Consider the following 227,111-nt stretch of genomic DNA (forward strand, 5'->3'; position numbering starts at 1 on the left):
TATCGGTATTAATCAGCAAGGTCAAGTAAATTTGTTACATACTAGTGGCAATCCAGATGGGCATATTATTTTACGTGGTGGCAAAAAAACGAATTATCAGGCAGAATTTGTGAAACAGAGTGAAGAAGAGTTGGAAAAATCAGGCTTGGAAGCGTCAATTATGGTGGATTGTAGCCACGGCAACTCCAATAAAGATTATCGTCGCCAGCCAATTGTTGCGGAAGATGTGTTGCAACAAATTGTAGATGGAAACCGTTCTATTACTGGAATTATGTTAGAAAGTAACTTAAATGCTGGAAATCAAAGTGCAGAACAACCAAGAGAAGAGATGAAATATGGTGTATCTATTACCGACGCTTGCATTGATTGGCAGACAACAGAAACACTATTGCGTAAAATACACGATACTTTAGCTAAATTGGATCGTTAATTTATTGTGGAGAGAGTGTGTGGAAGTATTACAAGAGTTACGTAAGCAAATTGATGAAACCGATCAGGCGTTGTTAGCATTGCTCGTCAAAAGGTTACAACTAGTAACTGAAGTAGGTAGAGTGAAACATCAGCACGGTTTGCCGATTTATGTACCCGAGCGTGAAGTTGCGATGTTATTAGAACGTCGTCAGGAAGCGGAAAAAATGGGACTCTCTCCTGATTTAATTGAAGATGTGTTAAGGCGTGTGATGAGAGAGTCTTACCATAGTGAAAACCAGTATGGTTTTAAGACAACTAACCCAAATATTAAAAAGATCGTAGTTGTTGGTGGGCGTGGTAAACTCGGTGGGTTATTTGCCCGTTATTTAATTAATTCTGGTTATAATGTAGAAATTTTAGATTGTGATGATTGGCAACAAGCAAAACAAATCATTGAGGGAGCAGATATGGTGCTGATTTCTGTGCCTATTACGGCGACAGAATCAGTGATTGAGAAATTACAACCTTATTTACATCCAGAAATGTTATTGGCGGATTTAACTTCTGTAAAAACGGCACCAGTGTCAAAAATGATGGAAATTCATCAAGGTGCAGTAGTTGGTTTACATCCTATGTTTGGTCCGGATATTGAGAGTATGGCTAAGCAAGTGATTGCTGTTTGTGAGGGGCGCTATCCTGAGCGTTATCAATGGTTATTGGATCAATTTTATATTTGGGGTGCGCACTTATATCAGGTTACGCCACAAGAACACGATCATAGTATGACTTATATTCAAGCATTACGTCATTTTTCAACTTTTGCCAATGGATTACATCTTTCGCGGCAGCCAATGCAGTTGAAAAATTTATTGGCACTTTCTTCACCTATTTATCGTTTAGAATTGGCAATGATTGGGCGATTATTTGCACAAGATCCGGAGCTTTATGCCGATATTATTATGGATAAACCAGAAAATCTTGAAGTGATTAAAACCTTGCAAAAAAGTTATCAACAAGCATTACAGTTTTTTGAAACTGGCGATAAGCAAGGTTTTATCAATGCCTTTCAACAGGTTCATCATTGGTTCGGAGATTATTCAGAACAGTTTATGCAGGAGAGCCGACAGTTGTTACAACAGGCATATGATCATCGAAAACACGATTAAATAACGTTATCGGATAACACAATGGCGGGATTTTATTTCCCGCCAAATTTTTTAGAGGTAAGACACAAAGTTTTCTTTATCTTTATTGTATTTTTTCGTTGGACGGCTATTTGGGTTTTCAGCTGTTCCCACCATCACCAACGCCACAATTTTATCTTGCGGACGACAACCGAAAGCATTTCTTAATGCAGTGCCGTCAATCCAAGGACCGGTCACCCAAACATTGGCATAACCTAAAGCGTTAGCTGCTAGTTGAAAGGCGTAGGTTGCACAACCGGCACTTAACATTTGCTCCCAAGCAGGAACTTTTTTGATTTCTTTATTAATTTCTGCGATAACAGCGACAAACATTGGAGCACGCTGAGGAAATTTCTCTGCTTTTGCTAATCTTTCTTCCCCGAGATCAAATTCAATAGCGGCCTCTTTTAAGAGATTACCCAACTTTTGTAAACCTTCATTTTCAATAATAACAAAACGATAAGGTGTTAATTTACCGTGATCGGGAACGTGGCGGGCAGCTTGCAATAACGTTTCTAATTCTTGTTTATTTGGTGCCGGTGCGACTAAATTTTTTTCGGAATGTCGATTTAATAATAAATCTAATGCTTGCATAGTTTCTTCTCCTTAAAGAATTTGAAAAGGTATTGTAGCACGCAACAAGATTGTTCTGCGAAAAAGATCGTTTATTGATGAGCATTTTATGTTATTTTAATTGCTATAAAAAATTAATAATTAAGGTATAAATGGTGTTTAAAATTCTTCGTTTTTTTTGGAATTGTTTAAATGTTTTACGTCGAGTATTAATGAACCTAGTTTTTCTTTTTGTTGCAGGAATATTGTTATTTAGTAGTACTTTATTTGTGGAAGAGCAAAGAAAACAACCAGTACCTCAGGGTGCGTTACGTTTAAATTTAGATGGTTTTTTGGCGGATAATCGCGATAAAAATAGTGGCTTAAAAGCATTACTCAATAATGTCCAGAAACAAGTAATATCAGAAAAAATATCAGTATTTGATGTGGTTTTTGCTATTACCCAAGCAGAAAAAGACGAGCGTATTAAAGGTATTGTGCTAGATCTTAATCATTTTAAAGGTGGTGATTTGCCCTCTTTAACTTTTATCGGGGAAGCATTAAATGAATTTAAACAGAGTGGTAAGCCGGTGATTGCTGTGTCGGATAACTATTCACAAAAACAATATATCTTGGCCAGTTATGCCGATAAAATTTACCTACATCGTCAAGGTCAAGTAGAGTTAACTGGCTTAGATAGTGAGCAATTCTATTATAAATCGCTGATAGATAAGATTGATGCTCAACCACATATTTTTCGAGTTGGAACTTACAAATCTGCAGTTGAGCCTTTGTTACGAGATGATATGTCGGAAGCGGCTCGTCAAAATGCAAGCCAATGGTTGAATGCAATGTGGAATAATATTAAGACAACAGTGAGTAATAACCGTCATCTTAAACAAGAGCAAATTTTCCCCTCAACAAATGACTTTTTACAACAAGTGAAAAATTTGAAAGGTGATCTGACACAATATGCATTAACTAATAAGTTAGTGACAGAAGTGGCGACACGCTATCAGATAAGTGCAGCATTAAAACAACAGTTTGGTGCAGATCGAGAAAATAATACTTATCAATATATTGATTTTTCAAATTATTTATATAGTTTACCGGATTATGAAACAGCTAATGCTACTAGTAATAATATAGCTGTTCTTCGTGTAGAAGGTACAATTATCGATGGTGAGAGTGATGATGAAAATGTTGGTGGAGACACTATTGCCCGTTTGCTTCGACAAGCAGCTGAGAATACAGCAGTAAAAGCAGTAGTGTTACGTATTAATAGTCCGGGAGGAAGTGCATTTGCATCTGAAGTTATTCGTGAAGAAGTTGAACACTTACAACAGATTGGTAAGCCTGTTGTTGTTTCAATGGGGGGAATGGCAGCATCAGGCGGTTATTGGATTGCTAGCACTGCAGATTATATTATTGCAGATAAAAATACCATCACAGGTTCAATCGGTATTTTTGCTGCATTCGTTACATTAGAGAAAAGTTTGGCTAATCTAGGTATTCATTCTGACGGAGTAAAGACTTCACCTTTAACTTCAATGTCGCCGTTTACGGCATTAAGTCAAGAATACAGTGATGTTATTCAGATGTCGATTGAGCACGGCTATGATCAATTCATCAGTTTAGTAGCTAAAGGGCGTAAATTGGATAAATCACAAGTGGATAAGATAGCTCAAGGGCGTGTTTGGCTTGGTGAAGATGCATTAAAATATAAGTTAGTAGATGAGTTGGGTGATTTTAATACGGCGATTGCAGTAGCTTCAGAAAAAATCAGAGAAAAAGAGAAAGGATTAACCGATGATCAAATTGGTTTTTTATGGCTTTCTGAAGATCAAAGTAAAGGATTGTTATCATTATTGGGACAAAAAAAGAGCAGTATGCTGCAAGATTTGTTGCGTTCAATTGGTATTGTCGATTTTACTCAAATCAAACAAATACACCAACAATTAGGATTGCTAACGCAATTCACCGATCCTAAGGGTCAATATTTATACTGTTTGAATTGTCAATCTACTTATTAATATAAAGGCATAAAATGATTAAAAAATTATTGCAGGCGATTGTTATCGGTTTAGCAGCGGCAATGTTGATAGTATTAATCTTATCTGGTACTGGTAGCAATGACTTTTTAAGCAAATTTTTCAGTCCACAAGTTGCATCTTATAATGATGCGGTTCGTATTGCAGCACCTGCAGTAGTGAATGTTTATACAAGATCATTACAAGATTCGAACCGCAATGATTTCGGTGTTAATAATTTAGGTTCCGGTGTGATTATGCGTAGTAACGGTTATATTCTAACCAATAAACATGTTATTCAAAACGCTGATCAAATTATTGTGGCACTACAATCAGGTAAGATTTATCAGGCAACTATTATTGGTAGTGATTGGTTAACGGATTTAGCAGTATTAAAGATTAATGCCAATGATTTACCGACAATTCCGCAAAACCCGGAACGAGCCGTGAAGGTCGGTGATGTTGCTTTAGCTATCGGTAATCCCTATAACTTAGGGCAGAGTGTTTCTCAAGGCATTATTAGCGCCACCGAACGCAATACTATAAGTGAGTTTAAACAACAGGACTTTATCCAGACCGATGCCTCAATCAATCAGGGAAATTCAGGAGGTGCCTTAATTAATTCGTTAGGTGAGTTAATAGGTATTAATACTTTAAGTATCGGACGTTCGGAAAATGAAGTGGTTGCAGAAGGTTTAGGATTTGCCATACCGATTAAGTTGGCGAATACTGTGATGAATAAGATTATTCAAGATGGACGAGTTATTCGTGGTTTCTTCGGTGTGGAAAGTCAAATGTTTTCCAGTGCGCCGATAGAAGACAACTCACAAAAAGGAGTGTTAGTAACCAATCTTAGTCAGAATGGACCGGCACAGCGCGCCGGTATTGAAATTGGCGATATCATTGTAAAATTTGGCAATATGGAAGTGCAATCACCTTCACAAATGGTCAATATGGTTGGAAATATGAAACCCGGCGCTGTAGTTACCGTACAAGTGTTGCGGAAAAATAAACTTTATAATATTCCGGTTGAGATAGGGGAGTATCCGATCAATTAAATAGGGGCAGGAGATGATGTTTGAAATTGCAAAATGTTGGACGGAAAGGCAACAAAATGATCCTCGCAGAGAACACGATCACCGTTCACCCTATCAACGCGATCGTGGACGAATCCTGCACTCTGCTGCATTTCGCTGTTTACAAGCGAAAAAACAGATTCATTCTATTGGTGAAAATGATTTTTATCGCACACGTTTAACGCACTCGTTAGAGGTTGCTCAAATCGGTGGCAGTTTGACTTCACAACTAAAATTGGAAGATGCTTTTATTCATTTACGTCAACAGAAAGGCAATGATTATGTTGAGCAAATCAAGCCGTCATTGATTAAAAAATTGCTGCCTGTAAATAGTTTAATTGAAACGCTTTGTTTGGCTCACGATATTGGTCATCCGCCTTTTGGTCACGGTGGTGAAGTCGCGCTGAATTATATGATGAGCGATTGCGGTGGTTTTGAAGGAAACGGGCAGTCGTTTCGGATTTTAACTAAATTGGAGCCTTATACGCCACAATGGGGAATGAATTTAACTCGCCGTACTTTACTTGGAATTTTGAAATATCCTGTCATTCTGGATCAGGTATCCCCACAATATCAACAGCTAGATTTGCCACGTAGTGAAGATCCTCGCTATGTTAAAATGGAAAATTGGCGACCGGGTAAAGGAATTTTTCGTGATGATTTAAGTGTATTTAACTGGGTATTATCGCCACTTTCTTCCGAAGATTATGAGCTGTTTACCTCACTTCCTCAACGTATTTCAGCAGAACAAACGTTAAAAAGTCTTTATAAATCATTAGATTGTAGCATTATGGAGTTGGCAGATGATATTGCCTATGCGGTACACGATTTTGAAGATGCGATTGTGGTTGGCTTGGTTCATCGAGAGCAGTGGCAGTCAACATTGCAACAGTTGCAGCAGTGTCGAGCGGATTGGATCAGAGGTAATATTGTCGACTTAACTGATGCACTATTTTCCGATCAACATTATTTGCGTAAAAATGCGATAGGTTCATTGGTCAATTATTTTATTACTCATATTCGCTGGCGTGAAAATGAACAATTTCATGAGCCTTTACTGCGTTTTAATGCAGAATTACCACTCGAAATAATTGAAGTATTGAACCTATTTAAACAGTTCGTCAGCCAATTTGTGATTCACGAGGTGAAAACACAACGAATAGAGTATCGAGGACAACGTATATTGACAGAGATGTTCCAAATTTTTATTACCGATCCAGTGAGATTATTGCCGCCAAACACGGTAAAGCGCTGGCAACAAGCGGAAGAAACACATCGTAAACGAATTATTTGTGATTATATTGCTGGAATGTCGGATGCTTATGCTTTGCGCCTATATCAGCAACTATAAATAAATTTCGCCTGTCTGAATTTAAATAAACAGGCGAAATTGTTTTGATGCTATTTAAAATTAAGCAATAGAATAATAGAAATAATGCCTAACCCAATACCAATAAAATTGACTTTATTCAGTTTTTCTTTAAATACAAATAGCCCGATTAGTGCGCCTAAAATGATTACTCCAATATTCATTCCGGCAAAAACCAACGAAGGATTTTGGCTAAGTTGTTGATGTGCTTTGATATAAAAGAGAATGTTTAGAAAATTCAGTACGCCAAGCAGTAAACCGGCAAGCATACTTTTCGCTTGCCAACGTATTTTGGCGAAAATTAAATAAGCAAAAATAAAGCAACCAGCAACGATAAATGAGGTGAAAAGCGCAAATGGAAAAGCGACACCGAATTTAGCAATCTGTTTAAATAAAATATCAATCACGCCGTAACCAAACCATACTAACAGCAATAGCGCAAAACCCACTATTCCGCCAGAAGAGCCATCCGCTTTATGTTTGAAAATCAAAGCAAATAAGGCTAAGAATGCTAATAGAATAGCGATGGCTTTCTGTGAAGTAAGTGGCTCGCCAAAAAGTAAAAACGCGGCGAGGATCGGTAAAAAGAGCGATAAACGTTGCGCTGCATCAGCGCGAGCGATGCCGTTACGTTCTATCGCTTTCGCCATCACCAAGAAAATAGAGAGCAATAACAAACCAAGTAAGAGAAAGATCCAGCTGTGTTCATTTTGCCGCAAAGCATCACTGAATGATAACCCTTGAAAATCCGGCTTTAAAATAAAATAAGTTAAGAGGCTTGCCATAATATAATTGCACGCAATGGCTTGTGAAATAACGATCTGTTGTGAACGTGCTATTTTGAGAAAAACACTCACAGCAACGCTACAGAAAATAGCGATAAATAGTGATAACATAATTATTCCTTGCAAAAAAAGTAAGATTGCTGGCGATTTTAGGCAATATTCACTATGATACGCAAGCACAAACTAAGGATGACATAATGATACAGCAAAAATTAGATCAGAATTCATCACTTGATGAATGGTTGACGTATTTGGAACATTTGCATAGTAAAAATATTGATATGGGGTTGGAGCGAGTTAAATCTGTTGCGCAACAATTGAACTTATTAAATCCGTCAGCATTTGTGATTACAGTTGCTGGCACAAATGGTAAAGGTACAACTTGTCGATTGCTGGAATCACTTTTACTCAATGCTGGTTATCGTGTCGGCGTTTATTCTTCACCACATATTTTGCGCTATAACGAACGAGTTCGTATTCAAGGGGCGGAGTTGTCGGATCAGATGCACAGTTGGGCTTTTTCAATTATTGAACAGCAAAGAAATCAATCTTTGACCTATTTTGAGTTCAGTACCTTAGCTGCTCTATTATTGTTTCAACAATCAGATTTGGACGTGATAATTCTTGAGGTTGGCTTAGGTGGGCGTTTGGATGCGACCAATATTATCGACACTGATTTAGCAATTATTACCTCTATTGATATTGATCATATTGCATTTCTCGGCGATAACCGTGAGCAAATTGGTTTTGAAAAAGCGGGAATTTGTCGTGAAAATACGCCATTAGTTGTTGGAGAACCGGATTGTCCAATGTCAATTAAACAGGTGGCAGAAAAATTGCACTGTCCAACATTGTATCGTGAAAAGGATTTTTCGTTGCAACAAACTGAGCAGAATTGGACTTTTCAAATAGGAACGGAGCAGTGGCAACATTTACCGCTTTGCCATATTCCGTTGCAAAATGCAGCAACTGCTTTGGCAGCATTAAAGTTCCTGCCATTCAAGATTACCTTGTCACAAATTAAACAGAGTTTGCAAAATGTTGAATTGGCAGGACGTTTCCAATTTTTAAGTCAAGAACAGTACCAAGACTTAGCTCAACGATTTAATGTAGAACGAAAAAATATACCTCAAATTGTTCTGGATGTTGGACATAATCCACACGCAGCACGTTATTTAGCGATACAATTAGCACAGAAGAAAGCAAATTACCGTCATATTTATGCTATTTGTGGTATTTTGCAGGATAAAGATGCCGCAGGTGTATTAGCACCATTGTTATCTTTTATTACCGCGTGGATTTGCGTTCCTTTGACTGGCGAAAGAGGACAAAGTGCGACAGAATTACAACACAAATTACAGTTAGTGGCAGAAAAAAATAATGATTTATTAGAAAGTCAGGCGGTTAATTCAATGTTACAGGGTGTAGATATTGCTTTAAATAAGGCACAAAAAGAGGATCTGTTGTTGATTTTTGGTTCATTTCACACAGTAGCGGATTTTTTGAATGTGTTAGGTAATTATTAATGAAGACATTTTTAGTGGATCTTAATTGTTTAAAAGAGATGTATGCCAAATAAGATGACTTAGTATTGGCTTAAATCAAAAATGGTTAGCCTATGAGCAGATGTTTCAATTCACGGTCGCGCATAAGGCGACCGACCATATGATAAAAAATCAGCAAAAATAAAGACTTATGTTATCTATTTCGCCAATCTTTTTATTTATATGCGGCGAATGCGTATATCATAAAATAAAAATGGGATATTTTAAGTTATTAACTTATTGATTTTTAAAGAATAATAATGAATCGCTAATCTTACACTATTTTAGTGGGAACTATAGGTTGGCGATCATAAAATAATCGTATCTTGGAAAATATCAAATGCTGGTTTAGTGCTATGATGTTCAACTTTTTTCGCCATTTACTACCAAGATGGTAAAAGCGTAAACTGTCACATTCCGGTTGATAAATATCTAATAATTTTGTTTTTAGTTTAACCCATTGATCTGGAATAATTACCAAGAATCAATGGAATCAATATACAAAATACCCTTTATAAATTAATGATAACTTTGATCAAAAACAGAAAAGATATTCAAAATAGCAGTAATTTTTTGTGATAGATTAATTACTTCAAATTTAAGTTATTTAGTTTTTTTGCAGTGATTATCAAAGTAAGTGTTTTTTAAACGGTTTTAGTGTAAAGAATAAGCATAAATCATTGAAAAAATCGACAAAATGACATAGGATAGCCGCCGCAAAAATTTGCGTATCGGAGATAAAAAATGTCATCAAACACAATAAAATTTTCTTATCATGCACCAGCAAGAGATGTTGAATCTCTTAAAGCAACTATCGTTTCAAAATTAATTTATAACCTCTGCTGTGAGCCTTCTGAAGCAAAATTGACAAACTGGTTGAATGCTGCACTTTATACTGTTCGAGACTTAAGCGCACAATCTCGTTTACATACTCGTCGTGCTATTAAACACGAGAAATCACGCCGTGTTTACTATCTTTCAATGGAATTTCTAATGGGGCGTGCATTTAGCAATGCAATGATTGCAGAAGATGTGTACGAAGCGATGAAACAAGCCTTTAAAGAATTAGGTTTGGATTTAGAAGATATCTTGAATCAGGAAGAAGATCCTGGTTTAGGTAATGGTGGTTTAGGACGTTTAGCCGCTTGTTTCTTGGATAGTTTGGCGACATTGCGTATTCCTGCTACCGGCTATGGTATTCGGTATGATTATGGAATGTTTAAACAGGAAATTGAAAATGGTCGTCAAGTGGAAAAGCCGGATGGTTGGTTGGCACAGAATATTGCTTGGGAATTTAATCGTCCAAGTAAAAAAATTCCTATCCGTTTTGGTGGGCAAATTTATTACGAAAACAATAAATGTATTTGGAAACCTTCCGATGAAGTGGTGGCCCTTGGTTATGATCAATTAGTTCCGGGGTATGACAACGATGTTGCCAACACATTGCGTTTGTGGTCGGCACAATCCAGTGATGCGTTTAGCCTAAATGATTTTAATCGTGGTGATTATTTCGCAGCAATGGAAAAACAGAACTTTTCTGAAAATGTATCACGTGTACTATATCCTGATGACTCCACTACAGCGGGTCGTGAATTACGTTTAAGACAAGAACATTTCTTAACGTCTGCTTCTGTACAAGATATTTTACGTCGTCATTTAGATATTTTTGATAGTTTGGATAATTTGGCAGAAAAAGTAGCAATTCACCTAAATGATACCCATCCAGTATTGGCAATTCCTGAATTAATGCGTCTGTTAATTGATGAGCACAGTTATGAGTGGAAAAAAGCGTGGGAAATGTGCTGTAAGATTTTTTCTTATACTAATCATACATTGATGAGTGAGGCTTTGGAAACTTGGCCAATTGAAATGTTAAGCTCAATTTTACCTCGTCATTTACAACTTATCCTTGAAATTAATGAAAATTTCTTGAATGATTTGCGAGCTCAAGGTTACGGTGAAGACTTCATTCGTCGTGTTTCTATTATTGACGAAGATAACGGACGTCGTGTGAGAATGGCGTGGTTGGCAGTGATTGGTTCCTATAAGATTAATGGCGTTGCCAAAATCCACTCCGATTTAATGGTGAAATCTATTTTTGCTGATTTTGCGAAAATTTATCCTGAACGTTTTACCAATGTAACAAACGGCGTAACGCCTCGTCGTTGGATCGCGATTGCTAACCCTGAGTTGGCGAAATTGATTGATAGTAAGATTGGTAAAAATTGGCGTAAAGAGTTGGATGAATTGAGTCAATTAAACCAATTTATTGATGATGAAACATTTTTATCTGATTTTCAACGCGTTAAATTCAGCAATAAACAGCGTTTAGCGGAGTACATCAAATATCATCTTGGTATTGAAGTGAATCCGAACGCATTATTTGATGTGCAGGTAAAACGTATTCACGAATATAAACGTCAATTATTGAATGTACTTCACATTATCTATCGCTATAACCAGATTTTGAAAAATCCGGATGCAGACTGGACACCACGTGTTTTTATCTTTGCCGGTAAAGCTGCAAGTGCTTATCACACAGCGAAGAAAATTATTAACTTGATTAATGATGTAGCAGAAGTGATTAATAATGATGGCCGTATTAAAGATTTAATTAAAGTAATCTTTATTCCGAATTACGGTGTTAGCCTTGCACAAATCATTATTCCGGCTGCGGATGTTTCTGAACAAATTTCTTTGGCGGGAACCGAGGCTTCTGGCACAAGTAATATGAAATTTGCATTGAATGGCGCATTAACTGTGGGAACATTAGACGGCGCTAATGTTGAAATTCTCAATATGGTGGGTCAAGAAAATATCTTTATTTTTGGTAATACGGTTGAGCAGGTTGAAGCATTACGGGCGAAAGGCTATTCTCCTTTTGAATTTTTTGAACGTGAACCAGAATTAAATACGGTTATTCAGCAAATTACTTCTGGACACTTCTCACCGCAAGATCCGATGCGTTATCAAAACGAATTGAATCTGTTCAGTGATTATTACCAAGTAATGGCTGATTTCCGTGCTTATGTTGATATTCAAAAACAGGTTGATCAACATTACAAACAACCGCAAGCGTGGGCAAAATCTGCATTGATTAATACTGCTAATATGGGGTATTTTTCCTCTGATCGTTCGATCATTGATTATGCTGAGAATATTTGGAAAGTTGAACCGTTATTAAGCTATGATAAAGAGCTTTATGAAGCGGAAAACTGTATCATTGAGGATGAACTTCCTGAACAGTTATAACCGTTAACGGATTAATGCTATTGAAACGTGCATAAAGCGATTTATGCACGTTTTTTTATTTTTAAGGATTGAATCGGATTAACCTTTCTTTTCCAAGTTTAAGCAATTCAACGAGTTGATTTAAAACAGTAGACATTGGATTTCCTTTGATTAAATAGAAAAGTCGAAAAATTTTGCTATTCCAATGCATTTTAAGGAATAGCAAAATTATGAGAAGTTATTTAAATTCCGCCCAAATCGGTGCGTGATCGGATGGCTTTTCCATTGCACGAATATCTTTAGCGATGCCGGCAGAAATACAGCGCTGTGCCAAAGTTTGATTAGCTAAAATTAAATCAATACGCAAGCCTCGATTATCATCAAAGCCTTTAGAGCGATAATCAAACCAAGAGAATTGGTCATTTACTTGTGGATGTAAAGCTCGGAAAGTATCAACCAAACCATATTGATATAAGTTTTGCAACCATTCTCGCTCTTCAGGCAAAAAAGAACATTTCCCTGTGCGTAACCAACGTTTTCGATTTTCTTCACCGATTCCGATATCCAAATCGGTTGGACTGATATTCATATCACCCATCACTAAAACAGGATTTTCAGCATTATGCTCATTGATTAAATAGTGTTGCAAATCACGATAGAATTTTTCTTTTGCTGGAAATTTGGTTTCGTGGCTGCGATTTTCTCCTTGTGGAAAATAGCCGTTAATTACTGTTAGTTGACCAAAAGGTGTTGCCAAATCTGCCATAATAATACGGCGTTGTGCATCTTCTGCATCAGTAGAGAAGCCTTTTCGTACCGCTAACGGTTGTTGCTTTGTTAATAGTGCGACACCATAATGGCTTTTTTGTCCGTAATAAAAAACGTGGTATCCAAAATCGGCAACAATTTCGTGTGGAAAGGCTTCATCAGCAACTTTAATCTCTTGTAGTCCTAAAACATCCGGTTGATATTGCTCAATTAGCTGATGTAATTGATGGGGTCTGGCGCGTAATCCATTAATATTAAAAGAGATAAATTTCATAACTTCGTATAATCCTTATTTAAGCGACTGAATTTTTTTAATCATATTGCTGGTTGAGTAACCATTTTCAAAGTTAAGTACTTTGACATCCCCACCGTTTGCCCAAACCTCTTTACTACCAGCGATCTCTTCCGGTTTGTAATCACCACCTTTAACTAATAAATCAGGTAAAATTTCGCCGATTAAGCGTTGTGGGGTTTCTTCTTCAAACGCTACTAACCAATCAACTGATGCTAAACCAGCGAGTACCGCCATTCTAGTTTCAAGATTATTAATTGGGCGTTGTTCGCCTTTTAAGCGTTTTACTGATGCATCTGAATTGACTGCAACGATCAAACGATCGCCCAATTTACGCGCATTGGCTAAATAGGAAACGTGTCCCGGATGTAAAATATCGAAACAACCGTTGGTCATCACAATTTTTTCACCACGTGCTTTGGCTTTTGCTACTACTTGTTTCAACTCCTGTTCGCTCATAATACCGAAGCCGTTTTCGCTACGGCGATGAATTGCATTTTCCAATTCTACGGTAGAAACAGTGGAAGTACCCAATTTACCAACCACAATACCGGCGGCAACATTGGCTAAATAACAAGCCTCTTCCAAGCTGCGACCATCAGCAATTGCTGTACCAAGAATACTGATCACAGTATCTCCGGCACCGGTTACATCAAATACTTCCTGTGCTTGCGTTGGTAGATGAAATGCCTCTTGCTCTGGACGAATTAAGGTCATTCCTTTTTCAGAGCGAGTAACTAACAATGCTGTCAAATCCAATTGTTTGATCAATGCTAATCCTTTATCAACAATTTCCTGTTCACTGTGACAAGCGCCGACTACCGCTTCAAATTCTGACATATTAGGCGTTAATAAAGTTGCACCACGATAACGCTCAAAATCTGTACCTTTTGGATCAATTAACACAGGCACATTAGCTTGGCGTGCAATTTGAATCATCTGTTGTACTTGTGATAAGGTACCTTTACCGTAATCAGATAGAATTAATGCACCATATTCTGCAATATAATGTTGCAAACGAGAAAGTAACTCATTGGATTGAATATCGTGAAAGTTCTCTTCAAAATCAAGGCGCAACAACTGTTGATGGCGAGAAAGGATTCGTAATTTGGTAATGGTCGGATGAGAATTTAAACGCACAAAATCACAATCAATTTCCTGATCTGTCAACAGTTTCACTAATGCCTCTGCTGCTTCGTCCTGACCAGTCATTCCCAACAATTTAATCGGCACATTTAAACTGGCGATATTCATCGCAACATTAGCTGCACCGCCAGCACGTTCCTCGTTTTGTTGTACTTTTACCACAGGAACAGGCGCTTCAGGGGAAATACGATTAGTTGCACCAAACCAATAACGGTCTAACATCACATCGCCAAGGACTAAGACTTTAGCGTGATTAAATTGAGTGGAATATTGAACCATAGTTTTCTCCATAAACAAATTTTGCTGGCGATTTTACCACAGCTCCGTCTTGAATAATGCTATTTCCAGCACTTTCCGCTAAAATAGTTAATATTTGAATTATTTAGTTTGCAGTAATCAATGAAAAATCAACAGTTACCACAATTTCAATTTTCTTTTTTCCTACCTAAATATTGGATTCTTTGGCTTGGAATTATCTTGTTTCGTCTGATTTTATTCTTGCCGTACCCTTGTTTAGTGAAAATAGGACACGGTTTGGGTAAATTATTCAGCAAATTTAAATTCGGTAAACGTCGTTTAGCGATAGCTCGTCGTAATCTAGAACTTTGTTTTCCTGAAATGAGTGAATTACAACGACAAGAACTGTTAAAACAGAATATCCAAGCCGTTGGAATGGCTATTATTGAAACTGGAATGGCGTGGTTTTGGTCAGATAACAGGATTAAAAAATGGTCTAAAATTGAAGGGCTGGATTACTTGACTAAAGCAGATAGCGGTATTATTTTGGTTGGTATTCATTTTCTGACGCTAGAATTAGGCGCAAGAATACTCGGGCTTTATCATCAAGGTATCGGTGTTTATCGTCCGAACGACAATCCGTTGTTTGATTGGCTACAAACAAAAGGGCGTATACGCTCCAATAAATCGATGCTCGATCGCCATAATTTACGTGGGATGATTAGAGCATTGCGTCAAGGGGAAACTATTTGGTATGCACCGGATCACGATTATGGACGAAAAAGTGCAGTATTCGTGCCGTTTTTTGCAGTAAAAAATGCTGCGACTACCACTGGAACTGCATTTTTAAAACGCAGTGTTCCGCAAAGTTTAGTTATCCCTTTTACACCATTACGCAATAAAGATGGCTCTGGTTACACTATTTCTATTTCTGCTCCGATTGATCTTAGTGATTGCGAAGATGATGTTGCTATTGTTACTCGAGTGAATCAAGCAATTGAGCGAGAAATAAAAAAAGATCCGTCGCTTTATATGTGGCTTCACCGCCGATTTAAAACTCGTCCGGAAGGAGAAGAAGTGTTTTATTAGTTTTGTGTGTGATTTATGTGTGATTGAATCACATTATTTTACAGAGGATAACAAGAAAAATAGAACAAGTAGAATTTTATTATTTAGTTTTAATAGTTAATTCATTGGAAACAATGGAAAGCATAGCGCTAAATTGGTGCCCCAACAGGCAATTAATTTATTTAAATATCAATAACATATTTAAAATTAGGCGTATTTTTGGCGTGTATCATTAAATTCAAACGCTTATCAGGACATTTCTTTATATATCACTTTTCATCAGGTTGAGAAAGACGGCTTAAAAGACCTATCCACTATAAATAGATTTTATATATAAATCAAAGACCTATATACATAGACATTATATAAATCCTACCTTAAATTATCAATATTCCCCACCTTTTTAAACCTATTTCGTCAAATTTACGTCAAACTAAAATCCTATCTTCATACAATATTCCTTTCTCGTTAAATTCAATCTTGCAGGGACAAAACGAGAGCTATCACCCTCGTTTTATACGTTTTTGCCAAAGATTGCCGCTAAATCATTAGGCGAAAAACGCCACGCCTCTTTTAATCCTAGTAATTCCGCTGCAAATTCTGAACAGAAGTATCGATCTGATCGGTCTTTTGTTTTGAATACTACGCCTAATGCGCCTATAAAATCATATTTTTTCCCTTTCACCTTCTCGAAGAAGGTTCTTACTTCATTTTCAGTGATATTTAATGGTATCAAATCCCATTTATCATCAAGCGCAATCATTTTACAGCGCACGCCTTTATCACGTATTGAGGAGCTATAACAACAGTAATAGGGTGAGTCTACTTTAACTTTAACCGCAATTTCACAATGTGAATATTTCCCTCTAGTGAGTTTTCTGGTGAGATAATCTCCAATTCTAGCCTTTAAAACGGCTAGACCTTTACCTTCACGATTGCCTTTGTACAAGGCTAAATAAACCTTATTCGCCATCTTTCGCCTCCGTATAAATCTCACTCCAACCTGTTGAATAGTCATAATTTAACGGCTCTTCTGATTTTTCTAAGGCAAAGCGGTGTATTTCGGCATTTTGAAAGTCGTGTTGTTCTTTTTCGATTATTCTATAAATAATCAAATCAATTAATTCTTTTGTTACTGTAACAAATGAGTTATCCATTGTTTTCCACCGCATATTATGCGGCAGGGTTTTCTGATTTTGCAAAGTTGAATATTGCTGTTTAGAGTTAGCATCCGTATGAAACCACTTATTTATGTCTCCAACATAAACCCCTCCAGCAATTCGCCTTGTGCGTTCCTTTTTAATTTGTTCCCATACTTGCTCTTGTTGCCGCTTAATTTGCGCTAACCTTTTTTCTTCATCAACTACCCATTCAGTACCATTCCATTTGTAGATTTCGCTAGGTTGTGTTTCTACTTTCTCGTTGTACCAAAATGTATTTTGATTAGTAAAAGCTGCTTGAATTTTGCCGTCTATATCGTGGATATAGATATAATTCGGGTATTCAATGCTTGCCTTTTCTTTTAATTCATCAATCGTTTTGTATGGATAAATTAAGGGAAAAGATGTTTCACGCTTACGCGTTTTAGGGTTAACTATAATTAAATATTCAATCGGTTTTTCCATTTTTTTAACCTCTTTTTATGTGAGATGAGAAAATTCTATTGTTGCCAAATGGCAATAAATTTTTATTTTTCCAAAAAAAATAAACTAGGAGTAGAAAATGAGATTACCTAACGGTTATGGCAGTGTATTTAAATTAAGCGGCAAGCGGAGAAAGCCATTTATTGCAAGAAAAACAATAGGATATGACGATAATAAACGGCAAATGTATCAAAATATCGGCTACTTTGCGACAAAAGAAGATGCACTAAATGCGTTGGCTGCATTTAATCAACAAGATATACCTGAGCCGTCAATCACGCTAGCTAAAGTGTTTCGTTCGTGGTATCCAATACACTGTAAACAAGTCAGTAAATCAACGGCGGAAAGCTACAAGAATAGCTACAATCATTTAGAATCAGTGCTTGCTATGCCTATCACATCAATAAAATACCGCCACTTACAAGCCGTTATCGATAAGATGAAAGAAAAGGGCTTATCTTACGCTAGTATGAAAAAAGTCAGAACGCTAATCAATCAATTATTTGCCCACGCCATCATTAATGAGTGGACGGATAAATCTTACGGACAATATCTGAAAATGGGGAAAAATATACCTGTAAAACCGCATAAACCCTTTACTAGACAACAGATTAATAAAGTCTGGAACTCAACGGAAGATACTGATTTAACACTAATTTTACTCTATAGCGGAATGCGTATCGGTGAGTTACTACAGATGAAAAAAGCGAACGTTAACTTAAAACAAAAATACTTTGACATTAAAACCGCTAAAACAAAATCGGGTATCAGATTAGTACCAATACACGATAGAATTTTGCCTATCGTGCAAAAGAAAATGAAAGAAAAAGGTAAGTATCTATTTTCGGATGAAAATTTAAATCCGCTTACTTACTCAAAAGCTATCACTATCTTTGACAAAGTAATGAAGTCAATTAAAGCGAAACACTCTAGCCACGATTGCCGGCATACGGTAGCTACATTACTAGACGGCGCAGGGGCGAACAAGATAGCAAGAGATAAAATACTTGGCCACGCCTCAAATAACGTTGGTGATGCGGTTTATACACATAAGTCATTGATAAAATTAAGAAAAACGATTAATTTATTGAAATAATGTAGTTATTAGTTTGTTTTTCAGCAACGCACAAACACGCATAAGTTATTGATATATATAAATTTATGTGTGTTTGTTATTTGTGTATTACAAGGCCTACTTTTAAGGTTTAGATATTGTTTTTAAGGCTTAAATTTATAACAGTTATTGTTGTCCAAGGGGGAAATGTTACCTCATTTTCACTTAGCAATAACGCAGAGATTAGTATTAAGTACCCAATAAACTTTAGCAAAAATAGTTTAACATCAATCTTATCATCTACAGCTGGTGTTGTTAGCGGCGGTAGTGCTGACTCTGATAACGGAGCATTTATCCGTTATACTGATAAAACTATATTTATAATCAACTCGCCGTGGATGAATATGACCTCAATATATTACGGACCGTTAAGGTGGATTGCTTTTGGTATTTAAGCAATACAAATGGCTATCCACTCCATCATGTCTTGGTATGGCAGCAATCTGTTAATTAAAAAGTGTATTGCAGTTTTGTTATCTGCTCCACCTATATGCCAAGTAGAAAATGTTTGGATTGCTGACTCTGTATTTCCTTCAGCTTGTGCATTTATGGCAAAAAGAGTTTTTTTGACAATGATTGGAATTTTAACAATAGTCCCATATGTATTAGGTGCTATGCCAAATAATCCCCCTTGGATAATTAGACCGCCATAAAGAGGACCAAAATTAATCCACCACGCATTAGCATTTGAAAAATCGTAACTTACACCTAGCGGAGTAGTGCCGGATTGCCCCCAGCTATTGACTATATTTTTTAATCCGTCACGGTTGCCTGTAAATAAACAGTTAAACGCATTAATTACTTGAGATAGTGAGCGGTTGCCATTAGAGGCTAGTAAAATATCATTAACAGTTAATTTACCTGCTAGGCTTTGATTTCCTGATGTGTTTAATTTTCCGCTATCTCTATTGCCTCTAACCGTTAAAACACCGGAACTATCGCTGTAAACATCAACTAAGCCAGTACCGGTTACACGTGTAGAAGAGCCTATGGCATTAGCCGCACCGCCTCTTGTTTCAACAACGTTAAGGTAAGTATTACCGTTTGATGTTGTAGTATTAGATATACCAGTTGATGATGTGCTAGTGACTAGACCAATAGTTAAATTATCATTAGTAGTGATTGATAAATTACCGCTACCGTCAAAATTACCTGAACCGCTAACAGCACCGGTTAAAGAAATTTGTCTTGCCGTCTGTAATTTACTTGCGCTTACCGCATTAGCTGTTTTGTCTAGTTTAGTGTTTGCCGCATTAAGCGCTGCAACGCCTTTGTCATAAGCAGTTTTAGCAGCATAACTAGTAGCAACAGTATCAGAACTAGTAGAGGTAACAGAGTTTGATTTTTTGCTATTGGGAATATAATTTTGGAGATTACTTGTTAATGCGTTGATTAATGTTTTTAACGCTTTACCAGCTTTGGCGGTTAATCCTAATGTTTCACTATCGCTGTCTAGCGAATTAGTAAGCTGTACAATGCCTAGCTGAGTTAAACTGGCTTTTGAAATTGAGTGGGTATGCCCTGTTTCATCCACAAAATCCACGGTTTCAGCGTTGATCGCTTTTGGGGTGCTGTGTCCTTTGGCGATCTTTAAAATGGCATTAAGTAACGCATTGATATTGTCTTCTGTGGGTTCGATGCCCGCATTTTCCATCACGGCTTTGAGCTGTTTAAAAAGCCACTGATCTTTTTTATCGTTCATCTGCTGAACGTAGTTAAAATCTTGTACTGTTGGCGTATCATCGCCTAAATGCGCCCAACCTGCTTCATAGTTGGTTTGTGAAAAATCGGTGGTATCGCCATTTTTCGCCCAAATAATTGTTTTAAATAAATCCAGTAATTTCATTGCTTGTCCTTATTCGTCAATCAATTCAACAGACACTTTTACCCCTGCCGCTGCGGGTATCCACGGCTTGGGATCTTGCTCTATTGCATCTATTTTATTTTTGCGATTACGTGTAATTTTGATATGAATTTCTGCATCCATCTTTTCTTGCACTAATACTTTGCTAGCCAGAAATAAGGCTTGGCACGCCTTAATCACATCTTCCACTGTGCCGTGTGAATGGTTGGCGACGATTTTCCATTTGATCAGTCGCCGATAGGCTTCATCAGGCATATAGCTCACGGCTTTGGTATGCGTTTGTAGGGCGAGATCACGAATTGGAGCTTGGCTAAAGGCTTTGGCTTTGCTTTGCCCTGTAAAGCCAAAATACCAATCACCATTCATCTTAGTAAAAGGTCTCGGCATTCCTACAATATCGCCTACCCCGTCTAATTGCCGCCCGATTGCGGTATCAATATGCCGTTCAAGGAGCATTTGTTTTAAACTGTGTTGTAAATCGGTGTAAGGGGAAAGTAACAGTGAGATGAGGGCGTTTAAATTAGGCGAATAGCGAAATTGAGAAAGCTGTCGTTCTAAGCCTAATTGCACAAAATCCGCCTCAAGTGCGGTCAAAATTTTTGGCATTTTTCCTCCTAGCTGATAACGATGATAGCAGGATCGAACACTGCTTCTTCATCAGGTGCAATGACAATATTTTGTTCTTGGTAACGGGGTTCGGGATCGGTGATTTGATTGGTTTTCCCCATTTGCACGGTAACTTTTCCAACCCCTGACACAGCAATGCAGGCTGCGATGAGGCGTTGATGGATCACATCAGAGCCTACCCCTAACTGTTTGCCATAATCTAAAATATTGTTCATTACATTTACGATATAGCCCGCTTTTGCCATTTCTCCTTCATCAACAAAGGTTTCAATGATAATTTTCAACCAAATATAGCGTTTGATCGGGCGACTAAATTTGATTAAGTGCAGTTGGTTTTGGCTGTCTTTTACGCTAATCGAGGTTCGCCCGTGTGTGCTGATGCCGATGGGTTTATATTTCAACAAGGCTTTTGCAATGTCTTGATCTAACCCGCCTTTTATCACAACGTAAATACTGCGTTTCGGTATGCCATTCACTGTTTGATCCGTATCATTTTCATAAACGCGTAAGGCGTTCACCCCCACAACATTCCGCAAGTTAGCATACAGTGCGTCCACTGTTGCCGCACCATTTTGCCATACGCCCATATGATAACGTTGGTAGAGTTCTGTATCTGTTTCTTCAAAGCGGCCTGCTGCCCCCTCAACTAAATTATTTACTTCAACCACGCCATCTAGCATTGTGATAAGCTCACGCATTTGCCCGATCTCTGCTTTATCCTCGCTAGGTTCTTCGGTACTCAGTTCAAGACGTAATCCAAGGCGTGATAGGGTTAAATTCGGGCTGACAGAAATCGAAAAGTGCGGGGTAGATTGTGCGGTGATTTCAATAATCACATTATCATTTTGCACGCTGACATAATCGATTCCTTTGAGGTGAGAACTCAACCCCTGAATGACACTTGCAACAGAAGAGCGAGTGGCACGAAAGCGATAGGCTACACCATTAATTACCGCCGAAAATTCATCGTTAGGATTAATGGTTTTGGTGTTTAACTCAATGCGTGCATAAGCGGCTTGATTAGCATTAATTCTCGCCTCGCTATCCGTATAATAAAGGGTTTGGCTTGCCACATTGCGAACGGCACTATACGCAGGAATGAGAACGTCGGCTTGCCCGAAGAAAATCACGGGAACGGTGGAACGTTCAGCCTGCAGGCGTTTAACCCCAGTAAATGACACCGCCCGATCTAAATTCGCCCCTGTGGCACTCATTGGATACATCGCCCCATAAACACCCTCAACTAATTCCCAAAGGCTTGCAAAACGTTCTGCTTCGATGCTAAGCATTGTGCCTAATACGGTTTCAGGGGTAATTTCAACCTCCGCTCCAAACGCCTGTTTGGCTTTTTCAAATAATTCTTGTAATTGCTCAGGCATACGCTTACGCACAAAGCCGCTGCGTGTTAATCCATAATTATCCATTTCGTTTTACCTCTATGCGATCTTGAATGCTCCCCTCATTTGTCAGAACGGAAAAGCTCACCACAAGCGTCCGCTCTTTACGATGAAATTCTAAAGAAAGACGTTCCACTGCCTTTACGCCCACAACGCCCATTATCTTTTTTCTGAAAATGGCTTGAATGCGAGTGCTATCGGGATTTTTCGTTAAAATCTCGTCAAAATAAGGCAACCCTATGGTGGTGTCTAAAAACCATTCCCCTAAAAACGTTAAAAGCACAACTTTGATTTGTTGTGCTTTTTGGTTAATGCCTTCGACAATCACCAGCTTGTTGTCTTTAAACAGCAAATCGTGCTGTGCATTTAATTTTAAATCAATCATTGTGCTGTTCCTGTGTTGCCTCCACTGTCGCCTGGGTGGGTGTGTCCTTGTAAGGAAATTCCTCCTGCTTGCACATCGCCCGTTGCTTTGATAGATCCGCTCACTGAAACACCGCCGTCATCGCCTGCCGTTGATATGCCGCCATTAACCAGCACATTACCGTTAAAGGTGCTGATTGGGGCGTTTACGGTAAAGTTATCTGTGGTTACGGCAACATCTGGCGATTGGATCACAATATTGCCGCTAGGCTCAATTTTGATCGAACCCTCGCCATATTTGATACATAAATTGACGGGATCGGCTACGGGCGAGCAGCTGTTTCCACCCAGCACACAAAAGGCATCGGAAAGATCGAACATTCGTGGATCATCAGGTGCGTCTTGGCTTCCGCTTAGCCAGTTTTCCAGTGAACGTTGTGAGAAAATCAGCACGCAACCATCTCCCGCCTTGATCGGTAAGGTAATCTGAGCCAATGATCCGTTAATATCTGCCATTGGAAACAAAACGGGAATATTGACAATTTGTGGGGCTTTCAGCACCTCCCCGTTAGCAAGGCGTTTCGGGATAGTAGGCTGTGCCGTTACCCGTACCGTATTGGCATCATAAGCTAAAATTTTAGCGGGCAATGCCACATTAATTTCAGAAAGTGCGGTCAAAATTTCACGCATTTTGTTCCTCCGCTTTTTTGCGTTTTTTACGGTGTTTACGCTGTGCTTTTTGTTCCGCTTTGGTTGGGGCATTGAGATCGATTAAATGTAATTCCGATTGCCAATCCCCTGAATGGCTATCGCCCGAATGCTTGATTTTTTCTACCCGAAACCAGTTGGTGATGGTTTGGCTTTCCAGTTTGATTTTGTCGCAAGGATTAACCATTGGCAGTAGCAAACTTTTTACATTCCAGCCATCACGAGCCTGTCTATCAAAAGCAAATTTTTCATTCTGTTTTTTATTTGGTGTGTCTTGCTTCTTGCTTTTTGCGGCCTCTCTTGTTCGCTCCGGAAAGCCGATTAATCCGCTATCTTTGGCAAGCACATAGCCTGCCCGTTTAGTGACACCATTACGATTCACAATTTGCAACTCACCATTTTGGATAGACCATTCAAGCCCTGTGCCTGCAACCACTTTATCTAAGGCTGTACGAGCTGCCCCATAAAAACTAAACCCATTTACCCAAGTGCGAGATTTCAAACTATCTGCGCCAACAAGGGTAACACCCATTTTATGCGCAATATCATTAACAATCTGCGTTGAGCTTACCCCGCCTTGATAACCCACTGAAATTGCGGTATCACGGATTTCAATTAAGCCGTCTAAGACATAAAGTTCTGTGACCCAATCAGCGTTATCGTGATAAGAATAGGCAGTTGCAATATCTCCCGAACATAACAGCATATTGGCATCTTGTTCATAGCCAGCGTATAGGACACATCGCATATCAGGTTGCTCAATGGTTTGCCGAGTTATTGGCGAAAGATTGTAGATTTTAATGATGTTTTCGTTTGGCTTGCTTTCGCTATCTTTCTCAATGTCAAATTCAATGCGCATTGGTGGCTCTATTACGATGCCCTCTTTTTGCCCTTTCTTCCCGATAACGAGCTTATAACTACGTAGAAACCGATAACTCATCATCCACCTCAATATAAATCAGCGTTGCTTGCCCAGAAACAAAATCTTCACGCCCGATAATCTGTTGATTATCCTCACGCACAACAATTAGCTCCCCCAGTGGCAATGCCTCACGGCGAATAGGCTCAATCAATGGTCGGTTAGGTAACAGCACAATGTTTGAAGCTAGCTCATCGTTATAAGCGTTTTCAATGGCTAGCGTCCAAAAGCTAAGCGTATCATTCCAAGAAAAATGTAAGAAAAAGACCTCATCATCGAAATTCACTTCGGTGATAAAGTCGTTTTTATTAGCGAGTTGAATGGTAAACATTACACCCCCTTACCAGTTTCTTGAGAAAGTATTGTTTTTCTCGCCTGTCCATCCGTTGGTTTGCCCGTTGCCGCTTTACCCGCATTTGCTTTTGTTTGTCCTGCTTTACCTTTCGTGGAGGCATCAACCTTTTCGGGAGGCATTTCTTCGGTTCGAAGAGTAACTTTATTGATTTTGCGAAACTCAGCCTTAACATTTAACCGTTCGCCATCATCGCTATTGCGTTCAATCTCAAGGCTCTCAATGGCAAAATCTTGATAAACATCAAGCCCTGTAACAATGGTAATCAGCTCACGATTAGCGTGTAATTCTCGTAGTGTTTCTTTTGCACTAATGAGCTTATATTTACCCAAGCCAACATTAAATAATGTTCCCGCCCCAGTGATTACACCACTTAGGCTAAGCCGCTCACTTTCTTGGGTAATGTGATCGGAAATTACCGTGCCATCTTCAACGGGATATTCCGTGATTTGACTACTTAATGAAGTCGTTTCCGTTAAAAGGGCATCAAGCTCTAACACGCCAATCGTTGTACGTTTGCCTACAAGGGCGGAAAATAAAAGGTTTACTATGCTCATAATAATTGACAACTCAAGATAATAAGTTATAATTTATACATAAGCTATAACTTATGGTGTGAATAATGGCTGTAAATCATCAGTGGAATATTCTTTTTACAGATTGTTTTTCAAAGTGGCTTGATCAACAGGATATTCCAACAAAGAAAAGTGTTGCTGCTGCACTCAATCTATTAAAAATAACTGGTCCTGAACTATCTCGTCCCTATGCGGACACGATTAAAGGATCACAATATCCCAATATGAAAGAGTTACGCATACAACATCAAGGCAAACCTTTAAGGGCGTTTTTTGCATTTGATCCATTACGTCAAGCCATCGTGCTATGTGCCGGTGATAAAAGTAACGATAAACAGTTTTACAAACGAATGATTGCATTGGCAGATACTGAATTCGCTGCTTATTTAGCAAACTTGGAGAAATAATATGAAAACATTTGATCAATTCTTGGATGAATTTTCCCCCGAAGATCGCAAAGACATAGAAAGAATGACTGATGAACTGCTATTGGAATCAGGTCTTTCACTTATTCGCCAAGAAATGGAAATTTCACAAAAACAACTTGCAGACGCACTAGGTATTTCACAACCTGCTGTCGCTCAAATTGAGCAACGAGGAAATGACTTACGCCTTTCTACACTCAAGCGTTATGTTGAAACAATGGGCGGAAAGCTCAGCCTTGCGATTGATATGCCAATGGGAGAAACTCGAATCTTCAAAATTTGATTTCTCACTAAAACTGCGGTCAGTTTTGACCGCACTTTTATCCTGCATATTCAATTGACCCCACACCAAAAGGGGCAGGGCGGTTCTGTTTGAGTTTGCCTGATACCGCATTGGCGACCCCTGCCGGATTGGTTGTGCCTTGAATATTGAAGTTATTCGTTTGCGTAACGGTAGATTGCATATTTCCACCATATTTTGTATAGCTTGGTAATGTGCTAGTTGGCTGTACATATTGGCTTGTTGGCGTAACCATCGCCGCCCCTGTTACATTCACCTCAGCTTTAGCCCCGCTTGAAAACAAATCTTTGATCCAACTTGGTATCAGGCTTTCAAACCAGCCCACCACCGTATCAATGGATTGTTGCCACGCATTTTTAAAGCTGTTCATTACCTCATTCCATTTATTGGTTGCGGTGGTTTTCACCCCCTCCCAAATCTCACTGGCTTTGTTTTTAATACCTTCCCACATTTCATCGGCAGAAGTGGTAATCGCCGCCCAAATCTCGCTGGCCTTGGTTGAAATCGCGTCCCAAACTGCAAGTGCGATCCGTTTGACATCGTCCCAATAGATAATAAGTAACGCGATTAAACCAATAATCACGGTGATCGCTAGTAAAATCGGGTTACTCGCAACCGCCATTAGCATTGCTCTGGCAAAAGTAAAAATCCCTTTCACCATTGTGGCAATCAACCCGCCAAAAATACGCCCAAATTTGACCGCACTTTTGCCCATTAATAGAAACGCTTGTCCTATTTTTAAAGCAATGAGGCTACTAAATTTAACCGCAATATTGACTATCGCTGAAAGGATTTTCCCTACTTTTGCTATTCCAACGCAAACCTTACCAAGCCCCGTTAATAAGGCAAAAAAGCCATTCGTCATTACCCATTGAAATGCCTTAAACATCATAATCCCAGAGCGAGAAAAGAGCTTAAAGCGTTTTTGTAGCCAAATAAACGGTGTTGCAATGCCTTTTATCGTTTTAAGAAACGGGTTGGCGACAAACATCACGCCTTTAAATCCGCCTTTGATCAGCTTAAATAGCCAAGTAACAGGCGTGAAAAGCGACCAGATTATAGAGGCAACACCACCAAACACCATTAAGGCAATTGAATAAAGCGGTAAAAATTTCAGACTTAGCCCATCAATGAGTTTTCCTGCATTGCTGAAAGCTCCCGAAAAATCACCATTCACTAACGCCCGAATAATCCGCACTACTGATCCTACGGTTTTGATAAGATTTTTCAGCCCGTCAATCACATAGTTCATTACACTAGTAGCGAAGCCTTGCCAGTTTGACAGATCAAGATCAATATTCGCCAGTTTTGCGATGTCGCGAAGCAAGCCTTTAATATTTAACCATACGCCATTGGCGAGTTTTCCTACTGCTTGGAATTTATCCGCCCATTGGTCGAACCTACCAATCAATGCCCCTGTAAGAGAAATATCTCCTTGCGTCCAGCCGTAAATATCTTCTAACACCAAACCTACCGCAGTTAATGCGGCTGCCATTGCTAAAAAGGGAGCAGCGGCACGGGTTGCGTTAATGATAATCTGCTTTAAGCTGAGCTTGGTCGCATTCAGCATCGGTAGCAGTTTTGCCCCAATTGCGGAGGTGGCTAAAATCCCAACTAAGCGAATATTTTTCGTGACCCATTCCGCCGCATTATAAAAGGTTTCCCCTAACTTTGAGGCTTTGTTTACAACACGATCAATGAGCTGTCCCGCTTTATTCCTGAGTAGCGTCATTCCTCGCCCAAAGGTTTTTGGCATTTGATCAAATTCTTTTTGAATTTTCTCCGCTTGCCGCAATAACCCTTGAGCCAGTTCTTTTGAGGTGAGTTTACCTTCTTTGCCTAAGTCTTTCAGTTGCCCAATTGGCACGCCAAAACTGTCTGCAATAGCATTAGCTAAACGGGGAGCTTGCTCAATAATGGAATTAAGTTCATCACCTCGCAACGCCCCTGAGCCTAACGCTTGCCCTAACTGCATTAATGCCGCTTGCTGGGCCGCAGGATCGCCGCCGCCAATCGTCATTGTTTGCCCGATGATTTCCGTTAAATTTAACGTATCATCAAGGCTTAAGCCTAAATCGCTCGCATTGCGATTAACTTTAGAAAACAGATCCGCACTCGCTAAATAATCCTGCCCTGAGCGTTGCGAAATGGCAAAAATCTCATCAAGAGCGTGTTTATGCTCCTCAGCGGATTTGGTTGCGAGTTTAACCCGACTATCTACCGCCGCCCAATCATCGGCAATTTTAATTACATTACCGCCTGCCACCATTGCAAAATAGCCGCCGATCATATTCCGCAAGGAAAGCATATGGTTTTTGGCTTGATTGATCCCCTCCCCAATAGCTTGACTTTCTTGGGCTGCCCCTCGCAATGCATTGCGTAACTTGCCGCGAATTTGCCCCGCAGCGGTCTGGGTTTGGGTGATATAGCCTTTGAGCTTGGAATTATCTACCTTGTACTTTAAGACGGTTACCAGCTCACGAATAACATTCATCGGTGTTTCTCCATTTGTTTTGCTTCCATTGCCTCAACCGCATCAAGTAATCGGTTAATTTTCAACAGCTCGCCCATATCCGTCAGCCCTGCAGTATTTAACTCCGTGAGGGTTACTTTGCCCGCTAAAAAAGGACGCCAAGCGAGCATTTCACTTAACGCCTTCTCGCTATATTTGCCAACGGTTGGGCTTTCTTCGATCCCTCTTGCTCCGATCCAAGACGGGCAAGAAATTTCATAAAAAAAGACTCAAAATTCAGCCTTAAAATAAATATTACTAACTCAATAATTTCGGACATATCGTCAAACACGAGATCGAAATCGGTTTTCTGCAATTTTTTATCTGTGCCGTTGTTGAAATCATCACGTTGTACCGTAACCAGTTCAGGCTTCACCAACATATCGACGAGTTTAACCAGTTCCGCCCCGCTGAGTTGTTGGCTTAGTTGCTGTAAACCCTCGGCAAATTCCGCCGCACTTTTTTTCGCAAGCTCTGCGAGCTGACTGGCATTCGCTTTTTCGGGAGTATCTACACCAAATATTCCGAACATTTTTGCGAGCGAGGGAGCAAGGGTTTTCTGTAAATCGCCAAAAATGCGTAGCTGATCCATTGCGGAAAACTTTTGTACGAAAAACGTGCTTTCGCCGATTTGAATTTCTTGTCGTGCCATTAATCATTTCCTCCAACAAATAAAATGCCGTCTGAGGTTTCAATCACCCATTCACGGCTGCCAATTTCTTTACCAAATTCAAGTTTGGCTGATTTCGTTACCCACGCCGTACTTGCGGCGAATAAGGAACGTCCACGCAAATCTTTCACCGCAATGGGGAAAGTGGCATTTTTACTCACCTTATCCGCCGCATATAACGCACTTAACACGTCATTAGTGCTACTGGTTTGAAGTAACGTTAATGTAATTTTTTTACGCGGATCAGCACTGGTTGAGCGAGCAACTTCGCCATCCGCTCCTGCCACAGAGGTAACGCCCTCTGAGATTTCTTCAATATCAATAAATGTGCCATCGGCAAAGCCTGTAGCGATAGCCGCCCCAATAACAACACTCACTTCATCAGGGGCATAGGTTGCTAGTGCCATAAAATTCTCCTATAAAAAAGACCGCACTTTTGCGGTCTAGGGTTAATCAATTAAAGGCTGTATGCCAAGTTACCTTTCAATTCGGCAATATGAATTGCTCCCGCAAGGCGTGCGGAAAATTTCACATCTTGCAAAATACGGCTTGCCTTGTTGTTATCGGAAATGTTCGCCGATCTTGGTAGGCTGATGATATAACTCGGAATTTCCTTGTTATCGTCATCTAATTCAACGGGGGCAATCCCGCCACGACTGACACCTAAATCTAACGCTTTGCGAATGGCCGCACCGATTAGCTCAATCCCTTTATCGGTATAAGGCACTTTGCCGTAAGCGTTAATCAGTACGGAGGTAACGTTAATCTGCACCTCTTGCACTAGCCAATCACGGAAGCGAATCACATCAATCCATTCTCCCGCTGCCACTTTTCCGCCTTGGGTTACAGCAAAACTGCCGTTAAATTTTTCAAAGGTTGTGGCGTTTTTCTTCGCACAGGCGAGATATTCGCCCTCACTTAATGGCGAGAAAGACACCCCAGCGAGCTTTTTCAAATTCCACGTTTCCGCACCAGGGTAAAAGGTGAAGGCATAGCTCATCAAGCCAATTTCAGGGTATTCTTCTGCCGCTTTGTGCGAGTACATCACTGCACTACGGTAATATTGTTTGGCGTTTAATTTGCTCGCAATATCCGTTTTATCGGAAGCCTGAAGCATTTTCTCATTGGCACTTGCGGTAACAAATAATTTGCCGTTAGCTTCCGCAAAAGCGGCGGCTAATAAAACATCGGCTTCTTCGCGTGAAACTAACGCTAGCCCGTACCAATCATTATTTTCTTTGGCGACCGCACTTAATGCGTCTGTAATGGTTTCACTACTGAGCTTATTGCCGATAAAAACTTGGGCAACGTGAGAAGATTGGGAAAACGCCGTTGCTACCGCAATATAGAGCGGATCGGTGGATCGCAATCCCATATCTAATAATTCATTGGGATCGGTTACCACTAAAAGCCGTGCGGAGCTTTTCAGGGTATGCTCACCTAAAATAAGCAAATCACTAAACGATTTGCCCGCAATCGCGGTAGTGTTTAAATCAATGGTAACATTTACCAAACGATCAATTTTTGCCATTATTCACTCCTATAAAGGTCGTTTGTGTTTGTTGAGCAAGATTGTGAGTAGCTTCAACCTGCTCAATAAAGGAAAGAATATCGGTGGTTTCAGCGACATAGCGGATTTCAATTTCCACCATTGCCCGATCTTGATATTCTTGCTGTTCGTCTAAATAAGCGAGGTGAGTAATGCGACCAATCCGCACCAGAGCCACGCCTTGATTAGCCCATTTCTCCCGAAAATGCACTGTGCTTAATTTCATACAAATTGCACGCAAGGCATTGAGGCTGTTTTCACCGAAATAATTCAGCGCTAACACCGCGTCAATATGGGTTTTAATGGGTTGCTCGCCCGCCTCATTTACCTTGCCATAATGAAAATGGTTGGGCGTTTGTTCAAATTTAAGCTCATAGGTAAAAAAGGGCTTTTCAGGCTCACACCCATTTTCATAAGCACGAATAAATGGTCGAGAGGAAAGCCCACAAAGTAAATCATAGAGTTTGTCTAACATTTATTTCACCCGTTGTGCTAAATAGCGATAATGTTCAATCACACCGTTATGATAGGAAGAGCGGGCCACCACTTCATAACGCCCGCCCTCAAACATCACCACCGTGCCATTCGCCTGATTTTCGCCCGCAACCTGCAAGGGAAAATCCGTGTAAATTTTCACCGCACTTGCAATATGCCGTCCCTGCATCATCGCCGATAAGCGATCCATTTCACGGTTATTTAACGGCTGAATTGAGGCGGTAAATTCTTGCTCCACCTCTTCACCGTTTACCCATTTACCTTTAATGTATTGTCCCTCTGTCCGCACCAATAGCTTGTAAGGCTTGCGAAAAGATGATTGAAAAGGAAAAGATGACATTACACCTCCACTTGATAGCGAATAGCTTTGGATAGCAACCTATAATGAATTAGTGGCTTTGAACTTTTCTTACGTTTTACCGTAGCTTTTGCATTGGGTTGCCAAGGATAATCTCGCAGCGTCTCTCTTTGTTTATCTTCATACAATTGCCCAAGGTTTGCTAGTTCTAACCGAAGATCGCTTCCCTTTGTAACGCTGAGTACAATGCGTTGTAAATGTTGCTCAACTAAACCTTGATGATCAGCAAAGCATTGACGGATAAACGGGCGTGAAGGGATTTTCTCCGTGCCAAATTCATTCCAAATCGCAATATCCACAAGGTTTGAGCCACTTTCACTATGCACGCCTGCATCAGATTGCACGCCAATTTTTACACTGGCATTGGCAAACTTTTGCATTAAGGTAAGCTCTTGTTCTAAGCCTTTGTTATTAATTTTGACTTCAATATCATCCATTATTGCCCACCGTGATTGCCCCTAAGCGTAAACAAAGATCGTTAAGTGCGTTGAAATTGGCTAAAAAGCGTTGAGCATTGCTGCCGCTCTCGCCATTGGCAAAATATTCACGCTCTAAATCCCCCTCTCGCTCACGCTTTAATCCTAAAGGGTTCGCTCTCGCCTCGACAGATTGAGCCAGCAAATAGGCGGCGTACCACGCTACCGCCTCATTTTGCTTTTCTTCCGTCAAGCATTGTGGGCGATAATTTTCTGCAATCTCAAGTGCGGTGTTAATTTCTTCCGTTTCCATTTTTTGAGATACGGGATAGAAAAAATGCAGTAATGCGGTAACGCCCATTGCCGACTCCTATTTTTTGCCTTTGTTTGATTTCTCGGACTTAGTCTCTGGCACTTCTGGGTTGCCTTCAGGTGCTTCTGAGTTGCCTTCAGGAACATCTAGGTTGGCATCAGTGTTGATTTGTATCAACGTCCCACGTTCAAGCAAAGAGGCTAACCCTACCGCATTCTCAGCCACTTCAATTTCCTGATTTGGGGCGATAAACACCCCATCAAGGCGGATTAAACGAGGTTCAATATTACGCACTAACATTAGGCAGTTACCTCCGCTTTAGTGGCTGAAAGTGGATAACGCAAGAACACACCGCCAATACGGGCAATACAGTTCACCACAAGCTCAAGATTGCGTTCTTGGGCAGGCAACTGCGTGAAATCCTGAGGCGTTTCAAGACTCAAGTTATCCGCATTTTTCTCATAACAGATGGCAAGGTTTTTATTGCCTGAGCCTGCTTTTTCTAACTCCCATAAGCCCTGAATCACAAGATTTGGGTGTTTACGTTTGAAGAAGGTTAAAACATCAACCTTGTCAGCAGTGTCCATATATTTGCTGGATAAGGTTTGGTAATCGCTCAATGCCAACAATAAATGGGTGGGCTGATGCACGCCTTTCGATTGTAAAATCACGGTATCGTGCAAATTATCTAAATCTGCTAAAACTGCGTCCGCTTTCGCCGCTTTCCAACCGCCCGTGATTGTGGTTTCGCCCAAATTCGGGTGATTAATAAAGCCGTTTAAGCTAAATTCTTTATCGCCTAACAAGGCAATTTCATTCATTTTGATTTCAACCGCACGGCGTGCCGCTCGGGCTTTTGAGGCGGGTAAATCGGTTTGATTTGCCGCCGCCGCTTTAAGCTCTTGAAGATTGTAACCATAAGATGCACCGATATTTTTTACCTTAATGGCACGTTCCTTCATTGCGACATCTGCACGTGGTAAGTCATCAGCATAGTTGGCAATCACTTTCGCCATTCCCACCGTATCAAAGGTGCGTTCAACAATGGTTTCTGCCCATTCAGGGGCTTCTGAGGACATCGGCACAAGGCTAAGCCCGTTCATCGCTGGGAGTTTTTCTTCATAAGTGCGGTTGCGAACCACTTCCAATTGACGGGCAGTAAATAACCCCGCATCTTGGTTAAAAACGCCCGCGGCATTTAAGCATTTATTGATTTCATTGAGTTCAAAGGCATCTTGATGAAAATCTGACATAATTTTTCCTTATAAAAAAGCCCCCTCAATATTGAGGAGGCGGATTGAACAGTGAAAAGGGAACTGGCTTGAGATTAAGCTAATTCCACTAAGGCGAGCTTGCCGTATTGACCGCAATCGACGACATCGGTTTTAAAGACAGCATTTGGCAATGCAGTCGTGCTATCTACGCCCACTTCGCCCGTTGCAGGGTTAAATTTCACTGGCTGACCTGCGGTTACCGTTTTGCCATTTTCAACCACACACCAAGCCACGCCTTTTCGTAGCACGGAAACCGCATCAAATTGAGCATAGCCACCCACTACGGCGTGAGAATGTAATGCGATGCCCACGGGCGTTGTGCCACCTAATTTCACCTGTGTGGTTTTTGTCCCTTGGGTTAAAACAGTGCCAAAATTGACCGCACTTTCTGCGGCGAAAGTTTCCACTAAATCATAGCGGCTATCGCCTTTCATTCCTGCGAACGCAGGGCGTTGAAATGATTCGTACATTGCTGTTCTCCTTATTGATTGCGACTGGCAAGCATTGCCGCACGTCCTGTTAATTTTTCACCTTTCTGCCCATCTTGGGTAAAGGTGTGTGTTACTTGGCTACGTTGCGAACCTAACGCGTCTTGGCGAGATTTTGCTTCAGCCATTGCCATATCAAAAGCCGCTTCAATATAAGCATCAGATTTTTGCGATAAATCCGCTCCATCTTGGCGAATAGCCCCAATCACCGCTTCGCGTAAAGCACGATCTGAACTATCCGCTTTCACTTCAACCTTATGAGCTTTTGCAATGTTCTCTAACTCAACACGAGCTTTGGCAACATTCACCGCATCTTGTTTGGTCTTTTCCATCTCCATTTCAAGGCTTTTTACTTTCGCCTCTAACGCATCGGCACGTGCGCTCTCTTTATCTTTTTCCGCAACCGCATTAGCGGCATCTTGTTTCAATTTATTAAATTCAACAATCACCTCAGGGGCGGCTTGATAAGTAATGCCGCTATCTAGGCGAATATCTGAAAGTTTTGTTTCACTCATTTGAGGTTCTCCATCTTCACGAAATTCTACGGCATCCGCCGCGTCCATATTGAGCTTTGCATCACCTGCACGCCCACGTTTTACGATAGCTAAATGATTCGGCTTAATATTGCGTTGAATCGCATCATAAGGCTCACCGTCCTCTGTAATGCCACTTTTATGCTCAAGCTCTACCGCATAGCCTACCGATAACTCTTTTTTGCCAAAATCCACGGCTTGGGTGTTGTGGATCACCACCTCCGCAGTTAAATGTTTGCCATCTTGTTTGCCCTCAGATAACACAGACCCCACCACCAAATGGGCGTTATCTTTTGTAATCACCCCGTGATGATCATCGGTGATCGGAATGCCTTTATATAGCCTTAAACTATCGGCATTAAAGACTTCCTCAGGCGGGCGATATTCCCGCCGTACCGTGCCATCAGGCAACTGATAAAGAAAAACCCCAGTCCTTGTTAGAACTGGGGTATCAAAAATAAACCCGTTATCATCTCGCCTTGCTTGTATTGCACGGCGATCGTATCGCATTACCACGGTTAGTCCTCCGCTAATAAAAAATCCATTGCCATTAAATATTTATTTCGCCTCGCTATATCTTTTTCCGTAATTTGCACTAATCTCGTTAAATCAGCATTATGTGTTAAGTCAGCAATCTTAACCCATCTTGCAATCGGACTTTGTTTAACACGGCATAAATAATCCTGATAATTTTCACCAGATCGTTTAGAAATAGCCTCCACAGCATCGGAAATAACTTGTCCAAATTCAGAAGCAATATGATTAAGTGTTATAGACGTATCTTCTACGCTATCGTGCAGCCAAGCTACTGCTATCATTTCATCAGTTGGATTATATAGATTATTTACAACAGCTTGCAAATGCTCTACATAAGGCTTTCCCGCTTTATCTACCTGATCACGGTGCAAAGCCCTTGCTAACTGTTCTGCTTTTTGGGCTAGCATTTAATGCTCCTTATAAATTGAATAGCTTCTTTTTCACTAACTTCTCGATAATCATCAAAATCGCTAACAAAAATTTTATCCGCCCAAAATGTGCCAAATTTCTGATCCCAATCTTCTTTATCAGGTTCATAGGTTGAAAAAGATAACCAATTATCTGGCATTCCTCGAATAAGTTTCTGCTTATTATCGCCTAATTGAGCAATATAATATTGATACATCACTTTTCTATAATTTTTTTTACTTTTAAAAGAATATTATTCTGTTCTGTTTCGGCAATATCATCATCAATTTCTTCAAAAAGTGCTTGCAATTCATCTAATAGGTTCATTTCATCACTATCAAGCTCACTTTCTTCTAACTCATTTATCCAATAAATGAATAACGAAGTCAAAATATAAAATGTGTGCTGATCGGCATCGGCAAACATTTCTTTTTCAAAAAAAGCCTTATGTTTCAGAATATGTTTAGGGAGTAACGCAAATAATGCCTTGCGATCATCATCGGTTTTGGTGTGAACAAACTGCACTAATACTTTAAGAAAGTGTTTCATAATGATTTCCAATTAGGGCTTGGCGTGGCTTTTTTCTCAAACGTGATAATTTTACCATCTGCCTTAGATTGAATAACAGCGATTTTACGCTTAGCATCGAAAATAACTAATCTATCTTTACGCTCATCAATATAATTAGGCTTAGTCGAAAGAATAAAAGCAATGGCTTCGTCAATACTTAGTCCTAATTGATTTAACCTTTCTCCCAATCTAGCGATAGCGTGAATATCAAGAATAATTCCATTATCAGCAAACCTATTATATAGTTTTTTTGCTTTTTCTTTAAACTCAAAAGACCAGCTTTTTTGATTAATTTCTCTAATCTCTTTGGGTTCATTAATCTGTTTTTGCCACATCATATATGATAATGGTAGCTCAGCCCCAACTACACCTTGCAACTCCCCAAACTCAGGCAATACCGCCTCCGCACTACAACGACATAAAATTGGTTGACCTGGGTGTCCGTCATCAGGGGGATTGTCCCAGCGAAATTCCTTTCCCTCTCGTTCAATGTGTGATAAACGTTCCCGTTCATCTAAACTGCCACGCCAGATATAGGATTTTACGCCGATATTTTCTTGACGTAATTGGGTGAGTCGTCCGTTGAGTTTGCCGATTTGATCCCGTGCAATGATAGTTGCTCGTCGCTTAGGAATATCAAGGAGTTTTTCTAAATCCGCCGCAAGGCTTTTATAGCTTTCCCCGCCTAGCACCGCTTCCGCCATTCGATAGCGGAGTTTTTCTTGCAGTTGAATTGGAATGCTTTTAATCAGGTTGATATTTTGCCACTCAGCTTGTAATAACGGTTCATCAAGCCAAGGCTCAGAAACAAAAATATCCACTTTGTAAGCAGATTTTAGCACTTTGTGAAATTGTTTCTTGTTAAACTCTGCCGTTTGCGACAGTAATTGTCGCACAGCAGGGCGAATGTCATTATCACGGGTGTAAAAGGTGGTTGCCTGTAACAATTCGGTTAGCCATTGCTCTAAAATGTCAATGCTGTCATCTTGGCGTAGCATTCTCTTTAAGTGCGGTGCAATTTCAGGCAGTTTTTTTCTTGCCGTATCACTAATTTGCTTGGCGATAGCTTGCAGATACTTCACATATTCCCGTTCAATCGCCTCAGGAAACAGCCACCGTTTTTGCTTTTTGGGCTTTTTGATAGTCGTTAATGTCATCTTCGCTTACCTCTGGCAAAGCCGCCGCTGCAATCCCCAATTCTTCTGCAATTTGTTGTCGCAATTCTTGCGTAGATAATGCCCCGCTATCTACCAAATCAATAAGTCGCCCTATTTCCGCTTTAGCGGCTTCGGCGTTGAGTTTTCGGGCTTCCGCTTGCTCTTTATCCGTTGGCGTATTGAGAGAAGGGAAGTGAATTTGCCAATTTTCAAAGGGTGTGATGTGTTTTTGTCGCATTATCAGCTCAATCAACTGCTCTAACACAGGCTTGATTTTATGCTGTTGAATTCCCTCAATTAAATCATAATAGCTTTCAAAATCGCTTTTCCCTGTGGCGTTCATTCCTTTTGCTGATTGCCCGAATAAAATTGCCACGGGAATATTCACATCTGCCGAGATGGCGATTTTGAACTCATCAAGCACATCAACGATGCCATTTAAATCAGCGTTTAAAATGGTGTAATCATCTTCAAAATCCACCGCCACCCCGTTTAGTAGATTGCGACCTCGCTCAACAAGGTTAATCCGCTCTCTAATCTGATCTTCTAAACCGTTACTAATGGCAATGGCAAGCCCTTTCATTTTATGTACGGCTTGCTGTTTGCGTTCTAAAATTAATGATGACCAAGTGAGCGATGTTTGATAATCACGGATTTTTTGATACGCTGTCTTCACGACACTACGCCCAACCCAATACAACCCTTTTTTTAATCGCTCAGGCATTGGATCGCCGCCCATAAATAACAAGCGGCTTTCGTGAATTTCCACCTGGTTTTCAAGAGAGCCATTCACCGCCCCAATATTGAGTCGGTAGGTTTCAAACCGCCCATAATTGGTTTGGCGTGGATCTAAATAGCGTCTTGTTGTCGGTGAAATTTGACTTAAATCAAACACCCTCACCTCATCAATGCGAGTAAGTTTATTGATGTTCAACGGCTCGCTAAGCTTCGCCCCGTCATCAGTTAAAAGCAACATCACCGAGCCACCGAATAGCCGCGACCAACGCACCATATCCGCCAAGGCAGGCAAAATTTTCAGGCGATCAAGTTCATTGAAAATCGCCTTATCCTCATCACCTTCAATCTCAACAGAACGAGAAATCGCCGCATCGGCTGGCATATCTACCACCCGAGCCGCCAACCCACCTAGTTCATACAGGGTTAAATCCAAAAGTGCGGTGCTTTTTTGTGATGTTTTTTGAAAGTGGTTTAGCCCTAAGGCATCGGCATAGCCGTCTTGGTTAAATGGCATAATTAACTACCTAATCCAATAAATCGTGATAACACATCGTCTTTCGGGGCAAAGCACATCACCAAGGCATCCGCTTTATTTGGTGAGGGAATGCCCCGTTTTTTCATTTCTTTTTTGCTTTCGACTTTCACGCGCCCGTTATTGTCATAATCCACATAAGGGCGAGATAACTCCGCTTTTAAATAATCCAGATCGTGAATTTGCGATGAAAGGCTGATTAGCTCATCAACGGGATAGCTTTCCTGATACTTGATGGCTCGATAGGTTTTGTAAAAGCGATCTCGCAGCCGCCACCACGCTTGAGCCTTGATATTGGAGAACATATCTCGATTGGTTTTACCGAAAACATATTCTTCATCAGGTTCAAACACCGCCCCGCCTGCATTAAACCCATTAATCGCGAGCCTTTTATCTTTAATGCGGTTGTAATGGGCTTTCACTCCTGCCCCAACGCCAATGCTATCAAATACAATTTCATCAGCGTTAAACTCAATGGCATTTAGCCTTGTGCGATCCGCACTGGCAATCACATCATCACCTTTCCATTCATCAACCCGTAGCACCACTGAGCCGTGCGAAAACGCATTGGCATTTGCATCAGCCCCTTCATCAGCCACATCAAAGCCGACAATTTTTCTGCCTTCAGGTTTAAACCCGAGTTGAATATGTGCATCAACGGCGGCATCAATCCATACGGGCTTAATGATCACTTTATCGCTATCTGCAACGGGTTCCCCCTCCCAAATATGCCGATAAAGCTCATAATCTTTCGCCTTGCAATCTTCCATTTCTAATCGCAAGGTTTCGGGGAAAAATGGATTGTCTGTAAAATTAACTTTAATCAGCACAATGTCGCTTGGCGGCGAAACAATAAAGCGTTGATAAGTATCATCAAGAATATTTTTCGGGTTAAAGGAAACCCAAATTTCAGAATATTCTTTCCGAATAGTTGGGATTAAAATTTCCCAACTTTCCTTTGACACATTTTCGGCTTCTTCCACCCAGCAAATATCAATTCCTTCAAGGGATTTAATTTTAGTTGGGTTATTTTTGATGCCGTAAAACAGAAAAATCGCCCCCGTTTTAAGGTTGTAGATTTTGTTTTTCTGTACATCAAATTCATATTGATAGCCACAGCGTTCAATCGTATCGACAAGTAACTGAATGACCGAATCACTAATCGAGTTCTGCAATTCCCTCGCACAAAGAAAGCGACTTGGCGAACGGCGGGCAATTTCAATTAAAAGCCTTGCTATCGTCCAAGATTTACCACTACCACGCCCACCATAAGCCACTTTGTAGCGATGAGGCTCAATAAAAGGTAAAAATTTACTGATCAGCTTCTGCGTCATCTGAAAATAAATCCCTTAATGAGCCTAATGCCATAGAGCCATCGCTTGAGGTGTGATCGACAACCTGCTTTTCTTTCCAACCCGCTTGAGTTTTTAGGTAAAAGATCATTGCTGCCACATTTCCATTTTTGATTTTATTCATCAATGCGTTAGTAACAAACGCAACGCCTTTATTCCGCCCCCTTTTTATGGCTTCGGCAAAATCGGCATTATCTTTTTTTCTATTTCTAAGTGTTCTCTCACTAATACCTAAACTATCTGCGATCTGCTGTTGCGTTAATCCATTAGCGGCTAACGCCTCAACTTTTGCTAAATCTATTTTTAATTTAGGTTTCGTTACCGTTTTTTCACTTTTCATCTCGCCACCTAAATTTATTTCGGTTAGATTATCTATATATTTAATTTAACAGGAATTTTTATGAAAACTAAACTATCAATATTAAAAGAATATGCGGCTAAAAATGATTGGGATAAAGTAATTAAAATGGCTGCCAGATTCCAAAGGTTAGGAAACGATAAAAACGCTATTCTGTCCGCAGATATGGCGTTAAAACATCCTAATTTTTGCATATCATTAAAAAAGAGCCCTGATGAACTTATTAAAATAGGTATTGAAACGCTAAAGAGAAAATACAACCTATGAATCGTCTTCATTTTGTTCTTCTTCGGGGAAGTAAACATCTATTTCCCCTAAATTTTCTGTAGCTTTCTTAGCATCTCCCTTAACAAAAACGAGGACATTTTGGTGTGTTTTACCTAATTTCCTTGATGATGTAAAACCTCTAGCACATCTCATAGATAAAGAGCCTACAATAGTAACTAAAATAGCTTCATTATAATACGCTAAACCCGCTTGCTTAAATGCGTCTATCGTATCGCTTACAAAGTTATAGTAATTTCCCTTTTTATCCCTAACTTCACCTACGACAATGCAGGCAAAGCGATTGTCTTTTAATAGAGAACAGCTTTTATTGATGATTTCAAAATAAGCCTCTCTAAATTGCTCATAGGGTAACGTTGATATATCTTTAGGATCATCGCTATACACTTCTAAATCAGCATAAGGCGGACAGGTGAAAATAAAATCCGCTTCAACGCCCTTACATACCTTATCTATTAAACGGCTATCAGTAGCGTGCCAAATAGGTTGATATTCATCATCAAAGCAAATTTGATCGGCTTGAATTCTATTTTCATCTACCTGCTCCTGCCTTAAATCACAACCAATATATTGCCTACCTAGCTTTGACGCGACTACCCCTCTAACACTACCACCGGCAAACGGATCTATGATTACACCATCTTTAGGCGAAAACCATTTATAAGCCAATTCACAAAGCACTGGATCAAATACGCTAGTTGATCCAAGAGAACTATATTTTTTATATTTTGACGGATCTGATAAGTTTTTAGAATAAGTCAATTCATCATCACGCCCGTTTTCTGATTTAATGCCTAAAGCCAACCAAGCACGTTTTCTATCTTGCCACCACCCATCACGAGCGCTTAAAACACTAAATGGAGGAATTAAAAATCGATCGGATAATGATCCTTTAGACGCTACAGTATTATCGGTTGGATCATCTGTTTTAAGTAAATCATTTAAAAAACTATCATCAAAACCTAATAGATCGATATTAAAATCAAGTTCTTCAAGCCGTTCAATTTCAATCTTTAATAATTCTTCGTTCCAACCTGCATTTAATGCTAATTGGTTATCAGCTATAACATACGCTTTCTTTTGTGCTTCAGTAAGCCCTGAAAGCGTGATCGTAGGCACGTTATCAAGCCCTAATTTTTGTGCGGCTAACAACCTACCGTGTCCCGCTATAATCCCACCGTCATCATCAATTAACAGTGGATTGGTAAAGCCAAATTCTTTAATGCTCGAACAAATCTGTTTAACTTGCTCATCTGTATGTGTACGGCTGTTATTTACGTAAGGAATTAAGCTATCAACGTTAAGATATTCAATTACAAGGTTATTTCTTTTCACTTAATCCCACCTTTAATTCTAATCTTAAAACAAGGCTCATAATAAGGATCGTCACGATAAACAATGGTTTCCATAAAGAAAACAATACTATCCGCAACGGTCAATACCCAATCAGGTATCCAGTATGCCGCCGTAATAGTAGGCGCTTCACTTTCTAGATCTTTGATATAACAAGGTATTCCCCATAAACTGCCATAATGCGTGAAGCCTTCCTCAATCAATTTCTTTTTCGACTTATAAAGCATTCCCATTTGATTTACTCCACTCAATCACCCCAGCTAACCGACTAGCACAAATCTCACGTTCTTTTTGCACTACTCGCAAATAAATAATCGCCTCCCCGTAGGTTGAACCACTGAATGCGGTTTGTTGGCAAGGGATTAAATAAATGCTCGGTGGCAGGCGATATTCCGTTTCAGTTTTTGTGCTGCAACCGCTTAATAACATCATCAGGCAAAGGCTCGCGACTACAATCTTGCCCTTTAATCCTTTTATAAATAACGCGAATATCTTCATCGGCTTTTTCTCGCTGTGCTTGTTCAAGTGCGGTCTGTTTTTGTGTCGTTTTTCGTTCATCTTCAAGCTGTTTTGTTCTTTCTGCGAGATTATGGTTCAGTTGCTGTATGGTTTGGGCTTGCATTTGATTTTTGGCTCTCAAGCTACTTATCCTCTGCGACTGATACCAAACCCAACAACACAAGCCTAAAATCACGCATAACCACAACAGCGAGGAATATTTACGGATAAACGGCACGATGTAATTCAAAATGCGGGCCATCATAAAAACGTTCATCTTCACTTTTCCCATTACCGTTCCAATCTCCACCCCAGCGAATAGTGACATTTAATTCTTTGGCCGCTCGAAACATTGCCTTCGCAATTTCCTTAAATTTATCCCGTTCTGACCAAGGGATTTTTCCTTCAACCAGCGGGGCTAAATCCACCGCGTGACCGGTTAAATGACGGCTATTCATTGTTTTAGTCGCCCCTTGCTTAAAGAGTTGGGCTTGGCGTGCTTTTGTTCTCACCCCTTCAATCACCGCAAAATCTACCGTGCTATATTCAAGGGCTTTTCGCACGACCTTAACCAAATCACAGTGAACACCTTGTAAATGCTTTTCACTACGTTGGCTAAATTTAAACATCTTTATTCACCCGCTTTTTTAACGCCTGCATCAAATATTCACGGATTTTCTCCGCACCAATAAACCCGAGCATTCCCCCAATAAACGAGGCAAGGCTATCAGGGAAACCAAGATGATTTAATAGCGACATACTTGATAAGGTTAAAGCACCACAAATTGCCCCATCCAATATCCGCTGGCGAAAACTCGTTTTCTGACGCAAAAAGGCAGCACGTAGCAAAGACATAAAAAACGCCATCGTGAAACCAACAATGGCGTTGTAATTTTGATGAATATATGCTCCTAAAATAAGCCATATATTCGGATCGTTGTTTGGCATTTTCATCACTCCGCCTCCTTTTTGAGGCAATAAAAAGCCCCGACCGTTTCCGATCAGGGCTGACAAAAACATTTTAACTTACGACTTTTTAAAAACAAAAAAAGCCCGATATTTCTATCGAGCTTTATTTAAGATGTAAAAATCTTAATTTAATATGAATTATACCTATTTTAGTCGACCAAATCAACATTTTTCAAACTATTGCATAATTAAATGGTTGTATATGATTTATTCTTTTTGTTTTGATGTTGATTTTTTATACAACAACTTGGAGTAATTATAATTCTGTTATTTGCATCTTAAAGCAGCGGATAAATTTACCCACGATCATAATATTTTTGTAAACCGTTTTTGTTAGTGTTTCGGTTTTGTAAATCGAATTGTCTGATATGACTAAATAATCACCTGATAACATTCTTTGGAAACGCTTAATAAATAACTCACCATCAAGCGAAAAAGCATATATACCATCGCCATTGTAATAATTTATATTTGTGTCAATAAAAACAATATCTCCTTTTTTGATCGTTGGTTCCATCGAATCAGTAGGAACATTAATCAAAAAAATTCCATTTGTGTGTTTTTTGCCAACAATTTCGATGACTCCTCCATCCGTCAGCCACAATGAAGATATAATTTCAGGATAGTCCTCATTATTAAATTTTGCCGCTCCTGCAGCTGCACGTACGTTTAAATAATCTATTTTATGACAATGCTCTTTGTCAGGTTTATCCTGTATTACTTCTAAATTTGAATCAAGACAAACATCTGTCAAATTAACGTTATCATTTGATGGCTGCCCATCTCCTGTTCTAAGCCAGTTAGGATCAACATTAAGTGCATTAGCTATTTCTAAGAGATTCCTTGGTTTTTGAGTCTCTCCTTTTATAATATTACTTATTGCTCCTTGGGTAGTACCCACCATCTCAGCTAAATCATATTGAGTTAAATCTTTTTCGATCAATAATTGTTTTAATCTTTCCGCTAAAGTTGCCATAGAAACCTCTTTTTTATTAGAAATCTTATCAATATACATTCAAATAGTAAAAATAGTTTACTAATCAATAAAAACACCTTAATATAACAAAACTATTTTAAATAATTAGAAAACAACTTATGTCTAATAAAATTATTAAGAAAGTAATTAAAGAATGTGGTACACAAAAAAATCTGGCTGCAATCTGTGGAGTAACCCAAGGTGCGGTCTCCTTTTGGCTTGCTGGAGGAGGAATAAAGGGTAAATACATCTCTCTTATTGCTAAAGCCTCTAACGGTAAAGTTACCGAATCAGAAATCTTACGATCACTTTCTAAGTAAACGATACAACGAGAGTGAAACAATGGCACGCAATGAATTAAGCAAATCTGCAATGAGAATTGCGGATTTAATCAGAAGAAAATCTGTTGAGAGAACAGATAAAGAAATCGCAGAAAGTATTGGGGTAGATCCAAGCACACTTTGTCGATTCAAAGCCGATCATCTCGATAAGTTTTGTGCTTTTTTAGATGAACTAGGTTTAGTCGTCAGAGAAAAGCATAGCGATGATGAAGAGAGGAAAGCATTAATCACTTTAGCTAAAAAAGCGATTGATGAGATGGAGTAATAAAAAACCACCGCGGCAACGGTGGTTTAGGAGGTTAAATGAATCAATTAATTAAAATTGATAATACAGAAATTAGACAAGACGGTCAAGGACGATATTGTCTAAATGATTTACATCGTGCGAGTGGTGGAAATCCTATTCACGCACCTGCCCAATTTTTTAGAACGAAATCTGCTCTTGATTTTGTACAAGCTTTGACCGATATGCAAATTTGCACATCGCCTATCAAAACAATAAAAGGTGGTATTGAACAAGGTACTTATGCTTGTAGAGAGTTAGTTTTTAAATATGCTGCTTGGATCAATGCTGAGTTTGAAGTAAAGGTTTACCAAGTATTTAATGCTTATACTAAAGGTGAATTACAGCCAACTCGCCAAATCCCCCAAACATTACCCGAAGCCTTGCGTTTAGCCGCAGATTTAGCGGAGCAAAATCAAACATTAGCTTTAGAAAATAAGGAACTAAAACCAAAAGCCGCATTTGTCGATCATTATGTAGATGTAGGTACAAGTAAATCACTGCGAGAAGTCGCAAAGATTTTGAAAATGCCAGAAAAAGCAATGATCGATCGTCTTATTAGTGATCGTTTGTTATATCGCCAATCAGGAAAATTATTGCCATTCGCTACTGAGAAAGTTAAGCCACTTTTTACGGTGAAAACGGGAACGGCTGAACACGGACATAACTATACGCAAACTCGAGTTACCGCTGAGGGTATGCGTTTTATTGCTGAACAATATGCAACGGAGTTAATGCTATGAGTATGTTATTAATGGTTAAAGCAATGCAGTGTAAAGTTGGGAATGCTACTCGTAAGTTGGTATTACTGAAATTAGCGGATAATGCCAATGATAATGGCGTTTGTTTCCCCTCTTATCAACATATTGCAGATCAGTGCGAGATTACTCGCCGCAGTGCGATCTCGCATATTGAGGCATTGATAGAAACGGGCTTTGTTGAGAAAAAAACACGCAAAACGCCAGAGGGTAACACCTCAAATTTATATATTTTACATCTAGATCAAGGTGGTGAAAATTCTGCACCACCTAGTGAAAATGATTCACTAGGGGTAGTGAAAAATTTACACCACCCTAGTGAAAATATTTCACCAACCCCTAGTGAAAATATTTCACCCAGAACCAGTCACTCTATTAACCAGTCAATTAACCATAAAAAAACTACGCAAAAAAAGCCGACCGAACTTGAGCTTTTGGCAGAGTTTGGTATCACGGAACAGCTGGCTGAAGATTTTATTACGCATCGCGAAGCGAAAAAAGCACCGATTACAAAAACTGCACTGGAGCGCCTACAAAAACAAGCCGATTTAGCCGGTTTACCGCTTGCGGAGGTGGCGGAAATTATGATTGAGCGTGGCTGGCGAGGCTTTAAAGCCGATTGGGATTGGCAAGAAATGCCGCAACGTCAGCCTAAAAAATCAAAATTTGATGACAACGACGACAGCTGGTGGCGTGGCAAAACGATTGAGATTAGGGGGTATTGATGACGCGGAATTTTGCAAATACAGAATTGGCAGCGTTGGTTGGCAGTGAACCAGCCTATCAAGCCCCGGCAGGCAAGCAAGAAATCCCTCCGCACGTTGCTAAATTTGTCGATCGCTTATTTGTGCGATTAAAAGCGGTATTCCCAGCGTGGCAAGCGGCATTTGATGGCGAAGAGGGCTATCAGGAAGCAAAACGACTTTGGCTTGAAGCGTTGGTGAATAACGGTATTACCACCGCTGCTCAATTCAAGCGAGGCATTGCACAAGCGGAACGAGAGAGTAACCCATTCTTTCCTAGCGTTGGGCAATTTATTGCTTGGTGTAAGGCTGAAAATTACGCTGAATTAGGTTTGCCTGATGAAGCGGAATTAAAGCACCGCTTAAATAAATTCCGTGCATTTGGCGGCTTTTACAACATTGAAAATTTTGAGTTTGCATCAACCGCTGAATATTGGCTAATCACGGAAATCGCCAACGACTCACGACAAAAAGAGTACACCGAAGCGGAAGAGAACGCGGCGATTAAAGAAGCGTTAGAGAAAATGGCAAATCGTTTAAAAAGCGGTTTTAAGTTGCCAGATCCAGTGAGAACAATCGCTAAAGAAAGCACTGTTAGGCCTTACACTCCGCAAGAAATAGCACTTTTTTTTAACCGTCCGGAATTAAGGTTTTAGGAGAAATGATAATGGAATTTGATAAAGATACCTACCGCACCCCGAAATATATCATCAATTATATCCGCATACGTTATGGATATTGGAATGCGTGGGTTGATGGCTGTGCTTCTCCGCACAATGCTGTGTTTGATAGCTATATTGGAAAATCAGGACTTACAGAAGATTTTTTAGACTTTGATCCGTTAGCGATTGTGGGTGATTTTGCCGATCACTCAGTTTGTTTTTTTGTCAATCCGCCTTACTCTAATCCGTTGCCTTACGTTAAACGTGCAGCGGAATTAAAAGAACTAGGTTTTTTAGTAGTAATGTTGTTGCCTTGCGATAAAAGCGTTGAATGGTTCAAAGTGATTGAAGAAAAGGCGACAGAGGTCATTGATATAACCGGTTATTATGACGAAAAAGGCAGATGGAAAAACGGACGGATTAGCTTTTTACACCCAACAGAAAATGTTGAAGTGAAAGGCAACAACAAAGGCTCAATGATGGCAGTGTTCGACCCGACAATGCAAGGCTTTGTTACCCGTCAAGTCAGTTTGGATTTTGTGATGAAGTGTGGTGGGTATGGAAAATAAGAATATTGAATTAATTAAAAAACTATTAATCCAGAATGGATGTAACATTCATCCAATGACTGCAGGAGTGATGGTTTATGCTTATCGTGATAATAGAGGGAAGAGAGATTCATCTGTCTGTAGTTTGCTTGCTGAAGATTTAGTTGTTTCAATTTCTATAAATGGAAAAGCTAACCTAAATAAAAGCACTAATTTAGTTAGATGTCTCTTTGGTAAACATTTTGCTATAGAGCATTTAAAAAGTTGTCCAGTTGATGGGAAGCAAGCAAATTATTTCGGTCTTCGCCTTTTACATTAATTTGGTGATGCTAAATGGCTAAATTCCAAATGATTAAATTACCGGGAGGGGTTTTCTCCCCTGCCGATGAAATGGAAGAAGATCGCTTAAAACAGCTTAAAAATAATGAAATGTATGAAATTGAGATTAATACAAAAATCAATCCTGTGCTACATAGAAAAATGTTCCAATTCTTTAAGTTCTGTTTTGATTATTGGTGTTCAGATAACAGCTTACAGAAATTTGCGAATGAAAAGGCGCAATTTGATGCCTTTCGGCAAGATTTATTAATACAAGCTGGACATTGTGAAATGGTGTTCGATTTGAAAAATCCAGCTGAATTTAGGCTGGTGCCTAAAAGCGTTTCTTACAAGGAGTTGAATGATGATATTAAACGCCGTGAGCTTTATGTTGCAATTACTCAAGCAGCAATATCAACAGTGTTTAAAGACTGTAATGATGAAAAAATCATTAACCAACTATATGCGTTTTTTTAGGTGAGGAAATAATGGCAAAAGCATCAAAACAGTATAAATGCAAAGTGTGTGGTACTTACTACACAAAGACAGTGAGTAGCTTACAGAAAGTGTGTAGTGTTGAATGTGCGATCAAACTTAGCAAGGAACAAGCACGCAAGAAACGTGAAAAGCTAGATAAGCAAGCAAGATTAGAAAGTAAAAAGCGATTATCTGCATTAAAAGAGGAAAATAAAACTAAAGGGCAATTAATTAAAGAAGCTCAAGAAGCAGTTAATAGATATATTCGTGTTCGTGATGAGAATAAAGAATGTATCTCGTGCGGTAAGCCGTTGGTCAGTGAGCGGCTAGGCGGTGGATTTGATGCCGGTCATTATCGTAGCCGTGGCTCATCTCCGCACTTGCGATTTTATACGTTAAATATTCACGGGCAGTGCAAGCGCTGTAACCGCCATTTAGGCGGTAATTATCACGAATATCGTGTTGGACTGATTGAACGATTGGGTATTAAGAAAGTAGAGGAAATAGAAGCAGACAATCGAGAAAGAAAATATACAGAAGAAGATTTAAGGCGGATTAAGCGGATTTTTAATAAGAAAACTAGGTTAATTCAAAGAAAGCGAGGTTATTAGATGGATGTTTTAAAAATAATTTATGCTGATTGGAAGAATGAAAGTAAAACGCTATTACGAGCAATGAATCACTTTTTGATTAGTTTATCATTTCTCATTTTTCTAAGTCTTGCCCTTATTGGCGGTGGGGTGTTTAACCTGTTTTATCTGCCATTTAAGGGATTTAGCGAGCTAATTAACGTCGTTATAAAAACACTGAATAGAAATAGAGATTAACCTGAAGAATTATATCTAATTAAAAACGGAATGATTGAATTAACGAACAATGAGGTACTTTAATGCATATTACCGATAATATTAAATTAATTGCCAAACGCTACGGGAAATGGGCGAATGAGGGAAATGGGTTAGGGTACCCTTCTATTGAACCATTTTTGCGTGAAGCTAAGAGAAAACAATATGGCATACCGATGCTAGATGATGAAACCGCTATGCAGATCAATCATTACAGTTTAATAATGCGTTCTGTTACGCCTGAGTTATACCAAGTATTTATGTTGAGGTTTGTTTCTATGAGAAGTATTAATCAGATTTGTAAGGAGATGAGCGTTAGCCCCACAACTTGTAAATCTTATCTTTATGCCGCTTTACAATCACTAAAACTATTATTAACTAGCAATTGCTGTATCTTTATACCGTGAAAATTATCTCAATAGGCTTTTTATTTAAAATGTGATCTGTATTATAAATTAACTAATGATTAAAATATCTTTCTCCAGTATGATTAAAATTATTTTGACCACTGGAGAAAAATATGAGTAATAATATCTTTAAAGACAAAATAATTTCACACGCTCAACACGTTTTAAATGTTGGGAAACATTGTTCAACCGAAGAAACTACGAAACAAGCTCTTATCTTACCTCTTTTAGACGCTTTAGGTTTTACCTCTTATGATCCAACAAAAGTTAAAGCAGAATATGCTGCGGATTTTGTTGGTGCAAAGAGCGGTGAGCGTGTTGATTACGCCTTGTTCTGCCATAACGTTCCCGTTATGTTTATTGAAGCAAAATCTTATAACGAAGATTTATCTAACCACGCTCCCCAATTAGCAAGATATTTTAACGCAACCCCAGAAGTTACCGTTGCAGCAATTACAAATGGCAAAGAATGGCGATTTTTTACCGATTTAAAAGAAAAAAATATTATGGATAGCACTCCATTTTTACGCCTTAATTTTGAAATGCTTGATGAGTCAAAAATCCCACAACTCGCTCAGTTTTGCCACGATAAATTTCAGCCAGAAGCCTTGCGAACCCTCGCAGAAGAAAGTATTTATTTATCGTCATTTACTAAAGTTATCTCCTCATCATTAAAAGAGGTTGATGGCGATTTCGTACGTTATGTTGCAGGACGTTCTAATATTGGCAGGCAGCTAAATCAGCGATTTATAGAGTCAATCACGCCGATCGTTAAACAAGCTGTTGAGCGTGCTGTAAGTGATATGGTTGTGTCTGGACTATCAAAACCAGAAAACAATAATGAAATTGATACTGTAGAACATGTAGAAAAAGTATCAGAAACAGCAGCGATTGTTGATCCTAATAATGAAAAAATTGTAACTACCTATACAGAAAGGCAAGTTTTTGAATATGTTACCTTAATTTTAGGACAAGATACTCATTTAGTTGCTAAAGATACTGAAAGCTATTACAGTATACTTTATCAAGGAAAAACAAATCGATGGATACTGCGTTACTATGATAATAAACAACGCCCCTCAATTGTAATCCCGATTGAATTAACGCCTGATAATCAAAAAGAGATCAGTAGAGCGGGGCTAGAAATATCAGGTAACCAGATCATCATTGATTACCCTGAAAACATTTTAAGATTAAGTGGATTAATCAAAGACTGCCTAGAATATTGTCAAAATGATGAAAACTTTAGAATGAAGAAAAAATAATCCCCTCTTTTCTTTCATAAGCCCACAGCCCCTATTTAGGGGCTTTTTTATTCCTCTCTTATTTTGTTTTATTTTTAAGCGAATAGCATAAAAATTATTTTCCTATTTAAAAAATAGTTTACTAATAAATAGAAAACTATTATTATGTATTCATCAAAACAAGATACCAACCAAAAAGAGGAAAACAAAATGGCTTATATCAATCAAGAAATGAAAAAAGAAATTATGGAAAACGTGAAAAAAGTGTTACCGCAAGGCTGGAAAGCAAGCGGCAAAGTATGCGACAGCGTGGCTCTTTCTCTTACTGTAAAAATTGCTGGTGAAGATGCGAATGTCTGGAATGAATGGAAAGCCAAAATCGCCAACGCAAAATCAAGCAACGCCCTTTTTGAAGCTCGCCAAGCTAAACCTTTTGCCGAAGTGATTGAAGCCTTACGCAACGCAATGGAAAGCCTCAATGCTGGCGTAAATGATGGTTCTCGTGATTTATGTACAAAACGCTATTTTACTGAAATGAACATTATCACCGCCTAGGCTCGAAAGAGCCTTTATTCAAGCCCGAGTGGGTTTTAATAAAGGTTTTTTTAACCAAATTTGCTCTTTAACAGATTATTTGAGTGGAAGCCCGGTTTAACGATCAGCCGCCACGTGTTACCGCATAAATCGTTCTCCTTAGGGAGGTAGGTTAAAAGGCTTTTATAACAAAGCTCATTCTTTTTTAGAGTGAGCTTGATTATAAAAGACAAGGAGAAACACCATGTTTGACAAAGTAAAACAAAAAAACCGCAGACGCTTTTTACGTCAGCGAAATAAAGCGAAAAAATTAATGATGAACGGCACATCAAAACTCCAAGCCGCATTAATTGATTTACCGTTACGCACGAAGCCTAAAGTTGATATTGCCAACCATCATTGCAACAAAGGCAGCGTAACAGTCAACACCGTACGAGCAAAAGAAAAAATTCTCCGAGGTTGTCAGGAGTTGATAAGAATTTAACAAATATCAGTAGGTTGAACCGACCGTAAGGTGCTGTTTCAGGTAACAGCGTAGCAAAAGCCTGATTAACCATTAATTTAGTCAGATTAGTGGGGATTTTCTGAGGTGATAACAGTCTGCTACAAGGCTGCACGAAACTATTTCAAGTAGTCAAATGACACGACATCGTCTTTATTCCTTAGAGTTGGAGAGACAATAAGGGGCTTGCTGACTGTGGCAAGGGTAAATAATCACAGTCAACCTCATTCAAAACTGCATTCTTAGCCATTCGTTTTTAGTTTTTTTCCTCGTGGCTTTGAATGTGGTTCTGAATGAGATAAGAAATAGGAGAAACACAGTGAAAAAATATGAATTAACCGATGAATATATCGAGATCGGACTTGTAACTAAAATTAAACTCTATCGCATAAAAGCTCTAGTTACAATCGCATCAATCGGTGTTAGTGCCGGTGATTTAGGTGGCTATGTTGAGAAGGAGTCAAACTTAGATCAGAGCGGCAATGCCTGGGTGTCCGGTAATGCCAAGGTGTCCGGTAATGCCGAGGTGTCCGGTAATGCCGAGGTGTGCGGTAATGCCAGGGTGTGCGGTAATGCCAGGGTGTGCGGTAATGCCAGGGTGTGCGGTAATGCCGAGGTGTACGGTAATGCCAAGGTGTCCGGTAATGCCAAGGTGTACGATGATGCCTGGGTGTCCGGTAATGCCGAGGTGTCCGGTAATGCCGAGGTGTGCGGTAATGCCAGGGTGTGCGGTAATGCCAGGGTGTGCGGTAATGCCAGGGTGTGCGAGAGATCTGATATTGTATGGTTTTCGAATGTTGGTACGGAGTACGGCACATTAACCGTATTTAAAACTAAGCAAGGAGTATTGTGGGTCACTAGAGGCTGTTTTAGTGGTTCTGTTGAAGAGTTTTTGAAAAAATCCGCAGAAGTACACGATGAAAAAACCAAAAGAGAATATCAGCTTTTGATCGAAGTGGCTAAATCCAGATTGGAGGAAACACAATGAACGCTTGGAAATACGACAGTGATGAAGATTACTATGAATCGCTCTCCATTAACTACGACGATCAAGAATATGACGGCGATGATGATGATTTTGATCCACGAGAATGTGATAGAGCAGCTGAATGTGGGAAAGACAGTTTTTAGATAATTTTTATAGATAATGCTAGATTACATTATGTTATTTATGGCAAAATAAAGCTAAAGTTGTAAATTGATCTTTGACAGCCTGTGTAAATATTTCATTACATAGGCTATTTTTGTACCTTAAACTGTTTATTTAAGGAGGTGAGTATGGCTTATTCAGCAATGCAAGTTGCTAATGCTTTTATTCAGAAAGCACAAGACGGATTAATTCCAGCTTTAACACCAATGAAATTACAAAAACTGATGTTTTTTGCTCAATCTTGGTATCTAAAAAAATATAAAAGAAGATTAATTAATGATGAATTTGTCCGCTGGCAATACGGTCCTGTTGTTCAATCTGTCTATTATGAATTTTCTAAAAACAGAGGAACCGAAATAAAACATATGGCAAAAAATGCCTTAGGTATTAATTTTGATTCTAGATTAGATATAAAAGATGAGCAATTCCTTGATGATATTATAGATGCTTATGCTCATTATAATGGTTGGCAATTATCAGATATGACTCATCACAAAGACGGTGCTTGGCGCATGGGAGAATTAGGTACAGTTATCACTGATTCGGAAATGTACAATGGCAGAGTATAAACCAAAATCAAAAATTAAGCCAACAATTAGTCCATCTGCAAATATACGTCATAATAGATTTGAACAAGAAAAGCCAACTAAAAATATAACTCCTTTAGAAAAGGAAGATATTAACGATAAAATATCTTCACGTAGATTAAGATTTATATATGCAATAGTTGCTCTACTTTTTGCTATAGCGAGTGTCGTTTATTGGATGCGTTTTATTCAATTTTATTATGACCCTAATAAACACTCTGATACAGTCTTTATTGCTATTACTTCTGCTTGCACAGTAAATATTCTTGCAGCTTTTATATCAATAATAAAAGGGTTATTCCCTGTATTAAGAGAAAAATAATACTCCTATTTAGTTTGACAACCAACAGGCTTTTTTATTGTCAATTTTATAACCGTATTCTCCTAAGGTTGCCTTCAAATGAGATTTTTTCACCAAAATATGAATAGTAGTATTTTTAAAAGTAAGATTTTGTTATATCATACTCACAACTTATCAAGTTTTATTTATTAATAAAGCTTGTTTAAACAATAAAACTTATTGATAAATAAGAGTATTTTTAGAACAATATTTGGGAAACACCGTGAATAGTCATCAAAATCCAGCATATTTTGCTGAAACTGTACTTAACAGCTTTTGGAATAATATTATTCCTGTTGATCCTATTGCTATAGCAAAGTGTTTCGGAATTAACGTTGTTTACGATAATTTGCCTGGCGATGCATCAGGAGCATTGGTAAAAACTAAAGATATGGATTATCCGATAATTTTAGTAGATCAATCTGATCCTGATGTTCGTAAACGTTTTACCATCGCTCACGAAATTGGACACTATATCTATAATACATTTATTCTTGGACTAAAGAACTATGAAAAAATTGATTATAGAAATAGCAAATCAAGCGGTGGAACAGATACTGAAGAAATTTTTGCCAATAAATTCGCAGCAGCTCTATTAATGCCTGAAAGCTATTTAAAAACGTTAGACCTATCAAATCGTAGTATAGTAATTGAACAGTCGGCTGCTCTTAGAGTGTCTGCTGAAGCATTAAACTATCGCTTAGATTCCTTAAAAGGTTATTAGTTAGATGTCCCGACCTCCATTTGAAGAATTTATTCATCAAGTTTCAGAAGAAAAGAAACGAGAACAAGAAAAAGATATCATCAAAGAAAAAGCGGAAAAAAGTGCTAAAGATGAAGAAAGTTGGGCTAAAACCGACGAAGAAGAACAACGCTCAAAGAAACTCGACAACGATGATAAAGAAAATGATATTACCTTAAAATCACATTATGCTTACTTGTTAATCGGTGTAATGATTATCCAACTTTTTGTAATGAATAGGGTTTTCATAGGTGTTGGTGCCGGCGAACTAAAATATGATAACTATGTTCTTCATCTCTACATAACAGGAACCTTACTTGAGCTATTCGGCTTAGTACTTGTGATAACTAAATATCTCTTCAAAAATAAATAATTTGACAACCACCGCCCTTTATATTAGGATAGCCCCACTTTCAAACGAAAGTCGGCAAGCCACAGTTAAGTGGCTTTTTTTGTATCTGAATTAAGGAGTGGGTATGTTCAAAAAATTTTTTGCTAATCTCTTTAAAAGTAAAGATAACATAAAATCTAGCATTAACCAACGAACAGAAATTACAGATTTTAAAACTCAAATATCTATTCCTGCTGAACCTGGATATTTTATTAATTTAGATAAGCAATTAAAACAAAGAATAGAAAATGCGTTATCTAAATATGATTTTGTAAAGAAAGAAAAAGTCGCACTTCTTGCTAATGAAATAATCAATAATCATTCAAAATATAGCAAAGATATTTTATCTTTAGATGAAAAGAGAAAGTTAGGACTAAATACTAGAGCAAAGTATGCTAGGAGTTTTATTGAGTGTTTTTCTAATGTTGAGAACCTAAACTTTGATCCTAAACTCTTCTGTCAAAATCTCCTTTATACTGAACGTACCATATTATACTGCTTAGATGACATTGATAGATTAAAGAAAAATAGAGCTTCAGAACAATTTATCATTGAAGAGCAAATTATTACTGAAGAAAAAGAAGAGTTTACTAAAAAAATATATAATATTAATGAAATTCCTGTATTTGAAGAAATTGACTATACAAATAAAAGAGTGCTCTTTTTCGTTATCGCAAATATTGATCTTGACATCTAGACTGATTTTTCGGTAGGATACCCGTACTTACTTTCCAAAAGCGGTTTCCGCTCCGACAATTTGCGGTTTTTTTGTACCTAAATTTTAGGTTATATCCGATGAGATCGGGGCGAGAGAACGATATACAATACATCTGAATAAGTTCCGCCCATCTTTTGGAGGGTAAGTTGAACCCCGATCACCACTTAATGATCGGATTAATAACTTAAATCCAAAAGGTACAAAATTATGTCAAATCAAATTCAATTCAACACCTTTAATTTTCATTCAAATGACGTTCGAGTTATCACAGATCCAACAGGTGAATTTTGGTTCTGTGGTACAGATGTTTGCACGATTTTAGGCTATATCAATGCCCCTGATGCACTGAAAAAACATTGCAAACAAACTGGTATAGCGAAACGCTATATCAGCTATCCAAGCGGTAGAAAAGAAGCTATCTTCATCAACGAACCCAACTTATACCGCCTAATCATCAAATCACGCAAACCAGAGGCAGAACCATTTGAAGCGTGGGTATTTGAAGAAGTCTTACCGCAGATTAGAAAAACAGGTAAGTACAGTTTAGAACAGCAACAACTCGCCTTGCCCGAGCCAGAGAAAAAATTTACTCTAAACTGGACGGAAAACGAACTTAAACGATTAGCCTCATTTTGGTGTGCTGCGTATGAAATGCACCAAATACTTAAACACCTTGAACAAGGATTAAGTACGATTGGCTCAAGTTTTGCCTCAACCGTCCATACTCAAATTAGGGAATATCAATCTACACTTGACCTTATTCACGCACGACTTCAAGTAGATATTGATCCACTGCAATATGCAGACCCACAGAACGCACATTGGCAATATTGCTTAAATACAATCAATAGCTACAAGCCGAGAGCGAAACTAATACCAGTTCGTAAATACAACTTCTAACTTAACCAACCGCCTTACCTTACTTTTTAGTGAGGCGGTTTATTGCACCCTAAATTCTGTAAATTGTTCAAATAAGGAGCAAAAAATGAAATTCACACTAGAGCCGATTTACCTTATTACCGCGTTAATCATCGCCGTTGTCTTAGGCATTAGTTGCCAACCGCAACCCGTCAAAGCACTGGAAAAAGACACGGATTATTACGACCACACGCTCAACCTTAAAACTACCTTAAGCGAGGAACAGCAACAATGGCAACAATGGGCAAAAGAAGAATGGAAAAAGGAACACGGCAATTTACAAACACCGCTAACAGCGGAACACGAAGCGGAAATTAGAGCGCAATTAGCGGAGGGAATGAGATGATGGATATTTTTGAACAGCTTAATCAACAAGCGAAACAGCTTAACCGCCAACGGCTTGAAATGTTATTTCATCAACTCACGTTAGCGCTACACCAATACCGCACGGACGAACAATGGAACGGCTACTTTGCAACGCTTTTGGAACAACACGATTATCAGGACATTGTTAACGCTATTGAGCGCTTACCGATTGAGGCGCAGACAAGAGAAAGGTTGCGCCACTTACTGGAGGTTAATCAGTTTTATTCCGTGCAAGAAAACGAAATCGCAGACCACAGAACATTAAACCAATTCAAATAAGAGGATAATAATATGGCACTTAAAATCATTTCATCAAAACAATCTATCGAAGTAAAAAACATCACTATCTGTATCTATGCTCCCCCAGCTTATGGAAAAACATCAACCGCATTTACAGCAAAAAATCCACTGCTGCTAGACTTCGATAATGGAGCATATCGTTCTCAATTCCGTAAAGATACGGTACAGATTGAATCTTGGCAAGATATTACAGGCTTAACAGAAGAGGATTTAAAGCCTTACGATACCATTATTATTGATACCGTAGGTCGTGCGTTAGATATGATTACGGTTGATATTCTAAGAAGTAATCAAAAAGGAACAACTAGAAATGGTGGAACTGAATTAAGTCAACAAGGCTATGGCACACTTAAAAATAGGTTTATTTCGTGGTTAAAACTTCTCCGCTCTTTCGGTAAAGATGTCGTTTTACTTTCACATATGACTGAGGAAAGAAAAAATGATGAGTTTGTAGAACGTTTGGATATTCAAGGCGGAGCGAAAAACGAAGTTTATAAAGTGGCAGATTTAATGGGAAGATTAGTCTTAAATGGCAATAAAAAAGTTCTCGATTTTAACCCTAGCTCAACAGGCTTTGGTAAGAACCCAATAGGCTTACCTGTGATTGCTGTACCTAACTTTAAAGTTGAGCCTTTGTTCTTAGCGAATATTATCGAGCAAGTGAAAGCAGAATTAAATAAACAATCTGATGAAGCTATCAAGGAACAACAAGAACTTGATGAGGTGCACGCTAAATTCAGCGTTTTGTTAAATCCTGAAGAGTTTAACGAAATGATAGATCCAGATATGCCAACTTTACATAAGCAGCTATTAATGGATTATGCGAAAAAACAAGGAATTACTTTCAATAAAGAAAGCAAACAATTTGAAAAGGTCGCCGCATGATAAGAATCTCCGCAACAACATTAGAAGCCTACCGAAGATGGCTTGATAACGAAGATGCAACCATAGAAGATATGGTTGCTTATCTTGATAGAAAAATAGAACCTACTAAAGCAATGATGGCTGGCACTGCTTTTCATAAACTGCTTGAAACAAAACAGGGTAATCTCACAGTAGAAACAGTTGATGGTTTTACTTTTGATTTTAGTGAAATTGATAGTGATGTTTATATTCCCAAAATCAAAGAGTTTAAATTCACGGTTATGAGAAGAATTCTTGATGAAGATGTGACATTTGTTGGTGTTGTTGATGCGATGGATAGCAACACTGTTTTCGATCACAAGCTAACCTCATCAATAGATGTCGAAAAGAATTATGAGCCATCAATGCAATGGCGAGCGTATCTATCTTGGCTTAATTTAGATCATTTTACCTACAATCTTTTTAGACAGTATAACCCTGCTGCTACTCCTGATACCTTTCTGATTAAAGAAGCTGTTACTGTATCATTTCACAGATATGAAGATATGGATCTAGATGTTGAGAATATGGCAAAAAGTTTAATAATTTTTATTAAGGAGTACGCTCCACACCTAATTAATAGGGAGTAAATAATGGCAGGCGTAAATCGTGCAATTATATTAGGCAATTTAGGACAAGCTCCCGAAATCCGCACAATGCAAAACGGCGATCTAGTAGCTAATATCAGCGTAGCCACTAGTGAGCGTTGGCAGGATAAACAGAGTGGTGAATGGCGAGAACTCACAGAATGGCACAGAATTGTGCTTTATCGGCGGTTAGCGGAAATCGCCGAACAATACCTTAAAAAAGGCTCAAAAGTGTATGTTGAAGGGCGTATCAGAACCCGAAAATGGCAAGACAAAAATGGGCAAGAACGCTACATCACAGAAATTCAAGGCGACAGCTTGCAGATGTTAGATAGCCGTCAAGAAGGGCAAAACGCACAGGCTAACGCACCGACACAACAAGCACAAGCCAACAAGCCGAATGCTTACGCACAAGCAAAAAACGGCACTTACACCCCACCGCCACCAGCTGATTTTGATGATGAGATGCCTTTTTAATGGAGGATAAAAATGAACACATTAAAGTTTTGTGACGTGACTTTAATTGATGGACATAGAGCGTGGATTAATTTTCATGAAATTGAATGTATTGAAGATTTCTATATTCACTATGACGAAGAAACAGATAGTTTTATAGAAGGTCTTGACCGTACGTTTAAAAAAATAACTAAAGTTATAATGAAAAGTGGTCGTATCTATTATGTGGAATTTACTTTAGATAGTTTTGACGATAAGTTTTATATTTCAAAACATTACAATCATTTCAACCTAGATTTAGACAAAAGCGCCCTCGATTGAGGGCTTTTTTACGAGGCAAAAATGAAAAAATGCTATGAAGTGCAGCTGAATGATCTTTCTGACCTAGAGCTAAGCGCAAGCTGGGAAATAGATTTTGACTTCAAAGACTTTTCTGATCTTTTAAAAGAAGAAGGAATAAAAACTGTCGAGCAAGCCATTATCTATATTAATCAGTTTTGGTCAGATTCTCCCGATGAAGATGACGAATTTAACGAGCATTTAAATTACTTTTTAAAATACGCAACATTGAAAATCCATTATATCTATAACAATACCACACTATGGGAAACCGATGACTTAATACAATACCTATTCGGCAAAGAAGAAGGGTTTTGCGTCGGAGAATGTGGGATTAAATTAACTAGCTTTTATGATGGGTTTGTATTAAATGAAGATTTATTAGAGGTACACGAACAATGAACACAGACCTACTCAACGAACGGGCCAAAACGCACGGCGACTTTATCAGCGGTGCAGAAACCTTTTATCACCTGATGAAGCCAATTATTGATAGTCAGTTGTTTGAGCGAAATAAAGTGGCAGCTTACGCAATGACAATGATACAAGCTAAAGTAACAAGAATTTGCAATGGCAATGAAAATTTTCCCGACCACTGGGCCGACATTATCGGCTACGCTCAATTAGCAACCGGCAAGCAATTTGAGCCACAGCAAGCGGTAAGTGTGTCGGTTGTGGATTATATAGAAACTCAGAATATGACAGCGAACCGCTAAGGAGCAGTTAAAATGGGGAAAATAATTACTCGTACCGTCAATATTGATACCTATGTTGATGTAGATATTGACATTGACGACTTAGACCTTTCTGATTTTATGCCTGATATTCCTTTGCAAGAATTTTTCCGTTGCAACTGTGGCAATTTACATTTCGTTGCTATTGAGGCAATACGAGAACGGCAGAACTTGCAAGGTGAAAAAACAAATCTTGTGAAATTACTCGAAGAATTAACAGGTGCATATATTTAGGAGATAAAAAATGTTTTGGTTTAAAAACACAATGATTTACCGCTTAACAAAAGCGATGGATTTTTCCAACCTCTCAAGCCAACTTGAGGCGTGTGAATTTACGCCTTGCGGTAGTAGTGAGGCAAGTAAATTTGGCTGGATTGCACCACTTAGCACGAGCGAACAACTCTGCCTTGAGGCTAACGGACAAATTTTACTTGTCGCCCAGCGAGAAGTAAAAATCTTGCCGAATCAGGTTGTAACAAAAGAGCTGGAACGGAGGGTCAATGAACTTGAGAAGAAAGAAGAACGCAAACTAAGAAAATTAGAACGGTTATCTATTAAAGATGACGTTGTTGCCACCTTACTACCACAGGCTTTTACGCGTAGCACACAGACCTCACTTTGGATTGATACGCAAAACCGGTTGATTTATGTGGACGCAGGCTCAGCAAAACGGGCAGAAGATGCGTTAGCGTTATTGCGAAAATCCCTAGGCTCTTTGCCTGTTATCCCACTTGCTTTTGCCAATGACCCATCGCTCATTATGACAAGCTGGCTTAATGAAGCACCTGATTGGCTAACCGTGCTAGAAGAAGCAGAGTTGACAGGAATAAAAGAAGATGGCGTAGCGAAATTTAAGCGGCAAGATTTAAATAGCAATGAAGTTTACTCATTACTTGAAGCAGGAAAAGTTGTTACGAAAATAGCTTTAGACTGGGAAGAAAATTTAAGTTTTGTGCTTTGTGATGACGGTACACTTAAACGCCTAAAATTTGCTGATGAAGTGCGAGAAAAAAATGACGATATATTGAAAGAAGATATTGCTCAACGCTTTGACGCGGATTTTTTATTAATGACGGCAACCCTTTCGGAATTAACTAAGAGATTGCTCAATGAATTTGGCGGAGAAAAGGAAAGCGTATGAAACTATCAATATTTAAGCCACAAGAACCTGACTTAATTATGGGAGATGGTAAAAAATATATTATTTTAGAAAAATCACGCTCATTTGGTTGGGATATAGTCCGAGAAACAAGATATGGTTTGCCACTTGATGAAATAAAACAAGTACACGCATATCAAATTAAATATCGTGATATTAGCCCTAAAAATTTATTGATTGTGCCAGTGGAGGATTGATTATGGAAATTAAAGAAACCTTACACGTACAAGACTTTATTTATCACGGCTTACAATTTATTAAAAAAAAGATTGTCCCCTACTAAAAGAGCCGGGAGATACTAATTATGCACGTTGGGTTATGTTAATGCACGATGTTCCCGCCACCTTAAGTTTTGATATTGAAGAATATGTTAAACAATTCCCTTTGTATTGTATGTATGAGGGGATTAAACACAAGTTTATTAATGTTTCACGATTAGGTGATGTATTTATTACTGATAATCTAGAAAGTACATCTTATAACAAACGAGTGTTAATTACCGATTTATATCAATTTTCAAAGGAGAAGTAATTATGTATTTAGACAGTTTTGGTGGGGCAATAATGGCAGTATGTATTTTCATTGCAGTTGTTGCTTTTGGTCTAGGTGTGTTAGTAGGTTGGTTATTTTTGTAAGGGAGTTAAAATGAGAAAAATCATCCAAATTTGTAGCAATTATAATAGTGAATTTACTAACGGTGAATCACTATTCGCTTTGTGTAATGACGGAAGTGTGTGGTGGTCTGATGGTACATTAGATTTTGGTTGGAAGCGACTTCTTGATATTCCACAAGATGAACCAAAACGAACAGATCATTTAACAGGAAAACAGATGGAGAAATGAAATGCATTCAGAAATTCACGAAGAAATGACTAAAGTTGCTAAACAATTAGGAGATAATCCATTTATCGCGAAACAACTTATTTCATATGAAAATAATACCATAATTGTATTCTTTGAAGATGAGGACAATGAAGATGAAATCATTTGATTTAGAAAAAGCATTAGCAGGTGAACCAGTTAAACTTAAAAACGGTTTAAAAGCCTATGTTATTAAAAAATTAGATAGCCCAGAGATAGGTATGCACGAATTAATTGGGTTTTATGAAACTGAACGTAAAAGACAACAGTCTGTTAGCTGGTTTTATGATGGAACTAGATGTGATGACTTTGCTATTACTGGTATGTGGGAAGAACCTAAGCGCTATATTAACGGTATTGAAGTACCTAAGTCTTTAACAATGAAAACTTGCGTCAATGGAGAAAAATATTGGTTCGTTGATTTGCAAAGTTCTGAACTTGTAACTGAAATGCCACTTTATTATTTCAACACTGAGAGCCTTAACTTAGTAAATCGTGGACTAGCGTTTAGGAGGAAACAGGACGCAAAAGCAATGGCTAAAGCGTTGCTAAATTATAAAGTGGAGGTAAAAAATGAGTGAGTGGATTAGTGCGAATGAAAAACAGCCCGATATTGGTTCGGAAGTTTTATATTATTCAATAGAGAATGGGGTGGGATTGGGTTTAGTTAAAGCAATTGATTATGACTTTGTAAATGACGATGGCAACTCGTACAAATTACTTCTCATCTATGATGTAAACGATGAGACAGAATTTATTACTTCTGCTGAATATTGGATACCAGTACCCCAGCCACCACAAGCCTAACCTAACCAGTTAGGCTTTTTTATTGGAATAAATTATGCAAAAACTCACCAAATCCAAAGCGAGGGTAAGAGAGTTTGGCGAGGTGTACACACCTCAAAAACTGGTGCAAAAAATGACCGCGCTTTTACCCGAAGAGAGCTTTGAGCCTGAAAAGAAAATCCTCGAACTCAGCTGTGGCACGGGGAATTTTTTATGTGACATACTCAACCGCAAGCTATGCAAAATCCTCGTAGGTCCAAAGCGTCCTTATTACAAGGCGCTAAATATGTATCAAGCACTAGCGAGCGTTTACGGCGTAGATATTCAACTCGACAACGTGATCGAATGCCAACAACGTTTAAAAAGCCTATTTTACGAACGCCTCGCAATGCTACACGTTAAGCCTTTTGACTATTTTGTCGATCACGTCTTAATTAACAACATCAGACGAGGAAACGCCCTTGAAGATGCGTTTAGTTTCATCGACGTGGAAATCATCTTCAAATTTCATCAAATTGGCATTGATGTCAAAAAAGACAGCTTTTGTTTAACCTCGTACAAATGCCATTTGCAACAGAACACCTTTCAACTTCAAGCCGTGCGATTGCTAGCGTTTGAAGATGAGATAGGGATTAGTCGCAATACTCAATAATTTTCTACAGGAAATCAATAGGAGAATATTATGAAAAAAGCATATTTAATTTTAGCACTTACTTCAGCATTAAGCCTTTCCGCTTGCTCACCGTTTTCAGTGGACGAGGGAGAAATTGGTTTAGTCACTAAATATGGTGAGATTGTAGAGCAAAAGTCAGCAGGCTTGCACTGGCGGTCGTGGTTGGAAGATGACATTAAGTTTTCCACCCGTGAGCAAAAAATCACGTTAGGTTCATTCGATGAGTCAGGAGATTTGACAGGTGGTATCTCTGCCTATACTCGTGATACACAGACCGTTATTACCGCTTTAGTGATTACTTATAAGCTCACCGATCCAATTTTAGTTTATAAGAATTACCGCACAACGGAAAATATGATTAACCAGTTGATCGAGCCACGCAGTCGACAAGCACTTGAAATTGTGTTCAGTAGCTACACGGCGCAACGAGCTTTGGAAAATCGAGCTAAACTTACCACTGATATTACTGCACAAATTAGAGAAGCGGTAAAGGGTTACCCACTGGAAATCACTGCAGTTCAAACGGTAATTCAATTTAATAAAGAATATGAAAAACGGGTAGAGGAAAGCGTTCAAAAGAATGTGGCAATTCAGACCGCAGAGCGTGAACTCATTATTCAGCAAAAACAAGCGGAGATCGTTAAGGTCAATGCACAAGCTAAGGCAGACGCTGAAGTGATTCAAGCAAAAGCCGAAGCGGAGAAAGTACGCCTTGCAGGTGAAGCGGAAGCTGCGGCTATTCGTGCGAAAGGTGAAGCCTTGAAAGAAAACCGCCAGCTCGTAGAGCTTACGGCAGCAGAAAAATGGAACGGTGTATTACCAACCACAATGACCCCGAATGGTTCTGTGCCATTCATTAAAGTTGGGCAGTAATGTTTAAAGCAGACAATAAGGAGTAACTATGTTTATATTAGGTATTATCGTTGGTATCGCTGTAAGTTTTGCAGCACAAGCATTCTTTAGACAATATAAATTAGTTGATAGAAATAAAGACAAATAATGATAACGCCCACTAGTGGGGCTTTTATTGGAGGAAATAATGGAAAATAAAGATATTGGCGTTTATTTCAATCAATCGCAATATGATGAAATATTGCGTACATTTAAACTAAAGGCTCTATTGGATTTAAAAGAGAATAGCCCTTATCTTTTAACGGTTGAAGATATTTCTATTTTGCTGAATAGGTCTTATGATTATACAAACAGAGAAATAGTAAGCTCCCCTGACTTCCCTCAACCTGTTAAAGTTGAAAAAGGTAAGGGGAGAGTTAGAAAATTCTTTTTGCCTAGCGATTTTATTAAATGGCAGCGAGCGAATATTAGAAGAATTAATTAATCTAATAGCGAAGCCACATCAGTCATATTAGGTGCATAATAGGTGTTTAATAAAATTTTAATATCTCTATGTCCTGATATTTTCGCCAAAGTCATCACATCCACTTTTTTAGCAAGCCTTGATAACGCCTCTCGGCGTGTATCGTGAAAATGTAAATAAGATAAACCCGCTCTATTTTTTAATCTTCTGAATAGCGTGCTTAACGTTTCAGGGGTAATTAAAAAAACGAGATCGCTTTTATCTGATTTTACTTTTTCTAGTTGATTAATTAGTTTTAATGCTTTACTGGATAAAGGCACATCACGAGAATGTCCGTTTTTAGTCATAGGTAAATGTGCTATCCGCTTATCTAGATTAATGTTAGACCATTTAAGGCTTGCTATCTCTCCGGCACGCATAGCGGTTTCTATTGCAAAAAGCATAGCGATAGCTACTCTTTTATATTGAGTATCAGGTACAATATTTTCATCATATCCGGCAACCTCTAAAATTTTATTAATATCACTTTCGCTATATCTTTGTGTTCTTTCTTTTGAGTCTTTAGGTTTTTCCATTCCTGTAGCGGGATTTTTAGCTATTAAATTATGGTTAACAGCATATTTTAAAATTGCGTGTATTGTATTTAACTCCCGTAAAACGCTAGGAGGCGAAACCTCTGTTAATCGTTGATCTCGCCAATTCTCAAAATCTCGTCTTGTCAAATCCTTGATATACAAATCAGTAATGGGATGCTTTAAAAATCTATTTAATCTTAATAGCTCCGATCTAGCCCCTCTTTTCTTTATAGTTACCTCTTCTTGATACTTTTCGATTAAAGCTGAAAATAAAATATCCTCTGGTATGCCATTTTTATAATTTTCTAGTTTCCGTTCTTCATCAACGATCCAAGCATTAGCCTCCGCCTTAGTTTTAAATGTAGCGGATTTTCTTTTTCCTAGTTTATGAATTTCAGCACGATATTTTGCTCCACGTTTGTATATTGTTCCCATTTTCTACCTTTATCTGTTGGCGTAAATTTGGCGTAACTCAATACCGTTATTTAACAACAGATAACGTAAAAAACGCAATACAGGATATTTATTTATTTGGATTTTTATAGATAAGTTATTGAAGTAACAACAGATAACGGCTAATAACGGATAAATTACATAAGATTAATAAATGTGCATTTTAGTGACGTGGTGCCCCCAACAGGACTTGAACCTGTGACCAATCGATTATGAGTCGACTGCTCTGACCGACTGAGCTATGGGGGCAGTGGGTAAGACGGCAAAGATTATAGTCAAAGACAGAAATGAAGTCCAGCATTGTATCCAAGCTTATGTTTTTTTTGCGTAATTTTCACGCATTGAAGGGGGCGGATGGCTATGCGTGTTGCTTTTTTAGTCAAAATGCCTAAGTAATTAGAATCTTGCCTAATTCTGAATGCAAGCTGCTCTTTTGGAACAAGTTGCTCAAGGCTTACCATCTTAAGCCCATACTGGGGAAAAGGATTTTAACATTCAGGTATCTTCTTTTATATTGATACGGTTGTTAGATCAAAGATCTAGCTTTTTGTCTAGATCATTGTTAAAAGCCTTACCAACTTGGAAATTTGTATCTTTTCTTCTTACTTTTCACACCACGGTTGTTGCGGCAAATATTCACTTAAAAAATCGATCAATAGAGCGATTCGAGCGGTAAGTTGGTGATGACGATAATAAACGGCATAAATTGGTTGTAAGATTTTTTGTCGCAGATCTGGCAAAATTTCTACTAGTTCGCCATTTTTTCGTGCTTGTTCAGTCATCATATCGGATAAACAGACCACGCCGACGTGATTAAGCGCCAGTGCCAATAAACTTTCTCCACTGGAAGCGATCACGCTAGGCGTAATCGTGAGTAAATGACCAGAATTGTCTAACAATGGCCATTGGTTAAGGTGCGCCGGTTGGCTGAACCCCAACAGGCGATGTTGCAATAACTGATGTACGCTATCAATTTTCCCTTGTTTTGCCAAATATTGCGGTGTCGCCAAAATACGAATGGCGGTTTTACCGAGCAAACGAGCGTGCATAGAGGAATCTTGCAATTCTCCGATCCGAATCGCCACATTAGTGCGCTCTTCCAATAAATCGATCAGGCTATCATTGCTGTTCAGTTCTATTTGAATTCGGGAATAGCGTTGTAAAAATTCTGCCATAGCCGGAATCAAAACGTGCCGCATCACTGGTGCTGATGTGTTGATACGTAATAATCCGCCAGCATCCGTATGGCGAGCAAGCAATTTTTCTTCAGCAATTTGGACACTATCTAAAATTTGTCGCGCTTGTTGTAATAACAGTTCACCTTCGGCAGTGAGATACATTCGTCTTGTGCTGCGTTGCAACAACGTAGTTTCTAAATCGTTTTCCAGCTTTGATAGACTGCGACTTACGGCAGAAATTGGCAGATTTAAGCTTTGTGCAGCAGCACTAATTGATTTTTTTCGACAATTTGTACAAAAATATTAAGTGCTTCAAGATTGAGTTTCACATTTATTCCTTCCGATTAAAGGCGTTGATGGGGTGGAGATTATCTTAATAGCTAACCGAATACAAGATTATTTTTGCAAAATTTGCAAATATTATTTGTAAATTACACTGTTTTTTTGAAGTAATCCTTTTTCTATAATGCACGCCATCAATGAAATAGAAGTTAAACAATTAAGATGAAGGAGAAAAAAATGACAATTCCAAATTTTGGTGTAGGAACTTTCCGTTTACAAGGTCAGGTTGTGATTGATTCTGTGAAAAATGCGTTGGATGTTGGTTATCGTGCAATTGATACTGCACAAATTTATGGTAATGAGGCGGAAATCGGGCAGGTAATTGCTGAGAGTGGTGTAAATCGTGATCAACTCTTTTTAACTACAAAAATCTGGGTGGATAATTACAGTGCCAATAAATTGGAAGATAGCCTAAAAGAGAGTTTGCGAAAATTGCGTACTGATGTAGTAGATTTAACGTTGATTCACTGGCCTGCTCCAAATAACGGAGTGGCGTTGCCAGAATATATGAATGCATTGTTTGAGGCGAAAAAAGCAGGATTAACACGTCAAATCGGGATTTCCAATTTTAATATTGAATTGACTAAACAGGCGATAGCGGTCGTTGGCAAAGAAAATATTGCCACCAATCAAATTGAGTTAAGTCCTTATCTACAAAATCCGAAATTGGTTCACTTTTTGCAAGAGCAAGGTATAAAAATCACCTCTTATATGACGTTAGCTTATGGAAAGGTATTGAACGATCCGATTTTAGTACAAATTGCACAAGTGCATAATGCAACTACCGCACAAGTGGCGTTAGCTTGGGCATTAGCTCGCGGTTTTGCTGTTATTCCGTCTTCAACTAAACGAGAAAATTTAATTTCCAATTTAAAAGCATTGGAATTGAAGTTGAGCGAACAGGAAATTGCAATGATCAATGCGTTAGATCGTAATAGCCGAGAAGTCAGTCCAGATGGATTGGTAGCGGAATGGGATGATTAATATTTTCTTTTGCCTGTGAAAGAGCGGAATTTCTGCTCTTTCATTCAATACATAACACAATCGTTTTTAAATTAAGAGAGGAATTTAATGCCAGTTGCTTTATTGGCCCTAATGATTGGGGCTTTTGCTATCGGAACAACCGAATTTGTGATTGTTGGATTAGTGCCGACCATTGCACAAAGTTTAGCTATCAGCGTACCGTCTGCCGGCTTATTAGTTAGTTTGTATGCGTTGTCCGTTGCCATTAGTGCGCCTTTGCTCACCGCAATGACAGCACGTTGGCAACGTCGTAATGTACTTCTGTTTTTAATGGCCATTTTTGTGGTGGGAAATCTATTAGCATGGCAGGCAACCAATTTTTCTACACTGATCTGTGCAAGAATTGTGACGGGGTTGGCACACGGTGTATTTTTCTCAATTGGCTCAACCATTGCGACACAATTAGTGACAAAAGAGAAAGCTGTTGCTGCAATTGCAATGATGTTTACTGGACTTACTGTGGCGTTGGTAACCGGCGTGCCATTGGGTGCCTATATCGGGCAACATTTCGGTTGGCAAACTACCTTTTTAACGGTGATGTCTTTGGGGGTGATCGCCTTTATCGGTGCATTATTATTTGTGCCGAAAAATTTACAGCAACCTAAACCAGTGAAATTGATCCAACAATTGGATGTGATTCGTTCACCTCGGTTACTGCTGGTTTATGCGATGACCGCATTAGGTTACGGTGGAACTTTCGTGCTATTCACTTTTTTATCGCCGATGTTACAACAATTAGCTGGTTTTAACGGCAATGATGTCAGTTTGATTTTGGTTGGTTACGGTATTGCAGTTGCACTGGGCAATACATTGGGTGGTAAATTGGCAGATAAGCTGGGTACGGTTCGTTCGCTAAAATATATTTTTAGTGTACAAATGTTGGTGTTGTTCTCTTTTTATTTCACCGCACAAAGTGCGTGGGTGGTGTTAATTAGTACAATATTATTGGGTTTAACCAGTTTTGCTAATGTTCCACCACTGCAATTATTAGTGGTCGAACAGGCAAAAATTGATGCTCCACAGTCAGTGGATGTAGCTTCTGGTTTGAACATTGCCGCCTTTAATTTGGGTATTACTATTGGTTCAGGTATTGGTGGTCAAGTAGTGGCGAAGCTCGGATTATTGGATACTGCGTGGGTCGGTGCTATTATTCTGGCGATTACACTACTGCTGGTTTCTTTATTCAACAGAATGCAACAAGTGAAATGTTCAGAGCAAGTTTTTGCCTAATTGAAGTCAATAACAGAAACCTGTGAGCGATCACAGGTTTTTTCTTATAGAAATTTTTCCAGTAAAAAGTTAATCACCGCCGCCACACGCTTTATTTTTTGGCTGGCTTGTGGGTAATACAGATACACAGGCGGATAATTGCGCCAATACTGTTGCAAAACGGGGATAAAGTTAGCTTTGTCGGGGAGTTGTTGATAAATCGGGGTGAATAAACGCCCAATGCCTAAGCTCGCACGCACGCCGTCTGCGATGGTGTCGATGTCGTTACAAATCATCGGCGTGGGCATTTCCACACTCACGCTTTCGCCATCGTGTTCCAAAATCAGCGGCAAAATCTGCCCAGTGGTGATAAAACGATAGCCAATTAAGCAGTGTTGGTGCAGATTTTCACGGCTCGGCATACCGTATTGTTTCAGATAGCTGTCTGAAACATATAGCCCCTCTTGAAAGGCTGGCAGAAGCTGGTGTGCCACCATATTTTCATCGATTTTATCGCCAAAACGAATGCCTAAATCGAAGCCTTGTGCCACCAAATCCACCGTGCCGTCATACACAGAAATATCCAAGCAAATATGCGGATAACGGCGGTGAAATTCCGCCAAATGATCTTGCAAAATCAAACGGTAAGCAAAGCGAGAAAGGGTAATCTGCACCAAACCCGATGGCGCGTGTTCCTCGCCAAGAAACTGTTCCAAACGGCTGTCCAACTCCCGCATTAACGGCTCGGTTTGTGTGAGCAACCTCGCTCCAGCCTCCGTGAGCTGAATCCGCCTTGTGCTACGCCAAAACAACGGCATATCCATGGTTTGCTCCAACAGCTTCAAGGCTTGGCTTACGGAAGGGCTGGTAATCCCCAGTTTCCTCGCCGCCGCATTAATACTCCCCTCTTGGGCAATGGCGTGGAAAATTTGTAGTTGGTGATAGGTGGTGCTGTTCATTCTTCGGCTTTCCCTAATTCTGTTTTAGTTATTATTAGTCTAGTAAAGACAATTCACCTTGTCTATACTGTGCAACCTATTCATTTATTGTCGTTTCAGTTCAAAATAAGACAAGGCAATGAGCCGAAGACAGTACAGATAGTACGGCAAGGCGAAATAACGCCGTATTATTTTGAAATCAAACGACAACACATAAGGAAAAAACAATGTCTATCCTCATCATCTCCAGCCACCCCAATTTAACCCAATCGGTGGCGAATCAAACCATTTTGAACCAGTTAAAAAAACTTTTACCAACGGCAGAATTTGTGCATTTGGATACGCAATATCCTGATTTCCGCATTGACGTGGCAGCGGAGCAAAATCGCCTAGTTCAAGCAGATACCATTGTGTTGCAATTCCCGTTTTATTGGTATAGCTATCCTGCTTTGTTGAAAAAATGGGTGGACGAAGTGTTTGTGTATGGTTTCGTACACGGCTCAACGGGCGATAAGCTCAAGGACAAAAAGCTGGTGATGTCGTTCACCACCGGTGCGGCGGCGGAGCTTTACCAGCCAGAGGGCGCGATGCACCACACCGTTGAGCAATTTCTGCCCGCGTTTCAACAGCTTGCCTTTTTGTGCCAAATGCAATGGCAACCGCCTGTGTATTCCAACGGTATGACGACCATTCCTAACGTCAGCACGCCTGAGCAAATCGCTGAAGTGCAAGCCAAAGCCGTGGCACACGCCGAGCGTTTAGCGGCACAGTTGCAAAAATAAGGAAGTGCGGTATGTTTTTAGTACTAATTTCATTAGCTCCCAGCGACGGGGGTGAGCGCTTTATTAGACGGACACCGTGCGTGGCTGAAACAATACGCCGAGGAGGGCAATTTCTTGCTGTTTGGTCCATATGACAACCACCAAGGCGGCTTAATCCTCTCCCAAGCCGACAGCGAAGAGACCTTGCAAGCGATCTTGTCAGAAGATGTGTTTTACCATAACGGTTTAGCGGATTATCAAGTTGCCGCCTTTAGCCCAAGATGGATCAACGCCGAAGGCTTACAGGCACAAATTATTTAGTCACTCTGGCAAGTAAGCTAAAGCGTTGCTATTGTTGAGAGCTTGAAAAGCACATTTACCTATTTAATCGGTGATGCTTTGGTGGAATTGGGCTTAGTTATGATCGCTGACGGCAAGTTAAGCTTCGGCTTAACAAACGGATAGCATATTGGTCGTTTATATAGCATTAGTCGTTTTATCGATTTTACGAAGAGAAAACGCTATATGCAAAAAGCGAAATTAGGCATTAAGATTTCTTCAACTTTATTTATCAATAAGAACAAGCTTAGACTTGTCCTTATTTTTCTATTCAATATTTCTTCTGTATAAAGAAAAGGCATAGTAGACAAAATTGTTGCTGATCTATCAAAAACTATGCCATGTGGACAATTTTGTTGCTAATATTTATTTTTCAAAATATTAGCAACTCTTTTTATTTAAAAAATCCTTTATAAACATAATCTTATGCTGTTTTGTTAAGCCATTATGATTATTTAATTGACGTTTTAGATGTTTAAATAATCCTTCAATCCTATTTGTCGTCTTTTCAATATTTATTTCAGTATACTTTTCAAAAGAGAATAAATAATTCATATACCATTTTAAACTGTCATAAGCGCCTCTTATGTTTCGATGCTTATATGGGAAATAGCCTTTTTCATTCGCTTTTTCACTTCGTTCTTTTAAAAAAATCTCGTGCTTTAAATACCATGTATGTAAGCGAAGATAAAATTCATTTTTTGTGCTTTCTGTTATTGTTTTAGTGATAATTTTTAATTCCTTACCTGCTGATGATTGATGTTTTTTTCTTAATTTTCTCATTACAATAGCTATCATATGAAATTGACACATCTGTACCGGAGTATTAAAAAGATCTTTCATTAATCCTCTTCTCCCATCACAAGTAATAGCTTGAATTATATAGCCTTTTTCTCTTAGTCGATTTAATGCTAATTTGTAATAAATATCCTTTTCTGTTCGTATAAAGTGATAACAAACTACCTTATTTGTTTTTGAATCCATCAGCACTAAAACACCAAAATAGCGACCAAAAAAGGAGGTATCCATAATAATGTTCAGGTATCGATTTTGAGGTAATTTTAAGGGTGTTTTGGGGGATTTATCTATATATCTTTGAATGGTTCTAACGGAACAATGATATTTAATTGCAAGTTGTTGATAAGTTTGTTTTCCACAAGTGTAATCAGACCAAATTTTTATTGGATCTAATTTCTTTTTGAACGTAAATATTTTATGGCATTGGTGACAAAAATAACGTTGAAAATTATTTAATTTGCCATGTTTCTTTATTTCTGCACTTTGGCAAAATGGGCAGTTTTTTATTCATATTTCAAAAAGAGGGCTTAAAGCCTTGTACTATAAGGCTTTAAGCCACTTTTTAGCAACAATTTTGTCTACTATGCCTAAAAATATTTGAATGATGATAATATCCTTGATATTGCTTGTTACCTTTATCCAAAATATTAAACTCCCATAAGTTGTAGCTCAATTTATGGGAGTTTATTTTGAAGATAAGTAATTAATCAGTAATAAATTATGTCTTACTTTTTCTTGAAATAATTTGACTTAGTACTACTAAGGTCAAAGATACGATAATCATAATGGTGGCCAACGCATTAACTTCTGGAGTGACACCGGTTTTCACCAATGAGAAAATGCGTAACGGCAACACTTCATAGCTAACGCCTGTAACGAAAGATGAAACTACAACATCGTCAAGTGAAATGGTAAAACTGAGCAACCAACTTGAAACGATCGCAGGCAACGCTAAAGGCACAATAATTTTACGTAAAATGGTCATTTCACTTGCGCCTAAATCACGTGCCGCTTCCAGCATTTTTATATCAAACCCTTTTAAACGGGAGAAAACGGCAACCACTACGTAAGGCAGGCAGAAAGTGATATGGGCAAATAATAATGACCAAAATCCTAACGAAATACCGACCAGCATAAAGAGGGCTAAAAGTGACACTGCCATAACAATATCCGGTGACATCATAACAATGAATAACATCCCACCGACAAATTTTTTACCTTTGAATTGGTAACGATAAAGTGCAATCGCCGTTAATAAACCTACCAATGTTGCGCCGGTTGCGGCGAAAAAGGCGATGGTGACTGAATGGAATGCCGCATCCAATAGGGTATTATTATTGGCTAAACGTTCATACCAATTTAAGCTGAAACCTTTCCAAGTGAGACCGTAACGATCTAAATTGAAGGAATTGACCACTAAAATAATGATTGGAATATACAAATAAGCATAAACCAAAAATAAGAAAATATTCCGCAATGAACGTTTCATTATTCCAACTCCGATTTCTTGTTAAATAATTTACCTGCACGGTAATAGACGAACAATAACAATGCCATAAGAATGGTTAATGCAATACTGATTGATGAACCGAACGGCCAGTTACGTGAGATTAAGAATTCGCTCTTAATGACGTTACCGACAAGCAACACTTTCGCACCACCGAGAAGGTCGGCAACATAGAACATTCCCATCGCCGGTAACAGCACTAACAGACAACCGGCAATAATGCCCGGCATTGTTAACGGTAGGATGATTTTAATAAAACGTTGGAATGCGTTGGCACCTAAATCTTTTGCCGCTTCCAGTAAATGATAATCCAACTTCTCAATAGAGGAGTACAAAGGCAGAATCATAAACGGCAATAAAATATAGACCAAACCGATAATAACGGCGACTTCCGTATTTAAAATACGGATTGGGGTATCAATAATACCGAGCCAAAGCAGTGTATTATTTAAAACCCCTTTAACGCCAAGGAAAATTTTCATCCCATAAATACGGATGAGTGAGTTTGTCCAGAAGGGCAAAATCACTAAAAACAGCATAATCGGACGAAACACCGGTTTCATTTTGGCGATTATAAAGGCAAAAGGATAGCCGATCACTAAACAGATGATAGTGGCAACACCGGACATATAGAGTGAGTTCCACAATACCTGTGCATAGAGTGGCTCAATTAAACGTTTATAACTGTCCAGAGAAAAGGTGAATTCAACCAAATTACTGCTGTCACGCGTTAAAAAACTTGTGATTAGCACCAATAGGTTAGGTATTAATACAAAAAAGATTAGCCACGCAAAGATAATAGTGACCGTAAAAGTTTGAAATTTACGCGTTGTCATCTTCATCATCAAGTACCACTTCCCAGCTTTCAACCCAAGTTATAGCGACTTTCTGATCGAGAGAATGATCGACATCCGGATCATCTTCATTGAAAAATTCGCTGACCAATACACGATTACCGCCTTCAAGCTCAACAGTTGACTCTAACGTCATCCCTTTATAGTTACGCTCACGTACATAACCGATTAATCCTTCGTGTGATTGTTTATCGTGTACTTCTTCAATGCGAATATCTTCCGGACGAAGCAATACTTTTAATTTTTGTCCGACTGAAACAGGACGAGTAACATAAATTTCACAGATACGACCTTCAACGTTGGCTTGTACTCGTTTTTCATCAATGCGTTGCAGTACGGTGGCATCAAAAATATTGATTTCACCAATAAATTTTGCCACAAATAAATTTTTCGGCTCTTCGTAAATTTCTCGTGGTGTGCCGTCTTGCTCGATATTACCTTGGCGTAACACGATGATACGATCCGACATTGTTAATGCTTCTTCCTGATCGTGTGTAACGAAAATAAAGGTAATGCCAAGTTTACGTTGTAGCGCTTTTAATTCATTCTGCATTTGTTGACGCAGTTTGTAATCCAAAGCAGAAAGTGACTCATCCAACAATAATACTTTCGGTTTATTTACTACCGCACGTGCGATCGCAACACGTTGTTGTTGACCGCCGGAGAGTTGAGCCGGCTTACGATCGGCAAAATCAGCCAATTGCACCATTTTTAATGCTTCAAGAACACGTGGTTTAATTTCTTCATTCGGCACTTTTTGCATACGTAAACCAAACGCCACATTTTCAAAAATGGTCATATGTGGAAATAGTGCATAGCTTTGGAATACGGTATTGATGTTGCGCTGCTCCGCAGGAATATCGGTAATGTCTTTACCATCAAGGATTATGCGACCGCTATTTGCTTCTTCGAAACCGGCAATTAAACGCAAAATTGTGGTTTTACCACAACCGGAAGGACCTAAAATTGTTAGGAATTCGCCATTATTGATGGTGAGGTTAATATCTTTAATGATCGTTTTACCATCATAGGATTTAGTGAGTGATTGAAGCTCAATAATCGGCTTTTGTTGTTGAACTGAATTTTCCACTATCTTTGTTTTTCCTCCTAAGTCAAAAAACTATTCAATACCCACGAGAATTACATCTATAAGAAATTGGCAATGATATAGTGATCAACTCATAATTGAAAGCCTATAAGCTAAAAATTTTTAAAAAATTAAAAGTTTTCCTGTAAATAGATTGATTAATTCGTAAATGTTGTTGATTTACATCATATGGCGAAGCTACGGATGTGATAGCATTTTACGCCTGAAAATTCGATGATTTTTTATAAATACGGGAGCTAGGATGTACTCAGAAGAAAAATTACGTCAAGGATTGTTGGAGCGCTTTTTGCATTATGTTAGTTTTGATACACAATCCAAAGAAGGAGCCAAACATTCACCAAGCAGTCGAGGACAGTGGTTGTTGGCTCAATATTTAATGGAAGAGTTGAAGGGGTTGGGCTTAGCTCAAGTGGAAATGTCACCAGCTGGAATCGTTACCGCACTATTACCTTCCAATATACCGAATAATCGTACTACTATTGGATTTATTTCCCATTTGGATACTTATCCCGGCACTAAAGGCAAAGATATTAAACCGGAAGTGATTAATGAATATCGAGGCGGTGACATTGCTTTAGGTTTGGGTGAAGAATTTATCAGCCCGGTACATTTTCCTTTTTTGCAAAAATTAGTAGGGCATACTTTAATTGTTACTGATGGTACAACTTTATTGGGTGCGGATAATAAAGCCGGAATTGCGGAAATTATGACGGCGTTATCGATGATTATCAGCTATCGTTTGCCTAGAGTTAATATTCGGGTTGCTTTCACACCCGATGAAGAAATTGGTGTTGGGATGCAGCACTTTCCTATTTCACGTTTTGACTGTGATTGGGCTTATACGGTTGATGGTGGCCGAATAGGTGAGTTGGAATATGAGAATTTTAATGCAGCAACAGCAATCATCAGCATAAAAGGTGAGTCAATGCATTTAGGTTCTGCCAAAGATAAATTAATTAATGCGCTATCATTGGCGTGTCGTTTTCACCAACAGTTACCTGAGAACGAAGTGCCGGAAAAAACGGATGGACGACAAGGTTTTTTCCATTTGGATGCGATTAATGGTGATATTGAATATTGTGAGATGAAATATTTAATTCGTGATTTTAGTACACAAGGCTTTGCAGAACGTAAACAATTATTGCAAAAACAGATTCAATATTTTATTGAACAGTATCAATTGTTTGATCGAGTTCGTATTGAGATTACCGATAGTTATCATAATATGCATAGTATGGTAGCTAAAGTTCCACAAAGTGTAGAGGTAGCAGATTCGGCGATGAGAAATTGTGGCATTGTGCCGAAACATAAAGTGATTCGAGGCGGTACAGATGGTGCTTGGTTGTCTGAAAATGGTATTGCTTGTCCGAATTTGTTTACTGGAGGGTATAATTTTCATAGTAAACACGAGTTAGCAAGTTTAGATGAAATGCAGCAAGCGACTAAAGTGATTATGGAAATTGCCAAATTAGCGAAAAAATAATAGTAAATAAAATAGTGTTTACAATCTGTACCTTAAAAGTTAAAGCAACAGCCAACTGATTAAGGTGCAGATTTTTTTATATTGATCTGAAGCTTTTTGAGAATTAATCCGATAGTTTTAGGCTATATTCATATAAATTTTGCAATAACAGCAATTTGTTTTCATCATTGGAATATTGTGCAGAAAGCATTTCAAATTCAGCAATAAATTCGGCACTGCTTGCATCCAACTTAGCGTGACAATATTTTTGCCATTTGATCTGTTCAGCACGAGATAAGGTTTTGTAAAAATGTCTGGCACGATAACGGAATAATAATTCAGGAATACGTTTATCTTGAAACGTTAAACCGTGATTTGCCAGCTGTTCTGGCGATAATGTGCGTAAAATAGCTAAATTATTTTTATCTGAATATGAGAAAAAACCTTTATAAAGCGCAGTTTCCACATCATCATAATCATTGTCATACTCTTCTAAAAAGATCTGATGAACTTTTTCGCGGATTTCCGGCATTGCTTGCAGTTTAGCCAGATTATTTAAACATTGTTGACGATCAATACCTACTCGTTCGGCATCTTGCGGACGTAATGTTTTTGCCGGTGCTAAGATTGGACATTTATTGCTGTGAACCAATTTTAATGGTACCGATTTTTTTCCTTGTAACTCCAGCTCTGCTTTCTTGGTATAAAGATTTTGCTTTAACTCTTCAACGCTTAAGGTAAGAAGATCTTCAATGTCTGCCGCTAAATCACAAAAAATAACTGCATTTTTATTGGTTGGATGTGGAGCTAACGGCACCATCCAACTGATATTACTGCGATAATTACCTAGCATTCCGGAAACGTGAACTAAAGGCGTCATATTGATGTAATCAATGAGTTCGTTGATTTTATCTTTTGACCTATGGGTAAAGAAATAATCGAATAGTTTTGGTTGTCTTTGTTTAATTAGTTTTGCCATTTCAATGGTGGCATAAACATCGGACATAGCATCGTGAGCGTGACTGTGTTCTATATCGTTGGCTTTCGTTAATAATTCCAAGCGGAAACTCGGCATCCCCTCATCGTCATAGACCCAATTAATGCCTTCAGGGCGAAGCGCATAGGTGGCACGAATAACGTCCAGTAAATCCCAACGAGAATTGCCTTGACTATAACTATATGCATAAGGATCAATGAAATTACGGTAAAAAGTGTAACGCGTCATTTCATCATCGAAACGAATATTGTTGTACCCCATAATGCAAGTATTCGGCTGGCTAAACTCTTCTAAAATTTTAGCGGCGAATTCAGGTTCACTAATGCCTTGTTGATTACAGAGCTGCGGTGTAATTCCAGTGAGTGTTACTGCTGCAGGATGTGGGAGATAATCATTGGTTTGTTTGCAATATAAAACAATCGGTTCGCTAATAATATTGAAATCTTTATCGGTGCGAATGCCGGCAAATTGTGCAGGTCGATCTCTAGCTGGATCAATGCCGAAGCTTTCATAGTCATAAATAAAAAAGGAAAAATTGCTCATATTATGATCGATTACTAAAATAGATTTAATTTTTGATGATTATAGTGAATCATTTCCTTTCAGAAAACCCGAAATTAAGAGACTAATTAATAGTGATTAGTCTCTTTTTGAACAAATTTGCTAAATTTATGTGATCTTCCGCTAATTTTGAAGATTATGTATTTGATTTATGAATAAAGTTGGATAAATATGTAATTAGTACAGGGCGATCCTGCCGTTGTATATTTTAATTAAGTCAAAATCCATTATTCGAGGTTATTATGGAAATCGGTGTAGTTAAGTGGTTTAACAATGCAAAGGGGTTCGGTTTTATTTCTGTTGAAGGTCACGAGGGTGATATTTTTGCTCACTATTCTGTGATAGAAATGGACGGATATCGTTCGTTAAAAGCTGGGCAAAAAGTACAGTTTGAAGCGGTTCACGGTGATAAAGGCTCACACGCAACAAAAATTGTACCAATTGTTGAATAAACATATTTATCTAGTCGTACAATAAAAAAGATACACTGATAAATTCACAGTGTATCTTTTTGTTTATTTGCTTTTAATGTACACCAACTATTTTTTCATATAGTAACCTGCCATTGCTTGATAAACCGCAGTTTCATTTTGAATTAATTGATATTTCTGATTCAAAATAGAAATTTGTGAGGATTTTTCTGTATTAGCAGCAGTTAGCCAATCTTTCAACTCGGAAACTCCAGCATTATAACGGTCGCGATAATATTGGCTAATACGTTTGTCGTAGTTATATTTATCCTGTAAATTGTTATAACTACGTTGGGATTGTTGATATGTAAAATACAGTGCATCAATCTCATTCAGTGCGTTGGTGATACTTTGTTCAAAGCCTAAACGTGCTACTTCATAATTTGCTTCTGAAATTTTGACGTTCCATTTTACGGTTTGCCAAGAGAGGAACGGCAGTGTGATGCCTAATGTACCGACACCATATTGAGTATCAGTAGCATTGCTGACTTTATTGCCTTGCACTTGTAATGAACCAGCAAGTGAAATTTGTGGGAACCAGCTCTTTTGCATTGCTTTAGCATCTTTAAATGCACTTTGTAAACGATATTCTGCTGCACGTACATCCGGACGGTTAGCAATGACAGAAACAGGCACATTTAGATTTACGCCCGGCAATTTCACTGAAAGCAGATCTGGCAACTGAATATGTAATGGATCGGTTGGTTTTAAGTTGAGCAGATTATGCATTGTTTGCTGTGCAGTTTTTTGTTGAGCTTGTAACTCTAATAAAGTATTGCGAGCTATCAACACTGCTTGTTTGGCTTGTGCACTGCTTAAGCCGTCAATGACACCATAACGCTGTTTATTCTGTACTACATTATCAATTTCGTTGTAATAACGTACAGAATCTTCTGTTGCTTTAATTGCATCATTTAAATACGCCAAACTGTAATAGGTGTTAATCACACTATTAATTAAAGCAAGACGAGCGGCAGTAAGATCTTCAACAGTCGCTTTATGTTCCCATTCTGCAGCATCAGCAGAGTCGGCTAATTTACGCCATAAATCAAGTGTATAGCTAATATTTAAATTGCCAGTATGAGTAATAACGGAATTTCCTCCGCTTTTAATATCTTTTCTTGCTTGAGATTCACTACCGCCACTGAATGTTGGCACTAGATCAGCGCCAAGTAAATTGGCTTTATAAAGCGCAATATTCACTGCAACCGCACTTTTCGCTAAATCAAGGTTATTTTTCAGTGCAAGATCAACTAATTGATTAAGTTGCGGATCGTTATAAAGTTTCCACCACTCTTCATTCACATTAAATTGTGAGGTGGCATCAATATATTGTTGGAAATTTTGCTCACTGGCTTTCAAAGAATCATCTAAATTAGCACAGCCGACCAACGCAGTTGAAAGTAGGAGTGCAACAGTGATTTTATTAAATGTTTTCATAGTTATCCTTATGTCTAAAATGTTGTAAAAAATTATAGCAATTCATCGTATTTTCGACCAGTAATCACCTCTGAAATTATCTCGACCGACAAGCGTCTATTCTTGAGATAATGCGGTGATCGGGTTTAATTTTGCGGCATTTTTTGCCGGCACATAACCGAATATAATACCGATTAATGTTGAACAAAGTACTGCCACGACAATCGAAAAAGTGGAAAAAAGCATCGTAAACTCGCTCATAAAACGATTAAATAAAAAGCCGATTAAACCGGATAAAATAATCCCGATAATCCCACCGACCAAACAGACTAAAACGGCTTCGATTAAAAATTGTTGCAGGATATTCTGTTGTTTGGCACCGATTGCCATTCTGACGCCAATTTCTTTCGTGCGTTCCGTAACAGAAACTAGCATAATATTCATCACACCGATGCCGCCGACAATTAATGAAATCAACGCAATCGAGGAGATTAATAATTTCATTGTATTGGTGGTGCTTTCAATGGTCTGTTTGATGGAGTCGGTATTTAAAATAAAAAAGTCCTTTTTACCGTGACGGCTTAACAACAGTGCCGTGACATTTTTTTCTGCTGCGGCAGTGCTGATGCCTTGATTGACTTTGACCGTAATGGAGCTGATTTTTTTCTCTCCTGAAATTTTATTCATTGCCGTTGTGTAAGGAATCCAAATATTTAGACTTTCTCGATTAACGCCCATCACATTTTGAATATCGACAATGCCAATCACTTTTAACGGTTTTTTATTGATCATAATAATTTGCCCGAGCGGATTGCGATCCTGAAAAATGCGTTTTTGCGTATTTTGATCAATCACTGCTACGGATTGATTCTGTTTAACTTGCTCACCACTAAAAAGTTGCCCGGCAACGGTTTGTATTCCTTTAACATTAAAATATTGTTCGCTGACACCACGCACTTGAGCGGTAAAAGCATTGTTTCGATAAGTGAGTGTACCACTAACAGAACTGTTTGGCGTAACGCTTTCAATATAAGGTTGACGCATCAGAGCTTCACTGTCATTGACGGTAAGATTCTGCATACTTTCCGCTCTCCGATCACCAAAACCGGTGCCGTTATAAATATCCATTGTATTGGTACCGAGCGAGTTGATATTTTGCAATACTTTTTGTTGTGAGCCGTTACCAAGTGCAACTACACAGACAACAGAAGTAATACCGATGATAATGCCCAACATAGTGAGCAGTGAACGTAGTTTATGTGCAACAATCGCATTGATTGACATATTTAATGCTTCAAAAAATTGATCGCGATAAAATTGCCAACCTCGATTTGTGGTAGTTTGCGTAATTTCACGCACAGTGATTTGCAACGATTGGCGATGATCCTGAATAATTTCGCCATCCTTAATTTCAATAATACGATTAGCAAATTGTGCAATATGTTTATCGTGCGTAACCAAAATAATGGTGTGTCCTTCTTGATGCAGTTGTTGCAAAATCTTCATCACTGTTTCGCCACTTTTTGAATCCAATGCACCTGTGGGTTCGTCTGCCAAGATGATATCGCCGCCGTTCATTAATGCTCTAGCAATGCTGACACGTTGTTGCTGTCCGCCAGAAAGCTGGTTTGGTTTATTGTCAATTTTATGACTTAATCCTAATTTTTCTAATAGCTGTGAGGCACGTTGTAGTCGTTGTTCTTTTGCCATACCTGTATATACCGCAGGCAGTGCAACATTTTCCTGAGCAGTTAACGTGGAAAGCAAATTGTAACGTTGAAAAATGAAACCGAAACGTTGCTGACGTAATTCAGAGAGTTGGTCTGTTGACAGTTTTGCTGTTTCTTTTCCGGTAATTTGATAAGAACCGCTGGTGGCAGTATCTAAACAGCCGATAATGTTCATTAAGGTTGATTTACCTGAACCGGAAGCACCGATAATTGCAATAAAATCACCTTGTTCAATCTCAAGATGAATATTCTTTAAAATATGAACTCGGTTTTCACCTTCGCCGAAGAATTTATTGAGGTTTTTAATTTCAATAATGTGTTGCATAAAAACCTCTACATCATTCGTGGTGTTCTTACTTTGACGCTAGCTGCTTCATTAGCAGAGGACTGTGAAATAATAACCTTGTCGCCCTCATTCAATCCGGAGAGAATTTCTGTATTAATTTCATCGTGCAGACCAATTTGGACAATTTTTTCTATGACATTATCGCCATCTAAAATTCGCACACTGCTTTGACCATTTTTTCTTTGAATAGCCAAGGTTGGCACGACTAAAACGTGCTGTTTTTGTGCAGTGATAATAGTATTTTGTGTAGTCATTCCAATTTGTAGTTTATGTTCAGGATTAGGCACTAACATATTGGCATAGTAATAGATAGCGTTAGTATCGCTGACAGATTCGCTATATTCATTATCAGTTAGCGTAGTCATCGCCGGATCAACGGAATCTATTTTTGCCTGATAAATTTCATCAGGCTCAGCGAGAGTGGTAAATTGCACCTTCATACCGGGTTTAATTTTAGTAATGTCGCCCTCTGAAATTTCCGGTTTAATCAGCATTGTATCCAGATCCGCCACCTGAATAATGGTCGGCGTGGTTTGATTGGCATTAACGGTTTGCCCGACAGAAACCGGAATAGAGATCACAGTGCCATCAATCGGTGAAGTGATTTTGGTGTAATTCAGATTAGTCGCAGCGGTGTTAACTTCAATTTCTGACTGTTTAATTTGTGCCTGAATCTGTTCAACATTCGCTTTCGCACTATCTAAATTATTTTGTGCGTTTTCATAATCATCAAGGGAGCTGGCTTTGCGTTTATAAAGCTTGGCAATGCGTTGAAAATTGGAATTGGCGATCCGATAAGCTGTCTGTGCCGCCACTAATTGTGCCTTATAAGCCGCTAATTGGGCTTGCGCACTGTTTAGTGTGTTTTCCTGTGTAATTGAATCCAGTTCGGCGATTAATTCACCTTTTTTCACTTTTTGCCCAAGTTTAACTAAAATCTTTTCCACTTTGCCGGACACGCGCGCACCCACTTCCACCCGATTGGAACTGCGAACCGTGCCTGTTGCTACAACGGTTTGTTGGATGTCGCTGTATTTAACTGTTTCTGTCAGATAGGTTGTCTTTGGTTGAGATTGCAGATTGAAATAATAGATCGCTGCTAAAATAATCAGTGCAACGGTAATGCCTAAAATCCGCTTTTTCGTAAACGTCATATATTTGATCCTTTAAACAAACAAGGATTTTCTACTACTAAATGAACATTCATTCATTTTATAGAAAGATAATCCGCTAAACAAATATTATTTTTACTCGTTGTAATGTCTTTTTCGCTAAAAAAGAGAGTGGATAAGAAATGAATCGAGCGTAAATATAGAGATGAAAAGTTAGCTTAAAATTAGTGTATTCACCGCTTCAATTTGGTGTTATGCGTTAAAGCGTGTAAAATGCAAAGATTATTTAGCAGAACATTTAACCTGAGGAAATTATGAGTCATTCAGAAACGACAGAGATAAAACCAACCAATTTTATTCGTCATATTATTGATGAAGATTTAGCACAAGGGAAACATAAATCTGTTCATACCCGTTTTCCACCAGAACCAAATGGTTATTTGCATATTGGACACGCAAAATCGATCTGCCTTAATTTTGGCATTGCAGAAGATTATCACGGTCTTTGTAACTTACGTTTCGATGATACCAATCCAGTGAAAGAAGACGTGAGCTATGTTGATTCAATTAAACGTGATGTTGAATGGCTTGGTTTTAAATGGGAGGGTAAACCACGCTATGCGTCCGATTATTTTGATCAGCTTTATGGTTATGCGATTGAGTTGATTAAAAAAGGCTTGGCATATGTGGATGAGCTTACACCGGAACAAATGCGTGAATATCGCGGCACTCTGACCGAGCCGGGTAAAAACAGCCCTTATCGCGATCGTTCCGTAGAAGAAAATTTAGCATTATTTGAAAAGATGAAAAATGGTGAATTTGCGGAAGGAACGGCTTCTTTACGGGCGAAAATTGATATGGCTTCGCCATTTATGGTAATGCGTGATCCGGTTTTATATCGTATTAAATTTGCACATCATCATCAAACCGGTGACAAATGGTGCATTTATCCGATGTATGATTTTACCCATTGCATTTCCGATGCGATTGAACGTATCACTCATTCACTTTGTACCTTGGAATTCCAAGATAATCGCCGTTTATATGATTGGGTGTTGGAAAATATTTCGATTGAGCGTCCATTGCCGCATCAGTATGAATTTTCTCGTTTAAATTTAGAAGGCACATTGACCTCAAAACGTAAACTGTTGCAGTTGGTTAATGAAGAGATTGTTGACGGCTGGAATGATCCGCGTATGCCAACAATTTCCGGTTTACGTCGTCGTGGCTATACCCCAGAGTCTATTCGTGAATTTTGTCGCCGTATTGGTGTGACTAAACAAGATAACGTAGTCGAATACAGTGCACTAGAGGCTTGTATTCGTGAAGATCTTAATGTGAATGCGCCTCGTGCGATGGCGGTGATTAATCCGTTACGCGTGGTGATTGAAAATTTTGAGGGCGAAGAGTTATTAACTGTGCCGAATCATCCGAATCGTGAGGAGTTAGGCACAAGAACGATTGCGCTGACTAAAGAAATTTATATCGATCAGGCGGATTTCAGAGAAGAAGCCAATAAGCATTATAAACGTTTAGTGCTGGGCAAAGAGGTGCGTTTGCGTAATGCTTACGTGATTAAAGCAGAACGGGTGGAAAAAGATGAGGAAGGTAATATCGTTACTGTTTATTGTAGTTATGATCCTGAAACATTGGGTAAAAATCCGGAAGGGCGTAAAGTTAAGGGCGTGATCCATTGGGTTTCCGCTACAAAAAATCATCCGGCGGAATTTCGCTTGTATGATCGTTTGTTTACTGTTTCTAATCCGAGTGCAGCAGAGGATATTTATCAAGTCCTTAACCCTCATTCATTAGTTGTAAAACACGGTTTTGTAGAGCAGAATTTAATAGCTGCTGAACCAGAAAAAGCCTATCAATTTGAGCGGGAAGGCTATTTTTGTGCGGACAGCAAAGATAGCCATAAAGAACATTTAGTCTTCAATTTGACTGTGTCTTTAAAAGAGAGTGTGATTATTTAAAACTCATTCTGTCATAACTAATAAGAAAAGGAAGGGGTAACATTGTTACCCCTTCTTAATTATGCTACTAAACTGGGTCTAATGCCCAATGTGTGGCAAATAGCGTAAGTTAATTCCGAACGATTTAATGTATAAAAATGGAAATCTTTCACGCCTTCTTTAGACAGAATTTTCACCATATCAATAGCAATGCTGGCACCAATTAAATTGCGTGTGGTTTGGTCTTTTTCTAAACCGTCATAAAGTTTGAACATCCAGCTTGGAATTTTTACATTGGTAACTTTCGCCATTTTTTGTAACTGCACGAAATTGGACACCGGTAAAATACCCGGCACAATCTCCACATCTATGCCGACAGTGACACAGCGATCACGAAAACGGAGATAACTGTCAATATCAAAAAAGAATTGTGTAATCGCACGACTGGCACCGGCTTCCACTTTCTGTTTCAAAAAAATCAGATCCGCTTGCGCCGATTTAGCTTCCGGATGCACTTCCGGATAGGCAGCGACTGAAATATCAAAATCAGCCACTTCTTTGAGTAGTTTAACTAAATCTTTGGCATAAAATGGTTTTTTATCGTATCCGGGTGGCTCGTCACCACGTAATGCCACAATATTGCGAATACCGCTATCCCAATAATCTTTGGCTATCGCTTTTAGCTGCTCCGGAGAGGCATCAATACCGGTTAGGTGTGGGGCAGCTTCAATGCCTGTTTGTTGTTTAATGGCTTTAACTACGCTATGTGTGCGTTCCCGTTCTCCGGAATTTGCACCATAAGTGACAGAAACGAATTTAGGTTTTAAGGATTTTAAGCGTTGGATTGAATCCCATAATAAGGTTTCCATTTTTTCATTTTTGGGCGGGAAAAACTCAAAAGAAACATTAATATCACCATTTAAATCTGCAATACTTCTATTTAAAACATCAATCTCTTTGGCATAACTCATAATTTGTACTCCTTTTCTTGTTTAGCCGTCTAGATGTTAAAATAGAAAGATTTTATTTTTGAGTCAATCTCATAATTTTCAGAATAAATATGAATTAAATTCATATTAAAAAGAAAAATATAAGAAAGGGGGAGCATAGAAAACAGAGATATTGATGAATAAATAGAGAAAATCAAGTATGATAAACCGCTTTTAACAGCGTCCGAAAATGAAAAAAGGAGCAAATATGTGGACGGATATTTTAACGAATTACAGTGTGTTTATTTTAGAGCTGATCACTTTAGTGGCAGTGATTGCCGTTGTTTTCGGCATTATTGTGACAATGAAACAGAAAAATCTTAGCAAAGGTGAATTGCAGATTACGCACTTAAATGAACAGTATCAACAGCAACAACAGTTACTAAAAGAGTGTCGATTGCAAGAACAGCAGATAAAACAGCTGGCAAAAAACCGTAAAAAACAGGACAAGGTAAAAGCGAAACAGGCGAAAAAAATAGCAAAAGAAGCTGAGAAAAATAGTAGTGAACAGGATGAACAACAATGGTTGCAACAGCAGAAATCTTGTATTTATGTTATTGATTTTAAAGGAGATATTCAGGCTAATGCTGCTAATTCATTGAGAGAGGAGATTAATGCAGTGTTAGCTGTTGCTAGACCTGAAAAAGATGAAGTGTTATTACGTTTGGAAAGCCCCGGTGGAGTTGTTCACGGTTACGGCTTTGCGGCTTCACAATTACAGCGATTACGTAATAAAAATATCCCTTTAACTATTGCTGTGGATAAAGTTGCTGCGAGTGGCGGTTATATGATGGCGTGTGTGGCGGATAAAATTGTAGCGGCACCTTTTGCAATTATTGGTTCTATTGGGGTTGTTGCTCAAGTACCAAATATTCATCGTTTATTGAAAAAACACGATGTTGATGTTGATGTGATGACAGCGGGAGAATATAAACGAACTGTTACGATATTGGGTGAGAATACTGAAAAAGGAAAGCAGAAATTCCAGCAAGAGTTACAGGAAACTCACGATTTATTTAAACAATTTGTTGTGCAACATCGCCCTCAAGTGGAAATTGATAAGGTGGCGACCGGTGAGCATTGGTTCGGGCAACAAGCATTGGATTTGGCATTAATTGATGAAGTAAAAACTAGTGATGATCTCATTTTGGCAGCAATCGAAGAAAAAGATGTGTTAGCAATTAAATATAGTACAAAAAAATCGCTAGTACAAAAATTAGGTAAGCAAGCAGAAGAAAGTATTGCCCATATTGTGGCGAAACTGTTACATCAAGGAAAAAATCTCTTTTTTTAAAGCAGGAAAAATGATGTTGGATATGCTTAATTTAACACACGAACAACAGCAACAGGCAGTTGAAAAAATTCAACAATTAATGCAGCAAGGCGTCAATAGCGGTGAAGCTATCCGTTTGGTCGCGGAACAGTTGCGCCAACAGGCAAAGCGACAGGAACAGCAAGATGTTTGAGGTCATTTTAAAAAAGGTGGTGGAAGCGGCAATTTTGCCACCTTTTAATTTGATTTTATTAGTCTTAGTTGCGTTGATTCTTCTTTTTACCCGTTTTCAACGTACTGCAAAATCATTGCTGGCAGTGGCATTATTATTTGCCTATTTCATTAGTACGCCTTTCTTTTCCAATTTTTTGATCAAAACGATTGCGTTGGATAAACCGAAAATTGAACTTTATCATCAAGGACAGGCGATAGTAGTGCTTGGTGGCGGATTGCGCTATAGTGACTATCCAGAGTCTTATTCGACTACGGCGGCCTTACCATTGGAAAGAATGCGTTTTGCGGTTTATTTGCATCAAATGACAGGTTTACCGATAGCGATTAGTGGTGGGGTTGATAATGAAGCAAAAGTGATGGGTAGTGAATTACAACGGTTCTTCCAAATAGAGCCGACTTGGTTAGATAATAAATCTAATACTACGGAACAAAATGCGATTTATCTGCGTAAATTGTTTGCTCAAACCGAGCAAGGTAAGCAAATTCATCGTGTGATTCTGGTCACGAATGAATGGCATATGCGCCGTGCTGTTGCTGCATTCCAACGTCAAGGGTTTGAAGTACTTCCAGCACCGACCTTGAGTCAGCGAGCTTCTGGTAGTGGATTATTAAAATTTATCCCACAACCAGTTAGTTTTTATCAATCTGGTTTAGTTTTAAGAGAGTGGTTGGGCATTTTGCGTGATAAATTAATTGGCTTGGATTAGTGTTTATTCAGTAGTAAAAGTAAATAAAAAATCCTATAATTTGACAGTTACCTTGTCACCAATTAAACAGTGATTTAATTTTAAATTATTGTTTTATAATAAAAATGTGAGGTTTTATGCGCTACCAGAAATTGGAAAATCAAGAAACGCATTGGAAATGGCTTTATTTAATGCGTAAGGCTCGTGAAGGTGTCAATATTACACGTTATCTTGAGAAAAGCTTGGCTGAAGATAAAATTCAGCAGTTAGTGCGGTTACAGCATCAAACCGAAGAGGTTCAACAGTGGATTAGTGAACATATGTCACCTGATTTAGTCGTGAAACTGGATCAGGCGATTCGTGCTAAACGGAAACGTTTCTTTAATGCAGAAAAACAGAGTACTAAAAAGAAATCAATTGATCTGGATTATGCAGTTTGGTTACGTCTTTCTCGTTATTCCCGTAAAATGAAGATGACTCTGTCACAAACTATTATGTATATGATAGATGAGCAGGAGAGTAAAGCTCTTTATGAGTCACAAATCCACGCAATGAAGAAAAATTTGCAGGAATTATTGAAATAAATAACCTATGCCGGCGTAAGTGAGATAAAGTCCAAAAGCGATAAAAACTACACCGGCACCATTATCCAACCAACGACTATATTTGCTATAGAAACGTTTTGCAGTTGGTCTTGAAAATAACAAAGCAATAATAGAAAAATAGAGAAATGTTTCTATTAAGATAGCGGTTAATACTAGAATGATATGCTCAATGCCATTGACATTAGCAAGGTAAATCGATAATACGCTACTAAAATAGATCACTACTTTTGCGTTGGAGAGATTGACTAATAATCCTTTCAGAATTTCCTGTTTTATTGAGGTCGTTTGCGGTTGTATCTTTTGATCATTTTCAAATACCACATTGTTACGAACATTCAGCATCTTATAACCAATATAAGCAAGATAACTTCCACCCAACAAGACCACAACACCGTGCCATAATGGACTGGTAGCAAACAGAATAGCTAATCCGAGCAAAGCAGAAGTTGCCCAAAATGCTACACCCATAGTGATGCCGATGACAGCGCAAAATGCATTACGGTTCGAATTACTGGCAGCAGTTTTGCTGACATAAAAGAAATCCGGACCGGGACTCATTAAGCCTAATAAATGTACAATCATAATATTCCATAACATAGTGCAGTCCTTTAGATAATTGATCTGATTAAGAAAATAACAATAATTGAATACAATGCAGCTAGTAGATCATCAAACATAATACCAAAGCCAGTTTGCAGTTTGCGGTCAAAATAGCGAATAGGGTAAGGTTTGATAATATCAAAGAAACGGAATAGCACAAAAGCAGTTAAGCACCACTGCCAAGTGTGATTTGGCAAAGTGGTAAGAACCAACCAAATAGCAACAATTTCATCCCATACGATAGAACTATGATCGTGTACTTTCATATCGTGAGCTGTTTTTTCACATAAATAACATCCGATAAAAAAAGCACTCAAGGTAAAAATAACAAAGAAAGGAATAGCTATCCATTGTAGAAGTAGCCATCCTATTAATAGCCCAACCAATGAACCCCAAGTGCCAGGAGCTGGAAAGATTAGCCCAGAACCAAAACCAAGCGCCAATAGGTGAATCGGATTTGTTAATTTGATTCTTTGGAGTGCATCGTGATTAGTTTTATTTGAAGTGATCAAAGCCATGAGTCACTGTAACCTCTACTGGTTGAGAATGTTGGGTAAATTGTAACTGTTGATTGGCACGAATTTGACCAATGCAGTGATATTCTACATCGAGATAACGTAAAATGTGTTCCATTTTTGCTCGCATTGCTTCTGTAACTGTGAAACAAAGCTCATAATCTTCACCACCGGCAAGTGCAAATTTTTGTGCCTGTTCTAATGAAAATTGATTTAATAAAGGATTGGAAAGGGGAAGTTTATCTAATTCAATAACAGCTCCACATTTGCTTCGTTCTAGAATATGTTGTAGATCGGAAATTAATCCATCAGAGAGATCAATCGCAGCATTTGCGATACCAGCCAATTCCATTCCCATCAGAACACGAGGAGTTGGGCGTAGATGGCGTTGTAATAAGTAGCGTTGATCATCATTTTCAATTTTTGACTGTTGTAATAACAGCTGCAAACCGGCGGCACTATCGCCGAGTGTACCCGAAACGTAAATCCAATCACCGGGTTTAGCAGTGTGTCGACATAAGATTTTATCTTTCGCCACTAAACCGTGTGCAGTGATAGTTAAAGAGAGTGTTCCTTTAGTGGTATCGCCACCAATTAAATCAACATTATAGTGATCAAGAATTTGAAACAAGCTTTGACTGAACTCACCTAGCCACTGCTCATCAATTTTGGGTAGAGTCAATGCCAAACTAATCCACGCAGGTTCTGCACCCATTGCCGCTAAATCACTTAAATTGACAGCTACTGCTTTATAAGCGAGATCGGCTGCTGAGATAGATGGTAGAAAATGGGTTCCTTCAACCAGAGTATCGGTAGTCAGTGCTAAACGGCGATTAGGTTTAATTTCAGTGATTGCACAATCATCACCAACGGATAACAGTACATCGCGCCGAGGCTGACGAGTAGAAGCAGAAAAATAACGTCGAATAATATCAAATTCGCCATTGTGAGGCATAAAGAAATCCTTTCAGAAAAAAATCCCTTGTGGAGAACACAAGGGAAAATTGACATTGATTATTTTATTCCAAACTTTGGTGCTAATTTATCCAAAATACTATTAACATATTTATGGCTATCTGCCGCACCGAATGTTTTTGTAACTTCAATAGCTTCATTGATGACCACTTTGTAAGGAATATCATCAATATATTTAAGTTCAAATGTCGCACAGTCTAAAATAGCGCGTTCGATTGTCCCTAATTCCTCAATTTTACGATCTAAAAAAGGCTCATATTCTTGTTCTAGATTATCGAGATTGTTGACAGTACCATTAAAAAGTTTGCGAAAATAAGTGAGATCCGCACCTTTGGTTTCATCATTGGTAATTAAATCCAACTCAATGCTTTCCGGGCTGTTTTTCGATATAAACCAGGAATAAAGTGCTTGAACAGTACATTCACGAGCACGACGACGTTTACTTGGTTTTTTTTCAGTTTTCATTATTCGGAAATCTGTGCTAATAAATTAACCATTTCCAAAGCTACCAAAGCAGCTTCAGCCCCTTTGTTTCCTGCTTTCGTACCGGCACGTTCAATTGCTTGCTCGATATTTTCAGTGGTCAAAACACCGAAAGCAACAGGGATTTCAGCTTGCATAGCAACTTGTCCTAAACCGCTACTTGCTTCCCCAGCAACGTATTCAAAGTGTGCAGTGCCGCCACGAATAACTGTACCTAAAGCAACAATCGCATCAAATTTTTTGCTTGCGGCCAAACGACGAGCAACTAACGGCAATTCATAAGCACCGGGTGCTTTTACTACAGTGATATTGTCATCTTTTACTTGACCAACGCGAGTTAACGCATCTAATGCACCTTCCAATAAGCTATCATTAATAAAACTATTAAAACGGGCGATAACTACTGCGATTTTCGCATTTGGTGAGGCTATTTGACCTTCTAAAACTTTCATATTCTCTCCAATTCATTGAATAAAAACGGTTGAAGATTCTAGCATAAAAAAACGTTTTCGGGTATGTTGAATAGAATACGTTAAGTCATAACGAAATCAGAAAAAGTAAGCCGGTTTATTTTGCCGGCTTACTTTTCAAAATATTTTAAAAGAGAAGATTGAATTACTCTTTAACAGTTACAAAAATTTGTGAATTATCATTTTTTTCTAACAGTTTTCCAACAGGAATCAAAGAGATATTTTCTTGTATAGCAATATCAAATAATGCTGATTTTGCTTCAGGAGTCACTGCGACCAGTAATCCACCTGAAGTTTGTGGATCACATAGCACAGCCTTCTGAGTTTCATTGATCGGGCTAACTTTATGACCGTAACTATCAAAGTTTCGTTCTGTTCCACCCGGAATGCAACCTTTCTCAATATAATCATAAACACCGTCCAGAGTTTTGAGTTGTGATACATTCACCTCGGCAGCAACACCGGAACCTTCACAGATTTCGATTAAATGTCCGAGCAGTCCGAAACCGGTTACATCTGTCATTGCGGTTACACCTTCCAGCTCTGAGAATTTTGCTCCGATTTTATTCATTCTACACATTACTTCTGCGGCTAAACCGCGATGTTCTGCTTTTAATTTTCCTTTTTTCTCTGCAGTAGTAAGTACGCCGATGCCTAATGGTTTGGTCAAAAAAAGCTCACATCCGGCTTTAGCGGAATTGTTTTTCTTCACTTTATCGATTGGAATAATACCGGTTACCGCTAAACCGAAAATTGGTTCAGGCGAGTCAATAGAATGTCCACCGGCAAGTGCAATGCCGGCTTCTTTACAGGCTTGGCGCCCCCCTTCAACAATGCGTCTGGCAATTTCTGGCGGTAATAGCTTAATTGGAAAGCCTAAAATAGCGATTGCCATAATCGGTTTGCCTCCCATTGCGAAAATATCGCTGATGGCATTAGTGGCAGCAATACGACCAAAAGTGAAAGGATCATCAACAATTGGCATAAAAAAGTCGGTGGTGCTGATAATTCCCATTCCATTGCCAATATCATAAACTGCGGCATCATCTTTGCTTTCATTTCCTACCAAAAGATGTGGATCGATAAATTTTTCTGCTTCGGTATGAAGGATTGTCTCTAAAACTTTAGGTGAAATTTTGCAGCCACAACCAGCACCGTGACTGTATTGAGTTAAACGGATCACATCCGCTACAGTATTTTCAAAATCAATATGGCTATTTGCGTGATTTGTCATAGGTTTCACTCCGTTTCTATAAAGAACAACTATTGTGTTATAGCTTAGCACTTTCTATCTGACAAAAGCCAATATGGATCACATTTTTAAAAAAAAGAGAGAATTTATGATTTATTAAGTGAATATATTGTTTTAATGGTGTTTGATTTATGTTAACAATGGCGTAGTTCTACATTCGGTAGAAGGCTATTATGGACTGAAGGAGATTATATTATGCATAAAATTTCTTAATTTAAATCAACGCTAAGAAAGGTGTATATTTTAAGATTTTGTACAAAAAATATGTTGAGGTTAGCGTTAAAATCAAAAAAATGCTGAATAATCAAGTAAAATATAAGCGTGTTATTTACAAATGATGGTAATTAATTTATTAATGACAGTAATTCTATAAAAAATAGAAGAATGATTAATAAGTAAGGAGTATTAAGATGCAGAATTCATTTAAAAAATCATTACTGATGGTAGCACTTGGATTTGGTGTAACAACAAGTGTAATAGCGGCAAATGTGCCAGCAGGTACTCAACTGGCAGATAAACAAGAATTGGTTTGGAATATCAGTGCTAATCCGGCAACGTTAGATCCACAAAAAATGGAAGGCGATGTTGAAGGGAATTATTCACGGCAACTTTATGAAACATTGGTTACTTCTGATGCAAAAGGTCATATTATTCCTGGAGTAGCTACTTCTTGGGAACATAGTGAAGATTTTAAAACGTGGACATTTCATCTTCGTCCGGAAGCAAAATGGTCTAATGGTGATCCGGTCGTAGCCGGTGATTTTGTTTATGCGTGGCAACGTTTAGCTGATCCTAAAACTGCATCACCATACTCCAGTTATTTGGATTTCTTAAAATTGGCAAATGCGGAAAAAGTGATTGCAGGCAAGGCTCCGTTAACTGATCTAGGAGTAGAAGCGAAAGATGATCATACGTTAGTGTTGCATTTAACAGAATCCGTTCCTTATGTAGATAAATTGGTTGAACATTATGTATTGTCACCTGTGAATCCGAAAGTAGTGGAAAAATTTGGAGAAAAATGGACAGCGCCAGAAAATTTAGTAGGCAACGGTGCTTTTGTTTTGAAATCACAAGTGGTTAATGAAAAAGCAGTGCTAGAGCGTAATCCACATTATTGGGATAATGCAAATACTGTTTTGACAAAAATAACGTTATTACCAATTGAATCATCTGCAACAGATATTTCTCGTTATCGTGCAGGTGATGAAGATATGACCGGTAAAGAAATTCCAATTGAATTATTTGCTAAATTAAAGAAAGAGTTGCCGGATGAATTACATATTTCACCATTACTTTGTACTTATCTTTATGAAGTCAATACTGCAAAAGCACCGTTTGATAATGATAAAGTTCGTAGAGCATTATCGTTGGCGTTAGATAGAAATATTATTACTGATAAAATTTTACAGCAGGGGCAAACTCCAGCATATATTTTTACGCCGCCATTTATTAATGGGGCAGAAAAAATGAAAAATCCAGAATGGGCGAGCTGGGATCAAAACAAACGTAATCAAGAGGCAATCAAATTACTTAAAGAAGCAGGTTACGACAAATCTCATCCATTGACTTTCAATTTGCTTTACAACACTTCTGATAATCACAAAAAATTAGCCATTGCGGCACAATCTATCTGGAAGAAGAATTTGCAAGGTATCGTAAATATCAATTTAGAAAATCAGGAATGGAAAACATATCTTGATTCACGTCATCAGGGTAATTACCAAATGGCAAGAGCAGGTTGGTGTGCGGATTATAATGAAGCAAGTACATTCTTGAATTATTATCTTTCAAACAGTGCAAATAATACAGCTTTCTATAAAAGCAAGGCGTATGATGATTTGATCGCTTCTGCTTTTAAAACACAAACTGATGAAGAACGAGCAGATGTATATGCCAAAGCAGAAGCGCAATTAGATGCAGATACTGCAATGGTGCCAGTTTATCATTACGTCCAACCACGCTTAATCAAACCTTGGGTGAAAGGCTTTGCTGATGCACATCCAGGGCAAAATTACTATTTGAAAGACGTTTATATTATTAAACATTAATTTTTATATTGCCCGTTCCATTTACCGATGGAACGGGATTTTGTAGTTGGCTTTTCGCCATTTTATTGTGGGATTTGTGTATGCTTAAATTAATTTTTCGCCGAATTTTAGAGGCGATTCCTACGCTGTTTGTCCTTATTACTGTTTCTTTCTTTATGATGCGTCTTGCCCCTGGCAGCCCTTTTTCCAGTGAAAAAAATTATCCGCCGGAAGTTATCGCAAATATTGAAGCAAAATATCATCTCAATGAACCGTTAATGGTGCAATATGGTCTTTATTTAAAAAATTTGGCTCACGGTGATTTTGGGCCGTCATTTAAATATAAAGATTATACTGTGAATCAATTAGTAGCGCAGGCGTTTCCTGTTTCACTCAAATTAGGTTTTTCTGCTTTTATTTTAGCTTTAGTATTTGGTATTTCTGCTGGAGTGATCGCAGCATTGAAGCAGAATAAGTGGCTGGATTATTTGATAATGACATTTGCGATGACAGGGGTAGTTGTGCCGAGTTTTGTTGTCGCACCGTTATTAGTGCTAATTTTCTCAATTACCTTGAAACTGCTTCCATCCGGTGGTTGGAATAATGGGCAATTTATTTATATGTTGATGCCGATGGTAGCGTTATCTTTGTCTTATATTGCCAGTATTGCACGTATTATGCGTAGTTCAATGATTGAAGTATTGCATTCAAATTTTATTCGTACTGCAAAAGCAAAAGGTTTGCCAATGAGTCGTATTGTATTGAAACACGCATTGCGTCCGGCGTTATTACCGGTGATTTCTTATATGGGGCCAGCATTTGTCGGTATTATTACTGGTTCTATGGTGATTGAAAGTATTTTTGTATTGCCGGGAATCGGGCAGCTTTTTGTAAATGGCGCATTAAATCGTGATTATTCGTTGGTATTAAGTTTAACGATTTTAGTTGGTACATTGACTATTGTTTTTAATGCGATTGTGGATATTTTATATGCTGTGATTGATCCGAAAATTCGCTATTAATGGAGTTGTAAAAATGTTAAAAACAAAAGAAAACCAAGCGTTAATGGAAAAATTAGGCGAACAGTTGGAAACAGTCGATGGTCGTAGTTTGTGGCAAGACGCACGTCGCCGCTTTTTTCGTAATAAAGCCGCAGTAGCGAGTCTAATCATTCTATTCTTCATTATGCTATTTGTGATTTTTGCTCCAATGTTGATGCCGTTCAGTTATGAGGATACGGATTGGGCAATGATGACAAATCCGCCGGATTTTGAATCTATGCACTATTTTGGTACAGACTCTTCTGGTCGTGATCTATTGGTACGTTTGGCTATTGGTGGACGTATTTCTTTATTGGTCGGGATCGCCGGTGCGTTTATTGCTGTGTTAGTTGGCACGCTTTACGGCGCAACTGCCGGTTATATTGGTGGTAAAACCGATGCGGTGTTGATGCGTATTTTGGAGATTCTTTATTCATTTCCGTTTATGTTCTTTGTGATTTTGTTAGTCACCTTCTTTGGTCAGAATATTTTGTTGATCTTCGTGGCCATTGGGATGGTATCTTGGCTTGATATGGCTCGTATTGTGCGCGGTCAGACGCTTAGTTTGAAACGTAAAGAATTTATTGAAGCAGCTATTGTTTGCGGTGTGTCTTCTCGGCAGATTGTGTGGCGACATATTGTGCCAAATGTTTTGGGCGTTGTTGTAGTTTATGCTTCTTTATTGGTGCCGGGAATGATTTTATTCGAATCGTTCTTAAGTTTCTTAGGATTGGGAACACAAGAGCCGTTGAGTAGTTGGGGGGCATTGTTAAATGATGGTTCTAAATCAATGGAGGCAGCGCCTTGGTTATTAATTTTCCCAGCCATTTTTTTAGTAATTACGCTGTTTTGTTTTAATTTTATTGGTGATGGCTTGCGTGATGCGCTTGATCCTAAAGATCGATAAGGCGAGAAAAATATGACAATTGAAAAACAACCTCTCCTTGATGTTCAAGATTTGCGTGTAACATTTAAAACGCCGGATGGCGATGTTACCGCAGTGAATAATTTAACTTTTACTTTAAATGCCGGTGAAACCTTAGGCATTGTCGGTGAATCCGGTTCAGGCAAATCGCAAACCGCCTTTGCGTTAATGGGGTTATTGGCGGATAACGGACGTACCGCCGGTTCCGCACGTTTTAATGGTGAAGAAATTTTGGGGTTACCCGAAGCGCAATTAAACCGACTCCGTGCAGAGCAGATTGCTATGATATTCCAAGATCCGATGACTTCATTAAATCCTTATATGAAAATTGGTGAACAGTTAATGGAAGTGCTGATTTTACATAAAGGATATGATCGGAAACAGGCTTTTGATGAGTCAGTGAAAATGCTTGATGCGGTGAAAATGCCGGAAGCGAGAAAACGGATGAATATGTATCCGCACGAATTTTCTGGTGGGATGCGTCAACGTGTAATGATTGCAATGGCATTGTTATGTCGCCCGAAATTATTGATCGCAGATGAGCCGACAACCGCATTGGATGTGACCGTTCAAGCACAGATTATGACTTTATTGAATGATTTAAAACGAGAGTTTAATACCGCAATTATTATGATTACTCACGATTTAGGAGTAGTAGCAGGGAGTTGCGATCAAGTATTAGTAATGTATGCTGGTAGAACAATGGAGTATGGTACAGCAAAAGAGATTTTTTATCAGCCGACACATCCTTATTCTATCGGTTTAATCAATGCCGTACCGCGTTTGGATACGGAAGAAGAGCAGTTGACCACCATTCCGGGAAATCCGCCAAACCTATTACATCTGCCAACCGGCTGCCCGTTCCGACCACGTTGCCAGTTTGTCAGTGAACAGTGTAGCAATACACCGCAATTAACGGCATTCGGCAATAATCGCTTGCGTGCCTGCTTTGTTGATGTACAGGAAATGATATTAAGAGGAAAAGCATAATGAGTAATTTATTGTTGGAAGTTAGAGATCTGAGTGTGCATTTCCAAGTACAGAGCAGTGAAGGTTTCTTTTTTAAGAAAAAACAGACATTACATGCAGTTAATCATGTTTCATTTAAATTGTATGAAGGTGAAACATTAGGTGTAGTAGGGGAATCAGGCTGTGGAAAATCGACATTAGCAAGAGCAATTATCGGTTTGGTAAAATCCGCTGGCGGTAATATCTTATGGCTAGGAACAGATCTGAGTAGTCAATCTGAAAAAGAATGGCACGCCACTCGCAAAGATATTCAGATGATTTTCCAAGATCCATTAGCATCATTGAATCCTCGAATGACTATTGGCAATATTATTGCAGAGCCGTTAAAAATTTATTTTCCTGAATTATCAGCAGAAGAAGTGAAATCCCGTGTACAAGCAATGATGCTTAAGGTGGGATTATTACCAAATTTAATTAATCGCTATCCACACGAATTCTCTGGTGGGCAATGTCAACGTATTGGTATTGCAAGAGCATTAATTATTGAGCCAAAATTGATCATCTGTGATGAGCCGGTATCGGCACTTGATGTATCCATTCAGGCACAAGTAGTGAATTTGTTGAAGTCACTACAAAAAGAGATGGGGTTATCACTTATTTTTATTGCTCACGATTTGGCGGTGGTAAAGCATATCTCAGATCGTGTGTTAGTAATGTATTTAGGCAATGCGGTGGAGTTGGGAACCTATGATCGTGTTTATCATCAAACCAAACATCCATACACTAAAGCATTAATGTCAGCGGTGCCAATTCCTGATCCAGATTTGGAAAAAGATAAGCAAATTCAGTTGTTGGAAGGTGATTTGCCTTCACCTATTAATCCACCTTCAGGTTGTGTTTTCCGTACTCGTTGCCCGATAGCAGATACGGAATGTACCTTAACTAAACCAAGATTGTTAGGAGACAAACAGCATTTAGTCGCTTGTTTTAAGGTATAGGTGTGAGCTAGATCACAAAAAATATCGCCCACTGCTAAAAACAGTGGGCGATTGTATTTATAGAGATAAAATCACTGGATTTTTTTTAATAGAATGAGTATATTTGCGAACAGTTGTTAGCTGAAATAAAGAAGGTTATTTTTATAATGCAAAATTATACTCAAACGCTTTCCCATTTTGTCGATGTAATTCGTCAACAAAGTGAAAAACTTTCTCAACGTACAGCATTACGCTATTTCGATCATCAACATAAATTACAAGATATTTCGTGGCAAAGTTTTCACCAGCAAAGTGAACAGCTCTCCCGAGCATTATTGACATTAGGTATAGGTGTTCAGGATAAAATCGGTATTTTTGCTCAAAATATGCCACAATGGACAATCGCAGATATTGCAATTTTGCAGATTAGAGCAGTAACTGTGCCGATTTTTGCAACCAATAATGAAATTCAAACGAAATTCATCATTAATCATTCCGAAATGAAAGTGCTGTTTGTTGGGAATCAAAAAGAGTATGATGTAGCACTTTCTATTGCACCGTATTGCCCAAAATTAGAAAAAATTATTGCCATGCAACCACTTGATTTACGTGATGTGGAAATGGGGATTAGCTGGCAAGATTTTATTGCAACTGCTAGCGATGAATCACGTGAGCTATTAGTGCAAAGATTGACACAGAAATCAATGAAAGATCTTTTTACCTTGATTTATACTTCAGGTACAACTGGTGAACCGAAAGGTGTAATGTTAGATTACAATAATTTGGCACATCAATTGACCACCCATCAACAAACGTTAATGAAAATTGATGGTAGTGATGTTTCTTTATCTTTTTTACCGTTATCTCATATTTTTGAACGTGCTTGGGTTGCCTATGTGTTATCACAAGGTGCAGTGAATGTTTATCTGGATGATCCACATAAAGTAAGAGAAGCACTGTCCATAGTGAAACCGACGCTAATGTGTGCGGTGCCACGTTTTTATGAAAAAATTTATGCAACGGTCTTTGATAAAGTGAAACAGGCACCGTGGCTACGCCAACAGATTTTTTATAATGCGTTGCGAATTGGTAAATTCGCATTACGCTATCAGCAGAAACAACAACCTTTGCCGTTTTGGTTAAAGCCATTATATCAGCTTGCAGATCGCTTAGTATTCAGTAAGTTGCAACGAGTGCTTGGTGGACATATCCGAATGATGCCTTGTGGTGGAGCGAAATTAGAACCTGAAATTGGTCTATTTTTTCACTGTATTGGCGTTAATATTAAATTGGGTTACGGAATGACAGAAACTACAGCAACGGTTTCTTGTTGGTCTGATTTTGGTTTTGAATCAAATTCAATTGGGCAAATTATGCCAGGCACAACAGTAAAAATTGGTGATGAAAATGAAATTTTGGTGAAAGGCGGGGGTGTAATGAAAGGGTATTTTAAAAATCCGGAAGAAACCGCAAAATGTTTTACCGAAGATGGCTTCTTAAAAACAGGTGATGCCGGTTATGTTGATGCTGAAGGTAATTTGTTTATGACCGATCGCATAAAAGATTTAATGAAAACTTCAACTGGAAAATATATTGCTCCCCAAGCAGTGGAGGGCAAATTATTGCAAGATAAATTAATTGAGCAGATTGCTGTGATTGCTGATGCCAGAAAATATGTGTCAGCTTTGGTGGTTCCTTGTTTTGACACGTTGGAAGAGTATGCAAAAAAACTCAATATTCAGTATCAAAATCGGTTAGATTTGATTAAAAATACAGCGATTGTTGAAATGTTTGAAAAACGAATTAATGAATTACAAAAAGAGCTACAAGGGTTTGAGAAAATTAAAAAATTTACTTTGTTACCAAAAGCATTCTCAATTGAACTTGGTGAGATTACACCGACCTTAAAACTACGACGTAAGGTAATTTTACAACGTTATCACGCTCTGATTGAAAAAATGTATCAATAAACGTCCAATAAATGCGGTATTGCTTTAGGGTAATACCGTATTTTCTTTTAAAAAATCCAGTAGAATTTGCTAAAAATATTATATTCCATCTAATTTATCAGCATAAAAATCCATAAAATTATATTTTTTACTTCAATTTGCCATCCAATCCGTATAAACTTCCTGCTTTAAAATTAATACCTAAGGGAAAGTATATGTTATCTAAAAAAGATATTTTAATTCTGGGTATGATGATTTTTTCGCTGTTTTTGGGTGCAGGGAATATTATCTTTCCACCGATGGAGGGTTATCATGCCGGTTCAAGTTGGTTGTGGGCTGCGTTAGGTTTTATTTTAACCGGCGTTTTTATGCCGTTTATTACCTTGATTGTGGTAACGGTGCGTGGGCGCGGTGAAGCGTTATCTACCGATCTTCCGCCGTGGGTTGGTGTTGTATTTTGGTCAATTCTCTATTTAATCATTGGTTCAACATTTGCAATGCCTCGTGTTACTAACGTTGCTTATGAAATGGCGTGGCAGCCTTTAAATATTTATAACGGTGAGCATTCTCATATTTTATTCGCATTAGTGTTTAATATTATCGGAATGAGTTTTATGCTTGGTCGTAGCACAATGATTTCAACGATTGGTAAATTTATGGCTCCGATTTTATTGGTGTTATTGATTGTTGTCGGTATTGGTGTTGTGTCTGATCCATTGTCCGAAATTATTGCACCATCCAGTAATTATGCTGAAGGCTCTGCTTTAGTCACTGGTATGATTGGTGGTTATCAGACAATGGATGTGCTTTCAGCAATGGCATTCGGTGGAATTGTAGCACGAGCTTTCGCAGTAAATAATGTTACCAATAGCAAAACAATAGTTCGTTATACATTAGCTGCTGGAGTAACTTCAGTAGTTTTACTAAGTGGTTTATATCTTTGTTTATTTTATCTGGGTGCAACTGGAGATATGGTGGCATCAACTTCTACCAATGGCGGACAAATTTTCTCACGTTATATTAATGAGTTATTTGGTTCAACTGGTTTGTGGATTATGAGTGGCATTGTGATGTTAGCGAATTTAACAACGTTAGTTGGTGTAACCAGTGCTTGTGCAGATTATTTTTCTCGCTTTCATCCTCGTTTAAATTATCCATTTTTTGTAGTGCTGTTTACAATTGCGACAATTATTATTTCTGAAACCGGTCTGGATACACTTTTGCGAGTAACGATTCCTGCATTGTTGTTGATTTATCCGGTAGCAATTATGCTAGTGGTATTACAGATTGTGCGGAAAAAACTGCCGGTAGTGAGCTGGAGTTATAATGCCACTATCGCACTAACAACACTGTTCAGTTTGTGTGATAGCTTGAAAAATATGGGCTTGTTGCCACAAGGCGTAGAAAAATTGTTAAGCTATTTACCGTTTTATCAAGAAGGTTTGACTTGGTTAATCCCGGTATTGTTAATGTTGTTATTGACAATTATTGTTGGTAAATTTTCTGTGAAAAAACAGCATTAATTTCAAGTAGATATGAAAAACAGTGTGCGAAATAATTCGTACACTGTTTTTTAGATTATTGTTCCTCTTCTTCAATCTCATCTGCCATAGCTGCCAATAAATCGCGGCATAATTGTGCCAGACTGCGATAAAATGCGGTTTGTGCGTGAGCTTCAATCTGTCCAAGAAAACGCCCGATAGTTGGCAATAAAAAAGTTTGGAACAGTTGTCGCTGTGCCTCAAGCGAACCAATTTGATCTTCAATCCAAGCAGCCGTCAATAAGGGCAATGCAATATGATCACTGTCAGCGACTTCAGGCATTGCACGTTCTTGCCGAAATGCTTTAAATTGTTCAACATCAACACCGTAAGCAGAGAGTTTAAAATCGACAGATTGTTGCAAATGTTGATAATCTTGGCTTAATTGTTCTAGTGTCCAACCTGATGTTAATTGCGTCAGCGCAGTGTCGGTTTGTGGATCAGTAGCTAAATCCCAAATGGTTTTAACGCCTGCTTGTTGTAACCATTGCAATGCCGGCGCAAGAATTGGATCTTGCGGTTGACGTTGAAAAAAATTACCGAATAAACGGCATAAAATAGAAAAATGATTAATTTCGACCTGTTCGTCCATATTTGTCCTAACTATTAGAGAAATTATGAATTAAAACTGTATAAAGGGCGTAAGTTTACTATAATTCCTGCGGAAAGATAATGAATTTAGGAGTTTAAATGAAATATATCGGAGCGCACGTCAGTGCATCGGGAGGCGTTGAAAATGCGGTATTACGCGCAGTTGAAATCGGTGCAAATGCTTTTGCGTTATTTACAAAAAATCAGCGTCAATGGAAAGTTGCGCCATTAAAACAAGAAAATATCAATAAATTTAAGCAATGGTGCGAAAAATATCACTTTTCTGCGGCACAAATTTTACCGCACGATAGTTATTTGATTAATTTAGGCCATCCGACAGCAGAAGGATTAGAGAAATCAAGAACCGCCTTTATTGATGAAATGCAACGATGCCATCAGCTCGGCTTGCAATTATTAAATTTTCATCCGGGTAGCCATTTACAACAAATTGATGAACTGGATTGTCTAAAACGGATTGCGGAATCCATTAATATTGCGGTTGATACTGTGCCGAATGTGGTTGCCGTAATTGAAAATACTGCCGGTCAAGGTTCAAATTTAGGCTGGCGTTTTGAACATTTGGCGACCATTATTGAAAATGTGGAAGATAAAAATCGGGTTGGTGTTTGTTTGGATACTTGTCACACTTTTTCTGCCGGTTATGATTTGTCGACTTTAGCGGCGTGTGAAAAGACATTTCAACAATTTTCGGAGATTGTCGGTTTTCAATATTTGCGAGGAATGCATTTAAATGGTTCAAAAACGCCTTTAGGAAGCCGAGTGGATCGTCACGACAGTTTGCAGTCAGGCACAATTGGCACTGCTGTTTTTGAATATATTATGCCTGATCAGCGCTTTGATAATATTCCGCTTATCTTGGAAACCATTCATCCGGAAATCTGGAAAGATGAAATTTCTTGGCTGCGTTCGTTAGAAAAACGTTAAAAAATAGCCAGAAAATTTGAAGCTTTTCACAAAAACAGCCTTTTCTATTAAAAATAACTGGTCATACGTGTTGTTTTTCGGTAGGATTGATGCCAATTTTTGAGTTTTGATTATTTTCACTTATTTTTGAGTTATGTTTTATCGAATTCTGGTATCAGTCTGTTTTTTACTGTTAGCTGCGTGTAGTAGTCATCCCGGCACGCAGTCAGCTTCTACATTATTTTCCGAAGACGATGATCCTATCCAAGCTTTAATCCTCAAAACCAACGCGAAAGAACGCGTTATCATCAATAAAAAATTAAATAATTTCTATCAGGAATGGATTGGTGTTCGTTATAAACTTGGCGGAACCGGGAAGGATGGCATTGATTGTTCCGCATTTGTACAAACTGCATTTGCAGAAAAATTTCATATTAGCCTGCCAAGAAGCACTTCAGAACAAAAATCTTTAGGTTATAAAATTCAAAAAGGTCAATTAAAACAAGGTGATTTGGTTTTCTTTAGAAAAAATCGTCACGTTGGAATTTATTTAGGCGATGATCTTTTTATCCATTCCAGTACAAGTCAGGGCGTTACTATTAGTTCTTTGAATGAAGATTATTGGTTAAGAACCTATACACAATCCAGAAGAGTATTAAATTAAGTATTTACTAGATAGCTAAACGTTAAAGCCACTCTTTTGAGTGGCTTTTCGCTATAAATGGATTTTCAGTTTATTCAGCAACGGTGAAATGTTGATGTAAATGAGCTTTTTGTTCTGCATCATCTGCAAGCGCTGCTGCTAAATCAGGCAGACTAATATCAGCAGGTTGCCCATTTTTATCCAACAGAACGTGATTTCCACCAATACGATAATGCCTTGTTGCCTCAAATTTGACTGGATTGACGGCAAACATTGCCGCTGGCGATACAAATGCCCAGTTTAATTGTCTATTTTGTTTTAATTGAACCAATAATTGACCAATAGCATTGGCAATAGGATAGATAGCTTTAGGAAACTCTTTAGTATCAATAAGTTGCAACTCAGATGACACATAAAGACAGCCAGCACCGCCAACAATTAATAAATAAGGCACAGCTGCTTGTTGTGCTGCTTGCAAAATAGATTGCATTCCTTTGTTATAATCAGCGACTAAATTTGGATTTTCCCAACCGCCGTTGAAAGCACTGATCACCGCATCAACATTAATAAGTTGCTCAGCTAATTGTGTGGAATTGACATCTAATTGTATAGCGGTAAAGTTATCCGCTTTTCGGTAGTGAATCGGCGTGACGAGAAATTCCTATTACTTGATGACCACGAGCAACTAATTCAGCAGTTACCGCTTTACCAATTAATCCAGTTGCTCCAATTACAGCAATTTTCATATTAACTCCTTACTCTGTCTGTTATTTAAAAAACAACTTTATTATAGACAGCTATTTTATTAAAGAGTAGTCTAGTATTCTTTAAAATACTTTTAACTATTAGTTTAGAATATGCAGAAAAATTATTATCAACAACTTCTGTTTTTACACACTATTGTGCAAAGTGGCAGTATTTCAGCTGCTGCTAAAAAGTTAGAAATTAGTGCAGCGGCAGTGAGTAAATCATTGCAATCCTTAGAGCAAGAAATGGGATTTCCGCTTATTTTACGTACTACAAGAAAATTGGTATTAACAGAAGCCGGAGAAAAACTGATTCAGCAAACGAAAGAAGCCGTTTATGCAATTGAAGATGCTTTCGAAAGTTTGAGTAGTGCCGCTAATCCACCATCAGGAACGGTAAAAATTACATTACCGCAAGTTGCTTTTTATATTGCTATTCAGCCGATTTATGCCCAATTTTGTCAGCAATATCCCAATATTCAACTTGAATTGTCTATTAATAATGCGATAGTTGATATTGTGGATCACCATTTTGATTTAGGAATACGATTCGGGCATAGTATTGAGGAGGGAATGATTGCTCATCAACTTACGGCACCAATGCGAGAAGGATTATTTGTCAGCAAAGAATATGCGCAAAAATATGGTGTTCCACAATCCATAGCAGATCTCAAAAACCACCGATTTATCGGACATCGGTTTATGACGCATAATCGTTTAAACCCATTAACACTAAGTATAGATGGTGAAGAACGGCAAATTTCCCTTGAAACACAATTAATTTTTAATGACACTGAAATAATGATGGATGCAATTATTCAAGGAATGGGAATTGGTCGAATCTTTGATTTGCGTTATCAACAGTTAAGATTACAACAAGAATTAATACCAGTGTTAGAACCTTATTGGCGATCATTTCCTGCTTTTTATCTCTATTATTTCCCTAGGCATCAACAATTGAAGAGAGTAAAGGTTGTTATTGAATTTTTGTTAGAAGAGAGGAATAAATTAGCAAAATGACAAGTACAGTAGGTCTTTTCCTACTGTACTTCTTATTAGCAGAATTTTTCACCATTAAAGGAGGCTTGATATATTTTTTCAATATCTGCTTTTTGTAGAGCTAGAGGACTACGACTTAACAAACGCTTTTGTAAAATAGCAGCATCTGTGAGAGTAGGTATTGCAGATGATGGAATGTTAAACTCTTTTTCAAATAAGGCAATATATGAAATTAGTACGATCGAAATAGATGAAATGTAGTCTCAAAAAAGAGAAATTTATACATATCTCTACAAGAAAGATTAAAAAATTACTATAAAATTTTTGAGGAAAAATTGGGATTGGTTGCGGGGGCTGGATTTGAACCAACGACCTTCGGGTTATGAGCCCGACGAGCTACCAAGCTGCTCCACCCCGCGTCAGATGTGCGTTATTATACACTCTTTTGAATTTTTTACAAGATTTTTTTAAAAATTAAAGTTTTTTTGATAAAAAATAGTCAAAATGGTGTCTTTATTTTCGATATCGATATTTAATACTTTCGTTATAGAAAAAGCTATTGATCAAATACGGCTAAAAAAATATTGATTTCAGATAGGCAGAACCAAGCATCAATTTACATAATGGCGTTCTTTAGCGTTATAAAAAGTTCAATAAAAATTGATAGAGTCAAACAAGCTCAATTTAGTTATTTTTCATGTTAAATTCGTTAAATCTTGTAACATTTAAAGAAATTTTTTGGTGCAATTCATTTCTTTAGTGATCATTTTGGATCATTAAACAGACAATATTATAGTATTCAATACTGTATAACCATACAGTAATTATGCTGTAAAAAATGGCATTGCTTTTCTATATCTATATGATTTAAAAATAGAAATACTACAAATAAAAAAATCCCCTTTATTCGGGAAAAATAAAGGGGCAAACATTTGGAGTCATATTTTAGGGTACGGACAAGATTATATAGCGTTACATTTTATATTGCAATAACATTTTTAATATTTTTTTAACTTTTTTAACTTTTTTTCTCGCCGTGTGGATCTCTTGTATTTGTATTAGTTAAATTTCGCATCAATAACGCATAATCTAAACAAATATCTTTCGGTATGGGAATAAATACATAATGTCCGTCTCCTAAAGCCGCTTCAACCGATTCACCTTTGCGGTTAAACATCTGATTAATAGTGAAAACAATGTTCCCTTTCGGTGTCATCATTTCAACTTCATCTCCGAGTAGGAATTTATTTTTCACAGCAATTTCTGCCATTCCATTTTTATGAACACCGGTAAATTCACCAACGAACTGTTGTTGATAGGAAACAGAGTAGCCATAGTCATAATTTTGATATTCATCGTGAGTATGACGACGTAAGAAACCTTCGGTGTAACCACGGTGAGCTAATGATTCTAGGGTTGTTATTAGGCTTTCGTCAAAAGGCTTTCCGGCAGCTGCATCGTCAATTGCTTTACGATAAACCTGAGCGGTTCTAGCGCAATAATAGAAAGATTTTGTTCTTCCTTCAATTTTTAAAGAATGTACGCCCATCTGCGTTAATGTTTCAACGTGTTGCACAGCACGTAAATCTTTAGAATTCATAATATAAGTGCCGTGTTCGTCTTCAAATGCTTGCATCTGTTCGTCTGGGCGTTTGCTTTCAGTCAATAGAAAAACTTTATTGGTTGTTGCGCCTTCACCTAATGTTGGCGCAACATTTTTCACCGGAATCACATTATTCGGATCGACAATATTACCGATTTCATCTTCTTGCCCCTCTTTTACTTGGTATTCCCAACGGCAAGCATTGGTGCAAGTGCCTTGGTTCGGATCTCTTTTATTGATATATCCGGAAAGCAAGCAGCGACCGGAATAAGCCATACAAAGTGCACCGTGTACAAAAACTTCTATTTCAATGTCCGGCACTTGTTTGCGAATTTCAGCAATTTCATCAAGAGAAAGTTCGCGCGAAAGGATAACGCGCGTTAACCCCATTTGATGCCAAAATTTTACACTTGCCCAGTTGACGGCATTAGCTTGAACCGAAAGATGGATCGGCATCTGCGGGAAATGCTCACGAACCATCATAATCAAACCGGGATCGGACATAATTAATGCATCCGGTTGCATTTCAATCACTGGAGTTAAATCTTTAATAAATGTTTTTAATTTTGAGTTATGCGGTGCGATATTGACAACAACATAGAATTTTTTGCCTAAGGCGTGAGCTTCATCAATACCGATTTTTAGATTAGCGTGGTTAAATTCGTTGTTGCGAACACGTAAACTGTAACGAGGTTGTCCTGCATAAACTGCATCAGCACCATAAGCAAAGGCGTAACGCATATTTTTTAATGAGCCGGCAGGAGAGAGCAGCTCAGGTTTTGCATAAGTTTTTGTCATTTTTTAATTCTCTTTCTGATCTCAGGTCAGGTTATACCGCAACGGGTATAAATATAAAGGCGTGAATTGTAATCAGCGCCTGCACAGAATGCAAGCGCGAAATAAGTGTTGAGGTTAATTCAGTTTAGGTGGCTGCTGTTCCAGTTTTTGTTGCCAAAGACATTGATCACCACTTTTTTTATTAATTAATGAGAGATACTCTTGATGTGCTTGAATTTCTTCCGCAGAAGGCTTTAACACAAATAATTTTCGTGGTGTGTCGCTATGTTGAATTTGTTGTTGCACTTCCTGTTGTTGAACAGCCACAGCCGGTTCAGTATCTAACTGCAAACTGCCTTGTCCGCCGGTCATTGCCAGATAGACATCTGCCAGAATCTCCGCATCCAGTAAAGCGCCGTGCAGTGTACGTTTACTGTTATCAATCCCTAAACGGCTACATAATGCATCTAAAGAGTTTTTCTTTCCGGGATAGAGTTGACGTGCGACTTTTAGTGAGTCGGTTACCTTACATAACTGATTGGTAGTCAAAGCTTGCCCTTGTAAGGCGAATTCTTGGTTCATAAACGCCACATCGAAGGGCGCATTATGAATAACCAGTTCAGCACCTTTAATAAAATCAATAAATTCTTGTGCGACTTCTTTAAAACGAGGCTTATCCGCCAAAAATTCATCAGTAATGCCGTGAACTGCAACTGCTTCCGGATCAACCTGTTGATCCGGTTGCAAGTAAACGTGGAAATTACGTCCGGTGTAACGTCTATTGACTAACTCCACCGCACCGATTTCAATAATGCGATGACCGATTTGCGGTTCGCTGGTTCCGCTCATTCCAGTAGTTTCGGTATCGAGTACTACAATTCTGTTTTCATCCATTTGCATAGTGATTTTTCTTTTTCAGATTAACGCTCTATAATTGGGCTTCATTTTAACAACACTTGTTTTAATATGCTAAAAAAAATCGACATTTTTACAGACGGTTCTTGTCTAGGAAATCCCGGAGCTGGGGGAATTGGGATTGTGTTACGCTATAAACGACACCAGAAAGAAGTTTCGCAAGGGTATAAACTGACAACGAATAATAGAATGGAGCTGCTGGCTGCGATTACCGCCTTGAATTTATTGAAAGAACCCTGTGCGGTAACACTTTATAGCGATAGTCAATATTTGCGTAAAGGAATTACGGAATGGATCCAGAAATGGAAAAAAAATCAGTGGAAAACAGCACAAAAACAGCCGGTTAAAAATCAAGATTTATGGATTGCGTTAGATCAAGCAATCGCTCCACATCAAATCGAATGGCAATGGGTAAAAGGACATGCCGGTCATCCGGAAAATGAGCGTTGCGATGTGTTAGCTAGAGAAGCAGCATCAAATCCATCTCAAGAAGACATAGGTTATAAACCATAATATAGGTTAGTTTTTAATGCTATTTTTATTTTTTAAATAGCATTAAAAACCATAAATTTGATTTTTTTAGCATAATAAGTTAGTATTTTTGAGCTTTAAGCATATTTTATTGGGAATTTTGATATTTCTATCTAATAAAAGTAGTTGAATTTTCTACTATTTTCTATCTTTTTAGAATTTCAAATTGTTTATTGGAATTCGCTCATCAAATGTTAGCAATATTGCTGATCATACAATCAATGAGGAGAATTTATTTTGCGTTTACTGCATTATTTAAAGTCGACGAGTACATTTAAAGCACCAATTTTTTTACCTAGTCTATTATTTATTTTGTTAGTGACTGGATTAGGAATTATTGTGCCAGAAACGACACAAAAGTTGCTGAATGATATAAAAAATAATATTTTTGATAACTTTAGCTGGTTTTATGTCGTTGCTGTTTCAATATTTATTCTGTTTTTATTATTGCTTTGTGCCAGTAGTTTAGGAGATATAAAATTAGGCACTGAAAATGAAGAACCTGAATATCCCTTTATATCTTGGATGGCAATGTTATTTGCTGCCGGAATGGGGATCGGTTTGATGTATTTTGGTGTAGCTGAACCGATTTCGCACTATGTTGCGCCATTAACTGAAAATGCCTCACATACGGAAAAAGTGGAAAATGCACTGTTACTGTCCTTTTTCCACTGGGGAATTCATGCTTGGGCAATTTATGCAGTAATTGGCTTAACGTTGGCTTATTTTAGTTTTCGTTATAAATTGCCATTAACAATCCGCTCCGGATTTTATCCTATACTGAAACATCGAGTGTCCGGTTTTTGGGGGCATTTGATTGATATTATTGCACTATGTAGTACAGTTTTCGGGGTGACAACAACATTGGGATATGGAGCAATGCAGCTTGATGCTGGATTGCACGCAGTTGGATGGATGGATGATCGCAGCTTAACGACACTGTCTGTGATTATTGTAGTGGTGATGACATTGGCAGCAATTTCAGCTATCACCGGCGTAGCAAAAGGCGTGCGACGTTTAAGTGAAATTAATTTAGGAATGGCAATTTTATTAATGATTTTCGTCTTAATTGCCGGCCCAACGATTTATCTGTTCAGCAATTTTTCAGAAAATGTTGGAAATTATCTTAGTAATTTCATTGAGTTAAGTTTTAAAACTTTTGCTAATGAGCCAGAGAAAAAATCGTGGTTTAATGGTTGGACAGTGTTGTATTGGGCGTGGTGGGTTTCTTGGGCGCCTTTTGTGGGACTATTTATTGCCAAAATTTCTAAAGGTCGTTCAATTCGTGAGTTTATTTTAGGCGTATTATTTGTTCCATCTTTGTTTAATGCTTTATGGATGACTATTTTTGGTGATACTGCAATTTGGGCAGATCAGCAGTCGCAAGGTGCACTTTCTGCATTGAGTGATAATACCGAAGCGCTTTTGTTTGCTTTTTTTGAACAGCTACCTGGTTCGATAATTGCTTCATTAATTGCAATGCTGATTATTGCATTGTTCTTTATCACTTCGGCAGATTCAGGTATTTATGTGATTAATAATATTGCTTCACAAGGGAAAGATAAAGCACCAGCATGGCAAAGCGTGTTCTGGGCAGTGTTGTTGGCGTCGTTAGCTATTGCATTACTTCGTTCAGGTGGTTTGGCAGCATTACAGACAATGACATTAATTATTGCATTGCCATTTACTTTAATTATGCTATTCCTTTGCTTAGGATTATGGCGAGGATTGATGGTGGACAGCCAGTATTTCTCGAAAAAATTTGCACACGGCAGTTCAGTTTGGAGTGGTAAAAACTGGCGAGACCGCTTAAATAAAATAATGAGTCAACCACAACGTGCTGATATTAAAGCCTTTTTTGATAAAATTGTTATTCCGGCATTTACCGAAGTGGAGTCTGAATTAAAAAATTATGGTTTAAATGTGAAAATCAAGTCATATTCACAATTACGTATTGCATTAGTGATTAAAAATGACAACATTCATAACTTTTTATATGGTGTTGCCAGCGAAAAGCGTTCATTATCCAATCTATTGATTGAGGATGACAGTTTACCGCATATTGAACAGCATAATATTTATGAACCGATCACTTTTTTTAATGATGGTAGAGAGGGCTATGATGTGCAATATATGAGTAAAGATGAGTTAATCGTTGATATTCTGAAACAGTATGAACGTTATATGAATCTGGCTTTAGATGATACGCACAGTTTGTTGTTGAATGATCTTTCTTAATTGAGATAAAGTGGTGTGGATCAATTCACACCACTTTTTTCGTATTTTTAACAAAAATTCGGTGATGATTAGTGAAAACAGTAGAAAAATATCCTACTGTTTTTCGATATTATTGTGCCATTTTCTTTGCGGAATGGAGAAAGCCTTGCGCTGTAGTGTAGATAGCTTCTTTTCCTTGTGCGGCGAGTAGCATATCAACAATCTCACGGAATGCACCTTTGCCACCACTTGCTTTAGTAACAATGTCTACTTGGGATTTAATATAATCCGCAGCATCGGCTACGGTTGCAGTAACACCACATACATTAAATGCTGGTAAATCAACACTGTCATCACCAATATAAAGTACTTCAGAAGCTTGAACGCCAGCTTGTTGCATTAGTGCGAAACAGGCACTCTCTTTTTCCAGTTTTCCTAAAGCAAACAGAGGAATTTTTAAATCAGCAATCCGCCTTCTTAACACCTTAGAATCGCGACCGGATAAAACGGCGACTTGAATGCCACTTTCTAATAACATTCTGGTTCCTAAGCCATCACGGGCATTAAAGATTTTAAATGCTTCAACACCTTCGCTACTTTCGCCATAATAAAGTGAACCATCGGTTAAAACGCCATCAACATCGGTGATCACTAGTTTGATGTTGGCGAGTTTTTGTTGGATTGTTGACATAGATCCTCCTTAGCTTGAAAATTCATATAAGCCGACAACCTGCTGTTGATCATCGACTACCACAAGTGAATGGATTTTATTTTGACGCATAAAATCTTCTGCTTGACCTAAATAACTGTTTTGATTGATAGTTTTTGGGGTTGCAGTCATAAAATCTTGAGCCTGTTTTTGTAATACAGCCTCTCCATAGCGGCTCATTGCTCGGCGGATGTCGCCATCAGTAATAATACCCTGTAACTTTTTATCTTGCATAATTAACGCAACTCCCATTCGTCCTTCATTCATTACAGTTAAACAGTCAAGGAAGATAGTATCGGCACGAACAATAGGAAGAGTAGTTTGCATTTTATCACGAACCTTGCAGAGTAAACGACGACCTAAACTACCTCCAGGATGAAATTTGGCAAAATCTTTCGCTTGGAAATTACGAGCTTTGATTAATGAAACTGCTAAAGCGTCACCTAATGCCATTGTCACCAACACAGAAGTGGTTGGTGCTAAATTATTAGGACAAGCTTCACGTTCAACACTGATATCTAATACATAATCAGCATGTTTTGCTAAAGTGGATTGTAAATTACCGGTCATCGCTATGATTTTATTGCCAAAGTTTTTCAAACTCGGAATTAATTTATTTACATCATCGGTTTCACCGCTATAGGAGATTAGTAACACTACATCAATCGGTTTTAGCATACCTAAATCGCCATGGAATGCTTCTGTTGGATGTAGAAAGAAACTTGGGGTACCGGTTGAAGCAAAGGTAGCGACCATTTTTTTGCCGACAAGCCCGGATTTTCCAATGCCACCAATCACAAGACGCCCTTGGCAGTACAAAATCAATTCGACAATTTGTTGAAAATTTTCAGGAAGTTGTTGTTGTAATCGAATAAGAGCCTGATGTTCGATTGCTAACGTATCTTTAGCAATTTGCAAATAATCCATAATTTCTCCAATTACGCAATAAAAATTGCCAAATATTTTAATCGGTTAGGGAGAAAAAAGCGAATAAAAACACAAATTTAAACTTTTACTATATTCCAAAGCAAAAATCCGCTATACTTCGCGTCCGAGTTAGCCAGACAATCGCTGGTTTATTGAAGCCCTCAACCGTGAAAACGACCTAGGGGACAAGTAGACGAGAGGAAAGTCCGAGCTACATAGGGCAGAGTGCCGGATAACGTCCGGGAGGCGCGAGCCTACGACCAGTGCAGCAGAGAGCAGACCGCCGATGGCTCGTTAGAGATCAGGTAAGGGTGAAAGGGTGTGGTAAGAGCGCACCGCGTGAGTGGTAACAGTTCACGGCATGGTAAACTCCACTCGTAGCAAGACCAAATAGGAACTCAATGGGTGGCCCGCTCAGAGTTCGGGTAGGTTGCTTGAGCGGCTATGCAAATAGTCGTCTAGATGAATGATTGTCCACGACAGAACTCGGCTTACCGGCTAACTCATTTTTCATTTTTTCTCTTCTTGTGATAAATACAATTGCCTTTTTACTGTTAAATTTTAGATAAGCCAAAACAGTATTAATCTAAATTAAAAAGGCTTCCTTGAGAGAAGCCTTGATCTACTATCGTTTTGATTTCTTAATAAATTTCATTAAACGTCTGCGCTTGCGTAATTGGTTCGGTGTTAATGTGTTACGTTTACCAGCATATGGGTTATCTCCATCTTGGAATAACATTCTGATCGGAGAGCCGATAATTTGCAAACTACGGCGGTAATAATTGGATAAATAACGTTTATAGGAATCCGGTAATTTATCAATTTGGTTACCGTGTACTACAATAATTGGAGGATTATGTCCACCTGGGTGTGCATATTTCAATTTAATTCTGCGTCCAGCAATCATTGGCGGTTGGTGTTCTGTGGTTGCCATTTGCAAAATCCGTGTCAATAGCGATGTTGAATAACGTTTAGTTGCGGATTGATAAGCTTCGTTGATAGATTCAAAAAGATTACCAACACCACTGCCGTGTAGTGCAGAAATAAAATGAACACGAGCGAAATCAATAAAATCTAAACGGCGATCTAATTCGGATTTAATGTTATCTTTGATTTCTTGACTTAATCCGTCCCATTTATTAACAACAATGACTAAAGCTCGACCAGCATTTAGAATAAAGCCTAATAGTGATAAATCTTGATCGGAAATACCTTCACGCGCATCAATGGTAAGTAATACCACATTAGCATCCTGAATTGCCTGCAACGTTTTAATGACCGAAAATTTTTCTACGGTGAGGGTGACTTTACCACGTTTACGCACACCTGCGGTGTCAATAATGGTATATTGCTGACCGTCCCGCTCCATTGGAATATATATGCTGTCGCGTGTTGTTCCTGGCATATCGTAAACTACGACACGATCCTCTCCTAATATACGGTTAGTTAAAGTGGATTTACCAACATTCGGGCGACCGACAATTGCAATTTTAATCGATTTTTGTTCTGTTTCAGCATTATCTTCTAAATCTTCGTCTTCTTCTCTGTCATCTATAATTTCATCATTGATTGAAGTAGCTTTAAAATCAGAAAAATCAGTATCGGAAAAAGCAAAATCAAAATCTTCCTCGTTCTCTGTTTTGGCTTCATTATTATCTTCTTGATAAGGGGTAAGAACATCTTGGATTAATTGTGTTACCCCTCTACCTTGTGATGCAGCGATAGGAACAATTTCTCCTAGACCTAATTGATAAAATTCACCAATATGTGAATCGGCATCAATACCGTCAATTTTATTTGCTACTACTACTGTGGTTTTTTCACGACGGCGAAGATATTGTGCGATACCAATATCTGCAGCAGTTAAGCCGGCACGAGCATCGACCAAAAAAAGAACAATATCGGCTTCATCAATTGCCAATAATGATTGTTCCGCCATTTTTTCTTCAATGCCTTGCTCCGAACCGTCAATACCTCCAGTGTCAATAACAATAAATTCTGTTCCATTTAATTGACCTTGACCATATTTTCGGTCACGAGTTAATCCCGGGAAATTAGCGACAAGTGCATCACGACTACGAGTTAATCGGTTGAATAATGTGGATTTTCCCACATTTGGACGCCCAACCAGGGCAATGACAGGAGTCATAATCACCTCAATTTTTAATATTTATATTTAAATTATATAGTTAAAAAATGGCGCACATTATATCGGATTTATCGTGTGATCCTAACGATTTATTGCAAACTAAATGAGCAAATTGAAAAAAATGCTATTCCAGTAGTGAAAAGTGTAAGAATTCTGCAAAATGATTTGCCCAATAATATTCGTGATGAATTTCATTTGCCATAATGCGAAGTCGAATTTGATCAATTGGATGTCCCGTGCGCAATAGTGCTTGATAATAACGTAGTGTACAATCAATATAGGCTTGATTCATATTGGAAATATATTCAGCATCGGCGTCGTCGCCTTCGTTAGTACCGACCTGAATAAACACTTTGCCGTTGCGATTGAACGGATGGTAATGCAGAAAATCCAAAAAATCGGATTCACTGAACCAAGACGCAAGAGAAAAGACACCAAGATGCCCAAAAACATCCGGATAAGCTGCCCCCATATAAGCAGTAATAATGCCGCCCATTGAGCTGCCTGCCAACAAGGTATATTGTGCTTCCGGTTTAGTGCGATAACTTTGGTCAATAAACGGCTTAACAGTTTCCACCACCCATTTACCATATTCCATTCCCATTCCGCCGGCATTTCTGGCTTCTTCGCTATTGCCGACATCAGTACGCCAAGGCCCATATTCGTCCAAACGCCGTTCGCCGGCATTATCAATGCCAACGACGATCAGCTGAGGAAATTCGCGATGTTTTTTCAAAGTAGGAATCACTTTCCAAGAGTAACCGGAATAGGACTCTTTGCTGTAAAACACGTTTTGCCCATCGTGCATATAGAGAACAGGGTAGTGTTGCCATTGATTTTTATAGTAGTTTTTCGGCAATAAAACGCGCACGCGACGCATATGGTCATAATAGGGAACGTATAAAAAATGTTCTTGCATTTCAAGATAATAGTGATGCATAGTCATTCCTTTGTTATAGTTTTAATTTTGCTGCATAAAATGTTGCAAGCCATATTGATAAAGTGCATTCTTCTTGTAGCCATAAACTTCAGCAACAATCGCTGCCGCCTTTTTTAAAGGTAATTGTTGATTGATTAATTTCAGGCTTAATAATGCTTGAGGGTTAAATTGTTCTTCATTATTTTCAACTGCGCCTTCAACCACCAATACAATTTCACCTTTACAACGATTAGCATCCTCTTTTAACCACGCGATCATTTCTGCAAGTTGATTGCCGTAAACCGTTTCCCACGTTTTGGTTAATTCTCTGGCAATCACTAAATAGCGATCTGCGCCGAAAACGGTTTGCATATCTTGCAAACTTTCTAAAATACGGTGCGTTGATTCATAAAAAATCAGTGTACGCGTTTCCGTTTTTAATTCGGCAAGGCGATCAAGGCGTGCTTTGCTTTTTGCAGGCAAAAAGCCTTCAAAACAGAAGCGGTTGGAGGCAATGCCGGCAATGGAAAGTGCAGTAATTGCAGCGCAACAACCCGGGATAGGTACAACACGAATGTTTGCCTGATGACAGGCTCTGACTAAATGAAAACCAGGATCGCTAATAAGCGGTGTGCCGGCATCGGAAACTAAGGCAATATTAGAACCTTGTTGTAATTTATCAATTAAGATTTCCAATTTTTGTTGTTCGTTATGATCGTGTAAAGCAAAAAGTGGTTTTTTAATGCCGTAATGATTTAATAATAAACCACTATGGCGAGTATCTTCTGCCGCAATAAGATCAACTTGGTTGAAAGTGTCCAACGCACGTTGGCTAATATCGCTTAAATTGCCGATTGGCGTAGCGACAATATATAAAGTTCCGTATAAATTGCTCATAAATTAAGTCTTTTATTGCTTTTAAACTAAGAGATAAGTAAGATTTATTTGTACTCGACAAAAGGTCGAGTGGTCTTGTTTTTATAATGATAGTTTAAATTATCATAGGTATATATATGTTGAACATTCTATTACAACGAATGAATTTTAAAAATCTTTTACTGAGTTTTTTCGTAATGATCAGTGTAGCAGGATGTAGCAGTCTTATTGGTTCAAATAATACGATGTTACAAAATGAAGCCTATGCCAGCTCCGATTTTTACTTGGATAAAGCAAATAGTAGTCAGGATCAGGATGAAAAAGTAAATTATCAATTGTTAGCGATTCGTGCATTACTAAATGAAAATAAAGTGGCGCAAGCCTCTAGTTTGTTATCATCTTTGACTGATTTAGACGATGCACAACAGTTGGACGCTTCGCTTTTGAAAGCAACTTTATTGGCAATGCAGCGTGATAACAGTGCGGCAACAACCTTGTTGAATACTATTAAGTTAGATAGCCTCAGCAATTCACAAAAAGTGCGTTATTATGCGGTGTTAGCACAAACTGCTGAAAATAGTCACGATGCGGTTGGGGCAATTAATGCACACGTACAAATGGATCGTTTTATTACCGATATGCAACGTAAACAACAAAATAATGATGTGATCTGGGGGTTATTGCGTAATTTGGATAAAAATACGTTAAACAGTTTAATTGTGGATGATAATGATGTGGCGTTAAAAGGGTGGATTGATTTGGCAAAAGTATATAACGATCACATTGCACAGCCCGATCAAATGCGTTTTGCGATTCAGAATTGGAAAACCACTTATGCCAACCATTCAGCAGCTTATTTATTACCGACTGATTTACGTGGTGTGGTCAATTTTGAGAATTTAAATATTCAACAAATCGCCGTGTTATTACCGTTAAGCGGTAACGGTGAATTAATTGGTAAAACAATTTTACAGGGATTTAACGATGCTCGCGGTAACTCACAGATTATCGTGAAAACCTATGACACAATGGCAGGAACTAATGTTACAGACTTGGTTAATCAGGCAAAACAGGAAGGTGCGCAAGCGGTTGTCGGCCCGTTATTAAAAGATAATGTGGATGCATTATTAAATGGAAATGCGATACAAGGGTTGAGTGTATTAACATTGAATACTGCACCAAGTATGCGTCCGATACAAGGTGTTTGTTATTATGGACTATCGCCAGAAGATGAAGCACAAGCTGCTGCTGTTAAAATGTGGAATGATGGCGAAGTCAATCCTTTGGTGTTTGCACCACAGAACGATTTAGGACAACGTAGTGCTTCTGCTTTTAATGCTAAATGGCAAAGCTTTGCAGGTACGGACGTGAATACTTATTACTATACTTTAGTTGATGATATTTTAGCGAATCTAAAAAATGCAACAATGAATGGCAAAGTAAATGCAATTTATGTGGTGGCAGATAATCAACAATTGCAGGAGATTAAAACCGCATTGGATAATTCTGATGCACACGGTATTGCAATTTATGCCACTTCACGTAGCAATTCCGCTAACAATGGACCGGATTATCGTTTAACAATGAATGGCGTGAAATTTAGTGATATTCCGTTATTAAGTGATTTAAATTCTGCCAGCTATCAACAGGCACTTAAAATTGCGAATGGCGATTATTCATTACTTCGTTTATATGCGATGGGAGCAGATGCGTGGATGTTAATCAATAAATTTGCTGAACTTCGTCAGATTCCGGGTTATAGCATTAATGGTCTAACTGGCGTATTAAGTGCCGGTGAAGGTTGTAATATTGAGAGAACAATGACCTGGATGCAATATGATAACGGCAATATAAAAACCATTCATTAATTGAAAATGTCATTATTCAAACCAAGACAGCAAGGCGGCGAGTTTGAGCAACAAGCTCGCCGTTTTTTAGAACAAAAAGGCTTAAAATTTATTGCTGCTAATCAGACTTTTAAATGTGGAGAAATTGATCTGATTATGCAAGACGGAAAAACACTGGTTTTTGTTGAGGTCAGACAACGGAAAAGAGCAAAATTCGGTTCTGCGGTAGAAAGTGTTTCCTGGTCAAAGCAACAAAAATTATTGAAAGCTGCAAATTTATGGTTAGGATTACGACAACAAAGTTTGGAAACGGTAAGTTGTCGATTTGATTTAATCGCTTTTGATGGGGTTGCTTATCAAATTACGTGGTTACAAAATTTTATAGAAATAAATGGCTGATATTATGTTGGATCGAATAAAAGCGCTATATGAAGAGAGCATTAAAGGACATATCGCCACCGCCGCTGTGATTCCGGAGATATTGGCGAAGACGACTAACGAATTAACACAATGTTTATTACGTGGTAATAAAATTGTGGTGTTTGGATATGGTCGTTCTACTTCTAATGCACAATTATTAGTAGCGAATCTGATTAATCGATATCTATTGGCTCGCCCTAGTTTCCCCGCAATACTGCTTGGATTGGATGGTGCTGTCGGAGCTGCTTTAATCAGTGATAACAGTGTGTCTGAAGCTTATCAAAAGCAGTTTAGTGCTGTAGTAAGCAGTGGCGATGTCTTTGTAATTTTAACGCCGGATACTGAGGAAGTTTCTCTCTCATTAATCCGTTGTGCCAAAGATAAAGATATTTTAGTGGTTGCGTTAACCGGGGATAAAAACGATCATCTCAATGGTTTGCTGGATGAAAATGATATTAATATCGCTGTTCCGGTACAAAAAGAGGTGCGAATTCTTGAGCAACATCTGTTTATTATTAATACGTTATGTGAATTAATTGATTTTTCACTCTTTTCTCATTAATGCAAAAAGGAGGCAATAATGCGTAATCTTCAATGGAAACATTTGGTTAAAGTAACAGCAATGGTCAGTGTAGTGACTTTGTTACAAGGTTGTGTAACTGCTGCTGTTGTTGGTGGTGGAGCATTGGCAACCAAAGTGGCGATGGATCCTCGCACCACCGGTACGCAAATTGATGACCAAACACTAGAACTGCGAGTTGCGGATGCATTGCGTAAAGATAAACAATTAAATGAACAGGCACATATTAGTGTGATTGTTTATAATGGTCGTGCGTTATTGGTCGGCGAAGCGCCGGGTGCCGATCTTAAAGAGGTCGCCGTTAATCTTGCGCGTGGCGTTAAAGATATTGCTGATGTTTATGATGAAATCCAGATCGGTGAAAAGGTTAGCTTTATGCAGGCAAGCAAGGATACGTGGATAACTACAGAAGTAAAATCAAAATTATTCGTAAACGGCAATGTAAAAGCAACGGATGTAAAAGTAGTAACTGAAAATGGTGTCGTCTATTTAATTGGTAAAGTGACTCAGTCTCAAGCTGCCGCTGCGGTTGATGTCGCTCGTCAAGTGAATGGAGTCAGAAAAGTGGTAAAAGTATTTACTTATTTAAATTAACACATAGTATAAAAACATAAACAAAAGGGCATTTTATAAGATGCCCTTTTCGTATTAGAAAAATTATTTACCATCCCACGCTTTTAATGCTGCATCACGAATTTTGAGCTTTTCAGAAGCAGATTTTTTGAAATAGTCAGGGGCTAAACCGCTCTCCCAGTCACCGTAATTCGGGTTCGGTAATACAATATACTGTTTACCGAATTTGCTTTCATTTTCGGCAACAAATTGACGGCGTTCCGCATTCGGTTTGTGATAAGTTGCATCACCGTAGTCATTAAGGTTGTCACCGACATACATAACGATTTCATAGCCCATTTTTTCGATTTCGGCAAAACGTGCTGATTTAGCTGATTTATCTTTTTTCAATAATAGGGTTTTATCATTGACACCAGTGAAACCGAGGCGTTTCATATCATCAATGGTAGCTACTTTTTCATTACTGTCTTTACGGTTTGATACATAGAACATTGTACCGCCGTGACTGTTCACATAATTAGCGAATTCCACTGCACCAGGAACGGCAGCACTTTGGCGAGCATTTACCCATTTTGTCCACACTTTACTGCTGTAAGGCTGTAAATTTTTTGCCTGCCAAGCGGCGTGAGCACTGTTATCGATTAAGGTTTCATCCAAATCGGAAACTACCGCTTTTTTCTTACCTTTATGAACTTTGGCTTTATCAAAGCTGATTTTTGCAATATTAAAGGCTTGGTATGCTAATGCTTGATATTCTCCGGATTGTTGTACCCAGTTGACTGCAAAAGTGGTTTGATCAACTAAACGTTGAGCTGCTTGTTGTTCCGTATTTTGTTGGGTGCTACAAGCAGATAATGCCAATGTTGTAGCAATAGCCAAAATACCCAATTTTAATGTTCTCATTGCTCTCTCCTTGACGTTTTTTACGATAATGAGGTTTAGTATTTTACTCTAATCTTGTTTTATAATTAGCAAGAAATTTGTGATATGGCTCACAAAATCTATGATTAGTTGCTGTTGTTGTGACTTATTTGGTTATGATGAGTCGAATTATTTATCCATTTAATGAGGAAATTATGAAAAAAAGTACCTTAATTGTTATTTTAGTTGCGATTGTGCTTGGCTTTACCGTAATGGGAAGTTACAACGGATTGGTACAAGCGGAAGAGGATATTGATTCTGTATGGGCGAATGTAGAATCACAATATCAACGTCGTGCCGATTTAATCCCGAATTTAGTGAATACGGTAAAAGGTCAGGCAAATTTTGAGAAAGAAACGTTGACAGGTGTGGTAGAAGCGCGCGCTAAAGCAACACAGATAAAAATTGATCCTGCCAATATGACAGAAGAACAGTTAGCGCAATTCCAAGCGCAACAAAATCAAGTCGGTTCAGCGTTATCACGTTTATTGGCAACAGTTGAAAATTATCCGCAATTAAAAGCTAATGAAGGCTTTTTAACATTGCAAACCCAATTGGAAGGCACTGAGAATCGGATTAATGTTGCGCGTAATAACTTCAATGAAGCGGCAAAAACTTACAATAAAAAAATTCGTACATTCCCAACAAAATTGGTGGCAATGTTATTCGGTTTTAATGAAAAACCTTATTTCAAAGCAGATGTCGGTGCAGAAAAAGCACCTGTAGTCAATTTTAATTAATTAGGAACAGTGATGTCATTATTTAGCCAACCTATTCAAAAATCGGTGATCGAACAGGCGATTGCCGATTTGGAAAAGAAAACATCGGCAGAATTACGCGTTTATGTTGAACGAAAAAAATCGGATGCAGGTCGGAGTGCATTGCAGCAGGCAACATTTCTATTTCAGCAGTTGGAAATGGAAAAAACAGCATTACGTAATGGGGTGTTGATTTATCTTGCGTTGCAATCGAAGCAGTGTGCGATTGTGGGAGATCAGGGAATAGATCAATATGTTGAGGCGGATTTCTGGCAGCGCGCTTGTGATCTGATTGTCGAGCAGGCAAAACAGAAACAATATACCCAAGGCATTGTTAATGCGATAGCAATGATTGGTCAGCGCTTGGCGCAACATTTCCCTTATCAAGAAGATGATAAAAATGAATTACCGAATGAAGTGGTGATGAAATGAAAAAATATGCTTTTTGTCTGTTCTGTTGTCTATTTTTCATTAAATTTGCCTTTGCTGCGAGTTATCCGCCACCGCCGCAACCATTTCGGTATTTGAATGATTACACCCATACTTTGACAGAAAAACAGCAGCAAACAATAGAACAGCAGTTGATTAGTTATAGTCAGAAAACCAGTTCGCAAATTGCGGTGGTGATGATTCCGTCAACCGGTGGTGTTGAGATTGCTGATTATGCGTTTACGCTTGGTGATCGTTGGGGAATCGGGAGAAAACAGCTTAATAATGGCGTATTGATGCTGATTGCTAAAAATGACCGCAAAATTTTTATTGCGACTGGACAAGGTTTGGAAGGTGCGCTGCCGGATGCTTTCTTAGGCAAAGTGATCAGACAGGTGATCACACCGGCTTTCCGCGAAAATTGCTATGCTACCGGTATTACACAAGGGTTAAATTATATTATGGCGGCAAGTCAGGGCGAGTTTAAACCTGAACAGCTGCAAGAGCCGGAACGCCACGATTATATTCCTTTGTTGATGGTGGCATTTTTCTTTTTAGTGGTCTTTTTAAGTGAACGTCATAAACGTAAAACTTATGTCAGCCCTCGTTCCCGTCATTATCGACCGGGGAATATTTATATCGGCGGCGATCCGTTTGATCATCATAATGGCGGTGGTTTCGGCGGCGGAAGCAGCGGGGGCGGTTTCGGTGGCGGTAGCTTTGGTGGCGGTGGTGCCGGCGGCAGTTGGTAACCAATATGGGTGAGATTGGTTTATAGTGATGCTTATGTTACAATCCCGTCACTTTTTATCCCATTTTAATTGAGGTCAAATAATGGAAACTATTGAAAGAATTAAACAACAAATTAGTGAAAATCCTATTCTTATCTATATGAAAGGTTCACCAAAATTCCCATCTTGCGGATTTTCTGCGAGAGCGGTGGAGGTGTTGATGAATTGCCAAGTGCCTTTCGGCTATGTTGATATTTTGCAACATCCTGATATTCGTGCTGAGCTACCAAAATATGCAAATTGGCCAACTTTCCCACAACTTTGGGTAGAAGGTGAATTAATCGGCGGTTGCGATATTATGTTGGAAATGTTCCAAAAAGGCGAATTACAATCGCTATTAAAGGAAACAGCGGCTAAACACGCTGAAAGTGAACAAGCTTAATTTTATTTTGCCCTCTAAATGATGAGGGCAATTTTTTATCTGCAAGGCATAAAAAATGGTTATGCTTGCTATTTTAAATTTAAATAGGGAAAACAATGCAAAAAAATCTGACTTTCTACTTTTTACGTCACGGACGTACAGAATGGAATGAAGAGGGGTTACTTCAAGGGCAGGGCAATTCGGCATTAACGGAAGCAGGTGTTGCTGGGGCATTGGCTGCTGGCAAGGCATTAGAACAGGTACCTTTTGTGGCGGCTTATTCTAGTTGTTTACAACGAACCATTGACACCGCGCGTTACGTGATAGGAACGCGACCAATTCCATTGTTTCAACATCAAGGATTAAATGAACAGTTTTTTGGAAAATGGGAAGGTATTCAAATTGATGAAATTCGTGCTTCGCAAGCATTCCAAAATTTAGTCAAATATCCGAAAGCGTATGATCAAAATATTGAGCAGTATAATCAAGGTGAGCCGTTTGCAAAATTGGCTGAACGATCATATAAAGCGATTCAGGATATTATTCAAGTGCATCAACAAGGTAATATTTTGATTGTTTCTCACGGACATACATTACGATTATTGTTGGCGTTATTGGCTGGGCATCGTTGGCAGGATCACCGCAAAGAAGGCGTGAGTGTGAGTTTGGCAAATTGCAGTATCAGTATTTTTAATTATCAACAATTAGCAGAGCAACAATCGTTTCAATTAGTGCAAATGAACGGCACCGATCACTTACCGCAAGTGTAAACAGCAAAAATTGATCGCTGATTCTAAGTGTAAAATTTCATCTGCCGGCTATTTTTAATGCGGTAAAAATGATAAAAGCGATCAATTTGGAGAAAGTTGAGGAATTCCCATAATTAGCACTACGCAAACGTGTTCTTTTTTTGTAGAATATACGCCGTTTTGCGCCACAGAGAGTTTACAATGATCGATTATATTATTATTGGTATTATTTCTTTTTCGATAATTATTAGCTTATTTCGTGGATTTGTTCGAGAAGTTTTATCTTTAGCCAGTTGGTTGATAGCCTTTTTTATCTCCAGTCATTTTTATCCTTATTTAGCCGCGTTTTTCCAGCAAATAGAATCAGAATATCTACGCAATGGTACGGCAATTGTTATTCTTTTTATTGTTACCTTAATTGTTTGTAGTTTAATCAATTACATTATTTCAAAACTGGTTGAAAAGACAGGATTAAGTGGCACGGATCGCGTTCTGGGTGCGTGTTTCGGCTTATTACGAGGGGTATTGATTATTGCAGCAATGCTGTTCTTTTTGGATACCTTTACGAATTTCAGTCAGAGTGAATGGTGGAAAGCCTCAAAATTAATTCCACATTTCGGATTTGTGGTTGATTGGTTTTTCCACCAGTTACAGCTTCACTCAAGTTTCATTAAAATTTCGTTCGTGACTGAAAGCCTACCGTTCACGGCGGTATAACGGTTTTACTTGGGAGAGGCTTTGCTTTTCCAAGTCAGAGCAGTTCATAGCACAATGTTTATCGTTGTTCTGTGGATTGAAAATAACTAACTTACTTCATCATAGAATAGAGGAAAAAATAATGTGCGGCATCGTGGGAATTCTTGGGCATTCAACCGTTAATCAATCAATTTATGATGCGTTAATCGTATTACAACATCGTGGTCAGGATGCAGCGGGAATTGTAACCGTAGATGAGGAAAATCGTTTTCGCTTGCGTAAAGCAAACGGCTTGGTCAGTGATGTAATTCAACAAAAACATATGTTGCGTTTGCAAGGCTGTGCCGGTTTGGGGCACGTTCGTTATCCGACCGCCGGCAGCTCCAGTGTTTCAGAAGCGCAGCCTTTTTATGTTAATTCACCTTATGGATTGACCTTGGTGCATAACGGTAATTTAACCAATTCTGATGAATTGAAAGAAAAATTATTCCGTCTTGCTCGCCGACACGTTAATACCAATTCCGATTCAGAATTATTACTCAATATTTTGGCTTATCATCTTGAACAAATTAATAAACACGATTTAGATGAAGATGATATTTTCTATGCCATTCAACGTACACACAAAGATATTCGTGGCGGTTATGCTTGCGTCGCGATGGTGATTGGTCACGGAATGATCGCTTTCCGAGATCCATTCGGTATTCGACCTTTGGTTTTAGGTAAGCGTGAAGATCAGGGAAAAACAGAATATATGTTTGCATCCGAAACGGTGGCTCTGGATGCGGTAGGGTTTGAATTTGTGCGTGATGTTAATCCGGGTGAAGCGATTTATGTAACATTTGATGGCAAACTTTATTCAAAACAGTGTGCAGACAATGCAAAATTATCACCTTGTATTTTTGAGTTCGTCTATTTTGCTCGTCCTGATTCTTATATTGATGGCGTTTCTGTTTATGCAGCTCGAGTGCATATGGGGGAATATCTCGGACGTAAAATTGCTACCGAATGGAGTGATATTTTGGCGGATATTGATGTGATTATTCCTGTACCAGAAACCTCTAATGATATTGCGTTGCGAATTGCTAATGTGTTGAATAAACCGTATCGTCAAGGCTTTGTGAAAAACCGTTATGTTGGTCGTACTTTTATTATGCCGGGACAAACACAGCGCCGTAATTCGGTAAAACGTAAATTGAATACTATTTCTTCTGAATTTAAAGGAAAAAATGTGTTATTGGTGGATGACTCTATCGTGCGCGGTACGACTTCTGAACAAATTGTGGAAATGGCAAGAGCAGCAGGAGCGAATAAAGTTTATTTTGCTTCGGCAGCGCCGGAAATTCGTTATCCAAATGTTTACGGTATTGATATGCCGACTTCACACGAATTGATTGCTTACGGACGTACTGTTGATGAAATTGCAAAATTGATCGGTGTTGATAAATTGATTTATCAGGATCTCTCAGCATTAGAAGAGTCTGTTCGTCAAGAAAATCCGGCGATTGAAAGTTTTGATGCTTCAGTGTTTACCGGTGAATATATCACTGGCGATATTACACAGGAATATTTAGATAAAATTGCACAAATGCGTAGTGATAGCAGCAAAAAACGTCAGGAAAGTGAAGCAAGTAATTTAGAAATTTATAATGAATAGGATTGTGGATTAAGTTTCTGCGTTCCCATTTTGTCAAACTCCTCAGTGGTTTAGCTACTAAGGAGTTTTTCTATCTATATAGTTGATCTATTTTTGAGAAAGGTTATAACAAAAATGATAAAAAATATAAAGAAATTGACTGTAACTGCTATGGTATCTTTAATTTTGGTTGGTTGTTCATCTTCACAACAACATAGCGCTTCTGGAAGTAATAATAGAACATCTTATGAGCAGTTAGGTGCAGTTTATAAAGGGCGGACCTTTATGCGAATGCCATTAACTCCAGTTGGGATAGTGGAAAATCAAAGTGCAGTAGTTAATCAAGGCGATTTCCTAACGCAATTAAGCATTATCTCCAGTACATCGCCTCGATTGAGTGCAAAATATCAATCTACTTATGAGAAGGTAACAAATTGGGTGTTAGCCGGTGCGGATGTGTCGCAACTTAATCAGTTTGGTATTGGCATTCAAAAAATGGCAGGGCAGGACGGTTATCAAAACGTGTTGATGACAGGGTATTATTCACCAGTTATTCACGCTCGTCGTTCACCACAAGGTAAATATCAGCACCCAATTTATGCAATGCCAAAATATAAACGTTTTTCTCGGTCGCAAATTTATGCTGGTGCGTTAAAAGGGAAAGGCTTGGAGCTGGCTTATAGCGATTCTATGCTAGATAACTTTTTGTTAGGTGTTCAAGGCAGTGGTTATATTGATTTCGGTGAAAATAACCTTAACTATTTTGCTTATGCCGGGCAAAATGGTTTCCCTTATACCAGTGTCGGTCGTCTGTTAGTTGAAGATGGCGAAATCCCGAAAGAAAAAATGTCGGTACAGGCAATTAAAGATTGGGCAGCACGCAATCCAAATCGTTTGCAAGGATTGTTAGAGCGAAATCTCTCTTATGTTTTTTTCAAGAATGTGCCGAATGGCAAAGTTAAAGGTTCTGCCGGTATTCCACTAGTGCCGTTAGCTTCTGTTGCTTCAGATCGTAGCTTAATTCCTTCAGGCAGCGTATTATTAGTGGAAATGCCAGAAATTGATAACGATGGAAATTGGATTGGAAAACATCAATTGCGATTAATGGTGGCATTGGATGTCGGTGGAGCGGTGAAAGGACAACATTTTGACCTTTATCAAGGTATAGGTGATAGAGCAGGACATATTGCCGGATTATTAAAACATTATGGACGAGTTTGGGTATTGAATTAATGGCAAGAGTAGATAATTTTGAACAGCGATTCGGCGGCATTGGCAGATTATATGGTGAGCAGGCGTTACAGCGATTACGTCAGGCACATATTTGTGTAGTCGGGATTGGTGGTGTTGGTTCTTGGGCTGTGGAAGCATTAGTTCGTTCTGGAATCGGTAAATTGACGTTGATAGATATGGATGATATTTGCGTGACTAACATTAATCGTCAAATTCACGCTTTGACTGAAACGGTTGGTCAGCTAAAAACGGAAGTGATGAAATTACGTGCATTATTGATTAATCCGCAAATTGAGGTAGAAATTATTGATGATTTTTTAACGGAAGAGAATATCGACCGATATTTAAATCATAATTATGATTATGTGATTGATGCAATTGACAGTGTTAAAGTTAAAGCGGCGTTGTTAGCTTATTGTAAACGCCAGAAAATTAAAGTGATAACTACTGGCGGTGCAGGTGGTCAGACTGATCCGAGTCAAATTCAAATTAAGGATTTAAGCCGCACTATTCAAGATCCGCTAGCCGCAAAAGTGCGTTATTTATTGCGTAAACAGTATGGATTTACGGACAATCCTCAGCGAAAATTCGGTATTGATTGTGTTTTTTCTACTCAACCACTTATTTTCCCACAAGTCGGTACGGAATGTAGTGCGTCAGCTACGATGAATTGTAGTAACGGCTTTGGAGCGGCAACAATGATTACCGCCACATTCGGTTTTTTTGCCGTTTCAAGAGTGATTGAAAAATTGCTACAAAAGAAAATTGATTAGTTTGTTATAATCTCAACTAAAGATCTCCCCCATTAAATAGAAATTAAATATAGAAATAAAAATAATGAATCAGCTATTTGCTACCACAGCTCGTGGTTTTGAAGAATTATTAAAAAATGAGTTGGAACAACTTGGTGCAGCGCAGTGTAAAATTGCACAAGGTGGCGTACATTATCAGGCGGATGATGAAACGCTTTATCGCACATTGTTGTGGAGTCGATTAAGTTCTCGAATTTTATATCCATTATTTACCGCAAAAATTTATGATGATGCCGATTTATATGCGGCTACCGTTAGTTTTGCGTGGCAACAACATTTTTCGGCACAAGACAGTTTTGTCGTCGATTTTAATGGCACTAATCAGGCGATTCGACATACACAATATGGGGCAATGCGTATCAAAGATGGCATTGTCGATTACTTTACCCGTCAAGGTGAACCGCGACCACAAGTGGATAAAGATTATCCGGATATTCGTATTCACGCTTATTTAAATCGTGAACAGTTGACGGTTTCTCTTGCTTTAAGCGGTGAGGCGTTACATTTGCGAGGTTATCGTAGTGATAGCGGTGCTGCGCCGTTAAGAGAAACATTGGCGGCAGCCATTGTTATTCGTTCCGGTTGGCAGATCGGTACGCCGCTACTTGATCCAATGTGCGGTTCAGGCACATTGTTAATTGAAGCCGCGCAGATGGCAGCTCAAATTGCACCACAGCTCAATCGTTTACATTGGGGCTTTAATCATTGGAAAAAACATCAGATACACGTATGGCAACGAGTAAAAGAGCAGGCGTTAGCACAAGCGGAGCAAGGGCGTTCGCAATCTAAATTGAGCTTTTTCGGGCGTGATTGTGATCAAAAAGTATTGCTGAAAGCAAAACAGAATGCTGAAAATGCCGGTGTTGCGGAATTTATTGATTTTCAAGTAGCGGATGTTGCGGATTTAGTGGCACCGACCACAGAAGTCGGTACGGTTATTTGTAATCCTCCGTATGGTGAGCGTTTGGGGACAACGCCGACCCTAATTGCGCTCTATTCTCTGTTCGGACAGCGTTTAAAACAGCATTTTTCCGGTTGGAAAGCGTCTATTTTTAGTGGTGAAGTCAGTTTATTAGACTGTTTACGTTTGCGCTCATCGCGTCAGTTCAAAGCGAAAAACGGTCCATTGGATTGTGTGCAAAAAAATTATCTGATTTCTCATCTTGATCGTGATCACGAACAGCGTTCTACACTGGAAGTGAATCAAGCTGCAAATGTTGCGCCGGATTTCAGCAATCGTTTAAGCAAAAATATCAAGAAAATCGAAAAGTGGGCGCAGCAACAGGGTTTGGATGCTTATCGTTTATATGATGCGGATTTACCGGAATACAATTTAGCGGTAGATCGTTATGCGGATTATATTGTAATTCAAGAGTATGCAGCGCCGAAGAATATTGATCCGCAAAAAGCTCGCCAGCGATTGTTGGATGCGGTAACGGCAACTTTGACTGTAACCGGCGTGGCAACCGACCATTTGGTGTTGAAAGTGCGTCAAAAGCAAAAAGGCAGCAATCAATATGAAAAATTAGCCAATAAAGGCGATTATTTCTTTGTGCAGGAATATGGTGCTAAATTGTGGGTGAATTTAACTGATTATCTGGATACAGGGCTGTTTTTAGATCATCGTTTAACACGCAAGATGGTTGGCGAAATGGCAAAAGGAAAAGATTTCTTGAATTTATTTGCTTATACTGGTTCTTGTTCAGTACACGCTATTTTAGGTGGAGCTAAATCTAGTACAACTGTTGATATGTCAAATACTTATCTGAATTGGGCAGAACAAAATTTTATTTTGAATGAGATCAAAGGCCGACAGCACAAATTGATTCAGGCGGATTGTTTGCAATGGCTAGAAAAAGCGACAGGGCAGTATGATTTAATTTTTGTCGACCCGCCAACATTTTCCAATTCAAAACGAATGGAAAACAGTTGGGATGTGCAACGGGATCACTTAATGTTGTTGGCGAAATTGAGTAAATTATTGCGCAAACAGGGCACAATTATTTTTTCCAATAATAAACGTGGCTTTAAGATGGATTTTGACGGCTTGGTCGCTCTGGGGCTAAAGGCAGAAAATATTTCAGAAAAAACGTTGCCGTTGGATTTCCAGCGTAATCCGCAAATTCATAATTGTTGGCGTATCACTTTTAATCAAGAGTAATTATGCAGATTTTTGATATCAATATTCCGAAAAAAGCAAAAGATCACAAGATTTTAGGTAATATGATTGCCGATAGTCGGGTATTGGCAATTACAGAGGTCGCCGCGCAGTATCAAGGTTTGGTGGTAGTGGTTACGGCGGATATGCGACAAGCTAATCATTTGGCACAAGCGTTGCAACAGTTTTCACTGACAGCACAGATTTTCTCGGATTGGGAAACCTTGCCGTATGATAATTTTTCGCCACATCAAGAGATTATCTCAACCAGATTAAGCACATTGTTTCAGTTGCAACAACAGCAACAAGGCGTGGTCATTTTGCCGATCAGCACCTTAATGCAACGTGTTTGTCCGCCGAGTTATTTGGCACAAAATGTATTTTTAATCAAAAAAGGGCAAACTTGCCGGCTGGAACAACTTAAATTGCAATTAATTAAAGCCGGTTATCGTGCTGTTGATCAGGTGTTTGAACACGGTGAATTTGCCTTGCGTGGTGCACTGCTTGATCTTTATCCGATGGGAAGTGCTTTACCTTATCGCTTGGATTTTTTTGATGACGAAATTGATAGTATTCGCACCTTTGATGTTGATACACAACGTACAATAGCTGAAATTCCACAGATTGATCTGTTACCGGCACACGAATTTCCTATTGATGAAAAAGGAATTGAGTTTTTCCGTACTAATTTTCGTGAAAAATTCGGTGAAATTCGTCGCGATCCGGAACATATTTATCAACAAATCAGTAAAGGAACGTTATTTGCTGGAATTGAATATTGGCAGCCGCTCTTTTTTGAGCAGATGGCAACTTTCTTTGATTATATTCCAATCAATACACTGTTTATTACCGATGAAAAAATTCAACATAGCGGAGAAGTGTTCTTCAGTGATGCGCAATTACGCTATGAAAGCCAAAAAGTTGATCCGATGCGTCCGTTATTAGCGCCGAATGAATTGTGGCTAAAAATGGAATATGTCAATCAATATTTAAAAGATTATCCACGTTTAACCTTGTCAGAGCAGTGTTTAGCAGAAAAAGCGAGCAATCAAAATTTGGCAATTAAAGCATTGCCGGAATTAACAGTCCATTCCCAGCAAAAAGAACCGCTAAAACAGCTAAGACATTTCATTGAGCAATTTGAGCAACCGATCATCTTTTCGGTAGAGAGTGAAGGACGGCGAGAAACGTTACTCTCTTTGTTAAAACCATTGAAGATCAAGCCGACTTCAATCACATCATTGGAACAACTGCCGCAGCAGCGTTTTAATTTAATGATTGGGGCAATGGATCGTGGTTTTATAGCAGAGCAGAAATTTGCTTTTATTTGTGAAACGGATCTTTTAGGAGAGAAAGTTCAGACTCGTCATCGTCAGCAACAAAAAAATGTTAATCCCGATGCATTGATTCGTAATTTGGCAGAGTTAAAAATAGGACAACCTGTAGTGCATTTGGAGCATGGCGTTGGTCGTTATGATGGTTTGACTACATTAGATGCCGGTGGAATGGTAGCGGAATATTTAGTTTTGCGTTATGCCGATGAAGCAAAATTATATGTGCCGGTTTCTTCGTTGCATTTAATCAGCCGTTATGTTGGTGGTGGGGAAGAAAATGCGCCTTTGCATAAATTGGGTAGTGATGCGTGGGCAAGATCTCGTCAAAAAGCAGCAGAAAAAGTGCGTGATGTGGCAGCGGAGCTGTTAGATGTGTATGCGAAACGTGAATCTCAACCGGGATTTGCTTTTAAATATGATCGTGAAGAGTTTCGGCAATTTGCTGATACGTTTCCTTTTGAGGAAACATATGATCAGCAGATGGCAATTAATGCCGTGATTAGTGATATGTGCCAAGCAAAACCGATGGATCGTCTGGTTTGTGGGGATGTTGGCTTCGGAAAAACGGAAGTGGCGATGCGAGCTGCTTTTTTAGCAGTAATGAATCATAAACAGGTAGCAGTGTTGGTACCAACCACTTTATTGGCGCAACAACATTATGATAATTTTCGTGATCGTTTTGCTAATTTACCGGTAAATGTGGAAGTTTTATCACGTTTTAAGACATCAAAAGAGCAAAAAAATGTATTAACTCTTGTTAAAGAAGGAAAAATTGATATTTTAATTGGCACGCATAAATTGTTACAGGGTGATGTTAATTTCCACGATTTAGGATTGCTGATTATTGATGAGGAGCATAGATTCGGTGTCAGACAAAAAGAAAAAATTAAACAGCTCCGCAGTAATATTGATATTTTGACGCTGACGGCAACACCGATTCCACGTACTTTAAATATGGCGATGAACGGTATTCGCGATTTATCGATTATTTCAACACCACCGGCACGCCGTTTGGTAATTAAAACCTTTGTCAGAGAACAAGATAATCGCGTTGTGCGTGAAGCCATTTTGCGTGAAATTTTACGCGGTGGACAGGTCTATTATCTGCATAATGATGTTGCTACTATTCAAAATTGTGCGGAAAAACTGGCAGAATTGGTTCCTGAAGCGAGAATAGGTATTGGACACGGGCAAATGAGAGAGCGTGAACTAGAACGAGTAATGACAGATTTTTATCATCAACGCTTTAATGTTTTAGTTTGTACTACCATTATTGAAACGGGTATCGATATTCCAAGTGCCAATACCATTATCATTGAACGTGCCGATCATTTCGGATTGGCGCAACTACATCAGTTACGTGGACGTGTTGGGCGTTCGCATCATCAAGCGTATGCTTATTTATTGGCTCCGCCGGCAAAATTGATGACGAAAGATGCACAAAAACGGTTGGAAGCTTTGAGTAGTTTAGATAATTTAGGTGCTGGTTTTGTTCTGGCAACTCACGATCTGGAGATTCGGGGAGCTGGAGAATTATTGGGAGATGAACAGAGTGGACAGATTGAAACTATCGGTTTTTCACTGTATATGGAGATGCTGGAAAATGCGATGCAAGCTCTAAAACAGGGTAAAGAGCCGTCATTAGATGAATTAACACAGTCTCAGGTTGAGATTGATCTACGCATTCCGGCATTATTACCCGAAGATTATCTCGGTGATGTGAATTTGCGTTTATCCTTCTACAAAAGAATTGCCGGTGCGAAAACAGAAGAAGAACTTTCCGAGCTTAAAGTGGAATTGATAGACCGTTTTGGCTTATTACCGAATGCGACTAAAAATTTATTTGAAATTGCATCATTGCGCTTACAGGCAAAACCGTTGGGTATTCAAAAAATAGAAACGATGGCAACAGGCGGTTTTATTGAGTTCAGTGCTAATACTCAGCTTGACCCAATGGTTTTCTTAAAACTAATTCAACAAGCACCGAAAGTTTATCGTTTTGATGGTCCTCACAAATTTAAATTTGTGAAAAATTTTGATGACAGTCAACAACGTTTGGATTTTGTAGCGGAACTCATTGCAAAAATTGCAGCACAAAATTAGGAAAATTATTTAAAAATTTCAAACGGGAACAGTGAGTTTCCGTGTTAAAATAAGCATATTCTTAGTCATTAGATTTAAAAGCAAAAAGGAAAAGAGAATGATTGATCCGAATTTATTGCGTAATGATTTGGCAGCAACTGCTGAAAAATTATTAACAAAACGAAATTTTGTTTTAGATGTTCAAAAAATTGAGCAGTTAGAAGAACAGCGCAAACAATTACAAGTGAAAACTGAAACTTTACAAGCTGAACGTAACTCTCGCTCTAAAGCAGTCGGTGCGGCTAAAGCTAGAGGTGAAGATATTCAACCGCTATTAGCCGAAATGGATAATATGGGAACTGAATTAGATCAGGCTAAAATCGCATTGGATCACGTGTTGGAAGAGTTGCGCCAAATTGCATTGTCGATTCCGAATATTCCGGCAGAGGAAGTGCCGTTAGGCAAAGATGATAGTGAAAATCTAGAGGTTTCTCGTTGGGGAGAGCCTAAGCAGTATGATTTCCCAATTCGTGATCACGTAGATTTAGGTGAATTAAGTGGCGGTATCGATTTTCCGACAGCTGTAAAATTGACAGGTGCAAGATTTGTTGTGTTAAAAGGTAAAATAGCACGTTTGCATCGTGCATTGACACAATTTATGTTGGATTTGCATACTGAACAGCACGGTTATTTGGAAATGTATGTGCCTTATTTAGTTAATCACGAAACACTTTACGGTACAGGTCAATTGCCTAAATTCGGTGAAGACCTATTCCATACCAAACCATTGGAAGGCGAACAGCCTTATGCATTAATTCCGACAGCAGAAGTGCCGGTTACCAATACTGTTCGTGGAGAAATTATTGATGTGGAAGATTTACCACTTAAAATGACAGCCCATACACCTTGTTTCCGTTCCGAAGCTGGTTCTTATGGACGTGATACTCGTGGTTTAATTCGTATGCATCAATTTGATAAAGTAGAATTAGTTCAGATTGTAGAGCCTGAAAAATCAATGGATGCATTGGAAGAATTGACCGGACACGCTGAAAAAGTGTTGCAGTTACTAGGATTACCTTATCGTAAAGTATTGCTTTGTACTGGTGATATGGGCTTCGGTTCTTGCAAAACTTATGATTTGGAAGTATGGGTGCCAGCACAAAATACTTATCGTGAAATTTCATCTTGTTCAAATATGTGGGATTTCCAAGCTCGTCGTATGTCAGCACGTTATCGTGTTAAGGGTGAGAAGAAACCTCGTTTAGTTCATACATTGAATGGTTCAGGTTTGGCTGTTGGACGTACATTAGTTGCTGTTTTGGAAAATTATCAACAAGCTGACGGCTCTATTATAGTGCCGGAAGTGCTACGCCCTTATATGAATGGCTTAGAAGTGATTCGTTAAGGAATATTTTATCTGTTTATGATTGATTTCCGTCCTTTTTACCGGCAGATAGCGACAAGTGAGTTGTCTGCTTGGTTGGAGACCTTGCCGGCACAATTAAAACAATGGCAATCAAATGCTCACGGCGAGTATGAGAAGTGGGTCAAAGTAATTGAATTTTTGCCGGAACGACAATCTGCTCGGATTGAGTTGCAACATAGTGTGTCTGCGGAATTGGACATACCATTATCCGAAGGTGAACGGCAACGAATGATTTATCATTTAAAACAGTTAATGCCGTGGCGCAAAGGTCCTTTTCATCTCTATGGAGTATATATTGATTGTGAATGGCGTTCCGATTTTAAATGGAATCGTCTTTTACCGCATATTTCACCATTAAAAGATCGTTTGGTTTTGGATGTAGGGTGTGGTAGTGGTTATCATATGTGGAGAATGGTGGGTGAAGGTGCTAATCTTGTTGTTGGTATAGATCCAACGGAGCTATTTCTGTGCCAGTTTGAAGCAGTAAGAAAGTTGCTGAATAATGATCGCCGCGCACATTTGATTCCGTTAGGAATCGAGCAGATGCAACCGTTAAATGTATTTGATACCGTATTTTCAATGGGGGTACTTTATCACCGTAAATCACCATTGGATCATCTTTCTCAATTGAAAGCACAATTGCGGAAAGGAGGTGAGTTAGTGCTGGAAACGCTAGTTGTTGATGGTGATAAGAATAGTGTGCTTGTTCCGGGGGATCGTTATGCAAAAATGAAAAATGTCTATTTTATTCCATCGGTGGAGGCACTGTTAAATTGGTTGAATAAAACTGGTTTTAAAAATGCACGCTGCGTTGATGTGGCGGTCACCTCATTACAGGAGCAGCGCAAGACGGAATGGTTAGAAAATGAAAGTTTGATTGATTTTCTCGATGCGTCTGATCATAGCAAAACAATTGAAGGTTATCCGGCACCGAAACGTGCGGTGATTATTGCCGAAAAATAATACAACATATTGAAAAAGATGGAATTTTCCCATCTTTTTTAGTCATTCAAAGAAGTTTTCTGTTTTCCATTATCATCAAAATTTTCTTTGGCTAGCCAACGCTCAAATTTCGGCTTCATCTGTAACCACTCCTGTGGCAGCATTGAAAACCAAGCCGTATTGCGATTTCTTCCTTTATCAATGATTGCTAAATAATAGAGATCGTCAGATTGCTGATTTTTCTGTAAAAATTATCGAACACTCTTTATCTGGCAAGGCATTCATTGGCAAGTAGATCCATTGTAATGCTAAACTTTCATGATCATAAAAAGAGTAAATATCATATCCAAATGATGCTCAGTGCAAAGACGCTCTAAGCGGCAATAACGGAATTCTAAGCTATTAATATTCGTTTTTCTCCGGCGGTAAAATTTTCAATAACTTAGCCAATAGCTTGATTAAAAATGTTGATAGGTATGTTGCTTATTATCATCAAAAAAACGGTGTGGCGGAATTAGGTGACACACCGTTTATTATGGTTAATGTTTTGTACCGAAAGGTGGTTTTGCTAACCAAATAATGACAAAAAGCAACATAAATGCAATAGCTGAAACATAGAATATTTCGTTTGCACCAATAATTAGCCCCTGTTGTGTGATTTGATTAGCAAGAGAAGCGGCAGTTTGCGTTTCATTCAGCCCTTTTTCTGCCATTGCTTGGAAATATTGCTGTGATGCCGGATTATAGGGGGTAATATTTTCTACCATTTCACCGTGATGTAGGGCTTCACGGTTATACCACATAAATGTGGTTAAGGATGTGCCGACAGAACCGGCTAAGGTTCGCAAAAAGTTGAATAAACTTGAAGCAGAAGCCGTTTCTTCCGGTTTTAATCCTGAAAGGGTAATAGTGGTTAAAGGCATAAAGAAACAGGCTACAGCAATCCCTTGGATAAATTGCGGCAGTGCTACGGCAGCAAAATCCATTTCCGGCTCAAAAGTGACTGCGCGCCAGTGGAATGTCAATGCATACACGAAGAAACTGACAGTCACTAATAAACGCATATCTACTTTATGTCCGAAACGTCCGATAATGGGGGAGAGTAACAGCGGAAATAAGCCAATTGGTGCAGTCGCAAGACCTGCCCACGTTGCTGTATAACCATATACCTGCTGTAATAACAGCGGAATTAAAACAACAGAACCTAAATAAATTAGGAATGCTAGAGAGGTACAAAGGCAACCGACAGTGAAATTGCGTTTCTGAAACAGCGCAATATCAACAATAGGATGTTTTTCACCCAATTCCCAAATGATTAAGGTGATTAAACCAATGGCAGCAATAATTGCTAATACAACAATTTCAGTTGAATTGAACCAATCTTCTTCACGTCCACGATCCAACATTAATTGTAAGGCTCCTACACCGAAAATAAGCAGAATTAAACCGATACTGTCAATCGGTTGCTTGTAGGTTTTAGTTTCACGATCTCTTAATGTAATTTGTGTGAATAAAATAACTAAAATTCCAACTGGAATATTGATAAAAAAGATCCAACCCCAATGGAAATCATCACTTAACCAACCGCCAAGAATCGGTCCGCAAATTGGCGCAACGACCACCGTCATCGACCAGAAAGCCAATGCCATAGCACGACGTTGCGGCGGATAATTATTCAGCAATAAACTTTGTGAGAGCGGTACAATCGGACCGGCAGCCAATCCTTGAATGATACGGCAAGCAATCAACATATTCAGTGAATGTGAAATACCGCATAACCAAGAGGCAATAACAAAGATCAGCACTGAAACCAAAAATAGTTTTACTTCACCGAAACGCCGAGCTAGCCAACCGGTAATAGGAATTGCAATTGCATTTGCAACACCAAAAGAGGTGATTACCCAAGTTCCCTGTGTACTTGAAGCTCCCAGATCGCCAGCGATAGTAGGAATAGCAACATTAGCGATAGTTGAATCAAGGACTTGCATAAAAGTGGCTAATGCAAGTCCTAAGGTCATCATAACTAATGCACCGCCTTTAATTGGTGTTTGATTCATTCTGACACTCCCAATTAATGACTATTCTGTTGGATAATTTCCATAATTTCTTGATCAATCGGCGCTAAATCATAATGTACAGTATCAGTTTGATAAAGAGGTTGATTACGAACCTTATTCGGTAGCACCTCTCCATCTTGATTTGAAGTATTGACTTCTGCTGTTGCTGAGAGTCCTATGCGTAATGGATATTTCTGGATCTGTTCCGGATTAAGGGTGATTCTGACTGGCAGACGTTGAACTACTTTAATCCAGTTTCCGGTTGCATTTTGTGCCGGCAAAAGTGAAAAAGCACTACCTGTTCCAGCATCAATACCAGTTACTGTACCGTCAAATTCAATGTCATCACCATATAAATCAAAAACGATATTAACCGGCTGACCTATTCGGATATTTTTTAATTGGGTTTCTTTAAAGTTGGCATCTAACCAGATCTGATTAAGTGGCACTACGGCAAGCAATGGCGAACCTGCTTTAATACTTTCACCCACCTGTACACTGCGTTTAGCAATATAACCAGTAGCCGGACTGATTACTTTAGTGCGCTGTAAATTTAACCACGCTTGACGAACATTGTCAGCTGCTTGAATCACGGCAGGTTGTTCGGCAATAGGTGTATTTAGCAATAAGGCTTTAGTGGCATTTAACTGTTCATATGTCGCATTCAAATCGCTTTTCGCTATTGTTACCGCATCAACTGCGTGTTGATAATCTTCTTTGGATACTGCACCGGTTTTATTCAAACCTTGACGGCGAGAAAGATCCTGTTCGGCTTGTTTTAATGCAATTTGTTTCGCGTCAAGCAGAGAAGTTAATTGTTTTTCCGTAAAAGTGAGTTGCGTGGTTTTACGAATAGTATCAGCCAAAGTATGTTTAGCTTGAGAAAGTGCTAATTTAGCATCACTATTATCAAGCTCAACTAAAACATCACCTTTATTGACTAAATCAGTGCTTTCAAAATTTACTTTGGCAACACTGCCGGAAACTTGAGATGAAACTTGAATGATATTGCCCGCCACATAGGCATCATCGGTTTCAGTAAAATCTTTAACAAAAAATAACCAGTAGAGAAAACAGGCTACGGAAATTATAAGTAATAAAATAAAGAAGGAAACTAGACGTTTCCTTCTAATGTTATTACGAACAGTATTCTTTTTTTCTTGTTCGGACATCTCTGACATATAAAAACCTTAAAGTAAAAACTACGTTCTATGAGGATGATACTCATCTAAACGTTTTGATAGTTTAAGCAATAATTTACGCAGAGTTTGATTCTCTTTGTCAGTGAGTACACTGAAGATAGAACCCATTAATTCCCATTGATGAGGTAAAATATCTTGCAAGAATTTCAAGCCTTTCTCATTAATACGTAAACTGAAACAACGTCTATCTTCCGGCACGCTAATACGATCAATTAACCCTTTATCGACAAGCTCATCGGAAATGCGAGTTGCATTAGTGCGTGATGAACCTAAGATTTCACTAAGATGTGAAGGTTGAATTTCGTGGTTAGGTTGCAAATAAGTTACGATCAACGCTTCAAAAAGCGTATGATTTAGTCCCACCTCTTTAAGGAAATGGTTGCGATGTTCAAGATAATTACTATTCACATTGAATAATAAACGTACAAGAACGACTTGATCTAATGGCATATTAGGGAAATCTTCTGCATAAATTTTTAATACGCTATCAGTATCAGATAACAATTTATTCATCATAAGTTACCTCGGGCAATAATATAGAGTAAAACAATAAACCTTGCAATAATAACTTGTCAAATTATATTTTGATCAAGTTTACTTAAAATTGCCAAATAATTTACAATTAATGATAATAAATTATGTAAAGCAATATAAATACCTAGCAATAAGTATTTGTAACAAAAGTTATAAAGATGTTGTATTAAAATATATGTCTATTTTTGTTTGCGCAACACTTTTTTTACATTTTCTAAAATTTGTTTGCGTAATTTATCATCAATAATATGAATGTCGCCGAAAAAATGAGAATGAATATCCGTAATACCACAATAATTGAAAAGACCGTTCACCAGTGTGTGATCAAATGCCTGCATAAATCCCTTTTGCTGATATTCGTATATGTTATTCCCAAATGTTACAAATTGTAACATTTTTTTATCATTTAATAACCCTCTACTGCCGTTATCATCTGTTTGATATGCAAATCCGTGACTGAGAACACGATCAAGATACCCTTTTAACATAGCCGGGAAGCCCATCCACCAAAGTGGATAAATGAGGGTAATAAGATCCGCTTCATCAATAAATTGTTGTTCCAATTTTATATCAACAGGAATATTACCTTTATTAATCTGTTCAAACTCATTCCATGTTAGAATAGGATTAAATTTAAGTTGATAAAGATCTCGGATGACTACATCCATTCCCATTTCTTTAGAAGTTTGAACCACTTCTTCTAGAATGGCGTGATTGAAGCTGTTTTCGTTAGGATGTGTATAGATGATTAAGTGTTTCATCACTTTTATTTCAATAGAGTAAGGTTATCAATAAGCGCAAGTAATATTATTGTAATAATTGTATTTATGCAATATGTATGCTACATAAATTGAAAGATTTTTTTGGAATATTTTTTAATTTTTGTAAATTGAGTGTATTATCACCAAAAAGGTATCTACTAGGGAGTTATAGTCGAATGAAAAAACACCACTTGGAAACATTAATCACCAAACAAAATGTGACATCAAGAATTGAAGAGTTAGGTAAAGAAATAAGCCGTTACTACCAGCATAATAGAAGTGAAGGTATTTATGTGGTGGGGTTGTTACGGGGGTCATTTATGTTTATGGCGGATCTCGTTCGTACAATTGATATACCGTTAGAAGTAGACTTTATGGTAGCGTCTAGTTATGGAAGCGGTATGATCACTAATCACGATGTCAAAATCGTAAAAGATTTGGAAGGCGAAATCAGAGGCAAAGACGTTTTGATTGTGGAAGATATTATTGATACCGGTTATACCTTGGATAAAGTAAGACAAATTTTATCTTTGAGAGAACCAAAATCACTACATATTTGCACATTGCTAGATAAACCGTCACGCCGTGAAGTGGAAGTTCCTGTTGATTGGATTGGCTTTAGTATTCCCGATGAATTTGTTGTCGGTTATGGTATTGATTATGCTCAACAATATCGTCAGTTAGGATACATTGCTAAAGTTATATTGGAAGAGTAATGAACAGGTAGTTTTAGCTAAAGGTAGGGGAGATCTCACTACTCTACGATTTCCCCTAATCCATAACGAATTCTTGGTGCAAAAAATTCATAGTCCACCAAAAAAGCATCGTGTCCAAAATCAGACCCAATTTCATCATAATGCAGATTAACGCCGGCGTTTTGTAATAATTGCCGACTTTTCTGTAAATCAAACAGCTTGAAGAGTTGGTCGGTCGTTACGGCGATCAGTGTATATTGCGCTTTAATCCGCGATAATGCGGCGGAGATATTCTCATAACCGATAGAGGGATCATAGAGATCCAAAGCACGTGTTAATTGGATATAACTATTAGCATCGAAACGTCCGAGAAATTTTTTCCCCTGATAACTTAGATAGGATTCCACTTGGAAATAATCGCCGAGCAGATCATTTTTCTGTTTTATGGCTCTGCCGAACGCTTTCGTCAATTGTGTATGGGTGCGATAGGTGAGCATTCCCAACATTCTTGCGGTGGATAAACCTTGATCAGGGTGTTTACCCTGATAATAGTGACCTTGATTGTAATTTGGATCTTGAATAATTGCTTGGCGCATTACGTGATTAAAACCGATTGCTTCGGCACTCATATAAAGGGAAGAACAAAGATTAATCACATAATCCATAAAGTCGGGATAATTGATTGCCCATTGTGTGGCTTGCATACCACCGAATGACCCACCAATGACAGCGTGCAGATGAGAAATCTCTAGTTGATCGAGCAATGCTTTTTGTAGTTGAACAATATCTTGTACCGTAATTTGCGGGAAATCACCACCGTAGGGCAAATTAGTCGCCGGATTGATGCTCATTGGGCCGGTAGTTCCTTTGCAACCACCTAGAACATTAGAACAGATAAGGAAATATTTATCAATATCCAAAGCACGATTGGGGCCAATAAATTCTTGCCACCAGCCTTTCTGTTTTTCATCTTCAAAATAGGGTTCTGCATCACCTGTTAATGCGTGGCAGATCAAAACCGCATTATTTTTTTGTGCGTTTAACTTACCGTAAGTTTGATAACAAACTGTAATATTCTGTAGTGATCCGCCTAAAGTAAGCGCAAGGGGAGCATCAGTGAATAAAGTAAGTTGTTGTGCTGACATATCAATACCTAAAACAGCTAATTATTATTATGAGAGGGTTAATAAATTAGCGGTCGATAGAATGATTGTCAAGAAATTTTAGCCATCTATACATCTAGAAAGTAAAAAGTCTAAACGTCTATTGTTGATATTGTTTTAGCATACATAACAAATGTAGAAAAAACATTCATTTGCAGTAGAAGACATTTTAAATTTTATGATCTGTGTCATAAAACGAAAAATTTGATTAATAGATAAATTCAATTTATACCTCTTGGGTGTTAAAATTAGACCAATTTTTTAACATTTAATTATTTATCTAGAGGTAAACATTATGGAATTTAGAATTGAACACGATACGATGGGCGAAGTGAAAGTGCCGGCAGATAAATATTGGGCAGCACAAACTGAACGTTCACGCAATAACTTTAAAATCGGGCCGGCTGCTTCAATGCCTCACGAAATTATAGAAGCTTTTGGTTATTTGAAAAAAGCAGCAGCATATGCCAACTATGATTTAGGGGTATTACCGGTAGAAAAAAGAGATTTAATTGCTCAGGCGTGCGATGAGATTCTTGCTAATAAATTAGATGATCAATTCCCACTTGTAATTTGGCAAACCGGTTCTGGTACGCAATCTAATATGAATGTGAATGAAGTGGTTGCAAATCGTGCACACGTTTTAAACGGCGGTAAATTAGGTGAAAAGAGTATTATTCACCCGAACGATGATGTTAATAAATCACAATCTTCTAATGATACTTATCCAACAGCAATGCACATTGCTGCTTACAAGAAAGTTGTTGAAACGACTATTCCGGCAGTTGAACGCTTACAAAAAACTTTTGCTGAAAAATCAGCTAAATTTGCAAATGTTGTTAAAATTGGTCGTACTCACTTGATGGATGCTACTCCATTAACATTAGGTCAAGAGTTCTCTGCTTATGCTGCTCAACTTAGTTTCGGCTTAAAAGCATTAAAAAACACTTTACCTCACCTTAGCCAATTAGCGTTAGGCGGTACTGCTGTAGGTACGGGTTTAAATACACCGAAAGGTTATGATGTTAAGGTAGCAGAATATATTGCGAAATTTACTGGCTTACCATTTGTGACCGCAGAAAATAAATTTGAAGCATTGGCAACTCACGATGCGATTGTTGAAACTCACGGTGCGTTGAAACAGTTAGCAATGTCACTTTTCAAAATTGCTAATGATATTCGTCTATTAGCTTCTGGCCCACGCTCAGGCATTGGAGAAATTTTGATTCCGGAAAATGAGCCTGGTTCTTCTATTATGCCGGGTAAAGTTAATCCAACACAATGTGAAGCAATGACAATGGTCTGTGCTCAAGTATTGGGTAATGACACGACTATTTCATTTGCAGGTTCTCAAGGGCATTTCCAATTAAACGTATTTAAACCGGTAATGGCATACAATTTCTTACAATCTGCGCAATTATTGGCAGACGCTTGTATTTCATTTGATGAACATTGTGCAGTGGGTATTGAACCTAACTATCCACGTATTAAGATGCAGTTAGAAAATTCATTAATGCTGGTGACTGCACTAAATACACATATCGGTTATGAAAAAGCAGCGAAAATTGCTAAAACTGCTCACAAAAATGGCACAACTCTGCGTGAAGAAGCAATTAATCTTGGCTTTGTAACTCCTGAACAATTTGATGAGTGGGTACGTCCAGAAGATATGGTTGGCAGTTTAAAATAATTGTCTAAATTAAATAAAAGATAAAAAGAGTTGGTTTTCTGCCAACTCTTTTTTATTGAGATAGTTTCAAGATACTACCGCAATTTTTCTTTAATTAATTGATAAAGCAACTCAATGTGTTGTTCACTATCATTTAATGCTGGGATATATTGGTATTGCTTACCACCAGCAGCTAGAAAAATATCACGATTTTCCACCGCAATTTCTTCTAATGTTTCCAAGCAATCGACAGCAAAACCGGGACAAATAACCACAATTTCTTCAACACCTTGCTGAGCCAATTTAGTCAGTGTTTCATCGGTATAAGGTTGTAACCAAGGTTCTTTACCGAAACGTGATTGGTAACTCATTGTCCACTGATTTGAGTTTAAATCTAAATTGGTTACTACTTTATTGACGGTTTGTCTGCAGTGTTCGTCATAATAATCACCTAACTGCTGATAACGCTGCGGAATGCCGTGAAATGAGAACAATAAGTGAACATCATTCTGCAAATAAGGTTGAATCGATTGACTTAGGGCAGTAATGTAATTCGGATGATTGTGATAAGAAAAAATTATCTCAAATGGAAGAATATGCCGTTGTTTTCGCAATGCTTGATGAAACGTATCTAAAACCGAAGCCGTTGTAGTGCTGCTGTATTGCGGATATAGCGGTAATAAAATAATATCATTTACCTGTTTTTGGTAAAGCCGTTGTAATGCATCTTCCATTGATGGATTACCATAGGTCATTGCCAATTCCACTACAACATTTTCATTTTCGTTCTGAAAGCGCTGTTGCAATGCTGACTGTTGGCGGCGGCTGATTGCCAACAGCGGTGAGCCTTCTGTTTGCCAAATTTGTTGATAAAGTTTGGCGACTCGAGGTGCACGTTTTGGCAAAATAATTAAATTTAATAGTGGTAACCACTGCCAACGAGGCAGATCAATAATACGAGGATCAGTTAAAAACTGGCGTAAATAGCGTTTTACTGCCGGTATAGTCGGTGCATCAGGCGTACCTAAATTGACCAACAGTACACCTGTTTTTCTCTTATCTGCTTGCATATTACCTCTTGTCACGATTTATCACAGAAAGAGTTAAACGACTTTGACAACAAAGAGTTTTCTGTGAATTGGTAATATCAATTTGCCAAACTTGTAATGTTCGTCCAATGCGTAATGGTACAGCTCGCGCAGTGATACGCTCGCCCATCCGCATTGCTTTTAAATGGCTGGCATTAATTTCAACGCCAACCACGGCTTTATCTTCATCACAAGCACAAAATCCGGCTAAAGAACCGACAGTTTCTGCTAACACGGCAGAAATACCGCCGTGCAGTAAACCCATAGGTTGACAATGGCGTTGATCCACTGTTAATGAGGCTTCCAACCAATTATTGCCTTGAGCGGTAAATTCAATGCCAAGCTGGCTGACAGCGGTATTCTGATTAATACGATTTAAATCGTGCAATGAAAAGAACTTCTTCCAAATAGCCATTAATTTAAAATCTCCAATAATCCTTGTAATGGGTGTTTTGTTATTTGATGTTCAATACGTTTCACTTGACTACGGCAAGAATAGCCTGAAACCAAACAATATTGCCACGCTTTATCCTGAATCTTTTTTGCCCACGATAGTTGATAAATTTCTTTGGAAGTCTGTTCGTGGACGGTTTCGTGTCCATAAGTTCCTGCCATACCACAACAACCCACTTGTACAATTTCTAACTTTTCGCCGAATTTGGCAAAAATTGCCTGCCACTGCTTGCTACTGTTTGGCGATAAGCTACTCTCAGTACAGTGCGGGAACAGATACCAAGTTGGTTTTTCTGTGTGATCATCAGAATGGATTTCTAATTGTTCAATAACTTGTGAAAGCCATTCTTGAGAAGTTAGCACCTTAAAATCACCTCGTTTTTCACCTAAGATTTGTTTATATTCATCACGATAGGAAAGCACGACAGCGGCATCAACCCCGACCAACGGCACGCCTAATTTCGCCACTCGATTGAGCATTTCTGACTGTTTATGTGCAGTTTTACTGAATCGTGTTAAAAAGCCTTTAATGTGCTGTGCTTTTCCATTAGGACGGAACGGCAATACTATCGCTTCAAACCCTAATTTTTTTGTTAAACGTACAAAATCAGCAACTACTTTGGCATCATAAAAAGAGGTAAACGGGTCTTGAACAATAAACACCATTTTTTCACGTTGTTTTTGTGATAGCTGTTCTAATTGCTCCAATGAGCGATCGGTATAATGAATTTCGACTAACTGTTGTTGCAATGATGGCACGGAAAGTTGCGGTAAATCGACCATTCCAATCAGTTTTCGAGTTATATGCTGACTGAATGGATGCGCTGTAACAGCATTAAAAAAGATTGGTGCTTTCGCCATTAGCGGAGCGATAGTTTCAACATTTGCCACCACATAATCTTTAAGCGGACGCATATAACGTTGATGATAGAGATGTAGAAATTTCGCTTTAAATTCTAGCACATCAATTTTAATCGGGCATTGGCTGGCACAAGCTTTGCAAGATAAGCAGGTATCCATCGCTGCTTTTACTTCGTGAGAAAAATCATCCTGATGATCTTTACTGAAACGATGACGAATTTTCGCAATAAAATCAGTTAATTTAATTTCACTCTTCTCAAAATTGAGTTGATCGGCGGAAACCCCGGCTTGAGCCAACAATCGCAACCATTCACGCACTAATGCGGCACGCCCTTTCGGTGAGAATACTCGGTTGCGGCTAATCTTCATTGAAGGGCACATTACGCTGTCAACATCAAAATTAAAACAAAGTCCGTTACCGTTACAATTCACTGCACCTCGGAATTGATCTTTAACTTTAACCGGAATTTGGCGATCATAGTCGGCACGCATTGGGGAGAGAACCTCAAACATTTTAGTGTCTGAATTTAACGGTTTACAAATTTTGCCCGGATTCAAGCGGTTGTCCGGATCAAATAGCGTTTTTATCTGCTGTAAAACTTGCCAAAGCTGTTCACCGAAGAATTTACGGCTATATTCTCCACGCACGCCTTTGCCGTGTTCCCCCCAAATTAAACCACCATATTTTTGAGTAAGATCGGCAACTTGGTCAGAAATGGATTTAAATAATTTGACCTGTTCGCTGTCACAGAGATCGAGCGCAGGGCGAACGTGTAAAACGCCGGCATCGACGTGACCGAACATACCGTATTCAAGATGATGTTTATCTAAAAGGGCTCTGAATTCAGTGATGTAATCGGCAAGATTTTCCGGTGGCACGCAAGTATCTTCAACAAATGGGATTGGTTTGGCACGCCCTTTAGCATTGCCTAATAATCCAACTGCTTTTTTACGCATCGCATAAATTTTTTCAATCGAGGCTAAATCACTGCAAACTTGATAGCCGATAACATCATTTTGTTGCGTAGCGATAGCCTGATCCAAGCGTTGACATAATTGTTGTACTTGTTGTTGCTGGTAATGCTCATTGTTGCCGGCATATTCAACAATATTTAAGCCTAGGATCGGCGCATTGTCTTCTTCTTTTAATAATTCAGAAACGGAATGCCAAATAATATCCTGTTTTGCTAAGTTCAAGACTTTTGAGTCAACTGTTTCCACCGAAAGCGCTTTTGCCGCAACCATTGCCGGAGCGTGCCTTAATGCTGCATCAAAGGAGCGATATTTAATATTGATCAAAGTGCGATATTGAGGAATCGGCAGTAAATTGAGTTTGGCTTCACAAACAAAAGCGAGTGAGCCCTCTGAGCCGGTCAGAATTCGGCTTAAATTAAATTTAGATAGGTCATCATTAAAGACGTGTTTTAAATCATAACCGGTAATAAAACGGTTAAGCTGCGGCAAATCAGCAAGAATTTGTGGACGATATTGGCGACACAGTTGTGCTACCTGTTGGTGAATTTGCTTGCCGGTAGAAGAAAAATTTGCGGCAGCAATGTTATCTTCAAACTGATCGCAATCAATGCTTTCCGTATCTAAAATATCCCCATTAATCAGCACTGAACGCAAACTTAGCACGTGATCTGACGTTTTGCCGTATTGCAATGAACCCTGCCCTGAAGCATCGGTATTAATCATTCCACCAAGAGTGGCTCGATTACTAGTTGAAAGTTCTGGTGAAAAGAAAAGTCCGTGTGGTTTTAAAAAACGATTCAGTTGATCCTTAACTACGCCTGCTTGTACACGCACCCAACGTTCTTTCACATTGAGTTCCAAAATTTGATTCATATGACGAGAGAGATCAACGATGATAGTGCTGTTTAATGATTGTCCGTTAGTGCCGGTGCCACCGCCGCGCGGTGTGAATTTTAAGGTTTTAAATTGATCGCGTTGTGCAAGTTTGGCCAGGCGGACAATGTCTGCAATCTCTTTCGGAAAGAGCAGTGCTTGAGGGAGTTGTTGATAAACGCTATTATCTGTCGCCAGAGAGAGCCGATCAGCATAGTGATAAGCGATATCGCCGCTAAAGCCTTGATATTGGAGTTGTTCTAAGTATTGCTTTACTAAAGGATCAATTTGCTGATGACTTGCTAAATAAGGGATAACCATAATTAAAACCTTGTACTATAATTGTTGTGAGTGCATTTGAAAGACAACTATACTAGCACAAAATCTTATAAAGAAGAGGTTTATCCGCAATTAGACATCGGATCGTCTCAAAAATTTTTAAAAAATCAAAAAACAATGTTTAATTGTCGATTAATTAGTCTTAATTTGTTTATTTTTTATGCAAAAATTAAAGAAAAGTTTGCTTTTATGTTTTGCAATAGCGATAATAAACAGCACCAAATAAATGAGAAAATTTCATTTATTTAGGGGCTGGATTGAATTTACTGTTATTGGAAGTAAATGACGATCCAAATAATCCAAATATAGATGATAAATTCAAGAGGATTTTATAATGAAAAAGACTGCAATCGCATTAGCAATTTCAGGATTAGCATTCGTATCAGTAGCACAAGCAGCTCCTCAAGCAAACACTTTCTACGCTGGTGCGAAAGCTGGTTGGGCATCATTCCACAATGATGTTAAACAATTTGATAATATCTATGGTCAAGATGCTTATAGTACTTTTGACCAAGATGATAAATTTGGCGTTCATCGTAACTCTGTAACTTACGGTGTATTCGGTGGTTACCAAATCACTGATAACTTCGCTGTTGAAGCAGGTTATGACTTCTATGGTCAATTAAAAGGTCACCAAGGTGACAGTGTTCGTGCACGTCACACTGCCCACGGTTTAAATCTTAGCTTAAAAGCAAGCTATCCGGTAGCTTATGTTGACGGTTTAGACGTTTACGGTCGTTTAGGTGCAGCATTAATCCGTTCTGATTACACTGCTCACGAAGACGGTGAAAAAGTATTGTCTGAACACAAATTAAAAGTATCTCCTGTATTCGCAGCCGGTGTTGAATATGCAATTCTTCCTGAATTGGCAGCACGTTTAGAATACCAATGGGTTGCTAAAGTAGGTAAAATTGATCAGTTCGATGATATATCTTACAGCCCAAGCATTGGTTCTGTATCTTTAGGTCTTTCTTACCGTTTCGGTCAGTCAGCAGCTCCTGCGCCAGTTGTTGAAGTAATCAACAAAAAATTCGCATTAAGCTCTGATGTATTGTTCGCATTCGGTAAAGCAAACTTAAAACCTGAAGCAGCGCAATCATTAGATAATTTACAACAAGAAATCTCTAAAGTTGGTACTTTATCTTCTGTTGAAGTTGCAGGTTACACAGACCGTATCGGTTCTGACAAATATAACCAAAAACTTTCACAAGAACGTGCTAACACAGTTGCTAACTACTTAGTTTCTAAATCAATCTCTCCAGATGTAATCAAAGCAGTTGGTTACGGTGAAGCTAACCCTGTAACTGGCAACACTTGTGACGCAGTTAAAGGTCGTAAAGCGTTAATCGCTTGCTTAGCCCCAGACCGTCGTGTTGAAGTTTCTGTAAGTGGTCAGCAGCAACAAACTATTGAACAATAATTTATTTATTGTTTATTAACTTAGCTGAAAATCCCGGATTACCGGGATTTTCTTTTTTATCTCTTTGTCAGAGAATTACTCTCTCATTTTTCTACTCCATTTGATAGTAAGAGTTAAAAAATTTTTTAGCTCTTAAAATAAATCTACAAAATATTGTGTTAGCTCAATTTTTCGAAAAAATAACTTTATTATAATTTTCTGCGGTTTTTTGATAAAAGGAATAAATAATGAGTTGTTTTTTTGTAACGGGTACGGATACGAATGTTGGTAAAACGGTAGTGAGTCGCGCTATTATTCAAGCGTTGCAATCACAGGGAATTCATATTGTCGGTTTTAAGCCTATTGCCTGTGGGGAAGAAGATAGCATTTATACTGAAAATCGTATTGATGATCTTAAACAACAAACAGAAGATAATAAAGATGTTAAGACATTATTGGATAGTACAAATGAAGCGGTAACATATAAAGATATAAATAGCTATACTTTTACAGAAAGTAGTTTACCGGTATTAGCTGCACTGAATGAAATTGATAACATCGACGTGAAAAAAATAGATCAGGATCTTGCCAAGTTAACTTCACGTTATCAATCAGTATTGGTTGAAGGGACTTATGGATGGCTTACTCCGATTAATAAAGAGATGACCTTTGATCGTTGGGTTAAAGAGCATAAAATGCCGGTGGTATTAGTTGTTGGTATTAAAGAGGGCTGCGTCAATCACGCATTATTAACAGCACAATCTATAATTACTTCTGGTGTGCCGCTATTAGGTTGGGTGGCAAATCGTATTAACCCTTGTTTGCGTCATTATGCTGAAATCATCAAATTATTACACGAAGTGATTGATGCACCGTTGTTGGGCGAAATTCCCTATATTCATCGCCCAGAACAGCAGCAATTAGGGCATTTTATTACTAATCTTGATCGCCTAACTTGTTTACAAACTGAACTCTGCAAATAAAAAAACGGCTAGATTATGATCTGCACCCCAAAAGTTGGACTTATTATCCAACACACAGAGGTGCAGATTTTTTATCCTATTTTACAATTTCATAGCAAGGTACATAGGCTTCCGTACTTGGCAATTTCATTCTATGTTGCGCAATAAAATCTTTTAATAGATTTTCCATATTTTCCAATACCATCGCATCACCGTGTAGCTTAAAAGCACCATATTTTGCAATTGCGTCTTTAGTATTAGGTTTAATATTGCCGGCAACAATCCCTGAGAATGCGCGTCTTAAATTAGAAACCAAATCCATTAATGGTTGATCTAAATGGAGATTTAATGCTGCCATTGATTGATGATTTGGTTCAAATGATGCTTGTAGTATCGGATCAATTTTTAGCATCCAATTAAAACTGTAAGCATCGCCTTTTTCAAAACGTTGTTGTTTAATGTTATCCATTGCCTGTTTTGCATAACGTGCGACTGCAACTGGATCATCAATGATAATTTCATACTGTTTACGTGCTTCTTCACCTAATACTTTGCTGACAAAACGGTCGATAGTTGCAAAATAATCTGCACAGGAAGATGGGCCAGTTAAAATCAACGGGATTGTTTGATTGCGATTGTCAGGATGTAATTTAATACCGAGCAAGAATAAAAATTCTTCAAATGTTCCTGGGCCACCAGGGAAAATAAGGAAAGTATGTCCCAATCGAGTAAATGCTTCCAAACGTTTTTCAATATCCGGCATAATGATTAACTCATTTACAATTGGATTTGGTGGCTCAGAGGCAATAATTGAAGGTTCGGTAATACCAATAAAACGACTGTCTTTAAAACGTTGATTTGCGTGTCCGATAGCGGCACCTTTCATCGGCGCTTCCATTACGCCCGGACCGCAACCGGTCACAATATTTAATTCCCGATAACCTAATTCCAAGCCAACGGCACGGCAATATTGGTATTCGCTTTCATTAATGGAGTGTCCGCCCCAGCACACAACCAGATTCGGATCTTCACCGATACGCAGCGCTTTGGCATTGCGTAGGATAGAAAACACTTGATTGGTAATACGTGCACTAATATCGGCTTGGGTTAAATGATTGCCGAGAAAGCGATCTTGATTGATTTGTGCAAAGATAATATCGCGTAACACCGCAAACAGATGATATTGGATATTACGAATAATTTTATCATCGACAAATGCACTTTCTGGTGGATTGAGTAATTCTAAAGCGATTCCTCGTTCACGCGTCAATAGGTTGATCGCAAAATCGGGATATTTACCAAGTAAAGCTCGGCTGTCGTCTGTTATTGCACCGGAATTCAATACTGCCAAAGAACAGTTTCGATAAAGCGGATAAAGATCTCCTTCAGCACCTTGTTTTAACCGAGCAACTTCCAAATGAGAGAGTTGATCCATACTGCCACGCGGATTAATGTAATAAATACTCATATTTCTCCTTATTGTTGTTATTGGCGAGCCAAACGAAGATTGGCAGGAATTTGTTCAAAATTAGAACGAAATGGATTGATATCCAAACCGCCACGGCGGGTATAACGAGCGTATACCGTTAATTTTTCTGGTTTTGCATAATACATTAAATCGCAAAAAATACGCTCCACACACTGTTCGTGAAACTCGTTATGTTGGCGGAAAGAGATCAAATAGCGTAAAAGTTTTTCTTGATTAATCTCACGCCCGACATAGTGAATTTGAATGCTACCCCAATCGGGCTGTTGTGTGATTAAACAGTTGGATTTCAGTAAATGGCTGACTAAAGTTTGTTCTACTTTTTCACTGTTATCATCAACGCAGTTTTGCAATAAATCGGCATTAAATTGGTAATTATCGATCACAATATCCAGCTGATCGATGCAAATTCCTTCAAGATATGCAATCTTTTGTTGTTGGTAATATTGCAAATCGTGCAGTGTAACTTTAACTTTGCCATTGGCACATTGTTGTAAATCCTGTTGAATTGTGGTTTCGACCTGTTGTTTGTTGTCAAAATGTGTTTGATTGAAACTATTGAGATAAAGTTTAAAACTTTTTGATTCAATCAAATTTTCACTGTTGCAATCCAACACCACATCAGCAATCGCTACTTGTGGCACGCCATTTTTATTAAGCCACGAAATTTCATAAAGTGTCCAAATATCAGCACCTTGTGTAAAAGGTTGTTGTGATAAGATACCGAGCTGTTCACGGTTGAGTTTGCGAGGCACAGCTTGCAGTAATGAGGGGCGGTAATCTGTAGCGTATGTTGTTTTTTTTCCTAAAGTGAGTTTTATAAGGCTTTCGTCCTGATAATCTATCATATGTAATCCTTTGATTTTGTTATTATTGTATGTCCCAAGATAAATTAGAGACTAAGCGGCAATGATCGCATTTGAATTGGAAAAGGTTTATTGCCTCAGTTAACAACCATTCTCTGCCACAACAAGGGCAACGCCTAGCTAATTCTCGTTGCTTATCCTTTTCACCTACACGATAAAGATAGTAATAAACCGGGCGTTGTAAGTGGCTCTCCAACTGCTGCCGTAAAGCATAGCCTTGGCGTGAGAGCAGACTGGTAAAATCACTGATTTGATAAGTTGCCTCATTGACCAGAACATTGCCATTCATTTGCAATTGGTCGCAAGCCTGCCAATCTTCTTCCCAACGAATACAATTCATACCGAGTTGAGCGTTATTGTAACAAAAATGATAGAGTGGAACAGGTAATAATTGATCAAGTGTGCAAATTGGTGAGCTGCTTTTCAGATAATTGGTGTAAAGCACCAGATCGGCATCTTTTGTTAAGTGAGTACAGGTTTCATCAGAATTGAAATCTATTACTTGAATCTCTTTGTTTGTTAAAAAAAGACCGTATTTTGCTAATTTATCTAAAGCAGCTATGACAAAAGCACTATTATGGCGAGAATCTAGAGAATCCTGTTCTGGACAGTTCACGTTAATTTCGAATGTGAGCAGATTTTCATTAGAAAAGTAATAAGTAATCGGGATTTCACGACCAATAATTTGTCCATTATAACGCCAAGCATCAATTAATTGATTGCAGAGCATTACGCTTTCATTGATGTGGTAAGCAGAATGATTTTTAGCGACAAGGTTAATTTGGGTTAAAAACATAAATTCACTCTTATACAAAATAACAAAATGGATATACTATGGTGTTTTAAAAAAATGCTATTGTAATCAAAAAAAGAGAGTAGTGATGAAAAAAGAAAATTTATTAGCGGAATACTTATCTGAATTACAACAAATTATGCAACAGCATCAATTATGGCAACGACAACCGCCACCGGCTTCAGCATTTGAAAGTCAGCAGCCGTTTGCACTTGATACTATGGAGGCGACGGAATGGCTACAATGGATTTTTATTCCGCGTATATTGGCATTAATTGAAGAGCAGGCATCATTGCCAACAGTAATTGCCATTTCCCCTTATTTGGAAGAAGCATTAAAAGAGCATCCACATTTACCGCAATTATTAGAACCGATTCAAAAAATTGAGGTGTTGTTGACTAATGTCTGATCAGCAAATGTTGGAAATTTTATATCGAGATCAATCATTAATCGCGGTTAATAAACCTGCAGGAATGCTGGTGCATCGCAGCTGGTTAGATAAACACGAAACGGAGTTTGTGATGCAGAAGTTGCGTGATCAAATTGGGCAATATGTATTCCCGATTCATCGTTTAGATCGCCCGACTTCCGGGGTGCTGCTGTTTGCGTTAAACAGTGAAATCGCCAATGCGGTTTGTCGCCAGTTTGAACAAAAACAGGTGAAAAAACAGTATCTTGCAGTTGTACGAGGCTATCTTACAGGACAGGAAAGAATAGATTACCCATTAAAGTTGAAATGGGACAAAATTGCTGATAAATTTTCGCAGAAAGATAAAACGCCACAAGAAGCAGTTACTGATTATCAAGGTTTGGCAACGCTTGAAATTCCTGTTGCGGTTGGACGTTATGCCACATCACGTTATAGTTTGGTACGTTTAACACCACAAACTGGACGCAAACACCAGTTGCGTCGACATTTAAAGCATATTTTTCATCCAATTATCGGCGATACACAATATGGTGATTTGCATCAAAATCGGGCATTTAGCGGCTATTTTTCAGTAAATCGACTAATGCTGCACGCAGAAAACTTGGAGTTATTACATCCTAAAACACAGCAGCTGTTACGGATTTCTGCACCACTAGATGAATCTTTTTCAAAAATTAGAAAACTTTTTGATACGTAATAACACTTTTTGAGCAAATAAATCGTGAAAAATTTGTGATATTTCTTCAATTTTTCACAAAAAATTAATATTGATTATTGCAAATCTTTGAGATGTCTTGTATATCTTATGGGTCTTCAGTTAAGACCTGAATGAGCAAACATAATATCTCGCCTTTTTACTAAAGAGGAACAACAATGAAAAAATTATTTAAATTAGGGATGGTTGCCGGTTTAATGATGACTTCCGCATCCGTAATAGCGGAAGATAAGTTCGTTACTATCGGTACTGGTGGGCAAACCGGTGTTTATTACGTCGTCGGTCAATCTATTTGTCAATTAGTGAACCGTGATACTGCAAAAACCGGTTTAAAATGTAATGCACCATCAACCGGTGCTTCTGTTGCAAACCTCAATGGTATTGCCAATAAACAATTGGATATGGGAATTGCGCAGTCTGACTGGCAATATCACGCTTATAACGGCACAAGTTCATTTGAAGGCAAGAAGAATGAAAAACTAAGAGCCGTATTCTCAATTCATCCAGAACCGTTTACTGTAATGGCTCGTGATGATTCAGGTATCAAAAGTTTTGATGATTTGAAAGGTAAACGTGTAAATGTTGGTGATCCAGGATCAGGTACTCGTGCTACAATGAATGTTATTCTTAAAGCAAAAGGTTGGGATGATTCTGTATTTAAAGTTGCATCTGAGTTAAAACCGGCAGAAATGGCTTCTGTAATGTGTGACAATAATTTAGATGCTATCACTTATAACGTCGGTCATCCGAACGGTGCATTAAAAGAAGCTGCTGCGTCTTGTAATGCACATTTAGTGCCGGTAACAGGTCCTGCGATTGATAAATTAGTTGCTGATAATCCATATTATGCGAAAGCGGTTATTCCGGGTGGGCTTTATAAAGGTTCTGATCAGCCGGTAGATACTTTCGGGGTTTATGCAACTTTGGTTTCATCAACCGATGTTTCACCTGAAGTGGTTTATGATGTCGTGAAAGCGGTGTTTGATAATTTTGATCGTTTCAAACGTTTACATCCTGCATTTGCTAACTTGAAAGAACAGGATATGATCAAAAATGCATTATCAGCACCGTTGCACGAAGGTGCAGTGAAATATTATAAAGAGCGTGGCTGGATGTAAGCGCCTCTCATCATTTATTGGATTATTGAAGGCAGGAAGTTTTCCTGCCTTTTTTCGGTTTTGAGTTTTGATTTTAGGAGAGCTTGAATGACCTCAACAATAAAAAAACAAGCTGTAGATATTGAAGATCTACAGGATATGGTCGCCTCAAATGATAGCGGTGGTCGCAATCCATATGGTATCTCTAAATATGTGATTATTTGGACGGCAATTGCTTGGTCATTATTTCAAATTTATTATGCTTCGCCGTTGCCGTTTTTGTTACAAGAGGGAATTAAAAGTTTAGGTTGGAATTTGAATGTAGTGGTAGATGACACCAAAGCACGTTCAATCCATTTGGCATTTGCTATTTTCTTGGCTTATTTATCTTATCCGGCATTTAAACGCTCTCCAAAGCAGCATATTCCCGTGATTGACTGGATCTTTGCTGTTGTAGGAGCTGTTTTATGCCTTTACCCGATAATTTTTTACAATGAATTGGTTACTCGTTTTGGTGCGCCTAACCTACAAGATATTGTTGTAGGTATTGTCGGTATTTTGTTATTGCTGGAAGGCACACGGCGTAGTTTAGGATTACCACTAGTGGTGATTGCTGTAGTATTTCTGCTTTATAACTATTTCGGTCAATTCTTTCCGAGCAGTTGGCTAATAAGCCATAGAACTGGAACGCTATCTCACATTATTAATCAACAATGGGTAACTACTGAGGGTGTGTTTGGGGTGGCACTTGGCGTATCAACTAAATATGTGTTCCTATTTGTTCTGTTCGGCGCATTATTAGATAAAGCCGGAGCAGGTAACTATTTTATTAAAACTGCCTTTGCTTATTTAGGGCATTTACGTGGTGGCCCGGCTAAAGCAGCGGTTGTGGCTTCCGGTTTAACTGGGTTGATTTCTGGTTCATCAATTGCCAATGTGGTTACGACCGGCACTTTTACAATTCCGATGATGAAACGTGTTGGGTTTTCAGCAGAGAAAGCTGGTGCGGTTGAAGTGGCTTCTTCAGTAAATGGACAGATTATGCCGCCGGTAATGGGTGCAGCAGCATTTTTGATGATCGAATATATCAATATGCCATATAACGAGTTAATTACCCACGCTTTCTTGCCGGCTGTAATCTCTTACATTGCATTAGTTTATATCGTACATTTGGAAGCGTGTAAATTGAATTTGCAGGGTTTACCACGTCAAGATGTAGCAAAACCGTGGGTAGTTACCGTTTTAAGAGCATTATCTACTTTCATTATTATCTGCCTGCTCTATTTTGCTGTAGATTTCGGTTTGGGTTGGTTAAAAGTGGTAACGCCTGATTTTGCTTTTGTCATTGTTTGCTTATTGTTGGCAATTATCTATATGTTATTGCTATACCGTGTTTCTACTTTTCCAGATCTAGAAATTGATGAGCCGAATCAGGAAGTTGTGGTGTTACCAAGAGTTAAACCTACCGTTAATTCTGGGCTGCATTTCTTACTACCTGTAGTCATTTTAATTTGGTGTTTGATGGTGGAACGTTTGTCACCGGGCTTATCCGCTTTCTGGGGTACAATGGCATTAACAGTGATTTTATTAACACAGCGTCCATTATTGGCTTATTTCCGTAAACAAGGCGATTTAGTAAAAAGTTTCAAACAGGGCTGGCAAGAATTAATTAACGGTTTGGAAACCGGCGCAAGAAATATGATCGGTATCGGTATTGCCACCGCAACTGCCGGTATTATCGTGGGCGTAGTGGCATTAACCGGTTTCGGTGTGCAGTTATCCGGCATTATTGAGGTGTTATCAATGGGGAATATCCTATTGATGTTGATTTTGGTTGCCGGTTTCAGCCTGATTCTTGGTATGGGATTGCCAACTACGGCAAACTATATTGTAGTTTCTTCATTAATGGCAGGCGTTATTTTGGAAGTAGGTCGCCAAAATGGATTAATTGTGCCATTGATCGCTATCCATTTATTTGTATTTTACTTCGGGATTATGGCGGATGTCACTCCGCCGGTCGGGTTGGCGTCGTTTGCTGCTGCTGCAGTTTCCGGTGGTAATCCGATTAAAACCGGTATGGTGGCGTTCTTCTATAGTATGCGTACTGCGTTATTGCCGTTTCTATTCATTTTCAATACTGATTTGTTATTATTGAATGTCGACCTTTTCCACGGTGTGCTGATTTTCTTTGTGGCAACGATTGCAATGATGGTGTTTACTGCGGCAACAATGGGCTGGTTTATGACCAAAAATAAATGGTGGGAAACCATTGCACTGCTGTTGATTGCCTTTATGTTGTTCAGACCGGGCTTCTTTATGGAATATGTATCGCCAAGCCAGCGTCATATTCAACCGGAACATTTAATTGAAGAAGTGGCACACGCACCGGTTGGTGAGCCATTGACACTGAAAGTTTCTGGCGTGAATCCTTATGGAAAACCGATAGAATTCTTTGCTGAATTAAAAGTACCGGCAGGGGATAGCGGTGAAGAACGTATACAAAATATGGGCTTGACTTTATTGTCAACAGATGAACAGGTTGAAGTGAATGGTGAGCAGATTAAGAAAATCTTAATTGATAACGTTGAAATTGACTCGCCGGCAGCAAAAGCTAACCTTAATTGGGATCAGGTGATTTTAGATGTATCTTTGCCGTTGAAAGGTGCGTTTAATAAGGAATGGATGTTTATTCCGGCATTGTTGATTTTAGCTGTTTTAGCGTGGAATCAACGTCGTCATAAATTTACAGAGGGGAAATAGATGCAATTATTTAATAAAATTTTAATCGCTGTGGATTTGGAGCATTTAGAGGGAGCAAAAAAGGCGGTGAGAACCGCCTTAGCAATGACGGAAGGCAATCCTGATGCCGTGTTGCGGATTGTCAGCATTGTGCCACCGTTGGGAAACAGCTTTGTTTCTTCATTGTTACCTCGAAACTTTGATAAGGATGTGTTGGCGGAAGCCAATAAACGTTTGCACGACTTTACTCAGGAAAACTTTCCGGCAGATCGTAAAGTGCAACATATCGTGGCACACGGTACGGTTTATGAAGAAATAAATACTATTGCACAAGAAAAGGATGTTGATTTAATCATTATGATGGCAACAAAACCGGGAAAGCCGGGATTAAGTTCCAATACCGTGAAAGTCGCACGTTTCAGTGAAAAACCAATTTTAATTTTGCGGTAGTTGTGATGAGAAGTCCTCCAATCTGCAATATTGGAGGATTTTTATCTGTGTTAATGATTAATTTCGTTCATAACGTAAACGTAATGACACTGAATCGGCATAGCGTAATGCAAACGGTTTGGCAATTTCTACTTCCGCCCATTCTACCGCTTCTGGTTCAGCAATAATTTCTAACACTTCTCTCACCATTCGTTCTAACAATGCGAATTTATGTGTTTCAACATAATGAATCACTTTTTTGGTGATAGTTCGATAATTCAATGCATCTTCTACATTGTCACTTAAACTGGCTTTTTCGCAGTTATAACCGAGTTGAATTTGCAGAACAACATCCTGTTTATTGTTAATTTCTTCCTCTTTAATTCCAATAAAAGTGCGTAAACGTAGATCGCTGATTGTAATCACGGCTGAATTAATAATTGGCATTATACCTCCTTATAGCATCGCTTTTTTGCTATTATAGCCTAGTTTAAAATTAAGATTGAACAGGAAATCCTATGGAAACAAATGTTGCTAAGAGCAATATTAAAAATGTCATTATTATATTGGCTTGTCTTGTGATTATTTTAGCGGGAATTAAATCTGCTGTTGAAATTATTGTACCGTTTTTGCTAGCACTTTTCTTGGCCATTGTTTGTACGCCACTTATTAATTTCTTAGTTAAATTAAAAGTGCCGTTATGGTTGGCGGTTATCGCATTATTGGGCTTAATTGTGATTGCATTGACTTTTTTCGCCGGCTTGGTTGGTACTGCTGTGAATGAGTTTTCCGCATCCATTCCAACTTACAAACAGTTATTAGCACAACGTATTTCCGGTTTGGCAGCAATTATGGATCGTTTTGATTTATATCGTTTTTTACCAAAAACTATTGTTGAAGAACATCTTGATCCGAATATTATTATGGGACTGATCCGCCGTCTTTTGACTGGAATATCTGGTGTGATTACCAATGGTTTTGTGTTGTTGTTAATTGTGGTGTTTATGCTGTTTGAAGCACCGAGTATGAAACAAAAATTGGCAATTTTTTTCCAAAATAAACAGGAGAAAAAAGAGCTGGAGAATATTCAACGAGTGTTAAATAGTGTCATTAGTTATTTGGCAATTAAAACTTTTGTGAGTTTGTTAACCGGTGTGTTGGTGTGGGCAGCGTTGGCAATATTAGGGATACAGTATGCGGTGCTTTGGGGAACGGTTGCTTTTTTGCTTAACTATATTCCTAATATCGGTTCAGTTTTAGCTGCTATTCCGGTTGTTGTACAAGCATTAATTCTAAATGGTTATAGTGACAGTTTGCTAGTGGCGATAGCTTTTTTGGTTATTAATATGATTATAGGTAATATTATTGAACCACGTTTGATGGGAAGAACATTAGGCTTGTCCACTTTGGTGGTTTTTATCTCATTGATTTTTTGGGGTTGGCTTCTCGGTTCAGTGGGAATGTTGCTCTCGGTGCCACTGACAATGGCAGTGAAAATTGCGTTGGAATCGAGCGAAAATACTAAAAAATATGCTTATTTATTAGGTGATGGACGAGAGTAAACTCGCTTTAAATTTAGAAAAAATCTGCCGTTAGTGGCAGATTTTTTGTTGGTGTAAAAAGTATGATGAACAGCATTAAAGCGGAATACTAATAAAAAAGACCAATAGCACCGGAACGACAAGATTAATAATAAAGCCGAAACTGATTGCCAATGGTACGGCTTCAATACCACCACTGCGTTGAATAATCGGCAGCGTGCAGTCCAGTGCGGTTGCGCCTGCAATTCCGATAGCGGTCGCTCTAAAATGATGCATAAACAACGGGATTAGAAAGAGGCTTGCGATTTCTCGTGATAAATCATTGAAGAAAGCGATGCTTCCCCAAATAGGTCCCCAAGCATCATTTAATAAAACGCTTGATAAGGAATACCAGCCCATTCCGGAAGAGACTGCCAAGCCTTGTGACATAGGCAGTTGTAACAATAATGCCGATAAGATACCGCCGCATAAAGAACTCAGTGTCAGTAAAATGGAAATCGCAATACCGTGTTTATTAAAGAACACTTGTCGCAAATTAATACCGCTGTTGCGCAGTTGAATGCCGACCAAGAAAATCAAAACGATGAGAACATAGGTGCTGGAGCCGTGCGGCACAGTGAAATAGGCTTTGCCGAAAAAACCGACCACAAAACCGAAAACGACCATACTGCACATTTTTGCTGAATCTAAAATCATCTTCAGACGGGACGGCATCTCCTTTTGTGAGTTTAAAGTCGGTGCCGGATAGCGTTTATCGTACAGCATTAAACAGAGAATATTTAAACCGTGGATAACAAGGCTGAATACGGCGGCTTTGAACGCAATATTAGGCAAGGTTTTCGCTAAATCATCTAATTGCCCTAACGAGCACCCCATCACAAACAGAATTAAAAACAGCAGCCACATAATGGCTTTATTCACCCAATGAACAAATGTGACGTTGTGACTTTTAATTAAATAGCCTAAGAACAGAGGCACTAATACAATGGATAAACTTTCTAACATAAAAATGATAATTCAGTCTTGATATTAAGTAAAAGTCGATAATTATCAAGGATTAATGGGGAATGTCAAATAAAAGGCGATGGAATGTGCTAAGATACATTGCATATTTATCAGGATGTAGGATCAGTTATGTATCTTAAACAGATTGAAATTGTCGGCTTTCGCGGTATTCATCGGCTCTCTTTTCAGCTGCGTTCCAATATGGTGTTGATTGGCGAGAATGCGTGGGGGAAATCAAGTCTGTTGGATTTATTGAGTCTGGTTTTTAATAAAGAGGCTCAACCCTATCAATTTCAAGCAGAAGATTTTTTTCGATCAAGTCAGACTGAAATGAAATCCGCCACTTCCATCAATTTGCTCTTTACTTTCAGTGAATCACAGCCGCAAGAGTTAAAACAACAAATGCACCATTTTTTGCATCCGGTGGCGATATCGAACGATGACGGTTATTACCGAATTTATTTGCGCGTTTTTGCCGAAGCACAAGAAAATGGCGAAATTAACACGAGCTACACCTTTATTGATGGGCAGGGCAATATTTTGCCGCTGGAAGCGGCGCAACAACAAAAATTGGTCTGTCGTTTAATTCAACGACATACGATTTACCGTTTCCGCGATGCGCGTTTGCAACAACATCCATTGCAATTACAGGCGGTAAAAGTAAGCAAAAAATTAGCGCCGGAAATTTTGGATCAATTTGCGGCAGTGATGTCTTTGTTGCGTTATTACTTTATTCCCGAAAATGAACGGCTGGCAGTGGTCGGAGATACCAGCATTTTATGGCAAAAGGCAAAAAAATTGGCGGAACAGTTGCGAGTCGGCGATGAGAACTTAAAACGTTATTTTTTTGTCTATCTGGTGAAACATTTTTTGCCGGATGACAAAAGTTTGTTTTCGCAAATGAGCAATCCGATCATTCTGTTTGAAGATCCGGAATCACGCTTGCATCCGCGCTTAATGTCAATTATGTGGGAGTTAGTCAACTATATTCCATTGCAACGTTTAATGACGACCAATTCAGTGGAATTATTGGCACACGTTCCTTTGCACTCTATTTGTCGATTAGAGAGAGGTGTTGAGCGTATTCAGGCGTATCAACTGGATCGGCACGATCTCGGTAAAGTGGATATCCGCCGTTTGACTTTTCATATTCACTATAATCGCTGTTTGGCGTTGTTTTCGCGGGTTTGGATTTTTGTTGAAGGCGAAACCGAAGTGTGGATCTTAAATGAATTGGCACGAATTTTGGATCTTAATCTTGAAAATGAGGGTGTACGGATTGTTGAATTTGCTCAATGCGGCATTCGTCCGTTGATAAAATATGCCAATTTAATGGGGATTGAGTGGCATATGCTGACAGACGGTGATGATGCCGGGCATAAATATGCGGCGATTGCGACCGAGTTATTGCGCGAAAATGAGCATTATTTGGACAAAATAACGCTGTTGCCACGAAAAGATATTGAGCATTATTTTTTTGATAATGGCTTTGATAATGTTTTTAAGCGTTTGGCTCGGCTGCCGCAACATCATAAATTTAATAAATCACAGATTATTCAGCGTGCGATCCAAAATACTTCCAAACCGGATCTGGCACTGGCGATTGTAAGAGAGGTTAAAAAACACGGAACACAATTTATCCCGTTGTTATTCCGCCGTTTATTTTCAAAGGTGTTATTGATTGCAAAAGAGCAGGGCGTGTAAAAAATTTCAATTTTTCTCAAAAACTGTCAGTCATTTTTTGCTAGAATTAAAAGGAAAAGCCTGTTACTCGCTTTTCCTTTCTTTTTTTGTTTATCATACAGGTATTTTTTTATGCAAAATCAATGCTTTTTAGCGAAGTTTTTCCATTTGGAACAGCATAATACAGATGTTAAAACTGAAATTATCGCTGGGATTACCACCTTTCTGACAATGGTCTATATTGTGTTCGTTAATCCGTCTATTCTCGGTGTGGCTGGGATGGATACGCAAGTCGTGTTTGTTACGACCTGTCTGATTGCGGCGTTCGGTAGTATTTTTATGGGATTATTTGCCAATTTACCGGTTGCTTTAGCACCGGCAATGGGGTTAAACGCCTTTTTTGCTTATGTTGTCGTGAGCAAAATCGGTTTATCTTGGCAGGTCGGAATGGGAACGATCTTTTGGGGTGCAGTTGGGTTATTGACTTTAACCTTGTTTCAAATCCGTTATTGGCTCATCGCTTCAATTCCACTCAGCTTGCGTGTCGGAATTACTGCCGGAATCGGCTTATTCATTGCTTTAATGGGCTTTCATAACGCCGGCATTATCGTGCCGAATGAAGCGACGTTAATGTCTTTGGGTGATCTTCATTCATCGACTGTTTTACTTGGCATTTTAGGCTTTTTCATTATTGTCATTCTCTCATCTAAGAATATTCACGCCTCGGTGTTGGTTTCAATTATTGTTACTACCGTGCTTTCATTGCTTTTGGGTAAAACTGAATTTAACGGTATTTTCTCTATGCCACCAAGCATTACTTCCGTTGTCGGTCAGGTAGATATCGGCGGTGCATTACAAGGTGATTTATTAGGTATTATTTTCTCTTTTATGTTAGTGAATTTGTTTGACTCTTCAGGCACCTTGTTGGGGGTAACCGATAAAGCCGGCATCAGCAATGCTCAAGGCACTTTCCCGAAAATGAAACAGGCACTTTATGTCGATAGTATCAGTTCTGTAACAGGCGCTTATCTGGGGACTTCTTCTGTTACCGCTTATATTGAAAGCAGTGCCGGCGTGTCGGTCGGAGGACGTACCGGTTTAACTGCAGTAGTTGTCGGTATTTTGTTCTTAATAGTGATGTTTATTTCGCCATTGGCGTCTATTGTGCCGCCATATGCAACTGCTGGAGCATTGATCTATGTTGGTATTTTGATGTCTTCCAGTTTAATCAAAGTGCGTTGGGATGATTTAACCGAGGCAACACCAGCGTTTATTACTGCGGCGATGATGCCATTTACCTACTCAATTACCGAAGGGATTGCACTTGGTTTTATCAGTTACTGTGTGATGAAATTCTTTACCGGAAAAGCCAAAGAGGTTTCTATTCCGGTCTGGTTAATTGCCGTATTATTTTTACTTAAAATTATTTTTGTAAATTAAGGGATTACTATGCAAAAGCTACTTTATATTTTAAATGAGTCACCTTATGGTGGTGAAAAAACTTTCAATGCGTTGCGTTTTGCATTGGCATTAAAAGAAGAACACAACCAAGATGTAGAAATGAAAATTTTCTGTTTTTCTGATGCCGTATTGTCCGGTTTAAAAGGACAAAATCCGAAAGAGGGTGCAAATGTTCAGGAAGTATTAGCCATTTTGACCGGTTTAGGGGTAGAGGTAAAATTATGTACCACTTGCACAAATGCACGAGCGATCTCTAAACAGCCGCTGATTGAAGGGGTGTCATTAGGCACATTAGCTGATGTTGCCGAATGGACTTTATGGGCGGATAAAGTATTAACTTTCTAATATTATTAAGGTTGTCGTAGCAGTTGCTCGGCAACCTTCTCATTTAAACAAGCCAATCTTTTAATTTCTATTAAAGTAAATTTGAACAGAATGAATACGCCACTAAATGTGATTACATTACCTTTAGCACAGAATAATATTATTGAAGCTTCTGCCGGCACAGGTAAAACTTATACGATGGTTACGCTCTATTTGCGTTTATTGTTACAGGCGGGCGAGAATAATTTTCCTACGCCGTTGGATATTGAGCAGATTTTAGTGGTAACGTTCACTCGGGATGCGACACGGGAATTGCGTCAACGCATTCGTGAAAGAACCCAATCGTGGTTAAAATTATTGGAGAGTTATCAGCAAAATCGTGATAAAAGTGAAATTAAGGATAATGAGCTGCTGGCATTATTGCCTTATCTGGAAGATCACTTAGCGCTTGCGATTCAACGTTTATCTTTTGCTTGTGAATATATTGATAAAGCAGCAATTTTTACTATTCACGGCTTTTGCCAGCGTATTTTGCGCCAATATGCTTTTGATTCAGGTTTAGGTTTTAAATTTGAGTTGTTAGAACAGAATCGAGAGCAATTACGGCAAGTTAATTATCAGCTATGGCGAGACAAATTTTATTCCATTTCGGCAGAACAGGCTCAAATTGTGCGTCAGGTTTTTGTTACTCCGGATAAATTGTTTCAACAGAATGAACGTCTGTTAACGGGGGAACTGCCTAAAATCAATCAAACGTTGCCGTTTACCGATATCAGTGCCGGATTGGATTATTATCAGCACCAACTACAACAGTTTCAACGGCTTGAACAACAATATTTAGCAGAGTTTATCGATTGGTTCAAACAGTATGAAGAAAACTTGAATCAGCAACGTTCAAAATCCAAAAAATTTACTGATTATTTCGATGCGGTGATCTCGGCAACGACAACGATTGAACAGAGAATTGCCCTAGCGGAAAAATTGTTGCCGATCTATTTTAAGAAAAATAAAGAAGTTGAACTGCCAGCTTTTGTGATTGAGTTTAAAAATTTTTTGCAGCAGTTTTCGCAAAATGATTTTTGTCAAAAAATGCACTACCTTTATGTGGCGGAATTACGACAACGCATTTTTGAATATCAAGATAACCATAATGAAAAGCAATTTGATGATCTGTTGCGGATGTTGCGTGATGTCCTTCAAAAACCGTCAGCCCACAAATTAATCGCTTTGATTCGCCAACAATATCCGTTTGCTATGATTGATGAGTTTCAGGATACTGATCCTGTACAGTTAGCCATTTTTTCAAAAATTTATCTACAAGCTGTAACAAATGAAACCACCACCGGATTTACCGTAATCGGCGATCCTAAACAGGCGATTTATCGCTTTCGAGGTGCGGATATTTTCACCTATTTATCGATAAAAGATAGCAATGATCAACACCAAGCTATTGAGAATATTTATACGTTACAACGTAATTATCGCTCAAGTGCTAAATTGATTGAAAGCATTAACAATTTGTTTTTAAACGCAAAAAATCCGTTTTATTTGGATGAAATTGAATTTATTCCTGTTGAAGCGGCACAACAAACGAGTGCTTTTTATGTTCAGGGGCAGGTGCAAAAAGCGTGGCAACTATTGCAATTAACACAGGATGAAAACAACGGTCTCACAATGGAGATAATGGCACAGGCGTTTGCTTCCCATTTGCAACAGTTATTGACGATTTCACAACAAGGAAACGCCTATTTTGGTGCTGATGGACAAGAGAAACAGGCAATTACTGCAAAGGATATTGCGATTTTGGTGCGTAATGGTAAAGAGAGCGACATTATCAGACGTGCTTTGACACAAAAAGGTATTGCTTCGGTTTATTTATCGGAGCGTTCCAATGTGTTTACCAGTGTGGCGGCAAAAGATCTTTATCGTATTTTACGTGCTTGTTTAACGCCGTTTAACGAAAGGGCGGTGTTGGCAGCTGTAGGCTGTACCTTATGGGGACTGACAGCGGATCAAATTTATCAGTTGAAACAGAATGAAACAGAGTGGGCAGCGTTGATTGAACGTTTACTGCATTATCAAACGGTGTGGCAGACACAAGGTGTGTTACCAATGCTGTATCAACTTTTCCAAGCGGAACAGATTCCGTTACGGTTGCAACAATTTGATTTCAGCGAGCGTTATTTGGTTGATTTATTGCATTTAAGTGAATTATTGCAACAAGCGATGAATCAACAACAGAATGAAGAGGCATTGCTTAATTGGTTTGAATTACAATTGAGCGGAAATAGTGATAGCGAAGAAAATCGCTTGCGTTTGGAACGGGAGCAAAATGTTGTTAGCATCATTACTATTCATAAATCGAAAGGCTTGGAATATCCACTCGTTTGTTTACCATTTATTTTAAATCCGGCTTCAAACCGCAAAGAGGCGTTTGGTTTTTATCACGATGAGCAGAAACAATTAATTTGGGATCTACACAATCAGCAACCGGAAAAAGCGGAAAGAGAAGTTAAAGCGGAAGAGATGCGTTTGCTTTATGTGGCGTTGACACGGGCGAAATATCAATTAATTGTGGGCGTACCAGCAACCTTTAATGCAATCAATAATAAATTTAGCAAATGGGATAGCAAAAAGTTAACTGCGTTGGATTATCTGTTGTTGGGCGGACAACAGAACGTTGAACAAAAAGAGGTGAGTTATGCCACATTATTGACACAAGCATTGGCAGATAATTATGAAATACAAAAGGTGACTGAAGCAGATGATATGAGATTTCAAATGAAGGCGGCAACACCAAGTCACTTATCAGCACGGCAATTTCATCAAAACATTGAAAAAAATTGGCGAGTAACCAGTTTTTCCGCTTTACAGGCGAAATTGCAAGCATTGTATGGTGAACATTTAAGCGATAATGCGCAGGATTATAGCGATAATGCGATTGAAATAGATGATGAAGAAACAGCGCCTCCGGTAATGCCGCTTTCTATTTATCCGCCACATTTTACTCCGTTTGATCTGCCGAAAGGAGCAGGAGTAGGTTCAGTACTGCACGGATTTTTAGAAAAATTGGATTTTACCCAACCGCTTAGAACTCAATCATTGCAAACTTTATGTCAGTATCTTGGTTTGGATGAACAGTGGCTTGAGCCATTACATGTTTGGTTTAGCAATATTTTGCAACAGCCATTGCCGGAAATGGGCTGTTTGGCAAATGTTGCTTCGACAGATAAATTAACGGAAATGCAGTTCTATCTCAAATTGGGTAATTTATTTAATCAACAACAGTTAAACCAAATATTAAGACAATACCATCCTTTGTATGATCAACAACATCCGGTGCAGATTGAAGAGATTCAAGGTGTTATTCGAGGGTTTGTTGATCTGGTTGTTAGACAGAATGGAAAATATTATCTAATTGATTATAAAAGTAATTTTTTAGGAGATGGTATCGAATATTATCAGCCGGATAAATTGGCAAAAGCGATCTCATCGCAACGTTACGATTTGCAATATTTGATTTACAGTTTGGCATTACATCGTTATCTGAAATGGCGTGATCCGAATTATCGCTATGAAACACATTTCGGTGGCGTGTTTTATCTGTTTTTACGTGGAATGGCGGTGCAGAATAATGCGCAAACAGGGGTTTATTTTACGAAGCCGTCTGTTGAATTGATTGAAAAATTGGATCAATTGTGGGGTGAATGATGTTGGCATTATTACAACAATTACGTGATCAAAAATTGATTGAAAATATTGATTACTATTTTGCCGATTACATCGCACGGCAAGGGCGGTTGCAAACAAAAGAGATTAATGATTTGGCTACATTATTTGCTGCATTATTAAGTTTTGCTAATCAACAAGGGCATAGTTGTCTGTTTTTGACAAAAAGTGTATTAGAAAATCCGTTCGAGTTGAAATATCAGCCGGAACAGCAGGCATTGTTGCAACAAATTGAGAATGTGCTTGTGCCTTATGATGTGAAAGCATTGTTAGCAAATTTAGTACAACATCCGGCTTTTTCGGTGAATGATCAGCAAAATACACCGATTGTATGCAAAAAAATTGGTGAAATTGATGCACTCTATTTTCATCGAATTTGGCAAGATGAACACTATGTCGCAGCACGTTTAAGCGATAGTCGATTAATTCACTATCAACAAAATGAATTGATGGATTTGAAACGAATTTTGAAAATATTATTTCCACATTCTCAGCAATCGCCAGACTGGCAGAAAATTGCGGTAGCGACGGCATTTTCATCAACAATCAGTTTTATTTCTGGTGGCCCAGGTACAGGAAAAACGACAACGGTTGCCAAATTGTTGCTTGGTTTGCAATGGTTGCAGAAAATACGCAACCAGTCTTGGCTCAATATTCGATTAGCCGCACCGACCGGAAAAGCAGCAACACGATTAACGGAATCATTACATCAGGCGATTCAAAACATTCATTTACCGCTTGATTTATCACAAACGTTGCCACAGGAAGCAGCCACCATTCACCGTTTATTGGGGATGCGTCCCAACAGCCAACCACGTTATCATCAGCAACAGCCGCTCAATATTGATGTGTTAGTGATTGATGAAGCCTCAATGATTAATTTAGCATTGATGGCAACACTGTTGCGTGGCATAAAACCGAGTACGAAATTGATCTTTTTAGGTGATAAAGATCAATTGGCTTCGGTGGAAAGCGGTGCAATTATGGCGGAATTGGGGCAATTTTTATCATTTGATTACAGCCAGCGACAAGCGACTTTTTTAGCAACAGTTTGTGAACAGCAGCTTGCATTTAGTAATGAACTGAACTTTATTCGTGACACGCTTTGTCATTTGCAACATAGCTATCGTTTTAATCAAAATACCGGAATTGGGCAGTTGGCAAAGGCGGTTAATCAACGTCAAGCTGAAGAAAGCTGGCAACTTTTTGCTGAATATAACGATATTCGTGTGCTGCCGTTATTTCGACAAGGTGAAGCAAGCAATCAACAGGTGGTGGATTTTGCGGTTCAACTTTATTCCGATTATTTTCAATTTGTACAAAGTGAAAATAATTGGCAGACGGCAGAGATTGCAAAGGCGTTTATGTTATTTAAACAAGCACGTTTGTTAAGTGCATTGCGTAACGGGCAATTCGGTGTGGAGCAGTTAAATCAACGTATTGCAGAACAGTTACGGCGTAAGAAATATATCCGTTTTCAACACGCACACGAATGGTATCTCGGTAAGCCGGTGATTGTTTTGCAAAATGATAACAACAGTCGCTTGTTTAATGGCGATATAGGTCTGGTATTACCTGATAAAAATGGTGCTCTAAAAGTTTGGTTTGAAGCAGAGCAAGGATTCCGTGAAGTGTTATCAAGCCGAGTGCCTAGTGTTGAGCCGGCTTATGTGATGACCGTACATAAATCGCAGGGTTCTGAATTTACGCGTACCGTGCTGGTATTGCCGACAGAATATAATCCGCTGTTGAGTAAAGAACTTATCTATACCGCAATTACCCGAGCGAAACAGGAGTTTACGGTATTTAGTCGGGAAACGATTTGGAAAACGGCAGTGCGAACACAAACCCAGCGTTACAGCGGTTTGGCACAGCAAATTAAACAGATTTTTAAGGAAAAGGAGTAAGAGGATGCTATTAAAGGCAATTCCGGCATTGAGTGATAACTATATTTGGTGTTACAGCAGAGATAATCAGCACGCATTAATTGTTGATCCATCAGAAGCTGAGATGGTTGAAGATTTTTTACAGCAACACCAACTTAAAATTGAAGCAATTTTAATTACTCATAATCATAGTGATCATACTGGTGGTGTAGCTGAATTGCGTAAATATTATCCGTTTGCACCGATTTATGCTCCAGCAGAAGTGGGAAATTTAGCCACACATATTGTCAGTGCCGGTATGCAACATACGCCTTATTATTCCATTCGTATTTTGGAAACCGGAGGACATACAGCAGGTCATTTAAGTTATCTGGTGGATAATTATCTCTTTTGTGGTGATACCTTATTTTCTTTGGGTTGTGGCAGGGTTTTTACAGAGGATTATCAGCAAATGTTTGCTTCCTTACAGAAAATTAAACAGCTGCCGGATGATACGATAATTTGTACCGCTCACGAATACACGTTGAGTAATTTACGCTTCGCGCAAACGGTAGAAAATAGCGATGTTCTTCAAGATTATGCGCAACAGATAGAGAAATTACGCAGAGAGCAAAAACCGACACTACCGACAACATTAGCTTTAGAAAAAGCATTAAATCCTTTTTTACGTTGTAAGAGTGTCGAAGAATTTATTGCATTACGTAAAGCAAAAGATAAGTTTTAGAGGAATGGCGGTATTAACATTCCGCCATTATTTTTGAATTAATCGTGAAGTACGCCGCTATTAAACATTGGTAATCCCAAAATGATTAAACTATCGCGATAAATACCTAAAAGTTCCTTGTCTGAAACTTTTTGTAAATCAGCAATAGGCTTATCCAGTGCTGCAACAGTTTCAATAGTTATACCTTGCGGGCCCGATTCTTTAACAGCGAGTTCAAGCAAGGTTTGACCTCGTCTGACGTGGCTACCTGAACTAATTAAAACGGTATGTTTAATATTATGGTGAGCTAAAGCATAACGGGAGAATAAGGTATTTTCGACTGTAGAACGAGCATAATTTTCTGCAAAAATTCTTTTACCTTCAATACCTTGCTTAATTAACCAATCTTTCATTAAGTTACCTTCAGTTTGATTATTTTTTGGAACGCCACCGGTCACGATAATGAGAGATTCAGGGTTTTGTTTAGCAAGTTCTAATGTTTTTTGTAATCGCTGAATGAGAACATCATTCATACTTCCATCAGGATCTAGCGCATAACCTAAAGTTATAATGGCATCATTTTGCGTTAATTTTCGATCTAATTTATCTGTAATCGGTAATTTAGTTACTTTATCAATAGTTGCAAACATTTGTTTCAATAAAGAGGCTTTTTCTGGTGCAATTTGTTCTAAATGTTTTAAATATTTTTCACTATTTTGAGGATCATTTTGATAACGATACCAACTGGATAAATACATATTTGTTTTGACATCATCCGGCGCAATATTTAATGTTTCTTTATATAATTCAATAGCTTTATCTACATTCCCGTTATAGATATTCGCATTTGCAGCACCAAGAACAAAGTCTATTCTATATGGTTCTAATTTATGGGCTGTTAATAAAATATTGGAAATTTGTTCCATATTACTTGGTAGCTTAGCGGTAAAGCCTGAGTTTGAAACTCTTGCAGGAGATTTTTGTATTTCAAGTGCTTGTTCCAATAAATTATCAACTGTTTGGCGTTGTGAGATAAGGTTTTGGTATTGTATTTGTGGCTGTAAAACTTCAACTGTTGGTGCTGATGAATAAACATTACAGGCTATAAATACAGAAAGAGTAGTTACAGTGAGTTTAAATACTTTCTTCATATTCAAGTTCCTTCTAAATATTAGTTTGATAAAGTTTTTATTATAATAAAATCATAAAGAAAAGATGTGATGATAGTCACGAAATGTAAAGCTAAAAGTAAAAAGAGAATTATATTCAGATTGATATAATGAATACTGCAACTAGCATCAGATAGGTGATTCATTGCGTTATTTGAATCGGTATAAGTTAACTATTTCTCTTGAATTATTTAACCAAAAAAGTGGGGCAAATGCCCCACTGAAATTGAAGGAATTAAAGATACTGTTTGAATTGATCTTGAATGCTGAGTAACTGTTGTTTAGTTAACATAAATACGCCGTCACCACCGTGTTTGAATTTAATCCACTCAAACGGTACGGTTGGAAATTGTTCAATTAAATGCACCATACTATTGCCTACTTCGCAAACTAATACACCGTTATCATTTAAATATTCCGGCGCGGCAGCAATAATTCTTTTCGCTAAAATTAAACCATCATTGCCAGCTTCAAGTGCTAATACCGGTTCGTGTGAAAATTCTTCGGGCATATTTGCAAGGTCTTCAGCATCAACATAAGGCGGATTGCTGACAATCAGATCATACCCCTCTTTTGGCAAATTATTGAATAAATCAGATTGCAATGGGAACACTTGATGTTCAAGGTGATGGTTGGCGATGTTGATTTCGGCAACATTCAATGCATCTAATGAAATATCGACAGCGTCAATTTCAGCATTTGGAAATTTGTTTGCACAGGCAATAGCAATACAACCACTACCAGTACACATATCTAAAATGCGTTTAGGTTCGCTACGCAATACACCAGTGAAACCGTCTTGAATTAATTCGCCTATTGGCGAACGTGGAATAATTACCCGTTCATCAACGTAAAACTGCAAACCGCAGAACCAAGCGCTACGTGTAAGATAAGCTACCGGTTTTCTCGTTTCAATTCTATCCGTGATAAGCGATAGTAATTTCTGTTTTTCTATATCGGTCAAACGTGATTGATATAGTTCAGTGGGTATATCTAATGGTAGATGAAGGGTAGAAAGTACGAGTTGTACAGCTTCATCCCACGCATTATCAAAACCGTGACCGTAAAAAATATCGGAAGCATTAAAATAGCTATACGTCCAACGCAAAAAGTCTTGAATAGTATGCAAGCTGGATAAAGGCGAATGAAGTTGAATTTCTTCAATAATATCTTGATTAAAAAGAGGTTGTTCAGTCATAAAAATCATTGTATTGCTTGAAAAAAGATATTGCAGTTATACCACATTTTCGCATTAAAGTGTATGTGTTAGAATAACTGACAACTATCAAGGAGACAGTTAATGGATAATGAAGATAAAGCTTTGTTTCGTGAGTTTGTCAAAGGAATAAAGCCCTTTAAACAGGATAAAATAACCTTTACCGCTAAACGTAAGCAAGTTATAAAACAAAAACAACAGATTAAAGAAATCCGTGAAAAAGAAGATGCGCTATTTTATTTTTCTGATGAATATGAGCCATTGCTTGATACGCAAACAATGCGCTATTTACGAGAAGGTGAAGATAGTTATGTTTTAAAACGCTTACGTCGAGGTGATTTTATTCCGGATCTTTTTTTAGATTTACACGGATTAACCAAAGAACAAGCGAAACAAGAACTGGCTTCATTAATATTAGCTTGTGAAAGAGAACATTTACCCTGCGCTTGTATTATGACAGGGTATGGCAATCATACTTTAAAAAATCAAATACCTCGCTGGTTGGTACAGCATCCAAAAGTCATCGCATTGCATTATGCTACTAAAGAATGGGGCGGAGATGCTGCTATTTTTGTACTGATTGATGTGGGTGTAGATCTAATAATGTAAATAGCCAATTTTCATTGGCTATTTATTACAAAGGGTGACACCTACTTTTTCAGTATCAATCATATTTAATGAACAAAGTCGGTTAGGGCTTAGTTGGCAAGGAAAGACAAAAAATTGCTTATTATCTCTTTCAAGAGATTTTGATAATATTAAAATATTATTATTGGTAGATAGAACATAATAAGGTTGTCCTTCAAATAAAATAGTTGCATATTCTGAAATTAAAATTGGGCTAACATATCCAACCAAAAAGGCAGAAAGAATAAAATAAATATAGACAGCTGACATTACAAGCATAGCATTTATTTTTTGCCTATTGATTATCTGTATAAGATCTTGCAGTCGAAAAGTAGAAACAGTTTTATTAAAAACGATAGAAGTTGGGATAGACAATAATAGATAAATAATAATTGGGGTGTAGTCTATCTCTTTCATAAAGAGAAACAACACAACTGCAATTGGAGATAATACGGTTGTTAGAACAATAAATAACCTTATTGATCGTACAATATCCTGTGGACAATATTTTTTAACTAAATGCAAAACATACATACCACAAGAGTAGAAAATAGTGATAATAATTGAAAAAAAGACAACATAGCCCAAACTTCGAGCAATATTTGAAGTGCCAACTTCTACCAACTCCCAAGAATAACCGTAATAATATGCTCTAGCCCAACCACAGACATAAGCAATAGACCAACCTAAACAAATTAAATATGCCATTAAAATGGAAGAATTAATAAGATGATTTAAACTTTTCAAGAATAATCCTTTTTTCTCAAATAGTAAAAGACAGTTATTTTAACTAAAAAGAGGTATCAATCTGGTCAGACTTGTTGGAAGAAATAGTTTAAAAAGATGATTAAATACGGTGACGATACTCGGATAATATGTGTAATAACATAATAACTGATTCAAGCATTTTACAATTTGTATGTTTTTGGCTACAGTTCTCTTCAATTGATGAAGCTTATCAGTTTTACAATAATACATAATTTGAGAGAAATGATGGGGTGATGTTTCCATATCATTTTCATTTTTTAGTGACTTTTTTCAATCCCTTTCATAAAAAATAAGCAAAAAATCAAAAATATTGTGGGCGAGATCATAACTTTGACATATTACAGTAGGTTTTATACTAAAAAGAGAGTATAAAATACTTATTCGTTTTATCATATTTACTACAGAGCAAACGATTGCTTGTGCTTGATAGGAACGATGCTTGTAGCAGTATGATGAAGTATGTCGTGGAGATACTGTTGTATTTTGTGGAGAATCTCGTGGAATTATCGACTTCTGGTTCCTCTAATGGACTCATTTCAAGAAGATCTCAACTGGAACAGCAAGCTCGTGCTGTTGGTGTTTCGCCTTTCTATTATACGTTGGAAGGACAGAAAATTGATGTTGATGATACTGTCTTATCTCAATTAATTTCGTGGTTGAAACCTGAGCAAAATAGTGTAGGACAGTTTAAAAATGTCTTTGTGTTAAATGCAGAAACAGTAGAATATTTGGACTGGCAAAAGCTTAATTTTGCAGATGATGAAATACCATACCAGCTTTTAAATGAAAATAATGAAAAAATTGAAAATAGCTGGGACTTTCAGAGCAGAGAATATATTAAGTTTATGCCGTTATCGATGGGTTATTACTATTTGATAACAAATTATGCTCGCTACTGTTTATTGGTTGCACCAGCGAAAATTTATCAGCCAACCTTATTAAGTAATGGTAATAAAGTCAGTGGCTTAAATGTTCAGCTTTATAGTTTACGTTCACCGCGAAATTGGGGAATTGGTGATTTAGCCGATTTAGAGGCAATTGCGGTAGAGTATGCAAAGGATGGTATTGATTTTATTGGGATTAACCCGTTGCATGCACTGTTTCCGGCACATCCTGAATGGGCGAGTCCTTATAGCCCGTCATCTCGCCGATGGTTAAATCCGATTTATTTAGCAGTAGATCTTTTGCCTGAAGCAACTTCAAGCGCGTTTATTACGTGGTTTAATGATGATTCTGTTCAACAACAATTGATCCAGCTGCAAGAGAGTGCTTGGGTAGATTATTCTGGTATTTGGCAGATAAAATTGGAAGCATTGCGTATTGCTTATCGAGCATTTAAACGTGAAAAGCAGTTTGATGCTCGCCGTCAAGAATTTGCTCAATTTGTTGCCCAACAAGGTGAATCTCTTTATTTGCACGGTCTTTTTGAAGCTTTGGATCATACTTTTTCTCAACAGCAAAAAGAAGAAATAGATGACCAGCTTTTAGGCTGGTTTGCTTGGGAAAGCGCTTATCAAACACCTTATAGTAAAGAGGTAAAGCAATTCGCTGCAAAAAATAAGATACAAATCGAATTTTATATGTGGTTGCAGTGGTTGATGCACGATCAACTTGCATCAGTACGAAAATCCTTAACACGGTCTGGTGTAGAATTAGGACTTTACGGTGATTTAGCAGTTGGTGTGGCGCGTGGTGGTTCAGATACTTGGTGTGATCGTCAGCTATTTTGTTTACAGGCCTCTGTTGGTGCACCACCGGATGAACTTGGCCCGGCAGGACAGAACTGGCAATTGCCTCCGTTACAACCGCAACAATTACGTGCGTTGGGCTATCAACCGTTGATTAAATTATGGCGAGCCAATATGTTAAATTATGGTATTTTGCGTATTGATCATGTAATGGCGCTGTATCGTTTATGGTGGATTACTTCGGGCAATAATGCAGCAAATGGTGCTTATGTTCATTATCCAATTGATGAAATGATGGCAGTGTTGGCAATTGAAAGCCATCGTTGTCATTGTTTGATTGTTGGCGAGGATTTGGGAATTGTGCCACCAGAAGTGCGTCAATGGTTGGATCGTTATGGTGTTTATTCTTATGCAGTGATGTATTTCAATCGTAGTTACGATGGTTATTTATTGCCGGAACAATATAAAAGAAATGCATTAGCGGTAGTCAGTACTCACGATTTAGCACCAGTGAGCGGTTTTTGGCAGGCAACCGACATTGAAACAATGTATCAGCTCGGAGTGTTACAACAGGATAAATATGAAAAAGCACTGCAACAACGATCTGATGATAAATTACGCTTTATCCAAACATTAAAACAGGCAAAATTATTGCCAACATTCCCACGGGACTTTTCTTTGACGAATGAACTGAACTTGGCGATACATCAGTTAGGTGCAGTAAGTAAAAGTCAATTATTTGCCTTGCAGCCAGAAAATTTATTAGGAGTTACTTCATCATTCAATATTCCGGGAGTAGCAAAAGCGTATCCGAATTGGCGGTATCGTTTGCCGAATTCATTACTTGATCCGAAAATTATTCAAGAATTGCATCGTGATTTACGTCAAATTATTGCTACAAGACAAACCTTGCCGACAGAGGTGGCGGCGGAATGTTATCAAGATAGTCTCAAATTTATTTTATTAGGAAAAAATAGTATGGTTACCCTTGATTATAACCAAATCGAACAGTTATTTAATGCGGTACACGCTGATCCGTTCTCTTTCTTAGGCCCACATATGACAGAGCAGGGGCTAATGATTCGAGCCTTATTGCCGAATGCAAAACAGGTAGAAATTTATAATCGTGATAGAAATCATTGTTTAGCTACAATGAAAGCTGTCGATGAACGTGGATTTTTTGTTGCATTATCGCCACATTCTGAGGTCAATCTGCATTATGTATTTAAAATTCAATATGAAAACAGTGCAGAAGCGATCTATCAGGAAGATCCTTATCGATTTCCATCCTGTTTGTTTGAGTTGGATAACTGGCTATTAAGAGAAGGGACACATCATCGTCCGTATGAAGCGATGGGGGCGCATTTAACTGAAAATAGTTATGTCTCTGGGGTCAACTTTAGTGTTTGGGCGCCAAATGCTCGTCGTGTTTCTGTGGTCGGTGATTTTAACCAATGGGATGGTCGTCGTCACGTTATGCGCTTTCATCAGGAAAGTGGCATCTGGGAAATCTTTATTCCTAATATTAATGAAGGCAGTCTATATAAATTTGAAATTTTGGATGCAAATGGTAATTTGCGTTTGAAATCGGATCCTTATGCCTTTGCTGCACAATTGCGTCCGGAGACAGCTTCGGTTGTTACAAAATTGCCACCAAAACAACCGTATAATGCAGAACGAGCGAAAGCGAATGCGATTGATGCACCGATCAGTATTTATGAAGTGCATTTGGGATCTTGGCGACGCAATTTAGAAAATAATTACTGGCTAAGCTATGAGCAAATCGCAGATGAATTGATTCCTTATGTAAAAGAAATGGGTTTCACTCATATTGAATTATTGCCATTATCAGAATTTCCATTTGATGGTTCGTGGGGTTACCAACCGTTAGGATTATATGCTCCAACCAGTCGTTTTGGTGATGCAACAGGATTATGCCATTTCCTTGAAAAAGCACACGAAGCAGGAATTTATGTGTTGTTAGATTGGGTTGTTGGTCATTTCCCAACAGATGATTACGGTTTGCGTAAATTTGATGGCACAGCATTATATGAACACGCTGATCCACGAGAAGGTTATCACCAAGATTGGAATACATTGATTTACAACTTTGGACGTAATGAAGTGCGTAACTATCTAAGTGGTAATGCATTGTATTGGATAGAACGTTACGGTTTTGACGGTTTGCGGGTTGATGCGGTTGCCTCAATGATTTATCGAGATTACAGCCGTGCAAATGGCGAGTGGATCCCGAATCAATATGGTGGGCGTGAAAATTTGGAAGCGATCAATTTTTTACAGCGTACCAATGCGTTATTACAGGATGAACAGCGTGGGGTATTGGCGATTGCGGAAGAGAGTACCGCATTTCCAGGCGTTAGCCACGATACAAAAAGCGGCGGTTTAGGTTTCCAATTTAAGTGGAATATGGGCTGGATGAATGATACGTTGCGTTATATGAAATTAGATCCGATTTATCGTAAGTATCACCATAATTTATTAACATTCGGGATGATGTATCAATATAGCGAACATTTTGTGTTGCCATTATCGCATGATGAGGTGGTCCACGGCAAAGGCTCTTTGTTAAGCAAAATGCCGGGTGATTGCTGGAAACAATTCGCTAATTTACGTGTTTATTACGGTTATATGTGGGGCTTTCCGGGTAAAAAACTGCTCTTTATGGGGAATGAGTTTGCTCAAGGCAGAGAATGGAATTATCAAGAAAGTTTGGATTGGTTCTTGCTCAATGACGAATACGATGGTTGGCATAATGGTGTTCAAAAATGGGTGCGAGATTTAAATCATCTTTATCAACGTTATCCAGCATTGTGGCAGCAGGATCAGCATCCTAATGGTTTTGAATGGTTAGTTGTGGATGATGCGGAACAATCGGTTTTAGTATTTGCTCGTTATGCGAAAAACGGTGATACCGTAGTTGTCGTGTGTAATTTTACTCCTGAAGTTCGTCATAATTACCGTTTTGGTGTGCGTAAAGCAGGATTTTATCGTGAGGTGCTGAATTCCGATGATGCGTCCTATAAAGGTAGCGGTGTGAATAACGGTGAAGGCGTTTGGAGTGAAAAAATCGAAAGCCACGGTAAAGCTAACTCAATCAGCATTGATGTGCCGCCACTAGGTGCAAGTTATTTTGTATTGGAAAATGCAGAGGATGATGAAAATGATGATGCGAAACTGGCAGAAGCTACAACAGCACAGCAAGCGGTTACTGTAGCAACCAAGGGAAAAGAAATCCTTTCAGATACTAATAATAGTAAAGTAAGTAAAACGGCTTCCAAAAGAAAACCGGCTAAAAAAGCGAAATCAGTGAAACGAAAAACTAATAAATAATGATTATGTAGCATAGGGATTAAGTAGTTATGGTTCATCATCTTAAACGGCTGAAATCAGGTTCAATTAGAGAATTTGAGATAGAGAAAAAGCAGGTCTTTATTGGTTATGATTATCCGATTGGTTGTCATCGTGCCGAATTTGCTGGCAAAAAAGGCTTTAATTTTGTTTTAGTTGCACCCCACGCTACCAAAGCTTGGCTTTGCCTGTTTGATGAGCATAGCCACGAAACTCGTTATTCAATGTTCAGACAGCAAGATTGCTTTACTCTTTTTGTAGTTGATGTTGATGTAGGGCAGAAATATGGTTTTCGTTTAGAGGGCGATACGGGGCTTCCTTATTGTTACAATGTCACTAAATTGTTGATTGATCCCTATAGTCGAGCAGTAGAGGATTTGCCTTCATTGTTCACTTTTGATCAATTAAAGCTATTCCACTGGAATAATCAAGAAAACAATGCTTGGCTTGCACCGAAAAGTGTTATTACTGAAGATGATTTTGATTGGCAAGATGATCAAGCTCCACGAACACCTTGGTCTCAAACTATTATTTATGAATTACACGTTAAAGGATTTTCTAAATTAAATAATGCTATATCTGTAGCATCAAGAGGAACATTTTCGGGGTTAGCTGATGAATCTAGTTTAGCATATTTGCGAAACTTAGGGGTAACTGCAGTAGAATTATTGCCAATAATGTTGCATTTAGATGAACCTCATCTACAGCAAAAACATAAAAGAAACTATTGGGGCTACAATGTGTTAGCACATTTTGCCCCAGATCAAAGGTTATCATCAATAAAAGCTGTATCATTAGAATTGAAATCTGTAGTAAGAGCCTTGCACCGAATGGGGATTGAAGTGATTTTGGATGTAGTTTTTAACCATACGGCGGAAAATGATATTTCCGGACCAACGCTTTGTCAGCGAGGCATTGATAATTACCTTTATTATTGGCATCACCAACAGCAATATGAAAATTGGACTGGTTGTGGAAATAGTTTAAATCTATCAGAACCTCGTGTATTACAGTGGGTAATGGATTGTCTGCGTTATTGGGTCAAAGAATTTCATATTGATGGTTTTCGCTTTGATTTGGCAGCCGTATTGGGTAGAACGCCACAATTCAATGCAAAAGCTGCTTTTTTTACTGCACTACAACAAGATCCTGTTTTAGCAAATTGTAAGCTGATCGCTGAACCTTGGGATATTGGTTCAGGTGGTTATCAATTAGGATCTTTCCCTGATTTTTTTGCTGAATGGAATGATCGTTTCCGTGGTGATATTCGCCGTTTCTGGTTAAGAGATAGTCAACAGCTTGGTGTATTAGCACAACGCTTTGCCGGTAGTGCGGACACTTTTCAACATCAATATCGTTCTCCTCATTGTTCAATAAATTTTGTTACCGCACATGATGGCTTTAATTTACAGGATTTGGTCAGTTATAACGAAAAGCATAATTGGGATAACGGCGAAGATAATCGTGATGGAGATAATCATAATTTTTCTTTTAATCACGGTGTAGAGGGAGAAACTGACGATATTGATATTAAACAACAACGTATATTCAGTAAAAAAGCATTGTTGGCAACAGAGTTATTGGCATTAGGAACGCCTATGTTATTGGCAGGAGATGAAATTGGTCATAGCCAGCAGGGCAATAATAATTGTTATTGTCAAGATAATGAATTGACGTGGTTAAATTGGCAAGAAACAGATACAGAATTGCAACAATATGTGGTAGATCTCATCGCTTTACGTAAAGAAATGGCGATAACCGGTATTTATGATGATTGGTGGAATACCGAAAATGCACAATGGTTTACCCCTCAGGGCGAACCGATGCAAACACAAGATTGGCAACAGGGACGAGCCTTAGCGTTGTTATTACAAGGAAAGTATCTATTACTTTTTAATGCTAATCGTGGTGAGCAAATTTTTCAGCTTCCAGCCGGAATTTGGCAGAAACGGTTTGGCGAGGGTCTCAGGATCGAACAATCTCAAGCGATTGTGGCACATCTGGGAGTTGTTATTTTAATGCAATCACTTATTGAAAAACGATAACCACAGGAGAATATTATGAGCGCAGCAACAGCCACTACAACGAAAAACGCTATCCCAACGCGTGAAAGCATTGCCAATGATACGTTAGTTCTTATTTTAGCTGGGGGACGAGGTTCTCGTTTGCACGAAATGACCGATCGTCGAGCGAAACCTGCTGTTTACTTTGGAGGGGCACATCGTATTATTGACTTTGCCTTATCTAATTGTCTTAATTCAGGTTTATTAAAAATTGGGGTAATTACGCAATACGAAGCACATTCGTTATTACGTCATTTACAACACGGTTGGTCATTTTTACCGCGAGAACGAGGACATTTCGTGGATATGTTGCCGGCTCGTCAGCAATTAAATGATTCTACTTGGTATCGAGGTACGGCGGATGCGGTATGGCAAAATGTTCCAATTATGAAAGATCATTATCGTCCTAAATATGTGCTTATTCTTGCCGGCGACCATATTTATAAGATGGATTATATGCGTATGATTGAAGATCATATTGAATTCGGTGGTAAGGCAACTGTAGGTTGTATTGAAGTGCCGAAAGAGGATGCAAAGGCATTTGGTGTGATGGCGGTAAATGAAAAATTAAAAGTGGAACAGTTTGTAGAAAAACCGTCAAATCCACCAACATTACCACATAAACCTGATTCATCTTTGGCATCAATGGGAATTTATGTTTTTGATGCTGATTATCTGTATGATATTTTGGCACGTGAAGCTAGTTACGAAAATACCTCTCACGATTTCGGTAAAGATATTATTCCGGCGATGGTGAAAGAAGGATTGCTTTATGCCCATCCGTTTGAACGTTCAAGCAAAGGTAGAAATACACAAGGTTTGATCTATTGGCGTGATGTAGGTACTTTGGAAAGTTACTGGTCGGCAAATATTGATTTAGTCAGTGAAAAACCTCAACTGGATATGTTTGACAGTAGCTGGCCGATTCGTACTGTACCTAAACAAACGCTACCAACAAAGTTCTTCTATAAACATCCACATAAACAAACTATTGATAATTCACTTATCGGGGGGAGTAGTGTAATTACTGATGCGGAAATCAGTAATTCGGTGCTGTTTGACCACGTTAGGGTAGACGAGGGATCAAAAATTGAATATGCAGTTATTTTGCCTCAAGTAAAAATTGGCAAAAACTGCGTATTACGTCGTTGTATTATTGATCGTAATTGCCACATTCCGGATGGTATGAAAATTGGTGTAGATCTTGAATTGGATCGTCAACGTTTTAGGATAAGTAGTAAAGGGGATATTGTATTGGTAACAGAGCCAATGCTGGAAAAACTTTTTGATCAAGAAGAATCAGCGATTGATGCAACAAAAACAGATAAAGAAGAGTAATCTGTTATTCCTGTCTTAATAAATATCCGCTTTTTATTGATAAAGCGGATATTTTACTTAAAAAAATTAAGGTTAAATCAATGAAAGTACTTCATATTTGTTCTGAATTATACCCATTAATTAAAACTGGCGGTTTAGCTGATGTAATGGGTGCATTACCATTTGCACAACAAGCGGAAGGTATGAATGTTAGGGTCGTTTTACCAATGTATCCGGCGGTAGCAGAAAAACTTCCGCAACATCAACATTCATTACATTTATTCAGTTTTGCCGGACATATTGAAATTCGTTTTGCAGAATATAAAGGCATTGGCATTTATTTAATTAATGCACCACATCTATTTGATCGCGGTGGTAATCCATATCATAACGAATATTATCAGGATTATTCCGATAACTATTTACGCTTTGCAACGCTTGGTTGGGTAGGAGCTTCCTTAGCCGCTGGAGCAGATCAGTGGTGGGGCGAGGCGGATGTTATGCATATGCACGATTGGCAAGCTGGTTTGGCAGCAGCTTATGCTACTGCTTGGCAATTACCATTGAAGAAAATTTTTACCATCCATAATTTAGCTTATGCAGGTATGTTTAATGCCCGTCATATGGCGGAATTACAGCTGCCATATCACTTTTTCCACGTTGATGGTTTGGAGTTTTACGGACAAATTTCTTATCTTAAATCTGGTTTGTATTATGCCGATGAAATTACAGCAGTAAGTCCAACTTATGCTAAAGAGATTACCGATCCTAGTATGGCATACGGTTTTGATGGTTTATTGCAAACTCGAGCAGCCCAAAATCGCTTACACGGTATCTTAAATGGTGTTGACGATCAAGTTTGGAATCCTGCAACAGATAACTACATTGCTAAAACCTATAAACACGGCAAAATGCAAGGTAAGAAAAAAGACAAACAGGTATTGCAGGCAGAATTCGGTTTAACAGAAACAGAAACTGTACCCTTGTTAGTAATGGTTACTCGTTTAGTGGAACAAAAAGGTGCAGATTTGGTGATTAATGCTGCAGAAGCATTAATAAATCGTGGTGTGCAATTGGCTGTGTTAGGAACAGGTGCACCACATTTTGAAGAAGCTTTACGTCAATTAGCAGCGAAATACCCACAACAAATTGGTGTAAAGATTGCGTATAACGAAGCTCTTTCTCACCAAATGGTGGCTGGTGGTGATGTTATTTTAGTACCGAGCCGTTTTGAACCTTGCGGGTTAACACAATTATACGGCTTAAAATATGGTACTTTGCCACTAGTGCGTGCGACCGGTGGATTAGCTGATACGGTAGTAGACACCACACCGGAAACACAAAAACAAAAAATCGCAACTGGTTTTGTGTTCCAATTTGCAGATGTGGAGGGTTTTCTTTATGCTATTGATCAAATGTTGTCTATTTGGCAAAAACCACGACAATGGAGTTTAATACGTTCTACTGCGATGAGCCAAGATTTCAGTTGGCAAAAAGCAGCAAAAAGTTATTTTGAATTGTATAATAAATAATTGATCGAAACTAAAAAAGCATTTCCAATGAGTGATCTGCACCCTAAAGTTAGTCTTATTATCCAACACATAGGGTGCAGATTTTTATGGCTGAATATAGCCGAATTTGTAAGTAGCAAGTCGTTGATTGCTATTTTCAATACTACGAAAGCCTTTTTATTCACCTATCTTACGTTTGCCGTTTCTAGACTAACATTGATTGCTCAATTCAACATTCCAAAACAGAGAAGTAACATCTGACTAAATCTGTTTATATTTCGATATTGAAGGATTACAACTACAACCTAAAAGACGGACTGCAATGAAAAAATACAGATTCAGTCCTTAAAATTGTAGTTTAACTTTTCGGAATAAATCAGTAGAATGCTTTTTATATCGAAAAATTAACAACTCTAAATTCAATAATAAAGAGCAAACCTGATTATCAAAAAGTGTATTTTGGGAAGGAATTATTCATTTTTGGATATACTGTAAATTAATGTAGCATTAACTTTTATATTAAAAGTGACAGGGTAGAAGAGCTTATTACGATAGATAATTTTGAATAATCTACATATTTCAACCCAAAAAGAAAAAAGAAAGGTCTATTATTCAAAAAATAGACCTTAAAAATGGATAATAAATATTACTTAATTTCAAAGCTTTCTAAAGTTGCACCTTTGTCAATCTGAATTTGCATTGCTTTTGGAGTTCTACCTTGACCAGTCCAAGTTTTTCTAGAACCATCCAAATCTGTATATTGATATTTTGCAGGACGAGGAGCCCGTTTTTTATGTTGAGATGGATTGAATTTTTGTAAGCTCATCACTTCTAACAATTCTTCCGGAGAAATACCTTCTGATTTTAATAATTCTTTATATTTTTCAATTTTTTCTTGATGAGCAGCAATACTCTGTTTTTTAGATTCTTCTTCTGCTTTTCTTTCTTCAACAACTTGTTCAAATTTACTGAAAATTGTCATTAATTGTTCAAAAGATAATTCACGAGCTACAAGGCGCAATGAGCGAATATTATTTAATGTTTTTAATAACTCTTCCATTAATAATTCTCCTATGGATATGTTAATAGTATTGGAATAAAAAAGAACAAAGTGATTTTATAGAAAATAATAGAAAAGGTAAATATAAAAATTAATAAAAGAATAATTAAATAATAAATATAATTTAAAAGAACTTGCTTTTTTTGTCACTTGTTGTATCTTTTAGCCACCTGAAGTAGAGGTGCGATTATTATAAGTAGCTTCTTTGAGCTGACAGCTTTGAGAAGAAGGGAAAGGAATAACCGCCGAAATCAATTAAGCGTCATCTTAATTGGTTGGGATCGTTGCCGAAAGGGACGATACTGTCATAGTATTATTTTTGTTTAACTATGGAGCGCTACGAGTTAAGGTGGTTAATCTTTTTTATCCTTCCTTATTTGTGAATCCTTTTGAACACTCGCTAGACGCTTTTGCTTTTTATTAGGTTAGCGTTATGGAACTTACTGATTTTTCTTCTTCTGTGTGGTCGATTGTACCGCCATTATTAGCTTTAACATTAGCCATGCTAACAAGGCGTGTGCTTTTATCATTAACAACAGGGATTGTTGTTGGTGCATTAATGTTGACGAATGCCAATCCGCTTGATGCGGCAATTTATATTAAAAATAGTGTTTTATCATTAGTCTATGGTGAAGACGGTATTAATCATAATAATGTGAATATTATTATTTTTTTATTAGTGTTGGGTGCATTGACTTCATTACTAACTGTATCTGGAAGCAATCAGGCATTTGCTGCTTGGGCTCAAAGACATATTAAAAATAGACGTGGTGCAAAATTATTAACTGCGTGCTTGGTATTTTTTACTTTTATTGATGATTATTTCCATAGTTTAGCTGTGGGAGCAATTGCTCGTCCGGTAACTGATAAATTTAAAGTTTCTCGTGCAAAATTGGCCTATATTTTGGATTCAACCGCCGCACCAATGTGTGTATTGATGCCTATTTCAAGTTGGGGTGCTTATATTATGACGCTTGTTGCTGGATTATTAGCAACACATTCAATTACAGAGTATTCGCCGATGGGGGCATTTGTGGCAATGAGTGCGATGAACTATTATGCAATATTTGCCATTATCACTGTCTTTTTCGTTGCTTATTTCTCTTTTGATATCGGCTCAATGGCTCGCCACGAAAATCAAGCATTACAGGCAGAGCATAACAGTGAACAACAAGATGAAGAAGTTGTTAAAGGGCGAGTTAGTGCTTTAATCGTACCAATTTTAGTTTTAATTGCCGGTACAGTGTCAATGATGATGTATACTGGATATCAAGCATTAACGGAAAATGGGCAGTCTTTTTCAGTTTTAGGGGCATTTGAAAACACGACTGTTGGTATTTCGCTGGTTGTTGGTAGTTTAATTTCTTTTGTCGTTGCTTCGTTATTTGTATTCAATACCATCAGTTTTACTGACTATATTAAAGCTATTCTTCTTGGTTTTAAATCAATGTCCGGTGCAATTACTATTCTCTTTTTTGCTTGGACAATTAATACTATCGTTGGTGATGTTAATACTGGAAAATATTTGGCTAGCCTTGTCAGTGGCAATATGATGACACAATTATTGCCTGCATTATTATTCCTTCTTGCCATTATTATGGCTTTCTCTACTGGGACAAGTTGGGGGACATTCGGAATTATGCTACCAATTGCAGCAGCAATGGCAGCAAATGCCGATCCTGCATTAATGTTGCCTTGTTTATCAGCTGTAATGGCGGGCGCTGTGTGTGGTGACCACTGCTCACCAGTATCCGACACTACAATCTTGTCTTCTACTGGCGCAGCTTGTAACCATATTGACCATGTTACAACACAATTGCCTTACGCAGCAGTAGTTGCAGTTGCTTCATTTGCTGGTTATATCGGGGTAGGTTTTACAGATTCAGCCATTTTAGGTTTTGTAATAACTGCCGTTGCGTTGACGATTTTACTTTTCATTTTTAGATCTCAACGGAAAATTTCAAAATAAATTAAATAAAAATTATATTTTATAAAATACGGCTTTATGCCGTATTTTTTTTGATTTTTTCTAAAATCATTTTATTTTTTTCTTTAAAACGCTGCTTGTTTAGCATTAACTTCTAAAGTTATTCTCATTTGTCGATATGTGTTGCTATAGACAAAGTTAAAAATATGCAGTAAAACTAAATCACAACATCAATAAAACAAGAAAATGGAGAAGGATATGAAAAAATTATCTGGTGCGGAAATGGTCGTTCAATCATTACGAGATCAGGGTGTGGAATATTTATTTGGTTATCCCGGTGGTTCGGTGCTAGATATTTATGATGCTATTCATCAACTTGGCGGTATTGAACATATTTTAGTACGTCACGAGCAGGGGGCAGTCCATATGGCAGACGGTTATGCACGTTCAACAGGCAAAGTTGGTTGTGTTTTAATCACTTCTGGTCCTGGAGCAACGAATACTATTACAGGAATTGCCACAGCCTATATGGATTCTGTTCCATTGGTGGTGCTATCCGGTCAGGTAATGGGGAATTTAATCGGTAGCGATGCATTCCAAGAGTGTGATATGGTCGGTATTTCTAGACCAGTCGTGAAACATAGCTTTTTAGTGAAGAAAGCAGAAGATATTCCTTATATTATGAAAAAAGCATTTTATATTGCTTCAACTGGTAGACCTGGCCCAGTTGTTATTGATTTACCGAAAGATGTACTTAATCCGGCAGTCAAATATAATTACAGTTATCCGGAAGAGGTACACTTGCGTTCCTATAATCCGACTTTACAAGGACATAAAGGACAAATTAAGAAAGCACTTAAAGCTATTCAAATTGCCAAGCGTCCTGTTTTGTTTATTGGTGGTGGGGTGATCACTTCAAATTGTACTGAAGAAGTAACTCAATTTGCACATAATTTAAACCTTCCTGTGACTGCATCTTTAATGGGATTAGGTGGTTTCCCAGGTGATGATAAACAATTCCTTGGAATGCTTGGTATGCACGGCACCTATGAAGCCAATAACGCCATGCATCAGAGTGATCTAATTATTGGTATCGGAGTACGTTTTGATGACCGAACTACCAATAATTTGGCAAAATATTGTCCTTATGCTCAAGTGATTCATATTGATATTGATCCAACTTCAATTTCAAAAAATGTTATTGCTAATATTCCAATTGTAGGTGATGCGAAAACGGTATTAGATGAATTTTTAACTTTGTTAACAGAAGAGGATATTGCGAAAGCACAACAATGGTTATCTGATTGGTGGCAACAAATTGAACAATGGCGAGAAAAACATTGCTTAAATTATGAAAAAAATAGTGAAGTAATTAAACCGCAGCAGGTTATTGAAACACTTTATAAATTAACTAAAGGAGAAGCTTATATTGCTTCAGATGTAGGGCAACATCAAATGTTTGCAGCATTGCATTATCCTTTTGCTAAACCGCGTCGTTGGATCAATTCAGGAGGATTGGGAACAATGGGTTTTGGTTTGCCGGCAGCATTAGGGGTGAAATTGGCACATCCTGAAGCAAGCGTTGTCTGTGTAACCGGTGATGGCAGTATTCAAATGAATATTCAAGAACTTTCAACGGCAAAACAGTACGGAATACCAATAGTGATTGTTAGTTTAAATAACCGTTTCTTGGGAATGGTAAAACAATGGCAGGATATTATTTATGCTGGACGTCATTCACAATCTTATATGGATTCATTACCTGATTTTGTAAAATTGGCTGAGGCTTATGGACATATCGGAATGCGAATTGAACATCCTGACGAATTGGAAACTAAATTAGCGGAAGCATTGGCAATTAAGGATAAAGTGGTATTTGTCGATATTCGTGTTGACGAAACTGAACACGTTTATCCAATGCAAATGCGTGGTGGTGCAATGAATGAAATGTATTTAAGCAAAACGGAGAGATCATAATGCGTAGAATTTTATCAGTATTATTAGAAAATGAGTCAGGTGCGTTATCTCGTGTCGTTGGATTGTTCTCACAACGTGCTTTTAATATCGAAAGTTTAACCGTTGCGCCGACAGATGATCCGACACTTTCCCGTATGACAATTGAAGCTTATGGTGATGAACAGGTATTGGAACAGATTGAAAAGCAATTACATAAATTAATCGATGTCTATCGCGTAATTAATCTAAGTGATGTCGAGCACGTGGAGAGAGAAGTATTGCTGATTAAAGTTAAAGCTCAAGGACAGGTGAGAGAAGAGGTAAAACGGATGGCAGATATTTATCGTGGACAGATTGTCGACGTTACGCCAAAAACTTATACCGTTCAGTTAAATGGTGATAGTGAAAAATTGAACGCTTTTATTAAAGCCTTAAAAGAGGAAACTTCCGTCATTGAAATTGTACGTTCCGGTTTAATTACGCTTTCGCGTGGCGAGAAAAATTGTCTACTATTGTAAAATACCTCAAGAAGAAAAATGTCGAGTATAATTAAAACTCGACATTTTTTATTTCTCTTTTTCTTCCTTCGCCGATAGAATTTGCTGTTGCAGTTGTGCCAACACTTCAGTTGGTTCTAATTCCAGAGCAATACAATATTGAATAAATTCAACAATATCCAAACATCTGTCGCCGGTTTCAATCTTTCCTATCAGCGAATAAATAACACCGAGCCTGTCGGATAAAACCCGTTGCGATAAACCTAATGTTTTACGTTTTTTAATAAAAAGTTCACGTAAAAACACCTGTTCCTGAGAATAAATAGATGATCTTAATTTTTTCATTGCACCTATTTTAGGTTCGCTAATGAACCTGTTTTAGGTGCAAAATCAAAAATTAGGAGGAAATATGACTGATGCACTATCGCAAAAAACAAAGACTGGGTAACTGCGGCAATTATTGTCTGTATTTTTGCCGTTTTAGGCATTCTCTTTTTGGGAATGGTGTTTGTTCCTTTAGCTGCCATTATTGCGATAATCGGCACTATTTTTGCGATAAAAAGTAGAAATACGAAAGGGATATGTCTAAATATCCTAGCGTGGGTTTTAGTTTTCATTGGCTTAATCACTTCGCCGATGTTATTGGCATTGATCGGATTAGGCGGCGCAGGATTGCAATAGTAAGGAGGAAGAATAATGCGCAAATGTTATTCTTTTTTTTCTATTTTAGTATTAAGTGGCTGTGGTATGGTCGGCAATACAGTGATTTCTGATGCTTCACTACAAAGCAAAGCGGCTTTTGCACTCAATACAACGGCAGATAAGGTAACAATCAGTCATCGTCAAGCGAGTTTAGATGATATTCGCTTTACTGCCAATATCGGGAAAAAACAGTATCAATGTTATATTACAACGGTTGCCGGAGTAATTTCTTCTGATGCTGTTTGTTCCGGAACAACAGGAAATAAAAAACGCTCTTGTAATGCGTTAGAAAAAGCGGCAAATCGCTGCTGATACGGCATAAAGGATTGAATAAATAAATTCGATCCTTTCAATAAATGTCTAATTCTATTATTGCTATTATCGTCAATCAGTTTCGTTATCCGAACTTCTCAATTTTTTCTCATAATTTAATTAATCACCTTATCTGCTGTTTTTTATTGATAAATCAGCTGATAAAAAAAGGGAAACGGTGATGTTTCCCTTTTTTCAATTTTAGCAATTAATCACAAATTACCTTAACAGCTAAACCACCCTGAGAAGTTTCTCGATATTTGGCATTCATATCTTTGCCGGTTTCATACATTGTTTCTATTACTTTATCTAATGTTACTCGTGGCTGTGTGTTACGACGTAACGCCATTCTGCTGGCATTTATTGCTTTTACGGAAGCAATTGCATTACGCTCAATACAAGGTACTTGTACCTGACCACCGACCGGATCACAAGTTAATCCAAGATTATGTTCCATTGCAATTTCCGCCGCCATACAGACCTGTTCCGGTGTGCCGCCCAAAATTTCTGTTAAACCGGCTGCCGCCATTGAACAGGCAACACCAACCTCACCTTGGCATCCTACTTCAGCACCGGAAATCGAGGCATTCATTTTATAAAGCGAACCGATAGCACTGGTCGTTAATAAATAACAATCACGCACTTCATCGCTAATTGGTGCAATAAATTTTTGATAATAGGCAAGTACTGCAGGTACAATACCGCAAGCACCATTCGTTGGTGCTGTAACAACACGACCGCCAGCAGCATTTTCCTCATTTACCGCTAAAGCATACATATTAATCCAGTCAATCACTTTCATTGGGTCATTTGATAATGAATTATTAGCTTCCAATAAGCGACGTAATCCAGCAGCACGGCGTGGTACTTTTAATGGGCCTGGCAATAAACCATCTGTATGTAATCCGTGTTGGATACATTCCTGCATTGTTTGCCAAACTTTGGCAAGATGTGCCTCCAATTCCGTTTTTCTATGTAACGCTAATTCATTACGCAACATAATGCCAGAAATAGCTAGTCCGTTTTCTTGGCAGTGATGAATTAAATCGGCAGCACTTTGATAAGGGAAGGGGACTTGTTGCTCAGAAGATTGTTCTTGGTGAAAATGTGCTTCATCAACAATGAAGCCACCGCCAATAGAGTAATATGTATTGCTGTAAAGGCATTCATCTTGATGATAGGCACTGATTGTCATACCATTTTCATGCAATGGCAAAAAAGTAGAATGAAATTGCATATCTTGATAAAAATCAAAAGCAATTTCGTGCTGAGCTAATGCCAGTGGAAACCGTTTCTGTTTTTTAATCTGATCAATAAAGAGAGGAATGTGATCAATATCCACATTATCAGGCAAGTATCCTGCTAAGCCGAGAATAATGGCTATGTCGGTATTATGTCCGCGACCGGTCATAGAAAGCGAACCATAGACATCAATATGCAACCGGGTAACTTGCTCTAATTGCTGTTGTTTTACTAAATGATCAATAAATTCTTTACCGGCTTTCATTGGGCCAACAGTATGAGAACTTGAAGGTCCTATGCCGATTTTATACATATCAAACACACTAATCATAATACGCTCTAATTTTTTATTATTCTGATAAATATAGCCTTAGGTCATTAACCTAAGGCAAAGGATGTAAATTTTAATGAAAAAGCGAGAACTATGCCACGAGATTATAGACAATATTTGAAATAGCGATTAACCCCATCACCACCACAAAAACATTGCTTAACTTACCGCTGTAACGTTTCATTGCCGGAATACGTTTAATCGCATACATCGGCATAATGAACAAGATCATTGCGATAATAGGGCCGCCTAGAGATTCGATTAAACCTAAAATGCTTGGGTTGATAATCGCTACACCCCAAAGTGATAATAAGAAAAAGAGTGCTGAAACAAGGTTTAAACGGCGATGATTAATATTCGCGGAATGTTGGTTTTCGCCTTTTAATTTGAGATATAACCCCTGTAAACCCTCTCTTGCGCCCATATAATGACCAAAAAATGAACTGGTAATCGCTAAAAAGGCAACCAAAGGACCAAGATAGGAGATATAAGGATTATCAAATTTATTGGCAAGGAAAGAGAGAATAGCAATATTTTGTTCTTTGGCTAATAACAAATCTTCCGGTGTTAAGGTTAAAACGCAACTAAAAACAAAGAACATCACAAACACTAATAAAATGGTCGCTGTGCCTTTTAATGTTTTGCTGGCGTGTTGTTCAGTAGTTGTGAAAGATTTATATTGACGTTGCTGTGAAAGCACAAAGGAAGAAATAGCAGGTGAGTGATTAAATGAAAAAACCAACACCGGAATGGTAATCCATAATGTTAATAAAAATTGCTCACCGCTCGGCATTTCTTGCAACATACTGGTGTTCCATTCAGGAATAAGATAAATCGACAACGCAAAAAGAATAAATACCAGCGGATAAACCAACCATTCCGTTACTTTTAACACCACTTTTTCACCCAATAGGAAAATACCGATTAGGCTACCGATTAAAATCAATGACAGTAAAACCCTTGATGGTGAAGCCATTCCTAATTGGTTTACCATAAATGAATCAACAGTATTGGTAATGCCGTTACCATAAATAAGAAGAATAGGGAAAATAGCAAAGAAATAGAGTAGCGTAATTAATTTACCGGCGGTCTTACCAAAATGTTCCTCCACCACTTCGGTTATATCGCTGCCCGGTTTGCTGGAAGAGAGCACAAAGCGTGCCAATCCGCGATGGGCAAAATAGGTCATAGGTCCAACTATTATGGTCATAATGACTAATGGCCAAAAACCACCTTTGCCGGCATTAATTGGTAAAAATAAAACACCTGCGCCTACGGCGGTGCCGAATAAATTCAGCACCCACGCCAGATCAAATTTATTCCAAATATGCGTTTTTGGACAAGATTGTTCCATTGCAGAACTTAGAGTTTGCTCATTTAACATACACACACCTTAGTTTATGAATTGATTAATAATAATTTTTTCAGCGTTATGATAGATAAGGTGTTTTTTGAATTCAAAACTTAATAAAAAGAAATGTTCAAGAATGTGATCCGCTTCGAAAAAAACGTTTCGATGAATTACATTTTTGAAACATTGTGTTGATAAATCAAACAGATAATGCTTAAAAATTACTCTTTGATAAACTGCTGATATTCAGCTAAAAAGTGTTCAAAATCTTCCAATCCACAAATTGCCATATTTTCTTCATCATAAAATTGAAGATCATCTTCTAAAATTTCATCAGAATTTTTTTCTGAAAAGAGAATATTGGCTTTAACCATCACTTCATCGTGATTAATATGGACGGAAAATTCCTTGCCCGGAATAATTTTGTCGATGCCATAAGGGGCGGAATGACACGCTTTTATTACTGCCATTAATTCAGCAATTTTGTTCAAATCACCACGAATTTCACTGTTTGCCCAACGTGCAACTGCTTCGTGTTCCATTGAACAACTGACATTAATTGTATTGCGATCAATGCGATAGAATTGAAATTCCATTTTATGCCCCCTTAAGATAAGAAAAGAAGGCTATGCTCGGATAGCCTTTTTAAATTAGATGCTGAAAGATGAACCGCAACCGCAGGTTGTTGTCGCATTTGGATTATCAACAACAAAACGTGAACCTTCCAATCCTTCAGTATAATCTACTGTTCCCCCAATTAAGTATTGTAAGCTCATTGGGTCAACCACCAAAGTCACGCCTGAATTTTCAATAGTAAGATCGCCTTCATTCACATTTTCATCAAAAGTAAATCCATATTGGAAACCGCTGCAACCGCCACCGGTAATATAAACACGTAATTTGAGATTTGGATTATCTTCGCCTTCAATTAAAAATTTTACTTTACGTGCTGCCGCATCGGTAAAAGTTAGCGGAATGGAAACATCATCACTCATTCTTGAACTCCTCATTGTTTTTTCATCATATAGTTACAAACTAAATAGTTATGATGAAGTGTAAATTATCTTAATAGTATGGCTATTATCTAATAACCTAGTAAATCGTTCAACAATTTCATTGAAAGGTTATTGATAACGTTGAAATAATGGTATGATAGCCATCGAAAAATTAAGAGTTTCAAATTGGAGAAAAAAATGACAATTCCATTAAGGACAGCAGAAGAAATCGAAAAATTGCGTATAGCCTGTAAGCTCGCTTCAGACGTATTAGTAATGATCGAACCCTATGTTAAAGCAGGTGTTACTACTGGCGAATTGGATCGTATTTGTCACGATTATATGATAAATGAGCAAAAAGTGATTCCAGCCTGTTTAAATTATCACGGTTTTCCAAAATCAGTATGTATTTCAATTAATGAGGTAGTATGTCACGGTATTCCGAATGATGAAAAGAAATTAAAAGATGGTGATATTCTCAATATTGATGTAACTGTGATTAAAGATGGTTATTTCGGTGATAATTCTAAAATGTATATGGTTGGCGAACCACCGATTCGTAGTAAAAAGTTATGCGAAGTTACTCAACAATCACTCTATTTAGCATTGCGTACTGTTAAACCGGGTATTCGTTTAAATGAAATCGGGCGCGTTATTCAACAGTATGTGGAAAAACAAGGCTTTTCTGTAGTGCGTGAATATTGTGGTCACGGTATCGGCACCGAGTTTCACAGTGATCCACAAGTTTTACACTATTATGCAGATGATGGTGGCGTGATCTTACAACCGGGAATGGTGTTTACGATTGAACCAATGGTCAACGCCGGCAAAAAAGAAATTCGCTTAATGGGCGATGGCTGGACAGTTAAGACTAAAGACCGTAGCCATTCCGCACAGTATGAACATCAAATCGTTGTTACCGAAAATGGTTGTGAAGTGATGACAATTCGTGATGAAGAACTGAATGATATCCAACGAATAATGGTAAATAATTAAAAAATTCTAAAAAAAGCGACCTTTTTTAAAAGAAATGGTCGCTTTTTTATTGAAAAAATAATATTGTTATCAACATAACAACCAAATTTATACAGGAATTCTATGCAAACACCACTATTCACCCAAGATTTAAGCCAAATTCCGTTTACCCCTGCCAATGTGCGTCAATTTTTTGCCGATTTAAAAGCAACTGAAACGGAAAATTTTAGTCAGAATATTGATATTTACTGTCTGATTAAACAGCGTAGTGATCTTTGTGATCAACTGTTATTGATGCTATGGCACCATTTCCGATTGGACAGTTATCCGCATTTAGCATTAATCGCAGTAGGTGGTTATGGGCGTGGCGAAATTTTTCCGCTGTCGGATTTAGATTTCTTGATTTTATCCTCCCAAAACTTAGATGAAGAGCAAGAACAGCAGATCGCCAATTTCGTGCAATTTTTATGGGATTGTCATTTTGAAGTCGGGCATAGTATTCGCACCTTGCCGCAATGTCTGGAAGAGGGGCGGAATGATATTAGTATCGCAACCAATTTACTGGAATCTCGTTTTCTAACCGGAAATAAACCGTTATTTGAAAAGTTGACACAACATATTTATCAAGATGATTTTTGGTCAATGCGTGACTTCTTTACGGCAAAAGTGGCAGAAAAAAATGAACGTTATCAACGTTATCACAATACAGCCTATAATTTAGAACCCGATCTTAAATATAGCCCCGGCGGATTGCGTGATTTGCACTTACTTTATTGGATTGCGTGGCGCCATTTCAAAGCGAAAAATCTAGATGATTTGCTTCATTTCGGCTTTATTTATCCGGAAGAGTATCAAGCATTATTTGAGTGCCAAACATTCCTGTTTAAACTTCGTTATGCCTTACATCTTGTGATTAAACGTTATGACAACCGTCTGTTATTTGAGCGTCAGTTAAAAATTAGTGGGATGCTAGGTTATCAGGGCGTTGGTAATCAAGCAGTGGAAACAATGATGAAAGCCTATTTTCGCAATTCACAACAGATTATGCAGTTAAGTGAAGTGTTAATGCAGGATTATCAAGAACAGTTTTTGTGTCCGAGTTGTGCAAAATCTGCTGAAAGAGTGGCTATCAGTCCGGCATTTTGCTTGGTGAATAACAGTATTCAGTTACAATGTCACGATATTTTCCAAACCAAGCCGGAAACGATGATTGAGCTGTTTTTACAACTCTGTCATTATCCGCAAAGTTATATCCATTCCAGCACATTGCGACAATTACGCCTTGCATTACTGAATCAACAAGGTTATTTAAGTGAATTGCCACAGGCGAGAAGTTATTTTATTCAGATTCTGCAACAACCGCATTGTATTACCAGAGCATTCGCGCCAATGCATCGTTATGGTGTGCTGAAAGCCTATTTACGGGAATGGAAGCATATTGTCGGCTTAATGCAATTTGATCTGTTTCACGCCTATACGGTTGATGAGCATACCATCCGTTTACTGCTTAAATTGGAGAATTTTGCTAATGAAACCAGTGCTGAAGCCTATCCTTTATGTCATAAAATTTTCTTAACATTGACTAAGCGCCCTCAACTTTATCTTGCCGCTTTATTTCACGATATAGCTAAAGGTCGCTCCGGTGATCACGCTGAATTGGGGGCGATTGATATGTATGATTTTGCAATCAAACATCACTTCAGTGAACAGGATGCGGAATTTATGGCTTGGTTGGTGTTATCGCACCTACAAATGTCAATTGTTGCACAAAGGCGAGATATTCACGATCCAGCGGAAATCAGCCATTTTGCCAAGATTGTGAATAATAAAACGCGGTTGGATTATTTGCTTTGTTTAACGGTGGCGGATATTTGCGCAACCAATGAAACCTTATGGAATAGCTGGAAAAAAACATTATTAACCACGCTTTATCGCTATACGAAACAGCAGCTGGATCAAGGCATTTCAGTACCGCTTGATTACAGCATTCAGATTTTACAGAACCGAATCAAAGCACTCGATATGATGCAACCAATGTTGGAAAAATATCAAATCAAAGTGAATGATGTAAATCAGTTATGGCAACGCTGTCCGCAAGAATATTTCTTACGCAATACCTCAAAACAGCTGGCGTGGCACGCTGAATATCTGTGCCAAATTGACGATTTAAGTAATGAAATTGTGGTTTTGGTGAGTAGCCGATTTTCACGTGGCGCAACAGAAATTTTCATTTATTGTGCTGATCAACCGCAACTGTTTAATAAAGTAGTGAGAACATTGGATGCAAAAAATTTGAGCATTCACGATGCCCAGATTATCACCGCCGAGAGTGGAGAAGTGTTCGACAGTTTTATTGTGACTGAAAATGACGGCAGTGCATTACGTAAACCGAGAAGAGATGAAATTGCTCAAGTTTTGAAAGCAGTGTTAAAAGGAGAAAAACGTGTGCCGACCGCTACCGCTCGCCGAAGCAGCAAACTGCAACATTTTAATGTGCCGCTTGAAGTCCGTTTCTTAAATATTGAGAAAACAGAACAGACAGAATTAGAATTAATTACTAAAGACAGAGCAGGATTATTGGCGATAATCAGTGATATTTTTACGCAGCAGCGATTAACATTGTCTAATGCGAAAATCACAACCAACGGTGAGAAAGCGGAGGACTTCTTTATCCTTACCAATGAAAAAGGCACCGCTTTGTCTGTGGAAGAGCGACGCTTGTTACAACTAAAACTGGAAGCAGGGCTTAACTAATAGAAATGATGGGTGATCAGCCCATCATTTTTGCTTAAATATCTGGTTGTTTAATTTGTAATAGCGTTCCTTTCCCGTTAGTGTAGTTGATCTCAACTAAGGTGGCGGTATGAAAAGCAATTGCTTGGGTCACCCCTAAAGCCTGTACAATGTCATCGACTAACGGCAAATGCGAAATAAGCAACACATTTTTTATGCCGTCTTTAGTTAACGTATCCAAATAATCTGCAACTAGATAAGCATTACCGTAAGGAGTTAAGTTATCCCAGTTTTCCCCATTTTCTGCAATGTTTAATGCTTTACAAACCTGTTGGTATGTTTGCTGTGCACGGAGATAGGGACTGACCAACATAAAATCCGGCTGCCACCCTTGTTGTTGTAACCATTCGCCTTGTTGTTGCGCCTGTTCTTGGCCGCGAGCGGTTAAAGGGCGCTCTCGATCGCTCGCCGCATAAAAAGCAGCTTCGCCGTGACGCATAATAAAGATATGCATAAATTCTCTACCTATATCAAGTGATTAAGAAAAATTTACTTAGCTCGATCTCGCATTACACAAAAAATCAGCGTATAATGCACGACCGTTTTATTATAGGTGTTTGACAAAAAAAGCACCATTCCTCAATAAATTAGTTTTTTATATTTTTAAGTAATGTTGTTATCTTATGGAGCAATTCATGTCTAGAAGACTAAGAAGAACGAAAATTGTTACAACCTTAGGTCCGGCGACTGATAAAGGCAATAATTTAGAAAAAGTTATTGCTGCCGGAGCAAATGTGGTGCGAATGAACTTTTCTCATGGTACTGCAGAAGATCATATTAACCGTGCCGCAAAAGTACGTGAAGTTGCGAAAAAATTGGGAAAACAGGTTGCCATTCTTGGTGATTTACAAGGACCAAAAATTCGAGTTTCTACTTTTAAAGATGGTAAAATCTTTCTAAATGTTGGTGATAAATTTGTACTGGATGCTGAATTACCGAAAGGTGAGGGTACTCAGGAATCTGTTGGCTTAGATTATAAAAATTTACCGAAAGATGTTGTCCCAGGCGATATTTTATTATTGGATGATGGGCGAGTTCAGTTGAAGGTTTTATCAACTGAAGGCGAAAAAGTGTATACTGAAGTAACTGTAGGTGGGCCTCTTTCTAATAATAAAGGCATCAATAAATTAGGTGGTGGATTATCTGCAGATGCACTAACCGAAAAAGATAAAGCGGATATTTTAACTGCTGCAAAAATTGGTGTGGACTATCTAGCAGTTTCATTCCCTCGCTCTGGAGAAGATATTGAATATGCACGTAAATTAGCAATTGAAGCGGGATTAAATGCAAAAATTGTGGCAAAGGTAGAGCGTGCAGAAACAGTTGCAACAGCAGAATCAATTGATGATATTATCAAAGCTTCAGATGTTATTATGGTTGCTCGTGGTGATTTAGGGGTTGAAATAGGTGATCCTGAATTGGTTGGCGTACAGAAAAAATTGATTCGTCGTTCTCGTCAATTAAATAAAGTAGTTATTACTGCGACTCAAATGATGGAATCAATGATCAGTAATCCTATGCCGACTCGTGCAGAAGTAATGGACGTTGCTAATGCAGTATTGGATGGAACCGATGCAGTAATGCTATCTGCAGAAACAGCAGCTGGGCAATACCCATCAGAAACCGTTGCAGCAATGGCTAAGGTATGCCTAGGCGCAGAAAAAATGCCAAGTATTAATGTTTCTCGTCATCGTATGGATGTTGAATTTGGTTCAATTGAAGAAGCAGTTGCTATGTCTGCAATGTACGCAGCAAACCATATGAAAGGAACCGCTGCCATTATTGCAATGACTAGTACAGGACGTACTGCACGCTTAATGTCACGTATCAGTTCCGGTTTGCCTATTTTTGCACTTTCTCGTAACCAAAGTGCATTAAATCTTTGTGCATTATATCGTGGTGTAGTCCCAGTTTATTTTGAAGAGATGAGCCGCACTGTTGAAGGTGCTCAGACTGCGATTAAATTATTGAAAGAGAAAGGATATTTAGTAGCCGGAGATTTAGTATTATTAACGCAAGGCGATGAATTCGTTTCCGGCGGCACCAACACTTGCCGTACTTTGGTTGTTGAGTAATAAGTTCATTAATGAATTAATCCAGTCAAAAACGAAACTTAGTTAATTAAAAGCCGAGTTCTGTATTACACAGAATTCGGCTTTTTGCGTTAATGGTCGGTATTTAATAATTTTTTAACTGTTAGTTTGAGATAGTTGCTCTCTTAACCATTTTAAAAACAACATCTTGCGTTCATCGTTTTCAATAAGATTTTCTGAAAGTAAATAATATGCTGAACCATCCTTTCTGAAACCATATGGTGCGGTGAGAATACCTTGTTCGATTTCATCTTGCACCATCCATTTTGAAGCAATAGCCACACCTAAACCAGCAATAGCTGCTTGAATTGAAAGATAAAAATGCTCAAAAAATTGATGATGTGTACAAGGAAATGATTTTGAACTTATTCGTTGCCAATCTTGCCACGCCTGTGGACGAGTATGCGTATGAATCTGTACTGGTGGGATATTTTTGTTAGTGCAATAGACCATTCCTATTTTTTCATCACAAAGCCATTCTGCTTGTATCTGTTTCCTCCAAGTAAAATCATTGCGTCGAATAGCTACATCTATATTTTGTTTTGAGAAATCAACAGCACCTCCAGCTGCCAAAATAATAATGTTGAAATTTAAATGTCGTGGGAAATGTGTAATACGCGGAATAAGCCATTTCATAGCTAAAGTAGGCTCGCAAGAAACAATTAAATCAGACTTGGAATGTGATTTCAGTTTTATCGTAGTTTGTTGTAATTCATTAAAAATAGAATGGCAAGTTTCGTAAAGAATAACGCCCTCTGATGTGAGTTTTAAATGCCTACCCTCTTTTAAAAAAAGTGGTTTTCCAAAATATTCTTCTAATAATTTAAGCTGTTTGCTTACTGCGCTATGTGTAACGTAGAGTTGTTGTGCAGCCATAGTTAAACTGCCATATTTCCCTACAAGATAGAAAAATTTTAAAGCATTTAAAGGCAATCGTTTTATTTGTTCCATTTTTTTACAAAATATCCAAAAAAGTTTCACTTGTTGCGTCACTTCATATAATGCCAGAATATGACTAAAAATCTAGTAGCCAAAATGACATTAATGGGAGGAAATATATGTATTATCAACTAATTAGCGCGACTAATCCTAGTATTGGAAAATGGCAAAACCAATTAAAAGAACAATCATATCTTTATATTTCTTCTAATGAAGTTCAAAAGGTTATGAGAGATATTTTCCCAGATTATCAACAAGGATTAAGTGATTTTTTACAAAGCTGGTCTAATTTAGCTATAGATAAATTTATGGCAGATGGTGGCACATATAGAGAACGGACTCATGCTGTTTTTTCCTCCTCAGTTAAGAAGAAATTAATAAACAAACTTCCCTATCAGCCTCATTTTCAAACAAAATATTACAACAGTTTAAACGGAGATGTTCCTCGTTATTTTGAAGAAATCCCAGAAAATGTTTTGAACAATAAAGTGTTTTCTGCTCTATTAAAAATGGCACACCTATTATTCTCAGGAATAGATTATAAGAACTATTATATTGAAGCACATCAATTTCGTATTAATGCTAAGGTAGGTATTGAAGGGTTACCGACACCAGAGGGGGTACATCGTGATGGAGTAAGATTCGTAATGATGGTTATGGTTAGTAGAGAAAATATTCAAGGTGGGATTACAACAATTTATGATTTAAACAAAAAAGAACTGTCTCAATTTACATTGAAGAATATTTTAGATATAGCAATAGTGGATGATCAGAAAGTATTTCATGGTGTATCACCTATTTATAAAGAAAACTTAGAAAAAAATTATGCTTATCGCGATGTATTAGTTATCACCTTTAAATAAGGAGCTGGTTAAATTATGCAAGAAATTATTGCTGTTTCTATTATTACTATTCTGGCAGTGATTAGTCCGGGTGGCGATTTTGCAATGGTAACAAGAAACAGTTATCTATATGGCTTGTGGGCAGGGATTTTTACTGCAATAGGTATTGCATCAGCGGTGTGGGTTCACGTTGCTTACACCTTATTGGGTGTGAGTGTTTTATTGCTACAATTTCCTTCACTATTTTATTTGATTAAAGCTTTGGGAGCATGCTATCTCATTGTTATTGGCTATCAAACTTTTCGTCATCAAGCTATAAGTGTTGATGAAGGAAATAAACAACTTACCTTGATGTCAGGTGTAGCGTTTCGCAATGGTTTTGTCAGTAATGCATTAAATCCGAAAACCACGCTGTTTATACTGAGTACCTTCACGCAAATAGTGCAGGCAAATACACCGATAATAGTACAAATAGGATATGGCGCATTTATTTCTTTGTCGCATTTGATTTGGTTTATTTTTGTGGCAAAAGTGCTTTCCAATCCAATGATTCGTGATCGCCTTTTGCGGCGGCAAATCACTGTGAATCGTATTATTGGCACAATTTTGATTTTTCTTGGGATGGTTTTGTTGTTCTCAGTATTAAATCCTTAATACGAAACATTTTTTTAAAACGATTTAATTCGGAAGAGGTGTATCTCTTCCGAATTAAACTGATGATATATCGTAGTAACTAATAGCAACAAGAAAGCGTTTTTATAACTTTGCTAGTTGAGCGTTAATTTTTTGCTCAATGCCATTCGCATCTAATTGTAATAATTCACGAATTTCTTGTTGAGTGCCTTGCGGAATAAAAATATCTGGTAATCCTAATTGCAACACAGGCGGAATATTACCACCAAATTCGGCTAGTACCTCTAAAACCGCAGAACCGGCGCCACCTTGTATCGCATTTTCTTCCAAAGTCACGATTAATGTATATTGATCTTTGATTTTAGCTAAACATTCTTTATCGATAGGCTTAACAAAACGCATATCAATCACGGCATAATCATATTTTTCAGCAACTTGTAATGCCTCCGGCAATAATGTACCGAAATTCAAAATAGCTACTTTTTCACCATTTCTGACTTGATTTGCTTTACCTATTTCTAAAGCGTGTAGCGGTTGTAATTCTGCACCAGTTCCATTGCCACGCGGATAGCGCACAGCGGCAGGTTGTCCACAATGGTATCCGGTGTAGAGCATTTGGCGACATTCATTTTCATCGCTTGGCGTCATTACAATTAAATTTGGAATGCAACGTAAATAGCTTAAATCAAATGCACCTTGATGGGTTTGCCCATCTGCACCGACAATTCCGGCACGGTCGATAGTAAATAAAACAGGTAAATTTTGAATAGCTACATCGTGGATGACTTGGTCATAAGCTCGTTGCAAGAAAGTGGAATAAATTGCTACTACTGGTTTATATCCACCGATAGCTAAACCGGCGGCAAAGGTAACAGCGTGTTGTTCGGCAATAGCCACGTCAAAATATTGATCCGGAAAACGTTGCGAAAATTGCACCATACCTGATCCTTCACGCATTGCCGGTGTAATGCCAATTAATTTCGGATCATTCTCTGCCATTTCACATAACCACTGACCAAAAATGGAAGAGTAGGTTGGATGAGTAGCCTTATTTTTAGGTAGTTCACCGCTAAGTGGATCAAATTTAGGGACGCCGTGAAAACCAATAGGATCTTTTTCTGCCGGAGCATATCCTTTTCCTTTTTTGGTAATAACGTGTAAAAATTGTGGCCCTTTTAAGGTTCTCATATTTTTCAACGTTGAAATCAATTCATCAACATTATGCCCATCAATTGGGCCAATATAATTAAAACCAAGTTCTTCAAATAATGTACCCCCCGGGGAAACAAATCCTTTTACGTGTTCTTCTGTTTTTTTCACAAATTCTTTAATTGGCGGTAAGCTAGAAAGGATTTTTTTGCCACCTTCGCGTAATGAAGAATAAAAAGAGCCAGAGAGTAGGCGAGCAAGATGGTTATTTAATGCGCCAACATTTTCAGAAATAGACATATCGTTATCATTTAAAATCACCAACATATCGGTATGCAAAGCTCCGGCGTGATTCATCGCTTCAAAGGCCATTCCAGCAGTAATTGCTCCATCACCAATCACACAAATCGTTTTTCTTCCTGCATTTTCTCGTTGTGCGGAAATGGCAATCCCTAAACCGGCACTGATTGAAGTGGAAGAATGACCAACACTTAATACATCAAAAGGGCTTTCACTACGCCAAGGAAAAGGGTGCAACCCATCTTTTTGGCGGATAGTTTTCATTTGGTCTCTGCGTCCAGTCAAGATTTTATGTGGGTATGCTTGATGACCAACATCCCAAATTAATTGATCAAATGGTGTATTGAAAACATAATGTAATGCCACTGTAAGTTCTACAGTGCCTAAACCAGATGCGAGATGCCCACTACTTTGGCTGACACTGTCTAAAAGATAAAGGCGAAGTTGCTCACAGAGTTCAGGCAACCGCTCTTTGGGTAATAGTCGTAAATCATCTGGGGAGTTGATTTGTGATAAAAGTGGATAACTTGACATATTATATTAATCCATAAAAATTAGTTTCGCCGTTTTACAATGAACTCTGCCAATGCCATTAGTGCTGAGGTATCAAACTCTAATTCAGATAAAATTGATTTCGCAGAGTCATAAAGTGAATAGGCTTTTTCTTTCGCTTGATCTAAACCAAGCAATAGGGGATAAGTGCTTTTATGTGCCTTCAAATCTGAACCAGCATTTTTTCCAATCTCTTCATTACTGGAAGTAATATCTAAGATATCATCCTGTACTTGGAATGCTAAACCAATCGCAGTAGAAAATGAAATAAGTTTTTGTTTAATTTGTTCATTTTGATAATAGGGAGAGGCATAAAATCCTAGTAAAACGGCAGCAGTAATTAATGCACCCGTTTTATTTTTATGAATTCGCTCTAACTCTATTAGATCAATCTGTTTATTTTCTGAGATTAAATCTAAACTTTGTCCTAAACACATCCCCTCTGCTCCTGATGCATTGGCTAATAACCGAAATTGTAAAATTTTTTGTCGGTCTGGTATAGGAGATTCTGCTAACAGTTCAAAAGCATAACTTTGTAATGCATCACCTGAAAGAATTGCTGTTGCCTCATCAAATGCAATATGACAAGTTGGTTTGTTACGACGTAACGAGTCATTATCCATTGCGGGTAGGTCATCGTGAATAAGAGAGTAGCAGTGAATACATTCGATTGCACCAGCAATATGATCTAACTTTGTTAAATCAACACCTAGCATTCTTCCGGTGGCGTAAACAAGAAAAGGACGGATTCGTTTGCCACCTAGCAATAAACTATAACGCATTGCATCTGCTAAAGGTGCTGGGGAACTTTCCAGTCGTGCTAAATGTTCTTGTAGGAATTGATTATTGCGTTGTTGTAAGGCAATTAAATCCTCAGAAAATTGATACATAAAAGATCCATCCTAATAAGATTTTTTTCAAAAGTTTTCCTCATCATCATCTTTTTTAATCTCTTCAGAAGATAATGATGCTGAGAAATTGGTTAATGGAGCAGAGCTATTTTTTTCCAATAAAATTTGTATTCGTTGTTCAGCATTCGACAACTTTTCTTGAGCCTGTTTTGCTAACTTAATACCTTGTTCAAATTGGGATAGAGCTTCTTCTAAGGGTAAATCACCCTGTTCCAAACAATGGACAACATTTTCCAACTCTATCATAGTATTTTCAAAATTTAATGATTGTGCTTTTTTTGCCATAACGATGATAGTACCTAATCTATTCAAACGGTTGTTATTGTACCTAATTTCCTTATAAATGAGGTGTATTTTTTACGCTTATTCGATTTTTCGTGTAGAATATGCGCTTATTTTTATAATCCAATGAAACAATATGAAATTTATTATTAAACTTTTTCCGGAAATCATGATTAAAAGTGATTCCGTACGTAAGCGCTTTATAAAAATTTTAACAGGAAATATCCGTAATGTTCTGAATAAATATGATGATCAGGTTGCTGTAATTAAGCATTGGGATTATATAGAAGTTAGAACAAAGGATAATTCTAAATATCCTCTATTGGCAGAGTTGCTACAACGAATTCCGGGAATTCATCATTTTTTACAAGTTGAAGAGAAGCCATTCTCTACATTGCAAGATATTTTTCAGATTGTGTATGAAGATATCGGGAATAAATTGGAAAACAAAACTTTTTGCGTTCGTGTAAAACGTAAAGGGAAGCACGAATTCACCTCTTTAGATGCAGAGCGTTATATCGGGGGAGGTCTGAATCAACATATTGCATCTGCAAAAGTACAGCTTATACATCCGGACGTAACGGTGAGAATTGAAATTGATAATGATCACGTTATGTTGATCAAAGGGCGTATAGAAGGAATTGGAGGTTATCCGATAGGAACACAAGAAGATGTCTTATCATTGATTTCAGGCGGTTTTGATTCCGGTGTTTCTAGTTATATGTTATTACGACGTGGTTGTCGTGTACATTACTGTTTTTTTAATTTAGGTGGTGCGGCTCACGAAATCGGTGTAAAACAGATGGCATATCATATTTGGAATCGTTACGGTAGTTCGCATAAAGTCCGTTTTGTTGCGATTAATTTTGAAAAAGTTGTGGCTGAAATCTTAGAAAAAATTGATAACGGTCAGATGGGCGTAGTACTGAAAAGGATGATGGTTAGAGCTGCAAGTAAAGTTGCAAACCGTTTTCAAATTCAGGCAATTGTGACCGGAGAAGCATTAGGTCAGGTTTCTAGTCAGACTTTGACTAATTTGCGATTAATTGATGAAGCGGCAGATTGTTTGGTGCTGCGTCCTTTAATTTCTAGCGATAAAGAACAAATCATTGAAATGGCAAAACAAATCGGTACGGATGATATTGCAAAATCTATGCCGGAATTTTGTGGTGTAATTTCTAAGAATCCTACCGTAAAAGCAATTAAAGAAAAAATTGAACTCGAAGAAGCTAATTTTGACTTCTCTTTGTTGGAAGATGCTGTGTGGAACGCACAATATTTGGATATTAGACAGATCGCCGAACAAACAGAAAGGGAAGTTCCTGAGGTTGAAATGGTATCTGTGTTACAGGGTAATGACGTCATTATTGATATTAGAAGTCCGGAAGAACACGAGGAGTATCCATTACAGCTGAATAACCAAACCATTCTTCATATTCCATTTTATAAATTGTCAACTCAATTTCCATCATTAGATCAAAATAAGCAATATTTTCTATATTGTGAACGAGGTGTAATGAGTCGTCTTCAAGCGTTATATTTAAAAGAGCAGGGATTTAAAAATATTAGCGTATTTAGAAAAGCTAAAAGCTAGCCACAATAAAAAATGATTTTTTGTCAGAAATAAAAAAATGATTTGCACCCTAAGTCGGACTTATCATCTAACTTAGGGTGCAAATTTTTTACGGTCAAATATAGCCAAATCTTCAAACAACGAGCCGTTGTTTTCTATTTTTACAAAATATTGAGATATAAAATTATGGTAATTATACTTATTAAATTAAAGAAATTTCAATAATTTAACATAAAATACGTATTTTTAAACCTTGTTTCTTTATAAATATAATGATTTTTCGGATTATGTTACAATTCGCAGCGCGGTATAATGGCGCAGCACCGCGCAAGAATTTACACATAATCCGCTATTATGCGAAATTAACCAATTGATTTTATGGCAGATATTACATTAAAAGACATAACGCCGATACATTTTCTGAATGCGATTAGATTGTTAAAAACGGATGATTACCGGGTTTATTGTACGATTGATACTATTGAGATTAGGTTTGAGTCTAAGCGATTTTACACAAGATAAGAAAGCGATCTTCGCTTCGATTTATGTGAACATTTGGCTGTATTTTTGACTGAACTTAAAAATTCAAGTGTGCCAATAGATAAGGATGATTTCATTAAGGCGTTTAGTCCTATTTCTTCAAAAAGGGCATTTTTCAGAAGAAAATAGCCGGTAATTTTCCGGCTATTTGTTAAAATTCAGGTAAATTTTCTAAATTATCAGATCTTCTACCATTTCCTGCGGTTGTGATGAATTCATCATCATAGAGAACTACGTCATCTCCAGTAACCCATTTATCATTTTTTTGAATACGTGTTTTTATGGATAGCTTTTCTGTCTTTAGTAACGCCACTATCAGTTTTCTAGATACATTTAATTTTTGAGATAAATCTGTAGTAAATGCAATTTTAACTTGGCTGATAGCATTGCCATCTTCATCATATTTAACTTTATAAATATAGATATCTGCTTTATTCATTTCTTTCTCCTTTGGTTGTTTTTCACTCAAAAAAGTTCGGGAGTTCTGTTACACCCGAACTTTGGTGCAATATTCTGCACTTTTATTATTTTGAATGGTAGCCATTTTGTAAATTTAACCACTCTTTTAAAAGTTGATTGCTATCTAGAATAGCGTTGATATAGTCTTCATCTTCATAATCTGCTGTCGCTAATAAATAGTTATCAATAATCAATTTTACCTGTTTTTGGTAGATCTCTTTATCTGTATAGATGTCATAAGTCCCCATTCTAGATATACCAACATTTAGGCTAATGAGTTCGAAGTATTCTCTAGCCATTTTTCTAAATAGCGTGATCTTTTCTTCATCACATTGATTTTCAGGTATTTCAAAAAAAATATGTTGCTCGAATGCTAGCGTATGTGGAATAGGAAAATCTAATGTAATATGTGTTTGTTCAGGTATAGAAAATCCTGCATTTCCTAATTCAGTAATAATTGTTTTGTTGATGAGCTCAATATTCTTTTTACTGAGTTGTCTTGTGTCATAAGACAGTCTGAAATACTTCATTTATTTTCCTTTTTGTTTGCAAAATTTATGTAGTCGTCTTCTGTGATATTTTCTAGACCTTTTTTAATCAGAATTTTGAGGATTTCTGTATCTTTGATACTCATTTTTGTTAAAACAACAGCTTTGACATGTTCTTCTTGTACTTTTTTCCAAGTCAAATCGTCGATATGTTTAGTTGGCATTACTTTATCCTTTACATTCAATCTTGAAAAAATCATATCATTTCTTAGAAAAAAAGAAATTATTTTATTGACATCTAAGAAATGAGATTATTATAATTGATTAAATTCTAATTTCTTAGAAAAAAAGTTTTTCTTTGTTTGTGGGTCTTTTATGGATTTCTTTATTGACTGGTTAGAGATAGAGCAGGATTTCGGAATTGATATTCCGAATGCAGTCCTTTGTTCTATTTTTGATTTTGGGATGATTGGAATTCATTTGGACACTGGGGAAATGCAAACTGGCGTGAGAACTGGTACATATCATCATAAAGGCAGTTATTGCGACCAAGTTAGCATAAAAATATCAGGCTCTGTTATTCGTATGTCAGGTAATCCAAGTCGTTGGAATAGACTTGAAAATCTTTTTGGTTTTGACAGCATAGACAGTTGTGTCGCTTGCTTTAATTCAATTTTATATTCTCTTCGCTTACCTCAATTTACTCGTTGTACTGAAGTTTTTTATCGACAAGGAGAGGATGGTTCAAAAGTCTCAAAATTTTCTAATGGTGCGATTATTAAACGGCTTGATATTACAACAAATAAGGCCGTAGGCCAGGGAAACGAACGTATATTTTTAAAAGCACTTTCTCAAATGCGTTATCGTAACTCTATTGGTCGTTTGCATACTAACGGTTGCACTGTAGATTGGTTGAGTGCAAAAGGTTCAGCAAATCTTATTTATCCAAGTTGTTATATCAAACACGAAGAGTTACGGCTTCATTCTTACGACAAAATAAAAAATAAATTTGGTGAAAACTCTTGTGAATTCAAGTACTACAAGGGTGTTTATGAGTATTGTGAAAAAAATGGTGTAGTACGTTTTGAGCAAAAACTGAAATCAAGGTATTTACAGCGTGAAAATTTATGTTATTGGGGTTTGAGTGATTTTACGTTTTTAGAAAACTTACAGGCGGATTTTGTGAATATGTATAAAAAGTTAAGTGTAAGCAAATATGATTTAGAAACCATAGCTGAACAATTAGTTTCTCAAGGTGTTGTTGATACTTTAAGAAAAGCGACAACATCAGCTTACTATGCGATGTTATGGGCAAGTGGAAAAGAGTTAGGCTTAAGAAATCGCCAATATAAAACCCATAGAGCAAGACTTAGAAAAATCGGGATTGATATTGCAAATCCTTGTGATGTTGAAAAATTTCAGGCGGTTCGGGTTGTATCTTGCGATCATATTTTTGTACTTCCATTTAAAGCACCTGATTTTTATCAATTCCCGAGCAATGCTCCAGCAAATTTACGTTTAGTTGCTTAATCAATATTTATCAATCTACTAACCAGGAGAACAATTATGAGAACAGGCTTTTATATCGTTGGCATTTTAAAAGGCTATAAATCTTCATCATTCACTAATCGTGAAACAGGCGAGGTTAAAGAACGCCATAATATGGGTATTCAATTGCAAGAACCAGATGGTTATGGTGGTTATAACACATCAATTCAAGAAATAAAAATTGATGATCGTTCAATAAATACTGCTTTAAAAAGCACTATTGAGCGGTTAAAGGACAAAATGGTTATGGTGCTTGTTTATCCAAGAGAGTGGGCTATGGAAAACGGTCGCAAAGGCATTACTTATAACTTTGATGAAAATTCAATCATTGAAGAGTTGAAGTAATGCGTGAATTTATTCAAATGACTGGAGCGAGTTTTATAGGCTGTAGCTTTGCTCTTACTCTATTTTATTTACTGGTATTTCATTTATGAATAATGAAATAGAGATTACAACCAAATTCTGTCATCCCTATATGAATTTCGGGGGAGAAGATGGCTGTAGTGATGTAGTTTTGAAAGTTCCACAATCAGAGGCGGTCAAACTTCAAATTGTGGAGCATTCAAAGGGCGAAACAGCAGGGATTGAGTATTATCCTGAATTCTTTGCTGTTTCATTTTCAATCACTTTGCTTTTTTGGCTTGTTGCTAAATTCGGTTGGATGATTATAGAAACAATCAAAAGAGCATAGTTAAAGAAGGAAAACATTATGTTGAAATTTTTGAAAAAGACAAGTGGAAAAGTTGCTGTTGCAACAGCCGGTTTATTAGCCTCTACAATGGCATTGGCTGAAACACAAGCAGTTGATTACACGGCTTTAACCTCCAAAATTGACTTCAGCGGAGCAATTACGGCGGTATTAGGTGTAATTGCCTTAGTTGTTGGAGCATTAGTCGCTTGGAAAGGTGGGCAATGGATTGTAAAAGCGGTGCGTTCTGCTTAATCAATAGAGGGGGACATGAGTCCCCTTTTTCTTAGGAGGAATTATGACGTGGCAAATTGTCTTTTTTGTATGGGGGTTATTATGCGCTTGGGCGGTCATTCGTGGTATAGACGGTTAATAATTTGTTTCATTATTTCGCAATTTTTACATGTACAAGTTGCACACTCATTTGCACCTATTCTAGGAAGAGCGGTTTTAACAAGGGTTTTAGGGAATGTTGTTGCTCGGAGAGCTGCTGTTAGTGTTGCAGCTAATGATGCTTCAATCGTTGCATTACGCACAATGCAAACATATAGAGTATTAGGTACGGTAGCCGCAAATGATGCCCGATTCGCTTTAACTGCTAAGTCAACCTTACGGCATGTGAAAGATATTTCGTGGGTTTCACTCGCATTGAATAGTGGGGTAATTACTTTATCCGATTTAAATGTTGAGGGAAATGATAAAGTGTCTGTTACTTTTGAACCTAGTGCAGTTAAGTTAGCTGATGGGCGTTATGCAATTCAAGTTAATGGGGAAACAAAAATTGTTAATGCTAACCCAAGTAAAAATGATCCTGTGATTTATCAATATTCTAAAGAGAAAAAACAAATTCCAGATGAATTAAGTGAAGTTTATAAATCAGATACATTAGATAATCGCTATAAATATTTTGATGAGTTAAGAACAGGGGAGTATGCCCAATCAAATTCACTTGAAAAATTAGCTGAATATATATCTCAAGAAGAATGGGGAGGAAAAGGGGAAGAAAGTTATCTTAGCGTTAATATTGATGGAAAAGAACACCAATATTTGTATTCTAAAACAACTGTAGAAAATCGTTATTTAAGACATCAACAGATCGGCGATAGAATTTATCCCACAGTGCGGCAAACTTTTACCGAGAAGCAATTAAGATATGATTTTAATCCCATGCTTTCCGGATATACCGGAGAGAATACGGTTTATTCTTTTAACCCACCTAAAGAAAGTGATTATCAGATTTCTACACGCACAACAACCGTGAGCTATATCAATTTTGAAATCAATCCAAATTGGGTTGTGGATAATATTCAAACAACATCACAAGAACAACAATTAGGCTCAATCGCTGATTTGGATTTGGGATTATATACTCAGCCATTGACAGCGACGCAACTCGCTCAATTATTTAATGCTTTAATGATGTCAGCTGCTTCTCAAGCTGATTATGAAGGCATCCCATTTACTTCAACAAATCCGATTACAGCAAGCGAGGTAAATGCAGTTTTAACAGAGTTAGGCATTAGCCCAACTTATGCTGATTTATTTACTAAGGCTGGAACAGGCGATAAATTAGAATTTGATTACAATGTATCACCATCACCTAATCCAACTCCAAATCCTCGCCCTAATGACGGCAAATTTGATGAAGATATTGATATGTCAGAATTAGAGTATCCAGAATTAGAATCACCGACAGCACGACAAATTCTAGAACCATTAAAACAATTTTTCCCTGAATTCCAAAAATTACATATTCAAGAAAAAGGGGCTAGTTGTCCGACATGGTCATTTGATGCATTAAATACAACCTATACTATAGATGGGCATTGTACCTTACTGGAGAAAAATCGTAATTTGTTTTCATCAGTATTTGTATTGATTTGGTCAATTATTGCAGTGAGACGGTTATTAAGTGCATAGGAGAAGAATATGGGAAGTCTTATTTTACGTTTGTTAAGTGGGTTATTAGGCTTTGTATTTAAAGGTGTTGTTGCTAAGTTCTTTGTATTTTTTGCTTTATTTTATGTAACGACAGAATTTGTACCGGAAATTATTAACTTATTTGTTCCGCAGGAATTAAACGTTAATTTTCAAACACTATTTAATTATTTACCTAATGATGTTTGGTATTTTTTAGAATTATTTAAAGTGCCTTTTGGTATATCTTTATATCTATCCGCTATGGTTGCTCGTTTCATTATTAGACGTATTCCAATAATAGGTTAGGGGAGATTATGGCAATTTTAGCATATGTCGGTATTCCTGGAAGCGGTAAGTCTTATGAAGTGGTCAGTTCAGTTATTCTTGAGCATTTTAGAAAAGGTCGCCGTATTGTCAGCAATATTGAAGGGGTAACACAGGAAAAACTGACCCATTACTGTATTAAAAAAGGTGATAAAGAGAGTAATTTAGGTGAATTTATCAGTGTCACGGATGAAATTTGCCAACAACCTGATTTTTTTCCTTATAAAGGTGCAAGTGAAACGGTTTGTTGTGCAGGAGATTTAATTTGTCTTGATGAAGTCTGGCGTATTTTCCCAAGCGATAAAATTCACGAAAATCACCGCTCTTTTTTAGCTGAACATCGCCATTTTACGCATGAAATAACAGGTGAATGCTGTGATTTGGTTGTTATCAATCAATCTATTTCTCAATTACCCCGATTTATTAAAGATCGAATTGAAATGACCTACCAAATGTCAAAATTGACTGCATTAGGTATGTCAAATCGCTATCGGGTTGATATTTTTACAGGGGCAAAAACCACAAAGACGAATAAAACACTTCAACTACAACGTAAATATGATAAAGAAATTTTTCAGTTGTACAAAAGCTATGACGGTGAAAATGGAAAAGAGAATGTAGTTGATGGTCGGGGCAATATTTTAAAATCCTTTCAGTTCAAAGCAATGATTGCTCTTGTTCTCATATTATGTATTGTTGGTATTTATGCATTTAAATCTTTTTTCCCAAGTGAACAAGAAATTTCATCGCCACCGATACAGGAAGGGAAATCGGTAACCTCATCACAAGATAAAGTGCTAATCCCGTCCTTTTCTCCACCTATTCAGCTCAAATTATCTGATAAATGGCGAATAACAGGAGAGTTAACCAAGAATGGCAATGCTTTTGTTATTCTTGCCGATAATCAAGGAAATCTACGGTTAGAGCCTCGAAGTCAATTTCAGTTTAGCGGTCGAATGTTGCAAGGAGAAATTGATAACCAAACAGTTAATTATTATTCGGGAGTAGAAAAATGAAAAAATATTTATGGGCAATGTTGCTATTACCCTTTGGTGTTTGTGCAAAACATGTAGATTTTAAACTGGAAGCCGTCCCATTACCTAAAGCAATATCAATGATTTATGATGAGGTTTTGGAAAAGCCTTATATGCTTGATCCTAAATTGGCTGGAGATACAAGATTAATTAGCTTTCATACGACTGAAAAACAAGACTTTAACCAGTTCATTGAACGCTATTTTGATAATATGAATATCAAAGTTTATGAGAAAAAAGGCGTGGTTTATATTGCCCATGTTGAGCCAAAACCTGCAAAAATAGTTAAGAAGAGTTTTGTTTATAATCCTATTCATCGTGATACTGAATATTTAGCTCAATTTGTTCAAGGAGAGGGGGTAGTTTCAGCCAGTGGCGATAAACTCGTTTTTTACGGCACAAATGAAGAGATAGCAAGAGCAAAAAGTGTATTAAAATCTGTTGATACAAAGTCTAAAGAGGTTGTTGTAACAGGTTATGTTTTTGAAGTACAAGATATTGAAAAAGAGGGAAGCGGCATTAATTTATTGGCGAAATTGTTATCGGGTAAACTTGGTATTAACATTGGCTATAAACAAAACTATGAAAATTTTATCACTGTCAATGCCGGTAATTTAGATGCAATGATAGAATTATTTCGCACAGATAGCCGTTTTCAAGTAGTGAGTAGCCCGACCTTAAGGGTTAAATCAGGCTCAAAAGGGAATTTCTCTGCGGGGTCTGATGTACCCGTTTTATCTAATCTCACTTATCAAGATGGAAGACCTATTCAAGCCATAGAATACCGTTCTTCTGGTGTTATCTTTGATATTCAACCAACCATCAAGAATCAAGCCATTGATTTGAAAATTCAGCAACAACTATCAAATTTTGTTAAAACTGATACAGGCGTCAATCAATCTCCAACCTTGATAAAACGAGATATTATTACCGATGTTACAGTAAAAAATGGTGATGTGATTGTTCTCGGCGGACTTGCTGAAAATAAACTAACAGAGGGGGAGACAGGATTTTCATTTCTGCCAAAAGGTTGGCTAACAGGGAAGTCGAAATCAAATACAAAGACAGATATTATTGTTCTTTTGCAGATAAAAGAAATTTAAACGAAAATAAATAGCCATCCCCGCAAGAATGAGGAGATGGCTATTTATTTGAGTATAAGAATTAAACGTGCTAAAAAATGATTTTTTTGTTTTTTGAAAAAATCGTTTTTTAGTACGCGACAAACGAACGCCAGTGAGTGCGTCAGTGAAAACAGAACTTGATTATCTCTTTACATTCATGAAATCCCGAGAATAACGCAATCTACACATTTCTATCAACCCAATAACCAACCTTAGCCAAAACCATTTTAAGCTGTGCATAAGCCTGTTAATGGCATCATTTGTTTAGCTATTTTACCCGATAACTAATTTCGTATAATGATTTTTCGGATTATGTTACAATTCGCAGCGCGGTATAATGGCGCAGCACCGCGCAAGAATTTACACATAATCCGCTATTATGCGAAATTAACCAATTGATTTTATGGCAGATATTACATTAAAAGACATAACGCCGATACATTTTCTGAATGCGATTAGATTGTTAAAAACGGATGATTACCGGGTTTATTGTACGATTGATACTATTGAGATTAGGTTTGAGTCTAAGCGATTTTACACAAGATAAGAAAGCGATCTTCGCTTCGATTTATGTGAACATTTGGCTGTATTTTTGACTGAACTTAAAAATTCAAGTGTGCCAATAGATAAGGATGATTTCATTAAGGCGTTTAGTCCTATTTCTTCAAAAAGGGCATTTTTCAGAAGAAAATAGCCGGTAATTTTCCGGCTATTTGTTAAAATTCAGGTAAATTTTCTAAATTATCAGATCTTCTACCATTTCCTGCGGTTGTGATGAATTCATCATCATAGAGAACTACGTCATCTCCAGTAACCCATTTATCATTTTTTTGAATACGTGTTTTTATGGATAGCTTTTCTGTCTTTAGTAACGCCACTATCAGTTTTCTAGATACATTTAATTTTTGAGATAAATCTGTAGTAAATGCAATTTTAACTTGGCTGATAGCATTGCCATCTTCATCATATTTAACTTTATAAATATAGATATCTGCTTTATTCATTTCTTTCTCCTTTGGTTGTTTTTCACTCAAAAAAGTTCGGGAGTTCTGTTACACCCGAACTTTGGTGCAATATTCTGCACTTTTATTATTTTGAATGGTAGCCATTTTGTAAATTTAACCACTCTTTTAAAAGTTGATTGCTATCTAGAATAGCGTTGATATAGTCTTCATCTTCATAATCTGCTGTCGCTAATAAATAGTTATCAATAATCAATTTTACCTGTTTTTGGTAGATCTCTTTATCTGTATAGATGTCATAAGTCCCCATTCTAGATATACCAACATTTAGGCTAATGAGTTCGAAGTATTCTCTAGCCATTTTTCTAAATAGCGTGATCTTTTCTTCATCACATTGATTTTCAGGTATTTCAAAAAAAATATGTTGCTCGAATGCTAGCGTATGTGGAATAGGAAAATCTAATGTAATATGTGTTTGTTCAGGTATAGAAAATCCTGCATTTCCTAATTCAGTAATAATTGTTTTGTTGATGAGCTCAATATTCTTTTTACTGAGTTGTCTTGTGTCATAAGACAGTCTGAAATACTTCATTTATTTTCCTTTTTGTTTGCAAAATTTATGTAGTCGTCTTCTGTGATATTTTCTAGACCTTTTTTAATCAGAATTTTGAGGATTTCTGTATCTTTGATACTCATTTTTGTTAAAACAACAGCTTTGACATGTTCTTCTTGTACTTTTTTCCAAGTCAAATCGTCGATATGTTTAGTTGGCATTACTTTATCCTTTACATTCAATCTTGAAAAAATCATATCATTTCTTAGAAAAAAAGAAATTATTTTATTGACATCTAAGAAATGAGATTATTATAATTGATTAAATTCTAATTTCTTAGAAAAAAAGTTTTTCTTTGTTTGTGGGTCTTTTATGGATTTCTTTATTGACTGGTTAGAGATAGAGCAGGATTTCGGAATTGATATTCCGAATGCAGTCCTTTGTTCTATTTTTGATTTTGGGATGATTGGAATTCATTTGGACACTGGGGAAATGCAAACTGGCGTGAGAACTGGTACATATCATCATAAAGGCAGTTATTGCGACCAAGTTAGCATAAAAATATCAGGCTCTGTTATTCGTATGTCAGGTAATCCAAGTCGTTGGAATAGACTTGAAAATCTTTTTGGTTTTGACAGCATAGACAGTTGTGTCGCTTGCTTTAATTCAATTTTATATTCTCTTCGCTTACCTCAATTTACTCGTTGTACTGAAGTTTTTTATCGACAAGGAGAGGATGGTTCAAAAGTCTCAAAATTTTCTAATGGTGCGATTATTAAACGGCTTGATATTACAACAAATAAGGCCGTAGGCCAGGGAAACGAACGTATATTTTTAAAAGCACTTTCTCAAATGCGTTATCGTAACTCTATTGGTCGTTTGCATACTAACGGTTGCACTGTAGATTGGTTGAGTGCAAAAGGTTCAGCAAATCTTATTTATCCAAGTTGTTATATCAAACACGAAGAGTTACGGCTTCATTCTTACGACAAAATAAAAAATAAATTTGGTGAAAACTCTTGTGAATTCAAGTACTACAAGGGTGTTTATGAGTATTGTGAAAAAAATGGTGTAGTACGTTTTGAGCAAAAACTGAAATCAAGGTATTTACAGCGTGAAAATTTATGTTATTGGGGTTTGAGTGATTTTACGTTTTTAGAAAACTTACAGGCGGATTTTGTGAATATGTATAAAAAGTTAAGTGTAAGCAAATATGATTTAGAAACCATAGCTGAACAATTAGTTTCTCAAGGTGTTGTTGATACTTTAAGAAAAGCGACAACATCAGCTTACTATGCGATGTTATGGGCAAGTGGAAAAGAGTTAGGCTTAAGAAATCGCCAATATAAAACCCATAGAGCAAGACTTAGAAAAATCGGGATTGATATTGCAAATCCTTGTGATGTTGAAAAATTTCAGGCGGTTCGGGTTGTATCTTGCGATCATATTTTTGTACTTCCATTTAAAGCACCTGATTTTTATCAATTCCCGAGCAATGCTCCAGCAAATTTACGTTTAGTTGCTTAATCAATATTTATCAATCTACTAACCAGGAGAACAATTATGAGAACAGGCTTTTATATCGTTGGCATTTTAAAAGGCTATAAATCTTCATCATTCACTAATCGTGAAACAGGCGAGGTTAAAGAACGCCATAATATGGGTATTCAATTGCAAGAACCAGATGGTTATGGTGGTTATAACACATCAATTCAAGAAATAAAAATTGATGATCGTTCAATAAATACTGCTTTAAAAAGCACTATTGAGCGGTTAAAGGACAAAATGGTTATGGTGCTTGTTTATCCAAGAGAGTGGGCTATGGAAAACGGTCGCAAAGGCATTACTTATAACTTTGATGAAAATTCAATCATTGAAGAGTTGAAGTAATGCGTGAATTTATTCAAATGACTGGAGCGAGTTTTATAGGCTGTAGCTTTGCTCTTACTCTATTTTATTTACTGGTATTTCATTTATGAATAATGAAATAGAGATTACAACCAAATTCTGTCATCCCTATATGAATTTCGGGGGAGAAGATGGCTGTAGTGATGTAGTTTTGAAAGTTCCACAATCAGAGGCGGTCAAACTTCAAATTGTGGAGCATTCAAAGGGCGAAACAGCAGGGATTGAGTATTATCCTGAATTCTTTGCTGTTTCATTTTCAATCACTTTGCTTTTTTGGCTTGTTGCTAAATTCGGTTGGATGATTATAGAAACAATCAAAAGAGCATAGTTAAAGAAGGAAAACATTATGTTGAAATTTTTGAAAAAGACAAGTGGAAAAGTTGCTGTTGCAACAGCCGGTTTATTAGCCTCTACAATGGCATTGGCTGAAACACAAGCAGTTGATTACACGGCTTTAACCTCCAAAATTGACTTCAGCGGAGCAATTACGGCGGTATTAGGTGTAATTGCCTTAGTTGTTGGAGCATTAGTCGCTTGGAAAGGTGGGCAATGGATTGTAAAAGCGGTGCGTTCTGCTTAATCAATAGAGGGGGACATGAGTCCCCTTTTTCTTAGGAGGAATTATGACGTGGCAAATTGTCTTTTTTGTATGGGGGTTATTATGCGCTTGGGCGGTCATTCGTGGTATAGACGGTTAATAATTTGTTTCATTATTTCGCAATTTTTACATGTACAAGTTGCACACTCATTTGCACCTATTCTAGGAAGAGCGGTTTTAACAAGGGTTTTAGGGAATGTTGTTGCTCGGAGAGCTGCTGTTAGTGTTGCAGCTAATGATGCTTCAATCGTTGCATTACGCACAATGCAAACATATAGAGTATTAGGTACGGTAGCCGCAAATGATGCCCGATTCGCTTTAACTGCTAAGTCAACCTTACGGCATGTGAAAGATATTTCGTGGGTTTCACTCGCATTGAATAGTGGGGTAATTACTTTATCCGATTTAAATGTTGAGGGAAATGATAAAGTGTCTGTTACTTTTGAACCTAGTGCAGTTAAGTTAGCTGATGGGCGTTATGCAATTCAAGTTAATGGGGAAACAAAAATTGTTAATGCTAACCCAAGTAAAAATGATCCTGTGATTTATCAATATTCTAAAGAGAAAAAACAAATTCCAGATGAATTAAGTGAAGTTTATAAATCAGATACATTAGATAATCGCTATAAATATTTTGATGAGTTAAGAACAGGGGAGTATGCCCAATCAAATTCACTTGAAAAATTAGCTGAATATATATCTCAAGAAGAATGGGGAGGAAAAGGGGAAGAAAGTTATCTTAGCGTTAATATTGATGGAAAAGAACACCAATATTTGTATTCTAAAACAACTGTAGAAAATCGTTATTTAAGACATCAACAGATCGGCGATAGAATTTATCCCACAGTGCGGCAAACTTTTACCGAGAAGCAATTAAGATATGATTTTAATCCCATGCTTTCCGGATATACCGGAGAGAATACGGTTTATTCTTTTAACCCACCTAAAGAAAGTGATTATCAGATTTCTACACGCACAACAACCGTGAGCTATATCAATTTTGAAATCAATCCAAATTGGGTTGTGGATAATATTCAAACAACATCACAAGAACAACAATTAGGCTCAATCGCTGATTTGGATTTGGGATTATATACTCAGCCATTGACAGCGACGCAACTCGCTCAATTATTTAATGCTTTAATGATGTCAGCTGCTTCTCAAGCTGATTATGAAGGCATCCCATTTACTTCAACAAATCCGATTACAGCAAGCGAGGTAAATGCAGTTTTAACAGAGTTAGGCATTAGCCCAACTTATGCTGATTTATTTACTAAGGCTGGAACAGGCGATAAATTAGAATTTGATTACAATGTATCACCATCACCTAATCCAACTCCAAATCCTCGCCCTAATGACGGCAAATTTGATGAAGATATTGATATGTCAGAATTAGAGTATCCAGAATTAGAATCACCGACAGCACGACAAATTCTAGAACCATTAAAACAATTTTTCCCTGAATTCCAAAAATTACATATTCAAGAAAAAGGGGCTAGTTGTCCGACATGGTCATTTGATGCATTAAATACAACCTATACTATAGATGGGCATTGTACCTTACTGGAGAAAAATCGTAATTTGTTTTCATCAGTATTTGTATTGATTTGGTCAATTATTGCAGTGAGACGGTTATTAAGTGCATAGGAGAAGAATATGGGAAGTCTTATTTTACGTTTGTTAAGTGGGTTATTAGGCTTTGTATTTAAAGGTGTTGTTGCTAAGTTCTTTGTATTTTTTGCTTTATTTTATGTAACGACAGAATTTGTACCGGAAATTATTAACTTATTTGTTCCGCAGGAATTAAACGTTAATTTTCAAACACTATTTAATTATTTACCTAATGATGTTTGGTATTTTTTAGAATTATTTAAAGTGCCTTTTGGTATATCTTTATATCTATCCGCTATGGTTGCTCGTTTCATTATTAGACGTATTCCAATAATAGGTTAGGGGAGATTATGGCAATTTTAGCATATGTCGGTATTCCTGGAAGCGGTAAGTCTTATGAAGTGGTCAGTTCAGTTATTCTTGAGCATTTTAGAAAAGGTCGCCGTATTGTCAGCAATATTGAAGGGGTAACACAGGAAAAACTGACCCATTACTGTATTAAAAAAGGTGATAAAGAGAGTAATTTAGGTGAATTTATCAGTGTCACGGATGAAATTTGCCAACAACCTGATTTTTTTCCTTATAAAGGTGCAAGTGAAACGGTTTGTTGTGCAGGAGATTTAATTTGTCTTGATGAAGTCTGGCGTATTTTCCCAAGCGATAAAATTCACGAAAATCACCGCTCTTTTTTAGCTGAACATCGCCATTTTACGCATGAAATAACAGGTGAATGCTGTGATTTGGTTGTTATCAATCAATCTATTTCTCAATTACCCCGATTTATTAAAGATCGAATTGAAATGACCTACCAAATGTCAAAATTGACTGCATTAGGTATGTCAAATCGCTATCGGGTTGATATTTTTACAGGGGCAAAAACCACAAAGACGAATAAAACACTTCAACTACAACGTAAATATGATAAAGAAATTTTTCAGTTGTACAAAAGCTATGACGGTGAAAATGGAAAAGAGAATGTAGTTGATGGTCGGGGCAATATTTTAAAATCCTTTCAGTTCAAAGCAATGATTGCTCTTGTTCTCATATTATGTATTGTTGGTAT

The 227,111-nt window shown here is 38.0% G+C and carries 242 protein-coding genes, 2 tRNA genes, 1 other RNA gene, 2 pseudogenes and 1 riboswitch (2 of these 248 running past the window's edge); of the genes and pseudogenes, 139 read left to right on the forward strand and 108 right to left on the reverse strand.

From position 1 onward, the window contains the following. Positions 1-430: the final stretch of a 3-deoxy-7-phosphoheptulonate synthase gene (locus ACXPAV_RS03370; protein WP_039135525.1), read on the forward strand. The gene continues 629 nt to the left of window position 1, outside the view; only the last 430 of its 1,059 coding nucleotides appear in the window; its start codon lies beyond the left edge, outside the window; the stop codon is at positions 428-430. A gap of 19 nt (positions 431-449) precedes the next feature. Then, a complete protein-coding gene (gene tyrA, locus ACXPAV_RS03375; protein WP_458004050.1) occupies positions 450-1,577 on the forward strand; it encodes a bifunctional chorismate mutase/prephenate dehydrogenase in 1,128 nt (375 codons plus the stop codon). Between the two features lie 51 nt (positions 1,578-1,628). Here tyrA and ACXPAV_RS03380 read toward each other — a convergent pair whose 3' ends face one another. Further along, positions 1,629-2,189 carry an NAD(P)H nitroreductase gene (locus tag ACXPAV_RS03380; protein ID WP_065231171.1) on the reverse strand — a complete coding sequence of 187 codons (561 nt, stop codon included), beginning with the start codon at positions 2,187-2,189 and terminating at the stop codon, positions 1,629-1,631. A gap of 131 nt (positions 2,190-2,320) precedes the next feature. Between ACXPAV_RS03380 and sppA the strand changes: the two genes are divergently transcribed. Genes sppA through ACXPAV_RS03395 form a run of 3 tightly spaced genes read left to right on the forward strand, consistent with a single transcriptional unit; the run spans position 2,321 to position 6,604 of the window. Continuing rightward, entirely contained in the window at positions 2,321-4,180 is a 1,860-nt protein-coding gene (gene sppA, locus ACXPAV_RS03385) for a signal peptide peptidase SppA (RefSeq protein WP_458004051.1), read from the forward strand. 14 nt (positions 4,181-4,194) lie between these two features. Next, positions 4,195-5,235: an outer membrane-stress sensor serine endopeptidase DegS gene (degS, locus tag ACXPAV_RS03390; protein ID WP_458004052.1), complete on the forward strand. Its 1,041-nt coding sequence runs from the start codon at positions 4,195-4,197 to the stop codon at positions 5,233-5,235. 13 nt (positions 5,236-5,248) lie between these two features. Next, positions 5,249-6,604 (forward strand): anti-phage deoxyguanosine triphosphatase, encoded by a 1,356-nt coding sequence (locus ACXPAV_RS03395; RefSeq protein ID WP_458004053.1) that lies wholly within the window; start codon positions 5,249-5,251, stop codon positions 6,602-6,604. A gap of 50 nt (positions 6,605-6,654) precedes the next feature. Here the strand turns inward: ACXPAV_RS03395 and ACXPAV_RS03400 are convergent, their stop codons facing one another. Then, complete coding sequence (locus ACXPAV_RS03400) at positions 6,655-7,518, reverse strand: EamA family transporter (protein ID WP_458004054.1); 864 nt, start codon at positions 7,516-7,518, stop codon at positions 6,655-6,657. 86 nt (positions 7,519-7,604) lie between these two features. Between ACXPAV_RS03400 and folC the strand changes: the two genes are divergently transcribed. Beyond that, on the forward strand, positions 7,605-8,933 hold the full coding sequence (gene folC, locus ACXPAV_RS03405; RefSeq protein WP_458004055.1) for a bifunctional tetrahydrofolate synthase/dihydrofolate synthase: 1,329 nt from the start codon (positions 7,605-7,607) through the stop codon (positions 8,931-8,933). A 326-nt stretch (positions 8,934-9,259) separates the two neighbouring features. Here folC and ACXPAV_RS03410 read toward each other — a convergent pair. Then, positions 9,260-9,426 (reverse strand): annotated as a pseudogene (locus ACXPAV_RS03410) (CRISPR-associated endonuclease Cas2); the annotation flags it as partial. Between the two features lie 269 nt (positions 9,427-9,695). On the opposite strand from ACXPAV_RS03410, the gene ACXPAV_RS03415 reads away from it, so the two are divergent. Further along, entirely contained in the window at positions 9,696-12,203 is a 2,508-nt protein-coding gene (locus ACXPAV_RS03415) for a glycogen/starch/alpha-glucan phosphorylase (protein ID WP_458004056.1), read from the forward strand. 217 nt (positions 12,204-12,420) lie between these two features. On the opposite strand, the gene xthA is transcribed toward ACXPAV_RS03415, so the two are convergent. Further along, the gene (gene xthA, locus ACXPAV_RS03420; protein WP_039135543.1) at positions 12,421-13,224 is read right to left on the reverse strand and encodes an exodeoxyribonuclease III; all 804 of its coding nucleotides are present in this window, start codon (positions 13,222-13,224) and stop codon (positions 12,421-12,423) included. A gap of 15 nt (positions 13,225-13,239) precedes the next feature. Beyond that, a complete protein-coding gene (gene hldE / locus ACXPAV_RS03425) occupies positions 13,240-14,667 on the reverse strand; it encodes a bifunctional D-glycero-beta-D-manno-heptose-7-phosphate kinase/D-glycero-beta-D-manno-heptose 1-phosphate adenylyltransferase HldE (protein ID WP_458004057.1) in 1,428 nt (475 codons plus the stop codon). A gap of 120 nt (positions 14,668-14,787) precedes the next feature. Here hldE and lpxL point away from each other — a divergent pair, with 120 nt between their 5' ends. Then, positions 14,788-15,714: an LpxL/LpxP family Kdo(2)-lipid IV(A) lauroyl/palmitoleoyl acyltransferase gene (lpxL, locus tag ACXPAV_RS03430; RefSeq protein ID WP_458004058.1), complete on the forward strand. Its 927-nt coding sequence runs from the start codon at positions 14,788-14,790 to the stop codon at positions 15,712-15,714. Between the two features lie 493 nt (positions 15,715-16,207). Here lpxL and ACXPAV_RS03435 read toward each other — a convergent pair whose 3' ends face one another. Together ACXPAV_RS03435 and ACXPAV_RS03440 are read right to left on the reverse strand one after the other, a co-directional pair. Continuing rightward, complete coding sequence (locus tag ACXPAV_RS03435) at positions 16,208-16,666, reverse strand: hypothetical protein (protein WP_458004059.1); 459 nt, start codon at positions 16,664-16,666, stop codon at positions 16,208-16,210. Then, positions 16,656-17,318, reverse strand: a complete 663-nt coding sequence (locus ACXPAV_RS03440) for a DUF4376 domain-containing protein (RefSeq protein ID WP_458004060.1) — start codon at positions 17,316-17,318, stop codon at positions 16,656-16,658. The genes ACXPAV_RS03435 and ACXPAV_RS03440 overlap by 11 nt, the downstream gene beginning before the upstream one ends. Before the next feature lie 97 nt (positions 17,319-17,415). Here ACXPAV_RS03440 and ACXPAV_RS03445 point away from each other — a divergent pair, with 97 nt between their 5' ends. Further along, positions 17,416-18,432, forward strand: coding sequence for a tyrosine-type recombinase/integrase (locus ACXPAV_RS03445; RefSeq protein ID WP_458004061.1), 1,017 nt, complete (start codon positions 17,416-17,418; stop codon positions 18,430-18,432). 409 nt (positions 18,433-18,841) lie between these two features. Here ACXPAV_RS03445 and ACXPAV_RS03450 read toward each other — a convergent pair whose 3' ends face one another. Genes ACXPAV_RS03450 through ACXPAV_RS03485 form a run of 8 tightly spaced genes read right to left on the reverse strand, consistent with a single transcriptional unit; the run spans position 18,842 to position 25,237 of the window. Beyond that, positions 18,842-20,296, reverse strand: a complete 1,455-nt coding sequence (locus ACXPAV_RS03450; RefSeq protein WP_458004062.1) for a phage tail protein — start codon at positions 20,294-20,296, stop codon at positions 18,842-18,844. 9 nt (positions 20,297-20,305) lie between these two features. Beyond that, positions 20,306-20,920, reverse strand: a complete 615-nt coding sequence (locus ACXPAV_RS03455) for a DUF2612 domain-containing protein (RefSeq protein WP_194743106.1) — start codon at positions 20,918-20,920, stop codon at positions 20,306-20,308. A gap of 8 nt (positions 20,921-20,928) precedes the next feature. After that, the gene (locus tag ACXPAV_RS03460; RefSeq protein WP_458004063.1) at positions 20,929-22,365 is read right to left on the reverse strand and encodes a baseplate J/gp47 family protein; all 1,437 of its coding nucleotides are present in this window, start codon (positions 22,363-22,365) and stop codon (positions 20,929-20,931) included. Next, positions 22,358-22,723, reverse strand: coding sequence for a hypothetical protein (locus tag ACXPAV_RS03465; RefSeq protein WP_458004064.1), 366 nt, complete (start codon positions 22,721-22,723; stop codon positions 22,358-22,360). Before ACXPAV_RS03465 ends, ACXPAV_RS03460 begins: the two co-directional genes overlap by 8 nt. Next, positions 22,720-23,391 (reverse strand): Gp138 family membrane-puncturing spike protein, encoded by a 672-nt coding sequence (locus ACXPAV_RS03470; protein ID WP_458004065.1) that lies wholly within the window; start codon positions 23,389-23,391, stop codon positions 22,720-22,722. The genes ACXPAV_RS03465 and ACXPAV_RS03470 overlap by 4 nt, the downstream gene beginning before the upstream one ends. Beyond that, positions 23,384-24,349 (reverse strand): phage protein, encoded by a 966-nt coding sequence (locus tag ACXPAV_RS03475; protein ID WP_458004386.1) that lies wholly within the window; start codon positions 24,347-24,349, stop codon positions 23,384-23,386. Before ACXPAV_RS03475 ends, ACXPAV_RS03470 begins: the two co-directional genes overlap by 8 nt. Further along, the gene (locus ACXPAV_RS03480) at positions 24,327-24,659 is read right to left on the reverse strand and encodes a phage baseplate plug family protein (protein WP_458004066.1); all 333 of its coding nucleotides are present in this window, start codon (positions 24,657-24,659) and stop codon (positions 24,327-24,329) included. Before ACXPAV_RS03480 ends, ACXPAV_RS03475 begins: the two co-directional genes overlap by 23 nt. After that, the gene (locus ACXPAV_RS03485) at positions 24,659-25,237 is read right to left on the reverse strand and encodes a phage baseplate protein (RefSeq protein WP_458004067.1); all 579 of its coding nucleotides are present in this window, start codon (positions 25,235-25,237) and stop codon (positions 24,659-24,661) included. The genes ACXPAV_RS03480 and ACXPAV_RS03485 overlap by 1 nt, the downstream gene beginning before the upstream one ends. A 65-nt stretch (positions 25,238-25,302) precedes the next feature. On the opposite strand from ACXPAV_RS03485, the gene ACXPAV_RS03490 reads away from it, so the two are divergent. Next, positions 25,303-25,662, forward strand: a complete 360-nt coding sequence (locus tag ACXPAV_RS03490; RefSeq protein WP_052124504.1) for a type II toxin-antitoxin system RelE/ParE family toxin — start codon at positions 25,303-25,305, stop codon at positions 25,660-25,662. Position 25,663: 1 nt separating this feature from the next. After that, complete coding sequence (locus tag ACXPAV_RS03495) at positions 25,664-25,963, forward strand: helix-turn-helix domain-containing protein (RefSeq protein ID WP_039163779.1); 300 nt, start codon at positions 25,664-25,666, stop codon at positions 25,961-25,963. Between the two features lie 37 nt (positions 25,964-26,000). On the opposite strand, the gene ACXPAV_RS03500 is transcribed toward ACXPAV_RS03495, so the two are convergent. The 20 genes from ACXPAV_RS03500 to ACXPAV_RS03595 all read right to left on the reverse strand — a co-directional run bounded on the left by ACXPAV_RS03500 (position 26,001) and on the right by ACXPAV_RS03595 (position 40,223). Beyond that, on the reverse strand, positions 26,001-28,475 hold the full coding sequence (locus ACXPAV_RS03500) for a tape measure protein (protein ID WP_458004068.1): 2,475 nt from the start codon (positions 28,473-28,475) through the stop codon (positions 26,001-26,003). After that, the gene (locus ACXPAV_RS03505) at positions 28,472-28,624 is read right to left on the reverse strand and encodes a hypothetical protein (protein ID WP_017805951.1); all 153 of its coding nucleotides are present in this window, start codon (positions 28,622-28,624) and stop codon (positions 28,472-28,474) included. Before ACXPAV_RS03505 ends, ACXPAV_RS03500 begins: the two co-directional genes overlap by 4 nt. A gap of 5 nt (positions 28,625-28,629) precedes the next feature. Further along, positions 28,630-29,145, reverse strand: a complete 516-nt coding sequence (locus tag ACXPAV_RS03510; RefSeq protein ID WP_458004069.1) for a phage tail assembly chaperone — start codon at positions 29,143-29,145, stop codon at positions 28,630-28,632. Then, positions 29,145-29,570: a phage structural protein gene (locus tag ACXPAV_RS03515; RefSeq protein WP_410679791.1), complete on the reverse strand. Its 426-nt coding sequence runs from the start codon at positions 29,568-29,570 to the stop codon at positions 29,145-29,147. The genes ACXPAV_RS03510 and ACXPAV_RS03515 overlap by 1 nt, the downstream gene beginning before the upstream one ends. A gap of 50 nt (positions 29,571-29,620) precedes the next feature. Continuing rightward, positions 29,621-30,694, reverse strand: a complete 1,074-nt coding sequence (locus tag ACXPAV_RS03520; protein ID WP_458004070.1) for a DUF3383 family protein — start codon at positions 30,692-30,694, stop codon at positions 29,621-29,623. Beyond that, positions 30,681-31,187, reverse strand: coding sequence for a phage neck terminator protein (locus ACXPAV_RS03525; protein WP_458004071.1), 507 nt, complete (start codon positions 31,185-31,187; stop codon positions 30,681-30,683). Before ACXPAV_RS03525 ends, ACXPAV_RS03520 begins: the two co-directional genes overlap by 14 nt. After that, positions 31,188-31,547: a hypothetical protein gene (locus ACXPAV_RS03530; protein ID WP_264256120.1), complete on the reverse strand. Its 360-nt coding sequence runs from the start codon at positions 31,545-31,547 to the stop codon at positions 31,188-31,190. Next, complete coding sequence (locus ACXPAV_RS03535; protein ID WP_458004072.1) at positions 31,547-32,002, reverse strand: hypothetical protein; 456 nt, start codon at positions 32,000-32,002, stop codon at positions 31,547-31,549. Before ACXPAV_RS03535 ends, ACXPAV_RS03530 begins: the two co-directional genes overlap by 1 nt. Then, positions 31,995-32,342, reverse strand: a complete 348-nt coding sequence (locus tag ACXPAV_RS03540) for a hypothetical protein (RefSeq protein ID WP_458004073.1) — start codon at positions 32,340-32,342, stop codon at positions 31,995-31,997. Before ACXPAV_RS03540 ends, ACXPAV_RS03535 begins: the two co-directional genes overlap by 8 nt. A 9-nt stretch (positions 32,343-32,351) precedes the next feature. Beyond that, positions 32,352-32,594: a hypothetical protein gene (locus ACXPAV_RS03545; RefSeq protein ID WP_458004074.1), complete on the reverse strand. Its 243-nt coding sequence runs from the start codon at positions 32,592-32,594 to the stop codon at positions 32,352-32,354. Then, positions 32,594-33,547 carry a DUF2184 domain-containing protein gene (locus ACXPAV_RS03550; protein WP_458004075.1) on the reverse strand — a complete coding sequence of 318 codons (954 nt, stop codon included), beginning with the start codon at positions 33,545-33,547 and terminating at the stop codon, positions 32,594-32,596. The genes ACXPAV_RS03545 and ACXPAV_RS03550 overlap by 1 nt, the downstream gene beginning before the upstream one ends. Positions 33,548-33,621: 74 nt before the next feature. Continuing rightward, complete coding sequence (locus ACXPAV_RS03555) at positions 33,622-34,038, reverse strand: structural cement protein Gp24 (protein WP_458004076.1); 417 nt, start codon at positions 34,036-34,038, stop codon at positions 33,622-33,624. Positions 34,039-34,049: 11 nt separating this feature from the next. Continuing rightward, complete coding sequence (locus tag ACXPAV_RS03560) at positions 34,050-35,105, reverse strand: DUF2213 domain-containing protein (RefSeq protein ID WP_458004077.1); 1,056 nt, start codon at positions 35,103-35,105, stop codon at positions 34,050-34,052. A gap of 2 nt (positions 35,106-35,107) precedes the next feature. Continuing rightward, a complete protein-coding gene (locus ACXPAV_RS03565; RefSeq protein WP_458004078.1) occupies positions 35,108-35,533 on the reverse strand; it encodes an HD domain-containing protein in 426 nt (141 codons plus the stop codon). Next, positions 35,527-35,751 (reverse strand): hypothetical protein, encoded by a 225-nt coding sequence (locus ACXPAV_RS03570; RefSeq protein ID WP_458004079.1) that lies wholly within the window; start codon positions 35,749-35,751, stop codon positions 35,527-35,529. Before ACXPAV_RS03570 ends, ACXPAV_RS03565 begins: the two co-directional genes overlap by 7 nt. Further along, on the reverse strand, positions 35,751-36,083 hold the full coding sequence (locus ACXPAV_RS03575) for a hypothetical protein (RefSeq protein WP_458004080.1): 333 nt from the start codon (positions 36,081-36,083) through the stop codon (positions 35,751-35,753). Before ACXPAV_RS03575 ends, ACXPAV_RS03570 begins: the two co-directional genes overlap by 1 nt. Continuing rightward, the gene (locus ACXPAV_RS03580; protein ID WP_458004081.1) at positions 36,080-37,261 is read right to left on the reverse strand and encodes a phage head morphogenesis protein; all 1,182 of its coding nucleotides are present in this window, start codon (positions 37,259-37,261) and stop codon (positions 36,080-36,082) included. The genes ACXPAV_RS03575 and ACXPAV_RS03580 overlap by 4 nt, the downstream gene beginning before the upstream one ends. Further along, positions 37,206-38,513, reverse strand: a complete 1,308-nt coding sequence (locus ACXPAV_RS03585) for a phage portal protein (RefSeq protein ID WP_458004082.1) — start codon at positions 38,511-38,513, stop codon at positions 37,206-37,208. Before ACXPAV_RS03585 ends, ACXPAV_RS03580 begins: the two co-directional genes overlap by 56 nt. 2 nt (positions 38,514-38,515) lie before the next feature. Further along, entirely contained in the window at positions 38,516-39,865 is a 1,350-nt protein-coding gene (locus ACXPAV_RS03590) for a PBSX family phage terminase large subunit (RefSeq protein WP_458004083.1), read from the reverse strand. After that, positions 39,843-40,223 carry a helix-turn-helix transcriptional regulator gene (locus ACXPAV_RS03595; RefSeq protein WP_458004084.1) on the reverse strand — a complete coding sequence of 127 codons (381 nt, stop codon included), beginning with the start codon at positions 40,221-40,223 and terminating at the stop codon, positions 39,843-39,845. The genes ACXPAV_RS03590 and ACXPAV_RS03595 overlap by 23 nt, the downstream gene beginning before the upstream one ends. Positions 40,224-40,283: 60 nt before the next feature. Here ACXPAV_RS03595 and ACXPAV_RS03600 point away from each other — a divergent pair, with 60 nt between their 5' ends. After that, on the forward strand, positions 40,284-40,508 hold the full coding sequence (locus tag ACXPAV_RS03600) for a hypothetical protein (protein ID WP_458004085.1): 225 nt from the start codon (positions 40,284-40,286) through the stop codon (positions 40,506-40,508). On the opposite strand, the gene ACXPAV_RS03605 is transcribed toward ACXPAV_RS03600, so the two are convergent. The 7 genes from ACXPAV_RS03605 to ACXPAV_RS03635 all read right to left on the reverse strand — a co-directional run bounded on the left by ACXPAV_RS03605 (position 40,503) and on the right by ACXPAV_RS03635 (position 44,322). Next, positions 40,503-41,861, reverse strand: a complete 1,359-nt coding sequence (locus ACXPAV_RS03605) for a DNA methyltransferase (RefSeq protein ID WP_458004086.1) — start codon at positions 41,859-41,861, stop codon at positions 40,503-40,505. The two genes, ACXPAV_RS03600 and ACXPAV_RS03605, sit on opposite strands and share 6 nt — an antisense overlap. Continuing rightward, entirely contained in the window at positions 41,858-42,112 is a 255-nt protein-coding gene (locus ACXPAV_RS03610; protein WP_458004087.1) for a hypothetical protein, read from the reverse strand. Before ACXPAV_RS03610 ends, ACXPAV_RS03605 begins: the two co-directional genes overlap by 4 nt. Beyond that, on the reverse strand, positions 42,096-42,311 hold the full coding sequence (gene lysC, locus ACXPAV_RS03615; protein ID WP_458004088.1) for an Rz1-like lysis system protein LysC: 216 nt from the start codon (positions 42,309-42,311) through the stop codon (positions 42,096-42,098). The genes ACXPAV_RS03610 and lysC overlap by 17 nt, the downstream gene beginning before the upstream one ends. Continuing rightward, entirely contained in the window at positions 42,277-42,642 is a 366-nt protein-coding gene (locus ACXPAV_RS03620) for a DUF2570 family protein (RefSeq protein WP_458004089.1), read from the reverse strand. The genes lysC and ACXPAV_RS03620 overlap by 35 nt, the downstream gene beginning before the upstream one ends. Then, positions 42,599-43,006, reverse strand: coding sequence for a M15 family metallopeptidase (locus ACXPAV_RS03625; protein WP_458004090.1), 408 nt, complete (start codon positions 43,004-43,006; stop codon positions 42,599-42,601). Before ACXPAV_RS03625 ends, ACXPAV_RS03620 begins: the two co-directional genes overlap by 44 nt. After that, a complete protein-coding gene (locus ACXPAV_RS03630) occupies positions 42,999-43,331 on the reverse strand; it encodes a phage holin, lambda family (RefSeq protein WP_017806471.1) in 333 nt (110 codons plus the stop codon). The genes ACXPAV_RS03625 and ACXPAV_RS03630 overlap by 8 nt, the downstream gene beginning before the upstream one ends. Before the next feature lie 271 nt (positions 43,332-43,602). Further along, positions 43,603-44,322, reverse strand: a complete 720-nt coding sequence (locus ACXPAV_RS03635) for an XRE family transcriptional regulator (protein ID WP_458004091.1) — start codon at positions 44,320-44,322, stop codon at positions 43,603-43,605. Between the two features lie 119 nt (positions 44,323-44,441). Here ACXPAV_RS03635 and ACXPAV_RS03640 point away from each other — a divergent pair, with 119 nt between their 5' ends. The 40 genes from ACXPAV_RS03640 (at position 44,442) to ACXPAV_RS03835 (ending at position 65,330) form a co-directional block, all read left to right on the forward strand. Further along, the gene (locus ACXPAV_RS03640) at positions 44,442-44,642 is read left to right on the forward strand and encodes a YdaS family helix-turn-helix protein (protein WP_458004092.1); all 201 of its coding nucleotides are present in this window, start codon (positions 44,442-44,444) and stop codon (positions 44,640-44,642) included. 22 nt (positions 44,643-44,664) lie between these two features. Continuing rightward, entirely contained in the window at positions 44,665-44,928 is a 264-nt protein-coding gene (locus tag ACXPAV_RS03645) for a CII family transcriptional regulator (RefSeq protein WP_013747126.1), read from the forward strand. A 38-nt stretch (positions 44,929-44,966) separates the two neighbouring features. Continuing rightward, positions 44,967-45,689, forward strand: a complete 723-nt coding sequence (locus tag ACXPAV_RS03650; RefSeq protein ID WP_458004093.1) for a phage antirepressor KilAC domain-containing protein — start codon at positions 44,967-44,969, stop codon at positions 45,687-45,689. After that, positions 45,686-46,429 (forward strand): helix-turn-helix domain-containing protein, encoded by a 744-nt coding sequence (locus ACXPAV_RS03655; RefSeq protein WP_458004094.1) that lies wholly within the window; start codon positions 45,686-45,688, stop codon positions 46,427-46,429. Before ACXPAV_RS03650 ends, ACXPAV_RS03655 begins: the two co-directional genes overlap by 4 nt. Next, positions 46,429-47,103: a replication protein P gene (locus tag ACXPAV_RS03660; RefSeq protein WP_458004095.1), complete on the forward strand. Its 675-nt coding sequence runs from the start codon at positions 46,429-46,431 to the stop codon at positions 47,101-47,103. The genes ACXPAV_RS03655 and ACXPAV_RS03660 overlap by 1 nt, the downstream gene beginning before the upstream one ends. A gap of 11 nt (positions 47,104-47,114) precedes the next feature. After that, entirely contained in the window at positions 47,115-47,678 is a 564-nt protein-coding gene (locus ACXPAV_RS03665) for a DNA N-6-adenine-methyltransferase (protein ID WP_458004096.1), read from the forward strand. Continuing rightward, complete coding sequence (locus tag ACXPAV_RS03670; RefSeq protein WP_458004097.1) at positions 47,668-47,976, forward strand: hypothetical protein; 309 nt, start codon at positions 47,668-47,670, stop codon at positions 47,974-47,976. Before ACXPAV_RS03665 ends, ACXPAV_RS03670 begins: the two co-directional genes overlap by 11 nt. Before the next feature lie 14 nt (positions 47,977-47,990). After that, positions 47,991-48,452 (forward strand): DUF1367 family protein, encoded by a 462-nt coding sequence (locus ACXPAV_RS03675; RefSeq protein ID WP_458004098.1) that lies wholly within the window; start codon positions 47,991-47,993, stop codon positions 48,450-48,452. Between the two features lie 11 nt (positions 48,453-48,463). Next, positions 48,464-49,063 carry a recombination protein NinG gene (locus tag ACXPAV_RS03680; RefSeq protein WP_458004099.1) on the forward strand — a complete coding sequence of 200 codons (600 nt, stop codon included), beginning with the start codon at positions 48,464-48,466 and terminating at the stop codon, positions 49,061-49,063. Beyond that, the gene (locus tag ACXPAV_RS03685; RefSeq protein ID WP_458004100.1) at positions 49,064-49,279 is read left to right on the forward strand and encodes a hypothetical protein; all 216 of its coding nucleotides are present in this window, start codon (positions 49,064-49,066) and stop codon (positions 49,277-49,279) included. 62 nt (positions 49,280-49,341) lie between these two features. Continuing rightward, entirely contained in the window at positions 49,342-49,704 is a 363-nt protein-coding gene (locus tag ACXPAV_RS03690) for an antiterminator Q family protein (RefSeq protein ID WP_458004101.1), read from the forward strand. Between the two features lie 113 nt (positions 49,705-49,817). Next, positions 49,818-50,969 carry a type I restriction endonuclease gene (locus ACXPAV_RS03695; protein ID WP_458004102.1) on the forward strand — a complete coding sequence of 384 codons (1,152 nt, stop codon included), beginning with the start codon at positions 49,818-49,820 and terminating at the stop codon, positions 50,967-50,969. A gap of 189 nt (positions 50,970-51,158) precedes the next feature. Continuing rightward, positions 51,159-51,503 (forward strand): hypothetical protein, encoded by a 345-nt coding sequence (locus tag ACXPAV_RS03700; RefSeq protein WP_458004103.1) that lies wholly within the window; start codon positions 51,159-51,161, stop codon positions 51,501-51,503. 223 nt (positions 51,504-51,726) lie between these two features. Then, on the forward strand, positions 51,727-51,966 hold the full coding sequence (locus tag ACXPAV_RS03705) for a hypothetical protein (RefSeq protein ID WP_458004104.1): 240 nt from the start codon (positions 51,727-51,729) through the stop codon (positions 51,964-51,966). 337 nt (positions 51,967-52,303) lie between these two features. Beyond that, positions 52,304-52,972 carry a polymer-forming cytoskeletal protein gene (locus tag ACXPAV_RS03710; protein ID WP_458004105.1) on the forward strand — a complete coding sequence of 223 codons (669 nt, stop codon included), beginning with the start codon at positions 52,304-52,306 and terminating at the stop codon, positions 52,970-52,972. Then, on the forward strand, positions 52,969-53,115 hold the full coding sequence (locus tag ACXPAV_RS03715) for a hypothetical protein (protein ID WP_458003983.1): 147 nt from the start codon (positions 52,969-52,971) through the stop codon (positions 53,113-53,115). The genes ACXPAV_RS03710 and ACXPAV_RS03715 overlap by 4 nt, the downstream gene beginning before the upstream one ends. 147 nt (positions 53,116-53,262) lie before the next feature. Further along, the gene (locus ACXPAV_RS03720; RefSeq protein WP_458003984.1) at positions 53,263-53,703 is read left to right on the forward strand and encodes a Panacea domain-containing protein; all 441 of its coding nucleotides are present in this window, start codon (positions 53,263-53,265) and stop codon (positions 53,701-53,703) included. Then, positions 53,690-54,043: a hypothetical protein gene (locus ACXPAV_RS03725; protein WP_458003985.1), complete on the forward strand. Its 354-nt coding sequence runs from the start codon at positions 53,690-53,692 to the stop codon at positions 54,041-54,043. The genes ACXPAV_RS03720 and ACXPAV_RS03725 overlap by 14 nt, the downstream gene beginning before the upstream one ends. Positions 54,044-54,284: 241 nt before the next feature. Further along, the gene (locus ACXPAV_RS03730) at positions 54,285-54,785 is read left to right on the forward strand and encodes an ImmA/IrrE family metallo-endopeptidase (protein ID WP_039137007.1); all 501 of its coding nucleotides are present in this window, start codon (positions 54,285-54,287) and stop codon (positions 54,783-54,785) included. A 4-nt stretch (positions 54,786-54,789) separates the two neighbouring features. Continuing rightward, a complete protein-coding gene (locus ACXPAV_RS03735; RefSeq protein WP_458003986.1) occupies positions 54,790-55,176 on the forward strand; it encodes a hypothetical protein in 387 nt (128 codons plus the stop codon). Positions 55,177-55,279: 103 nt separating this feature from the next. Beyond that, positions 55,280-55,891 carry a hypothetical protein gene (locus tag ACXPAV_RS03740; RefSeq protein ID WP_458003987.1) on the forward strand — a complete coding sequence of 204 codons (612 nt, stop codon included), beginning with the start codon at positions 55,280-55,282 and terminating at the stop codon, positions 55,889-55,891. A gap of 228 nt (positions 55,892-56,119) precedes the next feature. After that, positions 56,120-56,812, forward strand: coding sequence for a BRO family protein (locus tag ACXPAV_RS03745; RefSeq protein ID WP_458003988.1), 693 nt, complete (start codon positions 56,120-56,122; stop codon positions 56,810-56,812). 85 nt (positions 56,813-56,897) lie between these two features. Continuing rightward, positions 56,898-57,176, forward strand: coding sequence for a hypothetical protein (locus tag ACXPAV_RS03750; protein WP_458003989.1), 279 nt, complete (start codon positions 56,898-56,900; stop codon positions 57,174-57,176). Continuing rightward, complete coding sequence (locus tag ACXPAV_RS03755) at positions 57,173-57,475, forward strand: hypothetical protein (RefSeq protein WP_458003990.1); 303 nt, start codon at positions 57,173-57,175, stop codon at positions 57,473-57,475. The genes ACXPAV_RS03750 and ACXPAV_RS03755 overlap by 4 nt, the downstream gene beginning before the upstream one ends. A 12-nt stretch (positions 57,476-57,487) precedes the next feature. Continuing rightward, the gene (locus ACXPAV_RS03760) at positions 57,488-58,381 is read left to right on the forward strand and encodes an ATP-binding protein (protein ID WP_458003991.1); all 894 of its coding nucleotides are present in this window, start codon (positions 57,488-57,490) and stop codon (positions 58,379-58,381) included. Beyond that, positions 58,378-58,989 (forward strand): hypothetical protein, encoded by a 612-nt coding sequence (locus ACXPAV_RS03765; protein WP_458003992.1) that lies wholly within the window; start codon positions 58,378-58,380, stop codon positions 58,987-58,989. The genes ACXPAV_RS03760 and ACXPAV_RS03765 overlap by 4 nt, the downstream gene beginning before the upstream one ends. Before the next feature lie 3 nt (positions 58,990-58,992). Beyond that, on the forward strand, positions 58,993-59,463 hold the full coding sequence (ssb, locus tag ACXPAV_RS03770) for a single-stranded DNA-binding protein (RefSeq protein ID WP_458003993.1): 471 nt from the start codon (positions 58,993-58,995) through the stop codon (positions 59,461-59,463). 12 nt (positions 59,464-59,475) lie between these two features. Beyond that, on the forward strand, positions 59,476-59,763 hold the full coding sequence (locus tag ACXPAV_RS03775; RefSeq protein WP_458003994.1) for a hypothetical protein: 288 nt from the start codon (positions 59,476-59,478) through the stop codon (positions 59,761-59,763). Positions 59,764-59,784: 21 nt separating this feature from the next. Beyond that, positions 59,785-60,183: a hypothetical protein gene (locus ACXPAV_RS03780; protein ID WP_458003995.1), complete on the forward strand. Its 399-nt coding sequence runs from the start codon at positions 59,785-59,787 to the stop codon at positions 60,181-60,183. Continuing rightward, positions 60,180-60,497, forward strand: a complete 318-nt coding sequence (locus tag ACXPAV_RS03785) for a DUF6378 domain-containing protein (protein ID WP_458003996.1) — start codon at positions 60,180-60,182, stop codon at positions 60,495-60,497. Before ACXPAV_RS03780 ends, ACXPAV_RS03785 begins: the two co-directional genes overlap by 4 nt. A gap of 12 nt (positions 60,498-60,509) precedes the next feature. After that, entirely contained in the window at positions 60,510-60,749 is a 240-nt protein-coding gene (locus ACXPAV_RS03790; RefSeq protein WP_458003997.1) for a hypothetical protein, read from the forward strand. A 10-nt stretch (positions 60,750-60,759) separates the two neighbouring features. Then, complete coding sequence (gene rdgC, locus ACXPAV_RS03795; protein WP_458004106.1) at positions 60,760-61,656, forward strand: recombination-associated protein RdgC; 897 nt, start codon at positions 60,760-60,762, stop codon at positions 61,654-61,656. Continuing rightward, a complete protein-coding gene (locus ACXPAV_RS03800) occupies positions 61,653-61,871 on the forward strand; it encodes a hypothetical protein (protein WP_103853768.1) in 219 nt (72 codons plus the stop codon). Before rdgC ends, ACXPAV_RS03800 begins: the two co-directional genes overlap by 4 nt. Positions 61,872-62,319: 448 nt before the next feature. After that, complete coding sequence (locus tag ACXPAV_RS03805) at positions 62,320-62,517, forward strand: hypothetical protein (RefSeq protein WP_335795897.1); 198 nt, start codon at positions 62,320-62,322, stop codon at positions 62,515-62,517. A gap of 1 nt (position 62,518) precedes the next feature. Then, positions 62,519-62,665 carry a hypothetical protein gene (locus ACXPAV_RS03810; protein ID WP_155275111.1) on the forward strand — a complete coding sequence of 49 codons (147 nt, stop codon included), beginning with the start codon at positions 62,519-62,521 and terminating at the stop codon, positions 62,663-62,665. After that, positions 62,652-63,116, forward strand: a complete 465-nt coding sequence (locus ACXPAV_RS03815; RefSeq protein WP_458004107.1) for a hypothetical protein — start codon at positions 62,652-62,654, stop codon at positions 63,114-63,116. The genes ACXPAV_RS03810 and ACXPAV_RS03815 overlap by 14 nt, the downstream gene beginning before the upstream one ends. Continuing rightward, the gene (locus ACXPAV_RS03820; protein WP_458004108.1) at positions 63,109-63,342 is read left to right on the forward strand and encodes a hypothetical protein; all 234 of its coding nucleotides are present in this window, start codon (positions 63,109-63,111) and stop codon (positions 63,340-63,342) included. The genes ACXPAV_RS03815 and ACXPAV_RS03820 overlap by 8 nt, the downstream gene beginning before the upstream one ends. A 34-nt stretch (positions 63,343-63,376) precedes the next feature. Further along, the gene (locus ACXPAV_RS03825) at positions 63,377-63,973 is read left to right on the forward strand and encodes an N-6 DNA methylase (protein WP_458004109.1); all 597 of its coding nucleotides are present in this window, start codon (positions 63,377-63,379) and stop codon (positions 63,971-63,973) included. A 30-nt stretch (positions 63,974-64,003) separates the two neighbouring features. Beyond that, a complete protein-coding gene (locus ACXPAV_RS03830) occupies positions 64,004-64,867 on the forward strand; it encodes an SPFH domain-containing protein (protein WP_302509328.1) in 864 nt (287 codons plus the stop codon). 166 nt (positions 64,868-65,033) lie between these two features. Further along, on the forward strand, positions 65,034-65,330 hold the full coding sequence (locus tag ACXPAV_RS03835; protein ID WP_302509329.1) for a hypothetical protein: 297 nt from the start codon (positions 65,034-65,036) through the stop codon (positions 65,328-65,330). On the opposite strand, the gene ACXPAV_RS03840 is transcribed toward ACXPAV_RS03835, so the two are convergent. The 4 genes and pseudogenes from ACXPAV_RS03840 to ACXPAV_RS03855 form a co-directional block, all read right to left on the reverse strand. Further along, positions 65,327-66,319, reverse strand: coding sequence for a tyrosine-type recombinase/integrase (locus ACXPAV_RS03840; RefSeq protein WP_458004110.1), 993 nt, complete (start codon positions 66,317-66,319; stop codon positions 65,327-65,329). The genes ACXPAV_RS03835 and ACXPAV_RS03840 overlap by 4 nt on opposite strands. A gap of 190 nt (positions 66,320-66,509) precedes the next feature. Beyond that, positions 66,510-66,586, reverse strand: a tRNA-Ile gene (locus tag ACXPAV_RS03845). 353 nt (positions 66,587-66,939) lie between these two features. Continuing rightward, complete coding sequence (locus tag ACXPAV_RS03850) at positions 66,940-67,698, reverse strand: LysR substrate-binding domain-containing protein (protein ID WP_458004111.1); 759 nt, start codon at positions 67,696-67,698, stop codon at positions 66,940-66,942. A 15-nt stretch (positions 67,699-67,713) separates the two neighbouring features. Next, a pseudogene (locus tag ACXPAV_RS03855) lies at positions 67,714-67,788 on the reverse strand (helix-turn-helix domain-containing protein); the annotation flags it as partial. Between the two features lie 246 nt (positions 67,789-68,034). Here ACXPAV_RS03855 and dkgB point away from each other — a divergent pair. Beyond that, positions 68,035-68,841 (forward strand): 2,5-didehydrogluconate reductase DkgB, encoded by an 807-nt coding sequence (dkgB, locus tag ACXPAV_RS03860; protein WP_458004112.1) that lies wholly within the window; start codon positions 68,035-68,037, stop codon positions 68,839-68,841. Between the two features lie 87 nt (positions 68,842-68,928). Next, positions 68,929-70,110 (forward strand): MFS transporter, encoded by a 1,182-nt coding sequence (locus ACXPAV_RS03865; RefSeq protein ID WP_458004113.1) that lies wholly within the window; start codon positions 68,929-68,931, stop codon positions 70,108-70,110. A gap of 44 nt (positions 70,111-70,154) precedes the next feature. Here ACXPAV_RS03865 and ACXPAV_RS03870 read toward each other — a convergent pair whose 3' ends face one another. Continuing rightward, positions 70,155-71,048, reverse strand: coding sequence for a LysR family transcriptional regulator (locus ACXPAV_RS03870; RefSeq protein ID WP_458004114.1), 894 nt, complete (start codon positions 71,046-71,048; stop codon positions 70,155-70,157). A gap of 206 nt (positions 71,049-71,254) precedes the next feature. On the opposite strand from ACXPAV_RS03870, the gene ACXPAV_RS03875 reads away from it, so the two are divergent. Both ACXPAV_RS03875 and ACXPAV_RS03880 read left to right on the forward strand, forming a co-directional pair. Further along, positions 71,255-71,809, forward strand: coding sequence for an NAD(P)H-dependent oxidoreductase (locus ACXPAV_RS03875; RefSeq protein WP_458004115.1), 555 nt, complete (start codon positions 71,255-71,257; stop codon positions 71,807-71,809). Positions 71,810-71,860: 51 nt separating this feature from the next. Beyond that, positions 71,861-72,109 (forward strand): YciI family protein, encoded by a 249-nt coding sequence (locus ACXPAV_RS03880; RefSeq protein WP_458004116.1) that lies wholly within the window; start codon positions 71,861-71,863, stop codon positions 72,107-72,109. Between the two features lie 399 nt (positions 72,110-72,508). On the opposite strand, the gene ACXPAV_RS03885 is transcribed toward ACXPAV_RS03880, so the two are convergent. The 4 genes from ACXPAV_RS03885 to potA all read right to left on the reverse strand — a co-directional run bounded on the left by ACXPAV_RS03885 (position 72,509) and on the right by potA (position 76,376). Next, positions 72,509-73,432 carry an IS256 family transposase, variant Zn-binding type gene (locus ACXPAV_RS03885; RefSeq protein WP_458004387.1) on the reverse strand — a complete coding sequence of 308 codons (924 nt, stop codon included), beginning with the start codon at positions 73,430-73,432 and terminating at the stop codon, positions 72,509-72,511. A gap of 211 nt (positions 73,433-73,643) precedes the next feature. Next, positions 73,644-74,414 carry a spermidine/putrescine ABC transporter permease PotC gene (gene potC, locus ACXPAV_RS03890; RefSeq protein ID WP_013744973.1) on the reverse strand — a complete coding sequence of 257 codons (771 nt, stop codon included), beginning with the start codon at positions 74,412-74,414 and terminating at the stop codon, positions 73,644-73,646. Beyond that, positions 74,414-75,274: a spermidine/putrescine ABC transporter permease PotB gene (potB, locus tag ACXPAV_RS03895; RefSeq protein ID WP_458004388.1), complete on the reverse strand. Its 861-nt coding sequence runs from the start codon at positions 75,272-75,274 to the stop codon at positions 74,414-74,416. Before potB ends, potC begins: the two co-directional genes overlap by 1 nt. Beyond that, a complete protein-coding gene (gene potA, locus ACXPAV_RS03900) occupies positions 75,255-76,376 on the reverse strand; it encodes a spermidine/putrescine ABC transporter ATP-binding protein PotA (protein WP_039137233.1) in 1,122 nt (373 codons plus the stop codon). Before potA ends, potB begins: the two co-directional genes overlap by 20 nt. A 259-nt stretch (positions 76,377-76,635) precedes the next feature. On the opposite strand from potA, the gene pepT reads away from it, so the two are divergent. After that, positions 76,636-77,877 (forward strand): peptidase T, encoded by a 1,242-nt coding sequence (gene pepT, locus ACXPAV_RS03905; RefSeq protein ID WP_458004117.1) that lies wholly within the window; start codon positions 76,636-76,638, stop codon positions 77,875-77,877. Between the two features lie 103 nt (positions 77,878-77,980). Here the strand turns inward: pepT and sbcB are convergent, their stop codons facing one another. Further along, on the reverse strand, positions 77,981-79,396 hold the full coding sequence (gene sbcB / locus ACXPAV_RS03910; RefSeq protein WP_458004118.1) for an exodeoxyribonuclease I: 1,416 nt from the start codon (positions 79,394-79,396) through the stop codon (positions 77,981-77,983). Between the two features lie 260 nt (positions 79,397-79,656). Here sbcB and cspD point away from each other — a divergent pair, with 260 nt between their 5' ends. Further along, the gene (gene cspD / locus ACXPAV_RS03915) at positions 79,657-79,866 is read left to right on the forward strand and encodes a cold shock domain-containing protein CspD (protein ID WP_013744968.1); all 210 of its coding nucleotides are present in this window, start codon (positions 79,657-79,659) and stop codon (positions 79,864-79,866) included. 87 nt (positions 79,867-79,953) lie between these two features. On the opposite strand, the gene tdeA is transcribed toward cspD, so the two are convergent. From tdeA to ACXPAV_RS03930, 3 genes are all read right to left on the reverse strand, one after another. Beyond that, positions 79,954-81,324 (reverse strand): toxin/drug exporter TdeA, encoded by a 1,371-nt coding sequence (gene tdeA / locus ACXPAV_RS03920; RefSeq protein WP_458004119.1) that lies wholly within the window; start codon positions 81,322-81,324, stop codon positions 79,954-79,956. Positions 81,325-81,420: 96 nt separating this feature from the next. Then, the gene (locus ACXPAV_RS03925; RefSeq protein ID WP_458004120.1) at positions 81,421-83,358 is read right to left on the reverse strand and encodes a MacB family efflux pump subunit; all 1,938 of its coding nucleotides are present in this window, start codon (positions 83,356-83,358) and stop codon (positions 81,421-81,423) included. 8 nt (positions 83,359-83,366) lie between these two features. Continuing rightward, positions 83,367-84,533 (reverse strand): efflux RND transporter periplasmic adaptor subunit, encoded by a 1,167-nt coding sequence (locus ACXPAV_RS03930; protein WP_458004121.1) that lies wholly within the window; start codon positions 84,531-84,533, stop codon positions 83,367-83,369. A gap of 272 nt (positions 84,534-84,805) precedes the next feature. On the opposite strand from ACXPAV_RS03930, the gene glnS reads away from it, so the two are divergent. Beyond that, the gene (gene glnS, locus ACXPAV_RS03935; RefSeq protein WP_458004122.1) at positions 84,806-86,467 is read left to right on the forward strand and encodes a glutamine--tRNA ligase; all 1,662 of its coding nucleotides are present in this window, start codon (positions 84,806-84,808) and stop codon (positions 86,465-86,467) included. A 59-nt stretch (positions 86,468-86,526) separates the two neighbouring features. Here the strand turns inward: glnS and metF are convergent, their stop codons facing one another. Continuing rightward, positions 86,527-87,417 carry a methylenetetrahydrofolate reductase gene (metF, locus tag ACXPAV_RS03940; protein ID WP_039170878.1) on the reverse strand — a complete coding sequence of 297 codons (891 nt, stop codon included), beginning with the start codon at positions 87,415-87,417 and terminating at the stop codon, positions 86,527-86,529. Positions 87,418-87,643: 226 nt separating this feature from the next. Between metF and sohB the strand changes: the two genes are divergently transcribed. The 4 genes from sohB (at position 87,644) to matP (ending at position 90,212) form a co-directional block, all read left to right on the forward strand. Then, positions 87,644-88,729 (forward strand): protease SohB, encoded by a 1,086-nt coding sequence (gene sohB, locus ACXPAV_RS03945; RefSeq protein ID WP_458004123.1) that lies wholly within the window; start codon positions 87,644-87,646, stop codon positions 88,727-88,729. Between the two features lie 13 nt (positions 88,730-88,742). After that, a complete protein-coding gene (locus ACXPAV_RS03950; protein ID WP_080733659.1) occupies positions 88,743-88,901 on the forward strand; it encodes a YoaH family protein in 159 nt (52 codons plus the stop codon). Then, entirely contained in the window at positions 88,894-89,649 is a 756-nt protein-coding gene (locus ACXPAV_RS03955) for a YdcF family protein (protein WP_458004124.1), read from the forward strand. The genes ACXPAV_RS03950 and ACXPAV_RS03955 overlap by 8 nt, the downstream gene beginning before the upstream one ends. 116 nt (positions 89,650-89,765) lie before the next feature. Next, positions 89,766-90,212 carry a macrodomain Ter protein MatP gene (gene matP, locus ACXPAV_RS03960; RefSeq protein ID WP_458004125.1) on the forward strand — a complete coding sequence of 149 codons (447 nt, stop codon included), beginning with the start codon at positions 89,766-89,768 and terminating at the stop codon, positions 90,210-90,212. Here the strand turns inward: matP and ACXPAV_RS03965 are convergent. From ACXPAV_RS03965 to selD, 6 genes are all read right to left on the reverse strand, one after another. Beyond that, the gene (locus ACXPAV_RS03965) at positions 90,201-90,830 is read right to left on the reverse strand and encodes a LysE family transporter (RefSeq protein ID WP_458004126.1); all 630 of its coding nucleotides are present in this window, start codon (positions 90,828-90,830) and stop codon (positions 90,201-90,203) included. The genes matP and ACXPAV_RS03965 overlap by 12 nt on opposite strands. A gap of 11 nt (positions 90,831-90,841) precedes the next feature. Then, positions 90,842-91,351: a phosphatidylglycerophosphatase A family protein gene (locus ACXPAV_RS03970; RefSeq protein ID WP_031204955.1), complete on the reverse strand. Its 510-nt coding sequence runs from the start codon at positions 91,349-91,351 to the stop codon at positions 90,842-90,844. Continuing rightward, positions 91,329-92,303 carry a thiamine-phosphate kinase gene (gene thiL / locus ACXPAV_RS03975; RefSeq protein WP_458004127.1) on the reverse strand — a complete coding sequence of 325 codons (975 nt, stop codon included), beginning with the start codon at positions 92,301-92,303 and terminating at the stop codon, positions 91,329-91,331. The genes ACXPAV_RS03970 and thiL overlap by 23 nt, the downstream gene beginning before the upstream one ends. A 59-nt stretch (positions 92,304-92,362) precedes the next feature. Beyond that, the gene (gene nusB, locus ACXPAV_RS03980) at positions 92,363-92,788 is read right to left on the reverse strand and encodes a transcription antitermination factor NusB (RefSeq protein ID WP_039170861.1); all 426 of its coding nucleotides are present in this window, start codon (positions 92,786-92,788) and stop codon (positions 92,363-92,365) included. Continuing rightward, positions 92,788-93,258, reverse strand: a complete 471-nt coding sequence (gene ribH / locus ACXPAV_RS03985) for a 6,7-dimethyl-8-ribityllumazine synthase (RefSeq protein ID WP_458004128.1) — start codon at positions 93,256-93,258, stop codon at positions 92,788-92,790. Before ribH ends, nusB begins: the two co-directional genes overlap by 1 nt. Positions 93,259-93,421: 163 nt before the next feature. Continuing rightward, positions 93,422-94,510 (reverse strand): selenide, water dikinase SelD, encoded by a 1,089-nt coding sequence (selD, locus tag ACXPAV_RS03990; protein WP_065233343.1) that lies wholly within the window; start codon positions 94,508-94,510, stop codon positions 93,422-93,424. 428 nt (positions 94,511-94,938) lie between these two features. On the opposite strand from selD, the gene ACXPAV_RS03995 reads away from it, so the two are divergent. From ACXPAV_RS03995 to brnQ, 7 genes are all read left to right on the forward strand, one after another. After that, positions 94,939-96,576: an ABC transporter substrate-binding protein gene (locus ACXPAV_RS03995; RefSeq protein WP_458004129.1), complete on the forward strand. Its 1,638-nt coding sequence runs from the start codon at positions 94,939-94,941 to the stop codon at positions 96,574-96,576. An 80-nt stretch (positions 96,577-96,656) separates the two neighbouring features. Next, the gene (oppB, locus tag ACXPAV_RS04000; RefSeq protein WP_039170853.1) at positions 96,657-97,577 is read left to right on the forward strand and encodes an oligopeptide ABC transporter permease OppB; all 921 of its coding nucleotides are present in this window, start codon (positions 96,657-96,659) and stop codon (positions 97,575-97,577) included. Positions 97,578-97,590: 13 nt separating this feature from the next. Next, entirely contained in the window at positions 97,591-98,502 is a 912-nt protein-coding gene (gene oppC, locus ACXPAV_RS04005) for an oligopeptide ABC transporter permease OppC (protein WP_039081168.1), read from the forward strand. 12 nt (positions 98,503-98,514) lie between these two features. Beyond that, positions 98,515-99,510, forward strand: coding sequence for an oligopeptide ABC transporter ATP-binding protein OppD (gene oppD / locus ACXPAV_RS04010; RefSeq protein ID WP_458004130.1), 996 nt, complete (start codon positions 98,515-98,517; stop codon positions 99,508-99,510). Next, positions 99,510-100,487, forward strand: a complete 978-nt coding sequence (gene oppF, locus ACXPAV_RS04015) for a murein tripeptide/oligopeptide ABC transporter ATP binding protein OppF (protein WP_039170847.1) — start codon at positions 99,510-99,512, stop codon at positions 100,485-100,487. The genes oppD and oppF overlap by 1 nt, the downstream gene beginning before the upstream one ends. Positions 100,488-100,633: 146 nt before the next feature. Next, positions 100,634-102,436: an AMP-dependent synthetase/ligase gene (locus ACXPAV_RS04020; RefSeq protein WP_458004131.1), complete on the forward strand. Its 1,803-nt coding sequence runs from the start codon at positions 100,634-100,636 to the stop codon at positions 102,434-102,436. A gap of 194 nt (positions 102,437-102,630) precedes the next feature. Beyond that, positions 102,631-103,938 (forward strand): branched-chain amino acid transport system II carrier protein, encoded by a 1,308-nt coding sequence (gene brnQ, locus ACXPAV_RS04025; protein ID WP_458004132.1) that lies wholly within the window; start codon positions 102,631-102,633, stop codon positions 103,936-103,938. A gap of 55 nt (positions 103,939-103,993) precedes the next feature. On the opposite strand, the gene ACXPAV_RS04030 is transcribed toward brnQ, so the two are convergent. Next, on the reverse strand, positions 103,994-104,548 hold the full coding sequence (locus ACXPAV_RS04030; RefSeq protein WP_458004133.1) for a TorD/DmsD family molecular chaperone: 555 nt from the start codon (positions 104,546-104,548) through the stop codon (positions 103,994-103,996). Positions 104,549-104,646: 98 nt separating this feature from the next. Between ACXPAV_RS04030 and nfo the strand changes: the two genes are divergently transcribed. Continuing rightward, positions 104,647-105,492 (forward strand): deoxyribonuclease IV, encoded by an 846-nt coding sequence (gene nfo, locus ACXPAV_RS04035; RefSeq protein WP_013744943.1) that lies wholly within the window; start codon positions 104,647-104,649, stop codon positions 105,490-105,492. A 133-nt stretch (positions 105,493-105,625) separates the two neighbouring features. Continuing rightward, the gene (locus ACXPAV_RS04040; protein WP_458004134.1) at positions 105,626-106,135 is read left to right on the forward strand and encodes an NlpC/P60 family protein; all 510 of its coding nucleotides are present in this window, start codon (positions 105,626-105,628) and stop codon (positions 106,133-106,135) included. Positions 106,136-106,205: 70 nt separating this feature from the next. On the opposite strand, the gene ACXPAV_RS04045 is transcribed toward ACXPAV_RS04040, so the two are convergent. Further along, positions 106,206-106,757 (reverse strand): NAD(P)-dependent oxidoreductase, encoded by a 552-nt coding sequence (locus ACXPAV_RS04045; RefSeq protein ID WP_458004389.1) that lies wholly within the window; start codon positions 106,755-106,757, stop codon positions 106,206-106,208. Further along, complete coding sequence (locus tag ACXPAV_RS04050; RefSeq protein WP_245176453.1) at positions 106,735-106,860, reverse strand: NAD-dependent epimerase/dehydratase family protein; 126 nt, start codon at positions 106,858-106,860, stop codon at positions 106,735-106,737. The genes ACXPAV_RS04045 and ACXPAV_RS04050 overlap by 23 nt, the downstream gene beginning before the upstream one ends. A gap of 111 nt (positions 106,861-106,971) precedes the next feature. Here ACXPAV_RS04050 and ACXPAV_RS04055 point away from each other — a divergent pair, with 111 nt between their 5' ends. Beyond that, on the forward strand, positions 106,972-107,880 hold the full coding sequence (locus ACXPAV_RS04055) for a LysR family transcriptional regulator (protein WP_458004135.1): 909 nt from the start codon (positions 106,972-106,974) through the stop codon (positions 107,878-107,880). 321 nt (positions 107,881-108,201) lie between these two features. Here ACXPAV_RS04055 and ACXPAV_RS04060 read toward each other — a convergent pair. From ACXPAV_RS04060 to dnaQ, 3 genes are all read right to left on the reverse strand, one after another. Continuing rightward, positions 108,202-108,278, reverse strand: a tRNA-Met gene (locus ACXPAV_RS04060). A gap of 599 nt (positions 108,279-108,877) precedes the next feature. Then, complete coding sequence (trhP, locus tag ACXPAV_RS04065) at positions 108,878-110,260, reverse strand: prephenate-dependent tRNA uridine(34) hydroxylase TrhP (protein WP_458004136.1); 1,383 nt, start codon at positions 110,258-110,260, stop codon at positions 108,878-108,880. A 114-nt stretch (positions 110,261-110,374) separates the two neighbouring features. After that, a complete protein-coding gene (gene dnaQ / locus ACXPAV_RS04070) occupies positions 110,375-111,145 on the reverse strand; it encodes a DNA polymerase III subunit epsilon (protein ID WP_416106726.1) in 771 nt (256 codons plus the stop codon). A gap of 60 nt (positions 111,146-111,205) precedes the next feature. Here dnaQ and rnhA point away from each other — a divergent pair, with 60 nt between their 5' ends. Then, entirely contained in the window at positions 111,206-111,667 is a 462-nt protein-coding gene (gene rnhA / locus ACXPAV_RS04075; RefSeq protein WP_039170818.1) for a ribonuclease HI, read from the forward strand. A gap of 255 nt (positions 111,668-111,922) precedes the next feature. Next, the gene (locus ACXPAV_RS04080; protein ID WP_458004137.1) at positions 111,923-113,923 is read left to right on the forward strand and encodes a BCCT family transporter; all 2,001 of its coding nucleotides are present in this window, start codon (positions 111,923-111,925) and stop codon (positions 113,921-113,923) included. A 109-nt stretch (positions 113,924-114,032) separates the two neighbouring features. Here ACXPAV_RS04080 and ACXPAV_RS04085 read toward each other — a convergent pair whose 3' ends face one another. Then, entirely contained in the window at positions 114,033-114,584 is a 552-nt protein-coding gene (locus ACXPAV_RS04085; RefSeq protein ID WP_197494831.1) for a KdsC family phosphatase, read from the reverse strand. 18 nt (positions 114,585-114,602) lie between these two features. After that, entirely contained in the window at positions 114,603-115,538 is a 936-nt protein-coding gene (locus tag ACXPAV_RS04090) for a KpsF/GutQ family sugar-phosphate isomerase (RefSeq protein ID WP_458004138.1), read from the reverse strand. A 125-nt stretch (positions 115,539-115,663) separates the two neighbouring features. Here ACXPAV_RS04090 and rnpB point away from each other — a divergent pair. Further along, positions 115,664-116,048: RNase P RNA component class A (gene rnpB / locus ACXPAV_RS04095), an RNA gene on the forward strand. A 115-nt stretch (positions 116,049-116,163) separates the two neighbouring features. On the opposite strand, the gene der is transcribed toward rnpB, so the two are convergent. The 3 genes from der to rsmI form a co-directional block, all read right to left on the reverse strand. Then, entirely contained in the window at positions 116,164-117,690 is a 1,527-nt protein-coding gene (gene der, locus ACXPAV_RS04100) for a ribosome biogenesis GTPase Der (RefSeq protein WP_458004390.1), read from the reverse strand. A gap of 121 nt (positions 117,691-117,811) precedes the next feature. After that, the gene (locus ACXPAV_RS04105) at positions 117,812-118,633 is read right to left on the reverse strand and encodes an alpha/beta hydrolase (RefSeq protein WP_458004139.1); all 822 of its coding nucleotides are present in this window, start codon (positions 118,631-118,633) and stop codon (positions 117,812-117,814) included. Between the two features lie 15 nt (positions 118,634-118,648). Then, positions 118,649-119,503, reverse strand: a complete 855-nt coding sequence (rsmI, locus tag ACXPAV_RS04110; protein WP_458004140.1) for a 16S rRNA (cytidine(1402)-2'-O)-methyltransferase — start codon at positions 119,501-119,503, stop codon at positions 118,649-118,651. Between the two features lie 116 nt (positions 119,504-119,619). On the opposite strand from rsmI, the gene ACXPAV_RS04115 reads away from it, so the two are divergent. The 4 genes from ACXPAV_RS04115 to dolP are packed head-to-tail and all read left to right on the forward strand — an operon-like array spanning position 119,620 to position 122,923. Further along, entirely contained in the window at positions 119,620-121,350 is a 1,731-nt protein-coding gene (locus ACXPAV_RS04115) for a penicillin-binding protein activator (RefSeq protein ID WP_458004141.1), read from the forward strand. Positions 121,351-121,356: 6 nt separating this feature from the next. Continuing rightward, positions 121,357-121,728, forward strand: coding sequence for a YraN family protein (locus tag ACXPAV_RS04120; RefSeq protein ID WP_458004142.1), 372 nt, complete (start codon positions 121,357-121,359; stop codon positions 121,726-121,728). Positions 121,729-121,732: 4 nt separating this feature from the next. After that, entirely contained in the window at positions 121,733-122,311 is a 579-nt protein-coding gene (locus ACXPAV_RS04125; RefSeq protein ID WP_031204896.1) for a D-sedoheptulose-7-phosphate isomerase, read from the forward strand. An 18-nt stretch (positions 122,312-122,329) separates the two neighbouring features. Continuing rightward, positions 122,330-122,923 carry a division/outer membrane stress-associated lipid-binding lipoprotein gene (gene dolP, locus ACXPAV_RS04130; RefSeq protein WP_458004143.1) on the forward strand — a complete coding sequence of 198 codons (594 nt, stop codon included), beginning with the start codon at positions 122,330-122,332 and terminating at the stop codon, positions 122,921-122,923. A 63-nt stretch (positions 122,924-122,986) separates the two neighbouring features. Here dolP and ACXPAV_RS04135 read toward each other — a convergent pair whose 3' ends face one another. Beyond that, on the reverse strand, positions 122,987-123,805 hold the full coding sequence (locus ACXPAV_RS04135; RefSeq protein ID WP_065231473.1) for a 5'-nucleotidase, lipoprotein e(P4) family: 819 nt from the start codon (positions 123,803-123,805) through the stop codon (positions 122,987-122,989). Between the two features lie 173 nt (positions 123,806-123,978). Between ACXPAV_RS04135 and ACXPAV_RS04140 the strand changes: the two genes are divergently transcribed. The 13 genes from ACXPAV_RS04140 to cmoB all read left to right on the forward strand — a co-directional run bounded on the left by ACXPAV_RS04140 (position 123,979) and on the right by cmoB (position 139,251). Next, the gene (locus ACXPAV_RS04140; RefSeq protein ID WP_458004144.1) at positions 123,979-124,563 is read left to right on the forward strand and encodes a LemA family protein; all 585 of its coding nucleotides are present in this window, start codon (positions 123,979-123,981) and stop codon (positions 124,561-124,563) included. Positions 124,564-124,575: 12 nt separating this feature from the next. Continuing rightward, a complete protein-coding gene (locus ACXPAV_RS04145; protein ID WP_458004145.1) occupies positions 124,576-125,013 on the forward strand; it encodes a TPM domain-containing protein in 438 nt (145 codons plus the stop codon). After that, entirely contained in the window at positions 125,010-125,762 is a 753-nt protein-coding gene (locus tag ACXPAV_RS04150; RefSeq protein WP_458004146.1) for a TPM domain-containing protein, read from the forward strand. Before ACXPAV_RS04145 ends, ACXPAV_RS04150 begins: the two co-directional genes overlap by 4 nt. An 82-nt stretch (positions 125,763-125,844) precedes the next feature. Next, positions 125,845-126,183, forward strand: coding sequence for a Grx4 family monothiol glutaredoxin (gene grxD / locus ACXPAV_RS04155; RefSeq protein ID WP_039136641.1), 339 nt, complete (start codon positions 125,845-125,847; stop codon positions 126,181-126,183). A 95-nt stretch (positions 126,184-126,278) separates the two neighbouring features. Then, on the forward strand, positions 126,279-126,932 hold the full coding sequence (locus tag ACXPAV_RS04160) for a histidine phosphatase family protein (RefSeq protein ID WP_458004147.1): 654 nt from the start codon (positions 126,279-126,281) through the stop codon (positions 126,930-126,932). 180 nt (positions 126,933-127,112) lie between these two features. After that, positions 127,113-127,628, forward strand: coding sequence for a CvpA family protein (locus ACXPAV_RS04165; protein ID WP_416089529.1), 516 nt, complete (start codon positions 127,113-127,115; stop codon positions 127,626-127,628). 121 nt (positions 127,629-127,749) lie between these two features. After that, on the forward strand, positions 127,750-129,264 hold the full coding sequence (gene purF, locus ACXPAV_RS04170) for an amidophosphoribosyltransferase (RefSeq protein WP_458004148.1): 1,515 nt from the start codon (positions 127,750-127,752) through the stop codon (positions 129,262-129,264). A gap of 114 nt (positions 129,265-129,378) precedes the next feature. Then, positions 129,379-130,476: a murein transglycosylase A gene (gene mltA, locus ACXPAV_RS04175; protein WP_458004149.1), complete on the forward strand. Its 1,098-nt coding sequence runs from the start codon at positions 129,379-129,381 to the stop codon at positions 130,474-130,476. Further along, on the forward strand, positions 130,476-131,249 hold the full coding sequence (gene tcdA, locus ACXPAV_RS04180; RefSeq protein ID WP_458004150.1) for a tRNA cyclic N6-threonylcarbamoyladenosine(37) synthase TcdA: 774 nt from the start codon (positions 130,476-130,478) through the stop codon (positions 131,247-131,249). Before mltA ends, tcdA begins: the two co-directional genes overlap by 1 nt. Before the next feature lie 64 nt (positions 131,250-131,313). After that, complete coding sequence (rlmKL, locus tag ACXPAV_RS04185; protein ID WP_458004151.1) at positions 131,314-133,449, forward strand: bifunctional 23S rRNA (guanine(2069)-N(7))-methyltransferase RlmK/23S rRNA (guanine(2445)-N(2))-methyltransferase RlmL; 2,136 nt, start codon at positions 131,314-131,316, stop codon at positions 133,447-133,449. 2 nt (positions 133,450-133,451) lie between these two features. Next, on the forward strand, positions 133,452-136,883 hold the full coding sequence (gene mfd, locus ACXPAV_RS04190) for a transcription-repair coupling factor (RefSeq protein ID WP_458004152.1): 3,432 nt from the start codon (positions 133,452-133,454) through the stop codon (positions 136,881-136,883). Positions 136,884-136,980: 97 nt separating this feature from the next. After that, entirely contained in the window at positions 136,981-138,267 is a 1,287-nt protein-coding gene (gene serS, locus ACXPAV_RS04195) for a serine--tRNA ligase (RefSeq protein ID WP_039136624.1), read from the forward strand. Between the two features lie 18 nt (positions 138,268-138,285). Further along, the gene (gene cmoB / locus ACXPAV_RS04200) at positions 138,286-139,251 is read left to right on the forward strand and encodes a tRNA 5-methoxyuridine(34)/uridine 5-oxyacetic acid(34) synthase CmoB (protein ID WP_458004153.1); all 966 of its coding nucleotides are present in this window, start codon (positions 138,286-138,288) and stop codon (positions 139,249-139,251) included. A 518-nt stretch (positions 139,252-139,769) separates the two neighbouring features. On the opposite strand, the gene ACXPAV_RS04205 is transcribed toward cmoB, so the two are convergent. From ACXPAV_RS04205 to ACXPAV_RS04220, 4 genes are all read right to left on the reverse strand, one after another. After that, positions 139,770-141,287: a DHA2 family efflux MFS transporter permease subunit gene (locus tag ACXPAV_RS04205; protein ID WP_458004154.1), complete on the reverse strand. Its 1,518-nt coding sequence runs from the start codon at positions 141,285-141,287 to the stop codon at positions 139,770-139,772. Positions 141,288-141,301: 14 nt separating this feature from the next. Beyond that, positions 141,302-142,468: an EmrA/EmrK family multidrug efflux transporter periplasmic adaptor subunit gene (locus tag ACXPAV_RS04210; protein WP_458004155.1), complete on the reverse strand. Its 1,167-nt coding sequence runs from the start codon at positions 142,466-142,468 to the stop codon at positions 141,302-141,304. Positions 142,469-142,489: 21 nt separating this feature from the next. Continuing rightward, positions 142,490-143,005 (reverse strand): transcriptional repressor MprA, encoded by a 516-nt coding sequence (gene mprA, locus ACXPAV_RS04215; RefSeq protein WP_231924180.1) that lies wholly within the window; start codon positions 143,003-143,005, stop codon positions 142,490-142,492. A gap of 197 nt (positions 143,006-143,202) precedes the next feature. Next, on the reverse strand, positions 143,203-143,784 hold the full coding sequence (locus ACXPAV_RS04220) for an NAD(P)H-dependent oxidoreductase (protein ID WP_458004391.1): 582 nt from the start codon (positions 143,782-143,784) through the stop codon (positions 143,203-143,205). Between the two features lie 176 nt (positions 143,785-143,960). Here ACXPAV_RS04220 and hpt point away from each other — a divergent pair, with 176 nt between their 5' ends. Then, the gene (gene hpt / locus ACXPAV_RS04225) at positions 143,961-144,500 is read left to right on the forward strand and encodes a hypoxanthine phosphoribosyltransferase (protein ID WP_039145805.1); all 540 of its coding nucleotides are present in this window, start codon (positions 143,961-143,963) and stop codon (positions 144,498-144,500) included. Between the two features lie 38 nt (positions 144,501-144,538). Here the strand turns inward: hpt and metX are convergent, their stop codons facing one another. Further along, on the reverse strand, positions 144,539-145,624 hold the full coding sequence (metX, locus tag ACXPAV_RS04230) for a homoserine O-acetyltransferase MetX (RefSeq protein WP_458004156.1): 1,086 nt from the start codon (positions 145,622-145,624) through the stop codon (positions 144,539-144,541). 313 nt (positions 145,625-145,937) lie between these two features. Between metX and fumC the strand changes: the two genes are divergently transcribed. Next, a complete protein-coding gene (gene fumC, locus ACXPAV_RS04235; RefSeq protein ID WP_458004157.1) occupies positions 145,938-147,332 on the forward strand; it encodes a class II fumarate hydratase in 1,395 nt (464 codons plus the stop codon). 74 nt (positions 147,333-147,406) lie between these two features. Here fumC and hemH read toward each other — a convergent pair whose 3' ends face one another. The 3 genes from hemH to ydiJ are packed head-to-tail and all read right to left on the reverse strand — an operon-like array spanning position 147,407 to position 151,882. Beyond that, positions 147,407-148,381: a ferrochelatase gene (gene hemH, locus ACXPAV_RS04240; protein ID WP_458004158.1), complete on the reverse strand. Its 975-nt coding sequence runs from the start codon at positions 148,379-148,381 to the stop codon at positions 147,407-147,409. 1 nt (position 148,382) lies between these two features. Further along, entirely contained in the window at positions 148,383-148,814 is a 432-nt protein-coding gene (locus tag ACXPAV_RS04245; RefSeq protein ID WP_458004159.1) for a PaaI family thioesterase, read from the reverse strand. Continuing rightward, positions 148,814-151,882, reverse strand: coding sequence for a D-2-hydroxyglutarate dehydrogenase YdiJ (gene ydiJ / locus ACXPAV_RS04250; RefSeq protein WP_458004160.1), 3,069 nt, complete (start codon positions 151,880-151,882; stop codon positions 148,814-148,816). The genes ACXPAV_RS04245 and ydiJ overlap by 1 nt, the downstream gene beginning before the upstream one ends. A 352-nt stretch (positions 151,883-152,234) precedes the next feature. Here ydiJ and ompA point away from each other — a divergent pair, with 352 nt between their 5' ends. Next, positions 152,235-153,320 carry a porin OmpA gene (ompA, locus tag ACXPAV_RS04255; protein ID WP_458004161.1) on the forward strand — a complete coding sequence of 362 codons (1,086 nt, stop codon included), beginning with the start codon at positions 152,235-152,237 and terminating at the stop codon, positions 153,318-153,320. A gap of 227 nt (positions 153,321-153,547) precedes the next feature. Beyond that, positions 153,548-154,282, forward strand: coding sequence for a dethiobiotin synthase (gene bioD, locus ACXPAV_RS04260; RefSeq protein ID WP_039136596.1), 735 nt, complete (start codon positions 153,548-153,550; stop codon positions 154,280-154,282). Between the two features lie 76 nt (positions 154,283-154,358). Here bioD and ppnN read toward each other — a convergent pair whose 3' ends face one another. From ppnN to ACXPAV_RS04275, 3 genes are read right to left on the reverse strand one after another with little or no spacing between them, the layout of a single operon-like run. Further along, a complete protein-coding gene (ppnN, locus tag ACXPAV_RS04265) occupies positions 154,359-155,729 on the reverse strand; it encodes a nucleotide 5'-monophosphate nucleosidase PpnN (protein WP_458004162.1) in 1,371 nt (456 codons plus the stop codon). 17 nt (positions 155,730-155,746) lie between these two features. Continuing rightward, positions 155,747-156,592 carry an NADPH-dependent 7-cyano-7-deazaguanine reductase QueF gene (gene queF, locus ACXPAV_RS04270; protein WP_458004392.1) on the reverse strand — a complete coding sequence of 282 codons (846 nt, stop codon included), beginning with the start codon at positions 156,590-156,592 and terminating at the stop codon, positions 155,747-155,749. Between the two features lie 25 nt (positions 156,593-156,617). Next, complete coding sequence (locus tag ACXPAV_RS04275) at positions 156,618-157,409, reverse strand: Zn-ribbon-containing protein (protein ID WP_458004163.1); 792 nt, start codon at positions 157,407-157,409, stop codon at positions 156,618-156,620. Between the two features lie 85 nt (positions 157,410-157,494). Between ACXPAV_RS04275 and ACXPAV_RS04280 the strand changes: the two genes are divergently transcribed. The 5 genes from ACXPAV_RS04280 to ACXPAV_RS04300 all read left to right on the forward strand — a co-directional run bounded on the left by ACXPAV_RS04280 (position 157,495) and on the right by ACXPAV_RS04300 (position 162,837). Continuing rightward, positions 157,495-157,815, forward strand: a complete 321-nt coding sequence (locus ACXPAV_RS04280) for a YqcC family protein (RefSeq protein WP_458004164.1) — start codon at positions 157,495-157,497, stop codon at positions 157,813-157,815. Continuing rightward, on the forward strand, positions 157,808-158,533 hold the full coding sequence (gene truC / locus ACXPAV_RS04285; protein WP_458004165.1) for a tRNA pseudouridine(65) synthase TruC: 726 nt from the start codon (positions 157,808-157,810) through the stop codon (positions 158,531-158,533). Before ACXPAV_RS04280 ends, truC begins: the two co-directional genes overlap by 8 nt. 176 nt (positions 158,534-158,709) lie before the next feature. Beyond that, positions 158,710-159,669, forward strand: coding sequence for a TAXI family TRAP transporter solute-binding subunit (locus ACXPAV_RS04290; RefSeq protein WP_458004166.1), 960 nt, complete (start codon positions 158,710-158,712; stop codon positions 159,667-159,669). Between the two features lie 87 nt (positions 159,670-159,756). Then, a complete protein-coding gene (locus tag ACXPAV_RS04295) occupies positions 159,757-162,408 on the forward strand; it encodes a TRAP transporter permease (RefSeq protein WP_458004167.1) in 2,652 nt (883 codons plus the stop codon). Beyond that, positions 162,409-162,837 (forward strand): universal stress protein, encoded by a 429-nt coding sequence (locus tag ACXPAV_RS04300; protein WP_039140935.1) that lies wholly within the window; start codon positions 162,409-162,411, stop codon positions 162,835-162,837. Between the two features lie 57 nt (positions 162,838-162,894). Here the strand turns inward: ACXPAV_RS04300 and folX are convergent, their stop codons facing one another. Continuing rightward, positions 162,895-163,263, reverse strand: coding sequence for a dihydroneopterin triphosphate 2'-epimerase (gene folX / locus ACXPAV_RS04305; protein ID WP_039136584.1), 369 nt, complete (start codon positions 163,261-163,263; stop codon positions 162,895-162,897). 71 nt (positions 163,264-163,334) lie between these two features. On the opposite strand from folX, the gene ACXPAV_RS04310 reads away from it, so the two are divergent. Beyond that, a complete protein-coding gene (locus tag ACXPAV_RS04310) occupies positions 163,335-164,378 on the forward strand; it encodes an AI-2E family transporter (protein ID WP_039170735.1) in 1,044 nt (347 codons plus the stop codon). Positions 164,379-164,453: 75 nt separating this feature from the next. Here the strand turns inward: ACXPAV_RS04310 and ACXPAV_RS04315 are convergent, their stop codons facing one another. After that, complete coding sequence (locus ACXPAV_RS04315) at positions 164,454-165,362, reverse strand: lysine exporter LysO family protein (protein ID WP_458004168.1); 909 nt, start codon at positions 165,360-165,362, stop codon at positions 164,454-164,456. A 129-nt stretch (positions 165,363-165,491) separates the two neighbouring features. On the opposite strand from ACXPAV_RS04315, the gene ACXPAV_RS04320 reads away from it, so the two are divergent. The 6 genes from ACXPAV_RS04320 (at position 165,492) to gloB (ending at position 175,169) form a co-directional block, all read left to right on the forward strand. Further along, positions 165,492-167,066, forward strand: a complete 1,575-nt coding sequence (locus ACXPAV_RS04320) for a DUF2813 domain-containing protein (RefSeq protein WP_458004169.1) — start codon at positions 165,492-165,494, stop codon at positions 167,064-167,066. Between the two features lie 111 nt (positions 167,067-167,177). After that, complete coding sequence (locus ACXPAV_RS04325) at positions 167,178-168,485, forward strand: NCS2 family permease (RefSeq protein ID WP_039170723.1); 1,308 nt, start codon at positions 167,178-167,180, stop codon at positions 168,483-168,485. A 9-nt stretch (positions 168,486-168,494) separates the two neighbouring features. After that, positions 168,495-168,851 carry a DsrE/DsrF/TusD sulfur relay family protein gene (locus tag ACXPAV_RS04330; RefSeq protein WP_039085819.1) on the forward strand — a complete coding sequence of 119 codons (357 nt, stop codon included), beginning with the start codon at positions 168,495-168,497 and terminating at the stop codon, positions 168,849-168,851. A 90-nt stretch (positions 168,852-168,941) separates the two neighbouring features. Next, on the forward strand, positions 168,942-172,541 hold the full coding sequence (gene recB / locus ACXPAV_RS04335) for an exodeoxyribonuclease V subunit beta (RefSeq protein ID WP_458004170.1): 3,600 nt from the start codon (positions 168,942-168,944) through the stop codon (positions 172,539-172,541). Continuing rightward, complete coding sequence (gene recD, locus ACXPAV_RS04340) at positions 172,538-174,466, forward strand: exodeoxyribonuclease V subunit alpha (protein WP_458004171.1); 1,929 nt, start codon at positions 172,538-172,540, stop codon at positions 174,464-174,466. Before recB ends, recD begins: the two co-directional genes overlap by 4 nt. A 4-nt stretch (positions 174,467-174,470) precedes the next feature. Then, positions 174,471-175,169: a hydroxyacylglutathione hydrolase gene (gene gloB, locus ACXPAV_RS04345; protein WP_458004172.1), complete on the forward strand. Its 699-nt coding sequence runs from the start codon at positions 174,471-174,473 to the stop codon at positions 175,167-175,169. Between the two features lie 38 nt (positions 175,170-175,207). Here gloB and ACXPAV_RS04350 read toward each other — a convergent pair whose 3' ends face one another. Both ACXPAV_RS04350 and prmB read right to left on the reverse strand, forming a co-directional pair. Continuing rightward, positions 175,208-176,299, reverse strand: coding sequence for an ElyC/SanA/YdcF family protein (locus tag ACXPAV_RS04350; RefSeq protein WP_458004173.1), 1,092 nt, complete (start codon positions 176,297-176,299; stop codon positions 175,208-175,210). A gap of 253 nt (positions 176,300-176,552) precedes the next feature. Then, a complete protein-coding gene (prmB, locus tag ACXPAV_RS04355; RefSeq protein WP_458004174.1) occupies positions 176,553-177,515 on the reverse strand; it encodes a 50S ribosomal protein L3 N(5)-glutamine methyltransferase in 963 nt (320 codons plus the stop codon). Between the two features lie 102 nt (positions 177,516-177,617). On the opposite strand from prmB, the gene smrB reads away from it, so the two are divergent. Further along, entirely contained in the window at positions 177,618-178,142 is a 525-nt protein-coding gene (gene smrB / locus ACXPAV_RS04360) for an endonuclease SmrB (protein ID WP_285099052.1), read from the forward strand. A gap of 18 nt (positions 178,143-178,160) precedes the next feature. On the opposite strand, the gene ACXPAV_RS04365 is transcribed toward smrB, so the two are convergent. Beyond that, positions 178,161-178,907: a hypothetical protein gene (locus tag ACXPAV_RS04365; protein WP_458004175.1), complete on the reverse strand. Its 747-nt coding sequence runs from the start codon at positions 178,905-178,907 to the stop codon at positions 178,161-178,163. Between the two features lie 518 nt (positions 178,908-179,425). Here ACXPAV_RS04365 and glgB point away from each other — a divergent pair. From glgB to glgA, 4 genes are all read left to right on the forward strand, one after another. Further along, positions 179,426-183,967 (forward strand): 1,4-alpha-glucan branching protein GlgB, encoded by a 4,542-nt coding sequence (glgB, locus tag ACXPAV_RS04370; RefSeq protein WP_458004176.1) that lies wholly within the window; start codon positions 179,426-179,428, stop codon positions 183,965-183,967. A gap of 29 nt (positions 183,968-183,996) precedes the next feature. After that, positions 183,997-186,030: a glycogen debranching protein GlgX gene (gene glgX, locus ACXPAV_RS04375; RefSeq protein WP_458004177.1), complete on the forward strand. Its 2,034-nt coding sequence runs from the start codon at positions 183,997-183,999 to the stop codon at positions 186,028-186,030. Between the two features lie 15 nt (positions 186,031-186,045). Then, positions 186,046-187,386, forward strand: coding sequence for a glucose-1-phosphate adenylyltransferase (glgC, locus tag ACXPAV_RS04380; RefSeq protein ID WP_039093181.1), 1,341 nt, complete (start codon positions 186,046-186,048; stop codon positions 187,384-187,386). Positions 187,387-187,466: 80 nt separating this feature from the next. Further along, positions 187,467-188,897 carry a glycogen synthase GlgA gene (gene glgA, locus ACXPAV_RS04385; RefSeq protein WP_458004178.1) on the forward strand — a complete coding sequence of 477 codons (1,431 nt, stop codon included), beginning with the start codon at positions 187,467-187,469 and terminating at the stop codon, positions 188,895-188,897. Between the two features lie 625 nt (positions 188,898-189,522). On the opposite strand, the gene ACXPAV_RS04390 is transcribed toward glgA, so the two are convergent. After that, the gene (locus tag ACXPAV_RS04390) at positions 189,523-189,936 is read right to left on the reverse strand and encodes an H-NS family histone-like protein (RefSeq protein WP_039132848.1); all 414 of its coding nucleotides are present in this window, start codon (positions 189,934-189,936) and stop codon (positions 189,523-189,525) included. 168 nt (positions 189,937-190,104) lie between these two features. Then, positions 190,105-190,284: riboswitch (Lysine riboswitch) on the forward strand. Between the two features lie 85 nt (positions 190,285-190,369). Between ACXPAV_RS04390 and ACXPAV_RS04395 the strand changes: the two genes are divergently transcribed. The 3 genes from ACXPAV_RS04395 to ilvN all read left to right on the forward strand — a co-directional run bounded on the left by ACXPAV_RS04395 (position 190,370) and on the right by ilvN (position 194,337). Next, positions 190,370-191,905, forward strand: a complete 1,536-nt coding sequence (locus ACXPAV_RS04395) for a Na+/H+ antiporter NhaC family protein (protein ID WP_458004179.1) — start codon at positions 190,370-190,372, stop codon at positions 191,903-191,905. A gap of 216 nt (positions 191,906-192,121) precedes the next feature. Next, positions 192,122-193,840, forward strand: a complete 1,719-nt coding sequence (locus tag ACXPAV_RS04400) for an acetolactate synthase 3 large subunit (RefSeq protein ID WP_458004180.1) — start codon at positions 192,122-192,124, stop codon at positions 193,838-193,840. Continuing rightward, complete coding sequence (gene ilvN, locus ACXPAV_RS04405) at positions 193,840-194,337, forward strand: acetolactate synthase small subunit (protein ID WP_021461667.1); 498 nt, start codon at positions 193,840-193,842, stop codon at positions 194,335-194,337. Before ACXPAV_RS04400 ends, ilvN begins: the two co-directional genes overlap by 1 nt. Positions 194,338-194,385: 48 nt before the next feature. Here ilvN and ACXPAV_RS04410 read toward each other — a convergent pair whose 3' ends face one another. Next, a complete protein-coding gene (locus tag ACXPAV_RS04410; protein ID WP_039132862.1) occupies positions 194,386-194,661 on the reverse strand; it encodes a helix-turn-helix domain-containing protein in 276 nt (91 codons plus the stop codon). Positions 194,662-194,666: 5 nt separating this feature from the next. Next, entirely contained in the window at positions 194,667-195,020 is a 354-nt protein-coding gene (locus ACXPAV_RS04415) for a hypothetical protein (RefSeq protein WP_167333057.1), read from the reverse strand. Here ACXPAV_RS04415 and ACXPAV_RS04420 point away from each other — a divergent pair. Beyond that, positions 195,013-195,330 carry a hypothetical protein gene (locus ACXPAV_RS04420; RefSeq protein WP_458004181.1) on the forward strand — a complete coding sequence of 106 codons (318 nt, stop codon included), beginning with the start codon at positions 195,013-195,015 and terminating at the stop codon, positions 195,328-195,330. The two genes, ACXPAV_RS04415 and ACXPAV_RS04420, sit on opposite strands and share 8 nt — an antisense overlap. 208 nt (positions 195,331-195,538) lie before the next feature. Here ACXPAV_RS04420 and ACXPAV_RS04425 read toward each other — a convergent pair whose 3' ends face one another. The 4 genes from ACXPAV_RS04425 to erpA form a co-directional block, all read right to left on the reverse strand. Continuing rightward, on the reverse strand, positions 195,539-196,903 hold the full coding sequence (locus ACXPAV_RS04425) for an L-serine ammonia-lyase (RefSeq protein ID WP_458004182.1): 1,365 nt from the start codon (positions 196,901-196,903) through the stop codon (positions 195,539-195,541). Between the two features lie 91 nt (positions 196,904-196,994). Beyond that, entirely contained in the window at positions 196,995-198,287 is a 1,293-nt protein-coding gene (locus tag ACXPAV_RS04430) for an HAAAP family serine/threonine permease (RefSeq protein ID WP_409026120.1), read from the reverse strand. Between the two features lie 188 nt (positions 198,288-198,475). After that, complete coding sequence (locus tag ACXPAV_RS04435; RefSeq protein ID WP_458004183.1) at positions 198,476-198,850, reverse strand: UPF0231 family protein; 375 nt, start codon at positions 198,848-198,850, stop codon at positions 198,476-198,478. Between the two features lie 54 nt (positions 198,851-198,904). Continuing rightward, positions 198,905-199,249, reverse strand: a complete 345-nt coding sequence (gene erpA, locus ACXPAV_RS04440) for an iron-sulfur cluster insertion protein ErpA (protein ID WP_013744856.1) — start codon at positions 199,247-199,249, stop codon at positions 198,905-198,907. A 198-nt stretch (positions 199,250-199,447) separates the two neighbouring features. Here erpA and map point away from each other — a divergent pair, with 198 nt between their 5' ends. Next, positions 199,448-200,245: a type I methionyl aminopeptidase gene (gene map / locus ACXPAV_RS04445; RefSeq protein ID WP_458004184.1), complete on the forward strand. Its 798-nt coding sequence runs from the start codon at positions 199,448-199,450 to the stop codon at positions 200,243-200,245. A 102-nt stretch (positions 200,246-200,347) separates the two neighbouring features. Next, positions 200,348-202,978 (forward strand): bifunctional uridylyltransferase/uridylyl-removing protein GlnD, encoded by a 2,631-nt coding sequence (glnD, locus tag ACXPAV_RS04450; protein WP_285090868.1) that lies wholly within the window; start codon positions 200,348-200,350, stop codon positions 202,976-202,978. Between the two features lie 34 nt (positions 202,979-203,012). Here the strand turns inward: glnD and sixA are convergent, their stop codons facing one another. After that, positions 203,013-203,471, reverse strand: a complete 459-nt coding sequence (sixA, locus tag ACXPAV_RS04455; protein WP_039085776.1) for a phosphohistidine phosphatase SixA — start codon at positions 203,469-203,471, stop codon at positions 203,013-203,015. A gap of 181 nt (positions 203,472-203,652) precedes the next feature. Between sixA and pyk the strand changes: the two genes are divergently transcribed. Next, positions 203,653-205,092: a pyruvate kinase gene (pyk, locus tag ACXPAV_RS04460; protein WP_458004185.1), complete on the forward strand. Its 1,440-nt coding sequence runs from the start codon at positions 203,653-203,655 to the stop codon at positions 205,090-205,092. Positions 205,093-205,206: 114 nt separating this feature from the next. Here pyk and ACXPAV_RS04465 read toward each other — a convergent pair whose 3' ends face one another. Beyond that, complete coding sequence (locus tag ACXPAV_RS04465) at positions 205,207-206,061, reverse strand: LysR family transcriptional regulator (RefSeq protein WP_039154891.1); 855 nt, start codon at positions 206,059-206,061, stop codon at positions 205,207-205,209. Positions 206,062-206,168: 107 nt separating this feature from the next. On the opposite strand from ACXPAV_RS04465, the gene ACXPAV_RS04470 reads away from it, so the two are divergent. Together ACXPAV_RS04470 and ACXPAV_RS04475 are read left to right on the forward strand one after the other, a co-directional pair. Then, complete coding sequence (locus tag ACXPAV_RS04470; protein WP_039141000.1) at positions 206,169-206,912, forward strand: 2OG-Fe dioxygenase family protein; 744 nt, start codon at positions 206,169-206,171, stop codon at positions 206,910-206,912. Positions 206,913-206,927: 15 nt separating this feature from the next. Further along, positions 206,928-207,545, forward strand: a complete 618-nt coding sequence (locus ACXPAV_RS04475; RefSeq protein WP_458004186.1) for a LysE family translocator — start codon at positions 206,928-206,930, stop codon at positions 207,543-207,545. A 102-nt stretch (positions 207,546-207,647) separates the two neighbouring features. Here the strand turns inward: ACXPAV_RS04475 and dxs are convergent, their stop codons facing one another. Genes dxs through xseB form a run of 3 tightly spaced genes read right to left on the reverse strand, consistent with a single transcriptional unit; the run spans position 207,648 to position 210,721 of the window. Continuing rightward, positions 207,648-209,507 carry a 1-deoxy-D-xylulose-5-phosphate synthase gene (gene dxs, locus ACXPAV_RS04480; RefSeq protein ID WP_458004187.1) on the reverse strand — a complete coding sequence of 620 codons (1,860 nt, stop codon included), beginning with the start codon at positions 209,505-209,507 and terminating at the stop codon, positions 207,648-207,650. Positions 209,508-209,527: 20 nt separating this feature from the next. Next, positions 209,528-210,415: a (2E,6E)-farnesyl diphosphate synthase gene (gene ispA, locus ACXPAV_RS04485; RefSeq protein WP_458004188.1), complete on the reverse strand. Its 888-nt coding sequence runs from the start codon at positions 210,413-210,415 to the stop codon at positions 209,528-209,530. Positions 210,416-210,442: 27 nt separating this feature from the next. Next, positions 210,443-210,721: an exodeoxyribonuclease VII small subunit gene (xseB, locus tag ACXPAV_RS04490; protein WP_039132888.1), complete on the reverse strand. Its 279-nt coding sequence runs from the start codon at positions 210,719-210,721 to the stop codon at positions 210,443-210,445. Positions 210,722-210,854: 133 nt separating this feature from the next. Here xseB and thiI point away from each other — a divergent pair, with 133 nt between their 5' ends. Next, the gene (gene thiI, locus ACXPAV_RS04495; RefSeq protein ID WP_039132890.1) at positions 210,855-212,312 is read left to right on the forward strand and encodes a tRNA uracil 4-sulfurtransferase ThiI; all 1,458 of its coding nucleotides are present in this window, start codon (positions 210,855-210,857) and stop codon (positions 212,310-212,312) included. Between the two features lie 670 nt (positions 212,313-212,982). On the opposite strand, the gene ACXPAV_RS04500 is transcribed toward thiI, so the two are convergent. The 3 genes from ACXPAV_RS04500 to ACXPAV_RS04510 form a co-directional block, all read right to left on the reverse strand. Then, positions 212,983-213,270, reverse strand: a complete 288-nt coding sequence (locus tag ACXPAV_RS04500) for a DUF3892 domain-containing protein (RefSeq protein ID WP_416080958.1) — start codon at positions 213,268-213,270, stop codon at positions 212,983-212,985. Between the two features lie 85 nt (positions 213,271-213,355). Continuing rightward, positions 213,356-213,820, reverse strand: coding sequence for a hypothetical protein (locus ACXPAV_RS04505; protein ID WP_416080954.1), 465 nt, complete (start codon positions 213,818-213,820; stop codon positions 213,356-213,358). Then, positions 213,817-214,002: a hypothetical protein gene (locus tag ACXPAV_RS04510; protein WP_413189452.1), complete on the reverse strand. Its 186-nt coding sequence runs from the start codon at positions 214,000-214,002 to the stop codon at positions 213,817-213,819. The genes ACXPAV_RS04505 and ACXPAV_RS04510 overlap by 4 nt, the downstream gene beginning before the upstream one ends. A gap of 151 nt (positions 214,003-214,153) precedes the next feature. Here ACXPAV_RS04510 and ACXPAV_RS04515 point away from each other — a divergent pair, with 151 nt between their 5' ends. From ACXPAV_RS04515 to ACXPAV_RS04550, 8 genes are all read left to right on the forward strand, one after another. Then, on the forward strand, positions 214,154-215,308 hold the full coding sequence (locus tag ACXPAV_RS04515) for a phage/plasmid replication domain-containing protein (RefSeq protein WP_423103581.1): 1,155 nt from the start codon (positions 214,154-214,156) through the stop codon (positions 215,306-215,308). A 36-nt stretch (positions 215,309-215,344) separates the two neighbouring features. Beyond that, positions 215,345-215,671, forward strand: coding sequence for a DNA-binding protein (locus tag ACXPAV_RS04520; RefSeq protein WP_416080952.1), 327 nt, complete (start codon positions 215,345-215,347; stop codon positions 215,669-215,671). An 85-nt stretch (positions 215,672-215,756) separates the two neighbouring features. After that, complete coding sequence (locus tag ACXPAV_RS04525; protein ID WP_423103583.1) at positions 215,757-216,017, forward strand: hypothetical protein; 261 nt, start codon at positions 215,757-215,759, stop codon at positions 216,015-216,017. A gap of 18 nt (positions 216,018-216,035) precedes the next feature. Then, on the forward strand, positions 216,036-216,269 hold the full coding sequence (locus ACXPAV_RS04530; protein WP_412763441.1) for a hypothetical protein: 234 nt from the start codon (positions 216,036-216,038) through the stop codon (positions 216,267-216,269). A 48-nt stretch (positions 216,270-216,317) separates the two neighbouring features. After that, positions 216,318-217,934 carry a hypothetical protein gene (locus ACXPAV_RS04535; protein ID WP_458004189.1) on the forward strand — a complete coding sequence of 539 codons (1,617 nt, stop codon included), beginning with the start codon at positions 216,318-216,320 and terminating at the stop codon, positions 217,932-217,934. 9 nt (positions 217,935-217,943) lie between these two features. Then, positions 217,944-218,240, forward strand: coding sequence for a DUF2523 family protein (locus ACXPAV_RS04540; protein WP_423103584.1), 297 nt, complete (start codon positions 217,944-217,946; stop codon positions 218,238-218,240). A gap of 8 nt (positions 218,241-218,248) precedes the next feature. After that, positions 218,249-219,274 (forward strand): zonular occludens toxin family protein, encoded by a 1,026-nt coding sequence (locus ACXPAV_RS04545; protein ID WP_416080948.1) that lies wholly within the window; start codon positions 218,249-218,251, stop codon positions 219,272-219,274. Continuing rightward, entirely contained in the window at positions 219,271-220,395 is a 1,125-nt protein-coding gene (locus ACXPAV_RS04550; protein ID WP_458004190.1) for a type II secretion system protein GspD, read from the forward strand. The genes ACXPAV_RS04545 and ACXPAV_RS04550 overlap by 4 nt, the downstream gene beginning before the upstream one ends. A gap of 737 nt (positions 220,396-221,132) precedes the next feature. On the opposite strand, the gene ACXPAV_RS04555 is transcribed toward ACXPAV_RS04550, so the two are convergent. The 3 genes from ACXPAV_RS04555 to ACXPAV_RS04565 form a co-directional block, all read right to left on the reverse strand. Continuing rightward, positions 221,133-221,420, reverse strand: a complete 288-nt coding sequence (locus ACXPAV_RS04555) for a DUF3892 domain-containing protein (RefSeq protein WP_416080958.1) — start codon at positions 221,418-221,420, stop codon at positions 221,133-221,135. Between the two features lie 85 nt (positions 221,421-221,505). Continuing rightward, on the reverse strand, positions 221,506-221,970 hold the full coding sequence (locus ACXPAV_RS04560; protein ID WP_416080954.1) for a hypothetical protein: 465 nt from the start codon (positions 221,968-221,970) through the stop codon (positions 221,506-221,508). Then, positions 221,967-222,152 (reverse strand): hypothetical protein, encoded by a 186-nt coding sequence (locus ACXPAV_RS04565; RefSeq protein WP_413189452.1) that lies wholly within the window; start codon positions 222,150-222,152, stop codon positions 221,967-221,969. The genes ACXPAV_RS04560 and ACXPAV_RS04565 overlap by 4 nt, the downstream gene beginning before the upstream one ends. Before the next feature lie 151 nt (positions 222,153-222,303). Here ACXPAV_RS04565 and ACXPAV_RS04570 point away from each other — a divergent pair, with 151 nt between their 5' ends. The 7 genes from ACXPAV_RS04570 to ACXPAV_RS04600 form a co-directional block, all read left to right on the forward strand. Continuing rightward, positions 222,304-223,458 carry a phage/plasmid replication domain-containing protein gene (locus ACXPAV_RS04570; RefSeq protein ID WP_423103581.1) on the forward strand — a complete coding sequence of 385 codons (1,155 nt, stop codon included), beginning with the start codon at positions 222,304-222,306 and terminating at the stop codon, positions 223,456-223,458. Positions 223,459-223,494: 36 nt separating this feature from the next. After that, the gene (locus ACXPAV_RS04575) at positions 223,495-223,821 is read left to right on the forward strand and encodes a DNA-binding protein (protein WP_416080952.1); all 327 of its coding nucleotides are present in this window, start codon (positions 223,495-223,497) and stop codon (positions 223,819-223,821) included. Positions 223,822-223,906: 85 nt separating this feature from the next. Further along, positions 223,907-224,167 carry a hypothetical protein gene (locus ACXPAV_RS04580; protein WP_423103583.1) on the forward strand — a complete coding sequence of 87 codons (261 nt, stop codon included), beginning with the start codon at positions 223,907-223,909 and terminating at the stop codon, positions 224,165-224,167. 18 nt (positions 224,168-224,185) lie between these two features. Next, positions 224,186-224,419: a hypothetical protein gene (locus ACXPAV_RS04585; protein ID WP_412763441.1), complete on the forward strand. Its 234-nt coding sequence runs from the start codon at positions 224,186-224,188 to the stop codon at positions 224,417-224,419. A gap of 48 nt (positions 224,420-224,467) precedes the next feature. Further along, a complete protein-coding gene (locus ACXPAV_RS04590) occupies positions 224,468-226,084 on the forward strand; it encodes a hypothetical protein (protein ID WP_458004189.1) in 1,617 nt (538 codons plus the stop codon). 9 nt (positions 226,085-226,093) lie between these two features. Further along, entirely contained in the window at positions 226,094-226,390 is a 297-nt protein-coding gene (locus tag ACXPAV_RS04595) for a DUF2523 family protein (protein WP_423103584.1), read from the forward strand. 8 nt (positions 226,391-226,398) lie between these two features. Continuing rightward, positions 226,399-227,111, forward strand: partial view of a zonular occludens toxin family protein gene (locus ACXPAV_RS04600; RefSeq protein ID WP_416080948.1) — the 5' portion only. 313 nt of this gene lie beyond the right edge of the window; only the first 713 of its 1,026 coding nucleotides appear in the window; it begins with the start codon at positions 226,399-226,401; its stop codon lies beyond the right edge, outside the window.

Source organism: Gallibacterium sp. ZY190522, assembly GCF_054166015.1.

What these genes read in the sequence shown, in the direction of transcription:
- ACXPAV_RS03380 (WP_065231171.1), bottom strand. Translation starts at nt 2,189, where the DNA reads ATGCAAGCATTAGATTTATTATTAAATCGACATTCCGAAAAAAATTTA.
- sppA (WP_458004051.1), top strand. Translation starts at nt 2,321, where the DNA reads ATGGTGTTTAAAATTCTTCGTTTTTTTTGGAATTGTTTAAATGTTTTA.
- degS (WP_458004052.1), top strand. Translation starts at nt 4,195, where the DNA reads ATGATTAAAAAATTATTGCAGGCGATTGTTATCGGTTTAGCAGCGGCA.
- ACXPAV_RS03395 (WP_458004053.1), top strand. Translation starts at nt 5,249, where the DNA reads ATGATGTTTGAAATTGCAAAATGTTGGACGGAAAGGCAACAAAATGAT.
- ACXPAV_RS03400 (WP_458004054.1), bottom strand. Translation starts at nt 7,518, where the DNA reads ATGTTATCACTATTTATCGCTATTTTCTGTAGCGTTGCTGTGAGTGTT.
- folC (WP_458004055.1), top strand. Translation starts at nt 7,605, where the DNA reads ATGATACAGCAAAAATTAGATCAGAATTCATCACTTGATGAATGGTTG.
- ACXPAV_RS03415 (WP_458004056.1), top strand. Translation starts at nt 9,696, where the DNA reads ATGTCATCAAACACAATAAAATTTTCTTATCATGCACCAGCAAGAGAT.
- xthA (WP_039135543.1), bottom strand. Translation starts at nt 13,224, where the DNA reads ATGAAATTTATCTCTTTTAATATTAATGGATTACGCGCCAGACCCCAT.
- hldE (WP_458004057.1), bottom strand. Translation starts at nt 14,667, where the DNA reads ATGGTTCAATATTCCACTCAATTTAATCACGCTAAAGTCTTAGTCCTT.
- lpxL (WP_458004058.1), top strand. Translation starts at nt 14,788, where the DNA reads ATGAAAAATCAACAGTTACCACAATTTCAATTTTCTTTTTTCCTACCT.
- ACXPAV_RS03435 (WP_458004059.1), bottom strand. Translation starts at nt 16,666, where the DNA reads ATGGCGAATAAGGTTTATTTAGCCTTGTACAAAGGCAATCGTGAAGGT.
- ACXPAV_RS03440 (WP_458004060.1), bottom strand. Translation starts at nt 17,318, where the DNA reads ATGGAAAAACCGATTGAATATTTAATTATAGTTAACCCTAAAACGCGT.
- ACXPAV_RS03445 (WP_458004061.1), top strand. Translation starts at nt 17,416, where the DNA reads ATGAGATTACCTAACGGTTATGGCAGTGTATTTAAATTAAGCGGCAAG.
- ACXPAV_RS03450 (WP_458004062.1), bottom strand. Translation starts at nt 20,296, where the DNA reads ATGAAATTACTGGATTTATTTAAAACAATTATTTGGGCGAAAAATGGC.
- ACXPAV_RS03455 (WP_194743106.1), bottom strand. Translation starts at nt 20,920, where the DNA reads ATGCCAAAAATTTTGACCGCACTTGAGGCGGATTTTGTGCAATTAGGC.
- ACXPAV_RS03460 (WP_458004063.1), bottom strand. Translation starts at nt 22,365, where the DNA reads ATGGATAATTATGGATTAACACGCAGCGGCTTTGTGCGTAAGCGTATG.
- ACXPAV_RS03465 (WP_458004064.1), bottom strand. Translation starts at nt 22,723, where the DNA reads ATGATTGATTTAAAATTAAATGCACAGCACGATTTGCTGTTTAAAGAC.
- ACXPAV_RS03470 (WP_458004065.1), bottom strand. Translation starts at nt 23,391, where the DNA reads ATGCGTGAAATTTTGACCGCACTTTCTGAAATTAATGTGGCATTGCCC.
- ACXPAV_RS03475 (WP_458004386.1), bottom strand. Translation starts at nt 24,349, where the DNA reads ATGAGTTATCGGTTTCTACGTAGTTATAAGCTCGTTATCGGGAAGAAA.
- ACXPAV_RS03480 (WP_458004066.1), bottom strand. Translation starts at nt 24,659, where the DNA reads ATGTTTACCATTCAACTCGCTAATAAAAACGACTTTATCACCGAAGTG.
- ACXPAV_RS03485 (WP_458004067.1), bottom strand. Translation starts at nt 25,237, where the DNA reads ATGAGCATAGTAAACCTTTTATTTTCCGCCCTTGTAGGCAAACGTACA.
- ACXPAV_RS03490 (WP_052124504.1), top strand. Translation starts at nt 25,303, where the DNA reads ATGGCTGTAAATCATCAGTGGAATATTCTTTTTACAGATTGTTTTTCA.
- ACXPAV_RS03495 (WP_039163779.1), top strand. Translation starts at nt 25,664, where the DNA reads ATGAAAACATTTGATCAATTCTTGGATGAATTTTCCCCCGAAGATCGC.
- ACXPAV_RS03500 (WP_458004068.1), bottom strand. Translation starts at nt 28,475, where the DNA reads ATGAATGTTATTCGTGAGCTGGTAACCGTCTTAAAGTACAAGGTAGAT.
- ACXPAV_RS03505 (WP_017805951.1), bottom strand. Translation starts at nt 28,624, where the DNA reads ATGCTCGCTTGGCGTCCTTTTTTAGCGGGCAAAGTAACCCTCACGGAG.
- ACXPAV_RS03510 (WP_458004069.1), bottom strand. Translation starts at nt 29,145, where the DNA reads ATGGCACGACAAGAAATTCAAATCGGCGAAAGCACGTTTTTCGTACAA.
- ACXPAV_RS03515 (WP_410679791.1), bottom strand. Translation starts at nt 29,570, where the DNA reads ATGGCACTAGCAACCTATGCCCCTGATGAAGTGAGTGTTGTTATTGGG.
- ACXPAV_RS03520 (WP_458004070.1), bottom strand. Translation starts at nt 30,694, where the DNA reads ATGGCAAAAATTGATCGTTTGGTAAATGTTACCATTGATTTAAACACT.
- ACXPAV_RS03525 (WP_458004071.1), bottom strand. Translation starts at nt 31,187, where the DNA reads ATGTTAGACAAACTCTATGATTTACTTTGTGGGCTTTCCTCTCGACCA.
- ACXPAV_RS03530 (WP_264256120.1), bottom strand. Translation starts at nt 31,547, where the DNA reads ATGTCATCTTTTCCTTTTCAATCATCTTTTCGCAAGCCTTACAAGCTA.
- ACXPAV_RS03535 (WP_458004072.1), bottom strand. Translation starts at nt 32,002, where the DNA reads ATGGATGATATTGAAGTCAAAATTAATAACAAAGGCTTAGAACAAGAG.
- ACXPAV_RS03540 (WP_458004073.1), bottom strand. Translation starts at nt 32,342, where the DNA reads ATGGGCGTTACCGCATTACTGCATTTTTTCTATCCCGTATCTCAAAAA.
- ACXPAV_RS03545 (WP_458004074.1), bottom strand. Translation starts at nt 32,594, where the DNA reads ATGTTAGTGCGTAATATTGAACCTCGTTTAATCCGCCTTGATGGGGTG.
- ACXPAV_RS03550 (WP_458004075.1), bottom strand. Translation starts at nt 33,547, where the DNA reads ATGTCAGATTTTCATCAAGATGCCTTTGAACTCAATGAAATCAATAAA.
- ACXPAV_RS03555 (WP_458004076.1), bottom strand. Translation starts at nt 34,038, where the DNA reads ATGTACGAATCATTTCAACGCCCTGCGTTCGCAGGAATGAAAGGCGAT.
- ACXPAV_RS03565 (WP_458004078.1), bottom strand. Translation starts at nt 35,533, where the DNA reads ATGCTAGCCCAAAAAGCAGAACAGTTAGCAAGGGCTTTGCACCGTGAT.
- ACXPAV_RS03570 (WP_458004079.1), bottom strand. Translation starts at nt 35,751, where the DNA reads ATGTATCAATATTATATTGCTCAATTAGGCGATAATAAGCAGAAACTT.
- ACXPAV_RS03575 (WP_458004080.1), bottom strand. Translation starts at nt 36,083, where the DNA reads ATGAAACACTTTCTTAAAGTATTAGTGCAGTTTGTTCACACCAAAACC.
- ACXPAV_RS03580 (WP_458004081.1), bottom strand. Translation starts at nt 37,261, where the DNA reads ATGACATTAACGACTATCAAAAAGCCCAAAAAGCAAAAACGGTGGCTG.
- ACXPAV_RS03585 (WP_458004082.1), bottom strand. Translation starts at nt 38,513, where the DNA reads ATGCCATTTAACCAAGACGGCTATGCCGATGCCTTAGGGCTAAACCAC.
- ACXPAV_RS03590 (WP_458004083.1), bottom strand. Translation starts at nt 39,865, where the DNA reads ATGACGCAGAAGCTGATCAGTAAATTTTTACCTTTTATTGAGCCTCAT.
- ACXPAV_RS03595 (WP_458004084.1), bottom strand. Translation starts at nt 40,223, where the DNA reads ATGAAAAGTGAAAAAACGGTAACGAAACCTAAATTAAAAATAGATTTA.
- ACXPAV_RS03600 (WP_458004085.1), top strand. Translation starts at nt 40,284, where the DNA reads ATGAAAACTAAACTATCAATATTAAAAGAATATGCGGCTAAAAATGAT.
- ACXPAV_RS03610 (WP_458004087.1), bottom strand. Translation starts at nt 42,112, where the DNA reads ATGGGAATGCTTTATAAGTCGAAAAAGAAATTGATTGAGGAAGGCTTC.
- lysC (WP_458004088.1), bottom strand. Translation starts at nt 42,311, where the DNA reads ATGATGTTATTAAGCGGTTGCAGCACAAAAACTGAAACGGAATATCGC.
- ACXPAV_RS03620 (WP_458004089.1), bottom strand. Translation starts at nt 42,642, where the DNA reads ATGATGGCCCGCATTTTGAATTACATCGTGCCGTTTATCCGTAAATAT.
- ACXPAV_RS03625 (WP_458004090.1), bottom strand. Translation starts at nt 43,006, where the DNA reads ATGTTTAAATTTAGCCAACGTAGTGAAAAGCATTTACAAGGTGTTCAC.
- ACXPAV_RS03630 (WP_017806471.1), bottom strand. Translation starts at nt 43,331, where the DNA reads ATGAAAATGCCAAACAACGATCCGAATATATGGCTTATTTTAGGAGCA.
- ACXPAV_RS03635 (WP_458004091.1), bottom strand. Translation starts at nt 44,322, where the DNA reads ATGGCAACTTTAGCGGAAAGATTAAAACAATTATTGATCGAAAAAGAT.
- ACXPAV_RS03640 (WP_458004092.1), top strand. Translation starts at nt 44,442, where the DNA reads ATGTCTAATAAAATTATTAAGAAAGTAATTAAAGAATGTGGTACACAA.
- ACXPAV_RS03645 (WP_013747126.1), top strand. Translation starts at nt 44,665, where the DNA reads ATGGCACGCAATGAATTAAGCAAATCTGCAATGAGAATTGCGGATTTA.
- ACXPAV_RS03650 (WP_458004093.1), top strand. Translation starts at nt 44,967, where the DNA reads ATGAATCAATTAATTAAAATTGATAATACAGAAATTAGACAAGACGGT.
- ACXPAV_RS03655 (WP_458004094.1), top strand. Translation starts at nt 45,686, where the DNA reads ATGAGTATGTTATTAATGGTTAAAGCAATGCAGTGTAAAGTTGGGAAT.
- ACXPAV_RS03660 (WP_458004095.1), top strand. Translation starts at nt 46,429, where the DNA reads ATGACGCGGAATTTTGCAAATACAGAATTGGCAGCGTTGGTTGGCAGT.
- ACXPAV_RS03665 (WP_458004096.1), top strand. Translation starts at nt 47,115, where the DNA reads ATGGAATTTGATAAAGATACCTACCGCACCCCGAAATATATCATCAAT.
- ACXPAV_RS03670 (WP_458004097.1), top strand. Translation starts at nt 47,668, where the DNA reads ATGGAAAATAAGAATATTGAATTAATTAAAAAACTATTAATCCAGAAT.
- ACXPAV_RS03675 (WP_458004098.1), top strand. Translation starts at nt 47,991, where the DNA reads ATGGCTAAATTCCAAATGATTAAATTACCGGGAGGGGTTTTCTCCCCT.
- ACXPAV_RS03680 (WP_458004099.1), top strand. Translation starts at nt 48,464, where the DNA reads ATGGCAAAAGCATCAAAACAGTATAAATGCAAAGTGTGTGGTACTTAC.
- ACXPAV_RS03685 (WP_458004100.1), top strand. Translation starts at nt 49,064, where the DNA reads ATGGATGTTTTAAAAATAATTTATGCTGATTGGAAGAATGAAAGTAAA.
- ACXPAV_RS03690 (WP_458004101.1), top strand. Translation starts at nt 49,342, where the DNA reads ATGCATATTACCGATAATATTAAATTAATTGCCAAACGCTACGGGAAA.
- ACXPAV_RS03695 (WP_458004102.1), top strand. Translation starts at nt 49,818, where the DNA reads ATGAGTAATAATATCTTTAAAGACAAAATAATTTCACACGCTCAACAC.
- ACXPAV_RS03700 (WP_458004103.1), top strand. Translation starts at nt 51,159, where the DNA reads ATGGCTTATATCAATCAAGAAATGAAAAAAGAAATTATGGAAAACGTG.
- ACXPAV_RS03705 (WP_458004104.1), top strand. Translation starts at nt 51,727, where the DNA reads ATGTTTGACAAAGTAAAACAAAAAAACCGCAGACGCTTTTTACGTCAG.
- ACXPAV_RS03715 (WP_458003983.1), top strand. Translation starts at nt 52,969, where the DNA reads ATGAACGCTTGGAAATACGACAGTGATGAAGATTACTATGAATCGCTC.
- ACXPAV_RS03720 (WP_458003984.1), top strand. Translation starts at nt 53,263, where the DNA reads ATGGCTTATTCAGCAATGCAAGTTGCTAATGCTTTTATTCAGAAAGCA.
- ACXPAV_RS03725 (WP_458003985.1), top strand. Translation starts at nt 53,690, where the DNA reads ATGGCAGAGTATAAACCAAAATCAAAAATTAAGCCAACAATTAGTCCA.
- ACXPAV_RS03735 (WP_458003986.1), top strand. Translation starts at nt 54,790, where the DNA reads ATGTCCCGACCTCCATTTGAAGAATTTATTCATCAAGTTTCAGAAGAA.
- ACXPAV_RS03740 (WP_458003987.1), top strand. Translation starts at nt 55,280, where the DNA reads ATGTTCAAAAAATTTTTTGCTAATCTCTTTAAAAGTAAAGATAACATA.
- ACXPAV_RS03745 (WP_458003988.1), top strand. Translation starts at nt 56,120, where the DNA reads ATGTCAAATCAAATTCAATTCAACACCTTTAATTTTCATTCAAATGAC.
- ACXPAV_RS03750 (WP_458003989.1), top strand. Translation starts at nt 56,898, where the DNA reads ATGAAATTCACACTAGAGCCGATTTACCTTATTACCGCGTTAATCATC.
- ACXPAV_RS03755 (WP_458003990.1), top strand. Translation starts at nt 57,173, where the DNA reads ATGATGGATATTTTTGAACAGCTTAATCAACAAGCGAAACAGCTTAAC.
- ACXPAV_RS03760 (WP_458003991.1), top strand. Translation starts at nt 57,488, where the DNA reads ATGGCACTTAAAATCATTTCATCAAAACAATCTATCGAAGTAAAAAAC.
- ACXPAV_RS03765 (WP_458003992.1), top strand. Translation starts at nt 58,378, where the DNA reads ATGATAAGAATCTCCGCAACAACATTAGAAGCCTACCGAAGATGGCTT.
- ssb (WP_458003993.1), top strand. Translation starts at nt 58,993, where the DNA reads ATGGCAGGCGTAAATCGTGCAATTATATTAGGCAATTTAGGACAAGCT.
- ACXPAV_RS03775 (WP_458003994.1), top strand. Translation starts at nt 59,476, where the DNA reads ATGAACACATTAAAGTTTTGTGACGTGACTTTAATTGATGGACATAGA.
- ACXPAV_RS03780 (WP_458003995.1), top strand. Translation starts at nt 59,785, where the DNA reads ATGAAAAAATGCTATGAAGTGCAGCTGAATGATCTTTCTGACCTAGAG.
- ACXPAV_RS03785 (WP_458003996.1), top strand. Translation starts at nt 60,180, where the DNA reads ATGAACACAGACCTACTCAACGAACGGGCCAAAACGCACGGCGACTTT.
- ACXPAV_RS03790 (WP_458003997.1), top strand. Translation starts at nt 60,510, where the DNA reads ATGGGGAAAATAATTACTCGTACCGTCAATATTGATACCTATGTTGAT.
- rdgC (WP_458004106.1), top strand. Translation starts at nt 60,760, where the DNA reads ATGTTTTGGTTTAAAAACACAATGATTTACCGCTTAACAAAAGCGATG.
- ACXPAV_RS03800 (WP_103853768.1), top strand. Translation starts at nt 61,653, where the DNA reads ATGAAACTATCAATATTTAAGCCACAAGAACCTGACTTAATTATGGGA.
- ACXPAV_RS03805 (WP_335795897.1), top strand. Translation starts at nt 62,320, where the DNA reads ATGAGAAAAATCATCCAAATTTGTAGCAATTATAATAGTGAATTTACT.
- ACXPAV_RS03810 (WP_155275111.1), top strand. Translation starts at nt 62,519, where the DNA reads ATGCATTCAGAAATTCACGAAGAAATGACTAAAGTTGCTAAACAATTA.
- ACXPAV_RS03815 (WP_458004107.1), top strand. Translation starts at nt 62,652, where the DNA reads ATGAAATCATTTGATTTAGAAAAAGCATTAGCAGGTGAACCAGTTAAA.
- ACXPAV_RS03820 (WP_458004108.1), top strand. Translation starts at nt 63,109, where the DNA reads ATGAGTGAGTGGATTAGTGCGAATGAAAAACAGCCCGATATTGGTTCG.
- ACXPAV_RS03825 (WP_458004109.1), top strand. Translation starts at nt 63,377, where the DNA reads ATGCAAAAACTCACCAAATCCAAAGCGAGGGTAAGAGAGTTTGGCGAG.
- ACXPAV_RS03830 (WP_302509328.1), top strand. Translation starts at nt 64,004, where the DNA reads ATGAAAAAAGCATATTTAATTTTAGCACTTACTTCAGCATTAAGCCTT.
- ACXPAV_RS03835 (WP_302509329.1), top strand. Translation starts at nt 65,034, where the DNA reads ATGGAAAATAAAGATATTGGCGTTTATTTCAATCAATCGCAATATGAT.
- ACXPAV_RS03840 (WP_458004110.1), bottom strand. Translation starts at nt 66,319, where the DNA reads ATGGGAACAATATACAAACGTGGAGCAAAATATCGTGCTGAAATTCAT.
- dkgB (WP_458004112.1), top strand. Translation starts at nt 68,035, where the DNA reads ATGACAATTCCAAATTTTGGTGTAGGAACTTTCCGTTTACAAGGTCAG.
- ACXPAV_RS03865 (WP_458004113.1), top strand. Translation starts at nt 68,929, where the DNA reads ATGCCAGTTGCTTTATTGGCCCTAATGATTGGGGCTTTTGCTATCGGA.
- ACXPAV_RS03870 (WP_458004114.1), bottom strand. Translation starts at nt 71,048, where the DNA reads ATGAACAGCACCACCTATCACCAACTACAAATTTTCCACGCCATTGCC.
- ACXPAV_RS03875 (WP_458004115.1), top strand. Translation starts at nt 71,255, where the DNA reads ATGTCTATCCTCATCATCTCCAGCCACCCCAATTTAACCCAATCGGTG.
- potC (WP_013744973.1), bottom strand. Translation starts at nt 74,414, where the DNA reads ATGAAACGTTCATTGCGGAATATTTTCTTATTTTTGGTTTATGCTTAT.
- potB (WP_458004388.1), bottom strand. Translation starts at nt 75,274, where the DNA reads ATGAAGATGACAACGCGTAAATTTCAAACTTTTACGGTCACTATTATC.
- pepT (WP_458004117.1), top strand. Translation starts at nt 76,636, where the DNA reads ATGTACTCAGAAGAAAAATTACGTCAAGGATTGTTGGAGCGCTTTTTG.
- sbcB (WP_458004118.1), bottom strand. Translation starts at nt 79,396, where the DNA reads ATGAGCAATTTTTCCTTTTTTATTTATGACTATGAAAGCTTCGGCATT.
- cspD (WP_013744968.1), top strand. Translation starts at nt 79,657, where the DNA reads ATGGAAATCGGTGTAGTTAAGTGGTTTAACAATGCAAAGGGGTTCGGT.
- tdeA (WP_458004119.1), bottom strand. Translation starts at nt 81,324, where the DNA reads ATGAAAACATTTAATAAAATCACTGTTGCACTCCTACTTTCAACTGCG.
- ACXPAV_RS03925 (WP_458004120.1), bottom strand. Translation starts at nt 83,358, where the DNA reads ATGCAACACATTATTGAAATTAAAAACCTCAATAAATTCTTCGGCGAA.
- ACXPAV_RS03930 (WP_458004121.1), bottom strand. Translation starts at nt 84,533, where the DNA reads ATGACGTTTACGAAAAAGCGGATTTTAGGCATTACCGTTGCACTGATT.
- glnS (WP_458004122.1), top strand. Translation starts at nt 84,806, where the DNA reads ATGAGTCATTCAGAAACGACAGAGATAAAACCAACCAATTTTATTCGT.
- metF (WP_039170878.1), bottom strand. Translation starts at nt 87,417, where the DNA reads ATGAGTTATGCCAAAGAGATTGATGTTTTAAATAGAAGTATTGCAGAT.
- sohB (WP_458004123.1), top strand. Translation starts at nt 87,644, where the DNA reads ATGTGGACGGATATTTTAACGAATTACAGTGTGTTTATTTTAGAGCTG.
- ACXPAV_RS03950 (WP_080733659.1), top strand. Translation starts at nt 88,743, where the DNA reads ATGTTGGATATGCTTAATTTAACACACGAACAACAGCAACAGGCAGTT.
- ACXPAV_RS03955 (WP_458004124.1), top strand. Translation starts at nt 88,894, where the DNA reads ATGTTTGAGGTCATTTTAAAAAAGGTGGTGGAAGCGGCAATTTTGCCA.
- matP (WP_458004125.1), top strand. Translation starts at nt 89,766, where the DNA reads ATGCGCTACCAGAAATTGGAAAATCAAGAAACGCATTGGAAATGGCTT.
- ACXPAV_RS03965 (WP_458004126.1), bottom strand. Translation starts at nt 90,830, where the DNA reads ATGTTATGGAATATTATGATTGTACATTTATTAGGCTTAATGAGTCCC.
- ACXPAV_RS03970 (WP_031204955.1), bottom strand. Translation starts at nt 91,351, where the DNA reads ATGGCTTTGATCACTTCAAATAAAACTAATCACGATGCACTCCAAAGA.
- thiL (WP_458004127.1), bottom strand. Translation starts at nt 92,303, where the DNA reads ATGCCTCACAATGGCGAATTTGATATTATTCGACGTTATTTTTCTGCT.
- nusB (WP_039170861.1), bottom strand. Translation starts at nt 92,788, where the DNA reads ATGAAAACTGAAAAAAAACCAAGTAAACGTCGTCGTGCTCGTGAATGT.
- ribH (WP_458004128.1), bottom strand. Translation starts at nt 93,258, where the DNA reads ATGAAAGTTTTAGAAGGTCAAATAGCCTCACCAAATGCGAAAATCGCA.
- selD (WP_065233343.1), bottom strand. Translation starts at nt 94,510, where the DNA reads ATGACAAATCACGCAAATAGCCATATTGATTTTGAAAATACTGTAGCG.
- ACXPAV_RS03995 (WP_458004129.1), top strand. Translation starts at nt 94,939, where the DNA reads ATGCAGAATTCATTTAAAAAATCATTACTGATGGTAGCACTTGGATTT.
- oppB (WP_039170853.1), top strand. Translation starts at nt 96,657, where the DNA reads ATGCTTAAATTAATTTTTCGCCGAATTTTAGAGGCGATTCCTACGCTG.
- oppC (WP_039081168.1), top strand. Translation starts at nt 97,591, where the DNA reads ATGTTAAAAACAAAAGAAAACCAAGCGTTAATGGAAAAATTAGGCGAA.
- oppD (WP_458004130.1), top strand. Translation starts at nt 98,515, where the DNA reads ATGACAATTGAAAAACAACCTCTCCTTGATGTTCAAGATTTGCGTGTA.
- oppF (WP_039170847.1), top strand. Translation starts at nt 99,510, where the DNA reads ATGAGTAATTTATTGTTGGAAGTTAGAGATCTGAGTGTGCATTTCCAA.
- ACXPAV_RS04020 (WP_458004131.1), top strand. Translation starts at nt 100,634, where the DNA reads ATGCAAAATTATACTCAAACGCTTTCCCATTTTGTCGATGTAATTCGT.
- brnQ (WP_458004132.1), top strand. Translation starts at nt 102,631, where the DNA reads ATGTTATCTAAAAAAGATATTTTAATTCTGGGTATGATGATTTTTTCG.
- ACXPAV_RS04030 (WP_458004133.1), bottom strand. Translation starts at nt 104,548, where the DNA reads ATGGACGAACAGGTCGAAATTAATCATTTTTCTATTTTATGCCGTTTA.
- nfo (WP_013744943.1), top strand. Translation starts at nt 104,647, where the DNA reads ATGAAATATATCGGAGCGCACGTCAGTGCATCGGGAGGCGTTGAAAAT.
- ACXPAV_RS04040 (WP_458004134.1), top strand. Translation starts at nt 105,626, where the DNA reads ATGTTTTATCGAATTCTGGTATCAGTCTGTTTTTTACTGTTAGCTGCG.
- ACXPAV_RS04050 (WP_245176453.1), bottom strand. Translation starts at nt 106,860, where the DNA reads ATGAAAATTGCTGTAATTGGAGCAACTGGATTAATTGGTAAAGCGGTA.
- ACXPAV_RS04055 (WP_458004135.1), top strand. Translation starts at nt 106,972, where the DNA reads ATGCAGAAAAATTATTATCAACAACTTCTGTTTTTACACACTATTGTG.
- trhP (WP_458004136.1), bottom strand. Translation starts at nt 110,260, where the DNA reads ATGACAAAAACTTATGCAAAACCTGAGCTGCTCTCTCCTGCCGGCTCA.
- rnhA (WP_039170818.1), top strand. Translation starts at nt 111,206, where the DNA reads ATGCTAAAAAAAATCGACATTTTTACAGACGGTTCTTGTCTAGGAAAT.
- ACXPAV_RS04090 (WP_458004138.1), bottom strand. Translation starts at nt 115,538, where the DNA reads ATGGATTATTTGCAAATTGCTAAAGATACGTTAGCAATCGAACATCAG.
- ACXPAV_RS04105 (WP_458004139.1), bottom strand. Translation starts at nt 118,633, where the DNA reads ATGACTATGCATCACTATTATCTTGAAATGCAAGAACATTTTTTATAC.
- rsmI (WP_458004140.1), bottom strand. Translation starts at nt 119,503, where the DNA reads ATGAGCAATTTATACGGAACTTTATATATTGTCGCTACGCCAATCGGC.
- ACXPAV_RS04115 (WP_458004141.1), top strand. Translation starts at nt 119,620, where the DNA reads ATGTTGAACATTCTATTACAACGAATGAATTTTAAAAATCTTTTACTG.
- ACXPAV_RS04120 (WP_458004142.1), top strand. Translation starts at nt 121,357, where the DNA reads ATGTCATTATTCAAACCAAGACAGCAAGGCGGCGAGTTTGAGCAACAA.
- ACXPAV_RS04125 (WP_031204896.1), top strand. Translation starts at nt 121,733, where the DNA reads ATGTTGGATCGAATAAAAGCGCTATATGAAGAGAGCATTAAAGGACAT.
- dolP (WP_458004143.1), top strand. Translation starts at nt 122,330, where the DNA reads ATGCGTAATCTTCAATGGAAACATTTGGTTAAAGTAACAGCAATGGTC.
- ACXPAV_RS04135 (WP_065231473.1), bottom strand. Translation starts at nt 123,805, where the DNA reads ATGAGAACATTAAAATTGGGTATTTTGGCTATTGCTACAACATTGGCA.
- ACXPAV_RS04140 (WP_458004144.1), top strand. Translation starts at nt 123,979, where the DNA reads ATGAAAAAAAGTACCTTAATTGTTATTTTAGTTGCGATTGTGCTTGGC.
- ACXPAV_RS04145 (WP_458004145.1), top strand. Translation starts at nt 124,576, where the DNA reads ATGTCATTATTTAGCCAACCTATTCAAAAATCGGTGATCGAACAGGCG.
- ACXPAV_RS04150 (WP_458004146.1), top strand. Translation starts at nt 125,010, where the DNA reads ATGAAAAAATATGCTTTTTGTCTGTTCTGTTGTCTATTTTTCATTAAA.
- grxD (WP_039136641.1), top strand. Translation starts at nt 125,845, where the DNA reads ATGGAAACTATTGAAAGAATTAAACAACAAATTAGTGAAAATCCTATT.
- ACXPAV_RS04160 (WP_458004147.1), top strand. Translation starts at nt 126,279, where the DNA reads ATGCAAAAAAATCTGACTTTCTACTTTTTACGTCACGGACGTACAGAA.
- ACXPAV_RS04165 (WP_416089529.1), top strand. Translation starts at nt 127,113, where the DNA reads ATGATCGATTATATTATTATTGGTATTATTTCTTTTTCGATAATTATT.
- purF (WP_458004148.1), top strand. Translation starts at nt 127,750, where the DNA reads ATGTGCGGCATCGTGGGAATTCTTGGGCATTCAACCGTTAATCAATCA.
- mltA (WP_458004149.1), top strand. Translation starts at nt 129,379, where the DNA reads ATGATAAAAAATATAAAGAAATTGACTGTAACTGCTATGGTATCTTTA.
- tcdA (WP_458004150.1), top strand. Translation starts at nt 130,476, where the DNA reads ATGGCAAGAGTAGATAATTTTGAACAGCGATTCGGCGGCATTGGCAGA.
- rlmKL (WP_458004151.1), top strand. Translation starts at nt 131,314, where the DNA reads ATGAATCAGCTATTTGCTACCACAGCTCGTGGTTTTGAAGAATTATTA.
- mfd (WP_458004152.1), top strand. Translation starts at nt 133,452, where the DNA reads ATGCAGATTTTTGATATCAATATTCCGAAAAAAGCAAAAGATCACAAG.
- serS (WP_039136624.1), top strand. Translation starts at nt 136,981, where the DNA reads ATGATTGATCCGAATTTATTGCGTAATGATTTGGCAGCAACTGCTGAA.
- cmoB (WP_458004153.1), top strand. Translation starts at nt 138,286, where the DNA reads ATGATTGATTTCCGTCCTTTTTACCGGCAGATAGCGACAAGTGAGTTG.
- ACXPAV_RS04205 (WP_458004154.1), bottom strand. Translation starts at nt 141,287, where the DNA reads ATGAATCAAACACCAATTAAAGGCGGTGCATTAGTTATGATGACCTTA.
- ACXPAV_RS04210 (WP_458004155.1), bottom strand. Translation starts at nt 142,468, where the DNA reads ATGTCAGAGATGTCCGAACAAGAAAAAAAGAATACTGTTCGTAATAAC.
- mprA (WP_231924180.1), bottom strand. Translation starts at nt 143,005, where the DNA reads ATGATGAATAAATTGTTATCTGATACTGATAGCGTATTAAAAATTTAT.
- ACXPAV_RS04220 (WP_458004391.1), bottom strand. Translation starts at nt 143,784, where the DNA reads ATGAAACACTTAATCATCTATACACATCCTAACGAAAACAGCTTCAAT.
- hpt (WP_039145805.1), top strand. Translation starts at nt 143,961, where the DNA reads ATGAAAAAACACCACTTGGAAACATTAATCACCAAACAAAATGTGACA.
- metX (WP_458004156.1), bottom strand. Translation starts at nt 145,624, where the DNA reads ATGTCAGCACAACAACTTACTTTATTCACTGATGCTCCCCTTGCGCTT.
- fumC (WP_458004157.1), top strand. Translation starts at nt 145,938, where the DNA reads ATGGAATTTAGAATTGAACACGATACGATGGGCGAAGTGAAAGTGCCG.
- hemH (WP_458004158.1), bottom strand. Translation starts at nt 148,381, where the DNA reads ATGCAAGCAGATAAGAGAAAAACAGGTGTACTGTTGGTCAATTTAGGT.
- ACXPAV_RS04245 (WP_458004159.1), bottom strand. Translation starts at nt 148,814, where the DNA reads ATGGCTATTTGGAAGAAGTTCTTTTCATTGCACGATTTAAATCGTATT.
- ydiJ (WP_458004160.1), bottom strand. Translation starts at nt 151,882, where the DNA reads ATGGTTATCCCTTATTTAGCAAGTCATCAGCAAATTGATCCTTTAGTA.
- ompA (WP_458004161.1), top strand. Translation starts at nt 152,235, where the DNA reads ATGAAAAAGACTGCAATCGCATTAGCAATTTCAGGATTAGCATTCGTA.
- bioD (WP_039136596.1), top strand. Translation starts at nt 153,548, where the DNA reads ATGAGTTGTTTTTTTGTAACGGGTACGGATACGAATGTTGGTAAAACG.
- ppnN (WP_458004162.1), bottom strand. Translation starts at nt 155,729, where the DNA reads ATGAGTATTTATTACATTAATCCGCGTGGCAGTATGGATCAACTCTCT.
- ACXPAV_RS04275 (WP_458004163.1), bottom strand. Translation starts at nt 157,409, where the DNA reads ATGTTTTTAACCCAAATTAACCTTGTCGCTAAAAATCATTCTGCTTAC.
- ACXPAV_RS04280 (WP_458004164.1), top strand. Translation starts at nt 157,495, where the DNA reads ATGAAAAAAGAAAATTTATTAGCGGAATACTTATCTGAATTACAACAA.
- truC (WP_458004165.1), top strand. Translation starts at nt 157,808, where the DNA reads ATGTCTGATCAGCAAATGTTGGAAATTTTATATCGAGATCAATCATTA.
- ACXPAV_RS04290 (WP_458004166.1), top strand. Translation starts at nt 158,710, where the DNA reads ATGAAAAAATTATTTAAATTAGGGATGGTTGCCGGTTTAATGATGACT.
- ACXPAV_RS04295 (WP_458004167.1), top strand. Translation starts at nt 159,757, where the DNA reads ATGACCTCAACAATAAAAAAACAAGCTGTAGATATTGAAGATCTACAG.
- ACXPAV_RS04300 (WP_039140935.1), top strand. Translation starts at nt 162,409, where the DNA reads ATGCAATTATTTAATAAAATTTTAATCGCTGTGGATTTGGAGCATTTA.
- folX (WP_039136584.1), bottom strand. Translation starts at nt 163,263, where the DNA reads ATGCCAATTATTAATTCAGCCGTGATTACAATCAGCGATCTACGTTTA.
- ACXPAV_RS04310 (WP_039170735.1), top strand. Translation starts at nt 163,335, where the DNA reads ATGGAAACAAATGTTGCTAAGAGCAATATTAAAAATGTCATTATTATA.
- ACXPAV_RS04315 (WP_458004168.1), bottom strand. Translation starts at nt 165,362, where the DNA reads ATGTTAGAAAGTTTATCCATTGTATTAGTGCCTCTGTTCTTAGGCTAT.
- ACXPAV_RS04320 (WP_458004169.1), top strand. Translation starts at nt 165,492, where the DNA reads ATGTATCTTAAACAGATTGAAATTGTCGGCTTTCGCGGTATTCATCGG.
- ACXPAV_RS04325 (WP_039170723.1), top strand. Translation starts at nt 167,178, where the DNA reads ATGCAAAATCAATGCTTTTTAGCGAAGTTTTTCCATTTGGAACAGCAT.
- ACXPAV_RS04330 (WP_039085819.1), top strand. Translation starts at nt 168,495, where the DNA reads ATGCAAAAGCTACTTTATATTTTAAATGAGTCACCTTATGGTGGTGAA.
- recB (WP_458004170.1), top strand. Translation starts at nt 168,942, where the DNA reads ATGAATACGCCACTAAATGTGATTACATTACCTTTAGCACAGAATAAT.
- recD (WP_458004171.1), top strand. Translation starts at nt 172,538, where the DNA reads ATGATGTTGGCATTATTACAACAATTACGTGATCAAAAATTGATTGAA.
- gloB (WP_458004172.1), top strand. Translation starts at nt 174,471, where the DNA reads ATGCTATTAAAGGCAATTCCGGCATTGAGTGATAACTATATTTGGTGT.
- ACXPAV_RS04350 (WP_458004173.1), bottom strand. Translation starts at nt 176,299, where the DNA reads ATGAAGAAAGTATTTAAACTCACTGTAACTACTCTTTCTGTATTTATA.
- prmB (WP_458004174.1), bottom strand. Translation starts at nt 177,515, where the DNA reads ATGACTGAACAACCTCTTTTTAATCAAGATATTATTGAAGAAATTCAA.
- smrB (WP_285099052.1), top strand. Translation starts at nt 177,618, where the DNA reads ATGGATAATGAAGATAAAGCTTTGTTTCGTGAGTTTGTCAAAGGAATA.
- glgX (WP_458004177.1), top strand. Translation starts at nt 183,997, where the DNA reads ATGGTTCATCATCTTAAACGGCTGAAATCAGGTTCAATTAGAGAATTT.
- glgC (WP_039093181.1), top strand. Translation starts at nt 186,046, where the DNA reads ATGAGCGCAGCAACAGCCACTACAACGAAAAACGCTATCCCAACGCGT.
- glgA (WP_458004178.1), top strand. Translation starts at nt 187,467, where the DNA reads ATGAAAGTACTTCATATTTGTTCTGAATTATACCCATTAATTAAAACT.
- ACXPAV_RS04390 (WP_039132848.1), bottom strand. Translation starts at nt 189,936, where the DNA reads ATGGAAGAGTTATTAAAAACATTAAATAATATTCGCTCATTGCGCCTT.
- ACXPAV_RS04395 (WP_458004179.1), top strand. Translation starts at nt 190,370, where the DNA reads ATGGAACTTACTGATTTTTCTTCTTCTGTGTGGTCGATTGTACCGCCA.
- ACXPAV_RS04400 (WP_458004180.1), top strand. Translation starts at nt 192,122, where the DNA reads ATGAAAAAATTATCTGGTGCGGAAATGGTCGTTCAATCATTACGAGAT.
- ilvN (WP_021461667.1), top strand. Translation starts at nt 193,840, where the DNA reads ATGCGTAGAATTTTATCAGTATTATTAGAAAATGAGTCAGGTGCGTTA.
- ACXPAV_RS04410 (WP_039132862.1), bottom strand. Translation starts at nt 194,661, where the DNA reads ATGAAAAAATTAAGATCATCTATTTATTCTCAGGAACAGGTGTTTTTA.
- ACXPAV_RS04420 (WP_458004181.1), top strand. Translation starts at nt 195,013, where the DNA reads ATGCGCAAATGTTATTCTTTTTTTTCTATTTTAGTATTAAGTGGCTGT.
- ACXPAV_RS04425 (WP_458004182.1), bottom strand. Translation starts at nt 196,903, where the DNA reads ATGATTAGTGTGTTTGATATGTATAAAATCGGCATAGGACCTTCAAGT.
- ACXPAV_RS04430 (WP_409026120.1), bottom strand. Translation starts at nt 198,287, where the DNA reads ATGTTAAATGAGCAAACTCTAAGTTCTGCAATGGAACAATCTTGTCCA.
- ACXPAV_RS04435 (WP_458004183.1), bottom strand. Translation starts at nt 198,850, where the DNA reads ATGGAATTTCAATTCTATCGCATTGATCGCAATACAATTAATGTCAGT.
- erpA (WP_013744856.1), bottom strand. Translation starts at nt 199,249, where the DNA reads ATGAGTGATGATGTTTCCATTCCGCTAACTTTTACCGATGCGGCAGCA.
- map (WP_458004184.1), top strand. Translation starts at nt 199,448, where the DNA reads ATGACAATTCCATTAAGGACAGCAGAAGAAATCGAAAAATTGCGTATA.
- glnD (WP_285090868.1), top strand. Translation starts at nt 200,348, where the DNA reads ATGCAAACACCACTATTCACCCAAGATTTAAGCCAAATTCCGTTTACC.
- sixA (WP_039085776.1), bottom strand. Translation starts at nt 203,471, where the DNA reads ATGCATATCTTTATTATGCGTCACGGCGAAGCTGCTTTTTATGCGGCG.
- pyk (WP_458004185.1), top strand. Translation starts at nt 203,653, where the DNA reads ATGTCTAGAAGACTAAGAAGAACGAAAATTGTTACAACCTTAGGTCCG.
- ACXPAV_RS04465 (WP_039154891.1), bottom strand. Translation starts at nt 206,061, where the DNA reads ATGGAACAAATAAAACGATTGCCTTTAAATGCTTTAAAATTTTTCTAT.
- ACXPAV_RS04470 (WP_039141000.1), top strand. Translation starts at nt 206,169, where the DNA reads ATGTATTATCAACTAATTAGCGCGACTAATCCTAGTATTGGAAAATGG.
- ACXPAV_RS04475 (WP_458004186.1), top strand. Translation starts at nt 206,928, where the DNA reads ATGCAAGAAATTATTGCTGTTTCTATTATTACTATTCTGGCAGTGATT.
- dxs (WP_458004187.1), bottom strand. Translation starts at nt 209,507, where the DNA reads ATGTCAAGTTATCCACTTTTATCACAAATCAACTCCCCAGATGATTTA.
- ispA (WP_458004188.1), bottom strand. Translation starts at nt 210,415, where the DNA reads ATGTATCAATTTTCTGAGGATTTAATTGCCTTACAACAACGCAATAAT.
- xseB (WP_039132888.1), bottom strand. Translation starts at nt 210,721, where the DNA reads ATGGCAAAAAAAGCACAATCATTAAATTTTGAAAATACTATGATAGAG.
- thiI (WP_039132890.1), top strand. Translation starts at nt 210,855, where the DNA reads ATGAAATTTATTATTAAACTTTTTCCGGAAATCATGATTAAAAGTGAT.
- ACXPAV_RS04500 (WP_416080958.1), bottom strand. Translation starts at nt 213,270, where the DNA reads ATGAATAAAGCAGATATCTATATTTATAAAGTTAAATATGATGAAGAT.
- ACXPAV_RS04505 (WP_416080954.1), bottom strand. Translation starts at nt 213,820, where the DNA reads ATGAAGTATTTCAGACTGTCTTATGACACAAGACAACTCAGTAAAAAG.
- ACXPAV_RS04510 (WP_413189452.1), bottom strand. Translation starts at nt 214,002, where the DNA reads ATGCCAACTAAACATATCGACGATTTGACTTGGAAAAAAGTACAAGAA.
- ACXPAV_RS04515 (WP_423103581.1), top strand. Translation starts at nt 214,154, where the DNA reads ATGGATTTCTTTATTGACTGGTTAGAGATAGAGCAGGATTTCGGAATT.
- ACXPAV_RS04520 (WP_416080952.1), top strand. Translation starts at nt 215,345, where the DNA reads ATGAGAACAGGCTTTTATATCGTTGGCATTTTAAAAGGCTATAAATCT.
- ACXPAV_RS04525 (WP_423103583.1), top strand. Translation starts at nt 215,757, where the DNA reads ATGAATAATGAAATAGAGATTACAACCAAATTCTGTCATCCCTATATG.
- ACXPAV_RS04530 (WP_412763441.1), top strand. Translation starts at nt 216,036, where the DNA reads ATGTTGAAATTTTTGAAAAAGACAAGTGGAAAAGTTGCTGTTGCAACA.
- ACXPAV_RS04540 (WP_423103584.1), top strand. Translation starts at nt 217,944, where the DNA reads ATGGGAAGTCTTATTTTACGTTTGTTAAGTGGGTTATTAGGCTTTGTA.
- ACXPAV_RS04545 (WP_416080948.1), top strand. Translation starts at nt 218,249, where the DNA reads ATGGCAATTTTAGCATATGTCGGTATTCCTGGAAGCGGTAAGTCTTAT.
- ACXPAV_RS04550 (WP_458004190.1), top strand. Translation starts at nt 219,271, where the DNA reads ATGAAAAAATATTTATGGGCAATGTTGCTATTACCCTTTGGTGTTTGT.
- ACXPAV_RS04555 (WP_416080958.1), bottom strand. Translation starts at nt 221,420, where the DNA reads ATGAATAAAGCAGATATCTATATTTATAAAGTTAAATATGATGAAGAT.
- ACXPAV_RS04560 (WP_416080954.1), bottom strand. Translation starts at nt 221,970, where the DNA reads ATGAAGTATTTCAGACTGTCTTATGACACAAGACAACTCAGTAAAAAG.
- ACXPAV_RS04565 (WP_413189452.1), bottom strand. Translation starts at nt 222,152, where the DNA reads ATGCCAACTAAACATATCGACGATTTGACTTGGAAAAAAGTACAAGAA.
- ACXPAV_RS04570 (WP_423103581.1), top strand. Translation starts at nt 222,304, where the DNA reads ATGGATTTCTTTATTGACTGGTTAGAGATAGAGCAGGATTTCGGAATT.
- ACXPAV_RS04575 (WP_416080952.1), top strand. Translation starts at nt 223,495, where the DNA reads ATGAGAACAGGCTTTTATATCGTTGGCATTTTAAAAGGCTATAAATCT.
- ACXPAV_RS04580 (WP_423103583.1), top strand. Translation starts at nt 223,907, where the DNA reads ATGAATAATGAAATAGAGATTACAACCAAATTCTGTCATCCCTATATG.
- ACXPAV_RS04585 (WP_412763441.1), top strand. Translation starts at nt 224,186, where the DNA reads ATGTTGAAATTTTTGAAAAAGACAAGTGGAAAAGTTGCTGTTGCAACA.
- ACXPAV_RS04595 (WP_423103584.1), top strand. Translation starts at nt 226,094, where the DNA reads ATGGGAAGTCTTATTTTACGTTTGTTAAGTGGGTTATTAGGCTTTGTA.